The sequence below is a fragment of the Neorhizobium sp. NPDC001467 genome, assembly GCF_050275975.1.
Lineage (GTDB): Bacteria > Pseudomonadota > Alphaproteobacteria > Rhizobiales > Rhizobiaceae > Neorhizobium.
This window is the reverse complement of the sequence record NZ_JBNNPS010000005.1, coordinates 1-224,882: the sequence shown is the minus strand read 5'-3', so window position 1 is coordinate 224,882 and position 224,882 is coordinate 1. Positions and strand designations below refer to the sequence as shown.

Annotated in this window: 211 protein-coding genes, 7 tRNA genes, 2 pseudogenes and 1 other annotated feature (1 of these 221 running past the window's edge); of the genes and pseudogenes, 125 read left to right on the top strand and 95 right to left on the bottom strand. The window is 60.8% G+C overall.

Features of this window, described 5'->3' with window-relative positions; genetic code table 11:
* The 11 genes from radA to ACQKKX_RS12940 form a co-directional block, all read right to left on the bottom strand.
* Positions 1–894, bottom strand: the 5' portion of a protein-coding gene (gene radA / locus ACQKKX_RS12990) for a DNA repair protein RadA (RefSeq protein ID WP_427571104.1). The gene continues 510 nt to the left of window position 1, outside the view; only the first 894 of its 1,404 coding nucleotides appear in the window; it begins with the start codon at positions 892–894; its stop codon lies beyond the left edge, outside the window.
* A gap of 9 nt (positions 895–903) precedes the next feature.
* Positions 904–1,227, bottom strand: coding sequence for a type II toxin-antitoxin system RelE/ParE family toxin (locus ACQKKX_RS12985; protein WP_427571103.1), 324 nt, complete (start codon positions 1,225–1,227; stop codon positions 904–906).
* Entirely contained in the window at positions 1,166–1,480 is a 315-nt protein-coding gene (locus tag ACQKKX_RS12980; RefSeq protein ID WP_427571102.1) for a type II toxin-antitoxin system ParD family antitoxin, read from the bottom strand. Before ACQKKX_RS12980 ends, ACQKKX_RS12985 begins: the two co-directional genes overlap by 62 nt.
* 78 nt (positions 1,481–1,558) lie before the next feature.
* On the bottom strand, positions 1,559–2,737 hold the full coding sequence (gene alr, locus ACQKKX_RS12975; protein WP_427571194.1) for an alanine racemase: 1,179 nt from the start codon (positions 2,735–2,737) through the stop codon (positions 1,559–1,561).
* A 144-nt stretch (positions 2,738–2,881) separates the two neighbouring features.
* Entirely contained in the window at positions 2,882–4,378 is a 1,497-nt protein-coding gene (locus ACQKKX_RS12970; protein ID WP_427571101.1) for a replicative DNA helicase, read from the bottom strand.
* Between the two features lie 332 nt (positions 4,379–4,710).
* The gene (gene rplI, locus ACQKKX_RS12965; RefSeq protein ID WP_427571100.1) at positions 4,711–5,286 is read right to left on the bottom strand and encodes a 50S ribosomal protein L9; all 576 of its coding nucleotides are present in this window, start codon (positions 5,284–5,286) and stop codon (positions 4,711–4,713) included.
* Positions 5,287–5,306: 20 nt separating this feature from the next.
* Positions 5,307–6,257 (bottom strand): DUF2232 domain-containing protein, encoded by a 951-nt coding sequence (locus ACQKKX_RS12960; protein ID WP_427571193.1) that lies wholly within the window; start codon positions 6,255–6,257, stop codon positions 5,307–5,309.
* Between the two features lie 208 nt (positions 6,258–6,465).
* Positions 6,466–6,708 (bottom strand): 30S ribosomal protein S18, encoded by a 243-nt coding sequence (gene rpsR / locus ACQKKX_RS12955; protein ID WP_427571099.1) that lies wholly within the window; start codon positions 6,706–6,708, stop codon positions 6,466–6,468.
* A gap of 23 nt (positions 6,709–6,731) precedes the next feature.
* Positions 6,732–7,175: a 30S ribosomal protein S6 gene (rpsF, locus tag ACQKKX_RS12950; RefSeq protein WP_427571098.1), complete on the bottom strand. Its 444-nt coding sequence runs from the start codon at positions 7,173–7,175 to the stop codon at positions 6,732–6,734.
* 306 nt (positions 7,176–7,481) lie between these two features.
* Positions 7,482–7,853 (bottom strand): hypothetical protein, encoded by a 372-nt coding sequence (locus ACQKKX_RS12945; RefSeq protein ID WP_427571097.1) that lies wholly within the window; start codon positions 7,851–7,853, stop codon positions 7,482–7,484.
* A 375-nt stretch (positions 7,854–8,228) separates the two neighbouring features.
* Positions 8,229–9,272 carry an aldo/keto reductase gene (locus ACQKKX_RS12940; protein ID WP_427571096.1) on the bottom strand — a complete coding sequence of 348 codons (1,044 nt, stop codon included), beginning with the start codon at positions 9,270–9,272 and terminating at the stop codon, positions 8,229–8,231.
* 206 nt (positions 9,273–9,478) lie between these two features.
* On the opposite strand from ACQKKX_RS12940, the gene ACQKKX_RS12935 reads away from it, so the two are divergent.
* The 10 genes from ACQKKX_RS12935 (at position 9,479) to ACQKKX_RS12890 (ending at position 19,397) form a co-directional block, all read left to right on the top strand.
* Entirely contained in the window at positions 9,479–10,756 is a 1,278-nt protein-coding gene (locus tag ACQKKX_RS12935) for an Nramp family divalent metal transporter (RefSeq protein ID WP_427571095.1), read from the top strand.
* Positions 10,757–10,862: 106 nt separating this feature from the next.
* Positions 10,863–11,831: an ACP S-malonyltransferase gene (fabD, locus tag ACQKKX_RS12930; protein WP_427571094.1), complete on the top strand. Its 969-nt coding sequence runs from the start codon at positions 10,863–10,865 to the stop codon at positions 11,829–11,831.
* A 110-nt stretch (positions 11,832–11,941) separates the two neighbouring features.
* Positions 11,942–12,679 carry a 3-oxoacyl-[acyl-carrier-protein] reductase gene (fabG, locus tag ACQKKX_RS12925; RefSeq protein WP_112728507.1) on the top strand — a complete coding sequence of 246 codons (738 nt, stop codon included), beginning with the start codon at positions 11,942–11,944 and terminating at the stop codon, positions 12,677–12,679.
* Between the two features lie 290 nt (positions 12,680–12,969).
* A complete protein-coding gene (locus ACQKKX_RS12920) occupies positions 12,970–13,206 on the top strand; it encodes an acyl carrier protein (protein ID WP_003502080.1) in 237 nt (78 codons plus the stop codon).
* 115 nt (positions 13,207–13,321) lie between these two features.
* Entirely contained in the window at positions 13,322–14,584 is a 1,263-nt protein-coding gene (fabF, locus tag ACQKKX_RS12915; RefSeq protein WP_427571093.1) for a beta-ketoacyl-ACP synthase II, read from the top strand.
* Between the two features lie 113 nt (positions 14,585–14,697).
* Positions 14,698–15,915: an endolytic transglycosylase MltG gene (gene mltG, locus ACQKKX_RS12910; protein ID WP_427571092.1), complete on the top strand. Its 1,218-nt coding sequence runs from the start codon at positions 14,698–14,700 to the stop codon at positions 15,913–15,915.
* Positions 15,916–15,952: 37 nt separating this feature from the next.
* Positions 15,953–16,840 carry a YicC/YloC family endoribonuclease gene (locus tag ACQKKX_RS12905; protein ID WP_427571091.1) on the top strand — a complete coding sequence of 296 codons (888 nt, stop codon included), beginning with the start codon at positions 15,953–15,955 and terminating at the stop codon, positions 16,838–16,840.
* A gap of 3 nt (positions 16,841–16,843) precedes the next feature.
* Positions 16,844–17,521 (top strand): guanylate kinase, encoded by a 678-nt coding sequence (gmk, locus tag ACQKKX_RS12900; protein ID WP_427571090.1) that lies wholly within the window; start codon positions 16,844–16,846, stop codon positions 17,519–17,521.
* Between the two features lie 291 nt (positions 17,522–17,812).
* Entirely contained in the window at positions 17,813–19,177 is a 1,365-nt protein-coding gene (locus tag ACQKKX_RS12895; protein ID WP_427571089.1) for a S8 family peptidase, read from the top strand.
* A 1-nt stretch (position 19,178) separates the two neighbouring features.
* Positions 19,179–19,397 (top strand): hypothetical protein, encoded by a 219-nt coding sequence (locus ACQKKX_RS12890; RefSeq protein ID WP_427571088.1) that lies wholly within the window; start codon positions 19,179–19,181, stop codon positions 19,395–19,397.
* Between the two features lie 82 nt (positions 19,398–19,479).
* Here the strand turns inward: ACQKKX_RS12890 and rsmA are convergent, their stop codons facing one another.
* From rsmA to ACQKKX_RS12855, 7 genes are all read right to left on the bottom strand, one after another.
* On the bottom strand, positions 19,480–20,319 hold the full coding sequence (gene rsmA, locus ACQKKX_RS12885; protein ID WP_427571087.1) for a 16S rRNA (adenine(1518)-N(6)/adenine(1519)-N(6))-dimethyltransferase RsmA: 840 nt from the start codon (positions 20,317–20,319) through the stop codon (positions 19,480–19,482).
* Positions 20,319–21,389 (bottom strand): 4-hydroxythreonine-4-phosphate dehydrogenase PdxA, encoded by a 1,071-nt coding sequence (gene pdxA / locus ACQKKX_RS12880; protein WP_427571086.1) that lies wholly within the window; start codon positions 21,387–21,389, stop codon positions 20,319–20,321. Before pdxA ends, rsmA begins: the two co-directional genes overlap by 1 nt.
* A gap of 25 nt (positions 21,390–21,414) precedes the next feature.
* On the bottom strand, positions 21,415–22,365 hold the full coding sequence (locus ACQKKX_RS12875; protein WP_427571085.1) for a SurA N-terminal domain-containing protein: 951 nt from the start codon (positions 22,363–22,365) through the stop codon (positions 21,415–21,417).
* 125 nt (positions 22,366–22,490) lie between these two features.
* The gene (locus tag ACQKKX_RS12870; RefSeq protein ID WP_427571084.1) at positions 22,491–24,848 is read right to left on the bottom strand and encodes an LPS-assembly protein LptD; all 2,358 of its coding nucleotides are present in this window, start codon (positions 24,846–24,848) and stop codon (positions 22,491–22,493) included.
* A complete protein-coding gene (gene lptG, locus ACQKKX_RS12865) occupies positions 24,848–25,936 on the bottom strand; it encodes an LPS export ABC transporter permease LptG (protein ID WP_427571083.1) in 1,089 nt (362 codons plus the stop codon). The genes ACQKKX_RS12870 and lptG overlap by 1 nt, the downstream gene beginning before the upstream one ends.
* Positions 25,936–27,108 carry an LPS export ABC transporter permease LptF gene (gene lptF / locus ACQKKX_RS12860; RefSeq protein WP_427571082.1) on the bottom strand — a complete coding sequence of 391 codons (1,173 nt, stop codon included), beginning with the start codon at positions 27,106–27,108 and terminating at the stop codon, positions 25,936–25,938. Before lptF ends, lptG begins: the two co-directional genes overlap by 1 nt.
* 82 nt (positions 27,109–27,190) lie before the next feature.
* On the bottom strand, positions 27,191–27,970 hold the full coding sequence (locus tag ACQKKX_RS12855) for a phosphatase PAP2 family protein (RefSeq protein WP_427571081.1): 780 nt from the start codon (positions 27,968–27,970) through the stop codon (positions 27,191–27,193).
* Between the two features lie 241 nt (positions 27,971–28,211).
* On the opposite strand from ACQKKX_RS12855, the gene ACQKKX_RS12850 reads away from it, so the two are divergent.
* Entirely contained in the window at positions 28,212–29,702 is a 1,491-nt protein-coding gene (locus tag ACQKKX_RS12850; protein WP_427571080.1) for a leucyl aminopeptidase, read from the top strand.
* A gap of 4 nt (positions 29,703–29,706) precedes the next feature.
* A complete protein-coding gene (locus ACQKKX_RS12845; RefSeq protein ID WP_427571079.1) occupies positions 29,707–30,153 on the top strand; it encodes a DNA polymerase III subunit chi in 447 nt (148 codons plus the stop codon).
* A 64-nt stretch (positions 30,154–30,217) separates the two neighbouring features.
* Here the strand turns inward: ACQKKX_RS12845 and ACQKKX_RS12840 are convergent, their stop codons facing one another.
* Together ACQKKX_RS12840 and ACQKKX_RS12835 are read right to left on the bottom strand one after the other, a co-directional pair.
* Positions 30,218–32,104, bottom strand: coding sequence for an ABC-F family ATP-binding cassette domain-containing protein (locus ACQKKX_RS12840; RefSeq protein WP_427571078.1), 1,887 nt, complete (start codon positions 32,102–32,104; stop codon positions 30,218–30,220).
* A 166-nt stretch (positions 32,105–32,270) separates the two neighbouring features.
* The gene (locus ACQKKX_RS12835) at positions 32,271–33,326 is read right to left on the bottom strand and encodes a GGDEF domain-containing protein (protein WP_427571077.1); all 1,056 of its coding nucleotides are present in this window, start codon (positions 33,324–33,326) and stop codon (positions 32,271–32,273) included.
* 228 nt (positions 33,327–33,554) lie between these two features.
* Between ACQKKX_RS12835 and ACQKKX_RS12830 the strand changes: the two genes are divergently transcribed.
* Together ACQKKX_RS12830 and ndk are read left to right on the top strand one after the other, a co-directional pair.
* Positions 33,555–34,244 (top strand): glutathione S-transferase family protein, encoded by a 690-nt coding sequence (locus ACQKKX_RS12830; RefSeq protein ID WP_427571076.1) that lies wholly within the window; start codon positions 33,555–33,557, stop codon positions 34,242–34,244.
* 101 nt (positions 34,245–34,345) lie between these two features.
* Complete coding sequence (gene ndk, locus ACQKKX_RS12825) at positions 34,346–34,768, top strand: nucleoside-diphosphate kinase (protein WP_018898730.1); 423 nt, start codon at positions 34,346–34,348, stop codon at positions 34,766–34,768.
* Between the two features lie 143 nt (positions 34,769–34,911).
* Here the strand turns inward: ndk and ACQKKX_RS12820 are convergent, their stop codons facing one another.
* On the bottom strand, positions 34,912–35,079 hold the full coding sequence (locus ACQKKX_RS12820; protein ID WP_427571202.1) for a hypothetical protein: 168 nt from the start codon (positions 35,077–35,079) through the stop codon (positions 34,912–34,914).
* On the opposite strand from ACQKKX_RS12820, the pseudogene ACQKKX_RS12815 reads away from it, so the two are divergent.
* A pseudogene (locus ACQKKX_RS12815) lies at positions 35,023–35,236 on the top strand (branched-chain amino acid ABC transporter permease); the annotation flags it as partial. The gene ACQKKX_RS12820 and the pseudogene ACQKKX_RS12815 overlap by 57 nt on opposite strands.
* Positions 35,237–35,239: 3 nt before the next feature.
* On the opposite strand, the gene ACQKKX_RS12810 reads toward ACQKKX_RS12815, so the two are convergent.
* From ACQKKX_RS12810 to ACQKKX_RS12790, 5 genes are all read right to left on the bottom strand, one after another.
* Positions 35,240–35,704: a molybdenum cofactor biosynthesis protein MoaE gene (locus ACQKKX_RS12810; protein WP_427571075.1), complete on the bottom strand. Its 465-nt coding sequence runs from the start codon at positions 35,702–35,704 to the stop codon at positions 35,240–35,242.
* Positions 35,705–35,798: 94 nt separating this feature from the next.
* Entirely contained in the window at positions 35,799–36,053 is a 255-nt protein-coding gene (moaD, locus tag ACQKKX_RS12805) for a molybdopterin converting factor subunit 1 (RefSeq protein ID WP_427571074.1), read from the bottom strand.
* A gap of 1 nt (position 36,054) precedes the next feature.
* On the bottom strand, positions 36,055–36,639 hold the full coding sequence (pgsA, locus tag ACQKKX_RS12800) for a CDP-diacylglycerol--glycerol-3-phosphate 3-phosphatidyltransferase (protein ID WP_427571073.1): 585 nt from the start codon (positions 36,637–36,639) through the stop codon (positions 36,055–36,057).
* 89 nt (positions 36,640–36,728) lie between these two features.
* Positions 36,729–38,819 carry an excinuclease ABC subunit UvrC gene (gene uvrC / locus ACQKKX_RS12795; RefSeq protein ID WP_427571072.1) on the bottom strand — a complete coding sequence of 697 codons (2,091 nt, stop codon included), beginning with the start codon at positions 38,817–38,819 and terminating at the stop codon, positions 36,729–36,731.
* Positions 38,816–39,577 (bottom strand): SDR family oxidoreductase, encoded by a 762-nt coding sequence (locus tag ACQKKX_RS12790; RefSeq protein ID WP_427571071.1) that lies wholly within the window; start codon positions 39,575–39,577, stop codon positions 38,816–38,818. The genes uvrC and ACQKKX_RS12790 overlap by 4 nt, the downstream gene beginning before the upstream one ends.
* A 367-nt stretch (positions 39,578–39,944) precedes the next feature.
* On the opposite strand from ACQKKX_RS12790, the gene ACQKKX_RS12785 reads away from it, so the two are divergent.
* On the top strand, positions 39,945–40,592 hold the full coding sequence (locus tag ACQKKX_RS12785) for an outer membrane protein (protein WP_427571070.1): 648 nt from the start codon (positions 39,945–39,947) through the stop codon (positions 40,590–40,592).
* A gap of 202 nt (positions 40,593–40,794) precedes the next feature.
* On the opposite strand, the gene ACQKKX_RS12780 is transcribed toward ACQKKX_RS12785, so the two are convergent.
* The 3 genes from ACQKKX_RS12780 to ACQKKX_RS12770 form a co-directional block, all read right to left on the bottom strand.
* The gene (locus ACQKKX_RS12780) at positions 40,795–41,781 is read right to left on the bottom strand and encodes a Bug family tripartite tricarboxylate transporter substrate binding protein (protein ID WP_427571069.1); all 987 of its coding nucleotides are present in this window, start codon (positions 41,779–41,781) and stop codon (positions 40,795–40,797) included.
* A gap of 119 nt (positions 41,782–41,900) precedes the next feature.
* Positions 41,901–42,497: a glutathione S-transferase gene (locus tag ACQKKX_RS12775; protein WP_427571068.1), complete on the bottom strand. Its 597-nt coding sequence runs from the start codon at positions 42,495–42,497 to the stop codon at positions 41,901–41,903.
* Between the two features lie 25 nt (positions 42,498–42,522).
* Positions 42,523–43,227: a ribonuclease T2 family protein gene (locus ACQKKX_RS12770; RefSeq protein ID WP_427571067.1), complete on the bottom strand. Its 705-nt coding sequence runs from the start codon at positions 43,225–43,227 to the stop codon at positions 42,523–42,525.
* 135 nt (positions 43,228–43,362) lie between these two features.
* Between ACQKKX_RS12770 and ACQKKX_RS12765 the strand changes: the two genes are divergently transcribed.
* A complete protein-coding gene (locus tag ACQKKX_RS12765; RefSeq protein WP_427571066.1) occupies positions 43,363–44,328 on the top strand; it encodes a lysylphosphatidylglycerol synthase domain-containing protein in 966 nt (321 codons plus the stop codon).
* A gap of 31 nt (positions 44,329–44,359) precedes the next feature.
* Here ACQKKX_RS12765 and ACQKKX_RS12760 read toward each other — a convergent pair whose 3' ends face one another.
* Complete coding sequence (locus tag ACQKKX_RS12760) at positions 44,360–45,244, bottom strand: 23S rRNA (adenine(2030)-N(6))-methyltransferase RlmJ (RefSeq protein ID WP_427571065.1); 885 nt, start codon at positions 45,242–45,244, stop codon at positions 44,360–44,362.
* A 59-nt stretch (positions 45,245–45,303) separates the two neighbouring features.
* Between ACQKKX_RS12760 and ACQKKX_RS12755 the strand changes: the two genes are divergently transcribed.
* Both ACQKKX_RS12755 and ACQKKX_RS12750 read left to right on the top strand, forming a co-directional pair.
* A complete protein-coding gene (locus ACQKKX_RS12755; protein WP_427571064.1) occupies positions 45,304–47,454 on the top strand; it encodes a molybdopterin-containing oxidoreductase family protein in 2,151 nt (716 codons plus the stop codon).
* Positions 47,455–47,489: 35 nt separating this feature from the next.
* Entirely contained in the window at positions 47,490–48,092 is a 603-nt protein-coding gene (locus ACQKKX_RS12750; protein ID WP_427571063.1) for an NUDIX domain-containing protein, read from the top strand.
* 289 nt (positions 48,093–48,381) lie between these two features.
* Here the strand turns inward: ACQKKX_RS12750 and purN are convergent, their stop codons facing one another.
* Entirely contained in the window at positions 48,382–49,062 is a 681-nt protein-coding gene (gene purN, locus ACQKKX_RS12745; protein WP_427571062.1) for a phosphoribosylglycinamide formyltransferase, read from the bottom strand.
* The gene (purM, locus tag ACQKKX_RS12740) at positions 49,059–50,135 is read right to left on the bottom strand and encodes a phosphoribosylformylglycinamidine cyclo-ligase (RefSeq protein ID WP_427571061.1); all 1,077 of its coding nucleotides are present in this window, start codon (positions 50,133–50,135) and stop codon (positions 49,059–49,061) included. Before purM ends, purN begins: the two co-directional genes overlap by 4 nt.
* Positions 50,136–50,422: 287 nt before the next feature.
* On the opposite strand from purM, the gene ACQKKX_RS12735 reads away from it, so the two are divergent.
* The 5 genes from ACQKKX_RS12735 to ACQKKX_RS12715 all read left to right on the top strand — a co-directional run bounded on the left by ACQKKX_RS12735 (position 50,423) and on the right by ACQKKX_RS12715 (position 56,940).
* Positions 50,423–51,586, top strand: coding sequence for an AI-2E family transporter (locus ACQKKX_RS12735; protein WP_427571060.1), 1,164 nt, complete (start codon positions 50,423–50,425; stop codon positions 51,584–51,586).
* A complete protein-coding gene (hdaA, locus tag ACQKKX_RS12730) occupies positions 51,583–52,302 on the top strand; it encodes a DnaA regulatory inactivator HdaA (protein ID WP_427571059.1) in 720 nt (239 codons plus the stop codon). The genes ACQKKX_RS12735 and hdaA overlap by 4 nt, the downstream gene beginning before the upstream one ends.
* Positions 52,303–52,365: 63 nt before the next feature.
* Positions 52,366–54,558: an RNA degradosome polyphosphate kinase gene (locus ACQKKX_RS12725; protein ID WP_427571058.1), complete on the top strand. Its 2,193-nt coding sequence runs from the start codon at positions 52,366–52,368 to the stop codon at positions 54,556–54,558.
* A 20-nt stretch (positions 54,559–54,578) separates the two neighbouring features.
* Positions 54,579–56,099, top strand: coding sequence for an exopolyphosphatase (gene ppx, locus ACQKKX_RS12720; RefSeq protein ID WP_427571057.1), 1,521 nt, complete (start codon positions 54,579–54,581; stop codon positions 56,097–56,099).
* 106 nt (positions 56,100–56,205) lie between these two features.
* On the top strand, positions 56,206–56,940 hold the full coding sequence (locus tag ACQKKX_RS12715; RefSeq protein ID WP_427571056.1) for a glycoside hydrolase family 19 protein: 735 nt from the start codon (positions 56,206–56,208) through the stop codon (positions 56,938–56,940).
* 336 nt (positions 56,941–57,276) lie between these two features.
* Here the strand turns inward: ACQKKX_RS12715 and ACQKKX_RS12710 are convergent, their stop codons facing one another.
* The 3 genes from ACQKKX_RS12710 to ACQKKX_RS12700 all read right to left on the bottom strand — a co-directional run bounded on the left by ACQKKX_RS12710 (position 57,277) and on the right by ACQKKX_RS12700 (position 60,973).
* Complete coding sequence (locus ACQKKX_RS12710) at positions 57,277–58,284, bottom strand: aldo/keto reductase (protein ID WP_427571055.1); 1,008 nt, start codon at positions 58,282–58,284, stop codon at positions 57,277–57,279.
* Positions 58,285–58,567: 283 nt separating this feature from the next.
* Positions 58,568–59,923 carry an esterase-like activity of phytase family protein gene (locus ACQKKX_RS12705; protein WP_427571054.1) on the bottom strand — a complete coding sequence of 452 codons (1,356 nt, stop codon included), beginning with the start codon at positions 59,921–59,923 and terminating at the stop codon, positions 58,568–58,570.
* 156 nt (positions 59,924–60,079) lie between these two features.
* Positions 60,080–60,973 carry an AraC family transcriptional regulator gene (locus tag ACQKKX_RS12700; RefSeq protein WP_427571053.1) on the bottom strand — a complete coding sequence of 298 codons (894 nt, stop codon included), beginning with the start codon at positions 60,971–60,973 and terminating at the stop codon, positions 60,080–60,082.
* On the opposite strand from ACQKKX_RS12700, the gene ACQKKX_RS12695 reads away from it, so the two are divergent.
* The gene (locus ACQKKX_RS12695; RefSeq protein WP_427571052.1) at positions 60,972–61,379 is read left to right on the top strand and encodes a DUF2000 family protein; all 408 of its coding nucleotides are present in this window, start codon (positions 60,972–60,974) and stop codon (positions 61,377–61,379) included. The two genes, ACQKKX_RS12700 and ACQKKX_RS12695, sit on opposite strands and share 2 nt — an antisense overlap.
* 124 nt (positions 61,380–61,503) lie before the next feature.
* Here ACQKKX_RS12695 and rnd read toward each other — a convergent pair whose 3' ends face one another.
* Entirely contained in the window at positions 61,504–62,649 is a 1,146-nt protein-coding gene (gene rnd / locus ACQKKX_RS12690) for a ribonuclease D (protein WP_427571051.1), read from the bottom strand.
* 501 nt (positions 62,650–63,150) lie between these two features.
* On the opposite strand from rnd, the gene aspS reads away from it, so the two are divergent.
* The 4 genes from aspS (at position 63,151) to ACQKKX_RS12670 (ending at position 69,857) form a co-directional block, all read left to right on the top strand.
* Positions 63,151–64,941: an aspartate--tRNA ligase gene (gene aspS, locus ACQKKX_RS12685; RefSeq protein ID WP_427571050.1), complete on the top strand. Its 1,791-nt coding sequence runs from the start codon at positions 63,151–63,153 to the stop codon at positions 64,939–64,941.
* A 178-nt stretch (positions 64,942–65,119) separates the two neighbouring features.
* Positions 65,120–67,237, top strand: coding sequence for a methyl-accepting chemotaxis protein (locus ACQKKX_RS12680; protein ID WP_427571049.1), 2,118 nt, complete (start codon positions 65,120–65,122; stop codon positions 67,235–67,237).
* A gap of 149 nt (positions 67,238–67,386) precedes the next feature.
* Positions 67,387–67,722, top strand: a complete 336-nt coding sequence (locus ACQKKX_RS12675) for a DUF1236 domain-containing protein (protein WP_427571048.1) — start codon at positions 67,387–67,389, stop codon at positions 67,720–67,722.
* Positions 67,723–68,226: 504 nt separating this feature from the next.
* Positions 68,227–68,284, top strand: a sequence feature (sul1 is cis-regulatory element that is thought to sense ions involved in sulfur or methionine metabolism; They are found in Alphaproteobacteria).
* Between the two features lie 85 nt (positions 68,285–68,369).
* A complete protein-coding gene (locus ACQKKX_RS12670; RefSeq protein ID WP_427571047.1) occupies positions 68,370–69,857 on the top strand; it encodes a SulP family inorganic anion transporter in 1,488 nt (495 codons plus the stop codon).
* A 59-nt stretch (positions 69,858–69,916) separates the two neighbouring features.
* On the opposite strand, the gene ACQKKX_RS12665 is transcribed toward ACQKKX_RS12670, so the two are convergent.
* A complete protein-coding gene (locus tag ACQKKX_RS12665) occupies positions 69,917–71,107 on the bottom strand; it encodes a hypothetical protein (RefSeq protein ID WP_427571046.1) in 1,191 nt (396 codons plus the stop codon).
* Positions 71,108–71,314: 207 nt separating this feature from the next.
* Between ACQKKX_RS12665 and parC the strand changes: the two genes are divergently transcribed.
* Positions 71,315–73,573, top strand: a complete 2,259-nt coding sequence (gene parC / locus ACQKKX_RS12660) for a DNA topoisomerase IV subunit A (RefSeq protein WP_427571045.1) — start codon at positions 71,315–71,317, stop codon at positions 73,571–73,573.
* Here parC and ACQKKX_RS12655 read toward each other — a convergent pair whose 3' ends face one another.
* From ACQKKX_RS12655 to hemB, 5 genes are all read right to left on the bottom strand, one after another.
* Positions 73,574–73,963, bottom strand: coding sequence for a type II toxin-antitoxin system death-on-curing family toxin (locus ACQKKX_RS12655; RefSeq protein ID WP_427571044.1), 390 nt, complete (start codon positions 73,961–73,963; stop codon positions 73,574–73,576).
* Complete coding sequence (locus ACQKKX_RS12650; RefSeq protein ID WP_153356820.1) at positions 73,960–74,181, bottom strand: AbrB/MazE/SpoVT family DNA-binding domain-containing protein; 222 nt, start codon at positions 74,179–74,181, stop codon at positions 73,960–73,962. The genes ACQKKX_RS12655 and ACQKKX_RS12650 overlap by 4 nt, the downstream gene beginning before the upstream one ends.
* Positions 74,182–74,268: 87 nt before the next feature.
* On the bottom strand, positions 74,269–75,027 hold the full coding sequence (locus ACQKKX_RS12645; protein ID WP_427571043.1) for an arginyltransferase: 759 nt from the start codon (positions 75,025–75,027) through the stop codon (positions 74,269–74,271).
* A gap of 140 nt (positions 75,028–75,167) precedes the next feature.
* Complete coding sequence (locus tag ACQKKX_RS12640) at positions 75,168–75,626, bottom strand: RDD family protein (RefSeq protein WP_427571042.1); 459 nt, start codon at positions 75,624–75,626, stop codon at positions 75,168–75,170.
* Positions 75,627–75,740: 114 nt separating this feature from the next.
* Entirely contained in the window at positions 75,741–76,754 is a 1,014-nt protein-coding gene (hemB, locus tag ACQKKX_RS12635) for a porphobilinogen synthase (RefSeq protein WP_427571041.1), read from the bottom strand.
* Positions 76,755–76,920: 166 nt separating this feature from the next.
* Between hemB and ACQKKX_RS12630 the strand changes: the two genes are divergently transcribed.
* From ACQKKX_RS12630 to ACQKKX_RS12620, 3 genes are all read left to right on the top strand, one after another.
* Positions 76,921–77,352 carry a DUF6163 family protein gene (locus ACQKKX_RS12630; protein WP_427571040.1) on the top strand — a complete coding sequence of 144 codons (432 nt, stop codon included), beginning with the start codon at positions 76,921–76,923 and terminating at the stop codon, positions 77,350–77,352.
* A 240-nt stretch (positions 77,353–77,592) separates the two neighbouring features.
* Positions 77,593–78,105 carry a transcriptional regulator LdtR gene (gene ldtR, locus ACQKKX_RS12625; protein WP_427571192.1) on the top strand — a complete coding sequence of 171 codons (513 nt, stop codon included), beginning with the start codon at positions 77,593–77,595 and terminating at the stop codon, positions 78,103–78,105.
* Between the two features lie 321 nt (positions 78,106–78,426).
* Complete coding sequence (locus ACQKKX_RS12620; protein WP_427571039.1) at positions 78,427–79,212, top strand: hypothetical protein; 786 nt, start codon at positions 78,427–78,429, stop codon at positions 79,210–79,212.
* Positions 79,213–79,233: 21 nt separating this feature from the next.
* Here ACQKKX_RS12620 and ACQKKX_RS12615 read toward each other — a convergent pair whose 3' ends face one another.
* Positions 79,234–79,695 carry an N-acetyltransferase family protein gene (locus ACQKKX_RS12615; protein WP_427571038.1) on the bottom strand — a complete coding sequence of 154 codons (462 nt, stop codon included), beginning with the start codon at positions 79,693–79,695 and terminating at the stop codon, positions 79,234–79,236.
* Between the two features lie 77 nt (positions 79,696–79,772).
* Positions 79,773–80,741, bottom strand: coding sequence for a Bug family tripartite tricarboxylate transporter substrate binding protein (locus ACQKKX_RS12610; protein WP_427571037.1), 969 nt, complete (start codon positions 80,739–80,741; stop codon positions 79,773–79,775).
* Between the two features lie 256 nt (positions 80,742–80,997).
* Between ACQKKX_RS12610 and ACQKKX_RS12605 the strand changes: the two genes are divergently transcribed.
* From ACQKKX_RS12605 to ACQKKX_RS12560, 10 genes are all read left to right on the top strand, one after another.
* Positions 80,998–81,465: a hypothetical protein gene (locus ACQKKX_RS12605; protein WP_427571036.1), complete on the top strand. Its 468-nt coding sequence runs from the start codon at positions 80,998–81,000 to the stop codon at positions 81,463–81,465.
* Positions 81,466–81,740: 275 nt separating this feature from the next.
* Positions 81,741–83,066, top strand: coding sequence for a L,D-transpeptidase family protein (locus ACQKKX_RS12600; protein ID WP_427571035.1), 1,326 nt, complete (start codon positions 81,741–81,743; stop codon positions 83,064–83,066).
* Between the two features lie 194 nt (positions 83,067–83,260).
* Positions 83,261–84,550, top strand: a complete 1,290-nt coding sequence (gene glyA, locus ACQKKX_RS12595; protein WP_427571034.1) for a serine hydroxymethyltransferase — start codon at positions 83,261–83,263, stop codon at positions 84,548–84,550.
* Between the two features lie 20 nt (positions 84,551–84,570).
* Positions 84,571–85,050: a transcriptional regulator NrdR gene (gene nrdR, locus ACQKKX_RS12590; RefSeq protein ID WP_427571033.1), complete on the top strand. Its 480-nt coding sequence runs from the start codon at positions 84,571–84,573 to the stop codon at positions 85,048–85,050.
* 2 nt (positions 85,051–85,052) lie between these two features.
* Complete coding sequence (ribD, locus tag ACQKKX_RS12585; protein ID WP_427571032.1) at positions 85,053–86,192, top strand: bifunctional diaminohydroxyphosphoribosylaminopyrimidine deaminase/5-amino-6-(5-phosphoribosylamino)uracil reductase RibD; 1,140 nt, start codon at positions 85,053–85,055, stop codon at positions 86,190–86,192.
* Complete coding sequence (locus ACQKKX_RS12580; protein WP_427571031.1) at positions 86,192–86,815, top strand: riboflavin synthase; 624 nt, start codon at positions 86,192–86,194, stop codon at positions 86,813–86,815. Before ribD ends, ACQKKX_RS12580 begins: the two co-directional genes overlap by 1 nt.
* Positions 86,816–86,888: 73 nt before the next feature.
* Entirely contained in the window at positions 86,889–87,029 is a 141-nt protein-coding gene (locus tag ACQKKX_RS12575) for a hypothetical protein (RefSeq protein ID WP_427571030.1), read from the top strand.
* Between the two features lie 342 nt (positions 87,030–87,371).
* Positions 87,372–89,324 carry a methyl-accepting chemotaxis protein gene (locus tag ACQKKX_RS12570; RefSeq protein WP_427571029.1) on the top strand — a complete coding sequence of 651 codons (1,953 nt, stop codon included), beginning with the start codon at positions 87,372–87,374 and terminating at the stop codon, positions 89,322–89,324.
* A 401-nt stretch (positions 89,325–89,725) separates the two neighbouring features.
* Complete coding sequence (locus ACQKKX_RS12565) at positions 89,726–90,643, top strand: DMT family transporter (protein WP_427571028.1); 918 nt, start codon at positions 89,726–89,728, stop codon at positions 90,641–90,643.
* 86 nt (positions 90,644–90,729) lie between these two features.
* Positions 90,730–91,311 (top strand): thymidine kinase, encoded by a 582-nt coding sequence (locus ACQKKX_RS12560; RefSeq protein ID WP_427571027.1) that lies wholly within the window; start codon positions 90,730–90,732, stop codon positions 91,309–91,311.
* Positions 91,312–91,343: 32 nt separating this feature from the next.
* On the opposite strand, the gene ACQKKX_RS12555 is transcribed toward ACQKKX_RS12560, so the two are convergent.
* Positions 91,344–92,645, bottom strand: a complete 1,302-nt coding sequence (locus ACQKKX_RS12555; protein WP_427571026.1) for a PQQ-dependent sugar dehydrogenase — start codon at positions 92,643–92,645, stop codon at positions 91,344–91,346.
* Positions 92,646–93,145: 500 nt separating this feature from the next.
* On the opposite strand from ACQKKX_RS12555, the gene ribH reads away from it, so the two are divergent.
* The 4 genes from ribH (at position 93,146) to ACQKKX_RS12535 (ending at position 97,705) form a co-directional block, all read left to right on the top strand.
* A complete protein-coding gene (ribH, locus tag ACQKKX_RS12550) occupies positions 93,146–93,598 on the top strand; it encodes a 6,7-dimethyl-8-ribityllumazine synthase (protein ID WP_427571025.1) in 453 nt (150 codons plus the stop codon).
* A gap of 3 nt (positions 93,599–93,601) precedes the next feature.
* Positions 93,602–94,081, top strand: coding sequence for a transcription antitermination factor NusB (gene nusB / locus ACQKKX_RS12545; protein ID WP_427571024.1), 480 nt, complete (start codon positions 93,602–93,604; stop codon positions 94,079–94,081).
* A 15-nt stretch (positions 94,082–94,096) separates the two neighbouring features.
* A complete protein-coding gene (locus ACQKKX_RS12540; protein WP_427571023.1) occupies positions 94,097–95,335 on the top strand; it encodes an MFS transporter in 1,239 nt (412 codons plus the stop codon).
* A gap of 231 nt (positions 95,336–95,566) precedes the next feature.
* Positions 95,567–97,705, top strand: a complete 2,139-nt coding sequence (locus tag ACQKKX_RS12535; RefSeq protein ID WP_427571022.1) for a sodium-translocating pyrophosphatase — start codon at positions 95,567–95,569, stop codon at positions 97,703–97,705.
* A 75-nt stretch (positions 97,706–97,780) separates the two neighbouring features.
* Here the strand turns inward: ACQKKX_RS12535 and ACQKKX_RS12530 are convergent, their stop codons facing one another.
* Positions 97,781–98,266, bottom strand: a complete 486-nt coding sequence (locus tag ACQKKX_RS12530) for an outer membrane protein assembly factor BamE (RefSeq protein WP_427571191.1) — start codon at positions 98,264–98,266, stop codon at positions 97,781–97,783.
* A 267-nt stretch (positions 98,267–98,533) separates the two neighbouring features.
* Between ACQKKX_RS12530 and ACQKKX_RS12525 the strand changes: the two genes are divergently transcribed.
* The 8 genes from ACQKKX_RS12525 to ACQKKX_RS12490 all read left to right on the top strand — a co-directional run bounded on the left by ACQKKX_RS12525 (position 98,534) and on the right by ACQKKX_RS12490 (position 104,095).
* Positions 98,534–99,079, top strand: coding sequence for a ubiquinol-cytochrome C chaperone family protein (locus ACQKKX_RS12525; RefSeq protein ID WP_427571021.1), 546 nt, complete (start codon positions 98,534–98,536; stop codon positions 99,077–99,079).
* A complete protein-coding gene (locus tag ACQKKX_RS12520; RefSeq protein WP_427571190.1) occupies positions 99,079–99,645 on the top strand; it encodes a YceD family protein in 567 nt (188 codons plus the stop codon). The genes ACQKKX_RS12525 and ACQKKX_RS12520 overlap by 1 nt, the downstream gene beginning before the upstream one ends.
* Before the next feature lie 96 nt (positions 99,646–99,741).
* Positions 99,742–100,791: a phosphate acyltransferase PlsX gene (gene plsX / locus ACQKKX_RS12515; RefSeq protein WP_427571020.1), complete on the top strand. Its 1,050-nt coding sequence runs from the start codon at positions 99,742–99,744 to the stop codon at positions 100,789–100,791.
* Positions 100,792–100,807: 16 nt separating this feature from the next.
* Positions 100,808–101,779 carry a beta-ketoacyl-ACP synthase III gene (locus ACQKKX_RS12510; protein ID WP_427571019.1) on the top strand — a complete coding sequence of 324 codons (972 nt, stop codon included), beginning with the start codon at positions 100,808–100,810 and terminating at the stop codon, positions 101,777–101,779.
* 153 nt (positions 101,780–101,932) lie between these two features.
* Positions 101,933–102,271 (top strand): integration host factor subunit alpha, encoded by a 339-nt coding sequence (locus ACQKKX_RS12505; protein WP_427571018.1) that lies wholly within the window; start codon positions 101,933–101,935, stop codon positions 102,269–102,271.
* A gap of 130 nt (positions 102,272–102,401) precedes the next feature.
* Positions 102,402–102,938 carry a MerR family transcriptional regulator gene (locus ACQKKX_RS12500; RefSeq protein WP_427571017.1) on the top strand — a complete coding sequence of 179 codons (537 nt, stop codon included), beginning with the start codon at positions 102,402–102,404 and terminating at the stop codon, positions 102,936–102,938.
* Positions 102,939–103,080: 142 nt separating this feature from the next.
* On the top strand, positions 103,081–103,569 hold the full coding sequence (locus ACQKKX_RS12495; RefSeq protein WP_427571016.1) for a BA14K family protein: 489 nt from the start codon (positions 103,081–103,083) through the stop codon (positions 103,567–103,569).
* A gap of 220 nt (positions 103,570–103,789) precedes the next feature.
* On the top strand, positions 103,790–104,095 hold the full coding sequence (locus ACQKKX_RS12490) for a hypothetical protein (protein WP_427571015.1): 306 nt from the start codon (positions 103,790–103,792) through the stop codon (positions 104,093–104,095).
* Positions 104,096–104,324: 229 nt separating this feature from the next.
* Here the strand turns inward: ACQKKX_RS12490 and ACQKKX_RS12485 are convergent.
* From ACQKKX_RS12485 to ACQKKX_RS12450, 8 genes are all read right to left on the bottom strand, one after another.
* Positions 104,325–104,401 (bottom strand) — tRNA-Pro (locus ACQKKX_RS12485).
* 80 nt (positions 104,402–104,481) lie between these two features.
* Entirely contained in the window at positions 104,482–104,670 is a 189-nt protein-coding gene (locus ACQKKX_RS12480) for a hypothetical protein (RefSeq protein WP_427571014.1), read from the bottom strand.
* Positions 104,671–104,774: 104 nt separating this feature from the next.
* Entirely contained in the window at positions 104,775–104,924 is a 150-nt protein-coding gene (locus ACQKKX_RS12475) for a hypothetical protein (protein WP_427571013.1), read from the bottom strand.
* Positions 104,925–105,032: 108 nt separating this feature from the next.
* Complete coding sequence (locus ACQKKX_RS12470; protein ID WP_427571012.1) at positions 105,033–105,326, bottom strand: helix-turn-helix domain-containing protein; 294 nt, start codon at positions 105,324–105,326, stop codon at positions 105,033–105,035.
* A 53-nt stretch (positions 105,327–105,379) separates the two neighbouring features.
* Entirely contained in the window at positions 105,380–106,693 is a 1,314-nt protein-coding gene (locus tag ACQKKX_RS12465; protein ID WP_427571011.1) for an O-antigen ligase family protein, read from the bottom strand.
* Complete coding sequence (locus tag ACQKKX_RS12460; protein ID WP_427571010.1) at positions 106,690–108,231, bottom strand: undecaprenyl-phosphate glucose phosphotransferase; 1,542 nt, start codon at positions 108,229–108,231, stop codon at positions 106,690–106,692. The genes ACQKKX_RS12465 and ACQKKX_RS12460 overlap by 4 nt, the downstream gene beginning before the upstream one ends.
* 59 nt (positions 108,232–108,290) lie before the next feature.
* Positions 108,291–109,445, bottom strand: coding sequence for a glycosyltransferase family 4 protein (locus ACQKKX_RS12455; protein ID WP_427571009.1), 1,155 nt, complete (start codon positions 109,443–109,445; stop codon positions 108,291–108,293).
* 10 nt (positions 109,446–109,455) lie between these two features.
* The gene (locus ACQKKX_RS12450; RefSeq protein WP_427571008.1) at positions 109,456–110,034 is read right to left on the bottom strand and encodes a polysaccharide biosynthesis/export family protein; all 579 of its coding nucleotides are present in this window, start codon (positions 110,032–110,034) and stop codon (positions 109,456–109,458) included.
* A 211-nt stretch (positions 110,035–110,245) separates the two neighbouring features.
* Here ACQKKX_RS12450 and ACQKKX_RS12445 point away from each other — a divergent pair, with 211 nt between their 5' ends.
* A complete protein-coding gene (locus ACQKKX_RS12445) occupies positions 110,246–112,447 on the top strand; it encodes a GumC family protein (RefSeq protein ID WP_427571007.1) in 2,202 nt (733 codons plus the stop codon).
* 34 nt (positions 112,448–112,481) lie between these two features.
* On the opposite strand, the gene ACQKKX_RS12440 is transcribed toward ACQKKX_RS12445, so the two are convergent.
* Both ACQKKX_RS12440 and ACQKKX_RS12435 read right to left on the bottom strand, forming a co-directional pair.
* The gene (locus ACQKKX_RS12440; protein ID WP_427571006.1) at positions 112,482–113,708 is read right to left on the bottom strand and encodes a GNAT family N-acetyltransferase; all 1,227 of its coding nucleotides are present in this window, start codon (positions 113,706–113,708) and stop codon (positions 112,482–112,484) included.
* A 118-nt stretch (positions 113,709–113,826) separates the two neighbouring features.
* Positions 113,827–114,045 carry a DUF2842 domain-containing protein gene (locus ACQKKX_RS12435; protein WP_427571005.1) on the bottom strand — a complete coding sequence of 73 codons (219 nt, stop codon included), beginning with the start codon at positions 114,043–114,045 and terminating at the stop codon, positions 113,827–113,829.
* Positions 114,046–114,205: 160 nt separating this feature from the next.
* Here ACQKKX_RS12435 and ACQKKX_RS12430 point away from each other — a divergent pair, with 160 nt between their 5' ends.
* Positions 114,206–115,288 (top strand): COX15/CtaA family protein, encoded by a 1,083-nt coding sequence (locus ACQKKX_RS12430; protein WP_427571004.1) that lies wholly within the window; start codon positions 114,206–114,208, stop codon positions 115,286–115,288.
* 89 nt (positions 115,289–115,377) lie between these two features.
* Here the strand turns inward: ACQKKX_RS12430 and argC are convergent, their stop codons facing one another.
* The 4 genes from argC to rplM all read right to left on the bottom strand — a co-directional run bounded on the left by argC (position 115,378) and on the right by rplM (position 117,980).
* A complete protein-coding gene (gene argC / locus ACQKKX_RS12425) occupies positions 115,378–116,310 on the bottom strand; it encodes an N-acetyl-gamma-glutamyl-phosphate reductase (RefSeq protein ID WP_427571003.1) in 933 nt (310 codons plus the stop codon).
* Positions 116,311–116,547: 237 nt separating this feature from the next.
* Positions 116,548–116,898 (bottom strand): antibiotic biosynthesis monooxygenase family protein, encoded by a 351-nt coding sequence (locus ACQKKX_RS12420; RefSeq protein ID WP_427571002.1) that lies wholly within the window; start codon positions 116,896–116,898, stop codon positions 116,548–116,550.
* Positions 116,899–117,042: 144 nt separating this feature from the next.
* Complete coding sequence (rpsI, locus tag ACQKKX_RS12415; protein ID WP_427571001.1) at positions 117,043–117,513, bottom strand: 30S ribosomal protein S9; 471 nt, start codon at positions 117,511–117,513, stop codon at positions 117,043–117,045.
* Positions 117,514–117,515: 2 nt separating this feature from the next.
* The gene (gene rplM / locus ACQKKX_RS12410) at positions 117,516–117,980 is read right to left on the bottom strand and encodes a 50S ribosomal protein L13 (RefSeq protein ID WP_112728417.1); all 465 of its coding nucleotides are present in this window, start codon (positions 117,978–117,980) and stop codon (positions 117,516–117,518) included.
* A gap of 313 nt (positions 117,981–118,293) precedes the next feature.
* On the opposite strand from rplM, the gene ACQKKX_RS12405 reads away from it, so the two are divergent.
* The 3 genes from ACQKKX_RS12405 (at position 118,294) to ACQKKX_RS12395 (ending at position 120,994) form a co-directional block, all read left to right on the top strand.
* Positions 118,294–118,722 carry a CoA-binding protein gene (locus ACQKKX_RS12405; protein WP_427571000.1) on the top strand — a complete coding sequence of 143 codons (429 nt, stop codon included), beginning with the start codon at positions 118,294–118,296 and terminating at the stop codon, positions 118,720–118,722.
* Positions 118,723–118,911: 189 nt separating this feature from the next.
* Positions 118,912–119,448 (top strand): glyoxalase superfamily protein, encoded by a 537-nt coding sequence (locus tag ACQKKX_RS12400; RefSeq protein WP_427570999.1) that lies wholly within the window; start codon positions 118,912–118,914, stop codon positions 119,446–119,448.
* 259 nt (positions 119,449–119,707) lie between these two features.
* Positions 119,708–120,994, top strand: a complete 1,287-nt coding sequence (locus ACQKKX_RS12395; RefSeq protein WP_427570998.1) for an O-acetylhomoserine aminocarboxypropyltransferase — start codon at positions 119,708–119,710, stop codon at positions 120,992–120,994.
* 133 nt (positions 120,995–121,127) lie between these two features.
* Here the strand turns inward: ACQKKX_RS12395 and ACQKKX_RS12390 are convergent, their stop codons facing one another.
* Complete coding sequence (locus ACQKKX_RS12390; protein ID WP_427570997.1) at positions 121,128–122,252, bottom strand: acyltransferase family protein; 1,125 nt, start codon at positions 122,250–122,252, stop codon at positions 121,128–121,130.
* 236 nt (positions 122,253–122,488) lie between these two features.
* On the bottom strand, positions 122,489–123,784 hold the full coding sequence (locus tag ACQKKX_RS12385) for a hypothetical protein (RefSeq protein ID WP_427570996.1): 1,296 nt from the start codon (positions 123,782–123,784) through the stop codon (positions 122,489–122,491).
* A 626-nt stretch (positions 123,785–124,410) separates the two neighbouring features.
* Here ACQKKX_RS12385 and ACQKKX_RS12380 point away from each other — a divergent pair.
* The 5 genes from ACQKKX_RS12380 to ACQKKX_RS12360 all read left to right on the top strand — a co-directional run bounded on the left by ACQKKX_RS12380 (position 124,411) and on the right by ACQKKX_RS12360 (position 128,956).
* Positions 124,411–125,589 (top strand): MBOAT family O-acyltransferase, encoded by a 1,179-nt coding sequence (locus ACQKKX_RS12380; RefSeq protein ID WP_427570995.1) that lies wholly within the window; start codon positions 124,411–124,413, stop codon positions 125,587–125,589.
* Positions 125,564–127,006, top strand: coding sequence for a hypothetical protein (locus ACQKKX_RS12375; protein ID WP_427570994.1), 1,443 nt, complete (start codon positions 125,564–125,566; stop codon positions 127,004–127,006). The genes ACQKKX_RS12380 and ACQKKX_RS12375 overlap by 26 nt, the downstream gene beginning before the upstream one ends.
* 103 nt (positions 127,007–127,109) lie before the next feature.
* Positions 127,110–128,030, top strand: coding sequence for a cation diffusion facilitator family transporter (locus ACQKKX_RS12370; RefSeq protein ID WP_427570993.1), 921 nt, complete (start codon positions 127,110–127,112; stop codon positions 128,028–128,030).
* A 136-nt stretch (positions 128,031–128,166) separates the two neighbouring features.
* The gene (locus ACQKKX_RS12365; RefSeq protein WP_427570992.1) at positions 128,167–128,574 is read left to right on the top strand and encodes a response regulator; all 408 of its coding nucleotides are present in this window, start codon (positions 128,167–128,169) and stop codon (positions 128,572–128,574) included.
* Between the two features lie 136 nt (positions 128,575–128,710).
* Positions 128,711–128,956, top strand: coding sequence for a hypothetical protein (locus tag ACQKKX_RS12360; RefSeq protein WP_427570991.1), 246 nt, complete (start codon positions 128,711–128,713; stop codon positions 128,954–128,956).
* Positions 128,957–128,971: 15 nt separating this feature from the next.
* Here ACQKKX_RS12360 and ggt read toward each other — a convergent pair whose 3' ends face one another.
* Complete coding sequence (gene ggt / locus ACQKKX_RS12355) at positions 128,972–130,744, bottom strand: gamma-glutamyltransferase (protein WP_427570990.1); 1,773 nt, start codon at positions 130,742–130,744, stop codon at positions 128,972–128,974.
* 336 nt (positions 130,745–131,080) lie between these two features.
* Between ggt and clpP the strand changes: the two genes are divergently transcribed.
* The 6 genes from clpP (at position 131,081) to ACQKKX_RS12325 (ending at position 137,499) form a co-directional block, all read left to right on the top strand.
* A complete protein-coding gene (clpP, locus tag ACQKKX_RS12350; protein WP_427570989.1) occupies positions 131,081–131,713 on the top strand; it encodes an ATP-dependent Clp endopeptidase proteolytic subunit ClpP in 633 nt (210 codons plus the stop codon).
* A 292-nt stretch (positions 131,714–132,005) separates the two neighbouring features.
* Positions 132,006–133,283: an ATP-dependent Clp protease ATP-binding subunit ClpX gene (gene clpX / locus ACQKKX_RS12345; RefSeq protein WP_427570988.1), complete on the top strand. Its 1,278-nt coding sequence runs from the start codon at positions 132,006–132,008 to the stop codon at positions 133,281–133,283.
* A 405-nt stretch (positions 133,284–133,688) separates the two neighbouring features.
* Entirely contained in the window at positions 133,689–136,109 is a 2,421-nt protein-coding gene (gene lon, locus ACQKKX_RS12340; protein ID WP_427570987.1) for an endopeptidase La, read from the top strand.
* A 145-nt stretch (positions 136,110–136,254) separates the two neighbouring features.
* Positions 136,255–136,416: a hypothetical protein gene (locus ACQKKX_RS12335; protein WP_427570986.1), complete on the top strand. Its 162-nt coding sequence runs from the start codon at positions 136,255–136,257 to the stop codon at positions 136,414–136,416.
* The gene (gene hupB, locus ACQKKX_RS12330; RefSeq protein WP_427570985.1) at positions 136,413–136,691 is read left to right on the top strand and encodes a DNA-binding protein HupB; all 279 of its coding nucleotides are present in this window, start codon (positions 136,413–136,415) and stop codon (positions 136,689–136,691) included. The genes ACQKKX_RS12335 and hupB overlap by 4 nt, the downstream gene beginning before the upstream one ends.
* A 208-nt stretch (positions 136,692–136,899) precedes the next feature.
* Positions 136,900–137,499: an inorganic diphosphatase gene (locus ACQKKX_RS12325; RefSeq protein WP_427570984.1), complete on the top strand. Its 600-nt coding sequence runs from the start codon at positions 136,900–136,902 to the stop codon at positions 137,497–137,499.
* Between the two features lie 461 nt (positions 137,500–137,960).
* On the opposite strand, the gene ACQKKX_RS12320 is transcribed toward ACQKKX_RS12325, so the two are convergent.
* A tRNA-Val gene (locus ACQKKX_RS12320) sits at positions 137,961–138,036 on the bottom strand.
* 284 nt (positions 138,037–138,320) lie between these two features.
* Here ACQKKX_RS12320 and ACQKKX_RS12315 point away from each other — a divergent pair.
* The 27 genes from ACQKKX_RS12315 to ACQKKX_RS12185 all read left to right on the top strand — a co-directional run bounded on the left by ACQKKX_RS12315 (position 138,321) and on the right by ACQKKX_RS12185 (position 163,039).
* Positions 138,321–138,397, top strand: a tRNA-Asp gene (locus ACQKKX_RS12315).
* A gap of 59 nt (positions 138,398–138,456) precedes the next feature.
* Positions 138,457–138,533 (top strand) — tRNA-Asp (locus ACQKKX_RS12310).
* A 688-nt stretch (positions 138,534–139,221) separates the two neighbouring features.
* Complete coding sequence (locus ACQKKX_RS12305) at positions 139,222–139,587, top strand: NADH-quinone oxidoreductase subunit A (protein ID WP_427570983.1); 366 nt, start codon at positions 139,222–139,224, stop codon at positions 139,585–139,587.
* Positions 139,578–140,156 carry an NADH-quinone oxidoreductase subunit B gene (locus ACQKKX_RS12300; RefSeq protein ID WP_209018769.1) on the top strand — a complete coding sequence of 193 codons (579 nt, stop codon included), beginning with the start codon at positions 139,578–139,580 and terminating at the stop codon, positions 140,154–140,156. Before ACQKKX_RS12305 ends, ACQKKX_RS12300 begins: the two co-directional genes overlap by 10 nt.
* A 9-nt stretch (positions 140,157–140,165) precedes the next feature.
* Positions 140,166–140,768, top strand: coding sequence for an NADH-quinone oxidoreductase subunit C (locus ACQKKX_RS12295; protein ID WP_427570982.1), 603 nt, complete (start codon positions 140,166–140,168; stop codon positions 140,766–140,768).
* On the top strand, positions 140,765–141,196 hold the full coding sequence (locus ACQKKX_RS12290; protein ID WP_427570981.1) for a GFA family protein: 432 nt from the start codon (positions 140,765–140,767) through the stop codon (positions 141,194–141,196). The genes ACQKKX_RS12295 and ACQKKX_RS12290 overlap by 4 nt, the downstream gene beginning before the upstream one ends.
* A complete protein-coding gene (locus ACQKKX_RS12285; RefSeq protein WP_427570980.1) occupies positions 141,193–142,383 on the top strand; it encodes an NADH-quinone oxidoreductase subunit D in 1,191 nt (396 codons plus the stop codon). The genes ACQKKX_RS12290 and ACQKKX_RS12285 overlap by 4 nt, the downstream gene beginning before the upstream one ends.
* Before the next feature lie 52 nt (positions 142,384–142,435).
* Complete coding sequence (gene nuoE, locus ACQKKX_RS12280; RefSeq protein ID WP_427570979.1) at positions 142,436–143,368, top strand: NADH-quinone oxidoreductase subunit NuoE; 933 nt, start codon at positions 142,436–142,438, stop codon at positions 143,366–143,368.
* 72 nt (positions 143,369–143,440) lie between these two features.
* Complete coding sequence (locus tag ACQKKX_RS12275; RefSeq protein WP_427570978.1) at positions 143,441–143,695, top strand: hypothetical protein; 255 nt, start codon at positions 143,441–143,443, stop codon at positions 143,693–143,695.
* A 3-nt stretch (positions 143,696–143,698) separates the two neighbouring features.
* A complete protein-coding gene (gene nuoF / locus ACQKKX_RS12270; RefSeq protein ID WP_427570977.1) occupies positions 143,699–145,003 on the top strand; it encodes an NADH-quinone oxidoreductase subunit NuoF in 1,305 nt (434 codons plus the stop codon).
* A gap of 3 nt (positions 145,004–145,006) precedes the next feature.
* The gene (locus tag ACQKKX_RS12265) at positions 145,007–145,633 is read left to right on the top strand and encodes a 5' DNA nuclease (protein ID WP_427570976.1); all 627 of its coding nucleotides are present in this window, start codon (positions 145,007–145,009) and stop codon (positions 145,631–145,633) included.
* Positions 145,634–145,635: 2 nt separating this feature from the next.
* Positions 145,636–147,717, top strand: coding sequence for an NADH-quinone oxidoreductase subunit NuoG (nuoG, locus tag ACQKKX_RS12260; protein WP_427570975.1), 2,082 nt, complete (start codon positions 145,636–145,638; stop codon positions 147,715–147,717).
* 10 nt (positions 147,718–147,727) lie between these two features.
* The gene (gene nuoH, locus ACQKKX_RS12255) at positions 147,728–148,774 is read left to right on the top strand and encodes an NADH-quinone oxidoreductase subunit NuoH (protein ID WP_427570974.1); all 1,047 of its coding nucleotides are present in this window, start codon (positions 147,728–147,730) and stop codon (positions 148,772–148,774) included.
* A 40-nt stretch (positions 148,775–148,814) separates the two neighbouring features.
* On the top strand, positions 148,815–149,309 hold the full coding sequence (gene nuoI / locus ACQKKX_RS12250; protein WP_427570973.1) for an NADH-quinone oxidoreductase subunit NuoI: 495 nt from the start codon (positions 148,815–148,817) through the stop codon (positions 149,307–149,309).
* Positions 149,310–149,459: 150 nt separating this feature from the next.
* Positions 149,460–150,074 (top strand): NADH-quinone oxidoreductase subunit J, encoded by a 615-nt coding sequence (locus ACQKKX_RS12245; RefSeq protein ID WP_427570972.1) that lies wholly within the window; start codon positions 149,460–149,462, stop codon positions 150,072–150,074.
* 24 nt (positions 150,075–150,098) lie between these two features.
* Positions 150,099–150,407, top strand: a complete 309-nt coding sequence (nuoK, locus tag ACQKKX_RS12240) for an NADH-quinone oxidoreductase subunit NuoK (RefSeq protein ID WP_427570971.1) — start codon at positions 150,099–150,101, stop codon at positions 150,405–150,407.
* 7 nt (positions 150,408–150,414) lie between these two features.
* The gene (gene nuoL, locus ACQKKX_RS12235) at positions 150,415–152,412 is read left to right on the top strand and encodes an NADH-quinone oxidoreductase subunit L (RefSeq protein WP_427570970.1); all 1,998 of its coding nucleotides are present in this window, start codon (positions 150,415–150,417) and stop codon (positions 152,410–152,412) included.
* Positions 152,412–153,926 carry an NADH-quinone oxidoreductase subunit M gene (locus ACQKKX_RS12230; protein ID WP_427570969.1) on the top strand — a complete coding sequence of 505 codons (1,515 nt, stop codon included), beginning with the start codon at positions 152,412–152,414 and terminating at the stop codon, positions 153,924–153,926. Before nuoL ends, ACQKKX_RS12230 begins: the two co-directional genes overlap by 1 nt.
* Positions 153,927–153,942: 16 nt before the next feature.
* Complete coding sequence (gene nuoN, locus ACQKKX_RS12225) at positions 153,943–155,385, top strand: NADH-quinone oxidoreductase subunit NuoN (RefSeq protein ID WP_427570968.1); 1,443 nt, start codon at positions 153,943–153,945, stop codon at positions 155,383–155,385.
* Between the two features lies 1 nt (position 155,386).
* The gene (locus tag ACQKKX_RS12220) at positions 155,387–156,145 is read left to right on the top strand and encodes a biotin--[acetyl-CoA-carboxylase] ligase (protein ID WP_427570967.1); all 759 of its coding nucleotides are present in this window, start codon (positions 155,387–155,389) and stop codon (positions 156,143–156,145) included.
* Positions 156,146–156,162: 17 nt separating this feature from the next.
* Positions 156,163–157,830 carry a ribonuclease J gene (locus ACQKKX_RS12215; RefSeq protein WP_427571189.1) on the top strand — a complete coding sequence of 556 codons (1,668 nt, stop codon included), beginning with the start codon at positions 156,163–156,165 and terminating at the stop codon, positions 157,828–157,830.
* A gap of 124 nt (positions 157,831–157,954) precedes the next feature.
* Entirely contained in the window at positions 157,955–158,083 is a 129-nt protein-coding gene (locus ACQKKX_RS12210) for a hypothetical protein (RefSeq protein WP_427570966.1), read from the top strand.
* 196 nt (positions 158,084–158,279) lie between these two features.
* Positions 158,280–158,681, top strand: coding sequence for a methylmalonyl-CoA epimerase (gene mce, locus ACQKKX_RS12205; protein ID WP_427570965.1), 402 nt, complete (start codon positions 158,280–158,282; stop codon positions 158,679–158,681).
* A 122-nt stretch (positions 158,682–158,803) separates the two neighbouring features.
* Entirely contained in the window at positions 158,804–159,073 is a 270-nt protein-coding gene (locus ACQKKX_RS12200) for a DUF1467 family protein (protein ID WP_427570964.1), read from the top strand.
* A gap of 548 nt (positions 159,074–159,621) precedes the next feature.
* Positions 159,622–160,950: a proline--tRNA ligase gene (gene proS / locus ACQKKX_RS12195; RefSeq protein ID WP_427570963.1), complete on the top strand. Its 1,329-nt coding sequence runs from the start codon at positions 159,622–159,624 to the stop codon at positions 160,948–160,950.
* An 83-nt stretch (positions 160,951–161,033) separates the two neighbouring features.
* Positions 161,034–162,341: a lipoprotein-releasing ABC transporter permease subunit gene (locus ACQKKX_RS12190; protein ID WP_427570962.1), complete on the top strand. Its 1,308-nt coding sequence runs from the start codon at positions 161,034–161,036 to the stop codon at positions 162,339–162,341.
* Between the two features lie 14 nt (positions 162,342–162,355).
* A complete protein-coding gene (locus ACQKKX_RS12185; RefSeq protein WP_427570961.1) occupies positions 162,356–163,039 on the top strand; it encodes an ABC transporter ATP-binding protein in 684 nt (227 codons plus the stop codon).
* A gap of 47 nt (positions 163,040–163,086) precedes the next feature.
* Here ACQKKX_RS12185 and ACQKKX_RS12180 read toward each other — a convergent pair whose 3' ends face one another.
* From ACQKKX_RS12180 to ACQKKX_RS12170, 3 genes are all read right to left on the bottom strand, one after another.
* A complete protein-coding gene (locus ACQKKX_RS12180) occupies positions 163,087–164,361 on the bottom strand; it encodes a sensor domain-containing diguanylate cyclase (RefSeq protein WP_427570960.1) in 1,275 nt (424 codons plus the stop codon).
* A 219-nt stretch (positions 164,362–164,580) separates the two neighbouring features.
* A complete protein-coding gene (locus tag ACQKKX_RS12175) occupies positions 164,581–165,051 on the bottom strand; it encodes a PAS domain-containing protein (protein WP_427570959.1) in 471 nt (156 codons plus the stop codon).
* 465 nt (positions 165,052–165,516) lie between these two features.
* Positions 165,517–166,287: a phosphodiester glycosidase family protein gene (locus tag ACQKKX_RS12170; protein ID WP_427570958.1), complete on the bottom strand. Its 771-nt coding sequence runs from the start codon at positions 166,285–166,287 to the stop codon at positions 165,517–165,519.
* Between the two features lie 505 nt (positions 166,288–166,792).
* On the opposite strand from ACQKKX_RS12170, the gene dnaE reads away from it, so the two are divergent.
* Positions 166,793–170,296 (top strand): DNA polymerase III subunit alpha, encoded by a 3,504-nt coding sequence (gene dnaE, locus ACQKKX_RS12165; RefSeq protein ID WP_427570957.1) that lies wholly within the window; start codon positions 166,793–166,795, stop codon positions 170,294–170,296.
* A gap of 639 nt (positions 170,297–170,935) precedes the next feature.
* Here the strand turns inward: dnaE and ACQKKX_RS12160 are convergent.
* The 4 genes from ACQKKX_RS12160 to ACQKKX_RS12145 form a co-directional block, all read right to left on the bottom strand.
* Entirely contained in the window at positions 170,936–172,285 is a 1,350-nt protein-coding gene (locus ACQKKX_RS12160; RefSeq protein WP_427570956.1) for a L,D-transpeptidase family protein, read from the bottom strand.
* 239 nt (positions 172,286–172,524) lie between these two features.
* Positions 172,525–173,856 carry a DNA polymerase IV gene (locus tag ACQKKX_RS12155; RefSeq protein ID WP_427570955.1) on the bottom strand — a complete coding sequence of 444 codons (1,332 nt, stop codon included), beginning with the start codon at positions 173,854–173,856 and terminating at the stop codon, positions 172,525–172,527.
* 78 nt (positions 173,857–173,934) lie between these two features.
* Complete coding sequence (locus ACQKKX_RS12150) at positions 173,935–174,591, bottom strand: hypothetical protein (RefSeq protein WP_427570954.1); 657 nt, start codon at positions 174,589–174,591, stop codon at positions 173,935–173,937.
* Between the two features lie 12 nt (positions 174,592–174,603).
* A complete protein-coding gene (locus ACQKKX_RS12145; RefSeq protein WP_427570953.1) occupies positions 174,604–174,909 on the bottom strand; it encodes a DUF3572 domain-containing protein in 306 nt (101 codons plus the stop codon).
* 163 nt (positions 174,910–175,072) lie between these two features.
* On the opposite strand from ACQKKX_RS12145, the gene ACQKKX_RS12140 reads away from it, so the two are divergent.
* Complete coding sequence (locus ACQKKX_RS12140) at positions 175,073–175,444, top strand: response regulator (protein WP_427570952.1); 372 nt, start codon at positions 175,073–175,075, stop codon at positions 175,442–175,444.
* Positions 175,445–175,462: 18 nt separating this feature from the next.
* Complete coding sequence (locus ACQKKX_RS12135) at positions 175,463–176,830, top strand: PleD family two-component system response regulator (RefSeq protein ID WP_427570951.1); 1,368 nt, start codon at positions 175,463–175,465, stop codon at positions 176,828–176,830.
* Between the two features lie 721 nt (positions 176,831–177,551).
* Here the strand turns inward: ACQKKX_RS12135 and rpmG are convergent.
* The 6 genes from rpmG to topA all read right to left on the bottom strand — a co-directional run bounded on the left by rpmG (position 177,552) and on the right by topA (position 185,249).
* Entirely contained in the window at positions 177,552–177,719 is a 168-nt protein-coding gene (rpmG, locus tag ACQKKX_RS12130; protein ID WP_052637931.1) for a 50S ribosomal protein L33, read from the bottom strand.
* A gap of 92 nt (positions 177,720–177,811) precedes the next feature.
* Positions 177,812–178,996, bottom strand: a complete 1,185-nt coding sequence (locus tag ACQKKX_RS12125) for an MFS transporter (RefSeq protein ID WP_427570950.1) — start codon at positions 178,994–178,996, stop codon at positions 177,812–177,814.
* Between the two features lie 10 nt (positions 178,997–179,006).
* Positions 179,007–179,696 (bottom strand): NUDIX hydrolase, encoded by a 690-nt coding sequence (locus tag ACQKKX_RS12120; protein ID WP_427570949.1) that lies wholly within the window; start codon positions 179,694–179,696, stop codon positions 179,007–179,009.
* Positions 179,693–180,169, bottom strand: a complete 477-nt coding sequence (locus tag ACQKKX_RS12115; RefSeq protein ID WP_427570948.1) for a DUF983 domain-containing protein — start codon at positions 180,167–180,169, stop codon at positions 179,693–179,695. The genes ACQKKX_RS12120 and ACQKKX_RS12115 overlap by 4 nt, the downstream gene beginning before the upstream one ends.
* A 5-nt stretch (positions 180,170–180,174) precedes the next feature.
* Positions 180,175–182,544 carry a ribonuclease R gene (gene rnr, locus ACQKKX_RS12110; RefSeq protein WP_427570947.1) on the bottom strand — a complete coding sequence of 790 codons (2,370 nt, stop codon included), beginning with the start codon at positions 182,542–182,544 and terminating at the stop codon, positions 180,175–180,177.
* Positions 182,541–185,249: a type I DNA topoisomerase gene (gene topA / locus ACQKKX_RS12105; RefSeq protein WP_427570946.1), complete on the bottom strand. Its 2,709-nt coding sequence runs from the start codon at positions 185,247–185,249 to the stop codon at positions 182,541–182,543. The genes rnr and topA overlap by 4 nt, the downstream gene beginning before the upstream one ends.
* 259 nt (positions 185,250–185,508) lie before the next feature.
* On the opposite strand from topA, the gene ACQKKX_RS12100 reads away from it, so the two are divergent.
* Complete coding sequence (locus ACQKKX_RS12100; RefSeq protein ID WP_427571188.1) at positions 185,509–185,730, top strand: hypothetical protein; 222 nt, start codon at positions 185,509–185,511, stop codon at positions 185,728–185,730.
* 51 nt (positions 185,731–185,781) lie between these two features.
* On the opposite strand, the gene dprA is transcribed toward ACQKKX_RS12100, so the two are convergent.
* From dprA to ACQKKX_RS12075, 5 genes are all read right to left on the bottom strand, one after another.
* Positions 185,782–186,924, bottom strand: coding sequence for a DNA-processing protein DprA (dprA, locus tag ACQKKX_RS12095; RefSeq protein WP_427570945.1), 1,143 nt, complete (start codon positions 186,922–186,924; stop codon positions 185,782–185,784).
* A 27-nt stretch (positions 186,925–186,951) separates the two neighbouring features.
* Positions 186,952–187,569: a glycerol-3-phosphate 1-O-acyltransferase PlsY gene (gene plsY / locus ACQKKX_RS12090; protein WP_427570944.1), complete on the bottom strand. Its 618-nt coding sequence runs from the start codon at positions 187,567–187,569 to the stop codon at positions 186,952–186,954.
* Between the two features lie 12 nt (positions 187,570–187,581).
* Positions 187,582–188,886, bottom strand: coding sequence for a dihydroorotase (locus ACQKKX_RS12085; protein WP_427570943.1), 1,305 nt, complete (start codon positions 188,884–188,886; stop codon positions 187,582–187,584).
* Positions 188,883–189,824, bottom strand: coding sequence for an aspartate carbamoyltransferase catalytic subunit (locus ACQKKX_RS12080; protein WP_427571187.1), 942 nt, complete (start codon positions 189,822–189,824; stop codon positions 188,883–188,885). The genes ACQKKX_RS12085 and ACQKKX_RS12080 overlap by 4 nt, the downstream gene beginning before the upstream one ends.
* A gap of 96 nt (positions 189,825–189,920) precedes the next feature.
* Positions 189,921–190,880 carry a hypothetical protein gene (locus tag ACQKKX_RS12075; protein WP_427570942.1) on the bottom strand — a complete coding sequence of 320 codons (960 nt, stop codon included), beginning with the start codon at positions 190,878–190,880 and terminating at the stop codon, positions 189,921–189,923.
* Positions 190,881–191,016: 136 nt separating this feature from the next.
* Between ACQKKX_RS12075 and ACQKKX_RS12070 the strand changes: the two genes are divergently transcribed.
* From ACQKKX_RS12070 to ACQKKX_RS12060, 3 genes are all read left to right on the top strand, one after another.
* Positions 191,017–192,669 carry an acyl-CoA dehydrogenase family protein gene (locus ACQKKX_RS12070; protein ID WP_427570941.1) on the top strand — a complete coding sequence of 551 codons (1,653 nt, stop codon included), beginning with the start codon at positions 191,017–191,019 and terminating at the stop codon, positions 192,667–192,669.
* Positions 192,670–192,814: 145 nt separating this feature from the next.
* Positions 192,815–192,985 (top strand): hypothetical protein, encoded by a 171-nt coding sequence (locus tag ACQKKX_RS12065; protein WP_427570940.1) that lies wholly within the window; start codon positions 192,815–192,817, stop codon positions 192,983–192,985.
* Complete coding sequence (locus tag ACQKKX_RS12060; protein WP_427570939.1) at positions 192,982–193,308, top strand: DUF6105 family protein; 327 nt, start codon at positions 192,982–192,984, stop codon at positions 193,306–193,308. The genes ACQKKX_RS12065 and ACQKKX_RS12060 overlap by 4 nt, the downstream gene beginning before the upstream one ends.
* Here ACQKKX_RS12060 and ruvX read toward each other — a convergent pair.
* Positions 193,251–193,739 carry a Holliday junction resolvase RuvX gene (ruvX, locus tag ACQKKX_RS12055; protein ID WP_427570938.1) on the bottom strand — a complete coding sequence of 163 codons (489 nt, stop codon included), beginning with the start codon at positions 193,737–193,739 and terminating at the stop codon, positions 193,251–193,253. The genes ACQKKX_RS12060 and ruvX overlap by 58 nt on opposite strands.
* Before the next feature lie 15 nt (positions 193,740–193,754).
* Positions 193,755–194,060 (bottom strand): annotated as a pseudogene (locus ACQKKX_RS12050) (alkylphosphonate utilization protein).
* Positions 194,061–194,286: 226 nt separating this feature from the next.
* On the opposite strand from ACQKKX_RS12050, the gene ACQKKX_RS12045 reads away from it, so the two are divergent.
* The 5 genes from ACQKKX_RS12045 (at position 194,287) to ACQKKX_RS12025 (ending at position 198,216) form a co-directional block, all read left to right on the top strand.
* Positions 194,287–194,994 carry a metal-dependent hydrolase gene (locus ACQKKX_RS12045; RefSeq protein ID WP_427570937.1) on the top strand — a complete coding sequence of 236 codons (708 nt, stop codon included), beginning with the start codon at positions 194,287–194,289 and terminating at the stop codon, positions 194,992–194,994.
* Positions 194,995–195,258: 264 nt separating this feature from the next.
* The gene (gene gatC / locus ACQKKX_RS12040) at positions 195,259–195,546 is read left to right on the top strand and encodes an Asp-tRNA(Asn)/Glu-tRNA(Gln) amidotransferase subunit GatC (protein WP_427570936.1); all 288 of its coding nucleotides are present in this window, start codon (positions 195,259–195,261) and stop codon (positions 195,544–195,546) included.
* A 63-nt stretch (positions 195,547–195,609) separates the two neighbouring features.
* A complete protein-coding gene (gatA, locus tag ACQKKX_RS12035; RefSeq protein WP_427570935.1) occupies positions 195,610–197,091 on the top strand; it encodes an Asp-tRNA(Asn)/Glu-tRNA(Gln) amidotransferase subunit GatA in 1,482 nt (493 codons plus the stop codon).
* A gap of 20 nt (positions 197,092–197,111) precedes the next feature.
* Complete coding sequence (locus ACQKKX_RS12030) at positions 197,112–197,576, top strand: GNAT family N-acetyltransferase (RefSeq protein WP_427570934.1); 465 nt, start codon at positions 197,112–197,114, stop codon at positions 197,574–197,576.
* A gap of 130 nt (positions 197,577–197,706) precedes the next feature.
* A complete protein-coding gene (locus tag ACQKKX_RS12025) occupies positions 197,707–198,216 on the top strand; it encodes an N-acetyltransferase family protein (protein ID WP_427570933.1) in 510 nt (169 codons plus the stop codon).
* On the opposite strand, the gene ACQKKX_RS12020 is transcribed toward ACQKKX_RS12025, so the two are convergent.
* Positions 198,217–198,534 carry a DUF1294 domain-containing protein gene (locus tag ACQKKX_RS12020; protein ID WP_427570932.1) on the bottom strand — a complete coding sequence of 106 codons (318 nt, stop codon included), beginning with the start codon at positions 198,532–198,534 and terminating at the stop codon, positions 198,217–198,219.
* A 144-nt stretch (positions 198,535–198,678) separates the two neighbouring features.
* On the opposite strand from ACQKKX_RS12020, the gene gatB reads away from it, so the two are divergent.
* The 5 genes from gatB (at position 198,679) to ACQKKX_RS11995 (ending at position 202,258) form a co-directional block, all read left to right on the top strand.
* A complete protein-coding gene (gatB, locus tag ACQKKX_RS12015; protein ID WP_427570931.1) occupies positions 198,679–200,181 on the top strand; it encodes an Asp-tRNA(Asn)/Glu-tRNA(Gln) amidotransferase subunit GatB in 1,503 nt (500 codons plus the stop codon).
* Positions 200,182–200,187: 6 nt separating this feature from the next.
* Entirely contained in the window at positions 200,188–200,691 is a 504-nt protein-coding gene (locus tag ACQKKX_RS12010; protein ID WP_427570930.1) for an N-acetyltransferase family protein, read from the top strand.
* A gap of 36 nt (positions 200,692–200,727) precedes the next feature.
* Positions 200,728–201,195, top strand: coding sequence for an N-acetyltransferase family protein (locus tag ACQKKX_RS12005; protein WP_427570929.1), 468 nt, complete (start codon positions 200,728–200,730; stop codon positions 201,193–201,195).
* Between the two features lie 106 nt (positions 201,196–201,301).
* The gene (locus ACQKKX_RS12000) at positions 201,302–201,700 is read left to right on the top strand and encodes an NADH:ubiquinone oxidoreductase subunit NDUFA12 (protein WP_427570928.1); all 399 of its coding nucleotides are present in this window, start codon (positions 201,302–201,304) and stop codon (positions 201,698–201,700) included.
* A gap of 141 nt (positions 201,701–201,841) precedes the next feature.
* The gene (locus ACQKKX_RS11995; RefSeq protein WP_427570927.1) at positions 201,842–202,258 is read left to right on the top strand and encodes a DUF2155 domain-containing protein; all 417 of its coding nucleotides are present in this window, start codon (positions 201,842–201,844) and stop codon (positions 202,256–202,258) included.
* Positions 202,259–202,411: 153 nt separating this feature from the next.
* On the opposite strand, the gene aat is transcribed toward ACQKKX_RS11995, so the two are convergent.
* The 6 genes from aat to ACQKKX_RS11965 form a co-directional block, all read right to left on the bottom strand.
* A complete protein-coding gene (aat, locus tag ACQKKX_RS11990) occupies positions 202,412–203,029 on the bottom strand; it encodes a leucyl/phenylalanyl-tRNA--protein transferase (RefSeq protein WP_427570926.1) in 618 nt (205 codons plus the stop codon).
* 9 nt (positions 203,030–203,038) lie between these two features.
* A complete protein-coding gene (accC, locus tag ACQKKX_RS11985; RefSeq protein WP_427570925.1) occupies positions 203,039–204,382 on the bottom strand; it encodes an acetyl-CoA carboxylase biotin carboxylase subunit in 1,344 nt (447 codons plus the stop codon).
* A gap of 16 nt (positions 204,383–204,398) precedes the next feature.
* Entirely contained in the window at positions 204,399–204,872 is a 474-nt protein-coding gene (gene accB, locus ACQKKX_RS11980) for an acetyl-CoA carboxylase biotin carboxyl carrier protein (protein WP_427570924.1), read from the bottom strand.
* 27 nt (positions 204,873–204,899) lie between these two features.
* Entirely contained in the window at positions 204,900–205,337 is a 438-nt protein-coding gene (gene aroQ / locus ACQKKX_RS11975; protein ID WP_427570923.1) for a type II 3-dehydroquinate dehydratase, read from the bottom strand.
* A gap of 168 nt (positions 205,338–205,505) precedes the next feature.
* Positions 205,506–206,285, bottom strand: coding sequence for a DsbA family protein (locus tag ACQKKX_RS11970; RefSeq protein WP_427570922.1), 780 nt, complete (start codon positions 206,283–206,285; stop codon positions 205,506–205,508).
* Positions 206,286–206,461: 176 nt separating this feature from the next.
* Positions 206,462–209,422 carry an Rne/Rng family ribonuclease gene (locus tag ACQKKX_RS11965; RefSeq protein ID WP_427570921.1) on the bottom strand — a complete coding sequence of 987 codons (2,961 nt, stop codon included), beginning with the start codon at positions 209,420–209,422 and terminating at the stop codon, positions 206,462–206,464.
* 821 nt (positions 209,423–210,243) lie between these two features.
* On the opposite strand from ACQKKX_RS11965, the gene ACQKKX_RS11960 reads away from it, so the two are divergent.
* The 3 genes from ACQKKX_RS11960 to prfB all read left to right on the top strand — a co-directional run bounded on the left by ACQKKX_RS11960 (position 210,244) and on the right by prfB (position 215,449).
* Positions 210,244–211,446: an N-acetylmuramoyl-L-alanine amidase gene (locus ACQKKX_RS11960; RefSeq protein ID WP_427570920.1), complete on the top strand. Its 1,203-nt coding sequence runs from the start codon at positions 210,244–210,246 to the stop codon at positions 211,444–211,446.
* A 307-nt stretch (positions 211,447–211,753) separates the two neighbouring features.
* Entirely contained in the window at positions 211,754–214,213 is a 2,460-nt protein-coding gene (locus tag ACQKKX_RS11955) for a penicillin-binding protein 1A (protein ID WP_427570919.1), read from the top strand.
* A gap of 104 nt (positions 214,214–214,317) precedes the next feature.
* Positions 214,318–215,449, top strand: a protein-coding gene (gene prfB / locus ACQKKX_RS11950) for a peptide chain release factor 2 (protein ID WP_427570918.1) whose coding sequence is annotated in 2 segments (ribosomal slippage) — positions 214,318–214,386 and positions 214,388–215,449 — 1,131 coding nt in all. Because the reading frame shifts where the segments join, the coding sequence is not laid out codon by codon here.
* A 62-nt stretch (positions 215,450–215,511) separates the two neighbouring features.
* Here the strand turns inward: prfB and ACQKKX_RS11945 are convergent.
* Entirely contained in the window at positions 215,512–216,282 is a 771-nt protein-coding gene (locus ACQKKX_RS11945) for an NAD kinase (protein ID WP_427570917.1), read from the bottom strand.
* Between the two features lie 272 nt (positions 216,283–216,554).
* On the opposite strand from ACQKKX_RS11945, the gene ACQKKX_RS11940 reads away from it, so the two are divergent.
* Together ACQKKX_RS11940 and ACQKKX_RS11935 are read left to right on the top strand one after the other, a co-directional pair.
* Positions 216,555–216,992 (top strand): Panacea domain-containing protein, encoded by a 438-nt coding sequence (locus ACQKKX_RS11940; RefSeq protein ID WP_427570916.1) that lies wholly within the window; start codon positions 216,555–216,557, stop codon positions 216,990–216,992.
* Positions 216,961–217,368 (top strand): hypothetical protein, encoded by a 408-nt coding sequence (locus tag ACQKKX_RS11935; protein WP_427570915.1) that lies wholly within the window; start codon positions 216,961–216,963, stop codon positions 217,366–217,368. The genes ACQKKX_RS11940 and ACQKKX_RS11935 overlap by 32 nt, the downstream gene beginning before the upstream one ends.
* Positions 217,369–217,740: 372 nt before the next feature.
* Here ACQKKX_RS11935 and ACQKKX_RS11930 read toward each other — a convergent pair.
* Positions 217,741–217,816, bottom strand: a tRNA-Thr gene (locus ACQKKX_RS11930).
* 211 nt (positions 217,817–218,027) lie between these two features.
* Here ACQKKX_RS11930 and ACQKKX_RS11925 point away from each other — a divergent pair.
* The gene (locus ACQKKX_RS11925; RefSeq protein WP_427570914.1) at positions 218,028–220,073 is read left to right on the top strand and encodes an NAD(+) synthase; all 2,046 of its coding nucleotides are present in this window, start codon (positions 218,028–218,030) and stop codon (positions 220,071–220,073) included.
* A gap of 176 nt (positions 220,074–220,249) precedes the next feature.
* On the opposite strand, the gene ACQKKX_RS11920 is transcribed toward ACQKKX_RS11925, so the two are convergent.
* Positions 220,250–222,319, bottom strand: coding sequence for an ATP-dependent helicase (locus tag ACQKKX_RS11920; RefSeq protein ID WP_427570913.1), 2,070 nt, complete (start codon positions 222,317–222,319; stop codon positions 220,250–220,252).
* A 164-nt stretch (positions 222,320–222,483) separates the two neighbouring features.
* On the opposite strand from ACQKKX_RS11920, the gene ACQKKX_RS11915 reads away from it, so the two are divergent.
* A complete protein-coding gene (locus ACQKKX_RS11915; RefSeq protein ID WP_427570912.1) occupies positions 222,484–222,900 on the top strand; it encodes a response regulator in 417 nt (138 codons plus the stop codon).
* Between the two features lie 7 nt (positions 222,901–222,907).
* On the opposite strand, the gene ACQKKX_RS11910 is transcribed toward ACQKKX_RS11915, so the two are convergent.
* The gene (locus tag ACQKKX_RS11910) at positions 222,908–223,789 is read right to left on the bottom strand and encodes a TrmH family RNA methyltransferase (RefSeq protein ID WP_427570911.1); all 882 of its coding nucleotides are present in this window, start codon (positions 223,787–223,789) and stop codon (positions 222,908–222,910) included.
* A 256-nt stretch (positions 223,790–224,045) separates the two neighbouring features.
* Here ACQKKX_RS11910 and ACQKKX_RS11905 point away from each other — a divergent pair.
* The 3 genes from ACQKKX_RS11905 to ACQKKX_RS11895 all read left to right on the top strand — a co-directional run.
* Positions 224,046–224,130, top strand: a tRNA-Tyr gene (locus ACQKKX_RS11905).
* Positions 224,131–224,158: 28 nt separating this feature from the next.
* Positions 224,159–224,232, top strand: a tRNA-Gly gene (locus ACQKKX_RS11900).
* A gap of 557 nt (positions 224,233–224,789) precedes the next feature.
* Positions 224,790–224,882 (top strand): GTP-binding protein (locus ACQKKX_RS11895; RefSeq protein WP_018010120.1); only part of this gene is annotated, 93 nt, incomplete at its 3' end.

Sequence of the window (224,882 nt, the reverse complement as noted above, 5' to 3'; positions counted from 1 at the left end):
GGCAAACACAGCGGCGCCCGGCGACTTGGCATTGCGTTCGCCCAAAAACAGTTCGGACGGGTTAGTGACTTCGCGCAAACCACGATCAGACATTTCGAACACGCCGATCTCATCGGTCGGGCCGAAGCGGTTTTTGACCGTGCGCAGCACGCGGTAATGGTGGCCACGGTCGCCTTCGAAATAGAGAACGGCATCCACCATATGCTCGACCACGCGGGGACCGGCGATCTGGCCTTCCTTGGTCACGTGACCAACGAGAACCATGGCGGCCCCCGTCTGCTTGGCAAACCGGATCATCGCCTGCACGCCGGTGCGCACCTGCGTGACCGTGCCGGGTGCCGAGTCGGCGGTGTCGCTCCACAGCGTCTGGATGGAATCGATGATGACCAGGTCCGGGCGCTTGCCTTCCGATATGGTGGCGAGAATGTCTTCCACATTGGTTTCGGCGGCGAGCAGCACATCGGTATCGGCAGCCCCGAGACGCTGGGCGCGCAGTCGCACCTGCGCTACGGCTTCTTCGCCCGAGACATAGATGATGCGCTGTTTACGGCGCGAAAGGGCGGCCGCCGCCTGCATCAGAAGTGTCGATTTGCCGATACCCGGATCACCGCCGACCAGCACGACGGAGCCGCGCACAAAGCCGCCGCCGGTGGCGCGGTCGAGTTCGGATATGCCGGTCTGGACGCGCGGCGCTTCCTCGGTTTCGCCCGACAGCGTGGTCAGCGTCACGGCGCGGCCCTTTTTCGGCACCTTGCCGGGGCCTGAGCCGATGCCGCCCATCGGATCTTCCTCGACAATGGTGTTCCATTCGCCGCAGCCTTCGCACTTGCCGGCCCAGCGATTATGCACCGTGCCGCAGTTCTGGCACACGAATTGGGTTTTGGGTTTTGCCATGGGGAAGGGTCAGTCTTTTTCTTTGTTTTGGTAGAAGGTCAGAAAGTCGACGGGCGTGATTTTCTGCCGGCCATGCAGAAAGCGAAGGACCGACAGCTTCTCGTTATCGATAAAGAAATAGATGCAGCGCTTCCGATAGGGAAAGGCACGAAGATCAGGGATGAAATCGCGTGGGCTTCCGGTAATCCCGAGATTGGCCATCCATTCGATCTTGCCGTTGATGTCGTCAAGGAAGCGCCTTGCGGCTATCGGGTCGAACTGGGCTATATACTCATAGATGCCGAGAAGATCGTTCAGGGCCTCGAACGACATTTTCAGCTGACGCGGCCGCATCCTTCCGTTCCTCCGCCATCTGCAAAATATGCGCAGTCAGTTCATCGGCATCTGCAAATGTCATCACCCGTCCGGCATCGATGTCGTCAATGCCTTGCTGGATCAAGTGGCGGAGCTCCTGAATTTGGCCTTCTTCGCTGCCGAGCAGGCGCAGCCCGGCGGCAATCACTTCCTCAGCATTCCGGTATTGCCCGTCCTTCAATTGCTCTGTGATGAAGTCTTGGTCCTGTTCACTAAGATGGATCTCGGTCATTTCGATCTCCTTTTGTTCTCTTCTATCACGGTCCCCATTGGCTTCCAAGAGGCCCGCGACGAGAAGGATTGAAAGAGATCAGTCGCTGGCGTCAATATACCGACGCTCGTGGCGCAGGCCGAGGCTGGTCAGCAGTTCGTAACCGATCGTGCCGCCCGCGCGCGCAGCTTCATCGAGCGGAATGTTGGGTCCGAAGAGTTCGATGTAATCGCCCACGCGAACATCACCTTCGGGTACGTCGGTAACGTCGAAGATCACCATGTCCATGGTCACGCGGCCGAGCACCGGCACGCGCGTATTGCCGACGAAACCGAAGGCGCCCGGCGTACCGCCGGCGCGCAGCGGCACGCCCGAGCCGGCGAGCGAGCGTAGGTAACCATCAGCATAACCGGCCGAAACGACGGCAAGCCGGCTGTTGCGCGACAGCTGATGGGTGGCGCCGTAGCTGACGGTCGAGCCGGCGGCGGCCTCGCGGATCTGGATGATGCGGGCTTCCGCCTTCGCGACGGGCTTAAGCGGCGGCATCCCGTTGACCGCTTCGCCGCCGTAGACTGCAATGCCCGGACGGGTGAGGTCAAAATGATATTCCGGTCCGAGAAAGATGCCGGCCGAGGCGGAGAGGCTTGCCTCTATCCCTTCGAAAGCCCCGGCAACCCTTTGAAAGGCTTCAAGTTGCACGCGGCTCAAGGGGGAAGACGGGTTGTCGCCACTATGCAGGTGCGACATGACCAGAACCGGGGAAAAGCTTGCCGGCCGGGACACGTCTTCGGCCAGCGCCAGCGCCTCGTCCAGGGAAAGCCCGAGGCGGTTGAAACCGGTATCGACCTGAAGCGCACAAGGATGGTCGTCTCGATCGGCGATCACCGACATCCAGAAGGCAAGCTGTTCTTCGGAAGCGAGAACCGGGACCAGATCGCGATCGAAGAAAAATTCTTCCTGGCCCGGCCAGATGCCGGACAGAACGTATATGCGCGCATCGGGCGCATAGGTGCGCAAGGTTGCGCCTTCCTGCGGCACGGCCACGAAGAAATCGCGTGCGCCAGCCTCGTAGAGCGCGGTGCCGCAGTCCTCCAGCCCCAGACCGTAGGCATCGGCCTTGACAACGGCCGCGGTGCGGGCATTGCCGGAACGTCGTGCCATGTCGCGCCAGTTATCGGTGAGCGCGCTGAGATCGACCGTCAGCCGCACCGGCGCCACGTCGAACGGATCGTAATCAGCCCCGTTGTCGAAATCGTCGGCTTCAGAAATGTCGGTCATCTCGTTCATGGCAAGGCACTCATGCAATGGGCTAGTGTGAGGCGACCCTATAGGCGTTGCCGCGACGAGAAAAGCCGCTTCGAGTAATTATGGTACAGGCGGCGCTCGATCAGGCAACCCCGCAAAGGTCGAAATCAGCATGGATCACGGCTCTTCGTAATGCGTAAAGCTCGGCTCGGCCAGATCGGCGAAGCGCGTGAATTCCGACTGGAAGGCGAGTTTGACCGTGCCGGTCGGTCCGTGGCGCTGCTTTGCGATGATGACGTCTGCCGTGCCCTTGACCTTGTCCATATGCGCTTCCCATTCCGGATATTTCGGGTCGGAGATATCGCGCGGCTCCATGTTCTTCACATAGTATTCCTCGCGGAACACGAAGAGCACGACGTCGGCGTCCTGCTCGATCGACCCTGATTCGCGAAGGTCGGAAAGCTGCGGGCGTTTGTCCTCGCGGCTTTCGACACCACGCGACAGCTGCGACAGCGCGATGATCGGCACGTTGAGCTCCTTGCCGAGCGATTTCAGCCCCGTGGTGATCTGGGTGATTTCCTGCACACGGTTTTCGCCGGATTTGCCCGATCCCGTCATCAGCTGGATATAGTCGACCACAAGGCAATCGAGACCTCGCTGGCGCTTCAGGCGGCGGGCGCGGGCGGACAGCTGGGCAATCGAGATACCACCGGTCTGGTCGATGAACAGCGGAACCTTCTGCATCATCTGGGAGCAGGCAACCAGCTTTTCGAAATCGGCCTCGGTGATGTCACCGCGGCGGATCTTGGATGACGAAACTTCGGTCTGCTCGGAGATGATACGCGTCGCCAGCTGTTCGGACGACATTTCGAGCGAGTAGAAACCGACGACGCCGCCGTTCTTGGCCTTGAACGAGCCGTCCGGCTGCACTTCCGGCTCGTAGGCTGCAGCAATATTATAGGCGATATTGGTGGCAAGCGACGTCTTACCCATGCCCGGACGTCCGGCCAGCACGATCAAGTCGGAACGTTGCAGGCCGCCCATCTTGCTGTCGAGCGACATGATGCCGGTCGAGATACCGGAGAGATGGCCGTCGCGTTCATAGGCCTGGCCGGCCATGTCGATGGCGAGCGCCACGGCATCGTTGAAGGACTGGAAACCACCATCGTAACGGCCGGTTTCTGCAAGCTCGAACAGGCGGCGCTCGGTGTCTTCGATCTGCGCCTGCGGCGGCATGTCGAGCGGCGCGTCATAGGCGATGTTGACCATGTCCTCGCCGATGGTGATCAGCGCGCGGCGTAGCGCCAGATCGTAGATGGCCCGGCCATAATCTTCCGCATTGATGATCGATACGGCTTCGGCGGCAAGGCGCGCGAGATATTGCGCCACCGTCATGTCGCCGACCTTCTGGTCGGCCGGCAGGAAGTTCTTGAGCGTCACCGGCGTCGCGGTCTTGCCCATGCGGATGATGTCGCCGGCGACCTCGAAGATCTTGCGATGCAGCGGCTCGTGCAGATGCGGCGGCTTGAGGAAGTCGGACACACGGTAATAGGCATCGTTGTTGACCAGGATCGCGCCGAGCAGGGCCTGTTCCGCCTCGATATTGTTCGGAGCCTCGCGGTAATGCGGCTCTGCGGGCTGGGCACTGGTGATTTTGCGCGCGACTTCGTTCATCGGTATCTTATCCGTCTCGTCGTTCGGTGTTCGGCACTGCTATAGGCTTTCTTTTAAGAGCTGGGCTCTTGTTTCGAAACACCCCGGCGGCTGGAATTGGGTTTCCCACAGCAGTTCACAGCCGCATGGAAAAAGCTCAATGAAGTGGCAAATCCGGTTGACTATCCGGCAGATGCGACTCGGCTTCATATCATATGAGTTTAACGCATCGGTGAGGCGCCCGAAACCGTCTCGGCCGGGTCCGTGGCCATATTGTCGGGATGCCGGGAAAAGAAAAACGCCCGGGCCGTGAAGCCCGGGCGCTACCCGCAGAAAGATCTGCGAAAAGACGATTATTCGTCGTCGCCGTCCTGGTCGGCGTCCGGATCGAAGAAGTCTTCCGGACGCAGGGCGTCTTCGTCAACGCCGTAGATGGCGTCAGCCGAGGTGAGGCTTTCGCCCTTGGCCTGGCGCTCGGCTTCTTCGGCCGAACGGGCAACGTTGAGTTCGATTTCGATCTCGACTTCGGCATGCAGGTGCAGAACAACCTTGTGCAGGCCGATGGCCTTGATCGGGGTGTTCAGGTCGACCTGGTTGCGGCCGATGTTGAAGCCTTCGGCGGCGAGAACTTCGACGATGTCGCGGGCAGCAACCGAACCGTAGAGCTGGCCGGTTTCGCCAGCCGAACGGACGACGATGAAGGACTTGCCGGAAAGCGAGTCGGCAACCGTCTGGGCTTCGCCCTTGCGCTCGAGGTTACGCGCTTCCAGGGTCGAACGCTCGGCTTCGAAGCGCTTCTTGTTGGCTTCGTTGGCGCGCAGCGCCTTGCCCTGCGGCAGAAGGAAGTTACGGGCAAAGCCATCGCGAACCTTTACGGTTTCGCCCATCTGGCCGAGCTTGGCGATGCGTTCAAGAAGAATGACGTCCATTGTCTTGATCCTTTCTGGTGTCAGTTCTGTTCGTTGATATCGGTAGGTGTCTGCTTGCCGTCGGCAGTCCGCGCCGGCGTCAGGGCAATGGTGCGACGGGTATCGAAAAGTCCGAGGATCATGATGCCGATGGCCGGCAGCGTGAAGATCGTCGAAATGTAGCACAGGGCGAGGGCGGGCACGCGCCAGTCCTTGCCCAGCGTGCGGAAATGCAAGGAGGCGAAACCCGCCATCAGGAAGCCGGCGCCGAATGTTCCGCAAATCGTGGCGCCGATCATCGCCGGAACGCCGCCGACGAACATCATCAGGATGCCGGCGAGGAAGGCGAAAATGGCATGACGGTTCATGCGTAGCGCCGACGGCATGTCCTCGCGCGGACGCAGTGCCCGGCCGGAGCGAGACACGATCCGCACCGCGAAATAGAAGGCCGCAAAAAGCATCGCCACCCAGGCCGCGCCCTGACCAAGCGGCAGCATGACCAGAAGCAGCGGCTTCATCAGGTCGAGACTTTCCTGCATGCGGGCAAGCGCTTCCGGATCGGTGGCGAATTCCGAGCCGGGCGCCTTGATGGCTTCGCCCACGGCCTCGACGAAGGAATTGGTGAGGTCCGGGCCGTAACCGATCGCGATGCCGAGGATGATGAGCGCAACGGTGATGAGGCCGCACAGGTGCATGAGGATATCCGAGATCGGATACCATGCCATCAGGTTGTCGGGGCCGCCGAGTTCGGAAGCCGGGCGCGCCAGATTGGCCAGGTGCGACAGCCAGCCGGCCGGGATCAGCGTGAAGGCCCCGATCGCCAGCGCAAACAGTGGCGAGACCATCACCGAAGCCAACAGCGCGGACGTCGCGACGGCGATGATCGCGGCGCGGTTGCCCCAGCCGAGGCCGGCAATGAAAATCGGAAGAGCGGAGGAGGCGAATAGAACGATCGACAGAACGGACTGCGTCGACGCGCCCATGACGAGCATGGTCGCGGCAATACCGGCGATAATGCCGGTCGGCAGAACTGTCCTGGTCTGTGCGTTCACGGTTTCGCTGTCCTGCGTATCGAGCAGTTAGGGGAGGGCTTGTGGCCTTGAAATCCCCAACATGGGTTTTTGTATTTTCGCTCCGATCCGCGCCCAACGCGGAAGGGATACGACCCTCTGGTTCTGGACCAGAGGGTCGGTAGTTCAATTAGGCTACGACGTACGGCAGCAGGCCGAGGAAACGGGCGCGCTTGATGGCCTGGGCCAGTTCGCGCTGCTTCTTCTGGGAAACTGCGGTGATACGCGAAGGAACGATCTTGCCGCGCTCAGAAATGTAGCGCTGCAGCAGACGAACGTCCTTGTAGTCGATCCGCGGCGCGTTTGCGCCAGAGAACGGGCAGGTCTTGCGACGACGGTGGAACGGGCGGCGAGCCGGAGAAGATTCAGCCATTGTGTTTGATCCCTTCTAGCCGATTAAGCTTCGCGAGCCGGACGCGGCGCGCGCTGGAAGTCGCCGTCACGACGCGGCGGGCGGTCACCGAACTCGCGGCGCGGGCCACGGTCGTCGCCGTCACGACGCGGACGGTCGTCGCGGTCGCGCTTCTGCATCATGGCAGACGCACCTTCTTCGTGCTTCTCGACGGCGATCGTCATGTAGCGAAGAACGTCTTCGTTGATGCGCATCTGACGTTCCATCTCGTGCACGGCAGCAGCCGGAGCATCGATGTCCATCAGGGCGTAGTGTGCCTTGCGGTTCTTCTTCATGCGGTAGGTCAGGGACTTCAAGCCCCAGTTTTCTACGCGCCCGACCTTGCCGCCGTTCGCTTCGATGACACCCTTGTACTGTTCTACGAGGGCGTCGACCTGCTGTGCGGACATATCCTGTCGGGCAAGGAATACGTGTTCGTAAAGAGCCATGTAACTTTGCCTTTTCTTGCGTTTGTTTCCATCCGGACCTCGGCGGCTAAGCCTCAACGACTGCTCCTGGGGGCTTTAAGGCCCGGCAAGAAAAGTTGTTGTTTCGAGACGGTCGAGAGCGGAGACACGGGAGGCTTGGACCCTGCGGTCCGTGCAGCGTGCCTTGTCGGCTCGCCTGCCCTCCGTTCAGCCACCAGCCAGAAGACCGGATGTGTCGAACAAGGGCGGCTTATACGGATTTCTCCGGAAAGTGCAAGGGCAGGTGACAAACCGGACAGAACAACCCGCTAACGGCAGCAGCAAATCTCAGAACTGCCGATAGAGATCGGCCATGGACGGCTGAGCGGAGGCGACGGGCTGCGAAAAAATCTCGTTTTCTTCAAGACTGTCGAGAAAGGCCGATACGGCTCGCTCGTTTTCCTGCCGTGCATCTGTCTCCTGCGCAAAGGAGTCGGATCCCTTTCGCAACGGGCGCATCAGGTCGAGGATCTCGACGATCTTCGCAAGCGCCGGCCTGCCGGTATCGTTTCGGAAGCCGGTTTCCAGCGTGCCCTGCGGGATCAGCGGCCGGCCCGGCATGGTTGTCGCCGACGATCCCATGGCCGGAGTGACGAGCAGGGCAGCGTCGTTGCCGCTGAAAAGGGAGCGTCGAAGGGAACTGATGGCGTCGGTCGTCATGGTTTTCTCTTCCGCATGTCAGGGAACTGTCGAGAGCCACAAGCGCAGTCGAAGGCGGGCTGCCTTGGTTGGCGATGCGGGCATGATTGGTTGACCTGATAGCTAGCGCCGGGTTCGAAAGCGGGGAAGTGAAAGGCCAGGTTCGGCTACCGCCTTCGTTAACAAAACGTTGAGGCAAAGTCGGAAACGCGGAAAACTGGATCGTTTCGACACTAAAATGGGCCGAGAGCAGGAAACAATGGACGAATTTAGCATTACCTTAAGGACCCGCGAGGCCTGTCAGGCGCGAATCGCAGTCGCGCTCTAGGGATTGAACGCTGAAACGAAGACGGCCCGCCAGGACGACGGGCCGTTGATGAAGCAGGTGGGTGGAGGTCAGATCGGGGCCGGATACTGCCGGTAGATTTTTGCTATACCGGCAAGCATGTCCGGTGTGAGCGTGAGATCGGCGGCGCCGATATCGGTCTTCAACTGCTCGAGCGTCGTTGCGCCGACGATGACGGAGGTCATGAACGGCCGTGTCAGGCAAAAGGCGATGGCCATCTGTGCGGGGTCGATCCCGTGCTGCCTCGCAAGCGCGAGATAGGCCGCGACCGCCGGCTCCTGCAGCGGCTGCAGCCGACCGCCGAGATCGGGATTGGTCGTGGCGCGTGAGCCCGCCGGACGCGCGCCGCCCGCATATTTGCCGGTCAGCAGCCCAGCTGCGAGCGGCGAATATGCGAGCAGGCCGACATCGCCGTGATGAGATACTTCCGCCATGTCGAGATCGAATGCACGGTAGAGGAGATTGTACTCGTTCTGGATCGAGACGACGCGTGGAACACCACTGTCTTCGGCCATCCGCAGATATTGCATCGTGCCCCAGGCGGTTTCGTTGGAAAGGCCGATCGCGCGGATCTTTCCAGCCTTTACCAGCCCGTCCAACGTGTCCAGCTTTTCGGCAATGCCGGAAACCGACGTTTCGCGATCCTGCCTGGACGCGTCGAATTCCCATGCACCGCGAAAATGGTAGTGCGGACGGTTGGGCCAGTGGATCTGATAGAGATCGATATAATCGGTCTGCAGGCGCTTCAGGCTGGCATCGACGGCTTCACGGATGGTCGCTGCCTCGATCGGTCGACCGTCGCGGATGTGCGCACGACCGCCGCCGGCGATCTTGGTGGCAAGCACGATGTCGTTGCGTCTGCCGGTCTTCTTCAGCCATGTGCCGATATACTCTTCGGTGCGGCCATAGGTTTCGGCGCTGGCCGGCGTGGTCGGATAGAGTTCCGCAGTGTCGAAAAAATTGACGCCCTGTTCGAGGGCATAATCCATCTGCGCATGGGCTTCGGCTTCCGTATTCTGCGTGCCCCAGGTCATGGTGCCGAGGCAGATTTCCGAAACGGAAATGTCCGTCCGGCCAAGTTTGTTGAATTTCATGGAAAATTCGTCCCGTCTTTGAAGCGTTCGACCTTAGGCCGGATTTGCCGGCACGCAAGAGTGCAAATGCGGCCCCAAAGCGACGACATCGCGAAAACTTTATGTCCGTAGGGTCGAAAACGCCGAAAAAGTTCTAGTTCATCTCAAGGTGGCGCGTCTGACTTACGAAAACTCAGCGTGTGTAGAATAAATTTGCGGAGGAATGCATGGCGGATATGCAAGTGGATGAGCGTGGTTTTCCCGATGCGGGTGATCCGCCGAAAACCGGGCGCTGGAAACTCATTGGTCCGGGCATTGTCGCTGCCGCGACCGGTGTCGGCGCCGGTGATCTGGTCGCCACGCTGATTGCCGGCTCGCGTTTCGGCTATTCGCTTCTCTGGGCCGCCGTCATCGGCTGCATCGTCAAGATCGCGCTCGCGGAAGGCTCGGCGCGATACCATCTCGCCACCGGCTCGACCATGCTCGAAGGCTGGAAGTCGCTCGGTAAATGGACGAGCTGGTATTTCGGCATCTACATCATGATCTGGGGCTTCGTGTATGGCGCAACCGCCATGAGCGCCACGGCGCTACCGCTGGCTGCGCTCTTCCCCGTCCTGCCGCTTTGGGCCTGGGCGATGATATCGGGCCTCGTCTGCGCCGTTTTCGTGGCGATGAATAAGTACCAGATGTTCGAAAACGCCATGAAGCTGTTGATTGGCTTCATGTTCGTGGTCGTCGTCGGCGTGGCAATCATGGTCGTGCCGAATATCGGCAAGGCGCTGACCGGTCTCGTGCCGACGCTTCCCGAGGGCTCGATAATCTACACGCTTGGCCTGATCGGTGGCGTCGGCGGCACCATCACCATGGCCTCCTACGGCTACTGGGTGAATGCCAAGGGCTGGCGCACGCCGGCCTGGGTGGGCATCATGCGCCTCGACAACCGCGTCGCCTATATCGTCACCGGCATCTTCGTCATCGCCATGCTGATCATCGGCGCGGAACTGCTCTATACGGCGCAGATCACGCTTTCGAGCGGCGACCGCGGCCTGCTCGATCTCGACGAGGTCTTGCGGGAACGTTTTGGTTCCTTCGTGTCGGTCATGTTCCTGCTCGGCTTTTTCGCCACATCGGTCTCGTCCATTCTGGGTGTGTGGCACGGCGTGTCCCTGCTGTTTGCCGATTTCGTCCACAATGTCCGCGGCAAGACCGGCCCGCGCGAAGATCTCGAAAAGAGCACCGCCTTCCGTTTCTATCTGTTCTGGCTGACCATTCCACCGATGGCGCTCTTGTGGTTCGGCCGGCCCTTCCTGCTCGTCGTCATCTATGGCGCGCTCGGCGCTTTCTTCATGCCGTTCCTGGCGCTGACGCTGATCTGGCTGCTCAACTCTTCGCGGGTGCCCAAAGAATGGCGAAGCGGCTGGTTGTCGAACGGTTTGCTCGGCGTCGCGGCGCTGCTGTTCATCGTCCTTTGCGTCAACGAGGTGGTCGGTCTCGTCGCGGGCTGAGCGGGTCGTAAACTTGGGGTAAAGGGGCGCGGAAACCCTGAAACCCTTGACTTGCAAGGCCGGAATGTGAATGGAGAGGCAAATTCAGGGAAAGGAAACGACCCCCATGAGCACTTCTGAGCGCAACGCTGCGACCATCGCATTCACATTTCCCGGCCAGGGCAGCCAGGCCGTCGGCATGGGCCGAGACCTTGCCGACGCCTATCCTGAAGCCCGCGCGGTCTTCGAGGAAGTCGACGATGCGCTTGGCCAGAAGCTCTCCGAGATCATGTGGAATGGCCCGGAAGATACGCTGACGCTCACCGCCAATGCGCAGCCGGCGCTGATGGCCGTGTCGATCGCGGCACTTCGCGTGCTGGAAGCCCGCGGCCTCGACTTGAAGGGCCATGTCGGTTTCGTCGCCGGCCACTCGCTGGGAGAATATTCGGCACTCTGCGCTGCCGGCACCTTCTCGCTGGCCGATACGGCCCGCCTTCTGCGTATTCGCGGCGATGCCATGCAGTCGGCAGTGCCGGTTGGCGAAGGCGCCATGGCGGCGATCATCGGCCTTGAGCACGGCGACGTCGAAGCCATCTGCGTTGCCGCCCGCGAAGCCGGCATCTGCCAGATCGCCAATGACAATGGCGGCGGCCAGCTGGTGATTTCCGGTTCCAAGGCTGCGGTCGAAAAGGCAGCGGCGCTTGCCACCGAAAAGGGCGCCAAGCGCGCCATCATGCTGCCCGTCTCCGCGCCGTTCCACAGCGACCTTATGGCGCCGACGGCAGTGGCGATGCGTCACGCGCTCGACAAGGTCGAGAAGCACAACCCGGTCGTGCCGGTCATCGCCAATGTGCGCGCGGCCCCGGTCTATGATGCGCAGGAAATCGCCAGCCTGCTCGTCACCCAGGTCACCGGCCAGGTGCGCTGGCGCGAAACGGTCGAGTGGTTCGCCGCCAACGGCGTCACCACGCTTTATGAAGTCGGTTCGGGAAAAGTGCTCACCGGCCTTGCCCGCCGCATCGACAAGAACATGACCGGCGTTGCCGTCAACGGCCCGGCAGATATCGACGCGGCGATCGCCGCCATTCTCGGGTGATTTTTGGGGCGAATAGGGAGTGGCGAATAGCGAATAGTTTTTCGCCTTGCTGATGCCGCTTTCTATTCGCTACTCGCCATTCCCTATTCGCTCTTAAAGAGGAACGAACAATGTTTGATCTGACCGGCCGCAAGGCTCTTGTCACCGGCGCGACCGGTGGGCTTGGCGAGGAAATCGCCCGCATGCTGCATGCGCAGGGCGCCATCGTCGGCCTGCACGGCACCCGCGTCGAAAAGCTGGAAGCCCTGGCCGCCGAACTCGGTGACCGCGTCCACATCTTCCCGGCCAACCTGTCCGACCGTGCCGAAGTCAAGGCGCTCGGCGAGAAGGCCGAGGAAGTGCTCGGCGGCGTCGACATCCTCGTCAACAATGCCGGCATCACGAAGGACGGCCTGTTCGTGCGCATGTCGGACGAGGACTGGGACGCGGTTCTGGAAGTGAACCTCACATCTGTCTTCCGCCTGACGCGCGAACTGACGCATCCGATGATGCGCCGCCGCCATGGCCGCATCATCAACATCACCTCGATCGTCGGCGTGACCGGCAATCCGGGCCAGGCCAATTACTGCGCCTCCAAGGCCGGCATGATCGGTTTTTCCAAGTCGCTGGCGCAGGAAATCGCCACCCGCAACGTCACGGTCAACTGTGTCGCTCCGGGCTTCATCGAAAGCGCCATGACCGGCAAGCTCAATGACAAGCAGAAGGACGCCATCATGGGCGCGATCCCGATGAAGCGCATGGGCGCCGGTTCGGACATCGCCGCAGCCGTTCTTTACCTTGCTTCCAACGAGGCGGGTTATGTCACCGGCCAGACGCTGCACGTCAATGGCGGTATGGCAATGATCTAAAACGGTTCGTAGCGGTTCCTCCCAATGCCGAAATAGCCTGTATACGGGTAACATCCCGGTAAGATTCTGGCTTTGCGGCGGGCGGAAACCGTGTTAATCGGGCCATGACTGTGAACAGTCCTCCCGGATTGTAGGCGGCCAACACGTGCTCTTGCACGGGCTGGGGGCCTAGCTTGCGGCGGGAAACGAGTTTGCCCTCGGCGCTGTCCTTGAAACGGCGGCCTCGGGTTTCAACAGGGTGCGGATGCCTTGATGGCACTCCGGTTAAGATAAAGGTCGAGGAAACCGACATGAGCGATATCGCAGAACGCGTAAAGAAAATTGTTATTGATCATCTCGGCGTCGACGCCGACAAGGTTGTCGAAGGCGCAAGCTTCATCGACGATCTGGGCGCCGACTCGCTCGACACCGTCGAACTGGTCATGGCTTTCGAAGAAGAGTTCGGCGTTGAAATCCCGGACGACGCGGCTGACTCGATCCTCACCGTCGGCGACGCCGTGAAGTTCATCGAGAAGGCCCAGGCCTGATCCGATAACGCGATTTTCGGGAAAAGCCGGCGACGGTTGTTTCCCTTGACGGCCCGGCATGTTCGGGCCGTTTCATTATTGTCGATGAGAAAAACGAACAGGGTGGGACACTGGCATGAGGCGTGTCGTTATCACCGGTACCGGCATGGTATCTCCTCTTGGTTGCGGAACGGAGGCCAGCTGGTCTGCCATTCTCGCCGGTCAGAACGGGGCGCGCCTCGTCACCGAATTCGAAGTCGAAGACCTGCCGGCGAAGATCGCCTGCCGCATCCCGGTCGGCGACGGTTCCAACGGCACATATAATGCCGATGACTGGATGGAGCCGAAGGATCAGCGCAAGGTCGATCCCTTCATCGTTTACGGTATTGCTGCCGCCGATATGGCGCTGGCGGATGCAGGATGGCACCCGCAAACCGATGAGGACCAGATTGCCACCGGCGTTCTGATCGGCTCCGGTATCGGCGGGCTCGAAGGCATTGTCGAAGCCGGCCACACGCTGCGTGACAAGGGTCCGCGCCGCATCTCCCCCTTCTTCATTCCCGGCCGTCTGATCAACCTTGTTTCCGGACAGGTTTCGATCAAGCACAAGCTGCGCGGCCCCAATCATGCCGTCGTCACGGCCTGCTCCACCGGCGCGCATGCGATCGGCGATGCCGCCCGCCTGATCGCGCTCGGTGACGCTGACGTGATGGTGGCCGGCGGCGCCGAATCGCCGATCTGCCGCATCGCGCTCGCCGGCTTTGCCGCCTGCAAGGCGCTGTCCACCCAGCATAATGACGAGCCGCAAAAGGCCTCGCGCCCTTACGACCGCGATCGTGACGGTTTCGTCATGGGCGAGGGTGCGGGCATCGTCGTTCTGGAAGAGCTGGAACACGCCAAGGCGCGCGGCGCCAAGATCTATGCCGAAGTCGTCGGTTACGGTCTGTCGGGCGACGCTTTCCACATTACCGCCCCATCTGAAGACGGGGACGGCGCATTCCGCTGCATGACCATGGCGCTCAAGCGTGCCGGTCTTGGTGCTTCGGATATCGATTACATCAACGCCCATGGGACGTCGACCATGGCCGATACGATCGAGCTCGGTGCGGTCGAGCGTCTGGTCGGTGACAGCGCCTCGAAGATCTCGATGTCGTCGACAAAATCGGCGACCGGCCACCTGCTCGGTGCTGCCGGTGCGATCGAGGCCATCTTCTCCGCACTGGCAATCCGCGACAATATCGCGCCGCCGACGCTGAACCTCGACAATCCCGATGTCGAGACCAGGATCGACCTCGTGCCGCATACCGCCCGCAAGCGCGACATCAATGTGGCGCTGTCCAATTCCTTCGGTTTCGGCGGTACCAACGCGTCGCTCGTGCTGAAGCGTTACGAGGCCTGATAACAAGGCTGTTAACAGACGGGTCCGCTGCTCAGGGCTTGTCTTCTGAACCTGTTTTTGCCGCATTGCCGGGCGACACCCGGCAATGTTCCTGAATTCAGAAGGGAGTGCCGGTGAGCGACACCAACCATAGCAGCGAAATGCCCTCCGATCGCGGAGCGTATGGCACCGGAAAAGGCCCGATTATTCCGAAGTCGCCCAACGAGGCACTGAAGCCGGAACGCGTGCCGGATCCGCCGAAGCGATCGAAGAAGGCGCGCAGCCAGCTGGTGATTTTCCTCAACTTCGTCATGACCATGGCGGTGACCGCCTGCCTCGTCGGCGCTGGCGGTTTCTACTATGTCATGACCAGCTATTCCGATCCGGGGCCGCTGCAGACCAACACGCATTTCATCGTGCGCGACGGCGCCGGCCTCAACGCGATTGCCGACAGCCTCGAGCGCAATGGCGTCATTTCCGATGCCCGTATCTTTCGGTATGTGACGCCTACCTATCTGGAGGGCGGCAAGACGCTCAAGGCCGGGGAATACGAAATCAAGGCCGGTGCCTCGATGAAGGAAGTGATGGAACTGCTGGAATCGGGCAAGTCCATTCTCTATTCCGTATCGCTGCCGGAGGGGCTGACCGTTCAGCAGATGATGAAACGGCTGGCCGAGGATCCGATCCTGGAAGGCGAACTGCCGCAGGAACAGCCGCCGGAAGGTTCGCTGCGTCCGGATACCTACAAGTTCTCGCGCGGCACCAAGCGCAACGAGATCATGGCGCAGATGCGCGCCGCCCAGGACCGTCTGATCGATCAGATCTGGGAAAAGCGCGATGCCGACCTGCCGATCAAGACCCGTCAGGAATTCGTCACGCTCGCCTCCATCGTGGAAAAGGAAACCGGCAAGGACGACGAGCGCGCCCATGTCGCCTCGGTCTTCATCAACCGGCTCAATCGCGGCATGCGCCTGCAATCGGACCCGACCATCCTTTACGGCCTGTTCGGCGGTGCCGGTCGTCCGGCGGACCGTCCGATCTACCGATCCGATATCGACAAGGAAACGCCCTACAATACCTACCGCATCAAGGGCCTGCCGCCGACGCCGATCGCCAATCCGGGCCGGGCGGCACTGGAAGCCGTTGCCAATCCGTGGCGTACCAAGGACCTCTATTTCGTGGCCGACGGCACCGGCGGACATGTGTTCGCGCAGACGCTGGAAGACCACAACGCCAATGTTCGCCGTTGGCGCCAGACACAGGCGCAGCGCGCCAGCGGCGCTCCCGCCGACGAGATCGTCGATGGCCAGCCGGACGGTTCGGAGGCCGAAAAGGCGCCGAGAAGCAATTGAAGCCGGCAAGCGGCGTCTCAGGAAGGGCGAAAGCGGCATGAGCCTCCAGTCGATGACGGGTTTCGCACGCAGCGAAGGCACGAGCGGCAGAACTCGCTGGGCGTGGGAACTGCGCTCGGTAAACGGCAAGGGACTGGACCTGCGCCTGCGTCTTCCGGCAGGCTTCGAGCGGCTGGAAGTTCCGGTGCGGTCAGCGGTTCCCGCGCGTTTCAGCCGTGGCAACATCCAGGCAAACCTCTCCATCACGGCGGCGGAAGCGAAGGTGGAAGCGGTCCTGAATCGCGATGCGCTCGACGCCATCCTGCGTCTGCGCGCCGAACTCGGCGACCTCGTTGACCCATCGCCGCTGCGCCTCGATACGCTGATGTCGATCCGCGGTCTTGTCGATATCCGCGACGCGGAAGATGGGCTGGAGGTGACCGAGGCGCTCGACCGGGAGATCCTGGCCGGACTGGAGATCGCGCTCGATGCATTGGCTGCCATGCGCCTGAGCGAGGGAGCTTCGCTACGCTCCGTGCTGGAGGACCATGTGCGGACCATTGCCGCATTGACGCAGACGGTCGAGAACGATCCGTCGCGCAGCCCCGAAGAGATCGCCCGCAAGCTTGCCCAGCAGGTGGCGACGCTGATCGAGGGTGCGTCTTCGCTCGACCGCGACCGGCTCTATGCCGAAGCCGCCATTCTGGCCACAAGAGCTGATCTGCGCGAAGAGATCGACCGGCTGCATGCGCATGTGGCAGCGGCCAGCGAGCTATTGAACAAGGGCGGCCCCGTCGGCCGCCGCCTGGATTTCCTCGCACAGGAATTTAACCGGGAATCGAATACCATCTGTTCGAAATCGAATGCGGCAGCCGTGACGGCCGCCGGCATCGAGCTGAAGGTCGTCATCGACCAGTTCCGCGAACAGGTTCAGAATCTGGAGTGATATATGAGCCCGGCCCCTTCGAGCGCTAACCTGACCAATCCCGCAAAGATCGCCCGCCGTGGCCTGATGCTCGTTCTGTCCTCACCGTCGGGTGCCGGCAAGTCCACCATCGCCCGCAACCTCCTGGAATCCGATCCGAGCCTCGAAATCTCGGTCAGCGTGACGACCCGCCAGCGCCGTCCAAGCGAGATTGCCGGCAAGCACTACCATTTCATCAGCGTGCGCGAATTCGAGCGTTTGCGCGATTCCGACAGCCTGCTGGAATGGGCGGAGGTCCACGGTAATTTCTACGGCACGCCGCGCGAGCCGGTCGAAACCGCCATGTCCGAAGGTCGCGACATGTTGTTCGACATCGACTGGCAGGGAGCCCGCCAGCTGCAGGACAAGATGTCGGCCGATGTCGTATCCATTTTCGTTCTGCCGCCGACCATGACGGAATTGCAGTCACGCCTGCATCGCCGCGCCGAGGATTCGGAAGAGGTCATCCGCACCCGTCTCCTCAATTCGCGTTCCGAGATCGAGCATTGGCGCGAATACGATTACGTCATCGTCAATGACGATCTCGACGAGGCGTTCCGCAACGTCAACTGCATCGTCAATGCCGAACGCGTGCGGCGCGACCGCCGCCACGGCCTGTTCGATTTCGTCGGCGAGCTGCTGACGGAAGAACCGGTTCTTTAGACTTCCACATTTCTTCTTCTGCTTGCATGCGCGCAGCGTGTCTCTGGCCATATGTAATGGCGCCGGGGCCTGTCGCGTCGCGCGACGGCGCTCCCTCGATGATTGCAAGAGGCGGTCGTTTGTGCAATTATAACGACATTAACTCAGGTTGCATGCCGCAACCCTGACAGCCTTCGCACGCGGACACTTTCTGTTCGACATGGGTCCGTCGAGGTCAATCGAGGCTGTTGCCGAACTGCGTCTGCAGCCGTTTTCGTCCCAGCAATCCGATACTTCAGAGGGGAAAGTGTCATGGCAAAGTCGACGCGAACACGATCGGGAATATTGGAGGACGGCATGTCGGGGCTCGGCATGGTGCTGAGGTTTGCACCCAGGGCCCGTGGCGAGGGCGTGCAGCAATTGAGGAAAAGCGGCTTTCATGTCGCATCCAGCCAGGATTTCAGATCGGCGCCGGCGATACCGAATGATTTCGATGGCGCCGACGTGCAGTATTTCGAACGTTTTGGCATAGCGATCGTCAGGCGTGACGGCGAGCGTCTGAGGCCCATGCTGGAAGATGCCATGCCGCGCAAGATGGTATCGTCGGCAAGGCCCGAACGCCGCTACAGGGCGCTGGGCGGCATTGGCCAGCAGCACGGCAATCCGCCTCGTTTCGATCCGGCAGCCGGCATGGATATTCCGCTGGGGCAGGACTATCTCATCGGCTTCCGCGACGGTGTCGTCGGCACGATCGATCATCTCTTGCGGGGCAGGGATCGGGCGGTTCCGCAGCTCACCAGGTCCTCCACTTTCGAGGAGACGGCCAACACCTGGGGCTTGCAGGTCACCCGTGTCGTCCAGAGCGGTCTGAGCGGGGCCGGGATCAAGGTCGCGGTGCTCGATACCGGTTTTGACGACGAGCACCAGGACTTCGTCGGGCGGGCGGTGACCAAAAAGCTTTTTGCCACCAACAGTTCCGAGGAGGATATCCATGGCCACGGAACCCACTGCATCGGTACGGCCTGCGGGCCATTGCGGCCGAGCAGCGGCCCGCGTTACGGCATAGCCTACGAATCGGAAATCTATGCCGGCAAGGTTTTGGGCGATGACGGTTTTGGAACCGACAGGTCGATCATTGCCGGAATGGAATGGGCGCTGGAGCAGGGCTGCCACGTCATCTCCATGTCGCTCGGGGCTGCCACGAGAGTCGGCGATGCACCAAGCGAAGACTACGAGCATATCGGGCTGGTCTGTCTGGATGCCGGCACGATCGTCATTGCTGCGGCCGGCAACGAGAGCGCCCGCCCGGGTATCATCAGCCCCGTCGGGTCTCCGGCCAACGCATCGACGATTCTGGCGATCGGTGCCGTTGATCGCTCCCTCAGCCCTGCCAGCTTTTCCAGCGGCGGCCTCAATCCTGGACAGGAGGTGGATATCGCAGCCCCGGGCGTCGATATCCTGTCCTCGCTTCCGGGCAATAACTATGACCGCTGGAACGGGACGAGCATGGCGACACCCCATGTTTCGGGCGTTGCGGCGCTGCTTGCACAGTCGGATCCAGCCTTCCGGGGCTGGGCGTTGTGGGCGCGCTTGATCCAGCTTGCCGAACCTCTATCTTTCCCCACGAGAGATGTTGGAAAAGGCCTGCTTCAGTTCAGGGCGGGCCTGGAGGCATGACATGAGCCGGGTTGGCGTTACGATAAGGGTGAACAGGGCCGCCGCTGCGGCCCTGGACAAGGTTGCGGATGATTTGAAATCGCACGGACTGGATAATATCGAAATTCACCGCATGCTGCAGATGATAAACGGTGATATCGATGCGCAGAGCCTCGATGCGCTGCGCTCGGTGGACGGCGTGGCGTCCGTCCGCAAGGACGACGTCTACAAGGCGATGTAACGGCTTTAGAGCGCGCGAAGCGATACGTGGACGTCTCCTGTCGCACCGCCGCAGCTACCGCGGGACAGGCGGCCGATGCCCTTCAGAGACAGTTGGCGAGCGTTACGAACTCTTCCACCGAAAGCGTTTCCGCGCGCCGTTGCGGGTCGATGCCGGCGCGGGCCAAGAGCGCTTCGCCGCCGAGCGGCTTCACGCTCTGGCGCAGCATCTTGCGGCGTTGGCCGAAAGCGGCCATCGTCACACGTTCCAGCCTGGCGAGATCGCAGGGCAGCGGCTCGGCTTTCGGGGTCAGGTGCACCACGGTGGACGTCACCTTCGGTGGCGGCGAAAAGGCCGAGGCCGGGACGTCGAACACCATGTCCGCATCCGCCCGCCAGCCCGCCAGCACGCCAAGCCGACCGTAATGGTTGTCGTTTTCGCGCGCCACGATGCGCTGGCCGACTTCCTTCTGGAACATCAGAGTCAGCGATTGCCAGAACGGTGGCCAGTCGTTCGGCACCAGCCAGTTGACCAGCAATTGCGTGCCGACATTATAGGGCAGATTGGCGATGACCTTCACCGGGCCGCCTTCCGCCTTTTCCGCCGCAAGAGCAGCAAAGTCGGTTTGCAAGGCGTCACCTTCGATCACCTCCAGACGACCAGGGTAATAGGTCTCGATCTCGGCCAGCGCCGGCAGGCAACGGCTGTCGCGCTCGATCGCCACGACCTTTCGGGCCCCGAGCGCCAGAATGGCGCGGGTCAGACCGCCGGGGCCGGGGCCGACCTCGAACACCGTGACACCCTCCAGCGAACCGGCCGAACGGGCGATCTTCTGGGTCAGGTTGAGGTCGAACAGAAAATTCTGGCCGAGTGACTTCTTGGCGGCAAGATCGAACCGTTGGATGACGTCGCGAAGGGGCGGCAGGCCGTCGAGTGTCGCCATCAGGACAGGTTCCCCGACTGCTGGGCCGGCTGGCCGGCTGAATGGTGGGGCGCCGGATCGGCCGAATGATCTGCAAGGGTTCTGGCAAGGTTCAGTGCGGCAACCAGGCTGGTCTCGCGGGCAACACCCTGTCCAGCCAGACCAAAGGCGGTTCCATGATCGGGCGAGGTGCGGATGAAGGGCAGGCCAAGCGTGACGTTAACGGAGGTGTCGAAGCCGAGTGCCTTGGCCGGAATCAGCGCCTGATCGTGATACATGCAGATCGCGACGTCATAGCGGCCGCGTGCCTCGTCGTGGAACATGGTGTCGGCGGGCAGGGGGCCGAAGGCGTTGATCCCTTCTTCCCGCAGCCGAGCAATTGCCGGTGCGATGATGTCGCGCTCCTCCGTCCCCATCGTGTTGTCCTCGCCCGCATGCGGGTTGAGGCCGGAAACGGCAAGACGCGGATGGTTAATGCCAAAACGGCTTCTGAGGTCGTCATGGGTGACCCGGCAGGTCTCGATGATGAGCTCGTGCGTGAGCGCGGCGGGGATGTCCTTGAGCGGGATGTGGATGGTCACCGGAATGGCGCGCAGTTTGGGGCCGGCCAGCATCATCACCGGCAGAACCGCACGCCCGGTGGCGCGCTGCGCCAGTTCGGCGAGGAATTCGGTATGGCCGGGAAACTTGAAGCCGGACTCGTACAGAACCGATTTTGCGATCGGATTGGTGACGACTGCCGCCGTCTCGCCGGAAAGGGTCAGGCGCACGGCGATTTCGATGGCGGCGATCGTTGACGCGGCGCTTGCCACATGTGGCTGTCCGGCGGCGACATCGAAGCCGATGCGGATCGGCAGAACCGGGAGTGCGTCGTCAAAAACGGAAGTTGCGGTCGCCGGACCGGCCTCGCGAAGGGGCACGTCAAGATTGATCAGACGTGCGCGGGCGGCAAGCACGGCCGGGTCGCCGATGTAAAGGAAGGGCGAAATGCCGTTTTCGCGGCGCTTCACCCATGCGGCAAGCGCGATGTCGGGACCGATACCGGCGGGATCGCCCTGTGTCAGTGCGAGAGGGCGATCGATCTGTGTCATTCTGGGGGCCTGCGTTCGGGAAGGGTCAGGGGTAGGAGATCTGCGCCTTGGCCCGCAGTTCCTCGACATATTTCTTGTCGTTCGGGTCTTCGCCGGTCTTTTCGGCCTTGCCCAGATCCTCGGCGCGGAACACGACTTCGGCGGCCACGTCGTCAGACACCTGGCGCTGGTTGCAGATCGCCAGGAACTCGACACCCTTTTCCGTGATGCGCGGTTCGGTCGTGCCACCGGATGCCTTTTCGATCAGCGGCTTCCAGTCGGAGGGCAGTTCCGGATGCATGATGCGGCCGAGCGGCTTTACCGAAACGTCGAGCATGGTTGCAGCGAAGGTCTTGGACTGGTCGCAGCCGGGAAATTTCGAGCGCGACGCCTTGGCTTCGGCCATGCGCTTGTTGAGGATGGCCTTGCGCTTGGCTTCCGGCACCACGAAAATGATCTGCTGCAGGAAATATTCGGTCGTGACCGGCTTCTGGCCGCCTTCGGCCATGCGCTTGACCAGTTCCTCGTTGGACATGCGTCCGCTGCGGCTGCCGCTGAAGCGGGCGTTGACGACGCGCGGCCAGCTCATCTGCACGGCGATGAAGGCCTTGAAATGGTCGACGCCGACGCCGGCCTGGTTGAGCACCTTGGCCATCTGGTCCGGCGTCATCTTGTTGCTAGCGGCAAACCGGGCAAAGGAGCGGTCGACGTCATCGGTGCTGACCGACATTTTCACGCGAGCGACCTCTTCGCGCTTCAGCGTCTCATCGATCAGCTGCTCGCGCGCGAGCTTGCTGATGTCGCCCTTGGCCCGCTGGAGGCGCAGAAAAGCGGCGCGGTGCGCCACGTCGTTGGAGGTGATCGGCGTCTTGTTGACCACGGCTGCGATCGAACTTGCCGCCCGGGCAGAGGTCATTGCCGGCTCGATGACGACGGACGCCGCCAGTACCGCAAATGCCGTCATCGTTATCCGCAAGGCTCGACCAGCGATCATCATGCCATCCCTTTCACGCTCTCACGGGCTGCCGGCCCGCCTGCGACCCCATATCACAGCAGACATTCGATTGTACAACGCATGCGGCGAAACAATGACGTTTCGCCGCACGATCGTGTGTTGATCGATCAATTGGTATCGTCGAGGTCCGTATTGCCGATCTCGATATCGCCAAGCGTCCGGAATGTCAGGCGCGCGGTGATGGCCCAGTCGCTGGCCGTGGTGCTGTTCGGCTCGTCGTTATAGGCGAGCGTGAAGATCGTGCACTCGTCCGCATAGGTAAAGCCCAGCGCGCGACGGATGACTTCCTCGTCCTTGAGATCCCAGGTCGCGGTACCCGCTACCGACCAGTTCTCGTTGACACGAACGCTGGCTGAAGATTGCAGATATTCACCCGACTTCACGGCCGCATAGTCCGGCTGCGGTTCGATCTGGGTATAGATCATGCTGGCCGAAAAGCGCGGTCGCGCGAAGCTGACCGAAGCATCGGTGCGCTGCAGATCGAAATCGCTGTCGTCGAAGCGGCCCTGGGCTGCAAAGGTCAGACCCTGCGGCAGATCGACGGCGGCCATGGCGACATAGTCCGAGGTATCGCTTTCGAGGCCCGAATAGGCGCCTGCATTGACGAGGTCGGGGCTGGCATAGGAATTCTCGCCGGACAGATGATAGGACTGGCCGAAAAGACCCCGCAGGCCGATGCCGCTGTCAAAATTGCCCGTATAGCGAATGCCGACATTGGCGCGCGTGCCGCCTTCGATGCGGTCGTAGCCGGAGAACTTGTCGCGCTCGAACAGGTTGCTGGCATCGAACACCATGCTCTGCGCGTCTTCGTTAGGAAGGCCGCCGGCCTTCTGTTCGTCAGGACGCAGGAACAGCTGCGCGATCGGTTCGATCACATGGCTGCTGGTGGCCGTCGTCATCAGGATCGGGTAACGGGCTTCAAGGCCAAGGGTGGCCATGTAGCGCGATGCCGCGCCAGAATCTTCGAAGTCGCCGTTATAAGCAACGCCGCCCGGATTAAGGTAATCGTAATAGGTTGGCGATGACGCCGTGTGACGACCAAGGTCGCCCCGCAGCGCAGCGAGCGGTGTCAGCAGCAGTCCGCCATCCGTGGTGAATGTGCGCTTCCATTCCGCTTCGGTGGTGAAGCGGCTGTAGCTGCCTTCCAGGCCCCGGAAACGGGGCAGGGTGCCAAGCGCTTCCTGCCAGTAATCGCTTTTCCGGCGCGAAATATTGGTCAGGTTCATATTCACCGACAGTTCGCCACCGTAAATCGGTTCCGGCGCAATGAACTGGTAGTCGAGCGACGGGTAGACGATGGCCTGCTTTCGCTCCAGATCAGACAGATTGGTCAGATCCTGGATATCGAAATAATAGGCGCTGAGGTCAAAGTAATTGCGCTCGCCGAGACCGCGCAGATAGACCTCGTTGGTAAAGACGTCGTTGTTGACGCCTTCGAGGTCGTAGGTATTGGAAAAGTTCCGGTCTGTCTGGGCCATGGCCTTCCAGCCGAAGGTCCAGCGCGGATTGATCTCGAACCGGCCTTCGCTGGCGACCATGAAGCGTTCGTCATTGTTGCGGTCGACGGTACCGGCGTCGAACGCTGCGGAGTCCTTCTGGTCGATCCAGCCGAATCGCAGGATATGCGAGCCCGTCTCGAAGCGGTTGCGCACCTCGCCTTCCAGCAGCAGGCCCTGACGCGTGTAATAGGTCGGGCTCAGCGTCGCATCCATGCTCGGCGAGAACACGTGGTAATAGGGGACAGTCAAGCCGAAGCCGAGCTTGTCGTCCATGCTCATGCGCGGAAACAGGAAGCCGGACTTGCGCTCGACCGTATGGTCGGGAACCTCGATGAAGGGCAGGTAGCCGATCGGCATGCCGAACAGTTCGAAGCGGGCGTTTTCCAGCCTGATCGTCTTCTTCTGACCGTTCTGGATGACGCGCTGCGCCTTCACCTGCCACAGCGGCGCCTTGCCGGGTTTCGCCACGCAGGGCAGGCAGGCGGTATAGACGCCGTTATGCAGCACCATCAGATCGCCCGGCAGACGCTCGGCGCTCTCGCCGGCCAAACGGGTATTATCGGGCGTTTCGACGCGCAAAGCGTTGACGAAACCCTCGCCGAAATCGTCCGTCACATCCAGCTGTTCGGCATAGACTCGGTTGCCGTCGGGATCGATCAGCTCGATATCACCATTGGCCATGACGCGGCCGGTGGCCTGATCGTATTCGACCCGCTGCGCCACCATGCGGTAACGGTTGTAATAAATCTGTACGCCGCCGGTGGCGGTGACCTTCTGGGCGTCCTTGTTATAGGTAAGCTCGTTCGACCGCAGCAGCATCTTTGCGCCGTCGGCAGCCTCGGGGACGAGAGCAGGGGTCTGTGCGTATGAAAAAGTCTGGGGAGCAATGGCGAATGCACACAGAGCCACGCCTTTCAGCAGGGCCATGCGAAGCCGTCTGATATTCCCGCGGTCTGTTACCGCCACTAGCCATCCTCCTGATGAAGCAGAATTGTAGCCCCCAACGCCATGGCCACGATCACCGGGATCCAGACAGCGACGAAAGGAGGGACCACCCCGCTGCTACCGAATGCCTTCACGAGTACCGTGACGACATAAAGCACGAAGCCGCAAACTATGCCACCGAGAATCACCGAGCGCGATTGCGCTATACGGCTAAATTTCAGCGAAACGGTCGCAGCGATCAGCGTCATCGCTACCAGAAGCAGCGGCAGCGACAGCAGGGAATGGAATTGGGTTTCAAGCGCCTTGGTCGAAATGCCGAACGACCGGGCGACTTCGATCTTGTCGGAAAGGTCAAAGAAAGCAACGTTTTCCGGCTTCTCGAGGCTCTCTTGAAGAAATTCCTGTTTAATATTGGTACGCACCTGTGCCGTCGCGATACGCGACGGCGGCGCGTCGGACCGTGTCTCCAGGACATTGTTAAGAAGCCAGTAACCATCTTCCAACTTTGCAGTCGCCGCATCCTGTCTCAGGATGACACGGGCGTTCTTGTCGAAGTGGAACAGAACGACATCGGCCATGGTCAGCGTGTCCTGCTGAAAGCTCTTGGCGCCGATGATCGTGTCCTCGTTATCGCTGATCTGGCGGATCCATGGCAGGAAATTCGAGGGCCGGGCCCGGCCGCTGCTTTCCCGCCATGATGATTCGAGCGAGGTCGACTGTTTCTGCCCCCAGGCCGACAGCGGGCTGATGACGGTAATTGTGAAGGCCCCGAGCAGGAAGGCGCCAGCGACGAAGGGCGCGACGAACTGCCATACCGACAGCCCGGCGGCACGCGTTACCACCAGCTCGGAGCGGCGGTTGAGCGCGATCAGCGTCGTCATGCCGATGAAAAGCGACAGCGTCGGGATGGTCTGCTGCAGGATGGAGGGCACCCGCATCGCGGTCATGCCGAGGGCGCCATACAGAGTGTAGCTGGCAAGCGCCGACATTCGGCGGTTGGTCTCGCTGAAATCGGCAAGGAAGATGATCGCCGAGACGCCGAGGAAGAACCATATCGCGGTGATCATGTAGCGCTTGAAGAAATAGCGGCCGAGTGTCGAAAACAGCATCACGCGCCTCCCGTCTTGGAGCGCATGGCCGTGATCCGGCCTTGCAGCCTGCCATAAACGCTGCCGATCGCGTTCTGCCAGGCGGCAGGCAAAGTCATGCGTCGCTGGCTGGCCAGCAGGAAGATGGCAATCATGGCCGGAATGGCCGGCGGCGCGTAGATCGTCCACATGTTGCTATTGGTATTCTTGGCAAGGTTGGTCAGCGAGAAGCCGAGCCAGCGCATGCCGAAAGCGATCACCAGTGCCAGCACCATCGGATGCAGGCGGGCGCGGCGATGCGAGCGCGCGCCGCCAACGATGACGAGCGCGATCAGCGCATAGGAGATCGGATAGATCCAGTCCGAGAAACGCCGATGCAGTTCGGCATGGAAGCTTCCCGGGGAATCCATATAGTATTTGTCGGTCGGATCCGGCTTCAGCAGGAAGTCGAGATTACGATCGCCGGCATAGACCGGTGCGCGACCGGTCGATTCGGCCATCGACGACAGATCGAACGCATATGAGAGGAACTTGATGACCGAGACGCGCCCGTCCGGCGTCTTGCGATGTACCTCGCCATTGCGCATGGTCAGGGTCGTGCCGGCCTCGTCGATCGAGCCCTCGCGGGCGTAATAGATCATCTCGAAATTCGGATCGCGGTAATCGACGAGGAAGAGACCCATCAGGATGCGGCCGGAATGGCGCTCCGAGATCTGCACGTAGAGATTGGTTTCGATGCTGCGAAACGTCTTTTCCTCGATGACCGAGGACAGAAGGTCGGCATAGGCTTCCGCCACCATTTCGCGGGCTTTGACGCGGGCCGCCGGTTCGACGAAATTCGTGATCACGAACGAGAACAGCGCCGTCAGCGTCGCTAGAAGCAGGACCGGCTTGTAGAGCACGGTGCGGGGCGAGCCAGCGGCATCGATCACCGCAAGCTCCGAATCATTGTTCATCGCGTTGAGCGTCTGGGTGATGCCGATCACCAGCGCAAACGGCATGACGACGGGAATGATCGTCGGCAGGATGAAGGAGGCAAGCGTGGCAAACGATCCCATCGATTGCCCGGTATCCGTCACAAGATTGATTCGTCCCAGCACCTGGATCGTCCAGATGATCGCCAGGATCGGCAGCAGCGTCGCCAGGAACATCTGGAATGTCCGCCGCAATATGTATGACTCGATAAGCTTCATGCCGACCTGATGATGACTCGATACGCCTTCAAGCGCCGCCAAGCTCTACGAAATTCATGCGACCGTGGCGACAGCCAAACGTTCACAAATCTGTCGAATGACCACGTTTTTTTTCCGCCTGTGTCATTTCGAAATAGGCGGTGATGCCGGCATAGACCACCGCTGAGGAAAGGAAGCCCAGCATTGCATCGGAAAGATAGTGTCCGCCGAAGGAAATGCGCAGGATTGGTGACGCCAGCATGGCCAAGATAAGCGGCGGCGCGACGTAAGGCCGGTAGCGTGCCGGCACCAGCACGATCAGGCAGGCGACCCAGCCGGCGCCCGCGGCCTCGCCGGAAACGAAGGAACAATTGTTGTAGCAGCTACCGTCGAACGAACCCGCGGCCGTAAACAGCTTGTCGCCGCCGAAAAGGTCGGTCTCATAGGGGCGCGGCCGGCCGGAGACGGATTTGAGGATCAGGTTGACGAGAAGGTAGGGCCCGGTGAACAGCGCGATCAGCGCAATCACGCAGCGCCGGGTGCGCAGCGTGCAATAGGTGGCGCCGTGATGCTGCAGATTGCGCACCAGGACGACGATGAGCACGACGGCAAAAAATACCGGCATGTAGAACAGTGCGCGCCGGGCAGCCCGCAGGACGGTCTCGTTTGCCGCAAAAAACTGACCGCAGGTGCGGCCGGCCTGGCTGTCTGCAAGGCAGGCCGATTGCTCGAAAAACGCATCGGCAGTCAGAACGTCGATCTGCGGAAAGGCATGAAACACGGCCAGAAGGCAGAACCATAAGGTGGCGAGGACCAGGAACCATCCCCGGGCTCCGGTGATCCATGCACTGGTCGGTCGTCTCGATACGGATAGAGCAGTCACCCATCGCTTCGCTTGTGCCTGCTCCATGTGTCCCCGTCTTGGTTGTCTATGGTCGCTTGTTACGACCATAGCTGCTAGCGGCGACTGATGACAAGATTGAGACGATGACGATCATGCGCTGCAGTGTTTATTCCTGCGTGACGATCTTGCATCGAGAGCCTAAAAGGCCATGATCGTATCTCTTTCGGCACCGGCAAGGATCGGCCGATCCGCCGACCAATTCTATGATATCGGAGAAGACATGTCCGCCAAGTATCAGATAACGTTCGCCAAAAACGCCCGTGCGGACGAGGGGCTCGCCATTCTGCTCAAGCTCGCGGGCGATCTGCCGCCGGCGGGCGCATCCACCGCGGATCCGGCCGGCGTGTTTGCCAAGGCGGCCGGCGTTGCGGAATTCAGCGGCAAGGCGACAAGCGTTCTCGATATCGTGGCGCCCCACGGGTCGCCCTTCGACCGGATTGCGGTCATCGGCCTCGGCAAGCCGGCAGCACTCGTCGCACATGACTGGCTGCGGGCGGGCGGTCTCTGCGCCGCCGCGATCAAAACCGCTTCCGTCGCGGTCGTTCATGCCGATGCGCCAGGTGTCGAAATGGACGGCGAGAAGGTTGCGAATCTGGCGCTGGGCATGCTTTTGCGCGCCTACAGCTTCGATCAGTACAAGACCAAAAAGAAGGACGAGGACGACAAGGAGGTGAAGACGGTGAACGTCACCATCGTCACCGCCGACCCGGCAGCTGCCAAGGCCGCATTCGTGGCCGCGCAGGCGGTTGCCAATGGTGTCAACCTCGCACGTGAACTCGTCAACCTGCCGCCGAACGTTCTCGGCCCCGTCGAGTTTGCGGCACGGGCGAAGGAGCTGGAAAATCTGGGCGTCGAGGTCGAAATCCTCACCGAAAAGGACATGAAGAAGCTCGGCATGGGTGCGCTGCTCGGCGTCGCCCAAGGCTCGGCGAAGCCGCCGCGGATCGCCGTCATGCACTGGAAGGGCAGCAAGTCGAAGGAACAGCCGGTGGTCTTCGTCGGCAAGGGCGTCACCTTTGATACCGGCGGCATTTCCATCAAGCCGGGCGCCAGCATGGAGGACATGAAGGGCGACATGGGCGGTGCTGCCGCCGTCACCGGTCTTATGCACACGCTTGCCGCTCGCAAGGCCAAGGTCAATGCCATTGGCATTATCGGCCTTGTCGAGAACATGCCGGACGGCAATGCCCAGCGTCCGGGCGATATCGTCACCTCGATGTCGGGCCAGACGATCGAGATCATCAATACCGATGCGGAAGGCCGTCTCGTTCTGTGCGACGCACTGTGGTATGCGCGGGAAACCTACAAGCCGCGCATCATGATCAACCTGGCAACGCTGACCGGTGCCATTCTGGTCGCGCTCGGCAATCTGCATGCCGGCCTGTTTTGCAACAATGACGAACTGGCAGGTCAGCTTCTGGCAGCGGGCGAGGATAGCCAGGAGAAGCTGTGGCGCATGCCTTTGTCCAAGGAATACGACAAGATCATCGATTCGCGCTTTGCCGACATGAAGAACAGCGGAGGCCGCCATGCCGGGTCCATCACCGCTGCCCAGTTCCTGGCCCGTTTCGTCGGCGACACACCCTGGGCGCATCTCGACATTGCCGGCACGGCGATGGGCTCTCCATCGAGCGAGATCAACCAGTCCTGGGGCTCCGGCTACGGGGTTCGTCTGCTCGACCAGCTCGTGCGCACCCATTACGAAGCCTGATCCGATGACCGATGTCCTGTTCTACCACCTGACCGATTCTAAGCTTGAAGAAGCGCTGCCGTCCCTTCTGGAAAAAAGCGTCGAGCGCGGATGGAAGGTGGTAGTGCAGACACGGGCCGAAGCGCGCCGGGATTTTCTCGACGCGCATTTGTGGACGTTTCGCGACGACAGTTTTCTGCCGCATGGCACGGATGCGGCAGACATGGCGGAGGCGCAGCCGATCCTGATCACGGCACAGGACGGCAATGTGAATGGCGCCAGCGTGCGCTTCATCGTCGATGGCGCAGAACCGCCGCCGCTCGACGCTTACGAGCGCGTCGTCTTCATGTTCGACGGTTACGACACCGCGCAGCTGGAAGGCGCCCGTGCCCAGTGGAAACAGCTGAAGAGTTCAGGCCACGCGCTGACCTATTGGCAGCAGCAGGACGGCCGTTGGGTCAAGAAAGGCTGATCGGCCAACCCTGAGCGTGCGATACCACGTTCCGACATCGGAATGTCGGGCAAGCCGTAGCGGCCTATCCCGCCATCGCCTCTTCATATTCTGAGGAAAGCATCAGCCATTCCTCTTCCGCTGCGGAAAGCTTTGCCGCTGCCTCGCCACGTTCCTTGGCTTTCTGGGCCGCCTTGGCCGGCGTCTTTTCATAAAGCGCCGGGTCTGCAAGTTCTTGATCAAGACCTGAGATCAGCTTCTCAAGCTTTCCCGTCAAGGCTTCGATTTCGTTGATTTTTTTCTTGAGCGGCGCCAGCGATGCGCGCTTTTCGGCGTTCGCCTTGCGCTGGTCGGCCTTGTTGACCTGCTCCTCGGCGACGGCCTGAGCCTTGTCGTCCTTCTTGCGACCGGCGGCCACGATCAGGTCACGATATTCCTCAAGGTCGCCTTCGAACGGTTTGACCGTCCCCTCGTTGACCAGCCACAGCCGGTCCACGGTCGCCTCGATCAGATGGCGGTCGTGCGAAATCAGGATGACGGCACCGTCGTAATCGTTGAGCGCCTCGATCAGCGCGCGGCGGCTGTCGATGTCGAGATGGTTGGTCGGTTCGTCGAGGATCAAAAGGTTCGGCGCATGGAAGGCGGCAAGGCCCATCAGCAGGCGGGCCTTTTCGCCACCCGACAGGTCCTTCGCCGCAGTCGCCATCTTTTCCGTCGCAAGACCCATCTGCGCCACGCGGGCGCGCACCTTGGCTTCCGGGGCATCCGGCATCAGCCGGCGCACGTGATCGACGGGGGATTCGTTGGGGATCAGGTCGTCCAACTGGTGCTGCGCGAAAAAGCCTATCGACAGCGATGGCGCCAGCTTCATCTCGCCGCCATCGATGGTCAGGCGGCCGGATATCAGCTTGGCAAAGGTGGACTTGCCGTTGCCGTTGGAGCCGAGCAGGGCGATGCGATCGTCATTGTCGATCCGCAGGCTGATGTTTTTCAGGATCGGCTGGCCGGGCGTGTAACCGACGCCGCCCTTGGAGATCGCCACGATCGGCGAGGCCGGCTGCTTTTCCGGAGCGGGGAAGGTTATCGGTTGGACATGATCCTCGACGACTGCCGACACCGTGCCCATGCGCTCCAGCGCCTTGATGCGGCTCTGAGCCTGACGGGCCTTGGATGCCTTGTAGCGAAACCGGTCGATATAGCTCTGGATATGCTTGCGGGCAGCGTCGCTTTTCGCCTTCGCCTTCATCTGCAATTCGTCGTTCTCGGCCTTCTGGCGCTCGAACTGGTCGTAACCGCCGCGATAGAAGGTCAGCTTCTGCTGATCGAGATGCACGATCGAATTGACGGCATTATTCAGCATGTCCCGATCGTGGGAAATGACGATGACCGTGTGCGGGTAACGCCGCACGTAATCTTCCAGCCACATCGTGCCCTCGAGATCGAGATAGTTGGTCGGTTCGTCAAGCAGAAGCAGGTCCGGCTGGGCGAAAAGGACCGCTGCCAGCGCCACGCGCATGCGCCAGCCACCGGAAAAGGAGGAGGCCGGGCGCAGCTGCGCTTCGGCGTTGAACCCGAGGCCGGCAAGAATGCTGGCGGCGCGCGCTTCGGCCGAATGGGCGTCGATATCGACGAGCCGCATCTGGATCTCGGCAATGCGGTTCGGATCGGTCGCGGTTTCGGCTTCGACGAGAAGCGCGGTGCGCTCCTTGTCGGCGGCCATGACGATGGTGATCAGCGAATCTTCCGTGCCCGGCGCTTCCTGCGCCACCTGACCGATACGAGCGTTTTTCGGGATCGAAACCGATCCGCTTTCCGACGCCATGTCGCCGGTGATGATCTTGAACAGCGTCGACTTTCCGGCTCCGTTGCGGCCGACGAGGCCGGCTTTCGTGCCGGCCGGCAGCGTCACGCTGGCGTGGTCGAGGAGGAGACGTCCGGCGATGCGGGCGGAAAGGTCTGTAATCGTGATCATGGCCGCGGTTTTGGCTGAAACCGGCCGTTCTGACAAGGTGCCTGATGGATGGGCGTTGTGCGCTGGTCAACGCTCCACCACCGCGCCTTGCTGGCCATGACTAGCCATCCACGAGTTGGCAGCCATTTCCTGCCGGGCTCGATCTTTCCGACCGGTGCTTGGTCGATCAGGCCCGCGCCGTGCGTGCCACCGCCTTGCCGCCGCCGATCACCACTGGCTGGCGCGGATTGGCCAGTGCGCTGTCGAGGGCGATGGCCGCCCGATTGCGCAGTTCCTGGGGAGAGTGGGCGTCGTCAGTCAGCGCCACGCCGATCGCCAGTTCCATCGGCAGGCCGGCCGATTTGTTTTCCTCGGGGACCAGTTGCAAGCCGTTGATGATCGAGGTGTTCAGCCGCTCGGCGATCGCGCCGACGCTTTCCTGGCCGACATTGTCGAACAGGAAGGCGAACTCGCGCGGGCCGATGCGTGAAACGAAATCGTTCTTCTTGATGGTGTTGCGGAAGATCGAAGCCGATTTCTTGAGCACACGGTTGCCCACCGTATCGTTCGGCACCTGCGTAATGTCGAACAGTCGATTGAGCGACAGGAGAAACAGAGCGGTCCGGCGGCCTTCCGAAGCTGCCGAATAAAGCCCTTCGAGCCGCTCGGACAGGGCGATGTGGTTTGGCAACGCGGTCAGGCGGTCGCGAAGCGAGGCTTCGCGTGCCAAAGAAGTGGCCTTTTCGCTGGCGGCAAGCTTTTCTGCGCTGGTCCTCAGCGCCGTCGACAATTCGGTCTCGACGGTCATGGCCTCGCTGATCGAACTGGTGAGATAATCGATCTCCGCCAGCACGTCTGCCACATTGCCGCTGCGCTCGCTGCGCAGGCTGCGCGCCACGGATTCCAGCGCCCGGGCAAAGGTCTGTTTCTGCGAGACGCCGCGGGAGACCTTTTCCCCAAGGCCGACAATGAGTTCGATGTCCTGTTGACGTGTTGCATTGGCGGAAAGGCCCGTGAAGGCCGGCAGGCGGTGACGAAGGCCTATATCGTCGAGCAGCATCTGTGTGGGTGCCGGGCCGAGGGCCATCACTTCGCGCGTCAGCGCCGCATCGCCGCCCGTGATAGCATCGTGGAACAGCTCGTAGTTACGCGGCAGGCCGACGACGTCGAGACGTGCCATCTGCTGGCTCACCGCAAGCAATATCCTGTTCTTCGGTGCGGTCTTCGCTGTCTCTGCCGACATGCCTGTCTCTCGGTCTTCGTGTCCTTATGCGTGTGTTGTCCATTAACATGCGCGAGTTTTAACATCCGCTGAAGCAGCAGTAGGCACCTCATTCGAGGGTTAACGCGGGGTGGATGCGGCGGGGTAATCTCCCCCGGCACGATGTGAATGGGTAGGATGACAAATCCTGACTGGATTTTTTTCGCATCCTGCGCTCCCGTGAAACAGGATCACGAGAGGGAGCAAAGCATGACACGCATTCTCTACACCCTGAGCGGCAGCGACCACGAGCGGCCATTTTCGCCGCATGCGTGGAAAGTGGTGATGGCGCTTGCCCACAAGGGCCTGGATTTCATCGAAAAGCCGACAGCCTTCACGGCCATTCCGGCTCTGGAGAACGGCTTTTCCAAAACCGTACCGATCCTGCGTGATGGCGACAGGCTGGTGTCGGACAGTTTCGATATCGCACTTTATCTGGAAGAGTCCTATCCCGATCGCCCGACTTTGTTCGGCGGCGAGGGCGGCAAGGCGCTTTCGCGGTTTGTCGAACGGTTTTCGCAGTCAACCATTCATCCGGCGGTCACGGCAATCGCCGTATCGGATATTCATGACATGCTTGCCGATGAGGACCAGCGTTATTTCCGCAGCAGCCGCGAAGCCATGCTTGGCCGCACGCTGGAGGAAATGCGCACCGGTCGCGAAGCCGCCATTGGCGCCTTCGCGCCAAAAATCGAACCCCTGCGGCAAATGCTGAAATACCAGCCCTTCCTCGGTGGTAAAGGTCCGCTGTTTGCCGACTACATCCTGTTCGGCGCGTTGCAATGGATGCGCATCACCGCCGGTGCCGATGTTTTCGAGGCCGGTGATCCGGTTTCGGACTGGTTTGAGCGCTGCCTCGATCTTCATCACGGGCTCGGTCGGCGTGTGACAGCCGCATGAATTCGGCGTCCGGAAAATGAACAATGACGCCAAGCCTCTTGTTTCCGGCGCTTCAGGCGGGTAAACACCGCCCACTTTTCCGCAAATAAAGGACCAGAGACATGGCGATTGAACGCACCTTCTCGATGATCAAGCCCGACGCAACGAAGCGCAACCTGACCGGCGCCATCACCAAGGTATTCGAAGACAACGGCCTGCGCATCATCGCCTCCAAGCGCGTATGGATGTCCAAGCGCGAAGCCGAAGGCTTCTACGCCGTTCACAAGGAACGTCCGTTCTTCGGCGAACTGGTTGAAGGCATGACCTCGGGCCCGACCATCGTCCAGGTTCTGGAAGGTGAAAACGCCATCCTGAAGAACCGCGAAATCATGGGCGCGACCAACCCGGCCAACGCCGACGAAGGCACGATCCGCAAGCAGTTCGCTCTGTCGATCGGCGAAAACTCGGTTCACGGTTCGGACGCTCCGGAAACCGCCGTTCAGGAAATCGCCTACTGGTTCGCAGAAACCGAAATCGTCGGCTGATTGCCGGATTTCCAGGTTTTGAACTGATGAGAAGCCGGTGCGCAAGCGCCGGCTTTCTTATTTCGGGCAATCGTCCGGGCTTTTCAGATCGGCAGTTCCGTCAGGCTTGAAAACCTCGGGGTTGGGTGCGTAGCCGGGGCCGATTACCAAGGGTTTCGAGGGGTGGTAAATGCCTCCAGTTGGTAAGGGTCGGCAAAACGATCGACGCTGCGTTCCGGGCCAAAACGCAGGATGACGCTGTTGGCGACGTCGAGGGCGCGGGTGTGCTCTTCGGCTTGAAAGTCGTGCTGATCGCGGCGGCCGGCGGACATGCGCATCCTCTGCGGGCCCGCCGGTGGGGCGGCGTTGATCGGCTTGGTCGAAACGCTGTGGAGCGGTTACGGGCCCATTCTGTGGCGGGATGTCGCCATGATGTCGGCGCTGGTCGTGGGTCTGGTGATCAGCCGGCGCGAACGCGTGCAGCCGTAAGGTTCACGACCACTTGTTCCGGGCGCTGTCGTCTGCGTCCTTCGCCGCCACCCAGTCGCGCGCCTTGCCGTCCCTGCCGTGCTCCTTCTTCCAGAAGGGTGCCGAGGTTTTGAGAAAATCCATGACGAGATTGGCGCCATCGAACGCGGCCTGCCGATGCGGTGAGGCGGCAATCACCAGCACGATGTTTTCGCCCGGCGCGATTTTGCCATGGCGGTGGACGGCTGTCAGGCCAAGCAGATCGAAACGTTCGATGGCAAGATCTGCGATGCGTCGCATCTCGGCTTCCGCCATGCCCGGATAATGCTCCAGTTCCAGCGCCGACAGCGTGTTCCGTTCGCCGCGGCAGAGGCCGACGAAGGAGACGACGGCGCCGATATCGGTCCGGCCTGCGGTCAGCGCGTCGATTTCGGTTTGCAGGTCGAAGTCGTGGGGCTGAACGCGGATGGTAGGAGCAGGGGATGTCATCGGTCGTCTCCGTGGCTTTGGGCCGGGTATGCCGGACCGTATCCCGGCCCTTCGCTTTGGCTCAGGACGTTTTGCCGGCTGAAGCCGTCGCTTCTCACCCACCCGTCATAGGCGGGAAAATGCCGATTTCGCGCGCTCCGGCGATCGGTTCGTCATGCTCGACATGTTCCTGATTGACGGCCACGCGAATGACGTCGGGATATTCGAGCGCGGCCTCGTATCCGTCGCCCAATGTCTTCAGATGGACCAGCAGATCGCCCGCTGTCACCACATGTGCCGGAAGCTCGATCTCTTCCTCGGCTTTGTCGATACGCTCGCGCACCCAGGCGAAATAGACGAGCTTGACCATGTCATTCCTCGACAATGTGTTTCAGGCCGGCACGGAAATAGTCGTAACCGGTATAGAAGGTAAGGGCCGCAGCAACCCAAAGGAAGGCAAGGCCGATTTCGGTGGAGTAGGAAAGGAGCTTGTCGCCAGCCGGTCCCGCAAGCAGGAAGGCGATGGCGACCATCTGGATCGTCGTCTTCCATTTGGCGATCCGCGTCACCGGTACGGAAACCTTCAGCGCGGCCAGATATTCACGCAGACCGGACACGAGGATTTCGCGGCACAGAATAGTGATGGCGGCCCAGAGCGACCAGTCCGTGATCGTTCCATCCGCCGCAAGAAGAAGCAGCACGGCCGCTACCAGCAACTTGTCGGCAATGGGGTCCAGCATGCGCCCGATATTGGATGTCTGGTTCCAGATGCGGGCGAGATAGCCGTCGAGGTAATCAGTGAAGGATGCTGCGACGAACAGCCAGAATGCCGTCCAGCGCGCGGTATCGGAACTCTCGAGCCGGCCCTCGACATAGAAACACAGAACGATCAGAGGCACGGCGATGATGCGCGCATAAGTCAGGAGATTGGGTATGCTGTATGCGCGCGATGCCATTTTCGACCTGTTCCTGGGGTTTGTCCCTAGTTGAGGGTTCGACACGTCAGCGTCAACAGGCTTTCGCGGCTTTTTTACAGAGGTTTGCCTCAGTTCGTCCGGTTCTCGTGGAAATGGTTATAGACCTGCCTGGCCACCGCTTCGGAAATGCCCTCGACCGCCATCAGATCATTCAGGCCCGCACGCGAAACCGCCTTTGCCGTGCCAAAATGCTGCAGCAGCTTGCGCTTGCGGCCCGGCCCAATGCCGGCGATCTCGTCGAGCGGGTTGCGGATCATCTCCTTCTTGCGCCGGGCGCGGTGCGAGCCGATGGCGAACCTGTGCGCTTCGTCGCGCATGCGCTGGATGAAATAAAGCACGGGGTCGCGCGGTGGCAGCGAAAAATCGCTGCGGCCGTCGGCGAAGAAACGTTCGCGGCCGGCATCGCGGTCGACGCCCTTCGCAACGCCGATGGCGGTGACCACGTCGCGAATGCCAAGCTCGTCGAGAATGGCGCGCACCGCCGTCATCTGTCCTTGGCCGCCGTCGATCAGGATCACGTCGGGCCATGCCGGGAAGGCGGCGTCGTTGATGTCGTCCGGGTTCGTGGCGGTCGCGGGATCCGCACTCGGTGCCGCCGAAATGCTGCGGTTGGGAATGCCTTCTTCCTTGATGAGCCGCGAGAAACGCCGCGTCATCACTTCCTTCATCATGCCGAAGTCGTCGCCGGGCGTGATGTCGGTCGATTTGATGTTGAATTTCCGGTACTGGCCTTTCACGAACCCTTCCGGTCCGGCCACCACCATGCCGCCGACGGCGTTGGTGCCCATGATGTGCGAGTTGTCGTAGATTTCGATGCGGCGCGGTTGCCAGGGCAGCTTGAAGGTTTCGGCAAGCCCGGCCAGCAGTCTCGCCTGCGAAGAGGTCTCCGCCAGCTTGCGGCCATGCGCCTCGCGGGCATTGGCGGCGACATGATCGACCAGATCGCGTTTTTCGCCGCGCTGCGGCACCGAGATCGTCACCTTGTGTCCGGCCTTCTCGGAAAAGGCGAGCGCCAGCAGCTCCTGTTCCTCGACGGTTTCCGACAGCAGAATCTGTTTCGGCACCGGCTTGTCGTCATAAAACTGCGCCAGAAACGCGTTCAGCACTTCCGCACCCGGCATTTGCGGGTCGGCCTTGGGAAAATAGGCGCGGTTGCCCCAGTTCTGGCCGGTGCGGAAGAAGAACACCTGAATGCAGGTCAGCCCGCCCTCGTGATGGATGGCAAAGATATCCGCTTCCTCGACGCCGGCCGGATTGATGCCCTGGTGGCTCTGGACGTGGGAAAGCGCCGCCAGGCGGTCGCGGTAGATGGCGGCACGTTCGAAGTCGAGGTCTTCGGAGGCTTCCTGCATCTGCCGGGCGATGACGGTCTTGACGTTCTGGCTCTGGCCGGAGAGAAAATCCGCCGCCTCCTTGACGAGTTCGGCATAGCCTTCGTCGCTGACCTCATGCGTGCAGGGGCCGGAACAGCGCTTGATCTGATACAGCAGGCAGGGTCGCGTGCGCGTCTCGAACACGCTGTCGGTGCAGGTGCGCAACAGAAACGCGCGCTGCAGTGAATTGATGGTGCGCCCGACCGCGGACGCCGATGCGAAGGGGCCGAAATACTGGCCTTTGCGTGCCCGCGCGCCGCGATGCTTGAAGAGGGCGGGGGCACGGTGATCGCCGCTGATGAGAATATAGGGAAACGACTTATCGTCGCGCAGCAGCACGTTGAAGCGCGGGCGCAGGCGCTTGATCAGATTGGCTTCGAGCAGCAGCGCTTCGGTTTCCGTGCGCGTGGTGACGAATTCCATATGGGTGGTTTCGCGCACCATGCGCGTCAGCCGGTTGGAATGCAGCCGCCCTTGCGCATAATTGCTGACACGCTTTTTCAGGCTGCGCGCCTTGCCGACATACATGACGTCGCCGGCCTCGTTGAACATGCGATAGACGCCCGGCGCATTCGGCAGATGCTTGACGAATTCGGCAATCAGGTCGGCGCCCTTCAGGCCGGCCTCGTGCTTGACCGCCTCGTTCCAGTCGATTGCCGTCGTCAGGCGCGCGACATCGCCCTCGGTCGCAGCGGCGTCCAGCGCAGTATCCAGCGTCGAATCGTCGTCGTCCTCGTCGGTCTCGTCGTAGAGCACGCCGCCATCGGGCAGTTTTGCAGAATTCATTCATTGATCTCCGCCACATCCGGCGTTTGCCACGCCAGATGCTGGCCGCCGTCGAGCGCCACCATCTGACCGGTGATCGAGGGCGTATTGAACAGAAAGCGAATCGTCGCGCCGAATTCCTCCGGCGCCGGTCCCTGTTGCAATATAAGGGCGGAGAGTTGGCTCTGAAAGTCCTCGTCTGTCTGACGTGGGCTCCTGAAGCTCGGGCCGGGTCCGATCGCATTGACCCGAACCCGCGGCCCATAGGCCTGCGCAAGCGTCTGCGTCGCGGTCCACAAGGCCGATTTTGACAATGTATAGGAATAGAAACGCGGCGTCAGCGCCCAGACGCGCTGGTCGATCATGTTGACGATCAGCCCTGACGCATCGTCAGGCAGCTGAGCAAGAAAGGCCCCCGAGAGAATCGATGGGACTTTGACATGGATGGCGAAATGCTGCTCGAAGGCGCTCGCATCAAAAGCCTCGGCACTGTCTTCGCGAAAGATCGAGGCATTGTTGACGAGAAGGCCGACAGGACCGAGTTCGCCTGCAACGCGGGGGATCAGATCTTTCGCTTTGTCCGGGTCCAGCAGATCGGCCTGGACCGCGATCGCGCTCGCCCCACCCTGCCGCAAACGGGCGGCCAGCCGTTCGGCCTCGTCGATCGTCTCGTTGGCGTGGATGGCGACTGAAAAGCCGTTTGCGGCCAGATCGCTGCATATCGCCGCGCCGATCCTTCTGGCGGCGCCGGTCACAAGTACGGTCCTAGGAGATTTCACAGGTAAATCTACGCTTTCGGCTGCGGGTTGAGGTTTTGATCTCCATATAGACACCGAACCGGTCAGGTGGAAGCCGTCTCGAAATGAGGCTTGCATGCTGTGCCCTGTTGTTTTATTCGAATGCAGCAATGTAATAGAGAAGATTAAAAATAATATACTTGGATAAACTTTTAAGTAAGGTTAACAAATACCGTGTTGCGATGAAGCAACATCAAACTTCAGCCGCCTCGCTGCCACAAACAATTCACATTTTGGCTCTTTCATCTCCGCAATTGACCTCCAATCTCCATCTCAACGGGCCGGACGAACCAGCTCAGGACCTTGCAGTCTTTGCAGCGTTCCGACACCGAGTAAAAGGAGATTAAGTATGCGTACCATCATCGCTTCCATCATCGTTTCCGGCGTAAGCCTCATCGCGGTTTCGGCTGCCCAGGCTGCTGATGCCGTCGAGCAGATCCCGGAAGCCCCGGTTGCCGTCGAACAGCCGGCTCCGGCTGCTAACTGGTCGGGTTACTACCTCGGCGCCACCGGCAACTACGACTTTGCAGGCAAGGCATCCGGCGGCGACGGCGACAGCAAGGCTGACGGTTGGGGCGGTTCGCTCTATACCGGTTACAACTGGCAGAGCGGCCAGGTCGTCTACGGTATCGAAGCCGATGTCGGTTATGCCGATCAGAAGGGCTATGCCGGCAATGGCGTCGACATGAAGGAAGGTTGGAACGGTTCTGTTCGCGGCCGCCTCGGTTACGACCTCAGCCCGGTTCTGCTGTACGGCACGGCCGGTGTCGCAGCCGCCAACAACAAGGTTTCGAACGCCGTCGGTTCCGACGACAAGACAGCCGTCGGCTACACGGTCGGCGCTGGTGCCGAAACCATGGTGACCGACAACATCACCGCACGTGTGGAATACCGCTACACCGACTACCAGGACAAGGACTTCAACATCGGCGGCACCACCTATTCGCGTGGTTTCGACGACCAGAGCGTCAAGGTCGGTATCGGCATGAAGTTCTGATCCGGAATATCTTCGGACAGTCTTTTAAAAAGGGCCGGGAGCGAAAGCTTCCGGCCTTTTTGCGTTGGCGTGAGGGCATGACTTGCCGCCTACCGTCGTCATGCTCGAGCCTGTCCCGACCATTTGCCGCGTTGAATTTGTGGCACCGTGGTCAGATCCTCGGCACAAGGCCGCGGATGACGAAGGAGCGTGCTGCCGTAGCTCAATCCATCTGGATATTGGCGTTCTTGACCACCGGTCCCCATTTCGCCAGTTCGGCTGTCACATGCTTGCCAAGCTCTTCCGGCGTCGACCCAACGATCGTGGCGCTGAATTCCTTCATCCGCTCCACCACCTTCGGATCCTTCAGCGCCGCGTTTGCGGCCTCGTTCAATTTGGCCACCACCTCCGGTGGAGTGTCTTTCGGGGCAAAGAGTGCGTTCCACGTATAGGTCTCGTAACCCGGCACGGTTTCCGCAACCGTCGGCACTTCGGGGAAGGAAGGCGCGCGTTCCTTCGTTGTCACGCCCAGCGCCCTCAGCGTCTTGCCCTTGATATGGCCCGAAGAGGAGGGCAGGTTGTCGAACATGATGGAGATCTGGTTGCCGACCAGATCGTTGAGTGCGGGTCCTGCGCCCTTGTAGGGCACGTGCTGCATGCTGGTCCCGGTCATGCTCTTGAACAGTTCACCCGACAGATGCAGCGGCGTGCCGTTGCCGGACGAGGCGTAGGAATACTTATCCGGTTCCTTCTTCAACAGGTCGATCAGTTCCTGCACCGAATTGACCGGAAGCTGCGGATTGACAACCAGCACGTTCGGCACCACGACAAGCAGCGAAACGGGTGAAAAATCCTTTTCCGGATCGTAGGGTTTCGTCTTCAGGATCAATGGGTTCAGCGCGTGTGTCGCCACCGTTCCCATCAGGATCGTGTAGCCGTCGGGTTCGGCGCGCGCCACCCGGTCGGCACCCAGATTGCCGCCGGCGCCGGCGACGTTTTCGACCACGACCTGCTGGCCGAGGATCTCGCCCATCTTCTGGGCAACGACACGTCCGACCACATCGGTCGACCCGCCGGCGGCAAAGGGCACGACCAGCGTGACCGTGTTGCCGGGAAAATTCTGGGCCCTTGCCGAGCCGAGCGATATCAGGGTCAGGGCCGAGCCCGCCAGGGCAAGCGCCGCCCGTCGCGTGAACGCGAGGTGTTTCATGACATCTCCTCCATAGCGGCCTCCCGCCGCTCAACGGATACTAGCGAAGGAGATGGGGAGAGCAAGCTTTGCAGCCGGCTCTCCGCCTAAGGTCGCATGGAGCGTATCGGACGACCGACTTATGCGTTCGACTTCATCTCGTCATAGGCGCCAAAACGCTTGGCAAAGGTTTCGCGCCAGGCCGCCAGGAAAGGCCGTTCCTCTTCCCATTGACCGGCAAAACGCAGATCGAGATAGCCGAGAAGGGCTGCAAGCGAAAAATGTCCGCCATTCAGTTTCTTGCCGGTTTTCGGCAGGTTCTTTTCCAGATGGTCAAGGCCGCGTGTCACCTTCTCCCACTGCTTGTCGATCCAGGGCTGGTGAATCTTGTCTTCCGGGCGGAAACGACGCTCGTATACGATGGCAAGAAGGCAGTCGGTTATGCCGTCGCACAACGCCTCCAGGACTTCCGCATCCGTGCGTTTTTCATGTTTTTTCGGATAAAGCCGGCCGCCGGAGACGCGATCGAGATAGGACATGATGGCGACGCTGTCATAGATGCCGCGCCCGTCGTCCCGGATCAGCACCGGGATCTTTCCCAGCGGATTGCTGTCCAAAAGATCGGCCGGTGCCGCGTTGGTGTCGGTTTTCACGTTTTCGACATCGAGGCCGAGATAGCGCGCAGCCATGCGGCACTTTGCCGAATAGGGCGAGGCGGGCGAATAGAGAATTTTCATACGGGTTCCTGTGGACGGTTGGGTGTCATGGTGCGGCCGGCAGGGTGAGGCTGGTGAGCGAGCAACTGCGTCTGTCGACTTCCGCGCAGGGCCGGAAAGCGAAATCCTTGGTCATGCAGATGCGCACCTCTTCCAGCTTGTCGCGTTCGCAGGTGACGGCGATCCCCTTGGCATCCATGCCGGGATTGCTCTCGACGAACGCCTCCTCGACGGCGCGGGCGGAAAGCGTGCGGGCCTGCGCGGCGTCGGTCAGCGCGACCGGTAGCTTGACGCGCTGATAGGCGGTGCGGATGGCGGCGAGATAGTCGCGCTGCGACAGCCCGCTACAGGCGCCGTGCTTGCGCCATTGATGACCGATCAGCCCCATCGACGGCATGATGTCGAAAAGCGGCTCGCCCAGCGCATTCGGCACACGGCCCGGCTCATCGACCTTGCAGAATTCCGGGTAGCCGCGCTCGTATTGCGGCCATAGACCATGCACGATGAAGCCGAAATCGGTGGTGCTGCCGCATTGCTGCGCATTGCGGCCGCTCTTTTGCGCCGCGCAGAAGGTGGGCGACCATGACAGCGACAGGACGTAGAAATCGAATACGCCGGCTTGCCCGCGCGCCTGATTGCGCGACTGATTGTTCTCCTGCGCGAAGGTGGCGTTGGCCGGCAGGAGAACGCAGCAAAGCACTGCCATGGCAAGCGTGGCGTGCCCAAGGGCAGACAAGAGTTTTCCCGTCATCAGCAAAAAATCCCGGTCAGTGGAACACGAATGCGTCGGCAAGGTTGAATGGTTAGCAATTTGGCGGCTAAGCTGCTGCTTCGCGGTCGGCGGCGAATGGCTGTCGTGGTGAGGAGTGAAGAGCGAAACGGCTTGATGACATTGAGGAAATACCTTTGGCCGGCTGTGGGCGCGTTGACGATAGCGCTTTCGGCCTGGCTTCTCTACAAGGAATTGCGTGGCCTGTCGCTCGACGATCTGTGGGACAGTCTTGTCGCCATTCCCGCGACGCATTGGGTGCTGGCGGCGATATCCACGCTGGTCGCCTATGCGGCGCTTGCCGGCTACGACCGCATCGCGCTTATGCATCTTGGCAAAAAGATCGACTGGTGGTTCATCACCATCTGCTCTTTCACCACATATGCTCTGTCCCATAATGTCGGCGCCTCGGTCGTTTCCGGTGCCGTCGTGCGTTATCGGGCCTATTCGACGCGCGGCCTGACGCCGGCTGAAATCGGCGTTCTCATCGCCATCTGTTCCTTCACCTTCATCCTCGGGACGCTGCTTCTGGCGGGGCTGGTTCTGGTCTATGAGCCGGAACTGATCGATCGTTTCGGCGATCTGGTTCCAGTCGAGGCATCGGCGGCAACCGGCGTGCTCATCCTCGCCCTGATCGGTCTCTACGTTGTCGCGAGCTTCATGAAGCTGAAGCCGCTGAAACTCGGCTCGATCAACATTTTCTATCCGGCCCCGAAAGTCGTTCTCCCGCAATTGCTGCTGGCGCCAGTCGAGCTGATCGGGGCCGCAGGCATCATCTATTTTGCGCTGCCTGAGGCCGGCAATCCCGGTTTCATGATCGTGCTCGGCATATTCCTGATCTCGTTTTCGGCAGCGCTCCTTTCGCATGCGCCGGGCGGGCTTGGCGTGCTCGAACTCGTGTTTCTGATGGGGCTGCCCGACATGAACCAGGCCGACGTCATTGCGGCTCTGTTGGTGTTCCGGCTGTTTTACCTGATCATTCCGTTCGTCATGGCGCTGGTGGTCATCCTGATTTTCGAACGCTCGCAATTCAGGCTGAACAATGCGCCCGATCTCCGTCGCGGAGAACAACACGAAAGCTGATGGAAAAGGCGCCTGACGACGCCATCCTCAGCTATTCGTCGTCGCGCTCAATCATCTCTTCGCCGCGCAGCCAGAAAGCGCGCTGCGAGGCGTAGCGGTCTTTCGCCATAACGTCCTTCAAGGCCGGCAGCAGCAGATGCAGGTCGTCCTTCAGCGTGAAGGGCGGATTGACGATGATGAGGCCGGAACCGTTCAACCCCGTCGTTTCGCGATCGCTGATGACCGTCAGTTCGGCGCAGAGCATTTTGGGGATGTTCAGAGCCTGCAACTGCTCGTGAAACGCCTTGATCGGCGCGCCCTTCTTCAACGGATACCAAAGGCAGTAAGTGCCACCCGGAAAACGCCTGTAAGCCGTGGCCAGACCCTTTACCAGCCGATCATATTCGCCCTCGATCTCGAAAGGCGGATCGACCAGCACCACGCCGCGCTTTTCCTTCGGCGGCAGATGCGCGCCGAGTGCCAGCCAGCCATCGAGCTCGGTCACGCGCGTCTGGAAATCGCCCTCGAACAGGCGCGACAGGCGGTTATGATCGTCGGGATGCAGTTCCATCGCCGCCAGCCGGTCCTGTGGGCGAAACAGCATGCGCGACAGTTTTGGCGAGCCTGGATAGAGTTTCAGCGCGCCATCGGTATCGAAACCCGGGTTGAGTTCGCGCACGGCATCCATATAGGGTTTCAGCACGGCGGCGACCTGTGGCGAAAACTCCGCCGCCATCACCTTGCCGATGCCGTCGCGCCATTCGCCGGTCTTCTGAGCCTCTTCGGAGGAAAGATCGTAGAGGCCGATACCCGCATGCGTATCGAGCACGCGAAAGGCCTTGTCCTTCTTCTGCATGTAGACGACCAGCTGCGCCAGCACCGCATGCTTGAGAACATCGGCAAAATTGCCGGCATGATAGATGTGGCGGTAGTTCATGAATGCTCCGGATGAATAATCGTGATGAGCCGCAGATCGTGCTTTTGACGGCTCCGCCCATGCCATATAGAAAACCGATGAACATTGCGACGCCCATCTCCGCCCTAGGCCTGCCCGGACACAATTCGGTGGCCCATACCGTCTGTCCGCACGACTGTCCCTCCGCCTGCGCGCTCGATATCGATATCACCGCCGAGGGGAAGATCGGGCGGGTGCGTGGCTCGGCCGACAATACCTATACGGCTGGCGTCATCTGCGCCAAGGTCGCGCGTTATGCCGAGCGGCTCTATCACCCCGGTCGCCTGATGGTGCCGCAGCGGCGGGCAGGGGCCAAGGGCGACGGCAGCTGGCAGGAGATTTCCTGGGAGGCAGCGCTCGACGAAATCGCCAATGCATTCGTAAAGGCCGAAGCCCGCCATGGCTCGGAAGCGGTCTGGCCTTATTTCTATGCCGGCACGATGGGCCAGGTGCAGCGCGACAGTATCGAACGCCTGCGCCATGCCAAGAAATATTCCGGTTTCTTCGGCACGATCTGCACCAACATGGCCTGGACCGGTTATGTCATGGGCACGGGCGACCTGCGCGGTCCCGACCCGCGCGAGATCGGCAAGTCGGATTGCGTGGTGATCTGGGGATCGAATGTCGTTTCCACCCAGGTCAATGTCATGACCCACGCGATCAAGGCCCGCAAGGAACGTGGTGCAACGATCGTCGTGGTCGACATCTACGACAACCCCACCATGAAACAGGCAGACATGGCGCTGACGGTGCGTCCCGGCACCGATGCGGCGCTCGCCTGCGCCGTCATGCATATCGCCTTCCGCGATGGATATGCCGATCGTGCCTATATGGCGAAGTTTTCCGACGACCCTGCGGGGCTTGAGGCGCATCTGAAAACCCGCACGCCGGCATGGGCATCTGCCATCACGGGCCTGTCGGTGGAAGAGATCGAGGCCTTCGCGCGACTGGTCGGCACGACCAAGAAGACCTTCTTCCGCCTCGGCTATGGTTTTGCCCGCCAGCGCAACGGCACCGCTGCCATGCATGCTGCGCTTTCGATCGCCACGGTGCTCGGCTCCTGGCAATATGAGGGTGGCGGCGCGTTTCACAATAACGGGGCGATCTACCGCCTCGACAAGGCGCATCTGATGGGAACGGCCTTTGTCGATCCCGATATCCGCATGCTCGATCAATCGCAGATCGGCCGCGTGCTGACCGGCGACGCCGAGGCGCTGCGCCATCGCGGCCCGGTCGATGCGCTGCTGATCCAGAACACCAACCCGATGAATGTCGCGCCCGAACAGCGCCTCGTCCGCAACGGTTTCTTGCGCGACGATCTGTTTGTCGCCGTGCACGAGCAGTTCATGACCGATACCGCCAAGGTCGCCGATATCGTCCTGCCGGCCACCATGTTCGTCGAACATGACGATCTTTATCGCGGCGGCGGCCATATGCACATCCTGCTCGGGCCCAAGATCGTCGAGCCGCCGTCAACCGTGCGCACCAATCTCTTCGTCATTGAGGAGCTGGCGAAAAGGCTCGGTGTCAGTCACCTGCCAGGCTTCGGCGAGGACGAGCGCAGCCACATCGACCGCATCCTTTCCGATAGCGGCTGGCCGGGTTACGCCGATCTTGCCCGCGACAAATGGATCGATGCGCAGCCCGATTTCGACACCGCACATTATCTCAACGGCTTTGGCTACGATGACGGCAAGTTCCGCTTCAGCCCGGATTGGGCCAACGGCCCTTCGCCGGACAAGCCGCCGGAAAACGTCGGGCCGCTCGGGCCGGTTGCTCATCTGCCGGCCTTCCCGGATCATGTGGACCTGATCGAGACGGTAGATGAAGCGCATCCATTCCGGTTGGCGACTTCGCCGGCGCGCAGCTTTCTCAATTCCTCCTTCACCGAAACAAAAGGCTCGGTGCAGAAGGAAGGCAGGCCGGACGTGATGATCGAACCCTCCGATGCAGCGCGTGTTGGTATCGCTGAAGGTGACATCGTGCGCATCGGAAACGGGCGCGGGGACATTCGCCTGCATGCCCGCATCGTTGCCGGTGCACGGCCCGGCGTCCTGGTGGCCGAAGGCTTGTGGCCCAACGCAGCGCATCTGGACGGCGAAGGCATCAATCTCTTGACCGGTGCCGATGCAGTTGCTCCTTATGGCGGCGCCGCCTTCCACGACAACCGGGTCTGGATGCGGAAAGCGTGATGGCGCAGCCGGCCAATCGAAAGACAGGAATGGACATGATCGACATCGACACCGCCGAAACCGAACGCGTGCGCCTTGTCGGCCGCCGAAACCTGTGGAAGGGCTTCGTGCAACTGGACATGCTCACCTTCGAGCAGCGCATGCCGAACGGCGATGTCGTCACGATTGATCGCGAGGTTCATGACCACGGCAATGCGGCCGCCATCCTGTTGCTGGACGTGAAGGAAGACCGGGTCGTTCTGGTAAGGCAGTTCCGCCCCGGCGCCTTCGTCAATGGTGATCCCGCTTTCATGCTGGAACTGCCGGCCGGCATCATCGACGATGGCGAAATATCTTCCGAGGCGGTGGTGCGCGAAGCGATGGAGGAAACCGGGTTCAGGATAGAGCAGCCGCATTATATCTGCGAAGTCCATGCCAGTCCCGGCGCTCTGACCGAAAGGCTTTCGCTTTTTGCCGCGGCAATCAGGACCGATGACAGGGTTGGTCTCGGCGGCGGGCTTGCGGGCGAGGGCGAGGACATCGAGGTTGTGACGCTTGGCCTCGACGAGGCCTATGGCATGATCACCACCGGTGGCATCACCGATGCGAAGACGATTATCGCACTGCAATGGGCCAAGCTCAATCGCGGCGTCCTGTGATCGGAACCTCGGCCGCAGCACGACGTTGGGATGGCGCTGACACTGTCGAGAGGCAGACGTCAGGGAGCCAGCAGCGGCACACCTTCCCGTGCCGCTGCTGCGCGTAACGGTTTGTCGAGCGTGGCGAGCGGCAGGTGCGACGCGAGATGCCGACGCCTCAGGGGTGCGGCTATTGCCTTCGCAAATCGCGGTGGTTTGATCGCCGCCACGCCAATAGCAAAGCCGTCGCGATGTCGACTGCTCCAGCCAATACAAGGAATGCTGAACGTCCGTAGCAGTCGATGACGGCTCAGAGACCGGCCGAAACGATCCTTTGGTCCGTACCGCTGGCATCCGCACCGGGTACGGAAACTGCCTTGCCACCTTCCATCCGCACCTTTTCTTCGGCCAGCGCTTTCAGTGCCAGAGGATAGAGCTTGTGCTCGACGGTCAGCACACGCGCCGCCAGCGTCTCGGACGTGTCACCGGCAAGCACTGGCACGGCCGCCTGGGCCACGATCGGGCCTTCATCCATGCCCTCCGTGACGAAATGCACGGAACAGCCGGCGATCTTCATGCCCGCATCGATGGCGCGCTGATGGGTGTGCAGGCCGGCGAAAAGCGGCAGCAGGGACGGGTGGATGTTGATGATCCGGCCTTCGTAACGGGAAACGAACGCGCCCGAGATCAGCCGCATGTAACCGGCAAGGCAGATGATGTCGGGCTTGATCACATCGAGCGCGTCGAGGATCGCCATTTCGTGCTCGATCTTGCTGCCATAGGCGCGGCGTTCGAACACCCGGGTCATGATGCCACGCGCGGCCGCCTTGGCAAGCCCGCCGGCATCCGGCTTGTCGGAAATGACGGCAACGATCTCGGCCGGGAAGCCTTGAGAGGCGCAGGCGTCGGCGAGCGACACCATGTTGGAACCGCCGCCCGAGATGAAGACGACGACGCGCTTGCGGCCACAAACCGGTTCAACCGATATCATAGGCCAAGCGTGCCCTTGTATACGGTGCCTGCGCCGCCTTCTTCGCGCGCAACGATGCGGCCAAGCTGCACGACGGTTTCGCCCTCAGTGGCCAGCGCCTCGGTCACGGTCTGTGCGTTTTCAGCCGCAACGACGACGATCATGCCGACGCCGCAGTTGAAGGTGCGCAGCATTTCATTAGGCGCAACGCCGCCGGTCTTCGCGAGCCACGAGAACACGGCCGGAACCGGGATGTTGCCGAGTTCTATTTCGGCAGCCAGATGATCAGGCAGGACGCGCGGAATATTGTCCGGAAAACCACCACCGGTGATGTGGGCGAGTGCCTTGAGGGCACCGGTGTTGCGGATCGCGGTCAGAAGCGGCTTCACATAGATGCGGGTCGGCGTCAGCAGGGCTTCGCCGAGTGTCTTGCCGTCCGCGAACGGGGCAGGGGCGTCCCAGCTCAGGCCCGAAAGATCGACGATCTTGCGCACCAGCGAAAAGCCGTTTGAGTGAACGCCGGAAGAGGTGAGACCGAGAATGACGTCGCCTTCGGCCAGATCACCGGCCGGCAGAAGCTTGCCACGCTCGGCTGCGCCGACGGCAAAGCCGGCGAGATCGTAGTCACCTTCGGAGTACATGCCGGGCATCTCGGCGGTCTCGCCACCGATCAGCGCGCAACCGGCCTGACGGCAGCCTTCGGCAATCCCAAGAACGATGGCTGCACCCTGTTCCGGGTCGAGCTTGCCGGTGGCGTAATAGTCGAGGAAGAGCAGCGGCTCGGCTCCCTGCACGACGAGATCGTTGACGCACATGGCGACAAGGTCGATGCCGACGGTATCGTGACGGTTGGCGTCGATGGCGATCTTCAGCTTGGTGCCGACGCCGTCATTGGCGGCAACCAGGATCGGGTCGTTGAAACCTGCCGCCTTGAGATCGAACAGGCCGCCGAAGCCGCCGATTTCGCCATCGGCGCCGGGGCGGCGCGTCGAGCGCACGGCCGGCTTGATCTTTTCAACCATCAGATTGCCTGCATCGATATCGACGCCCGCATCGCTGTAGGTCAGACCGTTCTTGCCCGCCGCCTCGCTCATCGCATCTTCTCCAGTGAAGCTGTCGCATGTCTGCCGGAACGCCTGCGTAAACGCTGAAGCCAAGCGAAGCCCGGTCGGATGCATGCATGAAATCGTTTGGCCCGCCATGGCACGACGGGCCTTCGGATGCAAGCGCCGCCATGGGTTGCCCGTGCTTTTCGGCTTCGTTCACAGGCTTTTGCCCGAGGCGATCCACAGACGCCCGCTTATCCCGCCGCCCAAGCTTGACCTTCCCCGGTGCCGCCTTCATATCCCAACTGCACGGAACACGGCCGGAAGGACCACTCATGCCCTATCATGTCAGCGGAAGCAGTCTGCGGCGCTATATCTATTTCTGGCTCGTCGTCTTCCTGCTGTTCGTCGTTTTCCTGTGGTTCTTCCGCACCATCCTTCTGCCCTTCGTGGCGGGCATGGCGCTTGCCTATTTCCTCGATCCGGTAGCCGACTGGCTGGAGCGGCGCGGCCTCAGTCGCATGATGGCGTCGGTACTGATCCTTGTCGGCTTCGTACTGATTTTCGCCCTGTCGCTGATGCTGGTCATTCCGGTGGTCGTCAACCAGTTCAGCCAGTTCGCGGCAGCACTTCCGGGCTATATCAGCCAGTTGCAGCAGATCCTCTCCAGTCCCGAAACCTCGGTCCTGCCCGGATGGGTGACGAGCCAGGTCGAGACGGTCAAGGACAATTTCTCCGAGGTGCTGAGCCAGGGGGCCGGGTTCGTCGGTACGCTGTTCGCGCAGGTCTGGAATTCCGGCAAGGCGATCGTCGACGTCGTGTCGCTTCTCATCGTCACCCCGGTCGTTGCCTTCTATCTGCTGCTGGATTGGGACCGCATGGTCAGCAAGGTCGATAGCTGGGTGCCCCGCGATCAGGTGCAGGTGGTGCGACAACTCGCCCGCGAAATGGATCGCTCGGTCGCCGGCTTCATCCGCGGTCAGGGCTCGCTCTGCCTCATCCTCGGCATTTTCTATGCGGTCGGCCTGTCGCTGGTCGGCCTCAATTTCGGCCTGCTGATCGGTTTCGTCGCCGGCATGATCTCGTTCATTCCCTATATCGGTTCGCTGATTGGTCTCGTCCTGTCGGTCGGCGTCGCGCTGGTGCAGTTCTGGCCGGAATATACCTGGATCATTGCGACGGCCGCCGTGTTCTTTCTCGGCCAGTTCATCGAGGGTAACATCCTGCAGCCCAAGCTTGTCGGCTCCAGCGTCGGCCTGCATCCGGTCTGGTTGATGTTTGCGCTGTTTGCCTTCGGCGCCATGTTCGGCTTCGTCGGCCTCCTGGTCGCCGTCCCAGCCGCCGCCATGGTTGGTGTTCTTGTCCGCTTCGTCCTGTCGCGATATCTTGACAGCGACATGTATTACGGGCGTTCGGAAGCGCTGCCATGGGAGGAGGATAGAGCCTCCGCGGTAGACCATGCCGGGACTAACCAGATTACCGTCCAGAAATCAGAATGAGCGAAAACGGCAGGCAGACGCAAAAGCGCAGCGAGCAACTGGCGCTGTCCTTTTCCCACGACCCGGCAACGGGCCGTGACGATCTGCTCGTGTCCGGCCCGGTCAGCGCCGCCGTTGCCATTGTCGACAACTGGCCCGCCTGGCCGTCGCCGGTCATCGTGCTTGCCGGTCCCGCCGGTTCCGGCAAAACCCATCTGGCCAGCATCTGGCGCGACAAAAGCGGCGCGCGCGATATTCACCCGCTGCCGGGCCAGCACGCCAGCCGGTTTGCGGCCGACGGCCCGGTCCTGTTCGAGGATGCCGACCGTCGCGGCTTTGACGATACCGAGTTGTTCCATGTCATCAACAGCGTGCGCGAGAACGGGTCGAGCCTGCTGATGACGGCGCGCACATGGCCTTCGGCCTGGGGCGTGACCCTGCCCGACCTGCGCTCGCGGCTGAAGGCTGCAACCATCGTCGAGATCGGCGAGCCGGACGAGGACCTTCTGGCGCAGGTGATCGTCAAGCTGTTTGCCGATCGCCAGCTTAATATCGATGACAAGATTGTCGCCTATATCGTGGCGAGGATGGAACGGTCGCTTGCCGCCGCGCAGCATATCGTCGAACGGATCGATCGGCTGGCGCTTTCGCGCGGCACCCGTATCAACCGCAGTCTTGCGGCCGAGGTTCTTGAAAGCTTCGGCGAGGAACGCGGCGTCGACGAAGCGGAAGGTTGACTGTCACAGTTCCGTCGTCAAAACGTTATACCGCCGCAAGGTCACTATTTCAGGGGATGGACAATGGACCAGATCGCCGACACGCATGAAGCTCAGGACATCGAGGTGACCCCGAGCTTCGACGAGTTGATCGCCAGCCCCGAACGCTTCATCAACCGCGAATTTTCCTGGCTGCAGTTCAATCGGCGTGTTCTTGAAGAGACGCTCAACACCGATCATCCGCTCTTGGAGCGCATCCGCTTCCTGTCGATTTCGGCCGCCAATCTCGACGAGTTCTTCATGGTCCGCGTTGCCGGCCTCGAAGGCCAGGTACGCCAGAACATTCTCGTGCGCAGTCCCGACGGCAAGACGCCGGCCGAGCAGCTTGAAGAAATCCTCAAGGAAATCGATAACCTGCAGATGGAGCAGCAGGCGTCGCTTGCCGTTCTGCAGCAATATCTCGCCCAGGAAGATATCCTGATCGTTCGCCCGGCAGCGCTAACCGAGGAAGATCGCAACTGGCTGGCGACCGATTTCGAGGAGGACCTCTTCCCGGTCCTGACGCCGCTTGCCATCGATCCGGCGCATCCGTTCCCGTTCATCCCCAATCTCGGCTTTTCGATGGGTCTGCAACTGCACAGCAAGCTTGGCCGCGAGCCAATGACGGGTCTGCTGCGCCTGCCCACGACGCTGGATCGCTTCATCCGCCTGCCGGATGCCGGAACGACCGTCCGCTACATCACGCTCGAAGACGTGGTCAGCATGTTTACCGACCGCCTTTTCCCCGGTTACGAGGTCAGGGGCGCCGGTACGTTCCGCATCATCCGCGACAGCGATCTGGAAGTCGAGGAAGAGGCCGAAGACCTCGTGCGGTTCTTCGAGACGGCGCTCAAGCGTCGCCGCCGCGGCAAGGTTATCCGCATCGAAACCGATTCCGAAATGCCCGCCTCGCTGCGCCAGTTCGTGGTGCAGGAACTCGGCGTGCCAGAAAACCGCGTCGCCGTTCTGCCGGGCCTCCTGGCGCTGAACACGATATCCGAGATCGCCAAGGCGCCCCGCGATGACCTGCGATTTCCACCCTACAATGCGCGATTTCCCGAACGCGTCCGCGAACACGCCGGAGACTGCCTCGCCGCCATCCGCGAAAAGGACATGGTGGTTCACCATCCGTACGAAAGTTTCGACGTGGTGGTGCAGTTCCTTCTGCAGGCGGCGCGCGACCCCGACGTGCTTGCCATCAAGCAGACCCTCTACAGAACCTCCAACGACAGCCCCATCGTCAGAGCCCTGATCGATGCCGCCGAAGCCGGCAAGTCGGTGACGGCGCTGGTCGAGCTGAAGGCGCGCTTCGACGAAGAGGCGAACATCCGCTGGGCGCGCGACCTCGAACGCGCCGGCGTGCAGGTCGTGTTCGGTTTCATCGAGCTGAAAACGCACGCCAAAATGTCGATGGTCGTGCGCCGCGAAGACGGCAAGCTGCGCACCTATTGCCATCTCGGCACCGGCAACTATCACCCGGTGACCGCCAAGATCTACACCGACCTGTCATTCTTCACCTGCAACCCGAAGATCGGCCACGACATGGCCAATATCTTCAACTTCATCACCGGTTACGGCGAGCCGACCGAAAGCATGAAGCTGGCGGTTTCGCCCTACACGCTGCGTCCGCGCATCCTGCGTCATATCGAGGAGGAGATCGCGCATGCAACCGCCGGCAAGCCGGCCGCCATCTGGATGAAGATGAACTCGCTTGTCGATCCGGAAATCATCGATGCGCTTTACCGCGCCAGCCATGCCGGCGTCGAGGTCGATCTCGTCATCCGCGGCATCTGCTGCCTGCGACCGCAGGTTCAGGGTCTGTCCGACAATATCCGCGTCAAGTCTATCGTCGGCCGCTTCCTCGAACACAGCCGCATTTTCTGCTTCGGAAACGGCTTTGGCCTGCCATCGGAAAAGGCGCTTGTCTATATCGGCTCGGCCGACATGATGCCGCGCAATCTCGACCGCCGCGTCGAGACGCTGGTGCCGCTCCTCAATCCCACCGTGCATGAACAGGTTCTTTCACAGATCATGCTGGGCAATCTCATTGACAATCAGCAGAGCTACGAGATATTGCCCGACGGCACGTCACGGCGGATGGAGGTTCGTCATGGAGAGGAACCTTTCAACGCCCAGCAGTATTTCATGACCAACCCGTCTCTTTCGGGACGCGGGGAAGCATTGAAATCGAGTGCGCCGAAACTGATCGCGGGCGTCATGTCCGGACGAAAGAAATAAGGCCCAAATTATAGGCTCGCATGGTACGAACAGAAGCTCAGGGGCGCGTCCAGGGTAGCGCTCCTGTTTCCGTTATCGACATCGGCTCGAACTCCGTTCGGGTCGTCATCTACGAAGGCCTTTCCCGCGCGCCGACGACGCTTTTCAACGAAAAGGTGTTGTGTGGTCTCGGCAAGGGATTGGGTTCGAGCGGCCGTATGGATCCGGAGGCGGTCGAGCGGGCATTGGCGGCCTTGCGGCGTTTCAAGGCGCTGTCGCTACAGGCTGGTGCGACGGAGATCTATGTTCTCGCCACCGCTGCCGCCCGCGAAGCTTCCAACGGTCCCGAATTCATCCGCGACGTCGAGGCAATCCTCGGTCAGAAACCGCAGGTCTTGTCCGGCGAGGAAGAAGCCTATTATTCCGCGCTCGGCGTCACCAGCGGTTTCCATCACGCCGATGGCATTGCCGGCGATCTTGGCGGTGGCTCGCTGGAACTTATTGATATTCACGACCATGAGCTTGGCAAGGGCATCACCCTGCCGCTCGGGGGCTTGCGCCTTTCGGAATATTCGGGGGGTTCGATCGCCAAGGCGCGTGCCTTTGCGCGTCAACAGGTCAGGTCCGCCAAACTGCTGGAAAAAGGGCAGGGGCGGACCTTCTACGCGGTCGGCGGCACGTGGCGCAATCTGGCCAAACTGCATATGGAAATGCGCGACTACCCGCTCCACATGATGCAGGGTTACGAACTGCCGCTTGCCGATATGCAGGCTTTCCTGAAGGACATCGTCGACGGCACCGCTGCCAAAAGCCCGGCCTGGCAGGCCGTTTCGAAGAACCGTCGTGCGCTCCTGCCTTTCGGCGCCGTCGCCATGCAGGAAGTGCTGGCGGTGATGAAGCCGTCGCGCATCATCGTGTCGGCGCAAGGGGTGCGGGAAGGTTACCTCTATTCGAAACTGTCGGCCGAGGAAAAGGCCTCCGACCCGCTGCTGGTTGCCGCTGATCAACTGGCCATCCTGCGTGCCCGTTCGCCCGAACATGCCCGCGAGCTTGCCGACTGGACCGGTCGCATGGTGCCGGCCTTCGGTATCGAGGAAAGCGAGGAAGAAAGCCGCTATCGCCGCGCCGCCTGCCTTCTCGCAGATATCAGCTGGCGCGCCCATCCAGATTATCGCGGGTTGCAGGCGCTCAACATCATTGCCCATTCATCCTTCACCGGCATCACGCATGCGGGCCGCGCCTATATCGCGCTTGCCAATTATTACCGGTTCGAAGGCTTGAGCGATAACGGCGCTACCGGCCCCTTGGCGGCCATCGGCACACCGCGCCTGCTGGTGCTGGCAAAACTGCTTGGCGGCCTGTTGCGCGTCGTCTATCTGTTTTCGGCCTCCATGCCGGGCATCATCAACCACCTGCGTTTCCAACCGTCGGCCCAATCGGATATCGATCTGGAATTCGTCGTTCCCGCGGCCTATCGCGATTTCGCCGGTGAGCGGCTGGATGGTCGCCTGCAGCAGCTTTCCAAGCTGACTGGCAAGCAACTGGCCTTCCGCTATGAGTAAGCGCCAGCTGGCGGAATCCGAGCCATAACCTGAGGTTGTGATTATCGGCTCGCACTCGGAGATAAACTGTGCTATTGTCACATTATTTCACGAGGATACAGGCGATATGGTGCTGGTGCTGGGGGAGGCGGACTGGCGTGCAATCTTTCCGCGCGCGCCCACATCCGTTGTCGAGGCCTTTGTCGGCGGCGCGGCCCTGTTGGCCGTTGCCGGGATCACCATGAGCCGCACCCGGCTTGCCTATGCCCTGGCGAATGTCGCGCATGAATGCGACGGTTATGCGCTGCCGGCACTGACCGAGAATATCCATTATTGCGCCGAGAGCGTGGCCCGCACATGGCCGACGCGTTTTCCCGATGCCGCGGCTGTGCGCAAGGCCTATGGAACGGGCTACGGTTGGCAGCAGAAAGCGATCGACGAGGTTTACGGCGAGCGCATGGGCAATGGCCGCGGCACGAACGACGGATCGCGCTACATCGGCCGCGGCGGCCCGCAATTGACCGGCCGTGAGGAATATTGGGAAGTCGGCCAACGATGCGGCCTTGATCTCGTCAACCGGCCGGAGCTGGCCGCGCAACCCCGGTTCCAGCCGGCCATTCTTGCAGCATTCTGGAGCTGGAAAGGGCTGAACGCCCAAGCCGATGCCGGCAATTTTCACGGTTGTGTGGAGAAATGGAAAGGCCGTCGCATCGGTATCGCCGATCGCGAAGCCCGTATCGCGGGTCGGGATACCATGTTGAGCCGTCTGATGAATCTCGCGGCGCTGATGCCTGTGCTCGAACCGATCAGACCGGCTCCAACGATTCCCGCAGCCCTGGCGCCTCGACGTTGTTCGATCTGAACGGATCGGCGCCGAGGTCTTCAGAGCCGCGTTATGGCGGGCACAGCCCGGACAAGGCGCGGGTCCGCGTTCTTGATAGGGCGATCCTGGTGTCCGCTGGGCTCCATATGGGGGGATTTCGCGCCTAGGGTCAGCCACTAATTTTTAGAGCGAAAGCTGAGGTGGACGGTCCATTCCGATCAGAGCACAGGTCGGGACGCGCGGCATACGGGCGGGATCCCGGGTGTTTCCGCCCGCACGCGTGACAACTTTCGGGCGACCGCGATCCGGGCGCAATCCAGCTCTGATCCGTCACATGCATCGGGGCCCCTGCGACAGGCGCCCCGATGCGAGGTATTACGCGGGCAGCGGGGCCTGCGGATTGACGAGGCCCTCGGAGCGCAGTTCCCGCCAGAATTCGGCCGGGACGGTTTCTCGAAGCGCTGCCCCATCTTCGGCGATGCGCGACGGCTGGCTGGCGCCCGGAATGACCGCGGCGACCGCCGGGTTGGCCAGGGAAAACTGCAGCCCCGCCGCTTTCATGCTGACGCCGTGACGGTCGGCGATGGCCTTGATCCTGTCGATCCTCGTCTTCATGTCCGGCTTGATCGGCGCATATTCGAAATTCGGTCCGCCCACGAGTGCGCCCGAACTGTAGGGGCCACCGGCCACGACACCGAGGCCGCGCTCCGCCACCATCGGCATCAGCCGTTGCAGCGCCCTGTCATGGTCGAGAAGCGTATAACGACCCGCCAAAAGAAATGCGTCCGGCTTAGGCTCGTCGAGTTCCAGCACCAGTTCGATCGGCTCGACCCGGTTGACGCCGAGTCCCCAGGCCTTGATCACACCCTCGTCACGCAGGCGGTCGAGTGCACGGAAGGCGCCCTTGCGGGCCTCCTCGAATTTTTCGAGCCAGATATCGCCCCAGAAATCCTGTGCCAGGTCGTGCACGAAGGCGATCTCGATATGGTCCGTCCTCAAGCGTTTGAGACTGCCTTCGATGGAGCGCAGGGTGGCATCGTGACCATAGTCCTGGACCACCTTGTTCGGCCGTCCGTGACCGAACAGGCCCACCTTTTCTCCGGGCTCGCGGTCGCTGCGCTCCTCGACCTCGTCAAGGATCACGCGGCCGACCTTGGTGGAGATCACATACTCGTCGCGCGGCTTGCCGGACAACGCCTCGCCCATGCGGATTTCGGCAAGACCGGCGCCGTAAAACGGGGCGTTGTCGTAATAACGGATGCCGTCGTTCCATGCCGCCTCGACCGTGGCCAGCGCCTCTTCCTGCGGAATGTCGCGGTACATGTTGCCGAGCGGTGCCGCGCCGAAACCGATCCGACCGGGTAGAATATCCTTGAGCGCCATAGTGACTTGATCCTTTCTTGAGCCGAGGTTTTGATCAGAACGTAACTTCGGCCCTCGCTGCCAACCTCTCAACCGGTCAGGTGGGGACGCCCCCGGCATGCGTCAACCGCCAGGAGCGGCGACGGCGTCTCAACAAGAATTGTACCGGACGGGCCAATGAGCAGAGCCCGCGCTCGCACGCCGGCACGCACGAAATCCCGCGGCAGTCGTCTTAATCGAAGAAGGGAAACGCCCGGCTTTCACCGCGCGTTTCCCCCTTGTCGAAGCATTGAGGTGCTGAGACTTATTTCGCCGACAGAAACTCGCCGACTTCCAGCAGGCTGAACTCGTTGTCGTCGGCCTTGTCGACGGCGCGGCCGGCAGAGAAGGGCAGGTTGTTGTCATTGCCGATGACGATATGGGTGGCATCGACCACATCGACATTCTCGATCGTGACGAACGGCATGTCGTAGATGCCGTCCTTCGATCCGGCCTTCTTCTTGCCGTCGGGATCCTTGATGTTCATGAGGTCGATATAGCCGATCTTGCGCACGGCCTTGCCGACATTGGCTTCGCTCATCTCGATCTTGTAGACGCGTTTCAGTTCGGCCGGTGCGTCGAAGCAATCCGGCTTCGGCTGTTTCGGATCGGCGCAGGCCTTGTCCTTCGTGCCGGCGCCATTGTCTCGCTCGATGACGAGGGCCGTCGTGTCGTCGATCATGTTGAAATCGCCGATCGCAACGCCCTTTTCGGCAAGCGGATAAAGCCAGGAGCGGCCGGTCCAGTTTTTCGAAGCGATGTCGAATTCGATGACGCGCAGCGTCGTGCGACCGTCGGCCTGTTCGACCTTGCCGTCTTCGAGAAAGAGCGGACCTTCGAGCAGGCCGTAAAGCTTGGAGCCGTCCTTCGACATGGCCAGGCCTTCATAGCCGCCGGAGCGTTTCAGGTTGAAGACCGGCAGCTTGGCAGCCGGATTGGCCGGCATGACCAGGGTTGGGTTGTCGGGAGACTTGACAGGCTTGCCATCGACCATGGTCGCGACAACGTCCGTCAACTGGCCGAGCGCATCGACCTTGATGAGATAGGGGCCGAACTCCTCGCCGAGCCAGAAGCCGTCGCCGACCGGCTGGATGGACTCGATGTCGAAATCGGCGCCTGTCAGGTAACGCTTCTCCGTTCCTTCCATGACGATCGGGAAGGGCGCAATGCGGTTGGGATCGGACAGGAAGATGTTCTTGAGCACCTCGACCTTGTTGGTCGCCCAGTCGAATTTGACCTGATGCAGGAAAAGCATGGCATCGGAGGAGTTTGCCTTGGAGCCGAAGCCGTTGTCGGACAAGCTCCAGAACGTGCCGACGGCCATGGTCTTGATCCCGGAAAAGCCCTGGATCGGCTGGCCATCGAAGGGCAGTTTGACATCGGTGACGCGGGCGCCGTCCTTGCCATCGACGGTGCCGAGCTTTTCGACGCGTTTGCCGGGCGTCGTGAACTTGCCCGAGGTCTTGAGGAAGTCCGGTGCGTCGGCGGGAGCCGGAGTGACTGTGTTGGCGGGAAGAAGGGCCTGTCCAGCAAGCTTTGCCGGATATTCCTTGTCGTCCGCAATGGCGGCGCCGGCAAACAGAGCGGCAGCAGCAACGGTGCTGAGAAGAAGTCGGATCATGGATCACCTGTGTTAGGGGTCTCGGACACAGGATCGCATTAAGCGGCGCGCATGACGCTCAGGTGATCGTCATTTGACAGATCGATGAATGTTGCCCGGCTGATTTTCGTAATGCCTATCAAGCATTCGGCGTATCGTGGCAGTCGCACGAGACGTCTATTGCAGGTTCTTTCGCCATGCCAGCCAACGTCCCGGTGTGATGCCGAAAGCCCTGCGGAAATGGCGTGTCATATGCGCCTGATCGGCAAATCCGGCATCGGCGGCCGCGTCCGCCAACTTGCCGCCCGCGGCTAGAAACTGCTTCGCGTGGTCCAGCCGCCGCATGACAAGGTAACGATGCGGACTGGTGCCCAGTACGCGACGGAACTGCCGGGCGAGTTCATAGCGGTCGAGCCCGCTTGCCGCTTCCAACGTGTCGGAGCGAATGTCCTTACTGCTGCAGTCCTTGAGAACGTCGCGTGCGCGCAAAACCGCGGCGCGTGCGGCTGCATGCACCATGCGGTGGCGGTCGCCGGCCTGCCGTCTCAGCCCGGCTTCCACTCGCATCACCACATCATCCACAACAAGGTCGCCCGGTTCGTGGTCGAGATCGCAGAGAATGTCGGCGAGCGCGGACCACAGACCCATGTCGCTCACAACCGGATCGGGGACAAAGGGCAGGGCGGTACAATGTCCGTTGACCGCGCCAATCAGCTCCGGTGGCAGATAGATCATCCGGTAGATCAGACCATCTTCTGTGCCGGCCGCACCATCATGCACTTCGTCGGGATGCAGGACGATGACATTGCCGGGATTGCTGAAACGCTCGGCCCCCCGATAGCGAAAGGTCTGCACGCCATGCAATGTCAGCCCCAGCGCATAGGTATCGTGCCGGTGCGGCGAAAAACCGCTACCGTGAAACCGTGCCTCGATGCGCTCGATCCCGCGTGATGATGCGGCAATGCGCATGCCATCGATGAAGCTCGGCTTGCACGAATGTTCAAGACCGTTCGCCGCGCTCGGCGCTAATGGCTCTGTTTCTCGAAAACCGTGAACGGAGTTCTGCTGCATGTTCGACACCAAGATTGCCATCGTGATCCGCGATGACCTTGCCACCTGGCAAAAGCTCAACGTCACCGCCTTCCTCACGAGCGGCATCGTCGCCCAGTCGCCGGCGATCATTGGCCAAGCTTACCGGGATGCGCAGGGCCATGTCTACAATCCGATGACCATTCAGCCGATCGTGGTGCTCGCGGCCGATCAGGAGGGGCTGCGGACAATTCACCGCCGCGCGCTGGATCGCGGCGTGATGACCTCTGCCTATATCGAGGAAATGTTTGCAACGGGCGACGATGCCGCCAATCGCGCGGTGTTCTTGCAGTTCGGTCCCGAGGATGCAAAGCTTGTGGGCATCGCGCTGAGATCGGACAAGAAGCTGGTCGACAAGATCACCAAAGGGGCGAGAATGCATCCGTGAACATCGCCCGGCGGGTTAAACGGGACCCGTGGCAGGCACACCAAGTCACCGTTGTCTTCGCGCGATAGCGCCCATCGGACGCCCCAGTCCGGCGGTTATCGATCCGGATCTGTCACAGGGCGTGCTAAAGCTCGACCGCCTCGACCTTTTTGTCGACGAAGCGCAGCGCCACCCCGCCATTGATCAGGCGCAGCGCCATGTCGCCGAACAGATCGCGGCGCCAGCCCGACAGCGCGCCGACCTGCGCGTTTTCGCCGTCGGCGGCAATCTTCTCCAGATCGTCGGTGTTGGCGATGATCTTGGCCGCCACGCCTTGGCGGTCCGAGACGAGTTTCAGCAGGACCTTGAGCAGTTCCACTGCCGCGGCGGTGCCCTCCGGCACGTGAACATGTTTTGGCGCATGCGGCATTTCGGTTTTCGGCAGCGCCAGCGCGGCATTGACCGCCTCGATGATCGCCTGGCCGGAAGCGGAACGCTCCCAGCCTTTCGGGATCGTACGAAGCCGGCCGAGCGCTTCGGTATCCTTCGGCTGCTGCTGGGCGACCTCGTAAAGCCCGTCGTCCTTCAACACGCGCGAGCGCGGTACGTTTCGGCTGCGCGCCTCGCGTTCGCGCCAGGCTGCCACGAATTTCAGGATAGCCAGCTCGGTCGGCTTGCGCAGACGCGATTTCAACCGCAGCCAAGCGTCATCCGGATGCATGTCATAGGTGGAGGCGCTTTCCAGCACCGCCATTTCCTCGCTCACCCACAGGGCGCGACCTTCGCGCTCCAGCTGTTGCTTCAGCGACAGATAGACATCACGCAGATGGGTAACGTCGGCGGCGGCGTAATCCAGCTGCTTGTCGGTGAGCGGCCTACGGCTCCAGTCCGTGAAGCGAGACGACTTGTCGATCTGCACGCCCTTGATCCGGCTGACGAGCTGGTCATAGGAGATCGAATCCCCGTAGCCGCAGACCATGGCAGCGACCTGCGTATCGAAAATCGGGTGCGGAACGAGATTGCCGAGATGATGGATGATCTCGATATCCTGGCGCGCCGCATGAAAGACCTTGATCACAGACGCGTTTGCCATCAGCGCGAAGAACGGCGCCAGATCGATCCCCTTGGCGAGCGGATCGACGATCACTTCGAGATCGGGGCTTGCCATCTGGATAAGGCACAGTTCCGGCCAGAACGTCGTCTCCCTCAGGAACTCCGTGTCGATGGTGATGAATTCCGACTTTGCCAGCTGGAGGCAGGCTTTTTCGAGGGCAGCAGTGGTTTCGATCATTGTCTTCGTCAGGCGGGAAATAAAGGATCAACCTTCCTTTCTCTTTCAACCGCCCGTGTCAACCACAAGCGGTACGGATGTGGCGTGAAACTGCGGCAAGACGCCATGAAGTCACGCGAAATCGTGGCAAAGGTTCAGTCGGCCCCCGTTCAATACTGCACCACGCTCAGCTTAGTCTTAGACCGAAGCTGGCAAGCGAGTGTGCCAGGTAATCGCAGCAGCTCTGGAAACGCCCTGGATCCGCGGGCTGGTCCGGTTCGGCAGGAGCAGGCACCGTCCCGGGTCGACAGACGTCCTTGCCGAGCCTGGGTGTTTTCGCGCTCAGGCCTGAATGCCGACCCGCAAGGTGGCCAACCATCAGGTTCAGACATGCCCACATACCCGCAACCCTTGACAAATCGGGCCGCCCATGCGCTTTTCGCGCCGATTTTCCATGATTTCGGCCGGGCCGCTTCGCGCGCCCATGAAGGCCGTTCAAAGCATTAGTCCAGGATAAAAGACATGCACCGTTACCGCAGCCACACCTGTGCCGCCCTCCGCAAGTCGGATGTCGGCTCCAATGTCCGCATTTCCGGCTGGGTTCACCGCGTGCGAGATCATGGCGGCGTTCTGTTCGTCGACCTGCGCGACCATTACGGCATGACCCAGGTCGTCTGCGACCCGGATAGCCCCGCCTTCAAGTCGGCCGAAATCGTGCGTGGCGAATGGGTCATCCGCATCGACGGCGTGGTCAAGGCGCGTTCGGAAGACACCGTCAACAAGAACATGGCGACCGGCGAAATCGAACTTTACGCCAAGGAAATCGAAGTGCTTTCCGCCGCCAAGGAACTGCCGCTGCCGGTGTTCGGCGAGCCGGAATATCCGGAAGACGTGCGCCTGAAGTACCGCTTCCTCGACCTGCGCCGTGAAACGCTGCACAAGAACATCGTCAAGCGCACCCAGATCATCGCCGCCATGCGCCGCGAAATGACGGCCGGCGGCTTCACCGAATATTCGACGCCGATCCTGACCGCTTCCTCGCCGGAAGGCGCTCGTGACTTCCTCGTGCCGTCGCGTATCCATCCCGGCAAGTTCTTCGCCCTGCCGCAGGCACCGCAGCAGTACAAGCAGCTGATGATGGTTGCGGGTTTTGACCGTTATTTCCAGATCGCACCCTGCTTCCGCGATGAAGACCCGCGCGCCGACCGTCTGCCGGGCGAATTCTACCAGCTCGACCTCGAAATGAGCTTTGTCACCCAGGAAGAAGTCTGGGAGACGATGGAGCCGGTCATGCGCGGCATCTTCGAAGAGTTTGCAGAAGACAAGCCTGTCACCCAGGAATTCCCGCGCATCCCGTATGACGTCGCGATCCGCAAATACGGTTCCGACAAGCCGGACCTCAGAAACCCGATCGAGATGGAAGCTGTCACCGAGCATTTTGCCGGTTCCGGCTTCAAGGTGTTCGCCGGCATGATCGCGTCCAACCCGAAGGTCGAAGTCTGGGCGATCCCGGCCAAGACCGGCGGCTCCAGAGCATTCTGCGACCGCATGAACGCCTGGGCACAACAGCAGGGCCAGCCGGGCCTTGGCTACATCTTCTGGAAGGAAGAAGAGGGCAAGGTTGCCGGCTCCGGTCCGCTCGCCAAGAACATCGGCGAAGAACGCACCGCAGCGATTGCGGCTCAACTCGGTCTGGAAGCGGGCGATGCCTGCTTCTTCGTCGCCGGCGAACCGGAAAAGTTCTACAAGTTCGCAGGCGAAGCCCGTAACCGCGCGGCCGACGAGCTGGGGCTCGCCAACAAGGACCAGTTCGCGCTCTGCTGGATCGTCGACTTCCCGTTCTTCGAATATAACGAGGAAGACAAGAAGATCGATTTTGCCCACAACCCGTTCTCGATGCCGCAGGGCGGCCTCGACGCGCTGGAAAACCAGGATCCGCTGACGATCAAGGCCTACCAGTACGACATGGTCTGCAACGGTTTTGAAATCGCCTCGGGCTCGATCCGTAACCAGCTGCCGGAAGTCATGGTCAAGGCTTTCGAAATGGTCGGCCTTTCGCAGCAGGACGTAGAAGACCGTTTCGGCGGCCTCTACCGCGCCTTCCAGTACGGTGCGCCTCCGCATGGCGGCATGGCAGCCGGCGTCGACCGCGTCGTCATGCTCCTGACCGGTGCGAAGAACCTGCGCGAAATCACGCTGTTCCCGATGAACCAGCAGGCACAGGATCTGCTGATGGGGGCCCCCTCCGAAGCGACCCCGACCCAGCTGCGCGAACTGGCGATCCGCCCGATCCCGCCGGTGAAGAAAGACTGAGTTTTCGAAAGCTCTTGAAGAATGCAGCGGCGGCCTTAAGGTCGCCGTTCGTATTTTACGTTGTTGTAGCTGCCTGCCGTCATGAAAATGTCATTGTAATTTCATCTCGGATTTGAAGGTTCGTTAAAGTCCGTCGGGGCACAAGGCTGGCAAATTCAGTTCTTTCGAGGATTTTGCCTTGTCGTTCTTTTCAAATCTTCGGATTTCTCAACGCGTCCTGTTGCTGGCCATTCTGGCCTTTGCGGGCATTATTGCCATCGCCGCTATTTTTCTAGGGCAGCGCCAGATCGAGGACGGCTATCGTAGCGCGGCCGAGACGCTGTCGCAGCGCCGTGCGCAAGTCGCAGCCATGTCGGCCAGCGTCCGCGACAGCCTTCTCTGGGAACAGTATTTCCTGCTGCACAAGGACATGGCCGCTGTTGACAGGTTCTCCGCGGCAACCACGGAAGTGCGCACCATTCTCGACGGCCTGCGCGCAACCGCTGGCCCGGAACTCGTGGGTCAGCTCGACCAGCTGGGAAATGGCCTGACGGCTTATGAAACGAGCTTCGCCACGCTGGTGAAGAACGATCAGGAACTTGGTCTGGACCAGGACAGCGGCCTGCAGGGTGCCATGCGCTCGGCCGTGCATTCGATCGAAAACCGCCTTCAGACCGTCGAGGAAGCCGACATTCGCGTGAGCATGCTGATGCTGCGTCGTCACGAAAAGGATTTCATGCTGCGCGGCGATGCGTCCTATTTGGAAAAGCACGCAGCCGAAGCCGAGACCTTTGCCGCCCTGGTCAAGGAGGCCTTTCGTCCGGGTGCGCAGCGCAGCCGGGTTATGGACGGGCTCGAGGTCTATCGTTCCGCCTTCCGCCTTTACGCCGAGGCAAGCCTCAGGGAAGCGCAGAGCCAGAGGGACGTCTCCGCCGCCTACCAGGCGCTCGAGCCGCAGGTCCAGGCCGTCAGTGCCGCCTACGAAGCCAGGCGTGATGCGACGCTCGCCGAAAATACCCGCGTTGCCGAACGCAATCTTTTGATTGCCGCTGCTTTGATCGCCATCGCCATTGCCGCACTCGGCCTCGGCGTGTGGCTGATCGGCCGATCCATTACCCGACCGGTGGTGGCGATGACGACCGCCATGCGCAAGCTTGCCAGCGGCGAAACGGAGCTTGCCATTCCTTCGCTCGGCCGCCGCAACGAATTCGGCGCCATGGCCGGCGCGCTCGATACTTTCCGACAAGCGGCCATCGCCAACCGTCGACTGGAAGAGGAAGCGGCGCAGGCCCGCGCCAATGCGGAAGGCGAGCGTCTCCGCCTGCAGCGCCAGGCGGAAGCCGAGGCCCGTGCACGTCTGATGCAGGCGACCGAGGGCCTTGCCGATGGTCTGCGCCGTCTTGCCGGCGGAGATCTGGCCTTCGAACTGACTGAGCCTTTCGCGCCGGATTTCGAGAGCCTGCGCGGCGATCTCAACCAGACTGTCGCCCGTCTCGGCGACGTCATGGCCTCGATCGCCCACGCCGCTCAGGCCATCGATGGCGGCAGCCGGGAAATCGCCGGCAGCGCCGGCGACCTGTCCGGCCGAACCGAACGACAGGCGGCCTCGCTGGAAGAGACCGCATCTGCGCTGGAACAGATCACCGCCAATGTCCGCAATTCCGCCAAACGCGCGCAGGACGCCAACCGCATGGCTGGCGAAGCCGATGCCTCGGCCACCCAGACGCGGGTTCTCGTCACCGGCGCCCTGGAGGCGATGGGGCGTATCGAGGCATCGTCCCAGCGTATTGCCGGCATTATCGGCGTGATCGACGAGATCGCCTTCCAGACCAATCTTCTGGCGCTCAATGCCGGGGTTGAGGCGGCAAGGGCGGGGGAGGCCGGTCGCGGTTTCGCCGTCGTTGCGCAGGAAGTCCGCGCACTGGCTGGCCGATCCGCTGATGCTGCGCGCGAAATCAAGGAACTGATCCGCGTGTCAGGGATGGAAGTGACGGACGGCGTGCGTTCGGTACGAGAGACCGGCGAGGCGCTGACCGGCATCGGAAGCCGGGTCGAGGCCATCAATATCGAGGTTCAGGCGATCGCCCTCTCGTCGCGCGAGCAGTCCGTGGGCCTGAGCGAGATCAATACGGCCGTCAACCTGCTCGATCATAACACGCAACAGAACGCTGCCATGGTGGAGGAGAACAATGCCGCAAGCGCGCTTCTTCTCAATGAGGCGCAGCGCCTGCGCGACCTGGTTGGCCTGTTCAGGCTGACCGACGGCGCAACTCCCGCTTTTAGCGACAGCCGCGCGGCCTGGAAGCGGACAGCCTGATACGATGGCGAGCGCCCGCGTGAAAGCGGGCGATCCTGCATATTGCGGCAGGTTGCCTTGATATTTGTCCGAATGGGGCGGGCGGCGAAACGGAACCAAGTTCACGGAAGCGTGTTTCTATTCCAGCAATTCGCTCAAGGAGAAGCAATATGCGCAAGTTTACCATGGCTGCCACGGCAGCGTTTCTCACTCTGTCGGCTTCGGCCTATGCGCAGAGCACCGTCATCATCGAGCAGCCGTCCGAGCCGGTCGTCACGCACTCAACCACTCACGTCCTGCCGGGCGAAGTCCGCACCTATGTGATGCAACAGCAGCCGGTGGAATCGATCCCTTATGACGGCGACGTCCTTGTCGGCCGCGTCCTGCCGGAAAGCGTCGAAGTCCGTCCGGTCGAAGGCTATAGCAATTACGGCTATACGATCGTCAACGAACGCCGGGTCATCGTCGATCCGCAGACCCATACGGTCATCCAGGTTCTCGACTGATCCGCTGACGACAGTTTGGATTGAAAAGAAGGCCGGGATCGCGTCAGCGGTTACGGCCTTCCTTGTTTATCTGGCGTGCGAAATAAAGACCTGCAACGCCCATCAGAAGGCCAGCGGCAGGAACAATCAGGATTGAAATGACCACTGCCAATGTCATGGCCGCAATCCTCTAAGAACGATGCTCGCCACATAATGTCGTCCGGAAGACCCAGGAACATAAAGGGTGAGTGTTAAACCTGCTCCGATGCCAAGCCCACTCGGTCGGTCCATGCTCGAGATCAGCGGAGCGGGCGCGCCGACTACAAACATCGCAATCGCCAAGCCGTAGAGAAACGTGGCCAGCAGCTTCAGCCGCTCGTTATTCGCCAGCTTCCGTTGTTCTCGCCTGATCATCGCCCGATCTTCCGAAATCCCCCGTCACATCTTATCCGCAACCACTCTCGCCTCAAGAGCCATATCCCGCACTTGGCATTTGTCCGGTTCGCCGCTATAGCTTGCCCATCACAAGGACTCGGGTGAAACTCCCGGGTGGCTCTTCCGGCCGCCGATCCGCCGGACAACGCAAAGCATCAGCCTAATCCAAGACGTCAGTCACACCAGGATACCCTCCCGGCGGATGCGCTCCCTTTTGCGAAAAATCCAAACCCATGATCTCTTTGACCACCTACCGTCGTGAATGGTTTTCCAACATTCGTGGCGATATCCTTTCCGGCATCGTCGTCGCCCTCGCGCTCATTCCGGAAGCCGTCGGCTTTTCCGTTATTGCAGGTGTCGATCCCGCCGTCGGCCTGTTTGCCTCGGTGCTGATCGCCTGCGTCACCGCCATTTGCGGCGGCCGTCCGGCAATGATTTCCGCCGCCACTGCCGCCACCGCCGTGCTGATGGCGCCGCTGGTGCGCGATCACGGCATCCAGTACCTGTTCGCCGCCACCATCCTGATGGGCATTCTCCAGATCATCGCCGGCCTTCTGAAACTCGGCCGCCTGATGCGGTTCGTGTCGAAATCGGTGATGACCGGCTTCGTCAACGCGCTCGCCATCCTGATCTTCATGGCGCAGCTGCCGGAACTGACCAACGTTCCGCACATCACCTACGCGCTGATCGCGGTCGGCCTCGCCATCATCTATCTCTTGCCATACGTCACCAAGGCGGTGCCGTCGCCGCTAGTCGCCATTGCCGTCGTCACAATCGGTGTCCTTGTCTTTGGTGTCGAAGTAAAGACGGTTGCCGACCTTGGTGCCATGCCGACATCGCTGCCGGGATTTGCGTTCCCGATCGTGCCCTTCACCTTCGAGACATTGCAGATCATATTCCCGTATTCCCTTGCGCTCGCCGCTGTCGGCCTGCTGGAATCGCTGCTGACCGCCCAGATTGTCGACGACATGACGGATACGACCAGCAGCAAAAGCCAGGAATGTTTGGGGCAGGGCGCCGGCAATATCGTCTCGGCCCTGTTCGGCGGCATGGGTGGTTGCGCCATGATCGGTCAGTCGGTCATCAACGTTTCATCCGGCGGCCGAGGTCGTCTGTCCACCTTCGTCGCTGGCGCCTTCCTGCTGATCCTGCTTCTGGTTCTCGACGACATTCTCCGCGTCGTGCCGGTCGCGGCGCTGGTGGCGGTGATGATCATGGTGTCGATCAACACGTTTTCCTGGAAATCCATCGTCGATCTGAAACGTCATCCCGGCACGTCCTCCATCGTCATGCTGGCGACCGTCGCCGTAGTGCTCGCCACGCATGACCTGTCGAAGGGCGTCATCGTCGGCGTGCTTCTCTCAGGCGTGTTTTTTGCCGGCAAGGTCGCACGCATGTTCCGCGTTTCTTCGGAGCTTTCGGATGAGGGCGAAAAGCGTATCTACCGTGTCGAAGGCCAGATCTTCTTCGCGTCGGCGCAGGCCTTCATCGGCGGGTTCGATTTTACCGAAACGCCGCAACGTATCGTCATCGATGTCACCCGCGCGCATTTGTGGGACATTTCCGCCGTGGGCGCGCTCGATCAGGTTGTTCTGAAGTTTCGCCAGCGCGGAGCTGAGGTCGAGGTCGTCGGTGCTAACGAGGCAAGCGCCGGCATGATCGACCGTTTTGGGCTGCATGATAAGGAGCACGCCTCCTTCAGCGCATCGGCCGCGCATTAAAACGCAAAAAGCCCGGCAGTCACCTGCCGGGCTTTCTTCATAAGGCGTGAGCGAGAAGCTCAGTCGTTCGCGGTCACGGTGACGCCGAGAACCTGCGGGATCGTGTTCGGCGCGGCCATGGCGGCACCCATGATCGTCGGAACAGGAACCGAATTTTCCGGCTTTGCGCTGATCGTGAAGCTGCCAGGCTTGTCGAGATAGGTATTGAGCGCCTCGCTCAAAGCCTTCTGCAGTTCCGGCATGTTGTACTGGGCCAGCATCATCGGCGCCATGGCCTTGATCATCTGCGCCAGCTGGTCGCCGGTCGTGCCCTGCTTCTTGGCGACGACGTCGAGGGCCTTTGTGGTAATGCCGGCGTCGTCGAAACGGATTTCCGCGCTGTCGAAGCTGAGCTGCTGGATCAGGCCAAGCATGGCGAGGCCTGCCGCCTGCTGTGCCTGTTCGTCATTGGCGCTGGCTTCGGCCTTCTTTGCAGCCTCCTGAACGGAGCGCAGGAAATCCAGCGTGTAACCGGACAGGCTGAACGCCATGTTCAGGCGGCCGATATTCGCGAAGTCGAAGGCGTATTCCTCTGTTGCCAGCGTGCCCGAGGTCAGGTCCCAGCTGCCGGTCATGCTGATATTGCCGTCGATCTGGTTGATGCCGAGGTCATCGATGGTCTTGCGTGCCTCGACATCCTCGACAGTGCTCAGATCACCCTTGATATCGGCAACCTTGACGTCGAACGTCATCGACTTCTTGTCGTCGGAAGCTTCGCTGGTCATTTTGGCCGAGCCGATCGACGCCACGCTTTTGCCGTCGAGCTTGACCTCGATGGCGCCAACGGTTGCCTCCCCGTAGAACAGCACGGCATCCGTGGTGTCGCCAGCCGAGCTGGCAGGGATGCGCATGTCGGAGATGGAAAGGTCCGCTGCCGTAAAAGCGGTCTTTTCCTGGGTGATATCGATGTTTTCGAAAGACACGGTTTCGATCGTGTAAGCGCCGGCATCCTCCTTGACGCCTTCCAGCTCGATTGTGCCGAGCGGCACGCTACCCTGACCGTTGCCTGCCTCGAAACGGCTGTCGGTGAGCGTCACGTCCGATCCGTCGACGGTGATCGAGCCGGCAACGATGCCCGTGCCATCCTGGAAGTTCAAGGCGGCGTTCAGCTTGTTGACCAGATCGTTGCCATCGAGCGCCAGTGCGGGCGTGCCAAAAGCAAACAGGGCGATGCTGGCCGAAAACAACTTGGCCGAGGCAGTGTAACGCATGAATAGTCTCCTCACGAGGCAGAAGATCTGCCCGAAAAATTACTGGAATGAATAGGTCGCGCCAATAAAGCGTCCAGTTCTCCCTGTGAAGTCTATCCGGACCTTTTTATGGCGAGGTTTAGCGGGAGAGGACCGAGGCGCCGGTTCTCCACAGCCTGAGTCTCTGGCTTTATTGCCGGGAATCGGGCTTTCCGGTAGTCAAGCGACATGGGAAAAAGTCTGACTCCGCCGCCAGAAGATGGCGACGACCACATTCTGCCGGTCGACCTGAAGGCGGCGCTGGAAGAGCGCTACCTCGCCTATGCGCTGTCGACCATCATGCACCGCGCGCTGCCGGACGTTCGCGACGGGCTCAAGCCCGTGCATCGCCGCATCATCCACGCGATGAGCGAAATGGGTATTCGGCCGAATTCGGCCTTCAAGAAATGCGCCCGTATCGTCGGTGACGTCATCGGTAAATTCCACCCGCATGGCGACCAGTCGGTCTATGATGCGCTGGTGCGTCTGGCCCAGGATTTCTCGCAGCGCTACCCGATCGTCGATGGCCAGGGCAATTTCGGCAATATCGATGGCGATGGCGCTGCCGCCTATCGTTACACCGAAGCGCGCATGACCGAGGTCGCGGCGCTGCTTCTGGAAGGCATCGATCAGGACAGTGTCGATTTCCGCCCGACCTATAACGAGGAAGACTCAGAACCGGTCGTCATGCCCGGCGCCTTCCCGAACCTGCTTGCCAACGGTTCCTCCGGCATCGCCGTTGGCATGGCCACATCGATCCCGCCGCACAACGCGCACGAACTCTGCGACGCGGCGCTGCATCTGATCAAACATCCCGATGCGACGGTCGAAAAGCTGGTCGAATTCATTCCCGGCCCGGATCTTCCCACCGGCGGCATCATCATCGACAGCCGTGAATCGATCATCGAATCCTACCGCACCGGTCGCGGCGGTTTTCGCGTGCGTGCCAAGTGGGAGACGGAAGATCTCGGTCGCGGCGGTTATCAGATCGTCGTCACCGAAATACCCTATCAGGTGCAGAAATCGCGCCTGATCGAAAAGATCGCCGAACTGCTGATCGCCCGCAAGCTGCCGCTTCTCGAAGACGTGCGCGACGAATCCGCCGAAGACGTCCGCGTCGTGCTGGTGCCCAAGAACCGCACCGTCGATGCGACGCTGCTGATGGAATCTCTGTTCAAGCTGACGGACCTGGAAAACCGGTTCCCGCTCAACATGAACGTGCTGTCCATGGGCAAGGTGCCAAGGGTCATGGCGCTCAATGAAGTGCTGAAGGAGTGGCTGGCGCATCGCAAGGAAGTGCTGATCCGCCGCTCCAATTTCCGGCTTGCGGCGATCGATCGCCGGCTGGAACTGTTGGGCGGCTTCCTGATCGCCTACCTCAATATCGACGAGGTGATCCGCATCATCCGCGAGGAGGATGAGCCGAAACAGGTGATGATTGCCCGTTTCGGCCTCACCGACATTCAGGCCGAAGCCATCCTCAACATGCGCCTGCGCTCCCTGCGCAAGCTGGAGGAGTTCGAGATCCGCAAGGAATTCGACGACCTCACCAAGGAAAAGGCCGATATCGAGGCGCTTCTGGCATCCGACGAGAAGCAGTGGAAGGTCGTCGAGATCGAGATCCAGGACGTTCGCAAGGCTTTTGCCAAGGGCAAGGGCAAGCCGTTCGCGCGTATGACGCAGTTTGCCGATGCGCCGCAAGCCGATCTCGAAGCTATCCAGCAGGCAATGATCGAAAAGGAACCGGTCACCGTCGTCATTTCCAAGAAGGGCTGGATCCGAGCGCTCAAGGGCCATATCGCCGATACGTCGACGCTGACCTTCAAGGAAGGCGACGGCCTGCATCTGGCATTCCCGGCGCAGACGACGGACAAGCTGCTTCTGATCACCACCGGCGGCAAGGTTTACACGCTTGGCGCGGACAAACTGCCGGGCGGCCGCGGCCATGGCGAACCGATCCGCATCATGGTCGACATGGAGAACGATCAGGATATCCTGACCGCCTTCGTGCATGACTCGACGAGAAAGCACATTCTCGCCTCGACGGCGGGTAATGGTTTTATTGTGGCCGAAAGCGAAATGATCGCCAATACCCGCAAGGGCAAGCAGGTGATGAATGTCGGCATGCCGGACGAGACCAAACTGGTGGTGCCGGTCAGTGGCGACCATGTCGCCGCTGTCGGTGAAAACCGCAAGATGCTGGTGTTTCCGCTCGCGCAACTGCCGGAAATGACGCGTGGCAAGGGCGTGCGCCTGCAGCGCTACAAGGATGGCGGCATTTCCGACATCAAGTGCTTTGCCATCGAAGCGGGCCTGACCTGGGAAGACAGCGCCGGGCGCCAGTTCACCAAGACTAAGGACGAGCTTCTGGAATGGAGCGGCGACCGCGCCTCGGCCGGTCGTACGGTGCCGAAGGGCTTTCCGCGGAGTGGAAAGTTTGCGGGGTAATCAGGGATAGGGGACGGTATGATCGCGCAGGAAGCGTGTCAGGCCGTCCTCATCGATTTCTCCAGCGGCGACACCCAATATGAGGGTGACGATCTGCGCCTGCGTTGCCTCAATCAGGTAACCGTTCACCAGAAGAAAGGTGAAGGCTGCCAGATACGCGGTGCGCTTGTTTCCATCTAAGAACGGATGGTTTCTCGCAAGTCCATACACGTAGGCTGCAGCAAGAACGAAGATATCCTCCTCGCCATACGTGTTTTTGTGGAGCGGACGGGCAAGGGCAGCTTCGAGAGCATTTTCATCTTTTATGCCGACCGGTCCACCATGTTCGGCTAGCTGTCCGCTATGGATGATCTCAATAGCCTGGCGTGACAGCCATTTCATGGCTGTCACTTGGCAAGTTCTCGCAAAGCGATCCGGTATTTTTCCATGCCAAGACGCGCGGCCTTAAGCTGCTCAGCGAGATCGGCTTGCTCGGGCACGAGGGCAATATTGCCATTTTCCTCGCGAATTTCGAGCGTGTCGCCAGCCTTCAAACCCATTCGATCAAGAACATCTTTGGGAATGATGATGCCTTCGGAATTACCGATTTTACGGATGGTTGCGTTCATGGCCAAAACCTCTGTTCTAACCATGTTATAACAGCATCACTCGATGCGGGCAATATCTTTAATGAAGCGCTTTGGATACAAACGGCCTTACCCCTCATCCTCGCCCGAATACAATTCCCAGCCCCGTGCCGTCAGATGCTCCTGCGGCTGGTACCGCGTCTTGTATCCCATCTTGGCCGATCCCTTCACCCAGTAGCCGAGATAGACATGTGGCAGGCCGAGCGTGCGGGTGCGGTTGATGTGGTCCAATATCATGAAGGTCCCGAAGGATCGTTTTTCCATCGCCGGATCGAAGAACGAATAGACCATCGAGAGCCCGTCGCTCATCATGTCGGTCAGGGCCACGCCAACAAGCTCGCCCTTGGCTGCACCGATGCCGGAGCCTTCTACACGACGGCGGTATTCGATGACGCGGGTGTTTACATGCGTGTCCTCCACCATGATCGCGTAATCGAGCGCCGACATGTCCGACATCCCGCCGCGCTGGTGGCGGCTGTCGAGATAGGTACGGAACAGCGAAAACTGCTCGGTCGAGGGCTGGGCCGGGTAGATCTCCGCTGTAATGTCACCGTTTGCGGCAAGCACGCGGCGCATCGTCCGTCCGGGCTCGAACTTATCGACGAGGATGCGCACCGAAACACAGGCGCGGCAGGCCTCGCAGGCCGGGCGGTAGGCGATATTCTGGGATCGGCGGAAACCGCCCTGCGTCAGAAGGTCGTTCATCTCGGCGGCGCGCGGGCCGACAAGATGCGTGAAGACCTTTCGCTCAAATTCGCCCGGAAGATAGGGACACGCTGCCGGAGCCGTCAGGTAGAACTGCGGTGATGGCGAAATCTGCGAGTTCATCCCAGATAGAGGTCCCGGTTGTGGCGAATGCGCGTTGAAGCGAGTATTATTAGCATGACCTAAGTTCGCAAAACGTCAACATGCGGGCAAGGTCGACCGCCGGTATGTCGTTGTGTGGTTTCGGTCGCGCGGATGCCGGCTTAGCTGACGCGGGCAATCACCGTGCCGAGCAGGAAGTCATGCACAAGCCGCGAGCGGTCGGTAAACAGGCCGGCAAGCAGGATCAGCGGCGTCAGAAACGAATTGATCACCCAGAACAGCACCGTGTGCACCATGGCAGTCAGAAAATCCATGCTTCGGCCATCCACACGCAGCATGGTGATGCCCGCAGCGCGCATGCCCGGAGAGGCCTGTGCCGGGCCGCCCAGCGTCATGCCGAAATAGAGAAGTGCCACCACGACGAACAGCGCGGGATAGAGCATGAAGCCAAGCCCCAGCGTCAGCACGCCGAGAAAGAACACGATGATCGCCGCCGGGATGCAGAGCAGCAGCACGATCAGGTAATCGAGGATGAAGGCAAATGAGCGCCGCAAAAGCACGCCGCTATAGGCGCGCCAGTCTTCCGGTGCGACGACGGCAGTGTTGGGGTCAAGGCTCATGATCTTTATTTCTCCTGCGCCCGAGGCGGGTTTTACACCTCTCAATATGGTGGAGAAATCCGGCGGCACAAGACCGCCGGAAAATGCCCCGTCTTCCAGATCGGCAAAGCGCGCTCAGCCCTTGGCCAGCTTGCGGGCCACGTCGACGGCGAAATAAGTCAGGATGCCGTCGCAGCCGGCGCGCTTGAAACAGAGCAGCGTTTCCATCATCACCCGCTCCTCGTCCAGCCAGCCCTGCATGGCGGCGGCCTTGATCTGCGAATACTCGCCGGAGACCTGATAGGCGTAGGTCGGAAGCCCGAACGCTTCCTTCACGCGCCAACAGATATCGAGATAGGGAAGGCCCGGCTTGACCATCAGCATGTCGGCACCTTCCTCGACATCAAGCGCGGTATCGCGCAGCGCCTCCGTGCCGTTGGCGGGAGAGACGTAATAGGAGTTCTTGTCGCCCTTCAGAAGCCCGCCTGTATTGATCGCCTCGCGATAGGGGCCGTAGAAACCGGACGAGAACTTTGCCGCATAGGACATGATGCCGACATCCTGATGCCCGGCGGCATCGAGACCGCGGCGGATCGCGCCGATGCGGCCATCCATCATTTCGGACGGCGAGATGATGTCGGCGCCGGCATCGGCTTGAAGAATGGCGGCCTTCACGACCTGATCCACCGTCTCATCGTTGAGGATCACGCCATCGCGCATGATCCCGTCATGGCCGTGGCTGGTGAAAGGGTCGAGCGCCACGTCGCTGATGACGCCAATATTGGAGACCGATTTTTTGACCGCGCTGGTAAAGCGGTTGATCAGGTTGTTGGGATCGAGAATGCCGGAACCGGTCTCGTCGCGCAGTGCCATCTCGATATCGGGGAAGGGGGCAACGGCCGGAATGCCGAGATCGGCCGCTTCCTTGACCGCTTCGACGGCCTTGTCGACACTCATGCGATAAACGCCGGGCATCGCCCTGATCGGATCGACGATGTTTGTCCCCGGCACGATGAAGATCGGCCAGATCAGATCGTCTACCGTCACTCGGTTTTCCTGAACCATGCGCCGCGTCCAATCGGCCTTGCGATTGCGCCGCATGCGGCGGTGTCCGGTGATCTCGTCCACCAGATGTGTCTTGTCGGACATGATATGCCTCTTCTTACTCTTCTTTATATTGCTGCCGCTCCCTTACCATGCGGCCCGGCCTTTGCGAATTGATCTGACACCGCATCTTGTATGCGCTCAGGTCATAAGGATGCCGCGGTGTCCACGCCTCTGGCGAAGCGCGACAACCGTCGCTATCGTTCGCCTTATGGCCGCTGATTCTCTCAATCACCCGAAACGCTCGCTGACGCAGCTCCTCTATGTCGTCTTCCTGCGGCTGGTCGCGGTGTCCTGTTTCTGGTTCGGGCTGCAATATTGGGGCATGATCACCGGCTACAGTTTCGATGGGCGCGGGCGGTTCGATCTGCTGAGCTTTCCCTGGCGGGCGGCGGCCTCGATCCTGTCGGTGCTGTTTCCCGTCGCCTCGCTCGGCCTGTGGCTTGCCGTCTCCTGGGGACCGGTCCTCTGGGTTCTGGCCGCCGGCACACAGCTTCTGATGTATCAGGTCTGGCCGGAAATCTTCGGGCGCAGCATCCTGATTACCCTGATGCACGGCTTCGTCGCCGCCCTTTATGTGCTCTTTCGTGTCGTGCTCCATCTCGAGAACCGCAAGAATGCCGAGCGGGTAACTACCGATTAACCAGCTTTGCCAAGCAATCTTCGTTAAAATTGAAACGAAAATCCTCGCTAAGTCCTTGAAACGTAATGGGGTGGTTTGCTTAACGCAGGGCCTGCCCCAGCCATGACACAATGGCGAGGCTTGCGTTTACCGGCTGTTAGCCGTGTGTTTTAAGTCGAATTTTATGCGCATTCGATAGTGTCTCTCACAAGGCGGGAAGAAACAAACACACCGCCAAACAAAACAGTGAGGCAAGACATGTTGAACGCAAAAATGAAGCCGCAGGCTGCGGCAGTCGCCAATCCCCAGGAAGACTCGATCCGCGGTCTTTACATGGAATCCCTGCATCTGGTCGAGCGTCTTCACCGCCGCCTTCTCGATGTCATCAAGGACGAGTTCGACCGCCAGGGTCGCGACGACGTCAACGCCGTTCAGGCACTGCTCCTGTTCAACATCGGCAATTCCGAACTGACCGCCGGCGAGCTGCGCTCGCGCGGTTACTACCTCGGCTCCAACGTTTCCTACAACGTCAAGAAGCTTGTCGACCTCGGTTTCATCAACCACCAGCGTTCGCGCATCGACCGTCGCTCGGTTCGCATCAGCCTGACCAAGGAAGGCCAGGAAATCGCTGAAACGGTTGCCAAGCTTTACGATCGCCACATCGGCTCGATCGAAAAGGTCGGCGGCATCGGCGAAGGCGAATTCAGCCAGATGAACAAGCTGCTGCAGCGTCTCGACCGTTTCTGGAACGACTCGATCGCCTACCGCATGTAATCGGTTCCCTTAAGGGGACATCATGCCATGCCTCCGCGCGGCCAGGCCTATCCACGGGCCGGCCAGTGGCAAGAACAACAAAAGACCTCCAGAAGCGATCAATACCGGATGCGTTCCTGCGCCTCCGGTTTTTCGCGTTGATAAAGCGCTGCGGTCATGCTGCGGACGTTCGCATCTGGGGCTAATCCCTGCAACGCCGCCTTGTCCGGCGACGGGATTGGTTAAGTTTGCGCGTATTCTGTGGCGGCTTTGTTCAGCCCTGCCATGCGACAGTCCTGCCTTCTTACGGCTCGGGTCGAACCCGGGAGGGCAGGGGTGCCAATGACATTCGGGAAACGGGGCGTATCGACGCCTGACGGCGGCGGCAAGGACCGACCGGCGACCAGACGCGGCTCGACGGACTGGAGCGTGTCGAAGACGGACATCGCTCTGGCGCTCGGCGTCGCAACGGCGGTTTTTACGGGCGTATATCTGTTTGCAGGCGAGGCAATCAGCGCTTTCGGCCCGGCGCGGTCCCAAGCGCCGGCAACCCCGGTTTTTGCCTACCAGGCTGAGCGGTTCGAACGTACCTATGGCGCGCAACGATCCGCAGAACTTCCGGATGGCCACGATGGCGCGATGGTGCTCGCCATGACCGGAGCGCCAGGCAGGCTCGACGCAATCGACGACGAATTGCAGGAACGCTGCCTGAGGCTGATCGATGGAAACGCCGCACGCTATGCTGAGCAGAACGGCCGGGTTGCGCTGCATGCCCAGACCGGCGCGCGTCTTCTCGTCTGTTCCATGCAGGTTTTCAAGGCCCGCATGTGCGAACCGTCCTACAAGAACCGTCTTGTCGCCCAGCTCCAGGAATTTGTGCGCGCACGCCGCGCGGGGCTCGGCCTCCAACGGGAGGCGCCCGGTCCCGCAGCCGCCGTTCCAGGCCTGGATGTCGCCGGCACCAAGACGGCGCGCGCGCCAATACAGGTTGTTCCGGCCATTCTCGCCGACCAGTTGCGTGCCTTCTCCGACCAGTCGCTGCTGTCGCAAAACGACTTCGGACACGCCATGCCGGAAGAGTTGAGACCCTATGTCGGGCCTGCTGCAGCGGCTTCCCCCTGCGCCTAGCCTGCTCGCACTGTGGCGCCTCTATGTGAGGTCGAAACGCTTGCAGACTGCGCCGTCGGCCAGCCGGTAGGTCACGAAGCCCATCCGATCATAATAGGCCTGACCGTCCTGATTGTTTTCGCCGATGAAGGCTTCGATTGAGGCCAGGCCTGCCGCGATGGCTGCTGGTCTGGTTACCGCAAACAGTTGTCGTCCGATGCCGCGCCGGGCGGCCAGCGGTGAGACATGCGTCCCGATGATGCCCCAGCCGGCGGGCGTGCCATAGGGGTTGTCCTCCCGGGCATGGATCAACGACTGGAAGCCGACAGCCGTGCCATCATCCTCCACTGCCAGAGCGCACAGTATTCCGTCCGGGTTGAGGACGTAATGGGACAGCACAAAGGCCTCGTCCGCGCGGGAGGTGCGCTTGCCGGCCTGTACGAGCATTTGCAGCATGACGCTCATGGCCGGCGCGTCGTTCGGGATTGCGGGTCTGATCTTCATGCTGTCGCTATCAAGCTATTATGGCTGCCAATCACGCAACGAGCCGGCCGGATGTATTGCTCCGGCCGGTCGCATTCTCACTGCAAGGGTATGTCGGCAGCCTTGATGACCTCCGCCCATTTCGACGTTTCGCTGGCGATAAAGGTCTTGAACGCGGCTGAAGTATTGCCGACGGGGGTTGCGCCCATGCCCTTGATCTTGGCCACCATGTCCGGGTCGGCCATGATCGCCTGCACTTCGCTGCTCAGTTTCGCGACAATCTCCGGCGGCGTGTCGGCAGGCGCAAACAGGCCGTGCCAGGAAGTCGCTTCGAAGCCGGGAATGGTCTCCGCCATGGTCGGGACGTCGGGCAGGAGCTCGGCTTTTTCGAGGCTGGTCACGGCCAGCGCCCGGACCTTGCCGGCCTTGACCTGCTGGGCGGCCGTCGGAATGTTGTCGAACATCATGTCCACATGGCCGGCGACCACGTCCATGATGGCCTGGCTCGATCCCTTGTAGGGAACATGGTTCATCGTCACGCCCGCCTTGGTGGCCAGAAGCTCGCCGGCCAGATGGATCGATGTGCCGGTGCCGGAAGACGCATAGCTGATCTCGCCAGGCTTGGTTTTAAGGAATGCGATCAGTTCGGGGACGGTTTTGGCCGAAATCCGCTCGGGGTTGACCACCAGTACATTGGGCAGGGTGGCGATCAGCGAAATCGGCGCAAATCCCTTGGCCTTGTCATAGGGAAGTTCCTTGTAAAGTGTCTGGTTGATGGCATTGGAACTGACGGTGCCCATGCCGATCGTGTAGCCGTCGGCTTCAGCGCGTGCAAGTTCGCCCAGGCCGATATTGCCGCCCGCGCCCGGCTTGTTTTCGATGATGAAGCGCTGGCCGAGCCGCTGGTCCAGCCTCTCACCGACCAGCCGCGCGAATGCATCGGTATTGCCGCCGGCCGCAAACGGCACGATGATCGTCACCGTCTTTGACGGATAATCCTGTGCGGCGGCAAGCGTGGAAAACACGGTCGCGACCGTCGCCAGCATGAAAACACGCGAAAATTTCATGAAACATTCTCCCGTTGAGTGCCATGCGCCAAACGCCGTCCCTCGAAACCCTCCTCAAGGACGGGGGGCAAGGACACTGTCCGCGAGAATGTCAGACAACGCAAGTAGGTCTCATATTATCTCTTGGTAGAAGCCGCGGTTGAGGCGGGTCAGTTGCACGTCTGACGATCCGATTGAGGTTTGGCGCAAAGGCCGTTATTTCTGCCACGGGAATGGAGACGGGCGCTGGCGCCGGTCAATTGTAATGGGGTAGTCTATGCGCAGGTTGAGACCTGATCCGGTTTTGAGTTCGGTTTGGCCGGCAAGCATCAGGACGGCTTCATCCGCCTTTCTGCCGTCGATCGCTTTGGCCTGTGCGCTTCTGACATCGACCGCAAGGGCGCAGACAGCGCCTGCCGGTTCGAGCCCCGATACCGCCGGGCCGGAAACCTGTGTCGCTGTTTTTACCGTCATGGCTTACGCCTATGCCGACGACGATCTCAAGGAGCGGCTGCTGGAGGAAAAGAAGCTGCTGGCGCTGACCGATATGGCGGCGCAATCGCACGGGGCGGAAACGGACGTTCAAGCGCAGGAGCCCGGCTCGATGCCGACCGGCACGGCCGAAGAGCGCCTCGCGCAGCAGGTCGATAGTCTGACCGGAATGATGCTTGATCAGCCGGCACAGGCCCAGGCCGTTGCGGCAGCGTGCTTCGCAAAATATCCGCCGGCGATCGAACTGAACTGACCGACCTCAAACGGTTCGTCGGTCCGATTTCGCAAAGGCAAATCGCCTGCGCTGAGCCAATTGCCGACATGCTAATCCGGTCACGTCCCAACACAGCGGCGTGAGCGGGACTTTTCATGACACGAATCGGCCATATTGCTATGGGACCGGCAACTATACAAAGCCCGTCATGCGTCACTCCCTTGCGCGCCTTGCCCGCGGCGCGACGCAACGATTTTTAACCATATCCGTTTAGGCAACTGGCCGTGAGGCTTACGGATGAAATGGACAGGAAGATGTCGAAGAAGATTGGATCTGAACTGATTTCCCGCCGCACCATGCTGCGCACGGCGGTTTCGGCCGGTGCCGCGGCTCTGGCTGCACCGGCACTGGCGCAATCGGCAATCGACGATCTGATCAATGCGCCTCGCCGCGGCGGCTGGGACGACCAGTTCGACGCGCGCTCCTCTTCCAGCGCCAGCGTCAGCACTAACAACCCGGTTCTTGGGCCGTCCGGCCCCGGCAATATCCAGACCGCGATCATGGAATATCAGGGCATCGTCCAAAACGGTGGCTGGCCGGAAGTCAATTCTGGCCAGACCCTGCGTCTCGGGGTCACCGATCCGGCCGTGCAGCAGTTGCGCCAGCGCCTGATGATTTCCGGTGACCTGTCGCGACAGGCCGGCATTTCGCCGGCCTTCGACAGCTATGTCGACGGTGCGGTGAAGCGTTTCCAGTCTCGCCACGGCCTGCCGGCTGATGGCGTTCTCGGCGAATTCTCCGTCAAGGCGCTTAACGTGCCGGCCCGCACCCGCCTGATGCAGCTCGAAACCAACCTCGTGCGCCTGCAGGCGATGTCGGGCGATCTCGGTCCGCGCTACATGATGGTCAACATTCCCGCCGCCTATGTCGAGGCCGTCGAGAACGATCGCGTGGCGCTGCGAAACACGGCCGTCGTGGGCCGTATCGACCGCCCGACCCATGTCATCAATTCCAAGGTCTATGAGGTCATCCTCAATCCGTACTGGACCGCGCCGCGCTCGATCATCGTCAAGGATATCGTGCCGCTGATGCGCAAGGACCCGACCTATCTTGCGCGCAACCAGATCCGTCTGTTCGACGGCCGAGGCCAGGAAGTTTCGCCCGAAACCGTGGACTGGCATGCCGAAAAGGCTCCCAACCTGATGTTCCGTCAGGACCCGGGCAAGATCAACGCCATGGCCTCCACCAAGATCAACTTCCACAACCCGAACAACGAATACATGCACGACACGCCCCAGCAGGGCCTGTTCAACAAGCTCATTCGGTTCGAATCCTCCGGCTGCATGCGTATTCAGAACGTGCGCGATCTGAATACCTGGCTGTTGCGTGACACGCCCGGCTGGTCGCGCCAGGAAATGGAGCGCGTCATCGCCAGCCGCGTGAACACGCCGATCAAGCTGTCGCAGGAAGTGCCGGTCTATATCGTCTACATCACCGCGTGGTCCGCCAAGGACCGTGTCGTGCAGTTCCGCGACGATATCTATCAGCAGGACGGTAACCAGGAATTGGCGCTGCAGACCACGACGGGCATCGAACAACGCCAGGGTTCGTTGACCGAAAGCGACATGCTGCCGCAATAAACATGCGGCCTATACCGGCTTTCATGAACCCTCCCGTGCTGCGGGAGGGTTTTTTGTTGCCCTTCGCAGGCGCTTGGATTTCGGGCCGGTGAGCGTCTTCGGACCTGCAAATGTCGTTCTTCGTATTGCCCTGATCTCGCCGGACCGCTAAGACGCGAGACATCGCTTGCCCACCCCTTCGAGGAGCCATGCCTATGTCGACGACCGAGGTTTTCTTTTCCCGCCCGCTGGCCGAGACCGATCCCGAAATCTTCGGCGCGATCGGCAAGGAGCTTGGTCGTCAGCGTCACGAAATCGAACTGATCGCCTCGGAAAACATCGTCTCGCGCGCCGTGCTCGAAGCCCAAGGCTCGATCATGACCAACAAATATGCGGAAGGGTATCCGGGCAAGCGCTATTACGGCGGCTGCCAGTTTGTCGATATCGCCGAAGAGCTCGCCATCGAGCGCGCCAAGAAACTGTTCGGCGTCAACTTTGCCAACGTCCAGCCGAACTCCGGTTCGCAGATGAACCAGGCCGTGTTCCTCGCCCTGCTGCAGCCGGGCGACACGTTCATGGGCCTCGACCTTAATTCGGGTGGCCACCTGACCCACGGTTCGCCGGTCAACATGTCCGGCAAATGGTTCAACGTCGTGTCCTACGGCGTGCGTGAAGACGACAACCTTCTCGACATGGACAATGTCGCCGCCAAGGCACGCGAACACAAGCCGAAGCTGATCATCGCCGGCGGCACCGCCTATTCCCGCATCTGGGACTGGCAGCGTTTTCGCGAAATCGCCGACGAGGTCGGTGCCTATCTCATGGTCGATATGGCCCATATTGCCGGTCTCGTTGCCGGTGGCCAGCATCCGTCGCCGTTCCCGCACTGCCATGTTGCGACGACCACGACCCACAAGTCTCTGCGCGGTCCGCGCGGCGGCGTGATCCTGACGAACGACGAGGATCTGGCGAAAAAGTTCAATTCGGCCGTCTTCCCCGGCCTGCAGGGCGGTCCGCTCATGCACATCATCGCCGCCAAGGCCGTTGCCTTCGGTGAAGCGCTGCAGCCCGAATTCCAGGATTACGCTGCCCAGATCGTGAAGAACGCCAAGGCGCTTTCGGAAACGCTGGTGGCCGGCGGCCTCGATATCGTGTCCGGCGGCACCGACAACCACCTGATGCTGGTCGACCTTCGCAAGAAGAACGCCACCGGCAAGCGCGCCGAGGCAGCACTTGGTCGCGGTTACATCACCTGCAACAAGAACGGCATCCCGTTCGATCCTGAAAAGCCGTTCGTTACCTCAGGTGTCCGTCTCGGCACGCCGGCCGGCACGACACGCGGCTTCAAGGAAGCGGAATTCCGCGAAATCGGCAATCTCATCGTCGAACTTCTGGATGGCCTCAAGGCCGCCAACTCCGACGAAGGCAATGCCGCCGTCGAAGCGTCGGTGCGCGAGAAGGTCGTGGCGCTCACCGATCGCTTCCCCATGTATCCGTACATGTAATCGCCAAGGACCGATCGCGCATGCGCTGCCCCTATTGCCAATCCGAAGACACGCAGGTGAAGGATAGCCGTCCGGCGGAGGACGCGACGTCCATCCGCCGACGCCGCATCTGCCCGGATTGCGGTGGACGGTTCACTACGTTCGAGCGCGTGCAGTTGCGTGAGCTTCTGGTCGTCAAGAAGACCGGTCGCAAGGCGCCTTTCGACCGCAACAAGCTGGTGCGGTCGTTCCAGATCGCCCTGCGCAAGCGGCCGGTCGATGCCGACCGCATCGAGCGGGCCGTGTCGGGCATCGTGCGGCGTCTGGAAAGTTCGGGCGAGGCGGAAATCTCCTCGGAAGAGATCGGTCTGCAGGTTCTTGAGGCCCTGAAGAGCCTCGATGATGTCGCCTTCGTGCGCTATGCCTCCGTCTATCGCGACTTCTCCCATGCGGAAGACTTTGAGAAGGTGATCGCCGAAATCAATGCCAAGATCGGCCGCGACAGCGTCGTGGAGCCCTGATCGTGGTGCCGAAAAGCACGCCGGAAGATGACCGCCGCTTCATGCGGCAGGCCATCGAACTGTCGCGCACGCATACCGGCCTGACCGGCAGCAATCCTTCCGTCGGCTGCGTGATCGTCAAGGATGGCGCGGTTGTCGGGGCGGCGGTGACCGCTGTCGGCGGAAGGCCACATGCGGAAACGCAGGCGATCGCCATGGCCGGCGACAGCGCGCGCGGCGCCACCGCCTATGTCACGCTCGAACCCTGCGCTCATTTCGGTCGGACGCCACCCTGCGCCAACGCTCTCGTCGATGCGGCTGTGGCCCGCGTCGTGGTTGCGGTCATCGATCCCGATCCGCGCGTGGCGGGGCAGGGCGTAAAAATCCTGGTTGATGCCGGCGTTGCCGTTGAAACCGGCCTGCTGCAGGACGAGGCAAGGCGCCCGCTGGCGGGCTATCTGATGCGCAAGCTCCGTGGACGTCCTTTCGTGACCCTCAAACTTGCGGTTTCCGCGGATGGAATGCTGGGCCGCCGCGGCGAAGAGATCGCGATCACAGGCGAGGCCGTGCGTACCGAAGTCCACCGCCTGCGTGCAGAACACGACGCCGTCCTTGTCGGGATCGGCACGGTCCTGGCCGACGATCCGGACCTGACGGTGCGCATCCCTGGGTTGGAGCACCGCTCTCCGCTGCGCATCGTGCTCGACCGGAACGGGCGTTTTGCCGAAACGTCGCGACTGGCGCAGACGGCAGCCCGGGCGCCGGTCATCGTGGCATCGACGGGCGGGACGCCGGACGGAGCCAAGGACGCGGCGATACCGCCCGCATCCTGCTCATGCCGACAGCAGGATCATGCCGGAGAAACGAACAGGCTAACGGCGCCGATCACACGTCTCAGTGCCGATGGACTGGGAACCCTGCTTCAAACCCTTGCCGGCATGGGCATTTCCAGCCTGCTCGTCGAAGGTGGCGCAACGGTCGCGGCCGCGTTTCTCGCCGAGGGTCTCATCGACCGCATCGTCCTTTATGTCGGCGACAGGGTGATCGGTAACGGCGGCCTTGAATCGCCGCTTACGCCTTCCGATATGCCGGCCAGCTTCACATTTCTTGGCACCGCCGCGGTCGGCGCAGATCGCCGTCATGATTACGAAAGGTCCGCCTGATGTTCACTGGTATCGTCACCGATGTCGGCACGGTTTCCGCCATCACTCCCATGGACGAAGGGGTGAAACTGCGCATCGACACGGCCTATGATCCGAAAACGATCGATATGGGCGCTTCTATTTCCCATGCCGGGGTTTGTCTGACCGTTACCGGCCTGCCGGATGAAGGCAGCAATGAACGCTGGTTCGAAGTCGAAGCCTGGGAGGAGGCGCTGCGCCTGACCACGATCGCCACCTGGCAGCAGGGTGCGAAGGTCAATCTGGAGCGTGCGCTGAAGATCGGCGACGAGCTTGGCGGACACATCGTGTCCGGCCATGTCGATGGCACGGCGGAAATCCTCTCCGTCGAACCGGAAGGCGAAGCTGTCCGCATCCGCCTGCGTGCCCCTGAGCATCTCGCCCGCTTTGTTGCCCCCAAGGGCTCCGTCGCGCTCGATGGCACGTCGCTCACCGTCAATGCCGTTGATGGCGCTGATTTTGATGTCCTGTTGATCCGTCACACGCTCGGCGTGACCAGTTGGGCGGAGCGCAAGGCCGGCGACCACGTCAATTTCGAGGTCGATACGATGGCCCGTTATGCCGCGAGACTGGCTGAGTTTCCGCAGCCGCAGGCCCAACCCTAAACGCATCCCGCCTCGGCGCGGAACGAAATCGCGTTGAGGGCGTTACGGAGAACTGCGTTTCGGAGGTGCAAGCATGAAGCTGGTGCTGATTTCCACATCCCTCGGCGTGGTTCTGCTCGCCGTCGCCGCGACCTACATATTGCCGTCCATGCCCAACGCCTCCAAGCCGCGGGACTACGCGCAATCGAGCTTTACCGGGCCTCACAGAAACTGATCGTGTATCCTGTCTTTACTGTATTATTGGCAGTTGCGTCGGTATCGCAACCGGCAAGCGATGGCCATATGCCGGATTTTCCACAGAGGATTGCAGTGTTGCGACAATAAATCGCAAATTGGCATTAAGTCTCTTTAGATATTGATATAATTACTTCTGTTGAATCGTGATTTAATCAAATTTAAACCACGCGGTGGCTAGGACTATAGTCGGCAATTAACGCCGTATGGACCGCGATGCTGCGGCTCCGGCAGCCATGTTCAGTATTTTCATCAAACAGATCTTACCAGGTTCGGCGCATTGTGCCGGGCGCGGTCGTCTGTGCGCCACTCGGAACCCGCCATGTTGCAATATCTCGATAATGCAAAAATCCGCACGAAGATCGTCGTCCTCGTCGCCCTGACGGGCATCATTTCCTTTTCCGGTCTGGTTTATGTCAGCACCGAATTTAGCGATGCCGATCAGCGCTATTCGAATTTTATCGGCCATGAGAGCTTGGCGTCCACTCTCAACGCGCGCGCCACCGGCGGCCTGCTCCAGATGGGGCTGCAGCTCGGTCTGATGCAGGTCAACGATCCCGCGTCGCCGGAATTTGCAGCCGCGGTGGCAAAGTATCAGGGCGATCTCATCCTGATGAAGGAACGCGTGGCCAAGACCGCCGAGCTGGTCCCGTCCCGTGCAACTGCCGTAGCGGCCATGCTGAAAGCCGTCGGTGAGGTCGATCAGGTCGGCCGGCGCGTCATCGAGCTTTCGCAGGCAGGTCAGGCGATCCAGGCGCGCGCGGCGATGCGTGAGGCCGGCGCCAAGGTCATGGCCACGCTGCCGCTGTTTGCCGCCGCCAACGACGAGCTGATGAAGGCCGCTGAACAGGGGGCCGCGCATCTGAGCGCGGAAAACGGCTTTACCATCATGGTCGCTCCGACCGTGCTCGGTATTATCATCCTGGCCCTGGTTCTGCTGGCGCTCTATATCGCGACGGTCAGCATTGTCGGCCCGATCAACCGCCTGAACAGCCGTATGGTCTCGCTGTCCGAGGGGGATACCGCCGGCGAAATTCCGGGCCTCCTTCGCAAGGATGCCGTTGGTCAGATGGCCAAGGCCGTCGCCATTTTCCGCGACCATGCGCTCGAAAGCGCCCGTCTGTCCCGTGAAGCGGAAACCGGTCGTAACCAGTCGGAAAAGGAAGCCCGTGCCCGTGAAGCCGCCAAGGCGAAGGACGCGGCAGACACCAAGGCCGCCGTCGAGGCCCTGGCACTTGGCCTGCAACGCCTGTCGGACGGCGATGTCGCCTATCGCATCACCGAACCTTTTGTCGATCAGCTCGATATGTTGCGGGGCAATTTCAACGCTTCCCTGGAAAAGCTTCAGGCAACGCTCAAGACCGTTGGTGGCAATGCCGCCGCGATCTCCTCGGGCGCCGATGAGATCCGGTCGGCTGCCGACGATCTGGCCAAGCGCACCGAAAAGCAGGCTGCTTCGCTTGAAGAAACCGCTGCCGCCCTCGATGAGATGACCGCCACCGTGCGCGACAGCGCAAAGCGCGCCGAAGAGGCCGGTTCGCTGGTCGAAAAGGCCCGCACCGAGGCCGAGCGGTCCGGTGAGGTCGTTCGCCGTGCGGTTTCCGCCATGGAAGAGATCGAAAAGTCCTCCGGCGAGATTTCCAACATCATCGGCGTCATCGACGATATCGCCTTCCAGACCAATCTCCTGGCACTCAACGCTGGTGTGGAAGCGGCGCGCGCAGGGGAAGCCGGCAAGGGTTTCGCCGTCGTTGCCCAGGAAGTGCGCGAACTGGCCCAGCGTTCCGCAAACGCGGCCCGCGAGATCAAGGCACTGATCGGCAATTCCGGCAATCACGTCCGCTCCGGCGTCGATCTGGTCGGCAAGACGGGCGAAGCGCTGGAGGCGATCCAGGACGAGGTCAAGGAAATTTCCCTTCTGGTGCGTGCCATTATCGAGGCGGCCCGCGAACAGGCGACCGGCATCCAGGAGATCAACACGTCGATCAACACCATGGACCAGAGTACCCAGCAGAACGCTGCCATGGTCGAGGAATCCAATGCCGCAAGCCATGGTCTTGCCAGCGAGGCGGCGGCGCTGACGCATCTGCTCGGCCAGTTCAATCTGGGCAATGGCGGTGCTTCCGGCCGCCGGCCGGGTCAGCCGCAGGCGGCAGCACCTCATACCCGTCCGGTGGCCTCCCCGGCGCGCCAGATGGTCAGCAACCTGGTGCGAAGGGTCTCCGGCGGCAACGCAGCACTCGCGACCTCGGGCGAGGCCTGGGAAGAATTTTGACCAGAAATTTTGATCAAGCGCTTTCGACGAGAATTTTTTAGGCAGCAATTTTCAATACGCATCAAAGGCCGGACGAGCGATCGTCCGGCCATTTTCTTTGACCTGGAGCGGGGCACAGAGGCCGGTGCCAGCGTTTGTGGCTGATAATTTAACTGCCGGCTCGGGTCATACGCACGGTTCGTCAGGGCCCGATACGCCTTCGGGCGCTCGGCGGCTAGGGAATAACGCGGTCGCTGTGAAGTGTCGCTGTCATGTCGGCGCGCCGCCGCATCAAGCCCCTTGCCGACAGGCTGCAACGGGAGTATCAGCCGCGCACATATCAGCGTCGAACCGGCCGGCCAGGCCTTCAAATCCTGGCTCGAAACCGTGTCGCAACCGGCGTGCTGGAGCGCCTCCACATCATGAACAAATCATTGGCGCCTGCCATAGGCGGCAACGCGGTTGCGATGGGCATCATTCTGATGCTCGTCGGCATTCTCATGTTCGCGCTCAACGATGCCATGGGGAAATGGCTGGTGGCCAGCTTCTCGGTCGGGCAGGTTCTGCTGATGCGATCGTTCGGCGCCTTTGTCGTGCTGGGCCCGATGCTCGCCCGCCGGCCGCTGTCCTCGCTGGTCAATGTCGAAAAGCCGCATCTGCAACTGGCCCGCGTCGTCATGGCGACGGCCGATACCGGCCTGTTCTATGCCGCCGTCGTTTATCTGCCGCTTGCCGATGTCATGACCTTCTACATGGCCGGCCCGATCTATGTCGCCGCGATTTCGCATTTCCTGCTCGGTGAACGCATCGGCTGGCGGCGGTGGCTGGCCGTCACCATCGGCTTCATCGGCGTCGTGGTGGCGCTGCGACCGTCCGAAGCCATGCTGTCCTGGCCGTCGATCTTCGGCCTTGTCGGCAGCCTGTCCTTCGCATTGTCCATGGTGCTCGGCCGGGTATTGCGCTCGACATCGGATACCACGCTGGTGACCTGGCAGACGCTCGCCTGCCTCGTCACCGGGGCCGTCTTGTGCATTGGCGGCTGGAGCCCGTTCGATCTGAAGCAATTGCTGGCTCTGCTCCTACTGGGCATCGTTTCCTGCTCGGCGCATCTGATGATCACCCGATCGCTGAAGCTTGCGCCGGCCTCGGTACTGGCGCCGCTGCAATATACGCTCCTGCTTTGGGCGATCCTGTTCGGCTGGATCTTCTTTGCCGAGTTTCCCGATCTCCAGACGCTGATTGGCGCTGCCATCATCGTGCTGTCGGGCCTCTTCATCTTCCACCGCGCCAAGGTGAAGGACGAGCAGCCGCTGGTGCCGAACAATTCCGGCCACGGGTGAGCGGAGGCCTGTCGGCGGCTGCAATTTCCTGTGGTTTTCGATCGGGCGGTCTTCCACCCGTCGTCGCGGCGGATCACAACACCGGCATGGCAAAGCTGTATTTCCACTACGCAACGATGAATGCCGGCAAGTCGACCATGCTCTTGCAGGCGTCCTACAACTACCGTGAACGCGGCATGCGCACGGTCATCTTCATCGCGGCGCTGGATGAGCGGGCCGGAAAGGGCAGGGTGGCATCGCGCATCGGCCTGTCCTCCGACGCCATTCCGTTTCATGCCGGCGACGATCTGTTCGCCGAGATCGAGGCGATGCACGGACACGAGCCGATCGCCTGCGTCTTCGTCGACGAGGCGCAGTTCCTGTCGCCCGCGCAAGTGTGGCAGCTTGCCCGCGTGTCGGATCGCATTGGCATCCCGGTCATGGCCTATGGCCTGCGCACCGATTTCCAGGGAAAGCTGTTTCCCGGCTCGCATGAATTGCTGGCGATCGCCGACGAGCTGCGCGAAGTCCGCACCATCTGCCATTGCGGCCGCAAGGCGACCATGGTCGTGAGGGTTGGGGCGGATGGCGCCGTGGTGCGAGAAGGCGCGCAGGTGGAGGTCGGCGGCAATGATCGCTACGTCTCGCTTTGCCGCCGCCACTGGGAAGATAAGATGGATGGCGGCTGAGGCCGGAGAAACCAGCCCGTCCTATTGCGCCCTCACGCACCCGTCACCCGCCAGATGACATCGCCCACATCGTCCGCCATCAGTACGGCACCATCGGCGGCCAGGGCCACGCCGACCGGGCGGCCATAGGAGTATTTTTCGTCCGGTGACAGGAAACCGGTGAGTATGTCGCGGGGCAGGCCGATGGGCTTGCCGTTTTCGAACGCGACGAAGGCAAGTTTGTAACCCGACAGTTTCGAACGGTTCCACGAGCCGTGCTGGCCGATTGCCATGCCCGCCGGAAAGCCCGGCAGCGTTCCCGCCGGCACCCAGCAGAGACCGAGAGAAGCGGTGTGGCCACCCAGCGCGTAATCGGGTTGCAGGGCGGAGGCCACCTTGCCGGCGTCCTGCGGCACGCGATCGTCTACCACCCGGTCCCAGTAGCAATAGGGCCAGCCGTAAAAGCCGCCATCGACCACCGAAGTCAGATAGTCGGGCGGTGTTTCGTCGCCCAGTCCGTCGCGCTCGTTGACGACGGTCCACAATACTCCGCTTTCCGGTTCGAAGGCCATGCCGACAGGATTGCGCAGGCCGCCGGCAAAGATGCGCGCCTGCCCAGTCGCAATATCGTATTCGTGAATGCAGGCGCGGTTTTCTTCGACCGCCATGCCGCCGTCGGCAATGTTGGTCAGCGATCCCACCGCCACATAAATCTTGGTGCCGTCACGACTGGCGATCAGATTGCGCGTCCAGTGCCCGCCGGGCACAAGGTCCATCAGTTTGCGGCCCGGGACAGTGATCCTGGTCGTGCCCGTTTCGTAAGGATAGGCGAGAAGCGCGTCGCTTGCCCCGACATAAAGCGTGTCGCCGATCAGCACTATGCCGAACGGCTGGCGCACGTTTTCGATCAGCGCATGGCTCTCCTCAGCCGCACCGTCGCCATCGGTATCCCGCAAAAGGGTCACACGGTTGGCACTGATGCCGGCAGCCCTTGCGCGCTGCATCGTTGCCGACATCGCATGATCGAACAGACTGCCGGGTTTGCCTTGCTCGCCCATGGATTCCGCGACCAGCACATCGCCATTCGGCAGGACATGCATATTGCGCGGATGCACCAGTCCCCGTGCGAAGGCGTTGACCTTCAGTCCGGCGGCCGCAGTCGGCTTGTGGTCGCCCTCCCAGCCTCTGGCTGTCGGCATCTTCAGGGTTGGCATCCGGCCTTGCGGCTTGGCAAGCGGAATGGCGGGCGCGCTGCCGTAGACGGGCGGGCGGGCCTCGTCGCGCGAATGCCGGATGGCGACGATGCATTCGCCGATAACGGCGACCAGGCGGGCGAAGACGGAAGGCTCAGTCATGAAAGAAACCTCGGTGGCTGAGGAGGACGCTGACCAGAGACGAAGCTAAGCCTTTTTCGCTCCAGAACCAGAGGAACGCTGAAAATATTGCCAGAACCGGCACCGCCACATGAAGCCGTGACTTTGGCCAGGGGGATTCTTAATGGGTGCACGAGAGATGTAAGCCGGTGCCGTCCCGGCTGGCCGTGTTTGTCGTGTCTACAGCGAGCATCGCTCTGTGAAAAGAAAGGCATGGGCATTCGCGCTCACACGGCTCAACTGCAGCCTTGTAATCGCGACACTCAAAGTCGAGCAGCAAAGAATGCCGATGACGCATGTGATCCGCTCTGCCGCTCTCGAAACGTACTGATAACGCCCTTGCCAATGCGCAGGGCACGGCGCAAGCATGCGCGTCACACGGGGCAGCCATGGCTAAAAAGGCTTGCCATTCCCCGCCCGACATGGTTTGACCCGCCCAATTCGCGGCGCTTTGCGTCGCTGTCACTATCAGGACATCGCAAATGCCTACGGAAAACCCTCATCTTCTGATCGTCGAGGCGCGTTTTTACGACGATATGGCCGATGCGCTGCTTGATGGCGCAACGACCGCCATCACCGCTGCCGGCGCAACCTTTGATGTGATCACCGTTCCCGGTGCGCTCGAAATTCCCCCGGCAATTGCCATGGCGCTCGATGCTGCCGAAAACGGTGGCACCTTCTATGATGGTTTCGTAGCGCTCGGCATGGTCATCCGCGGTGAAACCTATCACTTCGATATCGTTGCCAATGAATCCTCGCGCGCGCTGATGGATCTGGCCGTGTCGGAATCGCTTGCCATCGGCAACGGCATCATGACCGTCGAAAACGATGAGCAGGCCTGGGCTCGCGTGCGCCGGTCGGACAAGGACAAGGGTGGTTTCGCCGCCCGCGCCGCTCTCACCATGATCGCGCTTCGTGAAAAGTTGGCGGGCTGAACCATGGCACGGGATCTCGATCAGCCGGTCAAGCCGGCAAACCAGCGCGGTGCCGCACGTCTCGCCGCCGTTCAGGCGCTCTATCAGATGGATATCGGCGGCACCGGCGTGCTCGAAGTCGTTGCCGAATACGAGGCGCATCGCCTCGGCCAGGAACTTGACGGCGACACCTACCTCAAGGCCGATGCCTCATGGTTCCGCTCGATCGTTTCCGGCGTCGTGCGCGATCAGGACAAGATCGACCCGCTGATCCGCTCGGCGCTGCAGGAAGACTGGCCGCTGTCGCGCCTCGATTCGACACTGCGGGCTACATTGCGTGCCGGCACGTTCGAATTGATCGAACGCAAGGACGTGCCCGTCGCCGTCATCGTGACGGAATATGTCGAGATCGCCCGCGCCTTCTTCGAGGGCGAGGAGCCCAAGATCGTCAACGCGGTCCTTGATCGCCTGGCAAAGCAGCTCCGGGGCGACACCAAGAAGTAAGCAGGGAAGAAGATAATGGATGCGTCTGGAGCAACCGGTCATTCACAAGACCTCGAAGGTCCGTTGAAAACCGCCAGACGCAATGTTCTCATCTTTTCGGGCGCGCAGGCCATTCTGGGCTCGGTCGCGCCGCTCACCATCTCGATCGGCTCGCTTGCCGGTTATCAGCTCCTCAGCCTCGACAAATCGCTGGCGACGCTGCCGGTCACCGGCTTCAATGTCGGCACGCTGCTTGGCGCGGTGCTGATTGCGTTTCTTGCGCGGATGCTGGGCCGTCCGCAAGCCTTCATGCTCGGCGCTGTCATTGGCGCTCTCGGTGGTGCGCTCGCCACCATCGCCCTGTTTCGCGGCGATTTCTGGCTTTTTGCCGCAGCCCTGACCCTGATCGGCACCTGCAGCGGCTTTACCCAGAAAATCCGGTTTGCGGCCGCCGATGCCTCGCCATCGTTCTTCAAGGCGAAAGCGATTTCGTGGATTCTCGGGGCCGGGGTGATCTCCGCTGTGATCGGCCCGCAGCTTGCCATCTGGGCAAAGGATCTTTTCCAGCCCTTCACATTCGCCGGAACGTTTCTCGCCATCGTGCCGCTGGCGATTCTCTCGATCTGCATCCTGCTTTTCCTGAAACTTCCAAAGCCCTCCGCCGCTGCTGGCCAAGCCGAACCGGCACGTCCTCTGCGGCAGATCGTCGCCACGCCGCGCTTCCTCACCGGCATGATCTGCGGTATCGGCACCTATTCGCTGATGAGTTTCGTGATGATCGGCGCACCGCTCGCCATGGTCATCGGCTGTGGTTTCCCCACCGAAATGGCGACGCTCGGCATCCAGTGGCATGTGCTTGCCATGTTCGCGCCGAGCTTTTTCACCGGCATGTTGATCACCCGTTTCGGGGCTGAAAAGCTGGTCATATCTGGCCTCCTTATCCTCATGGCCTGCGCCGTTGTCGCGCATGCGGGTATCGAACTGTGGAACTTCTGGGGTGCTTTGGTGCTCCTCGGTGTCGGCTGGAATTTCGGTTTCATCGGTGCAACCGCCATTGTCGCCTCCAGTTACCGCCCGGCGGAAGCCGACAAGGTACAGGGTTTTCACGATATCGTCCTGTTCGCCTGCGTCGCGGCCTCTTCCTTCTCCTCCGGCAAGGTTTTCAGCGCCTATGGCTGGTCAGTGATGAACCTCGTCATCTGGCCGGTGGCGCTTGTCTGCCTGTTTCTGGTGCTCAATCTCCTGCGCCTGCAGCGTAGCCGGTCTGTCGCATAAGCCCGCTGCCTCCATAATCCCGACAATCATCAACGTCAGCGCATGCTGGCCTACCGCCAGCGTACAGTCGCCGACGGTTGCCAGGCGGGACTTGACGCACCATCGCGCGCGCCGCAATCTCGCTTTCGCGCCGCATCACCGTCCTTGGGAGGGGAGGGTTTCGGCGCCCGGCCTTGTGAGGCCCGTACCTAATGCATTTTTGGCGTTGCGTTTTTTGGAGAGGAAAAACGAATGACAGTGCTTACAGGGGTAATCGTCTGCGGACTTCTGTCGATCGTCTACGCCGTCTGGGCGACGCGATCGGTTCTTTCCGCGGATCAGGGCAATGCCCGCATGCAGGAAATCGCATCCTTTATCCGCGAAGGCGCGCAAGCCTATCTCACCCGCCAGTATGTCACGATCGGCATTGTCGGCGCCATCGTTACGGTCGCCGTCTGGCTGCTTCTGTCGGGCCTTGCTGCGTTCGGCTTCGTCATTGGCGCGGTTCTGTCCGGACTGGCGGGCTTTATCGGCATGCATGTGTCGGTTCGCGCCAATGTCCGCACCGCGCAGGCATCATCGGTAAGCCTTGCCGCCGGCCTGGATATCGCCTTCAAGTCGGGCGCCATCACCGGCCTGCTGGTTGCGGGCCTGGCGCTTCTTGGCGTCTCCATCTATTTCGCGATCCTGACGGGCGCTCTGGGCTATGAGCCCGGTTCGCGCGCGGTCATCGATGCCCTTGTATCGCTTGGTTTCGGCGCTTCACTGATCTCCATCTTCGCCCGTCTCGGCGGCGGTATCTTCACCAAGGGCGCCGATGTCGGCGGTGATCTGGTGGGCAAGGTCGAGGCCGGTATTCCCGAGGACGACCCGCGTAACCCGGCGACCATTGCCGATAATGTCGGCGACAATGTCGGCGATTGCGCAGGCATGGCCGCCGACCTGTTCGAGACCTATGCGGTTACCGTCGTCGCCACCATGGTTCTGGCGGCGATCTTCTTTGCCGGCACGCCGATGCTTGCCGTCGCCATGCTGTATCCGCTGGCCATCTGCGCCGTCTGCATCCTGACCTCCATTGTCGGCACCTTCTTCGTGCGTCTTGGCGCCAACGGTTCGATCATGGGCGCGCTCTACAAGGGTCTGATCGCAACCGGTCTTCTTTCGGTCGTGGGCCTTGCTGCGGCAACCACGTTTACCATCGGCTGGGGATCGATCGGTACCGTCGCCGGTATCGAGATCACCGGCGGCAACCTGTTCGTCTGCGGCCTTATCGGCCTCATCGTCACGGCGCTCATCGTCGTCATTACCGAATATTATACCGGTACCAACAAGCGGCCGGTCAACTCCATTTCGCAGGCGTCCGTCACCGGCCATGGCACCAACGTCATCCAGGGTCTGGCCGTATCGCTGGAATCGACCGCATTGCCGGCCGTCGTCATCTGCGCGGGCATTATCGCCACCTATCAGTTCGCAGGCCTGTTCGGCACCGGCATAGCCGTCACCACCATGCTCGGCCTGGCCGGCATGATCGTCGCGCTCGACGCTTTCGGTCCGGTCACGGATAATGCCGGCGGTATCGCCGAAATGTCCGGCCTGCCGCCGGAAGTGCGTAAAGCCACCGATGCGCTCGATGCGGTCGGCAATACCACCAAGGCCGTCACCAAGGGTTATGCCATTGGCTCTGCTGGCCTTGGCGCGCTCGTGCTGTTTGCGGCTTACGCCAACGACCTGCAGTATTTCGCGGCCAATGCCGCCCAGTATCCGTATTTCGAAGGCATCGGCGACATTTCCTTCAGCCTGTCCAATCCTTACGTCGTCGCTGGTCTCATCTTTGGCGGTCTCATTCCCTACCTGTTCGGTGGCATTGCCATGACGGCCGTGGGCAAGGCGGCAGGATCGATTGTCGAGGAGGTCCGTCGCCAGTTCAGGGAAAAGCCCGGGATCATGCAGGGCACCGAAAAGCCGGATTACAGCCGCGCGGTCGATCTGCTGACGCGGGCCGCCATCCGCGAAATGATCCTGCCGTCGCTCCTGCCGGTTCTGGCGCCGGTCATCGTCTATTTCGGCGTGTTGCTGATCTCGGGATCCAAGGCCTCGGCTTTCGCGGCCCTTGGCGCGTCCCTGCTGGGCGTCATCGTCAACGGCCTGTTCGTGGCGATCTCGATGACGTCGGGCGGCGGTGCCTGGGACAATGCCAAGAAGAGTTTCGAAGACGGTTTCGTCGATAAGGATGGTCAGCGGCACCTGAAAGGGTCTGATGCCCACAAGGCTTCCGTGACCGGCGATACGGTCGGTGACCCATACAAGGATACGGCAGGTCCTGCGGTCAACCCGGCCATCAAGATCACCAATATCGTAGCGCTGCTACTGCTGGCGATCCTCGCTCATTAGCCCGCACATCGATACCAACAAAAAGCCCGCGAGACCGACCGGTTTCGCGGGCTTCTGGTTGAATGACCGGCTGCCTTACGGCTGTGCCTGCTGGAACATGCTGCGGGCCGCGGCGGCAGCGGCGCCCGGGCCGGAACCACCCGAAAGAAGCTGCTGCAGGAAGGTCAGATCCTTGCCGCCGGTGGGCGTGGTGCGCGAGATCGTGTCGAAAACCTTGCCATCCTGCAACGTGTAGCTGGCGCGGCGTTCAACGACGCCGTCCTTGCTGAAATAGACGGCAACCACAGTCTGGTCGACCAGCCTCGGCTTCATGAAGGCGGCGCTGCGCCGACGCACCTGCGAGATGTAGTAGAAGACTTCGTTGTCGAAGGTCGCGGTGGTCGAAGGCGTACCCATGCTCAGAATGACCTGCTCGCGGCTGGAGCCAACCGGAATGAGGTCCAGCGCCTGCTTGTCGACAACGTAGCCGCTGTAGATCGTATCGCCGATACCGGTGGTGCAGCCGGAAAGGCCGAGCGTTGCGATAACCAGCGCGATTGCGGTCTTGTTCATCAGTTTCATGTCAGGCCCATAAACGCGCTTCGTCACACCAGTCCTCATGTCTTCCACCTCGCCGCAAACCGGCAAACCTCTGCACACAGCATTGTGGCTATTCCGCGAACGGGACCATAAAGATGACCGATCGCGGCCTGTGGAGGCGTCGCTTTGCCGCGTTCCGCTGAACGGCGTTGCAATTCGTGCCTGCTTCGGTAAACCAGCTTTCGTTTGCATGCAACAAGCCGCCGTTCGCAGGGGCGCTTTTGCTGGCAGTGTTTGACGGGATTTCTCATGTTTTTCGGTCTGTTCGGCGCAAAGAACCAGAACCGCGTGATCGTCGACCGGCAATATGCGACGCTGACGGCGATAGCGCGCGAGCCGCGGTTCTATACCGATCTCGGCATGCCCGACACGGTCATGGGCCGGTTCGAAATGCTGTCGATCGTGATGATCCTGTATTTTCGCCGCACCCGCTCCTCGTCGCGCAGCGGTCAGGAGATCGCGCAGGAAATCGTCGATGCCTTCTTCCAGGATATCGATCATTCAATCCGCGAACTCGGCGTCGGCGACCACGGCGTGCCCAAGCGCATGAAGAAAATGGCCGGCATGTTCTACGGGCGGCTGGAAGCCTACGCCGCCGCGCTCGACGCAAAAGACGAAGCGGCATTGGCGCAGGCGCTCGGACGGAATATATACCCTGAAAAGCACGAGGGCAGACCGGCCCTTCATGATCTGGCGCGCTGGATGACGAAGGCGGACGCCGATCTTGGTGCAATCGACGAAGACAGTATTTCCCGCGGCCAGGCGCAGCTGCGCAGGCCGGGAAGCGAGGCATGATGCAGAACCATATCCAGGATGAGAAACCGCCGTTTTCCTATGGTGTCAAGGTCGGCCACGTGTCGACCAATGCCGTTTCTGTGCATGTCGAGGCCGATGCGCGCGAACGGACGGACCTGGCCGCGGCATGGAAGATCGAATCGGTCGAGGCTCTTTCCGCCGATTTGCAGATCAACCGATGGAAGCGGGACGGTATTCGCGTCAAGGGCACGGTTTCGGCCCGGCTGACGCAGACCTGTGTCGTGACGCTCGAGCCGATCGAGACCAGGATCGACGAGGAATTCGAGCAGATTTTCGTGCCGGAAGGTTCAAAGCTGGCTCGCATCGCAACCGGCACGACCGCCGAGATGGTGCTTGATCCGGATGGGCCGGATCTGCCCGAGACCTTCAGCGGTGACACGCTCGACGTCGGGCCGATCATCAGCGAGTTCGTGGCGCTCGCCATCGACCCCTATCCGCGCAAGCCCGGGGCGGAATTTGCCGATCATATCGAGATGGGGGACGAGGAGGCAGCCAAGCGTCCGTCGCCTTTTGCCGCCCTGAAAGACTGGAAAAGCGGGCAATAGCGTTTCGCTTTCGTCATAATTGAGTTGTATGCGGTCCGAAAAGCATTATTTTGGCCGCGATTTCGCCTGCGGCGAAACAGAAGGAAAAGAACAAGCGTGATCAGAATCTCTATCGATGCCATGGGTGGCGATGCTGGCCCCGCGGTCGTCATCCCAGGCGCCGCCAAGGCGCTTGAGCGTCATCCCGATGCGACGTTTCTGATCTTCGGCCAGAAGGATGCCTGCGAGCCGCTGCTCGCCCACTATCCGAAACTGCGCGAAAAATCGGTCTTTCATCACTGTGAGGTCGCCGTCGGCATGGACGAGAAGCCGTCCGCAGCGCTTCGCCGCGGTCGCAACGTCTCCAGCATGTGGCGGGCCATCGATGCGGTAAAGATCGGCGAGGCCGATGTCGCGGTTTCGGCAGGCAATACCGGCGCGCTGATGGCGATGGCGAAACTGTGCCTGCGCATGCTCGATGGTGTCGATCGTCCGGCCATTGCCGGCATCTGGCCGACGCTGCGCGGCGAAAGCATCGTCCTCGATATCGGTGCCACCATCGGCGCCGATGCCCAGCAGCTTCTCGATTTCTCCGTCATGGGTGGCGCCATGGCGCGGGCGCTGTTCGAGATCGAGCGTCCGACCGTCGGCCTTCTCAATGTCGGCGTCGAGGAAGTGAAGGGTCAGGAAGAGGTCAAGGAAGCGGGTCGCCTGATTCGAGAGGCCAATTTCGCAACCATCGATTATCACGGTTTCGTCGAGGGCAACGATATCGGCAAGGGCACGGTCGATGTCGTCGTCACCGAGGGCTTTACCGGCAATATCGCGCTCAAGACCGCCGAGGGCACGGCACGGCAGATCGCCGAGCTTCTACGCGCCGCCATGTCGCGTACGCTGCTTGCCAAGATCGGCTACCTGTTCGCCAAGGGCGCGTTTGACCGCCTGCGTGAGAAGATGGATCCGCGCAAGGTCAATGGCGGCGTCTTTCTCGGTCTCAACGGCATCGTCATCAAAAGTCACGGCGGCACCGACGCGGAAGGGTATGCCGCGGCAATCGACGTTGGTTACGACATGGTTCGCAATGCGCTGAACGAAAAGATCGCGCATGACTTGAAAACATACCACGCCAATCACGAGCCCAATCAGGGCCCCGAAGAAGCGGCGTGAGGACAGGACAAATAGTATGATCCGTTCAGTGGTACGGGGTTTCGGGGCAGCGCTTCCGAAACGGGTTGTCAGCAATGCCGAATTGGAAGGCATGGTCGAGACGTCGGACGAATGGATCGTCCAGCGCACCGGCATCAGGCAGCGCTACATCGCCGGCGAGGGCGAGACGACGGCTTCGCTAGGCGAGGCTGCGGCCCGGGCGGCGCTTGAGCGCGCCGGTCTGACGGCGGACGATATCGATCTGGTTATCGTCGCCACGTCCACTCCCGACAACACGTTTCCGGCGACCGCCGTCAACATCCAGCATCGGCTGGGCATGACTAAAGGCTATGCGTTTGACGTTCAGGCCGTCTGTACGGGCTTCGTCTACGCCATGGCGACAGCGGACGCCCATCTGCGCGCTGGCCTTGCCAAGCGAGCGCTGGTCATCGGTGCGGAAACATTCTCGCGTATTCTCGACTGGAACGACCGCACCACCTGCGTGCTGTTCGGAGACGGCGCCGGCGCTCTGGTGCTCGAAGCGCAGGAAGGCGAGGGAGCGATTGCCGACCGCGGCGTGCTGACCGCGCATCTGCGTTCCGACGGTTCGCACAAGGACAAGCTTTACGTGGACGGCGGCCCGTCTTCGACCGGCACGGTCGGCCATCTGCGCATGGAAGGTCGCGAAGTCTTCAAATATGCGGTCGGCATGATCACCGACGTCATCGAAGCCGCCTTCGAGGCGACCGGCACGACGGCGGAAACGCTCGACTGGCTGGTGCCGCATCAGGCCAACCGCCGCATCATCGATGGCTCCGCCAAGAAACTCGGCATTCCGGGCGAAAAGGTCGTCGTCACGGTCGACATGCATGGCAACACGTCCGCGGCATCCATTCCGCTTGCCTTGTCCGTTGCCGCCGGCGATGGCCGCATCAAGCAGGGTGATCTCGTCATGCTGGAAGCCATGGGCGGTGGATTCACCTGGGGTGCGCTTCTGGTGCGCTGGTAATCGGCGAAACCTGCCCTATCTGCCCAAAAGTGTCGGGGAGCGGTTCGCGGCTCTGCGCCGGATAAGCGAATGGAAGCAGACGCTTGACCGCCGCCGCCAAGAAACATAAGCTCCCTTCTGCTTTGATAACGATAATTCTGATGGGCGGGGGTCATGGCCGGTAAGACAGTGACGCGAGCAGACTTGGCGGAATCGGTTTTCCGCAAGGTCGGGCTTTCTCGGACGGAATCCGCTGAACTTGTCGAAACCGTCATCGACGAAATCTGCAACGCCATCGTACGCGGCGAAATGGTCAAGCTGTCGTCGTTTGCGACTTTTCAGGTGCGTGCCAAGAACGAGCGTATCGGCCGCAACCCGAAGACAGGCGAGGAAGTGCCGATCTCGCCGCGCCGGGTGATGACCTTCAAGGCATCGAACGTGCTCAAGCAGCGGATCCTCAAGGCGCACACCCAGCGCAAGAGCAAGCAGAAGCCTGCCAATCCGGCGGCATGATCTTTCGCATCTCCTGTGGCAAACGCGAGCGGGTGCTTGAAACCGGGCAGCCGAACCGTTGATATGCGACGAATTGTGAATCGTCGGCGATGTCGCCACGGCATGGCCGGCACGCGCAGGAGACCCGCCCTTGGACAAGAGCCCTGATGCTTTTCGCACCATCAGCGAAGTTGCGGACGATCTGGACCTGCCGCAGCACGTCCTGCGTTTCTGGGAGACCCGTTTTCCGCAGATCAAGCCGATGAAACGCGGCGGTGGGCGCCGGTATTACCGCCCGGACGACATCGATCTGCTCAAGGGCATCAGACACCTGCTTTATGACCATGGTTATACGATCAAGGGCGTTCAGAAACTTCTGAAGACCAACGGCAACAAGTTCGTTGCCGCGATCGCTTCGGGCGACCTTGCCACGATGGAAGCGATCATGGCGGCCAACAGCGAGAAGCAGGCTGCCGAGCCGCGGGTGGCGAACCCGGACGAGGACCAGATCGTCGGCCGCCCGAAGGCGAAGCCGTCGGGCCGGTTCTTCGGCTTTGGCGGTGGTGGCGACGACGCGCCGGAAATTTCCGTGGGCAAGAGTTCCGTCGGCAAGGAAGACCGGGCGCTCTTGCAGGAAGCGCTTTTCGACCTGCTGGAATGCAAGCGGTTGCTCGATCAGGTACGTTGATCGACACGAGAGACCCCGTAGCGAAGCTCGGTGTCGTGAATGGTTCCCTCAGCCACATACACGATTATTTGTCCGTTCACCGCTGGTTCATCGCCGAAACGCAACCATATCCTCATCAGAAAGCTAGGTGAGGAAGATGAAAATGAAAAAACTCGCGATCATCGCCCTGTCCGTTGCAACAGCATTCATGGGTGTTGCTCCGGCACAGGCATTCCCGTCTGTTGCATCAGCGCCGAAGATCGAGCGGTCGGCCGATGTACAAACTGTCCAGACGCTGCGTTCGGAACGTTACTGGCGTCATGGTGGCCGTCACTGGGATCGCGGCCGCGGCTGGGACCGGGGTCGTAACTGGGATCGGGGTCGTAACTGGGATCGTCGCCGCTACTATTCCGACCGCTACTACCGCCGTCATCATCGCAACAATGCGGGCGCGGTGATCGGCGGCCTGGCACTCGGTGCGATCGTTGGCGGGGCGATTGCCTCGCAGCCACGCTACGCGCCGGCACCGCGCTATTCGAACGCCAGCGCCCATACCCGTTGGTGCGCCAACCGCTACCGTTCGTACCGCGCCTACGACAACACGTTCCAGCCGTATAACGGCCCCCGCCAGCAGTGCTACTCGCCCTACTGATGCGTTGCGCCAGGATATGAGCAACGGCCCGCTCTCAGGCGGGCCGTTTGCGTTTTCGGTGCCTGATGGCTGAAGGTGCGCCTGATGCTGCGAGCGCCCCAGTCTCCGGAAGTATTAAATGCTTTTTTCAACCGTACGTTATCGTACGACATGGAACTCTCAGGCGTTTCATGTGTTGAGTGATCAGGCGGGCAAGAGAACCACGAAAAAGGAACACCCAATGATCAAGCTTCTTACTGTCGCAGCTCTTTCGCTTGGCCTCGCAACCTCGGCAATGGCACAGGGTGCCAGCGGCGGCAGCGGTGGCGACGGCAGCAATAGCAGCAGCGCGAATTCCGGCAGCGGCAGCAACAATGGTGGTGGCAACGCCGCCGGCGGTGCATCGGGTTCGAACCAGGGCAATACCCCCGGCAGTTCCCAGTCGAATTGTGGCGCTCCGGGCGGCACGCAGGGCGCAGCCCAGTCCACGCAGAACAATGCGGGCAGCACCAATCCGGGTGCAGGCACGGCCGGAACCTCCTGCTGATCGCATCGGCAAGCAAATTATTAAAGGGCGGGTCATTCCCGCCCTTTTTGCGTGGAAGAAAGGTGTGGGTCGTGCATCAACTGGATTACGGTTCAAAGGCAATCGGCAAAGCGGCCGGCTGCGATAACGGATGTCAGGGAGGAGAAATCGTCGCGCCGCACGTCCAGGGACCGGCGGCGCAAGGCGTGAAGCGACAATCGCGCGAAGAGAAGAAGATGAGGGGGAGAAATGGTCGGAATGGCGGGATTCGAACCCACGACCCCTTGACCCCCAGTCAAGTGCGCTACCGGGCTGCGCTACATTCCGACCTGCCCCTTGCGAAGCAGAACCTCCATAAATGCTCGCCGCGGTGGGCGCAAGAGCAAATGTCGGAGATTGCAGAGAGTTCAGGCGTAAACTGCTGCCCGGCTCGCGTTCTTCAGCAGTTCATGTTCCGAGGCGACGGCGCCGAGCAACGCGACAAGCCGTTCCTCTTCCTTCGCCTCCAGCCGGTAGCGTCTGGCAAAATCGCTGACGTTCCAGACCTTACCAACGGGGCTGGTCTGGTTGGATAGTCCAGATGGATCTGCGCTCATGATGTTCCCCTGACTGCGCGGCTACGGACATGCCGCGCATCGCCTCTTGAGAAGATTGGCCCAGCCCATCGAGGGCTGTAACACCGCCATGCCCGTCGCGAAACTCAGTTCTCCTCGACCTTCACGCCGTCCTGTCCGATGCTCAGTTCGACGCCTTTCGGCTTGCTCTCCTCGTTGATGACATAGGCGCCCAGTCCGATGACGGCGACAACGAGCGCGCCGATGATGAGGTAGAGACCGTTGTTGCGGGCCATGATATATAACTCCCTGAGTATCGATGCGTCGCAGCGGCGCGACATCCGCCACGCCAAAAGCCGCTGCCAACGCGGATCGCGAAGAAATGTTCCAGAAACGCTCAGCGTTCAGTCGTCATTGGTAGCATTCAGTCGTTCTGGGCGCAGACCCTCATCGATAGAACCGGTCCGCAGGCGCAGACCCGGACCGACAGACGCATCGTCCTGCCCGGTCGCGAGAAACACGATCCCGCGGCTTTCCAGCGCGGATTGCAGCCGGCTGGCCATGAGCGCGTCGGCCAGCGTTTCCGAGTTTTCGGCGGCGTCGATATCTTCCGGGGAAAGGCCGGTCGAAGCAGCAAGATCGTCGATCGTCAGACCGGCCATGGCGCGCCCGGCGCGCAGTTGTGATGGTGTTATCATGACACGACATCTGGAGGCCGCAGAGGCGAAGTCAAGACCGGACCAGTGCGCCTTCAGCAGTCCAGCAGCGGGCGGGCGGCAGCCGTCCCCTCGGGCGCTGCGCGCTCCAGACCCTTCTCCCGGTCTGCTATCCTGAGACGCCTCAGGTCGCTCTGGTAACGGCGTTCCAGCGCGGCGCAGCCCCAGATGATGCCGAACAGCAGGTAGACGTGCCGCCAATGGTCGATATCGATGACATTGCCGATCAGGGCATGGCCGGCCAGCATGACCCAGGCGATCATCAGATAGGGTTGCCATGGGCGGTTGCGCAGCAGGCTGCGGAAGCCAATGATGAGCGTCCACCAGATGAGCACGATGTAGCAGACGAAGCCCAGCCAGCCGTAGGTCGTCAGCGATTTCAGCCAGATATTGTGTTCGTCTTCGCCGAACATCTTGCCGAGCACCATCGGGCCGAGGCCCAGGGGATGCTCCATCGACATCAGGAAGCCCATCTTGTGGCGCTCGAAGCGTCCGAGCCGCGCACCGTCATAGTCCTGCACCAGTTTCGCACGGCTTTCGAACAGGTCGTGCACCTTTTTCGACTGCATGGCGGCGGCCAGGCCGAGCGTCATCACCAGGATCGCGGCAATCGAGAGCGACAGGATCTTCAGGCGGAAAGCCCCCGTTCGCTCCTTCAGGAGCATGATGGCGACGATGGCGATGGCGGAAAAGGCAAACAGCGCCCATGCGGCACGGGAGAACGACAGGAGCACGCCGAGAGACAGGACCAGCAGTCCTGCAATCGCCAGCGGCGCGCCGGCGGCGCGGCCGGTCAGCAGGCGCCAGATCAGGTAAAGGGCAGGGGGTACGAGATAGGGTCCGAAGACATTCGGGTCCTGGAAAGCGCCCTTCGCGCGATCGTAGAGCGTGAAGACCTCGAAACCGGGCAGGGCGTGGAAATAGCCGATAATGCCCAGGATCGATGTAATCACGGCGGCCGCAACCCAGGCCTGGAAGATCAGCGACAGCCGCTTATGATCGTCCTCGACGATTGCCGCATAAAACACCGCGCTCAGCGCCAGAAACAGCGACACGGCGACATACATCGGGCCGCCCGACATGTCCTGCATGACGGTGAGCGAAAACATGCCGCCGATATTGAACAGAAGCAGCAGGATCAGCAGCGGCGCGACGGTCCGCGAGATTTTAAGCCCCAGCAGGAACCATAGAGGGATCTGTGCCGCCATGACCAGCTCGTAAGGGGCCGGTTCGGAAATGACGAAACCGGACAGGAACACCCCGAGCGCAACCATGGCCGAGCCGCAGATCCGCAGGGCGGCCAGCTGGGGGCGCAGGGGGCGTGGCGGGCCGTCGACGATCGCGCTCAATAGGCATTATCCGTGTTGAGAAGGCGGATCGGTGTCAAAAACAGGATTTTCAGGTCGAGCAGGATCGACCAGTTCTCGATATAGTCGAGATCATAGGTGATGCGGGCGCGGATCTTGTCGTCGGTGTCGATTTCGCCGCGCAGGCCGTTGATCTGTGCCCAGCCCGTCACCCCGGGCTTGACGCGGTGGCGGGCGAAATAGCTCTCGACCACGTCGACATATTTGCGGTTGCCGGTCTGCGCCTGAACGGCATGCGGACGGGGGCCGACCAGCGAAAGATCGCCACGCAGGACATTGAAGAATTGCGGCAACTCATCGAGCGAGGATTTGCGAATGAACCGCCCGACCGGGGTTACGCGCGGATCGCCCTTGGTGACGGCCAGCCTGGCGGTCGGATCGCTCAAATGCGTGTACATCGAGCGAAACTTAAGGACGCTGATGATCTCGTTGTTGAAGCCGTGGCGTTTCTGCACGAACAGAACCGGGCCCGGCGAGGTCATCTTCACCGCGAGCGCTACGCCGAGCATGACCGGCCAGAGAAAGACGATCGCCAGAACCGAGAAGAAGATGTCGAAGACGCGCTTGGCAACCGAATCCCAGTCCCGGATCGGCTTGTCGAAAATGTCGAACATCGGAACGGTGCCGACATGGCTATAGGCGCGCGGGCGAAAGCGCAGGCGGTTGGCATGGGCCGCCAGCCGGATATCCACCGGCAGAACCCAGAGCTTGCGGATCAGCTGCAGAATGCGATCCTCCGCCGTCGGCGGCAGGGCGATGATCAGCATATCGATGCGGGCCAGCCGTGAAAACTCCACCAGTTCGGCAAAGGTGCCAAGCTTGGGATAGCCGGCAACCACTTCGGGCGAACGATCGCTGCCGCGGTCATCGAAAATGCCGCAGATGCGGATATCGTTGTCGGGTTGGCGTTCCAGCGCGCGCGCAAGATCCCGGGCAGGCTGCCCCCCGCCGACGATGACGGCGCGCCGTTCCATGATGCCGTTGCGCGACCAGTTGCGGATGCCGAAGGCGATCAGGAAGCGCTCCAGCAGGAGGAGGACGGCACCACCGACCATCCAGGCGATCAGCCCGGCAACGGTCGGCCCGCCATCGGCGATCCAGAGAAGCGCGGCACTGATGCAAACGCCGATCACCCAGCTGCCGAGGAGCCGCAGACGCGTTCGACCAGGGGCGCGAATGCTCGGAATCTGGTAGGTGTCCGACAATTGGAGCATAAGGACCGTCAGGACGGCCCCGGCTCCGATCCCGCAAAAGCGCAGGGCGAGCGAACGCTCCGTCGGTCCGAAGAAGAGTTCAACGGACAGACCGACCGCCAGCATCAGCAGAAATTCCGCCAGCCGGTACTGACCGATCAGCATGGCCGGCGAATAATTGTCGTCGCGGAACTGTTCGGCAATCTGGCGGGCAAGCGGATTGAGTTCCACGGGCCGCTCCGGGTCCGGGGCGGAGCCAACGCTATCCGAAACCCGACGGCGCAGCGCCTCGATATCGAATTGCTCCTGTCCTTCGAGCTTGCTCATCAGGTGCGATCTCGTCCTCGTTGGCAAAGGATGTATCACAACATTCGGTAAGAAATCGTTTAGAGATTGCCGGTGCGACCCCCAAGCTCACGATAGAGCGCCAGCATCTGCCCGGCCATCGTGGAGGCGGAAAACACCGCTTTGAAGGCATCTGGCGCCGGCATCACGTCATCGCGCCAAGTCGGATTGGTCATCACGTCGACCATCACATGCGCAAGATCGGCGGCGTCCCCCGGCGTAGCAAGCGCCGCGCTTTCGCTTCCGAGAATTTCGGGAATGCCGCCGACGCGGGTCGCGATCACCGGCTTTTGGGCCGCCAGTGCTTCAATGACGATATAAGGCATGGCTTCGGCGCGCGAGGGGACGACAACATTGCGCGCGAGTGCGAAAGCCTGCCGCGCCGGCATGGCTTCCAGCATGCGGATGCGGCGACCGAGGCCGCGTTCGGCCATCATCCGGAAATAGCGATCGCGGTCGGGCCCGTCACCGACCATGACGGCGGACAGGGGCCGGCCGATGGCGCGCTCGGTTCGACCAAACGCGTCGATGAACTTGTCCGGCCCTTTAAGGTCGCGCAGCATGCCGATATAGAGGAAATCGGCATAGTCCTCCGCCGGTGTGACCGGGCCAAATTCGCTGTCGCGCACGCCGTTGTAGATGACCTGTGCACGCGTGCTGATCGGTCCGACCTTGGCTTCATAGGCCCGGCGCTCGAATTCGCAGACAAAGACGAGACTGTCGGTGAAACGCTCCTGAAAGCGTTCCAGCCCCAGTACCAGCCGGCCGGACAGCTTCGACCGGTCGTAATGCAGGCTGCCCCCATGGGGCGAATAGAGGCGGGCTACGCGATACCTGTTTACCCGCAGGGCTGAGCCGATGAGCCGTGCCAGAACGCCACCCTTGGCGCCGTGGCCGTGCAGAACATCCGGCTGCAAACTTTTGATGTGCATGTAGCTTTTATAAAGCGCACTGATATCCGAAGGCGCAACGGACCGCCGGATCGGAATACGGATGAGACCGAGGGAAAGCAGTGGCCTGATCGCTTCGAACAGGCGCTCCTCGTGCGCGCCGCCGGTCGAACTGTCGCAGAGAATTCCGACCTCGTGACCGGCCGCCCGGTGTTCTTCCACCAGATCGCGGACGTGGCGGAAAATGCCGCCCACCGGTGACCTGAAGCAATGAATGATCCTCAAGGGGCGTTCAGCGGGCGTCATGGCAGCGCGGTCAGAAAAGACGCTCGCGGACGTAGATCGTGTCGCCGGCAAGCACGGCGGCGGAGATCGAGGTCCGGCCGGTGATGCTGCGACCGTTGATCTTGCGGGTGACATCGATATCGCGCTGGTTGCCACGCGGCGTGAAGCCGCCGGCAATGGCAATCGCGTTCTGTGCCGTCATTCCCGGTACATAAGAATATTGTCCGGGCCGGCCGACCTCACCCATCACGAAAACGGGGCGGTAGCGATCGACCTCGATCGTCACGTCGGGATCGCGCAGATAGCCCTGTTTGAGCTTGGCGGCGATCGCACCTTCGAGCGCAACCATGGTCTGGCCGCGCGCGGCGACCTGACCAATTAGCGGGAAGGAAATGTAGCCGGCCTGATCAACGGTATAAGTGTTGGAAAGACCCGTTTGCTCGAAGACGCTGATGCGCAGGCGGTCGCCGCTGTCCAGCCGGTAGGGCTGGATCGTCGCCTCCTGGAAGCTCTTGGGCGCCGGCTGATAGGTGGTGCAGGCGCCGAGCATGGTCGTCGCGGCCATCGCGATGGCCAATGCAATCTTGGATCTTGAACGGGCGAACGACATCTCGCGACAGGGCTCCGGCAGTCAAACCATAGCGAATGTTATCGATGCATTAGGGTTAATACCCGGTAAAGACAGTGTCGATTTCGTGTATTGCGGAAGAAATCGCGACGCCACAACTTCAGGCGGTCAGTCATTAACGCTCGGGTTACCACGACGCTTTACTGTGCAGGTCTCGGTGCAGGATCGACAGGCCCCGAGTATGGAGCGCGACATGTCAGCAGGCAGCAATCAGGACGTGGATATCGATCTCGGGCAGCTGTTTTCGGCCGTCTGGGAACGAAAGAAAACGATTCTGGCGACAACGGCAGTCGCCGGTGTGGTTGCGTTTGTGGGCGCGAGCCTCATGACGCCGGCCTACAAGGCGGAGACCCGTCTGCTGATCGAAAACCGCGCCCCCTCGCTCAGCGGCCTGCCGGATCCAGCCGGGGCGAACGACCCCGTGCTTGACGCGCTCAACATCCAGAGCCAGGCTCAGCTCTTGCAATCGACCGACCTCATCAAGCAGGTCGCGCGCGAGATGAAGCTGAGCGAGCGCAAGGAGTTCGATCCGGCCGCGCATTCGTCGCTGCCCAACCCGTTTGTCATGCTCGGCCTGCAGCAGAACCCGCTTGATCTTCCGCCGGAAGACCGTGTCATGAAGGCGTTCCGCGAAAAGCTGCAAGTGTTTCCGATCGAAGGCTCGCGCGTCATCGCCATCGAATTCAGTTCGGAAGATGCCGCTCTGGCCGCTGCCGTGCCCAATCGCATGGCCGAAGTCTATCTTTCCCTCCAGAGCGGCGCCAAGCTCGATAGCCATGCCGAGGCCGCTAAATGGCTGGAGCCGGAAATCGCCGCCCTGACCAAGCGGGTCAGCGAGGCCGAAAAGAAGGTCGCGGACTATCGCTCCAATTCCGGGCTGTTTCGCACCAGCGACACCAACAATCTGTCCAACCAGCAGCTCAACGACATCGCGGCGGAACTGGCGCGGGTGAGGGGCGAACGCGCCAATGCCGAAGCACGCGCGCAGAATGTCCGCAACGCGCTCGAGGCCGGACGCCCGTCCGATACGCTGAGCGACGTCGTCGGATCGGCAATGATCCAGCGTTTGAAGGAAACCGAAGCCAGTCTGCAGGGCCAGATCTCCGATCTATCCACCTCGCTGATGGACGGCCATCCGCGTTTGAAGGGGTTGCGTGCCCAGCTTGCCGGCATCCGCACGCAGATCGACACCGAGACGCGCAAGATTCTCGCCAGCATCGAAGGCGAGGCGAATGTGGCGCAGCTGCGCGAAACCCAGCTGGTACAGCAGTTGAACGGCCTGAAGGCGGATTCGGCGCGCGCCGGCGAGGAGGAGGTCGGCCTGCGGGCGCTCGAGCGCGAGGCAACCGCGCAACGCCAGCTGCTCGAAACCTATCTTGCCCGCTACCGCGAGGCAACGTCGCGGATCGACCGCAATTCAACGCCGGCCGATGCCCGTGTCATTTCGACGGCGGGCGAACCGGCTGAACCCTATTTCCCCAAAATAATCCCGATCACCATCGTGGTCGCGCTGGCGGCTCTCGTCATCAGTGTCATCGTTGTGCTGGTCATCGCCTTGTTCAGCGGACGGGCACTGCGGCAAAGCGATGGCGAGGTGGCGGCAATCGAGCCGCGGCGCCGCGTCATCGAGCCGCCGCTTCGCCCGGAAGCGCCCGCTCCGACCCGTGCGAAGGATGTGGCTGAAACGGCCGCGAAAACCGTAGTCGCGAAACCCGCCGACGTGGCTGCAAGAGAACCGGCCGCCACGACGATCGAAACGGTTGTCGCCAGCGAGGTGGTGAAGGCGCCGGACGATGCGTTCAGCATCGAAGCCGTCCGCGATTACATCATCGGCCGGAAGGTCGGCGTCGCCGCCGCGGTATCACCCGGGGGCGACGAGGGATCGACCGCCACCGTCATGCTGGCGCGTGAATTGGCGGAAGCCGGCCGCACCGTCGTTCTGGTCGACATGACCGGTTCGGCCTGCCCAACCCGCCTGATGGCCAAGAGCAAGACTTTGCCGGGCATTACCGATCTCCTGACCGGCGCTGCCGCCTTTGCCGACACGATCCATCCTGACCGCCTTTCCGATGCCCATGTGGTTCCGCGCGGCACGGCGGATGGCGCGACCGCCATGCGCGGCGCCGACCGGCTCGGCATGATCATCGACGGTCTGGCAGGCGCCTATGATGTGGTTCTGGTCGAGTGCGGTCCGGCAAGCATCGCCAACCTTTCCCGCCTGACGCGCGGCAAGGATACCGATATCGTCATCTCGGCCCCCGGTTTCGACGAGGCCCGGCTGGCACAGACCGCCGAAGGCTTCGAGGCCGCAGGCTACCGGAACCTGATGATCATGGCCGGTACCTCGCTCACCCCCCCGACTAATCGGGACAGCCACGGACGCCGAGCCGCCTGAGATCACGCAGTCCGGCCAGTCCATGCGGTCCCGTTCACGCCGGCTGCCGTCGCGCACGCAGATGCTGCAGCCAGGTATAGAGCGCGTCGTTACGCTTGATCGCGCGTTTGGCCCGAATGCTTGCGGCGCGCATCCAGATCATCGCGCGACCTTTTGCCGTGATGGGCAGCAGAAGGTCATGCGTCACGGTTTCGACCGTGCACCAACTCCGTTTGTAGGGTTGATCGCCAACCCCGAAATCGAAAAGCGCGGCGCCGTTCCGGCACGCTCTTTCGATCATCAGCCAGAACAGCAATTCCCCCGGGCTGGCCTCGGGCGCCAGCGTGTCGTCGATCGAGCCGAACTGGCAGATCACGTGATCGCCCATGCGTGACAGGCCGGATATCGCGGCGATCTGACCTTCGAAATCGCCTTTGAGGCGGATGGCGTGCAGCTCGAGCGGCGTGTCATGCCTCCGCGTCGCGACCTGCGTGAGCAGACGAAAGAATGTTTTTGTCCGGGGCGCCTGGAACACGTCCGGCAGGCCTTGCAGGCGAAAACGCGCCGCCTTCTGTTCGAAGAAGAGTTCGAGGAGGGCCCGGCGTTCGGACTCGTTGCCAGCGACGACGTACTCGTAGCCGCCCTTTTCCGCCAGGCGGCGTTCCTGCACCCGGAATTTCTTGCGCCGCCGCTTGGCATGAATCTGCGCAAGCGTCTGCTCGAAACTCTGCAGAAGCGGCAGCTGGAACGTGCGGTTGGCATTCTCGATGGCCGCAAGGCCGGTCAGCGGATGGGCGATGTCACGCCAGATCAGGGGGACGGTTTCGAGCGCCAGAAGGTCGACCCGACCTTTCAGCAGACGACGCAGCCGGGCCGCGATCGCCTGTACGGCTTCACCGTCCAGATAGCGGAAATCGTCGTCGAGAAGGCCGCTGTTGATATTGTTGAACCGACCGCCGGGGAAGCGTGCGACAAGGCCGAGGGTTTCGCGGACCACTTCGAGCGGAAGGATAAGCACCGTTCGGCCATCGAGCCGTCCGCGCACGAGGAGAGCGGGATTGTCGTGGGCTTTGTACCAGGCATCGCACCAGTCATAGCTCTGATGCAGCGCGTTTTGAGGAAGGACCTCGAGCCTGCGCCAGTCTTGCTCCATGAGGTCCATGCGCTCGGCGAGATCGAGCCGTAGTCTGTCGACGGGAAACGACTTCGGTGCAGCAAACGCGTCTGTCGGCGCAGTGACGCTCGCCAACACGGTTTCGAAATCGGTTTGCGGCTTGTCCACGCCTGTCTCCGCATCACATTCGCGTGCGATCGTAAGCGACGATCTGCAATATTCGGTTTATGCGCCGAGGGCATTTGTGGCCATCGGGCATGGTGGAAAAGGCGGCGTCAGCCGATGGTCATCGGTTACGTGGCGGTATAGACCCCGCCATCCATTTGATGATCGCCATGGCCGGCAGGATCCACAACAGCCCGGAGAGCAGGAAATACAGGAAATGTACCCACCACGGCGAGGTCGCGAGAAGCAGCGAGGCGACCGTGGTGGCGACCAGCGCGTATATAATCACGAGGAGGATGATGAGGATCGTGCCGATGAAGCTCCTCAAACGCGAATGCATGTCGCCGATCCTCCTCCAGGCTCTCCGATCCGAACCCTGTCCGGCCGCGACCCCATGCCGCAAAGCCCGAGGACTTGTTTTGCACCGGGGCATGGGGCAAAGCAACGTGCAATCGGCGCGGAATGACGCGCATGGCTATCATCAGCAGGGACGGACCGAAATGTCGGTGATCGATACCGCAACAACAGATTTTTCCGCAGACCGGGCAAGACTGGCGACAAACCGCCGGGTCATCCGGCTTTGGCTCGGTCTCGTCATCGTCACGCTTTTCTGTCTGGTGCTTGTGGGCGGCGCCACGCGGTTAACCGATTCCGGCCTGTCGATCACCGAGTGGAAGCCCATTCACGGCGTCATTCCACCACTCAATGCGGCCGAATGGCAGGAAGAATTTGAGCTTTACCAGCGCATTCCGCAATATGAGCAGCTCAACAGCCATATGACGGTCGAGGATTTCAAGTCGATCTTCTGGTGGGAATGGGCGCATCGCTTTCTGGCTCGCACCATCGGTCTGATCTTTGCTCTGCCGCTGGCATTCTTCTGGCTGAGCGGGCGCATCGAACGGCAGATCCGCTGGCCGCTGGTCGGTACGCTGGCACTGGGCGGCTTTCAGGGGTTCATCGGCTGGTGGATGGTATCGTCCGGTCTGACCAAGCTCACCAGTGTATCGCAATATCGGCTTGCGACCCATCTTGTCATTGCCTGTCTGATCTTTTCCGCCTGCATCTGGATCATGCGCGGCCTGGCGCCGCAACGCAACGATGCGCCGCCGACCCGCTATTCCGGCTGGGCAGCCGGCGGCATCGCCTTTCTGGCGGTGTTTCAGATCTATCTCGGGGCACTGGTCGCCGGTCTCGATGCCGGTCTGAGCTTCAATACATGGCCGCTGATGGACGGCGCCTATATTCCGGCGGATCTCTTCCTTCGCGATCCGTGGTGGATCAACCTGTTCGAAAACCACAAGACCGTGCAGTTCATCCACCGTTGCGGCGCCTACCTGCTCCTTGCCGCAACGCTGGCACACATGCTGGTGACGCTGACGAAAGTACCGTCCAGCGTCCATGCCCGCCGCGCGATCATCCTCTTCGCGCTGGTCTGCTTGCAGGCGGCGATCGGCATTGCGACGCTCCTGGCGCAGGTGCCGCTCGATCTGGCACTGGCCCATCAGGGTGGTGCTCTGGTCGTGCTGGGTTATGCGGTTGCGCACTGGCGGGGATATGTCGGGGAATATCCTATAAGCGAATAGTTTGTCGCGACTAGAGAATAGCGAGTGGGAAATCGTTTTTCGGCCTCGACAAAGGGCGGAGCCGCAACCACGCTATCGCTATTCCGCCATCACGCCGAGAGCATCAGATCCATGTTCTGGACGGCAGCACCCGATGCGCCCTTGCCGAGATTGTCGAGCAGCGCCACCAGGTTGACATGAGTGCCGCCCGGCGTGCCGAATACGAAGAGCTTCATGCGGTCGGTATTGACCAGTTCCTCCGCATCGATGCGGGGCAGCTTGGCGCTTTCTTCCAACGACACGACCGATACGATGTCCTGACCGGCATAATGCTCGACCAGCACATTGTGGATGCCTTCGATCGTCGCGCCGTCCTTGAGGTCGTCAAGAAACAGCGGAACCTGCACGATCATGCCCTGCGCAAAACGTCCGACCGAAGGCGAGAAGAGGGGGGCGCGGTCGAGAAGGCCATGGGTCTGCATTTCCGGCACGTGCTTGTGCCTGAGCGCCAGGCCATAGAGGAAATTATTGGCGGAGATCGCGTCTTCGCGTGACTGATCTTCCATCTGGCCGATCAGCTGCTTGCCGCCGCCGGTATAGCCGGAAATCGCGTTGACCGAGACCGGGTAGCCGTCAGGCAGCAGGCCGGCGGCGCGCAGCGGCCGCAGCAGCGAAACCGCGCCTGTCGGATAGCAGCCCGGATTGGAGACGTGGCTTGCAGAGCGAATCCTGTCCGCCTGACCCTTGTCCAGCTCTGCGAAACCATAGGCCCAGTCGGGCGCGACGCGGTAGGCGGTCGAGGTGTCGATGATACGCACGTTGTTGTTGCCGGCCAGCATCGACACGGCTTCTTTCGAGGCGTCGTCGGGCAGGCACAGGATGGCGATGTCGGCGCTGTTGAGCAGATCCTCGCGCATCGCCGCGTTGCGGCGCTCGGCTTCGGGAATGGACAGAAGCTCGACGTCGCGGCGGCCGGCCATGCGGGTGCGGATCTGCAGTCCCGTGGTGCCGTGTTCGCCATCGATGAAGATCTTTGCTGCCATTGTCGTTATCCTGTGATTTCAGTGGTTTGCGGATCGGGCCGACAGCGGTGCCGCAGCCTGTTCATGTGCAAATTCAACGTGAGCCGAGACACTCCGTCCTCGGCCGAGCATATACATGGCAACAGGTGCAACGGCAATGGCGGGCGTCTGGGAACATAGAAGGTGGCGAAGGCAGCAGCATCGACGCTCCTGACGACTTGCTGCGGCAGCGCGCATGATTCCATGCCAAAACGGCCTTCAACCAGGGCAGTCGAAACCATAGGCGCGGTCAACCCGGGCAATACGGACCCGGTAATGCGCATACCAGCGTTCCCGCCCAAGCTCTTGCGCGGCGGCGTGCGAGACGACGGCCTTCCAGGCACGAATACTGTCTTCGTTGCGCCAGTACGAGTTGGTGATGCCGAAACCATCATCGCCGCGCGCGCTTTCTATGCCGAGGAAGCCGGGCTGCCGGCTCGCAAGTTCCACCATTGCGTCCGCCATGTTGCCATAGCCGTCGTCCCTGTCGGTGCGACAGGAGGAAAAGGCGACGACGTAGTAGGGCGGCTCTGGTAGGTGAGCGAAAGGAGAGGGGGAGGACGATGACATCGGTTAATCCCGTTCGGATCGGTTCGTACAAATGTTTACGCATGTCCGCTGATACGCAAATGCCAAACTTTGGTCGATGCCGCCAAACGAAAAAAGGCGGGGCCGAAGCTCCGCCTTTCCAAAAGTCCGTAATTCCTGAAACGATTAACGCTTCGAGAACTGGAACGAACGGCGGGCCTTGGCCTTACCGTATTTCTTACGCTCGACGACGCGGCTGTCGCGGGTCAGGAAACCACCCTTCTTCAGGACCGAGCGCAGGCCCGGTTCGAAGTAGGTGAGAGCCTTGGAGACGCCGTGACGAACAGCACCGGCCTGACCGGACAGACCACCACCGGCAACGGTGGCGATAATGTCGAACTGACCCGTACGCGCTGCTGCGACCAGCGGCTGCTGCAGGATCATCTGCAGAACCGGACGGGCGAAGTAGGTCGTGAAGTCACGGCCGTTGATGATGATCTTGCCGGAGCCAGCCTTGACCCATACGCGGGCGATGGCGTTCTTGCGCTTGCCGGTGGCGTAGGAGCGGCCCTGTGCATCGACCTTGCGGACGTGAACCGGTGCAGCTGCCTGACCTTCCGCCGAAGCGAGGTCCTTCAGGGAGGAGAGATCGGCCATTATCAGGCGCTCCTTACGTTCTTGCTGTTCAGCGAAGCCACGTCGAGAGCGACCGGCTGCTGTGCTTCATGAGGATGGTTCGAGCCGGCGTAGACGCGCAGGTTCTTGAGCTGGCGACGGCCGAGCGGGCCACGCGGGATCATGCGCTCGATAGCCTTCTCGAGAACGCGCTCCGGGAAGCGGCCTTCGATGATGGCGCGTGCGGTGCGCTCCTTGATGCCGCCCGGGTGACCGGTGTGCCAGTAGTACTTCTTGTCCGAATACTTCTTGCCGGTGAAGACGCACTTTTCCGCGTTGATGATGATGACATTGTCACCGTCGTCGACGTGCGGGGTGTAGGTGGCCTTATGCTTGCCGCGAAGGCGCATGGCAACGAGGGTGGCGAGGCGACCGACAACGAGCCCTTCGGCGTCGATGATGATCCACTTCTTCTCCACCTCTGCAGGCTTCTGAACGAAGGTCGACATGATGTCACTCTTTCTTTTGAACCCGTGACCGCGGATAAAACCGTCGGATGGGCGTTTCTTGTTGCTTGGTTTGGTGGCTTTCGGCACCAAAAAGAAAGCGGGCCACGAGGGTCCGTATTTCTGCTGCGGCTTATAAGGGTACGGTTGCAGAGCGTCAAGGTGACGACATTTGCACGGCGGAAAATTACACACGCAAAAACAATGACTTATTGATGTGGTATTTTGAGACCACACAAAAGACTAAGCAGAAGAGGTGGTTTCGATGCTGATGTCGCCGCATATAACTTTGAGGATAATCAAAGGAGAGCCTGTGATGAACCACGACAGCTATGACCCCGCCTATATCTCCAGCATCCTGAAGGACACGAAAACCATCGCTCTGCTCGGGGCCTCGCCCAATCCGGACAGGCCCAGCAACCGGGTCATGGCCTTCCTCCTGTCCAAGGGCTACCGGGTGTTTCCGGTCAATCCGGGGCAGGCGGGCAAGCAGATCCTCGGCCAGACCGTTTACGCCAAGCTCGAGGATGTGCCGCAGCCGGTCGATCTCATCGATGTTTTTCGCGCGGCCGAGTATCTGGATGGCGTGGTGGACGAGGCGATCGCGCTCGACACGAAACCCAAGGCTATCTGGGGCCAGCTTTTGGTGCGCGACGACAAGGCGGCGGCGAAGGCCGAAGCTGCCGGCATCAAGGTCGTCATGGATCGCTGCCCGGCCATCGAATATCCGCGCCTAGACTTTTGATCTTATCTCTGGCGCATCTCCCGCCTTCGCGCTAGTCTCGGTGCCAAGGCCGGAGGCGGCCTGCAGTCCGCGGTTTGATAAACCATGGCGAACGCCTCCAGACACCGATCCTGAACGTTTCCCGTCAGGCGAAGGCGTTGGCAATGCGGGCACCGACGACATCTTCGCCGTCTGACGAAGGAACGGATCATGCGCGATTATCGCGATGCAAAGGCTATGGCTAAAACCCTGCGGGAAGAACTGGCCACCCGCGACCTCTCCATTACCCATTCGGAAGCGCTGGAACTCGTTGCCCGACAGTTCGGACTGGCGAACTGGAATATCCTGAGCGCAAGGATAGAACCGCAGACAGGCGATGGTTCGATCGTCTTCGAGCGGACCATGCCGATCGTGCGCATTTTCGATGTTGCTAAGGCGCATGAATTCTACCTCGGTTTTCTCGGGTTTTCAGTCGACTGGGAACATCGCTACGGCGACAATTTTCCGCTCTATACGCAGGTTTCGCGAGGCGGCCTGCAACTGCACCTGTCCGAACATGCCGGCGACGCCACGCCGGGCGGCACAACGGTGGTTTACATGAAGGGCGCGCGTGCGTTCCAGAAAGAGTTGATCGAAAAGAAATACCGCTACATGAAGCCGGGTCTGGAGGAGGTGGACGGTCGGTTGGAAGTGACGGTGATCGATCCGTTCAACAACCACATCCGCTTCATGGAAATCGTCGCTTAACGACACGCAACGCGCGTGCCGCAGGCGGAGCATCCGCTACAGCACGCGCGTTGCGGCGCGACCTGGCGATCCCACCAACTGATAACGTCGCAATGCCGCCGCTTCACGTTTTTTCCCACAAGGCACCGCGGGGAAATGATATGCCTTGAATACCGGCAGCTAGGGCGTTTTTCTGTGTATCCAGGCGCCTGCGGCTTGGTAAACCGGCGCGAAAATGGGACGAGGCGAGTACAGGCCCCAACCGAGCAAGGACGATGACATGCCGACACGCGATCCCGGATTTTCGACGCTTGCCGTTCATGCCGGCGCCGCACCTGATCCGACCACCGGCGCACGCGCCACACCGATCTACCAGACGACCTCCTTCGTCTTTCAGGACAGCGACCACGCAGCAGCGCTTTTCGGTCTGCAGCAATTCGGCAATATTTATACCCGCATCATGAACCCCACCCAGGGGGTACTGGAAGAACGTGTCGCAGCACTGGAAGGCGGCACGGCGGCGCTGGCGGTGGCCTCAGGCCATGCGGCGCAGATGCTGGTCTTTCACACGATCATGCAGCCGGGCGACAATTTCATTGCGGCCAAGCGGCTTTACGGCGGCTCGATCAACCAGTTCGGCCACGCCTTCAAGAACTTTAACTGGCACGTGCGGTGGGGCGACGTCTTTGATCCGCAAACGTTCGAAAGCCAGATCGACGACCGTACCAAAGGCATCTTCATCGAAAGCCTTGCCAACCCCAACGGCACATTCGTCGATATCGCTGCGATTGCCGACATTGCGCGCCGCCACGATCTGCCGCTGATCGTCGACAACACGATGGCCAGCCCCTATCTCGTGCGCCCGCTCGAGCACGGCGCCGATATCGTCATCCATTCGCTGACCAAATTCCTGGGCGGTCACGGCAATTCCATGGGGGGCATCATCGTCGACGGCGGCACGTTCGACTGGTCGCAATCGGGCAAATATCCGATGCTGTCGGAACCGCGCCCGGAATATGCCGGCATCGTGCTGCATCAGACCTTCGGCAATATCGCCTTCGCAATCGCAGCGCGTGTTCTCGGCCTGCGCGATCTTGGTCCTGCGCTCTCGCCATTCAATGCCTTCCTCATCCTCACCGGCATCGAAACCCTGCCGCTTCGCATGCAGAAACACAGCGACAACGCGGCTGCGGTCGCTGTGTGGCTGAAGGGTGAGGAAAAGGTCAGCTGGGTCAGCTACGCCGGTCTTGCCGACGATCCGAACAACGAATTGCAGAAACGCTATTCGCCCAAGGGCGCCGGCTCGGTCTTCACCTTCGGCCTCAAGGGCGGTTACGAGGCGGGCAAGACGCTGGTGGAGAACCTGAGATTGTTTTCGCATCTCGCCAATATCGGCGACACCCGCTCGTTGGTCATCCACCCGGCCTCGACCACGCATCGCCAGCTTTCGCAAGACCAGCAGGCGGCAGCCGGTGCCGGGCCGGACGTGGTGCGTCTCTCCATCGGCATCGAGGATGCGGCCGACATCATTGCCGACCTGCGGCAGGCTTTGGCGAAAGTGGGGTGAGATAAGCCAACCATCTGGCGTGCGGGGCCGGTCAATGGGGCAGGCTTTGTTCGCGTGACCGAACCCGGCTTCGCTGTCCGCACCGGGCCTTAGCCATGCCTCGCAGGGACATCGCCATTGCCGATAAGGTCGATTACGATCTTGCCCGCGACGGCGCCGATCGCGCTTTCGATGGCGAAGTCGCTGCACGTCCGAGGCGTATGAAGGGTTTTTCGACGGCGTAATGCAAGACGACGGCAACGCAGTAAGACGTCATCATCGCGATCAAGATTGCCGCATGGGGACCATATCCCGTTCCAATCAGGACATACATGATGGCATATCCCATCAGGGCATGGACCACGTAAAGCGGGTAGCTGATATCGGCCAGATGGGAGAGAACGGGTCCCGCCCTGATGTGTGACCTGCATACATATCCCGTGGCGAATACCAGCATTGCCAACAGATAGCCGGCAGGCCATTGCCAGTGATAGACGCTGCGATCGGAAAACAGCCAGACTGTCCCCATCAGCGCGGCGATGGCCACATGAATGCGACAGAACTGCGGGACGGTGACCTGGGCCCTGAAAAGCGCGTGATAGGCAAGGCCTAGGATGAGCAGCATGCTGGCCCAAAGTTGGAAGCCTGTGCCGCCGACGAGATTGTAGTGACCGGTCCGCAGAAGGTGCGTGGACACAATCGACAGCAGCGCGATGAAGACCGTCGCCACGTAGAATGCCTTGGGACCGCTTCGAAACAGCCAGAACCCCCCGATGGCCATGGCAACGTAAAACCACAGTTCGACCTCAAGCGTCCAGCTTATGCCGTCGATGCGGCTATAGCCCAGCAGTCCTCGGCTGATGATCCCGAAATGCGAAGCGAGATGGCCGAGCGAATAGTCAAACGGTGTTCCGTAGGATCGCGTCAGCAGCCAGATCGATAATGCGACCGCCGAAAATCCAGCAATATAGACGGGAAAGATGCGGAAAACGCGCCGGAGAACAAAGTTATGGCCGTTTCCCGAGGTCATCGAAAAGGGAATGACGAAACCACTGATGATAAAGAACACGCCCACGCCGAACTGGCTGAGGACAATGCCAAAACGCCCCGCGATGGCCGCGATGCCGCTGACCTCCGGAACGAGCGGCAAGGACGGCACCAGGAGGAGAGCCGCAATCGCCGGATGATGCTGGAAAAACGTGCCGCAGTAGTGCGCGATCATCACCGACAAGGCGGCAACGCCTCGTAGCGCGTGAGCGAACTCGACCTTGTTGGCCATGGTGTATCCCTCGTGGTTCGGCGACGTGCCGAGCCCAGCTTCTGCGGTGATGACAGCGTTGAGCCTTCTGATACGCCGGATCGTGCTTTGCAGGCAACCCGGCGTTATTCCGAACGTTTGTCGCCATGCAAACACGGTTGGTTTGCGGGCAGGCTATTCTAGAGTCCCGGCAATCCGGCCGGGACGAAGGAGCCCCGGAGCGCCTTCGTCTCGGACACCGGTCTGCCAACCTGATCTCAGGATTCGGTAGGAGCCGGCTGCGGCGCGGAGGAACCCGGACGGTCCAGAGCCCGTGGACGGAGAGAATAGCGGGGCCTGAACGAGACAAACCCCAGTAGAAGCCAGGCAAGCGCACCGGCACTCGGCACGTATAATATGTCCCAGGTCAGTGCCATCGGACCGAATGCCAGCGCGACGGCGCTGACGAGATAGAACCCTTGCGCGGTTCGCCATGGTCTGTTGCGAATGCCGTCGAGGGCAACCATGGCCAGCAATGCTGCCAGGGGCAGGCCGAACACTATGCCGCCCTTCCAGAAAATCGTCAGGTAATAGACGTGGGTCGAAGAATTCGCAGACTGAAAGTCACTCCGCTCCTTGGTGCTGAAGCGCCCATAACCGCTGAAGCCGTTGCCGATAACCGGCGATGCGATAAGTTCCTCCAGGCCTGCCTTGATGAGATCGACGCGTCCGGTGGTGATATCCACCTTTTCGGGCGGCGCCTCATCGCCCTGCAGGATTACCGAAGCGCTCTTGTAGATGCGCAGTTCGGTGGTCGGAACACGCATCAGTGTCCCGCCGACGCCGATGGCGATTGCAAGTAACACCAGTAGCGAACGTAACGCCTGACCGCGGAAAAAGGCGGCTGCCGCGGCGGTCGCCGCGAGCCAGAGAATGCACAGTTGCGCAAATCGGGAATCGCTACCCATGACCATGAAGACGGATCCGGTCAATCCGGCAAAGACCAAAAGGGTGATCCACGTCGCGTTTCTGCGGTAGAGAGCCGCGGCGAGGATGAACATCTGCAGACAGAAGAGATAGGCCAGGCTGAGGACGCCAAAGCTGGCGAACACGGGCAGGCCAAACCAGTAGGCGTTGAGGACCGCAAAGCCCTGCCATCCGATATAGGCGCGGACAGGCTCACCGTTCAGCAGCAGCCGCACGACTACCGGCACAACGAAGACGGCTGAGAAGAGTGCAAACCAGAAACACAGGTCCCTTACACGCAGGCCCCTATGCCGCATCCACCTGCCAAGAAACAGGAAACTCGGGGCAATAAGTGCTAGCGTCAGCCCGAAGAAAGATCGAACGACATTGGATGGATCGATATAGTGTGCCACGAGCACGGACGTCACGCCGCCCAAGCCTGCGGCGCAGAACGCCATACTGTATCTGTTTGGCAATTCGCTGAAGAGCGCGAAAGCGACGAGGGGAGCAAGCACAAAGGCCGGATTGATCTCGTATTCGAGAACGGAAAATACGACTAGCGGCAGCGATAAAGCCATCGCGACGAGCGGGGGAACAACGGCCTTCATTTCATTTCGCCCGTCAACGGCATCTTGCCTTGTCTCAAATCCATCATGCTCTCAAGATCCTGATTTTGAAAAGACGGTGTTTTAAGCCGGCAGCGGACTGCGCACAACGACTTTTACCAATCGGGCGCGCCTTCCACATGCTTGAGCAATTCAAGCGCATCGCCACCTATGCGCCTGGGATCACTAAACCGAAAATAGAAATGAGATGCAGGGGCCTGCGTCCGGTTCTGGTGGAGACATGTGTCGACATCGTCCGTCCCGGATAGTCGGCGCCATTATGCTCGTCCGGGAACCGGCTTTCCATCTGGCAACCTGAGAGGGCATGTGGTACTTCCTCAGATTGAACCGGCTGGGGAGTCGCAATGCTTTTCTTTGAGATAAATTTTTTCGTCAAATTTCTATTGCCTGTAATCTGTGGCGCATTCGTTTTAAAGAAGTTCGGATTCTCTCGGCATCTGCCGTGGTTGTCAGCAGGGGCGTCGCTTTATTTTCTCTATGATTTCAGTGCCATCAGCGCTGTTATTGCTGTTTTGTCGCTCAGTATAAATTATCTGGTTGCCAGGCAGTTGCTCGTCCGCCGGAATGTATACATATTCGCGACGGCAATTGCTGCCAATTTGGCGGTTTTGGCATACTTCAAATACTCCATCCTGTTCGAGCGGACCTTTTTCAGCGAGAAGGATCTCTCCTTTACGTGGCGCATTGCGCTGCCGCTCGGCATCAGCTTTTACACATTCCAGCAGATCGCTTTCCTGTCCGATATCTATCGATCGAAGATCAAGGAAATCGACGTCAAGACCTATGCGATCTTCAAGCTGTTTTTTCCGCAATTCGTCGCCGGTCCGATCGTTCACTACAACCGCGTTGCTGCCAGCTATAAGAGGTGGCCGACATTCAATGCTCGATCAGTCAAATTCGGCTTGATCATCCTCAGCATTGGTCTTTGCAAGAAGCTTTTCGGCGATCATTTCGCCGTCATGGCCAATGCCGCATTCGACAATCCATCCGATCTGACAATGGTCGAAGCCTGGATCGGCATGTTGTCCTTCTCCTTCCAGATCTATTTCGACTTTGCCGGCTATAGTGACATGGCGGTAGGATTGGCGAGGATGTTCGGCGTCAGCCTGCCTTTCAATTTCAACTCGCCCTATAAATCGGCTTCTGTTAGCGAATTCTGGCGGCGCTGGCATATCACGCTATCCAGCTGGCTGCGGGATTACCTCTACATCGCGCTGGGCGGTAACAGAAAGGGACGTGTGCGCACGTCCGTGAACCTGTTTCTGACGATGGCGATCGGCGGCCTCTGGCACGGCGCATCCTGGACATTCCTCGGATGGGGCGCGCTTCATGGGGGTGCGCTCGTCCTGATGAGAAAGGTCCGGGCACCAACTATCCCGCGCTGGATCAAGGTCGGCGGTGTTTTCACTTTCGTGACGTTCGTGTGGGTCCTGTTCCGGGCGCAAAGTTTCGATGGAGCTGTCGCGTTCTATGCCGCGCTCTTCAACGTGAACGCTGTTGGCATGGGTGAGGAACTCGCGCGGGCCCTGTTGTCCGTCGTGCCCTTCACGAATTACGAAAATGTCGGCCAGACGCGGCCGCTGGGCGAAATCGCGTCGTTGCTGCTAGCGATGGTCATCTGCTTTTCCATGCCGAATTCGCAGCAAATCTCGCTCTGGCTGGTGGCTCGACGGGTAGACGTGGCACGCCTTGCCGAACTCCCCGTGCTTGTCGCGATCACCGTCCTGCTCTCCCTGGCATTCATCTCTCCGGATACAAGAAATGCGTTCATCTATTTCGAGTTCTAAGCTGAGCCGTTGGGCCACGGTTGCGGTCGTCTCCGCAGCAATTATTTGCGCCGCTACTTGGGTTGTCCGGGTGCAGCAGGGTTATGCCGTAAGGGGCGAACTGACAGAGGGATGGCTGACGGATGTCGCGCGCGTACGGGAGGCGATATACGCCGCCCAGCCTGCGGATAAGAAGACCATCTGGATCGTTGGCGGTTCGAACGCGCTTTTCGGCATCAATAGCGCGCTGCTGTCGGAGCTTACCGGCTACAACGTTCGCAACTATGCCCTGCATGCCAGCTTTCACAGCAATATACTTTATTCACAGATCCGGTCCAAGGTAAAGCCAGGAGACATCGTCGTATCCAGCAGAGAATTCTCGGTCATCGACCTCGAATTCGGCAGCAAGTTCGACTATTCGAACTTCCTGGGTCATTTCTCCCAATTCGCGGATCTGTCCCTGGTCGATACGATGGACCTGTTCATGAAAATTCCGCTGACGCGCTGGTGGGATGGTCTGGCCGCCTACTCTTCGACAGCGCCCGGAACGCTTCCCTATGGCGCTCGCAAGCCTGTTGCAGCCCTGCTGCAAGAGCGTGAACAGGGTTACGGGCAGTCGTATTTCTATACGCACGCCGCTTTGACCGCTGCCGGCGATATCAATATCGATACACCGATGGCGCGGGCCGCGTGGGTCGATCAGCCGGTCACATTCGTTCCCGATGCCATCGCGGCTGAAGGAATAGCAGACCTGCAAGCGTGGCGTGCGCGTTTCGAAGCTAGGGGTGCCAAGTTTTTCAGCATCATGCCCGCCGTGATAGAAAACAGCAGCAGGCAAATGATCCAGCCGGGTTTGTGGCAGCAGATCGATACGCAGCGCAGGCAGATGGACGAAGCCAGGGTTCCACTCCATTGCGATCCGCTTGCCTCGACCTTCAGTGCGATTTATCGTCTCGATACGCCCTATCATCTCAACGCCGGCGGCGCCCGGCTGAGAACGTTGGGCCTTGCCGATTGTCTTCGCCAGGAAATTGGCGGCCAGAACACGGTCATGAAGCCTTTCCAACCTCAGGCAATGGCAAACGCCGTCGCACAGAGACTGGAAAAGCAACGCGAGAATTTCGGCGAAGGTGATTTGCCCTATCAACGCGATCTCCGGGCGCTGAAACTGCTGGCCGAAGCGCTCCAGCGCCGGTATTTGCCGGGGACTTATCCGCCCACACAGCCGGTAGAAGCCCTGGCGACGACACTGGCGGTCGGACCCGTTCCGGCGGGGTTGGCCTATTTTTCGGACGGAACGCATTTCGGGTTGTACGGTTACTCAAAAAATCAGGCGAACTGCACGGTTATCGCCGCCAACTGGCCGGCCTTGATCTTGCCGGAAGCGACGACCGAAGGGGACTTGACCCGCTGTTACGCCTTCGGCTACCGCAATTAGGAGCCGGGCTTTCCGGTAAAGCGCGGGGTTGACCTGGCTTATTTTGCCGAGCAAAGCAGAGCAGGGAGACGGAGCCGAAGCTCCGCTCCAACGGAGAATCGACGTGAGCGAACAGGCGCTGCTTCGGCTGTCAATTGCCGTCACGGTCGCGCTTGCGGCATTCGGCATCACGGTCGGCCTCATCTCCGGCTCGTTTGCCATCGTCTTCGACGGGTTCTATTCGCTCACCGATGCGTTCATGACGCTTCTGGCTCTGCTGGTGTCGAGACTGATCGTCACATCGGCGCAGCCGACGGCGAAAGGCAAGTTGATCGATCGGTTCAGCGTAGGCTTCTGGCATCTGGAACCGATGGTGCTGGGCCTCAACGGCACGCTGCTGATGGGGGCGGCGATCTATGCCTTCATCAGCGCGGTCGAGAGCCTGACCTCCGGTGGACGGCCGATCGATTTCGGGCCCGCGGTCATCTTCACCGTCGTTACGGTCACGGTATCACTCGGTATGTGGATATTCAGCCGTCGCGCCAACGGCAGCCTGAATTCCAGTTTCGTCGCGCTCGACACGCAGGCATGGTTGATGACGGCGGCGCTGGCCTCCGCGCTGTTGGTTGCTTTCGGCATCGGTCATGCGATCGAGGCAACGCCCTATGCCTGGGCGACGCCCTATATCGACCCGGGTGCTCTGGCGATCATTTGCCTCATTATCGCGCCGGTGCCGCTTGCCCATGTGCGCCAGGCGGTGGCGGATATCCTTCTGGTGACACCGGTCGAGTTGAAGAACCATGTCGATGCCGTGGCTGCGGAAATCGTCGACCGCTACGGCTTTCTGTCATACCGCGCCTATGTCGCGCGGGTCGGCCGCGGCAAGCAGATCGAACTCTTCTTCATCGCCCCGTCCGAATGGCCGGCCCGCCATCTATCGGAATGGGATGCGATCCGAGACGAAATCGGCGAGGCGATCGGCGACGAGGGGCCGGACCGGTGGCTCACCATCGTCTTTACCAGTGATCCCGAATGGGCCGATTGAAGCGCATGGTTGCCAAAGCGCTAACCGACTCATTAGGAATGTATTAACCACGTTTCATAATGGCACAGTCCGTGCCGCAAACATTTCCCATGCATGTGCGTTCATGGTTCGACCTTCAACAAAGGGGAGACCGGACATGAACACGAACCGTCACACGGTATTGGTGGTCGAGGACGAAGCGCTCATCCGATTTGCGGTGGCCGACGCTCTCGAAGATGCAGGTTATCAGGTGCTCGAAGCGGCAAGCGTGCTGGAGGCGGTCGGCCAGCTCGGGCTCAACGAGGATATCGATCTTGTCGTGACCGATGTCGACATGCCGGGCGCTCTCAACGGTCTCGATCTGGCCCGCATGATCAGCGAATGCGCCCCACATATCGGCGTTATCGTATCGTCAGGCCGTGGCCGCGATGATATGACCGATTTGCCGCAGACCGTCCGGTGCCTACCTAAACCCTGCACGGCGGCGATGATGCTTTCCATGGTTGCCGATATGCTTAAGCGTAGGGCGCTCGTCGGCGACGAAAGCTTTCGGCGCATCGCCTGAACGCGTTCCCGGCGATCGTCTTCGAAGGTTGGCGCGCCGTCCGGGAATGCCGGTCGCGCAGGCCGGACGGGCGTCTCTGGTCAGCGGCACGCGGTTGCCCTAAATGCTGCCGCGTTGCAACGGATTGGGGCCGTCCATGAAAAAGATAGTAAGCCTGCTTGTCGCCATCATCGTCGCGGTCACCGTCACCTTTGGCACGCGCTGGTATGCCTATATCCACAATACCGAAAGCCCCTATGACGAAATCGGCATCGAGCTCCATAGCCGCATGCCCATGCCGATCCGCAAATGGGGCTGCGACAAGCTGCATGCGACCTTTGCCAATGCCATTCCGCCCTACGGATGCCAGAAGCCGGAGGACATGGGCCGCAGTTGGCTGTGAGATCCGCGCCCGGCCTCACTCGCCGACCGCTACGCCCTCCCGTCGCGGATCGGCGCTGCCGGTCAGGCCGTCCCCGGTGATCTCGATCGCGTGCAGGCCGGAAGTCATCTCGCCGGCCTTCACCTCGTAACCCATGGCCTTCAGCGGTTCTGCGAACCGTTCTGCTGCGGTGCCGGCCTCGATATCATAGGTGCCGAAACGGTTAATGAGGTGCGGCTGTGAAACGATCTGCTCAACCGGCATGCCCCAGTCGATATAGGCGATCAGCGCCTGTGCCACGTAACCGATGATCTGGCTGCCGCCAGGCGAGCCGATGGCGAGCAGCGGCTTGCCGTCCTTCATGACGATGGTCGGCGCCATCGACGAGCGCGGCCGTTTACCCGGTTCGACGCGGTTGGCGATCGGCAGGCCATGGTCATGCGTCTTGAAGGAAAAGTCGGTCAGTTCGTTGTTAAGCAGGAAGCCGTTGGTCATCAGCCGCGAGCCGAACCCGTTTTCGATCGTTGTTGTCATCGACAGCACGTTACCCTGGCGGTCGACAATGACGAAATGGCTGGTGGAGGGCATTTCAAGGGCTGCGTCCCTACCGAACAGCAGCGCGTGATCCCATTCCGGCTCGCCTGCCTTCACGGCCTCCTTGGTCAGTGCCTTGTCGGTGTCGAGCAGTTTGGCACGCTCGCCCAGATAGGTCTTTTCGGTAAGGCCGCGGATCGGCAGCGGCACGAAATCGGTGTCGGCAAGATAGCGTTCTCGATCGGCGAAGGCGAGGCGCTGCGCATCACCGAGGAGCCGCCAGCTTTGGACATTGCCCGGACCGAAACCCTTTATGTCGAAATTTTCCAGCATGCCCAGCATTTGGGCGATGGCCACGCCGCCGGAGGAGGGCGGCGCCATGCCGCAAATATCAAGAGCTCGATACGCGAGGCACACCGGCTCGCGTTCCCTGACGCCGTAGTTTTCAAGATCGGCAAGCGACAGCACGCCGGGGTTGCCGGCTGCGTTACGCACTGTCCTGACGATCGCTTCGGCAATAGGACCGCGGTAAAAGGCGTCCGCGCCGCCCGTGGCGATGGCGGACAGCGTTTCGGCGTAGGCCGGGTTTTTCAGCACATGCCCCGCTTTAAGCGGTGCGCCGGCCGGATCGAAGAAATAGCTCCGCGTTCCCTCGTATGTCTTCAAAGCATCGCCCTCTGCGGCGATCAACCCCGCCAGACGCGGCGAGACGACAAAGCCGTCCCGCGCGAGCTTTTCCGCAGACACAAACAGACTTGCCCATTGGGCCGTGCCGAAACGCTTATGGACATCTTCCATGAGCCGCACCACACCCGGCGTACCGACCGAACGGCCGCCGACCACGGCATTCATGAATTTCAGCGGCTGGCCCTGTTCGTCGAGAAATAGTTTCGGCGTCGCCTGCATGGGCGCCTTTTCGCGGCCATCGAATGTGGTAAGCTTTTTCGACGTGGCATCGTAGTAGACGAGAAATGCGCCCCCGCCGAGACCTGAGCTTTGCGGTTCGACGAGCCCCAGCACGGTCTGCACCGCGACCATCGCATCGATGGCATTGCCGCCGTCCGCGATCACTTTGCGCCCAGCCTCCGCGGCCAGCGGGTTGGCGGCGGCAACCATGAAGCTTTTCGCTTCGACGCGTTTGCTGGCGCTCGTTGCCGTGGCGCGCTCGGGGGCAATCTGGTCCGAAGCCTGCTGTGCCGCCGCGCCGGAAAACAATCCGCTGCCGAATACGGCGGCGGCAATGACGATCCTGCCGAATTTTGTACTGTTGCGCATGTCCGTTCTCCCTCCATTCCTCTGAACGGATGTGGATCACCGCAAGGCGACGGCAATGGTTTCGTCTCATATCGATAACGGCGCCGATCGCGGCTAACGATCTTCATGACGGCTTTACCATGTCGGCCTGAATGTCTGTGGGCGGCAGGGGTGGTGCAGCCGGTGCCCTTCACACGGCCTGCAAAACGGCGCACCGGGGTCCGGATATCCCACGGGGTTAAGGATATCCGCCCTTCACGACTTGAAGTGCGGCCTGTCCACACTCTATGTAGGGGGCTGACATATTCCACCGATTCCCGGCCTGCCGCAGGCGGGGACCACATGTGAAGGACTGACATGAGAAATCCCGTCGATACCGCCATGGCTCTGGTGCCGATGGTCGTGGAACAGACCAACCGCGGTGAACGCTCCTACGATATCTACTCGCGCCTGCTAAAAGAGCGCATTATCTTCCTGACCGGCCCGGTGGAAGATCACATGGCGTCGCTGGTCTGCGCGCAGCTGCTTTTCCTCGAGGCGGAAAACCCCAAGAAGGAAATCGCGCTCTATATCAATTCGCCGGGTGGCGTCGTTACCGCCGGCATGTCGATCTACGACACGATGCAGTTCATCAAGCCGGCCGTCTCGACGCTGTGCATCGGCCAGGCCGCATCCATGGGCTCGCTTCTCCTGTGCGCCGGCGAAAAGGGCATGCGTTTCGCCATGCCGAATTCGCGCATCATGGTGCACCAGCCGTCGGGCGGTTTCCAGGGTCAGGCCTCGGATATCGAGCGTCATGCTCGCGACATATTGAAGATGAAGAAGCGCCTCAACGATGTCTACGTGAAGCACACGGGCCGCACTTACGAAGAAGTTGAAAAGACCCTCGACCGTGACCATTTCATGGATGCCGACGAGGCGCAGGCCTGGGGCGTTGTCGACAAGATCCTGACATCGCGTCAGGAAATCGAAGGCGCGCCGGCAGCCTGAGAGGCTTCCTTCCTGGCCGGGCCTCACCCCGTTGTGACCGAAAAAGGGGCTGTGAACTGGTCAGGAATAAACTAATAGTCCATATTAAGGCTGTGTTGTAATCTTATGACATAGCATTCGGTCTGGAAGGGGTTTCGTTGCCACCGGTCCAGGACGGTCGTCCGGTCCGGTAGAGTACCCTTAAGGCAAAGCGGGCAGTGGCCTTCGTGACGAAGGCCTGCCGGCTGGCGGTAAAAGTTGTCCGCCCCCGCGTCTGTTCAAAGGCGGGGCGGCGTGCTGGAAGGAAAGTGATATGAGCAAGGTCAGCGGCGGCAACGGCGGCGACTCCAAGAATACCCTATATTGCTCCTTCTGCGGGAAGAGCCAGCACGAGGTCCGCAAGCTGATTGCCGGACCGACCGTATTCATCTGCGATGAATGCGTCGAACTGTGCATGGACATCATCCGCGAGGAGAACAAGAGTTCGCTGAACAAGTCCCGCGAAGGCGTTCCCACGCCCCAGGACATCATCGAGGTTCTCGACGAATACGTCATCGGCCAGAAACAGGCGAAAAAGATCCTGTCGGTAGCGGTGCACAACCACTACAAGCGTCTCGCGCACGCCTCGAAGAACAACGAGATCGAGCTGGCGAAGTCGAACATCATGCTCGTTGGTCCGACCGGCTGCGGCAAGACCTATCTTGCCCAGACGCTCGCCCGCATCATCGACGTGCCGTTCACCATGGCGGATGCCACGACCCTCACCGAAGCCGGTTATGTCGGTGAGGATGTTGAAAACATCATTCTGAAGCTGCTTCAGGCTGCGGATTACAATGTCGAGCGCGCCCAGCGCGGCATCGTCTATATCGACGAAGTCGACAAGATTTCCCGCAAGTCCGACAATCCTTCGATCACCCGCGACGTGTCGGGCGAGGGCGTGCAGCAGGCGCTTTTGAAGATCATGGAAGGCACGGTTGCATCGGTTCCGCCGCAGGGTGGCCGCAAGCATCCGCAGCAGGAATTCCTGCAGGTCGACACGACGAACATCCTGTTCATCTGCGGCGGTGCCTTTGCCGGTCTCGACAAGATCATTTCGGCGCGTGGCGAGAAGACCTCGATCGGTTTTGGCGCAAGCGTTGCCGCACCGGACGAACGCCGCGTCGGCGAAGTGCTGCGCGAGCTGGAGCCGGAAGATCTGGTCAAGTTCGGCCTCATCCCGGAATTCATCGGTCGTCTGCCGGTACTGGCAACGCTCGAGGATCTCGATGAAGACGCGCTGATCCAGATCCTGTCGGAGCCGAAGAACGCTCTGGTCAAGCAGTACCAGCGGCTGTTCGAGATGGAAGACGTCGAACTGACCTTCCACGAGGATGCGCTGCGCGAGATCGCCCGCAAGGCGATCGTGCGCAAGACGGGTGCCCGCGGCCTTCGCTCGATCATGGAGAAAATCCTGCTCGACACCATGTTCGAGCTGCCGACCCTCGAAGGCGTGCGCGAAGTCGTCATTTCGGACGACGTCGTCAAGGGCAATGCCCGCCCGCTTTATATCTACGCCGATCGTCAGGACGAGAAGGCCAACGTTTCCGCCTGATGGCGTGACGCCGACACTGCGGCGGAGAGGTCATGCCTCTCCGCCGAACCGTTTTGAAAGCCGCGCGTTTTGTCTGGAGTTTGCGTCGCGGCAGATTGCTTCCCACGGTATTCGCCGGCAGGGCAGCAGCCGAAACGAGGCCGCTGGCTGGTTTTCCCGCCGTCACGGTCGACCGAATGGACGCGCCGCCAAACGGCGCCGCCAGCGATCCGTTCGAAGACATGCCCAGATGTTTTCCAGTCTGACGTAAGCATCATATGTCACAGTTCTAATACTGTCGCAGTTTTGTCACGCGTAGGCTGGATGGCTTGAAAAAAGCCTCGTAGGTTACCACTTTGGGCAGGACCAAATGCCTGGAGTTGCTTGCAGGCATGCTCCCGGAAACGGGACGAGAAAGGAAATGACATGACGAATACGACGTCTGATGCACAGGGCCCCGCGACCTACCCGGTCCTGCCGCTGCGCGATATCGTGGTCTTCCCGCATATGATCGTTCCCCTGTTCGTCGGACGTGAGAAATCCATCCGCGCGCTCGAGGAAGTCATGGGCTCCGACAAGCAGATCATGCTTGCAACCCAGATCAATGCCGGCGACGACGATCCGGAATCCTCGGCAATCTACAAGATAGGCACCGTAGCCAATGTCCTGCAGCTCCTGAAGCTGCCCGATGGCACGGTCAAGGTTCTGGTCGAAGGCCGCGCCCGCGCCAAGATCAGCGAATATACCGATCGTGCGGAATTCTACGAAGCCCATGCCGAGACGCTCGACGAACCGCAGGATGATGCGGTCGAAGTCGAAGCGCTGTCGCGCTCCGTGGTTTCGGAGTTCGAAAACTACGTCAAGCTGAACAAGAAGATCTCCCCGGAAGTGGTTGGCGCCGCCAGCCAGATCGAGGACTATTCCAAGCTTGCCGATACGGTTGCCTCGCACCTCTCCATCAAGATCACCGAAAAGCAGGAAATGCTCGAAACGGTGAGCGTCAAGTCGCGCCTTGAAAAGGCGCTTGGCTTCATGGAAGGCGAGATTTCCGTCCTGCAGGTCGAAAAGCGCATCCGCTCGCGCGTCAAGCGCCAGATGGAGAAGACCCAGCGCGAATACTACCTCAACGAACAGATGAAGGCGATCCAGAAGGAGCTCGGCGACGGCGAGGACGGCCGCGACGAGATGGCCGAACTGGAAGAGCGCATCGCCAAGACGAAGCTGTCCAAGGAGGCCCGGGAAAAGGCCGATGGCGAGCTGAAGAAATTGCGCCAGATGAGCCCGATGTCGGCCGAAGCCACCGTCGTGCGCAATTATCTCGACTGGCTCTTGACCATTCCGTGGGGCAAGAAGTCCAAGATCAAGGCCGATCTCAACAATGCCGAACAGATCCTCGAACAGGATCACTTCGGGCTTGAGAAGGTCAAGGAACGCATTGTCGAGTACCTGGCGGTCCAGGCGCGCGCGACGAAGATCAAGGGGCCGATCCTCTGCCTCGTCGGTCCTCCGGGCGTCGGTAAGACGTCGCTCGCCCAGTCGATCGCCAAGGCGACCGGCCGCGAATATGTGCGCATGGCGCTCGGTGGCGTTCGTGACGAGGCCGAAATCCGTGGTCACCGCCGCACCTATATCGGCTCGATGCCCGGCAAGGTCATCCAGTCGATGAAGAAGGCCAAGAAGTCCAACCCGCTTTTCCTGCTCGATGAAATCGACAAGATGGGTTCGGATTTCCGTGGCGATCCGTCGTCTGCTCTGCTCGAAGTACTTGATCCGGCCCAGAACGGCACTTTCATGGATCACTACCTGGAAGTCGAATACGATTTGTCCGACGTGATGTTCATCACCACGGCGAATACGCTGAACATTCCGGGTCCGCTGATGGACCGCATGGAGATCATCCGTATCGCCGGTTACACAGAAGATGAGAAGCGCGAGATCGCCAAGCGTCACCTTCTGCCGAAGGCGATCAAGGAACATGCCCTGCAGCCGAACGAGTTCTCGGTTTCGGACGATGCCCTGATGGCCATCAGCCAGCAATATACCCGCGAAGCCGGTGTTCGCTCCTTCGAGCGCGAGCTGATGAAGCTCGCCCGCAAGGCCGTGACCGAGATCATCAAGGGCAAGACCAAGTCTGTCGCCGTAACGGCGGAGAACATTTCCGACTATCTGGGCGTGCCGCGGTTCCGCCATGGCGAAGCCGAGGGCGAGGATCAGGTCGGTGTCGTGACCGGTCTCGCGTGGACGGAAGTCGGCGGTGAGCTGTTGACGATCGAAGGCGTGATGATGCCGGGCAAGGGTCGCATGACCGTGACCGGCAACCTCAAGGACGTCATGAAGGAATCGATTTCGGCGGCGGCCTCCTATGTCCGCTCGCGCGCCGTCGATTTCGGCATCGAGCCGCCGCGTTTCGACAAGTCGGACATCCACGTCCACGTGCCGGAAGGCGCAACCCCGAAGGACGGCCCGTCGGCCGGCGTCGGCATGGCCACGGCGATCGTCTCGATCATGACCGGCATCCCGGTTTCCAAGGATGTCGCCATGACCGGTGAAGTGACCCTGCGCGGTCGCGTCCTGCCGATCGGCGGCTTGAAGGAGAAGCTGCTTGCAGCGCTTCGCGGCGGCATCAAGAAGGTGCTGATCCCGGAAGAAAACGCCAAGGACTTGGCCGACATTCCGGACAATGTGAAGAACGGCATGGAAATCATTCCGGTCTCGCGCATGGGCGAAGTCATCAAGCATGCACTCATTCGCCAGCCCGAACCGATCGAATGGGACGGCTCGATTGAGACCCCGGTGATCGCGACCGTTGAGGGTTCCGACGAATCGAGCACCACGGTTGCCCATTAAGGCGGCTTTCCGCAGGTCGTTCGCGACCTGCGGGATTATTGCGGGCCAAGTATTTGCGTCGCCAAAAAGCCTTATTTTCCGGGCGTTCCAGCAATACTAGGTATTTATTCCCTGTTTTAATTGGACGCTTCGATCTTTTCCGAAAATGGCCGGCTTTTTGCCGGCCTTTTTTGTGAAAAATGATCCCGCCCCCCTTGTTTTTCAGGCGTTTCCAGAGCTTTTGGGTGCGCAGGGGACGCTCAAAATCATTGTCGCCCCGGAGCTGAACTTGATACGTTTCAAACCATTGAAAGGGGTGGAAACATGAACAAGACCGAATTGGTTACCGCCGTTGCCGAAAAGGCTGGTCTGTCGAAGTCCGACGCCGCATCCGCAGTCGACGCTGTTTTCGACACGGTCCAGGCCGAACTGCAGAAGGGCGGCGACATCCGTCTCGCCGGTTTCGGCAGCTTCTCCGTTTCGCACCGCGAAGCCTCCAAGGGCCGCAACCCGTCGACGGGCGCGGAAGTTGACATCCCGGCGCGCAACGTGCCGAAGTTCTCGGCCGGCAAGGGCCTGAAGGACGCTGTCAACAACAAGTAATTGTCGGACGGGGCAGTCTGCTGCCACAGTCTTGAAACCCCGGAGCATCTCCGGGGTTTTTTGTTGATCGGGCCGCGGGTGTTGCCGTGCCACGCGGCCGTTGCTTTGACCTGACGGGGAACAGGCCGAAGTCATGCCCGGGCCATGTCATGCGCATGTCATGTCAGGCCCCTAGGTGAAGCGCCTCACTGATAAAAATGGGGTCTCCATGAAAACGCTTCTCATCGCCGCCGCCGTTCTGTCCGCCACCGCGAGCATCGCTGCTGCTGATTACGTCTCCTATCTCGACTTTCCGCAGAAGACGGATGACGGCAAGGAATTCAACGTCGCTATCGAGATCCCGCAGGGTAGCTTCACCAAGTATGAAATCGATGCCAAGACCGGTCATGTCGTCGTGGACCGTTACCAGTCCATGCCGGTCGTCTATCCCGGCAATTACGGCTCGATCACCAGTTCCCTTGGCGGTGACAACGATCCGCTCGACGCGATCGTCTACACCCGCGAACCGATCGTTCCGGGCGCCATCATCAAGGTTCGTCCGATCGGCGTTCTGAAGATGATCGATGGCGGTGAAGTTGACGACAAGATTGTCGCCGTGCCGACCAGCAAGATCGATCCCACTTACGACAACATCAAGGAAATCACCGACCTCCCGCAGATCGAGCAGGAGCGCCTCCAGGCCTTCTTCCGTGTCTATAAGCAACTGCCGGCCGGCCGCAAAGCTGTCGAGCTGAACGGCTTTGAAAACGCCGCGCATGCGGAAGGCGAGGTGGCCGAAGCCATTAAGGCCTACAAAGCCAAGAAGTAATCGCGGTTACCTGTGCCGACGATGGGAAAGGCCGGGTTCACCCGGCCTTTTTCGTGCTTCCTCCTTCTCGCCAGAGAGAGGAGACGTTCGAGCGCGAGCCGCCGGGGTGGCAACGACCTGCGCTCCAGCGGAGGATCGTCACCCATGGGCGCCTGCTCCCATCGGTGAGTGGTAGGGAGGGAAAGGGGAGGTACATGACGCGAACCCTGTACGCCGCGATGGCGCCTGTCAGTGATGGTCACAAGGGCTGGGGAACGGCGTCAGCCGGAGACGAAGGACGGCAGCCGCTATTGCTGACCTGAAGCGGCACGCGACACAATCTCGACCATGCTGTTGTGAATGGACGAAGGGACGCCGTGCGTTGCTTCCAGTTTGAACATACGCTGCGGTTTAGCGCTCAGCTGACCGGTTAAGGTCATGCCGCGTGAACAAAAAACCAAACTACATAAAGGAGATGAAAATGGTGGGCGATGAGAGACTCGAACTCCCGACATCCTCGGTGTAAACGAGGCGCTCTACCAACTGAGCTAATCGCCCTACGCTTCAAGCGGATCGTGTCCGCCGCGTCGGTGGCCGTGAGATATGCGGAAGCGCGGAAATCCGCAAGAGGCTTTTTCCGTTTTTTTGAAAAATTTGCGACAGATATGGGGAAATCTCCGTCTGGCGGAGAGCTGGTTGGGGAAAGTTGATTTCGTCATTCTTTTGTCGTCAAAACTTGTTGACACCCGTCCGCGAACCTCTTAGTGAGCGCTCATCCCAAGCGGTTGAGGCCGCCGGGGGAAGGGAAGCTTCTTATTCGAATGCTTCGTTTCGAGATAAGTGCGGGTGTAGCTCAGTTGGTTAGAGTGCCGGCCTGTCACGCCGGAGGTCGCGGGTTCGAGCCCCGTCACTCGCGCCACTATCTCTTCCTCAAACTCTTCTTTCACTTCGGTGGAAGATCGCCGCAAGGCAAAATGCGCGGGTGTAGCTCAGTCGGTTAGAGTGCCGGCCTGTCACGCCGGAGGTCGCGGGTTCGAGCCCCGTCACTCGCGCCATTTCTCTTCATTCTTCCAAGTTCCTAGAGTCCCATTTGTTGGTGCGCATCGGTTCTGCGAACCATCTCGTGCCCATGAGTTCTGTCAGGCAATCTGCGCTTCCCTCTTCCAGAGGCTCTTCTGATGCGTGGCTACATGCCTGCGGTCGCAAACGCATTGCTGGGACTGCCATAGGCTGACCAGCATGGTGCTAGGTATGTGCTGCTGCAGGAGCGACGTCGTCCCGTTGGCAGCCGCGCGGCGCAGCCGTCCTCCTCGCGTGGGAAGCTAAGCTACTGATTGCATTGGGCATGTAGGTGTGCGACGTGACGGTTGATTCCGATTGCGCGATGCCTGCGCGCTATCGTCGCAGCTGAGCGACGATTGTGCCGGGGTCGCCCGCAAAATATGCCGACAAGATCGCGCAAAAATCCCCGAAAAGCTTGATGTTTTCAGTCCAGTTCCTAAATTAGGTGCAATGCCACCGATCGTCATGGCGGGGCTTTCCCGGCACTTCATGGCTTTTCTCCACATGCTGCGACCTTTCGTCGTCTTTCGCGTCATTTTGGAGTGGGGGTTGGGGGCTAAACCTCTTGCGCGTGGGGCTGTCCTGCGATAGTCAGCGCTTGTTGCAATGCACGTTCGCTTGGCCAGTGCATAAGTGTTGGGCGCTTGCCCCTCGCTTGCGGTCAGGCAGGGATGAAATACAATGACTGAACTTCTCAGTTCCTATCTCCCGATCGCGATCTTCATCGGCATTTCCATGGTGATCGGTCTGGCGCTGCTGATCGCGCCCTTCGCGGTGGCCTACAAGGCACCGGATCCGGAAAAGCTCTCCGCTTTCGAATGCGGTTTCAACGCCTTCGATGACGCGCGCATAAAGTTCGATATCCGGTTCTATCTGGTTTCGATCCTGTTCATCATCTTTGATCTGGAAGTCGCCTTCCTGTTCCCCTGGGCCGTGTCCTTCGGTGAAATGGGCTGGTTCGGCTTCTGGTCCATGATGGTGTTCCTTGGCGTGCTCACCATCGGCTTCATCTACGAATGGAAGAAGGGAGCTCTCGAATGGGAATGACCGGAAACACGCTCGTCGCGCAAAAGCCGAAGGGCATCCTTGATCCGGCGACCGGCAAACCTGTCGGCGCCACCGATCCGTTTTTCACCGATGTCGATAACGAGCTGGCCGACAAGGGCTTTCTCGTCACCTCGACCGACGAGCTGATCACCTGGGCGCGCACCGGCTCGCTGATGTGGATGCAGTTCGGTCTGGCCTGTTGCGCCGTTGAAGGCCTGATGCAGGCCTCCGGTCCGCGTTACGACATGGAGCGCTTTGGGGTCGCGCCGCGCGCTTCGCCGCGCCAGTCGGACGTGATGATCGTTGCCGGCACGTTGACCAACAAGATGGCGCCCGCACTCCGCAAGGTCTACGACCAGATGCCGGAGCCGCGTTACGTCATCTCCATGGGTTCCTGCGCCAATGGCGGCGGTTATTATCACTATTCCTATTCGGTGGTGCGCGGCTGTGACCGCGTCGTGCCGGTAGACATCTACGTGCCGGGCTGTCCCCCCACGGCAGAAGCGCTGCTTTACGGCGTGCTTCTGCTGCAGAAGAAGATCCGCCGCACCGGCACGATCGAGCGCTGAGGGGAAGTCATGAGCGAAGTTCTCGACCAACTTTCGACTTATATCCGTGAGGCGCGGGGCCATCTGGTTTCCGCAGCCGAGATCGCCTATGGCGAACTCACCTTGACGACGAACCGCGACAATATCGTTGAGCTCCTGGCATTCCTGCGCGATGATCCGCAGGGCGGTTTCGTGAGCTTCATCGATGTTTCGGGTGTCGATTGGCCGCAGCGCCCCGACCGTTTCGATGTGGTTTATCACCTGCTCTCGCCGAAGCGGAACCTTCGTCTGCGTGTGAAGCTCTCGGTCGCCGAGGATGTCTCGGTTCCGTCCGTCACGGGCGTTTACAAAGGTGCCGACTGGTTCGAGCGGGAAATCTGGGATCTCTACGGCGTGCCGTTCTCGGGCCATCCGGACATGCGCCGTATCGTCACCGATTACGGTTTCCAGGGGCATCCGCTGCGAAAGGACTTTCCGCTCACAGGTTTCGTCGAGGTCCGTTACGACGACCAGCTCAAGCGCGTCGTCTATGAGCCTGTCGAGCTGCGCCAGGAGTTCCGCAATTTCGACTTTACGTCGCCATGGGAAGGCACGGACTATGTGCTGCCCGGAGATGAAAAGGCGCAGTCATGAGTGGCGAAGCGCACGGGCAACAGGGGCAGTGCCTCTGCGGCGCTGTCCGTTTTGATGCTTTGATCGCGAAGCAGGAATTTTCCGCCTGTCACTGTTCCATGTGCCGGCGGTGGACCGGCGGTGTCTTTCTCGCCGTGGAGTGCGAAAGCGTCGAGCTGAACGAGCGGGCGCCTTTGGGTGTCTACACGTCTTCGGAATGGGGTGAGCGCTGCTTCTGCATGGCCTGCGGCACAACAGTCATGTGGCGGTCCAAGGACGGCGCGCATAGTGCGGTGTCTCTCCAGGCTTTCGACAACCCGTCCGAATTCACGTTCGCATCGCAGATTTTCGTGGATGAGAAGCCGTCGAGCTACTCGTTCTCGAACACGACACGGAACATGACCGGTCCCGAATTCATCGCCATGGTTACGGCCGGAGCGCAACAATGACTGAACATAACGTCCGCAATTTCACGATCAACTTTGGCCCGGAGCATCCTTCCGCGCACGGCGTTCTGCGCCTTGTGCTGGAACTCGACGGCGAAATCGTTGAACGCGTTGATCCGCATATCGGTCTGCTGCATCGCGGCACCGAAAAGCTGATGGAAACCAAGACCTATCTTCAGGCGCTGCCATATCTGGACCGTCTCGACTACGTCGCGCCGATGAACCAGGAGCATGCCTACTGTCTGGCGATCGAGAAGCTGTTGGGTCTTGAGGTTCCGATCCGCGGCCAGCTGATCCGCGTTCTTTATTCGGAAATCAGCCGTATCCTGTCGCATATCATGAACGTCACGACCCAGGCCATGGACGTCGGTGCCATGACCCCGCCGGTCTGGGGTTTCGAAGAGCGCGAAAAGCTGATGATCTTCTACGAGCGCGCTTCCGGCGCCCGTATGCACGCAGCCTATTTCCGCCCGGGCGGCGTTCACCAGGATCTGCCGCAGCAGCTTGTGGAAGATATCGGCGCGTGGTGCGATGCTTTCCCGAAGGTTCTCGACGATATCGAAGGCCTGCTCACCGGCAACCGCATTTTCAAGCAGCGGAATGTCGATATCGGCGTGATCTCGCTGGAAGACGCGTGGAACTGGAGCATGTCGGGCGTGATGGTGCGTGGCTCGGGTGCCGCCTGGGACTTGCGCAAGTCGCAGCCTTATGAATGCTACGCCGATCTGGATTTCGACATCCCGATTGGCAAGAATGGTGACTGTTTCGATCGCTACCTCGTGCGCATGGCCGAAATGCGCGAATCGGTAAAGATCATGAAGCAGTGCGTTGCCCGCCTGCTTGGTGATGCCAAGACCGGTCCGATCTCGGCTGCGGACGGCAAGGTTGTCCCGCCCAAGCGCGGCGAGATGAAGCGCTCGATGGAAGCGCTCATCCATCACTTCAAGCTCTATACCGAGGGTTTCCACGTACCGGCCGGCGAAGTCTATGCGGCCGTCGAAGCGCCGAAGGGCGAATTCGGTGTCTACCTCGTCGCCGACGGTTCCAACAAGCCTTACCGCTGCAAGCTGCGTGCGCCTGGTTTCGCGCATCTGCAGGCCATGGATTACATGTCGACTGGCCATCAGCTGGCGGACGTTACCGCAATCCTCGGTTCGCTCGATATCGTGTTCGGGGAGGTGGATCGCTGATGCATTCGCTCCCGACCATGATTGCAATATTCTGAATAGGACGTGATCTAGAATGTCTGTTCGTCGACTAGCCGAAGACCAGTTCCAGCCTGCAACTTTTGCATTCAACGCGGAAAACACCGTGTTCGAAGCCGCGACCATTGCAAAATATCCCGAGGGGCGTCAGCAGTCTGCCGTCATCCCGCTATTGATGCGCGCGCAGGAACAGGATGGCTGGGTTACCAAGGCAACGATCGAATATGTCGCCCAGAAGCTTTCCATGCCGTATATCCGCGTGCTGGAAGTGGCGACCTTCTATACTCAGTTCCAGCTGAAACCCGTCGGCACCAAGGCGCATATTCAGGTCTGTGGCACGACCCCCTGCATGCTGCGCGGCTCCGACGAGCTGATCAAGGTCTGTCAGAACAAGATTCATCACGATCCCTTCCATCTCAACGAGGGCGGCACGCTGTCCTGGGAAGAGGTCGAATGTCAGGGCGCATGCGTCAACGCGCCAATGGTCATCATCTTCAAGGATGCCTATGAGGACCTGACGCCGGAGCGCCTCGAGCAGATCATCGACGAGTTTGAAGCCGGCAGGGGCGCCGACGTTCCCGTTGGTCCTCAAAACGGTCGTCACCTGTCGGCACCTGAAGGCGGACCGCTGACGCTGACCGGCGATATTAAGCCGGTGCGCACCAATCTGGAGCCGAAGCCGGAGCCCGTCGCCGAGGGCGCGTCCGTGCCGCCGTCGGATGCAGGCCGTCCGAAGGACACCGCAGCGGAAACGGATCCGACCCTCAAGACCCCGGCGACCGCACCGGGCGCCGCAGCGGCTAACGCCAAAGAAGCGGAAAAGGGCAAGTCCACCACGACGCCGGCGCAAAAACCCGATGTCAAGCGCCGCGGCAGCAAGGCCGAGGGCGCGCCAGCCCCGGAAGGCGCCATTGCCGGTGAAGACAAGCCAAAGCGCACGCGCAAGGCCAAGCCGGAAGGGGAGGCATGATGACCGCCGTGCTCGCATCTCGTCATGGAACCCGCTACACTGCTCGCAGCGTCGAGCGGTAGGGGGAGAGCCATGGCGGAAGTCACCAACGATCTGATCTACGAAAACTTGAAGTCGATGCAGGGACATCTGTCCAATGTTGATGACAAGCTCGCAGCTATCGATGGGCGGCTGGATTCACTTACGTCTCAGGTCCGTGGCCTGGCTATGGAAATGAACGGTGCTCACGGCGATATCGCCAACATCTATAAAATTCTCGGACGCATGGACGGGCGCATCACGCGCATCGAAAAGCGCCTCGACATTATCGAAGAACCGGCGGAATAGGCCATGTTGAACGATCAGGATCGCATCTTTACGAACATCTACGGTCTCAAGGACAAGTCCTTGAAGGGCGCGATGAGCCGTGGCCATTGGGATGGCACCAAGCAGATCATCGAAAACGGCCGTGACTGGATCATCAACGAAATGAAGGCCTCCGGTCTTCGTGGTCGTGGTGGCGCCGGCTTTCCGACCGGCCTGAAATGGTCCTTCATGCCGAAGGAATCGGATGGTCGTCCGCATTACCTCGTCGTCAATGCCGACGAATCCGAGCCGGGTACCTGCAAGGATCGGGAAATCATGCGCAACGATCCGCATACGCTGATCGAAGGCTGCGTGATCGCCGGTTTCGCCATGGGCGCGCACACTGCCTATATCTATGTTCGCGGCGAATACATGCGCGAGCGCGAAGCCCTGCAGGCGGCGATCGACGAATGCTACGATGCCGGCCTCTTGGGCAAGAACAACAAGAACGGCTGGGATTACGACATCTACGTCCACCATGGCGCGGGCGCCTACATCTGCGGCGAAGAAACGGCGCTGCTCGAAAGCCTTGAAGGCAAGAAGGGGCAGCCGCGTCTGAAACCGCCTTTCCCCGCAAACATGGGCCTCTATGGCTGCCCGACCACGGTCAACAACGTTGAATCCATCGCTGTTGCTCCGACCATCCTGCGTCGTGGCGCCGGCTGGTTCTCGTCGATCGGTCGCCCGAACAATGTCGGAACCAAGCTGTTCATGATTTCCGGTCACGTCAACAAGCCGTGCACCGTCGAGGAAGCCATGAGCATCCCGTTCCGCGAACTGATCGAGACCCATGCCGGTGGCATTCGCGGCGGTTGGGACAACCTGCTTGCCGTCATTCCCGGCGGCGCCTCCTGTCCGGTCATCAAGGGCGAGGACATGGGCGACGCGATCATGGATTTCGACGGCATGCGCGACAAGAAGTCGTCTTTTGGCACGGCCGCGATCATCGTCATGGACAAGTCCACCGACATCATTCGCGCCATTGCCCGTCTGTCGGCCTTCTTCAAGCATGAAAGCTGCGGCCAGTGCACGCCGTGCCGCGAAGGTACCGGCTGGATGTGGCGCGTGATGGAGCGCATGGTGAAGGGCAATGCCCAGAAGCGCGAAATCGACATGCTGCTGCAGGTCACCAAGCAGATCGAAGGCCACACCATCTGCGCGCTCGGTGACGCGGCTGCATGGCCGGTTCAGGGCCTGATCCGCAATTTCCGCCCGGAGATCGAAAAGCGCATCGACGAATACACCTACCGCTCGACGTCGGAAGGCGCCGTGCTGGAAGCTGCGGAGTAAGGCATGGCTTCGCCGGAGGAGAGAGAGACAGGGCAGGGGGCATCGACGGCAAAGCCGGCGTTCGGCTCGTCCTGGCCCGGTTTCGATCCGGCCTCGCTGACGCTCAATCCGATGATGACCAATCCTGCGGCCGCCATGGCAGCGATGACGCAGATCGGCATCGAGTTGCAGACGCAGTTTGCGAGCGCGATGTTCGGCATGATGCAGAACGCCATGGACGCCAGCCAGCGTCTGTACGAGACGCTGGAGGACATGGCCCGCGAACCTGCTGCCGCAGAAGCCGAGAAGGCCGAAGCCCCGGCGCCAACGGCCGCGAAGACAGGAGCCGGCAAGGCTGCTGCACCGGCCAAAGCGAAAGATGATTTGAAACGGATCTCGGGTCTCGGGCCCAAGATCGAGACGAAGCTGAACGGCCTAGGTGTCAACACCCTGGCCGAGATCGCCGAATGGAGCACTGAGCAGGCTGCCCGCGTCGATGCCGAACTTGGCCTGGATGGCCGCGTGACGCGCGATGACTGGGTTGGCCAAGCGAACGCGCTGACCTCCGGCGCACAGGAATTGCCACCGGTTAGGGCCCAGAACACAACGGCTGGGGCCCGCAAGACCGGCGGACGGAAAAACAGGACGTAACGATGACGAAGCTCAAGGTTGACGGCAAGGAAATCGAGGTTCCGGACCACTTCACGCTGCTGCAGGCATGCGAGGAGGCGGGTGCCGAAGTGCCGCGTTTCTGTTTCCACGAACGTCTGTCTGTTGCCGGCAACTGCCGCATGTGTCTGGTCGAGGTGAAGGGTGGGCCACCGAAGCCGGCAGCCTCCTGCGCCATGGGCGTGCGCGATATCCGCGGTGGTCCGAACGGCGAGCTTCCGGAAGTCTATACCAACACGCCGATGGTCAAGAAGGCCCGCGAAGGCGTGATGGAATTCCTGCTGATCAACCACCCGCTGGATTGTCCGATCTGCGATCAGGGCGGTGAATGCGACCTGCAGGACCAAGCCATGGCTTTTGGTATCGACAGTTCGCGCTACACTGAAAACAAGCGCGCCGTCGAAGACAAGTATATCGGCCCGCTGGTGAAAACCGTGATGAACCGCTGCATTCACTGCACGCGCTGCGTCCGCTTCACCACGGAAGTTGGCGGCATTTCGGAACTGGGCCTGATCGGCCGCGGCGAAGATGCCGAAATCACCACCTATCTCGAGCAGGCGATGACGTCTGAGTTGCAGGGCAACGTCGTTGACCTTTGCCCGGTTGGCGCGCTCACCTCCAAGCCGTTCGCCTTCACTGCGCGTCCGTGGGAACTCGGCAAGACCGAATCGATCGATGTCATGGACGCCGTCGGTTCGGCGATCCGCGTCGATACCCGCGGTCGCGAAGTCATGCGCATCATGCCGCGCGTCAACGAGCAGGTGAACGAGGAGTGGATCTCCGACAAGACCCGCTTCATCTGGGATGGCCTGAAGACCCAGCGTCTCGATCGTCCGTATGTGCGCCGCGATGGCCGCCTGCAGGCGGCGACCTGGGGCGAAGCCTTTGCCGCCATCAAAACGGCGGTGGCCGCGGCGGCCGCTGACAAGATCGGCGCGATCGCCGGAGACCTCGCCTCTGTCGAGGAAATGTACGCGCTGAAGGCGCTGATCGCCTCGCTCGGATCGGAAAACCTTGACTGCCGTCAGGACGGTGCAGCGCTCGATCCGTCGCTCGGCCGTTCAAGCTACATCTTCAATCCGACCATAGAAGGCATTGAAAAGGCTGACGCGCTCCTCATTATCGGGGCAAACCCGCGCTACGAAGCGGCTGTTCTAAACGCCCGTATTCGCAAGCGTTTCCGCCGCGGCAATTTCCCGATCGGTCTGATCGGCGAGCCGGGCGTCATGCGCTGGGATTTCGAATATCTGGGCGCTGGCCCGGACACGCTCTCCGACCTCGTCGACAACGGCAACAGCTTCATCGACAAGCTCAACGCCGCCAAGAACCCGATGATCATCGTCGGTTCGGGCGCGGTTGCCCGCGCTGATGGTGCGGCGATCCTTGCCACGGCCGCGCGTCTTGCCGCTTCCGTCGGCGCCATTACCGAAGAGTGGAACGGCTTCGGCCTGCTCCACACCGCCGCCTCGCGTGTCGGCGGCCTCGACCTCGGCTTCGTGCCGGGCGCCAACGGTGCCGATGCCGCCACCATGCTGAAGGCGATGGACGTGCTCTTCCTGCTCGGCGCCGACGAGATGGATTTTTCCGCCAAGGGCGCAAAATTCACCGTTTACATCGGCAGCCATGGCGATGCCGGCGCGCACACCGCCGATGTCATTCTGCCGGCTGCAGCCTATACCGAAAAGTCGGGCACCTGGGTCAATCTCGAAGGTCGCGTCCAGATGGGCAACCGTGCCGGCTTCGCGCCGGGCGAAGCGCGCGAAGACTGGGCCATCCTGCGTGCGCTGTCCGACGTTCTCGGCCACAAGCTGCCGTTCGACAGCCTTTCGGCCCTTCGCGCCCGACTCTATGCGGATCATCCGCATTTTGCCGCGCTCGACGAGATCGCCGTCGGCAGCGTCGATGACGTGGCAAAACTGTCCCTGAAAGCCGGCCGCGCCGACAAGGCGGCCTTCACGTCGCCGATCAAGGACTTCTATCTGACGAACCCGATCGCCCGCGCGTCTGCCGTCATGGCGGAATGCTCGGCATTGGCCCGCAACAACTTCCAGGTTGCAGCGGAGTAAGGGCAAGACAATGGATTCTATCTTTTCGACCTATATCTGGCCGGCCCTGATCATTGTCGGGCACTCGCTGCTGACGCTGGTCTGCCTTCTGGTCTTCATCGCCTTCATCCTGCTTGCCGACCGTAAGGTCTGGGCAAACGTGCAGCTGCGCCGCGGCCCCAACGTCGTCGGTCCGTTCGGCCTGTTCCAGTCCTTTGCCGACCTGATCAAGTTCGTCCTGAAAGAGCCGATCATCCCGGCAGGTGCCAACAAGGTGGTTTTCCTGCTCGCTCCGCTCGTTTCGGTGACACTGGCGCTTGCCACCTGGGCGGTCATCCCGCTCAATGATGGCTGGGCGGTTGCCAACATCAATGTCGGTATCCTCTACATTTTCGCGATCTCCTCGCTCGAAGTCTACGGCGTCATCATGGCCGGCTGGGCGTCGAACTCGAAATATCCGTTCCTCGGCGCGCTACGCTCGGCGGCGCAGATGGTGTCCTACGAAGTCTCGATCGGCATCGTCATCGTCACCGTTCTTCTCTGCGTCGGTTCGCTGAACCTGCAGGATATCGTCTACGCCCAGAGGACCGGCCTCGGCACGATGATCGGTCTGCCGAACACGTTCCTCGACTGGCACTGGCTGTCGCTCTTCCCGATGTTCGTGGTGTTCTTCATCTCGGGCCTGGCTGAGACCAACCGTCCGCCTTTCGACCTTCCGGAAGCGGAATCCGAACTCGTCGCCGGTTACATGGTCGAGTATTCCTCGGCGCCGTACATGATGTTGATGCTCAGCGAATATGCGGCCATCATGCTGATCTGCTCGCTGACCACGATCCTGTTCCTGGGAGGCTGGCTGCCGCCGTTCGATTTCTGGCTGATCAACTGGGTTCCGGGCGTCATCTGGTTCCTGCTAAAGGTCATCTTCGTGTTCTTCGGGTTCGCGATGGCCAAGGCGATCGTGCCCCGCTACCGCTACGACCAGCTGATGCGTCTCGGCTGGAAGGTCTTCCTTCCGCTCTCGCTCGGCATGCTGGTCATTGTTGCATTCGTACTGAAGCTGACGGGATGGGCTGGCTGATGACGGCCCGCCACCCGCTCGGTTCATTTGGAGAATAAAGATGGCCGCTCTGTCACAAGCCGTCGGTTCGCTGTTCCTGAAGGAATTCGTCGCCGCTTTTGCGCTGACGTTCAAATATCTGTTCTTCCGTCAGAAGGCGACGATCAACTACCCGTTCGAAAAGGGCCCGGTTAGCCCGCGCTTCCGCGGCGAACATGCGCTGCGCCGTTATCCCAACGGTGAGGAACGCTGCATCGCCTGCAAGCTGTGCGAAGCCATCTGTCCCGCTCAGGCGATCACCATCGAAGCCGGCCCTCGCCGCAATGACGGCACCCGCCGCACGGTGCGTTACGACATCGACATGGTGAAGTGCATCTATTGCGGTTTCTGCCAGGAAGCTTGCCCGGTCGACGCTATCGTCGAAGGCCCGAACTTCGAGTTCTCGACGGAAACCCGCGAAGAACTCTATTTCGACAAGGCCAAGCTGCTCGCCAACGGCGATCGCTGGGAACGGGAAATCGCCCGCAACCTGCAGCAGGACGCGCCCTATCGCTGATAGGGCCGGCTGAACAGCAGTTGAAATGTCCCGCGGCCATCAGGCAGCGGGAACGTAGATGACAAATGTCTGGACGGCAGCGGCCGCCAGGTCCGACGGGGAGGGGCCTTTGTTCAAGGGCCTTGCCGGGGAAGACGAGAAGGCACCAAGATGGGTCTGCACGCTATATTCTTTTATCTTTTCGCCTTCGTCGCGGTGGCGTCGGCGGTCATGGTCGTGTCGGCCCGGAACCCGGTCCACTCGGTCCTCTTCCTGATCCTCGTGTTCTTCAATTCGGCAGGACTGTTCCTGATGACCGGTGCCGAGTTTCTGGCGATGCTGCTTCTGGTCGTCTATATTGGCGCGGTCGCGGTTCTCTTCCTCTTCGTCGTCATGATGCTCGATATCGACTTCGCTGAATTCCGCTCGGGCGTGCTGCAGTATGCGCCGATCGGCGCGCTGGTCGGCCTCGTGGTCGCCGCCGAACTGATCCTCGTGGTCGGGAGCTCGGTTCTGTCGCCCCAGGCGGCCAAGTCGGTCGCCATGCCGATGCCGCCGGTTGGTGACCGCCAGAACACCGCCGCCCTCGGCGATGTGCTCTACACCCATTACGTCTACTTCTTCGAAGTGGCCGGCCTCGTGCTCCTCGTCGCCATGATCGGCGCGATCGTGCTGACGCTGCGCCATCGTCAGAACATCAAGCGGCAGAATATCGCCCGCCAGGTTGCTCGCACGCCGGAAACCGGTGTCGAGATCGTCAAGGTCAAGTCGGGCCAGGGCCTCTAAAGAGCGGGACAAGGACAAGAAATTATGGAAATCGGACTTTCCCATTACCTGACGGTCAGCGCCATCCTTTTCACGATCGGCGTGTTCGGCATCTTCCTGAACCGAAAGAACGTCATCATCATCCTGATGTCGGTCGAACTGATCCTGCTCGCGGTCAACCTCAACATGGTGGCCTTCTCGTCGTTCCTCAACGACATCGCCGGCCAGGTGTTCGCATTGTTCATCCTGACGGTTGCTGCGGCGGAAGCGGCGATCGGGCTTGCAATTCTCGTGGTCTTCTACCGCAACCGCGGCTCCATCGCGGTCGAAGACGTCAATATGATGAAGGGCTGATCGGGTCATGATCTACAAGGCAATCGTCTTTCTTCCCCTGATCGGCTTCCTGATCGCCGGCCTTTTTGGCCGCCAGATCGGCGCCAAGGCATCGGAATACGTCACCACCGGGCTGATGATCGTCGCGGCAATCCTGTCGTGGATCGTCTTCTTCGACGTTGCGCTCGGTCACTCAGAGGGCGAGGTCATCAAGGCCGTCGTCATGCGCTGGATCCAGTCCGGCGGCATCGATGTCGAATGGACTTTCCGCATCGATACGCTGAGCGCGATCATGTTCGTCGTGGTCAATACCGTGTCGACGCTCGTGCATCTTTATTCGATCGGCTATATGCATCACGACGAGCATCGTCCGCGTTTCTTCGCGTACCTGTCGCTTTTCACCTTCGCGATGCTGATGCTCATCACCGCCGACAACCTGCTGCAGATGTTCTTCGGCTGGGAAGGCGTGGGTCTGGCGTCCTATCTGCTGATCGGCTTCTGGTTCAAGAAGCCGTCCGCTTCGGCTGCCGCCATGAAGGCCTTCATCGTCAACCGCGTCGGTGACTTCGGTTTCATCCTCGGCATCGCCGGCGTCTTCGTGCTGTTTGGTTCGATCAATTTCGAAACCATCTTCGCCGCGGCCGCCACCTACCTGCCGCATGAAGGTGCTGCCGACGCCAATGCTGTTGTCGCCAACTTCTTCGGCATGGAGCTGACCAGGAGCACGGCCATCACCGTCACGTGCCTCCTTCTCTTCATGGGCGCGATGGGTAAGTCGGCGCAGTTCCTGCTGCACACCTGGCTGCCGGACGCGATGGAAGGCCCGACCCCGGTTTCGGCCCTCATTCACGCTGCAACCATGGTCACCGCCGGCGTCTTCCTCGTCGCCCGCATGTCGCCGATCTTTGAACTGTCGCCGGATGCGCTTCTGGTCGTCACCATCATCGGTGCCATCACCGCCTTCTTCGCGGCAACTGTCGGCCTCGTGCAGAACGACATCAAACGCGTCATCGCCTATTCGACCTGCTCGCAGCTCGGTTACATGTTCGTGGCGCTCGGCGTCGGTGCTTATGGCGCGGCCGTCTTCCACCTGTTCACGCACGCCTTCTTCAAGGCGCTCCTGTTCCTTTGCGCCGGTTCGGTCATCCACGCCGTTGACGGAGAGCAGGACATGCGCCACATGGGCGGCCTGCGTCCGCACATCAAGGTCACCTTCGCGATGATGCTGATCGGCACGCTCGCCATTACCGGCGTCGGCATACCGTTCACTCCGGTCGGTTTTGCCGGCTTCTTCTCCAAGGACTTCATCATCGAAGCGACCTACGCATCGCATTCGCCGGCTTCCGGCTTTGCCTTCACGCTTCTGGTGATCGCGGCGATGTTCACGAGCTTCTATTCGTGGCGCCTGATCTTCCTTACCTTCTTCGGCAAGCCGCGTGCGAGCCACGAGGTCATGCACCACGTGCATGAAAGCCCGCAGGTCATGCTGGTACCGCTTTACATCCTCGCCATCGGTGCGGTTGTCGCCGGCTTCGTGTTCAAGGAATTCTTCTACGGTCACGAATACGATGTGTTCTGGAAGGGCGCGCTGTTCACATCCGAGCACAACGAACTGCTGCACGAATTCCACCACGTGCCGGCTCTCGTTGCTCTGGCGCCGTTCATTGCCATGGTCATCGGTTTTGTGACCGCCTGGTATTTCTACATCAAGTCGCCGGAGACCCCGAAGCGTCTGGCCGCGTCGCAGCAGGGCCTTTACCAGTTCCTGCTCAACAAGTGGTACTTTGACGAACTCTACGACTTCCTGTTCGTTCGTCCTGCCAAGGCTTTCGGCCGCTTCCTTTGGAAGAAGGGTGACGTCGCCGTCATCGACCATTACGGCCCGAACGGCATCGCCGCCCGTGTTGTCGACGTCACGCGCAATGTCGTGCGTCTGCAGTCCGGTTACCTTTATCATTATGCGTTTGCGATGCTGATCGGCATCGCCGCCCTCGTCACCTGGATGATGCTCGGGAGTTCCTTCTGATGACCGATTGGCCCATTCTCTCAACGGTCACCTTCCTGCCGCTGGTCGGCGTGGTGCTCCTGCTCCTTACCGGGCAGGAGGGCGCGAACGGCCGCCGCAATGTCCTGAACATTTCGCTGGCGACCACCGTCGTCACCTTCATCGTGTCTCTGTTCATCTGGATCGGCTTCGACAATTCGAACGCCGGCTTCCAGATGGTAGAAAAGCATGAGTGGCTCGGCACCGGCATTTCCTACCACCTCGGCGTCGACGGCATTTCCATGCTGTTCGTCATCCTCACCACTTTCCTCATGCCCTTCTGCGTGCTGGCAAGCTGGGAAGCGATCGAACACCGCATCAAGGAATACATGATCTCCTTCCTGCTTCTGCAGGTGGCGATGACCGGCGTGTTCGTTTCGCTCGACATCGTTCTGTTCTACGTATTCTTCGAAGCGACCCTGATCCCGATGTTCATCATCATCGGCGTCTGGGGCGGCAAGGATCGCGTCTACGCATCCTACAAGCTCTTCCTCTACACGCTGCTCGGCTCGGTTCTGATGATGCTCGCCATCATGGCCATGTACTGGAACGCGGGCACGACAGATATCGTCGAACTTCTGAAGCACGGCTTCCCGGCCGGCATGCAGACCTGGCTTTTCCTCGCCTGCTTCGCCGCCTTTGCCGTCAAGATGCCGATGTGGCCGGTCCATACCTGGCTTCCGGATGCGCACGTTCAGGCCCCGACCGCAGGTTCGGTCATCCTGGCCGGCGTCATGCTGAAGCTCGGCGGTTACGGTATGATCCGTATCCTCTTGCAGATGTTCCCGCTGGCGTCCGACTACTTCGCGCCGATGGTCTTTGCGCTCTCCGTCATCGCCATCATCTACACCTCGCTGGTGGCGATGATGCAGGACGACATCAAGAAGCTGATCGCCTATTCCTCGGTCGCCCACATGGGCTACGTGACCATGGGTATCTTCGCCGCCAATATGCAAGGCGTGCAGGGTGCTGTGTTCCAGATGCTGTCGCACGGTATCGTCTCGGGCGCGCTCTTCCTCTGCGTCGGCGTGGTCTATGACCGCCTGCACACCCGCGAGATCTCCGCTTACGGCGGCCTCGTCAACAACATGCCAAAGTATGCCGTGGCGATGATGATCTTCACCATGGCAAACGTCGGCCTGCCGGGTACGTCGGGCTTCATCGGCGAATTCCTGACCCTGATCGGCGTCTTCCGCGTCAACACCTGGGTCGCGCTGTTTGCCGCAACCGGCGTCATCCTTTCGGCTGCCTATGCTCTTTGGCTCTATCGCCGCGTCATCTTCGGGGCACTCGAAAAGGAAAACCTCAAGCAGATGCTTGACCTGTCGACGCGCGAGAAGGTGCTTCTCTACCCGCTGATCGCGCTCACCATCTTCTTCGGCTTCTACCCTGCGCCGGTATTCGACGTGACTGCCGCGTCGGTCGACGCGCTGGTCAACAATTACTCGGCAGCCCTGCAGGCAGCGCAAAAGCTTGCGCTCGCAGTAACGCACTGAGACGGGACGGACTGATATGACCGCTGAACTACTCCTTGCCAGCCTGCAGATCTCGTCGCCGGAAGTGATTCTGGCGCTCGGTGCGCTGGCGCTCCTGATGATCGGCGTTTTCAGTGGCGACCGTTCGTCGCCGCTCGTAACCGGCCTTACCATCGCCGTCATGATCGTGGCGCTCGTCATGATCATCTTTGTCGCTCCGCAGGGCGAAGCCTATAACGGCGCCTTCCTGATGGATGGTTTTGCCCGCTTCATGAAGGCGACCGCGCTGTTCGGCTCGATCGTCGCGCTGCTGATGACCTATGCCAATGCCAAGTCCGATCAGATCGACAAGCCGGAATTCCCGGTTCTCGTCCTGCTGGCCACGCTCGGCATGATGCTGCTGATCTCTGCCAACGACCTGATCGCGCTCTATCTCGGCCTCGAACTGATGTCGCTGTCGCTCTATGTCGTCGCTGCCTTCAATCGCGACAATGTTCGCTCGACGGAAGCCGGCCTGAAATATTTCGTTCTCGGCGCGCTCTCCTCGGGCATGCTGCTTTACGGCATGTCGCTTGTCTACGGTTTCACCGGCAACACCGGCTTTGAACAGATCGCCCAGGTTCTCAGCCAGGAAACCCGTCAGCTCGGCCTTGTGTTCGGTCTGGTCTTCGTGCTCGCCGGTCTGGCGTTCAAGATCTCGGCCGTGCCGTTCCACATGTGGACGCCGGATGTTTATGAAGGTGCGCCGACCCCGGTCACCGCCTTCTTCGCTGCCGGTCCCAAGGTTGCCGCCATGGCCATCCTGGTGCGCATCGTCTCCGATGCCTTCATTCCGATCGTTGCCGACTGGCGTCAGGTCATCGTGTTCATCGCGATCGCTTCCATGCTGCTCGGTTCCTTCGCGGCCATCGGCCAGAAGAACATCAAGCGACTGATGGCCTATTCCTCGATCGGTCACATGGGTTACGCACTGGTTGGCCTGGCCGCCGGTTCGGAAACCGGTGTGTCGTCGGTCGCGCTCTATATGCTGATCTACATGGTCATGACGCTTGGCACCTTTGCCTGTATCATGTCCATGCGCCGCCTCGATGGCACCGCCGTCGAGGCGGTGGATGATCTGGCCGGTCTGTCCGCGACGCGTCCGTTCATGGCCGTGGTGCTCACCGCGCTGATGTTCTCGCTTGCGGGTATTCCGCCGCTGGCCGGCTTCTTCGCCAAGTATTTTGTCTTCCTCGCCGCGATCGAGGCCCAGCTCTACGGTCTGGCCGTCATCGGCGTGCTGTCCTCGGTTGTCGGCGCCTACTACTACCTGCGCGTCGTCAAGCTGATGTGGTTCGACAAGCCGACCGGAGAATTTGCCCGCACCTCCGGCGTACTGAACCTGGTCTTCGGGTTCTCCGGTCTGTTCGTGACGGCTTATGTGCTGTTCGGCGGCCCGGTCGGCACGGCAGCGTCTGCGGCAGCAAAGTCATTCTTCTAAGATGACGGAAAACAGACGCCGCTTCCCGCTCGAGGCCTTCCGGCATCTGGCGCTGGACGAAGTCGGCTCCACAAACACAGATGCCCTCGCAGCCGCGAGGGCAGGAGACCAAGGTCTTCTCTGGATCACCGCCCGGCGCCAAAACGCCGGGCGTGGTCGTAGAGGGAGGGCCTGGACCTCCGAGACCGGCAACCTTTACGCCACGCTTCTGTTGATCGACCCCGCGCCGATCGAACGCACCGCGTCGCTTCCGCTTGCCGTTGCACTTGCCGTGCGCAACGCGATTGCCGCCGTCATGCCGCCCGGCACACCGCCGGTCGAGGTCAAATGGCCGAACGACATTCTGTTAGAACGCAAAAAAACCTGCGGCATTTTGCTCGAAGCAGAGATGCTGCCGGACGGAAAACGCGCTCTCGTCATCGGCATCGGCATTAATATCCGCCACAAGCCGGACAGCGCCCAATATGCCGTGGCCTCGCTTGAAGATTACGGCGTGATGGCTTCGGCCGACGAGCTTTTTGCGCATCTTTACAAGGAGATGGCGGAGGTTCTGGAATCATGGAACGAGGGCAGGGGCGTAGCGGACGTGACGGCCCAATGGCGCAGTGTCGCCTGCGGTATCGGTGAGAAGATCACCGTTAATCTGCCGGACCGTTCGATTTCCGGGCGCTTTGCCGGAATTGATGATAAAGGCTTGCTGATGCTGGACACGGGCACAGAACTTATGCCCATAGCTGCCGGCGACGTATTTTTTGCATGATCAAGAATCGAGACAAGATGGCATCCAAGGACGAACTGGTATTTTTGCCGCTGGGCGGCGTAGGCGAGATCGGCATGAACCTCGCGCTCTACGGCTATGGCCCCGAGGCAACCCGCCAGTGGATCATGGTCGATTGCGGCGTGACCTTCCCCGGTCCCGACCTGCCGGGTGTCGATCTTGTCCTGCCCGATATCCGCTTCCTGAGCGACAAGAAGAAGAATCTCAAGGGCATCTTCATCACCCATGCACATGAAGACCATTACGGCGCGCTGAACGATATCTGGCCCGGCCTCAACGTGCCGGTCTATGCCTCGCCCTTCACCGCCGGCATGCTGGAAGCCAAGCGCAATTACGAAGGCACCCGCGCCGAAATCCCGATCACCATCTTCAAGGCCGGTGACCGTATCAAGGTCGGCCCGTTCGAGGTTGAAGCCGTTGGTGTGAACCACTCGATCCCCGAGCCGATGTCGCTGGTGATCCGCACGGATCTCGGCAATGTCATCCATACCGGCGACTGGAAGATCGACCAGAACCCGTCGCTCGGACCATTGACTGACGAAGCCCGTTTCCGCGCCATTGGTGACGAGGGTGTTCTCGCCGTCATGTGCGACTCGACCAATTCCATGCGCGATGGCATTTCGCCGTCGGAAGAAGAAGTCTCGCATGGCCTGCAGCAGGTCATCGAGGCCGCCGAAGGCCGCGTCGCCGTCACCACCTTCTCGTCCAATGTTGGCCGCATCCGCTCCATCGCATTGGCCGCCGAAGCCGCCGGCCGCGAAGTGCTGCTGCTCGGTTCGTCGCTGAAGCGCGTTGTCTCCGTTGCCCGCGATATCGGCATCATGGATGACATCAAGCCTTTCATCGCCGAGGAAGAATTCGGTTATATCCCGCGCGACAAGGTCGTGGTCATCCTCACCGGCAGCCAGGGCGAACCGCGCGCAGCACTTGCCAAGATTGCCCGAGACGAGATGCGCAATGTCGCGTTCACCGCCGGCGATACGGTCGTGTTTTCCTCTCGCACGATCCCCGGCAACGAAAAGCCGATCCTCGAAATCATGAACGGCTTGATCGAGCAGGGCATCAAGATCGTCACCGATGCCCAAGCGCTCGTGCACGTCTCCGGCCACCCGCGCCGCAACGAACTCCTGAAGATGTACGAGTGGACCCGTCCGCAGGTTCTGGTTCCCGTTCACGGTGAAGCTGCCCACCTGACGGCGCAGCGCGAACTGGCGCGGTCCGCCGGCATCCCCACCGTGCCGCGCGTGCGCAATGGTCATGTGCTGAAGCTCGCTCCCGGCGAGATCGAAATCGTCGCGGATGCGCCGGTCGGCCGTTTCTACAAGGACGGCAAGCTGGTCGGTGATTTCGATGAAATGGGTATCGGCGAACGTCGCAAGCTCGCTTTTGTGGGCCATGTCGCCGTCAACGTCCTGCTCGACAGCCGTCACGATTTTCTGGCCGATCCCGATATCGTCACCTACGGCCTGCCGGAATTCGACGACGAAGGCGAAAGCATGGAGGACACGCTCTATGACGCTGTGCTCGGCGCCGTCGAAGGCATTCCGCGCGCCCGCCGCAAGGATCTCGACACGGTGCGCGAAGCCGTGCGCCGGGCCGTCCGCTCCGCCGCCAACAATGGCTGGGGCAAGAAGCCGATCGTGACGGTGTTCGTGACCCGCCTCTGAGTCTGATCGGCCACACGCGGCCTGCAGTGACACGTGTGTGATGCAATGGCGTCGGGTTGTGAAAGCCCGGCGCCATTTTCGCATGCTATCTGTTCAGCCGGCTGGGACGATTCGGAGACATTTCATGAGATCTGCAAATTTTCTGGGCGCTGCCGTCATCTGCTTTGCGCTGTTGGCGATCGTGTCCGTTGCGTCGGTCGCTCAGGACAGCGCTGCCGAGATGGCCGCGGCGCCGATCACTGCGGTTCGCTGACATATGGTGCGGGGCAGTTTGCCCCGCATCGACGCATGGTCCGGCGGATGCCATGATGATCTCTTATCCTCTCCGGCCAAGAAAGAGGCCGCCTTCTGCAACCATAACCGTATCGGGCGATTGTGATTTCGGTCTTCCGGCCTTAACTGGTTGATGAAAATCGCAAGCCAGATGATCCTGTTGGGAAGGGTAGCTGATGTTGGGGCGTATAAATCACATCGCCATCGCCGTTCCCAATCTGACTGCGGCCGCAATGCCTTATAGGAATTTGGGCGCGAAGGTTTCCAGCGCGCAGCCGCTGCCGGAACACGGTGTCACAGCCGTGTTCGTAGAATTCGACAATACCCGAGTGGAGCTGCTCGAACCGCTCGGCGAAAATTCGCCAATTGCCGGCTTTCTCCGAAACAACCCTTTCGGGGGCATGCACCATATCTGTTACGAGGTGGCTGACATTCTTGCGGCCCGCGACCGCGCCGTGGCGCTCGGTCTGCGTGTGATCGGCGATGGCGCGCCCAAAATCGGCGCGCACGGCAAGCCGGTCCTCTTTCTCCACCCGAAGGATTTTTCCGGCACGCTGACCGAACTGGAACAGATATGAATCAAAATTCAAAAGCTTAGCTCCATCGCCGGACTCTCTTTGTGAAAGCCTTGAAGCGGTCTCGCAATTGAGATCTGGCGCATTTCCTTTATGATCGGGGCTGCGCATCACGGGGACCAAGCATGCCTTTCCTGACGACACTGGCGGTCTATTTCGTCATCTGGTGGCTGACCTTGTTCATTGTGCTGCCCATCGGCATGCGCAGCCAGCAGGACGAAGGCGATGTGCTGCCGGGCACGGTAGCAAGCGCACCGGCCAAATTCCGTGGCGTGCGCGTCGTGCTTCTCACCAGTCTGCTCGCGGCACTGATCCACGGCGGCTGGATGCTTGTCTCGCATATCTTCGGCATCAGCGTCAGCTCGCTGCCGGTTATCGTTCCGGATTTCGGGTAGATCTCCACCGTCATCATTCCGTAACGTTTGCTGGGCATAAGCTCCCGGTGATCGCTCTTCGGAGAGAAGGCCAAAAAAAAACAAGGCGATGAAGCCTTGTTTTTCAAGTTTCGCGTGATCTTTCCGTTACCGGGGCAGCGAGCAAGCGCGCCTAAGATCTAAATCCTCCCAAGACTTTGACCGCGAAATAGGCAAGAATTTGATCGCCTTGCCCGTTTTGTGAGCTGAAACTAGCTCACATGGGACATCTTGTCACCCCAATATTTTGCATTTTTGTTACACGGGGGCAAAAAAATCCCGTGAACAAATATGTCGCAGCCCCTCTCCCTCAAAAAACCATGTTTTGCCTACCTGTGGCGGTGCGGCTTCGCTCTGGTGCACGCCGAAGCTGCTGCGAAGATCGGTCTTTCTGGCATTTGTCCGGTTGTTTGCGGCCCTGTTCCCAACCGGGTTTCCATGTGCAGCCGAACCGGTTATGAACGCTCCCACTATCAGCCCTCGAAACGTCGATTCCACTATGGAAGCCGGCTCGCAAATCGGAAACCGCGATGCGCCTGTCCCGTTATTTTCTGCCCATTCTGAAGGAAAACCCCAAGGAAGCGGAGATCGTTTCCCACCGTCTGATGCTGCGCGCGGGCATGGTGCGCCAGCAGAGCCAGGGCATTTATTCCTGGCTGCCGCTGGGAAAACGCGTCATGGACAAGGTCAACAAGATCATTCGTGAGGAGCAGAACCGCGCCGGTGCCATCGAGCTTTTGATGCCGACCTTGCAATCGGCCGAGCTGTGGCAGGAAAGCGGTCGTTACGAGGATTACGGCAAGGAAATGCTGCGCATCACGGATCGCCAGGAGCGTCCGATGCTCTACGGCCCGACCAACGAGGAAATGATCACCGACATCTTCCGTTCGGCGGTCAAATCCTACAAGAACCTGCCGCTCAACCTCTATCATATCCAGCTAAAGTTTCGTGACGAGATCCGTCCGCGTTTCGGCACCATGCGCTCGCGCGAATTCCTGATGAAGGATGCATATTCCTTCGACCTGACCAAGGAAGGCGCGATCCATTCCTATAACAAGATGTTCGCGGCCTATCTGCGTACCTTCGATCGTCTCGGCCTGCGCGCTATTCCGATGCGCGCCGATACCGGCCCGATCGGCGGCAACCACAGCCACGAATTCATCATCCTAGCCGAAACCGGCGAGAGTGAAGTTTTCTCGCACCGCGATTTCACCAATTTCGAAATCCCGGCCGCCGATATCGATTTCGACGACGTCGCCGGCATGCAGGCGATCTTCGACAAGTGGACCTCGGTTTACGCCGCCACTTCCGAGATGCACGACGAAGCCGCATTCGACGCCATTCCGGAAGGCGACCGCCTGTCGGCCCGCGGCATCGAAGTCGGTCACATCTTCTATTTCGGCACCAAATATTCGGAGCCGATGGGCGCCAAGGTTCAGGGCCCGGATGGCAAGGAACACCTTGTCCACATGGGATCCTACGGCATCGGCCCGACCCGCCTTGTTCCCGCCATCATCGAAGCCTCGCATGACGAGAACGGAATCATCTGGCCGGCCTCGGTCGCGCCGTTCGATGCCATGGTCATCACCATGAAGCCGGGCGATGAAAACTGCGACCGCGTCTGCGACGGTCTTTACACCGGCCTCACAAATGCCGGTTTGGACGTGCTCTACGACGAAACGGACGATCGCGCCGGCACCAAGTTCGCCACCGCCGATCTGATCGGCGTGCCGGTGCAACTGATCGTCGGCCCGCGTTCGGCCGCGACCGGCGAAGTCGAGGTGAAGGACCGCAAGACCGGTGCGCGCGAAACCATGACGATGGAAGCCGCGCTGAACCGTCTGACGGCCAAGGCTTAAGCAATGCCGTTCGGGCGATCTTTCCCAAGGTCGCCCGAACGCCAAGACAATGACCGCTCATGCGCGGTGACCGAGGAGAACACATGGCGAAGGTCGTGAGCGAAGGTGATGGCACGCGGCAGGGCGCGCCCTCGGCTGGTCCGTTTTCCGGGTTCGAACGCATGGTCGCCTGGCGTTATCTGCGCTCGCGCCGCAAGGAAGCCTTCATCTCCGTCATCGCCGGCTTTTCCTTTGTCGGCATCATGCTCGGCGTTGCCACGCTGATCATCGTCATGGCGGTCATGAACGGCTTTCGTACCGAGCTGATTTCGCGCATTCTTGGCATCAACGGTCATGTCGTCGTCCAGCCGGTCGATCGCCCGCTCAATGACTATGCCGATCTGACCGCCAAGTTCGCCGCCGTTCCCGGCGTGACCATGGCCCTGCCGCTGGTCGAAGGCCAGACGCTGGCACAGGGCAATACCGGCGGCGGTTCCGGTGCTCTGGTGCGCGGCGTGCGCGCCGAAGATCTCGAAAAGCTCAAGGAAGTGTCCGGCAATATCAAGCAGGGCGATATCGTCGGTTTCGCTTCCGGCGATGGCGTGCTGGTCGGTTCGCGGCTGGCCGCATCGCTCGGCCTTTCGGCGGGCGACCGCATCACCCTGGTTGCGCCGGAAGGCGACGTCACGCCGATGGGGGTTAGCCCGCGTGTAAAATCCTATCCGATTTCCGGCACGTTCGAGATCGGCATGTCGGAATATGATGCGTCTATCGTCTATATGCCGCTTGAGGAAGCGCAGGCCTATTTCAATGCCGACGGGATCGTGCAGTCGATCGAACTCTTCGTCGAGCACCCGGATGCGGTCGATGGCATCCGGCCGCTGATCGAGATGGCGGCCGGCGACCGCCAGATTTTCCTGACCGACTGGCGCCAGCGCAACCAGACCTTTTTCTCGGCCCTACAGGTCGAGCGCAACGTGATGTTCATGATCCTGACGCTGATCGTGCTGGTGGCCGCGCTCAACATCATTTCCGGCCTCATCATGCTGGTAAAGGACAAGGGATCCGATATCGCGATCCTGCGCACCATGGGGGCAAGCTCGGCGGCCATCATGCGCATCTTCTTCATGACCGGCGCAGCGATCGGCGTGGTCGGCACGCTTGCCGGTGTTCTTCTGGGCGTTGTTGTCTGTCTCAACATCGAATCCATCCGCCAGTTCTTTTCCTGGCTTTCCGGCACGGTCCTGTTCAACCCGGAACTCTATTTCCTCAGTGAACTGCCCGCCGAAATGACTTTCAGCGAAACCGCGACCGTGGTGGTCATGGCGCTGACACTTTCGTTCATTGCAACCATTTTCCCGGCATGGCGGGCCTCCAGGCTCGATCCCGTGCAGGCGCTGCGCTACGAATAGGAACGCACACCTCCATGGCAGTCAAAACCATTCTGAAGCTCACGGGCGTCGGCCGTCACTACGGCCAGGGCGATACCGTGCTCTCCATTCTGAAAGGCGCGGACTTTTCACTGAAAAGCGGGGAAATCGTAGCGCTTGTCGCGCCATCCGGCACGGGCAAATCGACGCTCTTGCATCTTGCCGGCCTGCTGGAACATCCTGATGAGGGCGAAATTCATATCGACGGAGAAGCCTGCGGCAATCTTTCGGACGACCGCCGGACCGCGATCCGTCGTGGGGATATCGGCTTCGTCTACCAGTTCCACCATCTCCTGCCGGAATTCACCGCGCTCGAAAACATCATGATGCCGCAGCTGATCGCCGGTCTGCCGCACAGGGAAGCCAAGGAACGCGCCGCAGCGCTGCTCGATTACATGCGCATCGGTCACCGCGCCGAACATCGCCCAGCCGAGCTTTCGGGCGGCGAACAGCAGCGCGTGGCGATCGCCCGCGCCGTTGCCAATGCGCCGCTTCTGCTTCTCGCTGACGAGCCGACCGGAAACCTCGACCCGGAAACCGCATCCTACGTGTTCGACGCGCTGGAAGCACTGGTGCGCCAGTCCGGTCTTGCGGCGCTGATCGCTACCCATAACCACGAACTCGCCGCCCGGATGGATCGGCGTGTGACGCTGGAAGGTGGCAAGATCGTCGAGTTCTGAGTTGCCGGCCCGCTGCCGGAAAGGCCGGTGATACGCGGTCCGCGGCGCTAAGGCGTATCAGCTGATAACTGAAACACGACCTCCAAATGATGGCCGTCATGCGCGATGACCCGGCAGGCGGTCTCGATCCCATCGGCCGGGATCTGCAACAGGAACTCATCCGGCAGGCCACGCGTATCGGACACCACAATGCCGGCGCTGTCGGCGCCGAGGGACTTCACCGTGCAGGTGACGCGGGTCTCGCCTCCGTTGAACAGGATGACGCCGCTGCGCAGGACAGGCCGGCGCTCCCCCGTCAGCGCGTCACCGGTCTGCGGCGTCCAATAGGAAAGGCAGCGGTTGCGGCCTTCCTGTTTGGCGCGGTACATGGCGGCATCCGCCTGCGCCAGCAGCGTCTCGATATCCCTGCCGGCAGACGAACGCGTCGCAACGCCGAAACTGGCGGTCACCGAAATCGTCACGTCGCCAATATTGACAGTCAGTGCGGCAATCGACCGGCGCAGGCGCTCGGCGGTTGCCAAGGCGCCGTCCTTATCCACGAAGGGTAGAACCACAACGAATTCCTCGCCGCCGAAACGGCCGAAAAGATCGGTTGCCCGCAACGTCGCCCTGCATGTGGCAGACACGGCCTTCAGTACGGCGTCGCCCGCAGCATGGCCATGGGTATCGTTGATCGACTTGAAGTGGTCGATGTCGAGCACGATGCAGGAAAGGTCATGGGCGTGGCGGGCGGCCAGCAACACCATGTGATCTGCTTCCTGCTTGAAGGCGCGCCGCGTCAAAGCGCCGGTCAGGCTGTCGGTCGCGGCCGTCTGTGCCAATTCGATCCGGTCCATGGCGACGCCGGCCAGTTCCTGCATGATCGCGATATCTGCCGCGCCGAATGCGCGGGGACGCTTGCCGACTGCACAGACCGTGCCGACCACATGCCCCGTCTTTGTGGTCAGCGGGATGCCGGCATAAAACCGTACCTGCAGCGCGCCGGTCACGGCGGGGTGGTCGGCAAAGCGCTGATCGCGCGCCGCATCCGGCACGATGATCGCTTCCTCGGATGCCACCACATACTGGCAGAAACTCGCCTCGCGCTCGATTTCGCCGAAATCCAGTCCGCTGCAGGCCTTGTACCATTGCCGATGCGCGTCGATCAGTGACACGAAGCCGATCTCGACGTCGAAAATCTGCTGTATGAGCCGGGCGATCCGATCAAAGCCCGCGTCACGCGGGCTGTCGAGCATGTCGAGTTCCTGCAATGCCGCCAGCCGATCGGTTTCCCGTTGGATCGGCACGTCCGATGCCTTCCCCGGCGCTGTTATGGCCGTCATCATCCGTCTCCCGGCCAAAAAGCGGCCGCTGTTTACTCTATGGAAAAGGCATAGATCCATGCCGCGTCCGGCGCAACGGCGGCAGTGCAACGGACGCGATCCACCAGCTCCGATCGCGCATGGCCTGCGTCACCATGGGTCACTATCGTAACAACGCCCGTCGAACGCCTCCAGCGCACATGGGTACGGCGCACGATTCCGACGGTGTTCAACATCCGTTTACCGGTCCATGAATTCCATGCGCACCTGTGACCGTTGCTTCACGGCGTCTTTCGCAGCCCTGCTGCGGGGCAGGGTAGTGGACTGCTGGTTGGCGGCAGAAAGGTGCGGATGTTCGACTGCGATGATTTCCAGCATGCCGGTCGCCATGCTGGGCAGCCCGTCCCGATATCGGAAACACGTGCCGCGGTTGCGGATGGTGAGAATGTCCTTGCCCCGGCAGAGGCGGCAGATCACCATGTAAGGCTGACCGGTCAGTACTGCAATCTGGGTCGCCCTGACGACCTGCTCCCGATCGTCGGGATGAACGATCTCCATGTAACGCAGCATCGAAAACCCGTTATCCGCCGTTGCCGGGTCCAGCCCCAATATGCCGGCAAATGTCGCATCGCCCCATATCGAATCCTCTGCGATGTCCCAGGTGAAATAGCCGTGCTGTGGCCGTCTGCTGCCCGGATAGGTGTCTCCCATCACCTTTGCCCCTCCCCAGATGCTGTCGGAGTTTGACTACCGCCAATCCATACTCGCTACATCTTTCGCGCTAAGGGCTCCCGACAAGGGCCGAACCGGCGGTTTCTTCACAATCCCCCGGATTTGCACGGGTTTGCATATCATAATACCGCATTACGCAGCAAAATGGGTATTTTTACCTCTGGTTGCAGTCGCCGATTTCCGGCCGGCGGATGTGGCTCCAACTTTGGCGCCACGCATTGACGCCTTGAGAAACGCCGTGCCGGTTGTTCTGCCGGCCGATGGTGCACAGGAGGCGCGGGGGCGGGGTCCGGCAACTTCACGCGCTTGATCGGCCGTCCGGTCTGCATGAGACGGGTCCCGAACATCGACGGGCGCAAACGTCATTGGTCACGCACATGATCGGCCCCCACAAGATAGGCCCTACCTGTTGTCAGGCGCCGCCTGCGCGATCGACCGGGCTTCTCATTCCACAAGCCCGATCATCGGGCCATATCCGCCATGCCAGGACCAGTCGGCCCGTTTCAATGCCGGACTGAAGAGACCCGCCCCCTGACCGCCATCGAGAAACAGCGCATCGGGGCAGGAAAGGTGGTTCTTGAACACCGCGGCGAAATCGAAGAAATTGACATCGTCTTCGCTGATGACGAAGCGCAGGTCGCCGCCGGCGCACACACCGACACCGCTGCGGCGGGTGCGATCGCTTGATCCGGCGATGAAGATCGGGTTCACCTCGTTCGCGGTTACCAGCATCGGTCCGGATTGTGTGGCGAAATCCGACTTCGGCCTTTCCTTCAGGAACGCCGCCGTCGTCAGAATGCCGGCTTCCCCCGATCCGAAATAAAACACGCCGTTCGGCTGCTTGTAGAAATTGGGAATTTTCGCCTGGGGGCCATCCATCGTCTTGAGATCGGCCGGCCGCAATTGCCGGCCTTCTTCGACATAGACACCCATCGGTGTGAAGTCATCGCCATACATTCCGGCGTTCATGGCAAAGACCAGCGTCCTGCCTTGCGCCTCGATCCTTTCTGCGAGCGTGCCGAACCAGCGATAGGGCGCACCATCCGGCTTCTGCCAGAACAGCCTGAGCCGCGCATCGTCCTTCTTCACCGTGCAGACCACATAGTGCGCGTCGCCCAATGTCCGCCGTTCGCAGGGCTGTTCCGCCGCAGCGCCATGGCCGGCTGCGGCGAGCAGGAGGGCGGCCGTTAGGGACCAATGGCGGAAAAAATTCATGCGAAGCTCCTGTTTCGAACGCCGGGACTAAAAGCGCATTTGGCTGAGGGTGCAAGACCGTTTCAGTCTCTGGTGTCGGGGGTACGCGAAAGTGCATCGGCCGACAGACGGAAGAATCTCGCCGGCCTGTCTGTTTCCTCTTGACTAATCGTACAAAAGCGGAACAAAATGGAAACATAACGGACACGGGAGACCGCAGATGACCGACCTTTTGCGTGATATTGCTGCATTTGCCTCGATCGCGACCTTCCTCGCCAGCCTTCTGCTGCTGATGATAGCGATGTAACGGAAAGCGGCCGGATTGCATGAAGGCCGTCAGCGCGCCGCTACTCGATCCGTTCAGCTCTTCGCACCGGACGAAGATTCGGGCCGGCTTCGCGCCCGTGAAGGCTTGGGGCCCGGGGTCTGAGGCCTGTGAAACACGGTGAGAGCCACATTCGAAACTGGACTCTTTCCCGCTCAAGCCGGACAATAGGCCGATTCATAAAAAGGCATCGGCGATAGCATGGCAGAGCATAAGGACGCGACAGGGGCAACGGCTGGGATGGGCGCCGACACGCCGCAATTTGTGCATCTGCGTGTGCATTCGGCCTATTCCCTGCTTGAAGGCGCGTTGCCTTTGAAAAAGGTGCTCAGCAAGGCTGTGGCGGATGGCCAGCCGGCCATTGCCATTACCGATACCAACAATCTCTTTGTTGCACTGGAATTTGCGCAAAAGGCATCCGGCGATGGCTTGCAGCCGATCATCGGTTGCCAGTTGTCGATCGACATGGAGGATGCCGGAGAGGAAAAACGCGGCAATGGTCTGGCAAAGCTGCCGGCCATCGTGCTGCTGGCTGCGACCCAGAAGGGCTATGAAAATCTCGTCGATCTGGTCAGCCGCGCCTATCTCGGCGGGGAGGGCAGCAATGGGGGTATCCATATCCGGCAGTCATGGCTGCAGGAGATGGGGGTCGAGGGCCTGATCGCGCTGACGGGGGCGAGCAGCGGTCCGGTCGATATGGCTCTGAGGGCCGGCCATCGTCCACAGGCCGTCGCCCGGCTCCTGCAGCTGAAGGAAATTTTTGGCGATCGGCTCTATATCGAACTGCAGCGCCATGGCCGTTACGATCGCCGCCACGAAAAATCGATGATCGCGCTCGCCTATGAGCACGAAATTCCGCTGGTCGCCACAAACGAGGCGTTTTTCCCGAGTCGCGACGATTACGATGCCCACGATGCCCTCATGGCCGTCGCCCACGGTGCAATCGTGTCGGACGATACCCGCTTCCGCCTCACCCCTGACCATTACCTCAAAAGCCGGGCGGAAATGGCAAAGCTTTTCGCCGATATCCCGGAGGCGCTGGAAAACACGGTCGAGATAGCCCGGCGTTGTTCTTATATCCTCAAGACACGCAATCCGATCCTGCCGCGCTTCACGGGTGTGAGCGATCAGCCGGAAGAGGACGAACGCAAGGAGGCGGCCGAACTGCGACGCCAGGCGGTCGAGGGCCTCGACATGCGTCTTAACGCGCTCGGCATGGCTGCGGGTTATGAGGAAAAGGATTATCGCGAGCGACTGGATTTCGAGCTCAGCGTCATCGAGAAGATGAAGTTTCCCGGCTACTTCCTCATCGTTGCCGATTTTATCAAATGGGCCAAGGAGCAGAACATTCCGGTCGGCCCGGGACGTGGTTCGGGTGCCGGCTCGCTGGTTGCTTATGCGCTGACGATCACCGACGTCGATCCGCTGCGTTTCTCGCTCCTGTTCGAACGTTTTCTCAATCCCGACCGCGTATCGATGCCGGATTTCGATATCGATTTCTGCCAGGACCGCCGCGAAGAGGTGATCCGCTACGTGCAGCGCAAATACGGGCGCGAGCAGGTGGCGCAGATCATTACCTTCGGTTCGCTGCAGGCGCGCGCCGCACTGCGGGACGTCGGACGCGTGCTGGAAATGCCCTATGGCCAGGTCGACAAGATCTGCAAGCTGGTGCCCAATAACCCGGCCAATCCCACGCCGCTCTCAAAAGCGATCGAGGAAGAACCGAAACTGCGCGAGGAAGCCGAGGCGGAACCGGTCGTCGCCCGCCTTCTCGATATCGCCCAGAAGATCGAGGGTCTTTACCGCCACGCTTCGACCCATGCTGCCGGCATCGTCATCGGCGACCGCCCGCTGTCGAAACTGGTGCCGATGTATCGCGATCCGCGGTCAGACATGCCGGTCACGCAGTTCAATATGAAGTGGGTGGAGCAGGCCGGTCTGGTCAAGTTCGACTTCCTTGGTCTCAAAACGCTGACCGTGCTGAAAACGGCGGTGGATTTCTGCCGCAAGCGCGACATCCATGTCGATCTTGCCACCATCCCGCTCGATGACCAGCTGACCTACGAAATGCTGTCGCGCGGCGAAACCGTCGGCGTGTTCCAGGTGGAAAGTGCGGGCATGCGCAAGGCGCTGATCGGCATGAAGCCCGACTGTATCGAGGACATTATTGCGCTCGTCGCGCTTTATCGTCCCGGCCCAATGGAGAATATTCCCACCTACAATGCCCGCAAGCACGGGGAGGAGGAGATCGAGTCCGTCCATCCCTCCATCGACTACCTGCTGAAGGAAACGCAAGGCGTTATCGTCTACCAGGAACAGGTCATGCAGATCGCGCAGGTCCTGTCCGGCTATTCACTGGGCGAGGCCGACCTTCTGCGCCGCGCCATGGGCAAGAAGATCAAGGAGGAGATGGACAAGCAGAGCGAGCGATTTGTCGATGGTGCCGTCAAGAACGGCGTGTCCAAACCGCAGGCCAAGAACATATTCGAGCTTCTCGCCAAGTTCGCCAATTACGGTTTCAACAAATCGCACGCTGCCGCCTACGCCATCGTCTCCTACCAGACGGCCTATATGAAGGCTCATTACCCGGTCGAGTTCCTGGCTGCGTCGATGACTTACGATATGGCGAATACGGAAAAGCTCAACGATTTCCGTCAGGACGCCGGACGTCTTGGCATCAAGGTTCTGGCGCCTTCGGTGCAGACCTCGTTCCGCAAGTTCGAGACCGGCGACATGCGCATCTATTATTCGCTTGCCGCCATCAAGGGCGTGGGCGAAGGCGCGGTCGATCACATCACAGAGGTGCGCGGTGACAAGCCTTTCGAAAGCCTTGAGGATTTCTGCCTGCGCATCGATCCCAAACAGGTCAACCGGCGCGTGCTGGAAAGCCTGATCTTCGCCGGCGCCTTCGATTGTTTCGGCATCGATCGTGCCGCCCTTGTGACAGGCATGGACCGCATCATCGGTTACGCCCAGCGGGCCGCAGAAAACAAGACCAGCGGCCAGTTCGACATTTTCGGTTCGGGCGGGGGGGCGGGCGGCAGTCTTGAAAAGATCACCATGCCCGGCTTCGATCCGTGGACGCCTTCCGAAAAGCTGATGAAGGAATATCAGGTTCTGGGCTTCTATCTCTCAGCTCATCCGCTCGACAGCTACAAGGAAACGCTCGCGAAACTTCGTGTGCAGACCTTTGCGGATTTCTCCGCTGCGGTGAAGAAAGGTGCCAGTGCCGGGCGCCTTGCGGGAACCGTTACCGGCCGCCAGGAACGGAAGACGCGCACCGGCAACAAGATGGGTATCGTGACCTTCTCCGATTCCTCCGGCGGTTACGAAGCCATCCTGTTTTCGGAAGCGCTGGCGCAATATCGGGACATGCTTGAACCCGGCAAATCGCTGGTCATCATCGTGCAGGCCGACGAGCGGCCGGAAGGGATCGGCCTGCGCATTCAGAACGTCCAGTCGCTGGAAGAGCAATCGGTGCGCATGCAGAAGGCGCTGCGGATTTTTGTGCGCGATGCGAGCCCGATGAAGATTGTCGCAAAACACCTCAACGGCCGCGGCGACGGCCAGGTCTCCTTCGTGGTCATCAAGGATGATGGTCGCCGCGAGATCGAGGTCTCGCTCAACGACCGCTATCGACTGTCACCGGAAGTCGCGGCAGCCTTGAGGGCCGCTCCCGGCGTGCTGGATGTGGAACTGGTTTGACGAAGGTGACGTGCTTGAACCCGCGCACCATAATGCTGGATGTGAACGGCGTACTGATCTGCGGTCGCCCGCAGGACGGTGCGCCCGTTTTTTACCGATCTTCAGGCCGACCTCGGACTGTCTCTCGCCGAACTCCAACGCGCGTTCTTCGTGCCGCGGTGGGCCAATATCATCACGCGACGGACGGCGCTGCTGCCGGAGCTTTCGCAGGCGCTCGCTTAGATTGCGCCGACGCTGAAACCTGAGATTTTGTTGGACTTCTGGTTCAGGAACGATTCACGCATCGTTGAAGATGTGCTGACGGATGTCCACGATCTCAGGGCCCGCGGCCACCGCGTCTATCTCGCCACAAACCGAGAGCATGTGCATGCTACCTATTTGATGAAAGGACTGGGGTTCGAAGGCCAGGTCGACGGCATATGTTATTCTGCGGCAATCGGGCACCGAAAGCCCGCCCGCGCGTTTTCGATCAGGCTGCCCGGCAGGTCTTGTAGGATGTGCAGAACATTGTGTTCCTCGACGATAGCAAGGACAATGTCGCGGCGGCGCGCGCCTATGGCTGGCAAGCCATCCATTGGCAGAAAGGCATGTCTTTATCCGGACAGGTAAACGCTTTCCGGTAAAGGACGGCGTCAGGCTTCAATACAGCCCCACGCCCAGCGGCACAGCCCGTACCTTTCGGGCCGGCTTGTCGGCCCGCTGCGGCTTGCTCGATACCGTGGTTGCCTCGATCCGTTCCGGCGAGGAGCGGGTGAGGGTGATGAAATCGGTGCCTTCGCCCGTGTCCTGGCCGACGCCCTGATCGTTGATGGTGATCGAGCTGCCGCTGGTCAGCATGGTCTCGATCCGGTCTCGCAGTTCGGCGGAAATCTCGATCCGGTCGAACGCCTGCTGCGCCGCCGGCTCGGCGGTCGTGAAACCCGCGTCACTGTTGGTGATCCCGAGCCGTTTCATCATCGCTTCCGGCAGCCGGTTTGGCAGTGTCAAAGCCTGCCAGCGGGCCGTTCCCTCTGTGCGATCAAAATCGGTTGCGGTGAAAAGATGGGTGCCGAGGGCCGTTTCCGGATCCTTGATGCCGACGGGAACCGACAGGATGGGCTTGAAACCCTGGCGGATCATCAACTGTCCCGCCGGCGCCTTCTGTCTGCCGCTCGCCGCGTAGAGCGACGTCATGAATTCCTCGGTGAGGAACCCTTTTACCTTCAGGCCCTTCCAGCGCTTGAAGCCCTCGATGGCGGAGCGCGTCATTGGGCCGGCGAAACCGTCATGAGAGCCGGCATCGAAGCCGAGCTCGTTGAGCATTTCCTGTACGTCCGCCACCTGCTCGCGTTCCTGGCGACGGGTGATGAGGATGCGCAAGGGCGCCGCCTCGGGCACTGTCGCTTCGGTCTTTTTCGGCGCTGTCGGTAACGGCGACGACGGGGCCATGTTCATCGCCACTTCGAGCTGCCTGGTCGTGCGGGCAAAATTGTCGGCCCGAAGCGGAACATCGGACATCAGGTTGGGCGGAACCGGCCTTTTCGGCGAAAATAGTCTTCCGTCGTGGAGCAGAACCGGCGTCACCGGGGCATCGGTAATGATCACGTGAACGCCCCGTTCGGTCTGGCCGTAAAGCGATTGCGCGAAGGCGGCAGGCAGGCGCACGCAGCCGTGCGAGGCTGGATAGTTCGGCACGCTGCCGGACTCGTGCAGTGCGATGCCCGACCATGTCAGCCGCTGCATCCACGGCATGGGCGCGTTCGAATAGATGTTCGACTCGTGATACTTTCTTTTGTCGAGGATGGAAAAGATCCCAGTCGGCGTATCGTGGCCCTGTTTGCCGGTAGAGACCTTCGAGGTTGCCACGACCTTGTCGCCGTCATAGACCGCCAGCGACTGCTTGTCCTTAGAAACGATGATCTGCAGCGTGCGCGCGTTTTCCGCCACCGCCGTTCCGGCAAGCATGCAGCTTGATATCAAGGCAAGGCCGAAGGCCGCAATCCGGGACATGGAAACCTCATACGCAATACAGACTCACAGTCTATCCGGACATGCTTAAGAAAGGCTTGAGCCGCGCGGCTGACCGTCCCCGATCGGCACGACAATGTCTCACATTTCGGTGATGACCCGCTCTTGCGGCGGTTACAGATACGGCCGTTTCGGTGCGACAATGGACAAGGGCATTGGAGGGCGTCCGACGGCGTGGGAACCGTAGCCGTCAGCTGCCAGGCCATTGCATCTGCTAAGAGTCAGCGTTTGCGCTCCCTGCCGCCGAACGTGTAGCCGGTTTCCACGGCGCGCTTGCCGAACTTGTCGCGCAGCTTGTCGATCGCAGCTTCCGCCTGCGCGCGGCGGGTGGCCTGCTGATCGACGAGATCCGGCGGATCGGCCCGCGAGGACCCCTCCAGATCCGTGACGCCGATGCCGAGCAGGCGGAATTTGGTGCCGTCCGTCTCGCGTTCCATCAACTGCAGGCCGGTGCGAAAAATGCGGTCGGCGAGCTGTGTCGGGTCCTCCAGCCGGCGGTTTCGCGTGCGGCTTTTGAAGTCCGACGTCTTCATTTTCAGCACGACGGTATGGCCGGCGATGTCGTGTTTCTTGAGGCGGGTCGAAACCTTTTCCGACAGGCTGCGGAGGATCGGCACCAGTTGCTCATGGCTGGAAATATCATCGAAAAAAGTTGTTTCGGCAGAAACGCTCTTGGCCGCCTCGTTCATATGGACGGTGCGATCATCGATGCCGCGCGACAAGCGAAACAGTCGCTGCCCCATCACGCCATAACGGCGCATCAGGTCGCTTTCCGCCATGCCCTGCAATTGTCCGATGGTGCGGATGCCGTCAGCCTCCAGCGTGGCGTTGAAGGCGCGACCGACCCCCCAGATCGTCGTGACGGGGCGGGTGCTCAGGAAGGTTACTGCTTCGGCCTTGCCGATCACCGAAAAGCCGCGCGGCTTTTGCAGGTCTGAGGCGACCTTGGCCAGGAACTTGCAATAGGAGAGGCCGACCGAGATGGAAATACCCAGCTCGTTTTCGACCCGCCTGGCAAACCGGGCAAGCGTGCGGGCCGGCGGATCACGGTGCAGACGTTCGGTCCCGGCCAGTTCGAGAAATGCCTCATCGATGGAAAGCGGCTGAACCAGCGGTGTCAGGTCCTGCATCATGGCGCGCATCTGCCGCCCCACACCCACATATTTCTCCATATCCGGCTTGATGACCACGGCATCCGGGCAGGCCTCGAGCGCCTTGAACATAGGCATGGCCGAGCGCACGCCGCTGATGCGGGCGATATAGCAGGCTGTCGACACGACGCCGCGTTTGCCCCCGCCGATGATGACCGGCTTGTCGGCAAGGTCGGGATTGTCGCGCTTTTCGATGCTGGCATAGAATGCATCGCAATCGATATGCGCCAGCGTAAGGCTATGGAGTTCCGGGTGGCGCAGGAGCCGCGGACTACCACAGGCACTGCAACGACCGCGACCTTGCGGCTGCTCGCTCAGGCAGTCGCGGCAGAAGGCACCCGGTTTGTCTTGCGCGTCTTTGTCTGTCGCCATCTTCGGAACAAATGTTGAACGCTTCCACATTAGGCCGTAAGATCGCAGGGCTCAAGCGATTAGGAAGCAGACATGCGCGCCTTCCAAAGCTATTCATCGAGCTGGCGTTCAGCGCGGCAGCCAATGCGCCCGGATCAGATCCTCGGCATGCCGCCAGTCGCGGGCGCGCGCGATATCCTGCGCAGGCTTCGGCGCCATTCGATGCAGCGGACTGTCCGGCATTATGTGAATGAGCAAGCTGTCCGGCATGTGCGTGCGCACGGAATCGAGATTGTGCGCCATGTCATCGATGAATGTTGTCGGGAACAGCCGTTCTGCATTCAGCCGCCGCATGATCGGACCCTTCGGCTCCTCGCTGGCAATCAGCGGGAACGCAAGGCCGAGCCTGTCGAGGAGCCGGCGGCGTTGTACGCTATAGCGGGGCGGCATTGCAGTCAGGAAAACCACGTCGGCATCGGTGGAAAGCGCCTTGAGCGTTTGGGCAACGTCCTCGACGGGCAGCTGCCATTGTTCCTGAACGTCGAAAAAGGTCTCGATCAGCTGGCGCACGGCATCGGCATCCAGTTCCAGACCGGTATCGGAGGCGACAATATTGCCCGTCAGACGAAAGGAACGCGGCAGGAGTTCATGGCCGCAACCGCGCAGAAAATCCTGAAAGGGGGCGGCGAAGTGCAAGACCACGTCATCGACATCGCAGACGACAAGCGGGCGCTCTGTCACCTGCACATGCGAGAGGTCGAGAAGGTCGCCGATGCCGTTCTTCATCGCGCTCGCCTCTCAATCCATGGCCGGGCCGGAATAATGGTGCCACGCGGCGACCACGGTTTCCGGCCTCGTATTGGTGGACTCGCAAAAACTCATCAGCGACGGTTCGTGGGCCATCACGAAATCCAGCACTCCGGCCAGAAATCCGGGATCGTTGATTGCCTGCCGCAATTGCGGCGCCTGAATGCCTGTCAGCGAAAGAAACCGACCCATCATGTCCGGTTCGCTCGCAAGCCAGCCGAGCAGGGTGACAGCGGTCTCTTCCGGGTCAATGGCAGCCGCCTTGTCTTTCTGTCGCGGCTCGAACGGTCCTCGCATGATCAAAGGTTACCTTTTATTCAAACAAATGACTCTAGACTGACATGAACAAGAGTCTTTGGATTCGGTCGTGGGGTGAACTTATAACTTCGCGATGTCGTTACAAGACCGGAACCGCCCGTACCCGGCCAACTTTCCGTGCGCAACAAGGATCGCTCCTCCAATGCCCAAGCAGGTTATGATCGTCGAAGACAACGAGCTCAACATGAAGCTCTTTCGCGACCTGATCGAGGCTTCAGGCTATTCGACGATCCAGACGCGCAATGGCATGGAAGCGCTCGATCTGGCGCGCAAGCATCGACCCGACCTCATCCTCATGGACATCCAGCTGCCGGAAGTCTCCGGGCTGGAAGTGACCAAGTGGCTGAAGGAGGACGACGAGCTGCATGTCATTCCGGTCATCGCCGTGACCGCCTTTGCCATGAAAGGGGACGAGGAACGGATTCGACAAGGCGGCTGCGAGGCCTATGTGTCGAAGCCCATCTCGGTTCCGAAATTCATCGAAACCATCAAGACCTATCTGGGTGACACCTAAAGCCTCGGGAAAATAGCCATGACGGCGCGCATCCTTGTTGTCGACGATATACCGGCGAACGTTAAACTGCTCGAAGCCAGGCTTCTTGCGGAATATTTCGATGTACTGACGGCCGAGGACGGTCCGAAGGCGCTTTCCATCGTGGAAAGCACCAGCATTGATCTCATTCTGCTCGACATCATGATGCCGGGCATGAGCGGGTTCGAAGTCTGCGAGCGGCTGAAGGCAAATCCACGCACCGCCCATATTCCCGTCGTCATGGTGACGGCGCTCGACCAGCCGTCCGACCGCGTGCGTGGCCTCAAGGCGGGTGCCGACGATTTCCTGACCAAGCCCGTTAACGATCTGCAGCTGATCTCGCGGGTGAAGAGCCTCGTGCGGTTGAAGACGCTCAGCGACGAGTTGCGCATCCGCTCCGAGACCGCCCGCACCATCGGCATGGAAGACATGCTGAAGAACGATGGTCGCGACGATTCCGGGCACATCCTGCTGGTCGACGGCCGCGCCAGCTCCCAGGAACGCATCATCAAAGCGCTGAAGCCGATCGGTGACGTGATCGCCATGTCGGATCCGCAAGCGGCTCTGTTCGAGGCAGCGGAAAACCCGATCGATCTCGTCATCGTCAATGGTAATGCCGGCGAATATGATCCCTTGCGCCTGTGTTCGCAATTGCGTTCGCTGGAGCGAACCCGCTTCATTCCTCTGTTGCTGGTCACCGATCTTGGCGATGAGGAGCTCATCGTTCGCGCACTCGATCTGGGCGTCAACGACTATATCGTGCGCCCAATCGACCCGAACGAATTGGTGGCGCGCACGCTGACGCAGATCAAGCGCAAGCGCTATAACGACCGCCTGCGCTCAAGCGTGCGCGAAACCATAGAGCTTGCCGTCACCGACGGTCTCACAGGGCTGCAGAACCGGCGTTATCTCGACAATCATCTCAAGACCCTGTTCAACCGCGCCGCTGCACGCGGCCGTGCGCTGTCGATCTGCCTGATCGATATCGACCGCTTCAAACAGGTCAACGATACCTATGGTCACGATGTCGGCGACGAAGTTCTGAAGGAATTTGCGGCCCGCATCCGCTCGACCGTGCGCGGGGCGGATCTGGCCTGCCGTTACGGTGGCGAGGAATTCGTGGTCGTCATGCCCGATACCGATCCGGGGCAGGCGGCGCTGATCGCGGAACGCCTGCGCTCCATTGTCGAGGCGCAGGCCTTCCCCATCCGCAGTCTCGGCATTGCCCTGACGGTGACCGCATCGCTCGGCATCGCCGGCAACGAGCCTGGCGTGGAGACGCCCGATCAGCTGCTGAAGCAGGCGGATCGTGCGCTTTACGAGGCAAAGAATGCTGGCCGCAACCGCGTTGTCGCTTTCGCCGCGTAACGGCCGATTCGCGATTCAGGTTTGTGGAGTGCGATCGAAGCGACGAAAGCGGTGAGGGCGCATCCGCTGAAAGCCGCGCGAGCGAAGAGGCGGCCAAGATCGCTCGCGAAGCTCATCCAAGTAAATATTCGCGGCAGGCAGCAGTGGAAATCCGCAACATAGTCGCATCTCTCTAAGCTATTGTGACAAGGTGAGCGATTATTCTCCATTACGTATCAATTTGTACTTTATGATAATTGCATATTAACGCGCGATTTTATTCCTAGTTAGCCTAAATTATTGTTTTCAATGAGAAGATGCTGGGGGAAGCGTGGCTCTTGCTAATGTAGAACTTACGCCCTGCGGCAGCGTTGCGCGTCATTTTTAACCATAGCGGTGCAAAAATGCACCGCTTGTTAAGATTATGTTGCATTTCGAAAGAAATTGCGCGAGTTTGCTATCAACAAGCAGATGTTCCTAACGGAACACGATACCCCATGATGCTCAGGTCCGCCGCATCTCCTGGGTCGTGGGGTCGGTCGATCGGCAGGCATGCCAAAAACGGTTCCTCGTGCCGTGATTGCAGGCTGATCGACCCCCAATCAAAGCGCCGTCTCTTTCGGGGATGGCGCTTTTTTTATGCGCGCCTTTCGCCGAATATTCACCTTGCCAAACGAGAAGCAACAAAAAAGGCGCGGAGCCGAATGGCTGACGCGCCTTAATAGCCGGAACCTCAGACCAATTACTTGATCTTGGTTTCCTTGAACTCGACGTGCTTCTTGGCAATCGGGTCGTACTTGGTCTTGCTCATCTTGTCGGTGAACGTGCGGCTGTTCTTCTTGGTGACGTAGAAGAAACCCGTGTCCGCCGTCGACAGCAGCTTAATCTTGATGGTCGTAGCTTTCGCCATGGTTTTCTGCCTTCTGGAAAATGAAAGCCGTGGACGACCGGTCGGAGCCCACGGCGAAATCTGGCGCGAAATTACAAATCACGCGCCAAAAGTCAACTCTGTTTCGACCGGAAAAGCGGCCTGCTCAGGGAAACCAGCACGTAAAAGGCGAAGAACGCTGCCAATGCCCAGGCAAAACCGTCATTGCCGGCCACATCCATGGCTGCACCTATACCCTGCGGCCCAGCCACTGTGCCGACCGCGTAGCAAAAGATGAAGGCGGCATTGGCGGCCGCAAGGTCGGGTCCGCTCAGGCGGGCACCGAGATGCGCAAGACCCACCGTATAGAGGCCGGAAACGCAGCCGCCCCAGAAGAACAGCACAACCGCCATCATCAGCCAGTTGTGGATGAGGAAGGGGAGGGAGAGCGCCCCGATCACGCCGAGAACGGCCATGGCAAGCAGCAGCGGACGGCGGTCGCGCATCTTGTCGGAGATCAGGCCAAGCGGGATCTGAAATGCCATATTGCCGATGCCCATGACGGTCAGCAACACGGCAGCATCCGGTTCCGGCATGCTTTCGCGAAGCGCGTAGATCGTAAACAGCGACAGGCCGCCGGCCGATACGGCCCCGAAGGCGAATACGGCGGCCGTGGCAGACGGCACCAGCAGGATATAGTGCAGGAAATGCCGTTCCGGCTTTTCTTCGAGCTCCGGGCTCTCCCCACGCGCGACGAAGATCGGGATGATGGCGAGAAGGATGATGATGGCACCGACGGCAAAAGGCAGGACGCCATCGCTGCCCAGTCTGGAAAACAGCAGGGGGCCGACGGCAAAGCCGATCGCCAGGACCGTCGCATAGATGCCGAGCACGAGACCGCGGCGTCTTGGCGGCGCCGCCTGGTTGATCCAGAACTCCGACAGGATGAAGAGCATGGTGGTTGCGCCATGAAAGGTGAAGCGCAGAGGGAACCACATCCAGAAATCCTGGGCGTAATAGAAGCCGAGGCCGCTTAGAGCGGCAATCACGATGGCAAGCATCATCGTGCGGGCGACACCGAAATCATGCGCCAGCCTGGTCGTCAACGGGGCTGCCGCCATCGAGGCCACGCCAGCCATGGCGGCATTGAGCCCGATCAGGGTCGACGAAATCCCCCGCTTTTCAAGAATGATACTGAGAAGCGGCAGGCCAAGACCAATGGCAATGCCGACCGCGCTGATGGCAGCAGTGGCTGCGATGAGAGAGGGCCAGTGAATTTCCTCGACATGGCCGTTCTCGTCAGTCGTCGGCTGCGACATTCAAAAATCCTTACAGTCGGCTGCGGACGAAACGCCCGTGACGCATGAAGTAGAAGGGGATCGGACCGTCGAATGGCGTATCGCTTTCAGCGTCCATCAATCTCTTCACGTCTTCCAGGATCAGCTGCGTGATGCGGGCGAGTTTCACACCGGAAAGCGCTGAAATGTCAAGCCATTGCAGGTCTTCCAATTCGTCCGTATCGCGCAAATGCGTCAGGTCGAAGACGGTTTCGTCGCAAAAGGTGAGAAAGAAGTGGGTATCATAGCGGCGGACATGGCCGGGTGGCGTGATGGCACGGGCGACATAGCGCAGCCGCGACAGATCGGGGACGCCGCCGGCCACCGTGACGCCGGTCTCTTCCGCGACCTCGCGAAAGGCTGCAAGCGCAAGGGCGCGCGCCCGGCTCTGGGTGAAGCGGCCGGCCGCCGTCGCCTGAAGCTTGGTCAGAACCTGCGGGTTGAGATCACCGCTGAATGGCAGGGCGTGATCGCGCGGATCGCGACGGCCACCGGGAAAGACGTAGACATCCGGCATGAAAACATGACCGCTGGCGCGCCGACCCATGAGAACCCGTGGCGTCTCCTTCGAACGGTCGACCAGCACAAGCGCTGCGGCATCCCGTGGCCGAACGCCGACTGCTGCCTTCGGCGTGGCATGATCGTCATCTTCCGGGTATCGGTCGAATGGCGGCGCATTCATTCCGTCGGTCCGCCGCGTCCAGGATCCCGGTCGTCCCGTTCGTCTCCGAAGCCGTGCATCTTCAGGGCCCATTGCAGGCCGATGACGGCACCCTTGATGGGCTGTATCAAGGCGAGCGCGGCCAGCACCGTCAGCGGCGCCCAGACGGCGAGATGCGCCCATGGCGAGATTTCGAACATCATGTCCGTCATCATGAAGCCGCCGACCATGACATGGCCGACCACGAAAATAGCAATATAGGGTGGCAGGTCGTCGGAGCGGTGATGGTGAAGTTCGGTGCCGCAGACTGCGCAGGCATCAACGGGTTTCAGAAAGGCGCCGAACAGGCGACCGTTTCCGCAGGCGGGGCACCGGCATATCAAACCGCGAAGCAGGGAGCGGAAGAGAGGACGATCGGCACGGTGGGCGTCGCGGCTGTCGCCGGCCCCGTGCTCGTATGCCGTTTCATTTCTGGCCTCCTCCCTGACCGTCATGACCCTTATCTCCGTGGTCGCATGCCGGCCTTGCCACGTGCCGTGCGGCGCTGCCGCCCGGCCTTGTGGAAAGAGCGTGTACCGCCTGCCATCTTCCGGCCTTCGCTCAGCATTTCGAAGCGCAGCGCGCCCGCAAGCGGGATCGCCTCGACCAGTTTCACATCGACGCTGTCGCCGAGCTGATAGCCGAGACGGGACTTGTCGCCCACCAGCGCCTGATGTGCTTCGTCGTAGACAAAATAGTCGCGGCCAAGCGTGGAGATCGGCACAAAGCCGTCGGCGCCATAGGTCGGCAGCGACACGAACAGGCCAGCCTTGGTGACACCCGAAACACGGCCTTCGAATTCCTGACCGACCCGTTCCGACAAATGGTGCGCGATCAGGCGGTTGATCGTATCGCGTTCGGCGGCCATGGCGCGGCGTTCGAAGGTGGAGATCTCGGCGGCGATATCTTCGAGCTGCGCTTCTTCCGCCGCCGTGATGGCACCTTCGCCAAGACCCAGCGCGCCGACCAGACCGCGATGCACGATGAGGTCGGCATAACGGCGGATCGGCGAGGTGAAGTGCGCGTATTTCATCAGGTTGAGGCCAAAATGGCCGAGATTGTCCGGGCTGTAGATCGCCTGGCTCTGCGAGCGCAGCACCATCTCGTTGACCATGATCTGATGTGGCGTGTTTGCAGCGCTGGCGAGAATGCCGTTGAACGAATTGGCGCGAACCTGGCCGCCCTTGGCCATCGGGATGGAGAGTGTGGCCAGAAACTCGCGCAGGACTTCCTGCTTGGCGAGCGTCGGCGCATCGTGGATGCGGTAGACGAGCGGCTGCTTTTTCTTCTCCAGCGTCTCGGCGGCGGCGACGTTGGCCTGGATCATCATTTCCTCGATGAGCTTGTGCGCATCGAGACGTTCGGGAATGATCACCTTGTCGACCGTGCCATCTGATTTCAGGAGGATCTTGCGTTCCGGCATGTCGAGTTCAAGCGGCTGGCGACGGTCGCGGCCGCGCTTCATCACCTTGTAGGCGTGCCAGAGCGGCTTGAGGATCGGTTCAAGCAGCGGGCCGGTCTTGTCATCCGGTTTACCGTCGATAGCGGCCTGCGCCTGCTGGTAGGAGAGTTTTGCAGCGCTCTTCATCATGATGCGATGAAAGGTGTGTCCGGCCTTGCGGCCTTCCTTCGAAAACGTCATGCGCACGGCGAGCGCCGGGCGGTCTTCGCCTTCGCGCAGCGAGCAGAGATCGTTGGAAATGCGCTCCGGCAGCATCGGCACGACGCGGTCGGGGAAATAGACGGAATTGCCGCGCTTCAAGGCCTCGCGGTCAAGTTCCGAACCGGTGCGCACATACCAGGAGACATCTGCAGTCGCGACGGTGACGATGACGCCATCCGGATTGTCCGGCGATGGATCGGGCTCGGCGTAAACCGCGTCGTCATGGTCCTTGGCATCGGCCGGATCGATGGTGACGAGCGGCAGGTCGCGCCAGTCCTCGCGTTTCGACATGTTGGCCGGCTGTGCAGCCTTGGCCTCGTTCATGACGGACTGCGGGAATATATGCGGGATGCCGTGGGCATAGATGGCGATCATCGAGATCGCCTTTTCGCTGGCGACGGAGCCCACGACCGACAGGACTTTTGCCCGCGTCAGGCCAAAACGGTTGCCGCGCAGGATATCGGCCTCGATCAGGTCGCCGTCCTTGGCATCGCCGAGGTCATCGGCGGAAATCTGCATTTCCTCGCCACGACGGTCGATCGGCATCAGGCGCGCGCCGCCTTCCGCCATCATGCGGATCACGCCGAGGGCAGCGTTCTGGCGCTTGTCGATGACCTTGATGATGCGGGCGGTATAGGCCGGGCCGGAACGGTCCTTGTTGGGAAAGATCTTTGCAAGGACGCGATCATTGAGACCGGCGGTGACCGCCTTGCCCTTGCCGCGCTTTTCCGACGTCATACGGATCAGCACGGCTGGCGCCGCACCGGCATCCTCCGGCCATTCGGCCGGGCGGCCGATCAACTCGCCATCCTTGTCACGCGTGGTGATGTCGAGAACCGTGACTGGGGGCAGGGCGCCCGGTCTTGATAGCGATTTTCGATCTTTTTTGAGCAGGCCCTCGCTCTCAAGGTCTCGCAACAGATCCTTGAGTTCGACGCGAGTCTCGCCCTTCAGGCCAAAAGCCTTGGCGATCTCGCGCTTGGAGGCGCGATCCGGGTTGTCGGCAATGAATTCAAGCAGCACTTCGCGCGGCGGAACGGCACCGTGGACGATGCCCGAACCCTGGCTTGCGACCTTCGGTTCGCCATTGGCACGCCTGTCGGTGCGCCGGCTTTTCGTTTGGTCGTCGCTGCGGCCGGGCCTGTTCCTGTCGCGAGGTGTTTTCACTGAGCGGTCTTCTTTGCCTTGGTTGCGGCCGTTTTTGCCGAAGCTTTCTTTGCCGGAGCCTTCTTCGCTGCAGCCTTTTTCGGTGCGGCCTTCTTGGTCTCGCCGTCAGCCGTCTTGGCAGCAGCCTTGGCCTTTGCCGGCGCCTTTGTTTTGGCCGGCGCCTTCTTCGCCTTGCCCTTGGCCGGCGTCTTGCCGCCCTTTTCAACGATCAAGGCAAGCGCTTCTTCCACCGTCACCGACTGTGGATCCTTGCCCTTCGGCAAGGTCGCATTGACCTTCGCCCAATTGACGTAAGGGCCGTATTTGCCGTCACGCACGGTGATCGGGCCGCCATCAGGATGCTCTCCGAGTTCCTTCAAGGCTGCCGGCGTGCCGCGGCCACGACCGCCAGGGCCCTTGGCTGCCTTTTCGGCAATCACGGTGACGGCACGATTAAGGCCGATGGAGAACACGTCCTCGATGCTTTCGAGATTGGCATAACCGCCATCATGCAGCAGGAACGGTCCATAACGGCCAAGGCCGGCGGAAATCATCTTGCCGGTTTCCGGATGCTTGCCGACATCGCGCGGCAGATTGATCAGTGCCAGCGCCTTTTCATGGTCGATATCTTCCGGACGCCAACCCTTGGGTAGCGATGAGCGTTTGGCTTCCTTGCCTTCGCCGCGCTGGATGTAGGGTCCGAACCGGCCCGAACGCAGCGTCAGTTCCTCGCCGGTCATCGGATCGGCACCCAGCGCCTTCGGTTCGTTGAGGCCGGATGCATCCGCCTCATTGCCATCGGACGACAGCTGGCGGGTGAAATTGCATTCTGGATAGTTCGAGCAGCCGACGAAAGCGCCGTATTTGCCAAGCTTCAGCGACAGGTTGCCGGTGCCGCAGACCTGGCAGATACGCGGATCAGAACCATCTTCGCGTGTCGGGAAGACCAGCGGCGCGAGCGTTTCGTTCAGGGCATCGAGAACGTTGGTGACGCGCAGTTCCTTCGTGTCCTCGATCTGGGCGAAGAAGTCGGTCCAGAAATCGCGCAGAACCTGTTTCCAGTCGAGTTCGCCAGCGGAAATCCGGTCGAGCTTTTCCTCAAGATCGGCGGTGAAATCGTATTCCACATACTTCGTGAAGAAGCTTTCGAGGAAGGCCGTCACCAGCCGGCCCTTGGAATGCGGGATCAGCTTGCGCTTGTCGACGACAATATATTCGCGGTCCGACAGGGTTTTCAGCGTCGCGGCATAGGTGGAAGGACGGCCGATGCCGAGTTCTTCCATCTTCTTGATCAGCGAGGCTTCCGAATAGCGCGGCGGCGGCTCGGTGAAGTGCTGGGTCGAATTGACCCGGTTTTTGTCGAGCTTTTCGCGGGCGTTGATCTGCGGCAGGCGACCATCGTCGTCGTCCTCGCTCTTCTCGCCTTCTTCCTTCTGGTCCATGTAGGCGCCGAGGAAGCCGTCGAAACGCACGACCGAACCTACGGCACGCAGGCCGGCCTTCTGGCCATTATTGTCGGCGATGATTTCGACCGTTGTGCGTTCGATTTCCGCGGACGCCATCTGGCTGGCAATGCCGCGCTTCCAGATCAGGTCATAGAGACGCTGCTGGTCGCTGTCGAGGTACTGGCGCACCTTGTCCGGCGAACGGTTAAAATCGGTTGGGCGGATGGCTTCGTGCGCTTCCTGGGCATTTTTCGCCTTGGTGGAATAATGACGTGCCTTTTCCGGCAGGTAACGCTGGCCGAACTGGTCGACGATGGCGCTGCGGGCAGCGTCGATTGCTTCCGGTGCCATCTGCACGCCGTCGGTACGCATATAGGTGATCAGACCAACCGTCTCACCGCCGATATCGACGCCTTCATAAAGCTTCTGCGCCACCTGCATGGTGCGCGAAGCGTTAAAGCCGAGATTGGAGGAGGCCGCCTGCTGCAGGGTCGAGGTGGTGAAGGGCGGGCCGGGATTGCGCCTGACCGGCTTGGCCTCGACCGTATCGACCGTATAGGCGGCGCCATCCAGCAAGGATTTCAGGCGACCGGCTTCCTCGCCGTTCTTAATGCCGCGCTGCGGCAGGCGCTTGCCGTCGACCGCCGTGAGCTTCGCCTCGAATTCATCACCACGTGGTGTCTTCAGGAGTGCCGAGAGGTTCCAGTACTCTTCCGAAACGAAACGTTCGATCTCGTTTTCGCGGTCGCAGACGAGACGCAGCGCCACCGACTGCACGCGGCCAGCCGAACGGGCGCCCGGCAGCTTGCGCCACAGGACCGGCGACAGGTTGAAGCCGACGAGATAATCCAGCGCGCGGCGAGCGAGATAGGCGTCCACCAGCGGCACGTCGATATCGCGCGGGTTGGCCATGGCATCGAGCACGGCCTTTTTGGTGATGGCGTTGAAGACGACGCGCTTGACCGGCTTGTCGCCCAGCACTTTCTTCTTTTTCAGAAGATCGAGAACGTGCCAGGAAATTGCTTCTCCCTCGCGATCCGGGTCGGTTGCGAGAAACAATGCGTCGGAGCTTTTCAGCGCGTCGGAAATATCCTTCATGCGCTTCTGGGATGCGGCATCGACCTCCCAGGACATTTCGAAATCCTGGTCGGGAAGCACGGAGCCATCCTTGGCGGGGAGATCCCGCACGTGGCCGAAGGAGGCGAGAACCTTGTAACCCGAGCCGAGATACTTGTTGATCGTCTTGGCTTTGGCTGGAGATTCTACAACGACTACATTCATTTTGATTTTTCTCTGGAACGAGGCAGGCCATGCAAAAACCGCGGAACAAACGCGATTGGGCCGAATTCTGACCTCCCGACATGGAGGGCGTTTGCGCCGGGGTCAAGAGGGCACGGCCAAATTAGCTTACTCAACGGAATGCAACCTATGCGATATTTGCCGTTGGTTGCAATTTTAAATAAATATCTTATCTTTCGATAATCGTAACGCCGAACTAGGGCGCAGGACGGCGGTTTTGCCGCTGGCAGCAGGGATTGTGATGATTTCAGGGTTGGGACATGCCGACGGCCCGGAGCTGTCTCGGCAGAACATCGCGTACATCCATGAGATGCTGGGGCAGTTGCGCCTGGTTGCGCAATCGGAAGGCGCAGACATGCTCTGTTATCTGATCGAAATGGCCTATGTGGAAGCCGGTGACCTGCAGTCGGGCCGGCGTGCACTTTCGCTTCCCAAGCGCAACGGTCCGGATCTGAGGCCCTGACCGTCCCCAGCCATTTCTGGCATCGCGTTTGCGGGAATGGTGGACCAGGGCTCAGTAGGCGAGTGACACAAGTCCGCCGGAATGGCGGTGCAGCCGCCCCGCAAGATCCAGTTCCAGCAGCGTCAGATAGACGGTGGACGCTGGCAGGGCCGTATGACGGATGATTTCGTCGACCTCGACGGGTGTCGGGCTCAGCGCACTGACGATGATGCTACGGGCATCCTCGTCGGGCGGCTGGAAATCCGCGGCAGCTTGCCGGTCCGGTTCCTCCACGATCGGTGGCGTGAACAGGTCGAGTTGCGATAGCGGTGCCAGCGCCGACAGGACATCCTCCGGTCCGGTGGTCATGATCGCGCCCTCCTTAAGAAGGCCGTTGGTGCCATGGCAGCGTGGGTCGAGCGGTGAGCCCGGCACTGCAAAGACCAGGCGCCCGAAGTCCGCGGCCATGCGCGCGGTAATCAGCGACCCCGAGCGCTCGGCGGCTTCAACAACGACAATGCCCAGCGAGATGCCCGCAATCAGTCGGTTGCGCCGGGGAAAGTCGCGCGATCGTGGTTCCCATCCGAACGGCATTTCGCTGACTGCAAGGCCGGACCCGCCGGTGATCTCGCCGAGCAATCCGAGATTTTCGGGCGGGTAGGGCCGATCGATGCCGCCGGCGAGAACGGCGATGGTGCCGGCATCGAGACTGGCGCGATGTGCGGCGGTATCGATGCCGCGCGCCAAGCCGGAAGTGACGACGTAACCCGCCCGGCCGGCATCGCGGGCGATCATGGCGGCAAATTTCGCGCCGCTGATCGATGCGTTGCGCGAACCAACAATGCCGACGGAGGGTGTTGTGGCGGCCGAAACATTGCCTTTGGCGGCGATGAGGGGCGGGGCACCGTCAATCTGGCGCAAGGCCGGCGGATAATCCGGTTCGCCGATGCCGATGAAGACGGCGCCGTGGCGCTCAGCTGCTTCCAGCTCCCTTTCGGCCTCGGCATGCGAGGCTATCCGCACCGAGCGAGTAGCGCCACCGCGGCGCGACAGTTCGGGCAAGGCATCCAGTGCGGCCTCGGCCGACCCGAAATGATTGATGAGATCGCGAAAGGTGGCGGGGCCAACATTGTCGCTGCGGATAAGCCGCAGCCAGGACAGTCTTTGCCTGTCCGTCAGCGCAATTCCGGTCCGTCCTGCGCTGCCTGCCGGCATTTCCTTCCTTTCGGTGCTTTTGCCGGCCTAGCCCTTCTGGCCAATCCTGCTCTCGGTGCCGGCTATCAGCCGTTTGATGTTGGTCTCGTGTTTCCACCAGGAGATTACCGTCATGATGGCCATGAGCAACGCGATCCTCGGCTCATTTATGAACCACAACACAACCGGAATGACAAGTGTTGCAACCAGAGCGGATAGCGAGGAGTATTTGGTGATCTTGGCCACCGACAGCCAGACCGCGGCAAACACCAGCACCATCAGGGGCGCAATGCCGAGAAGCGTGCCGATATAGGTGGCCACGCCCTTGCCGCCCTTGAACCCGAGCCAGACAGGGAAAAGATGCCCGAGAAAGGCCGCAAAGCCGGCCAGCGCACCGGCATCCTTGCCGAAGAAGAAAGAGGCGATCAACGCCGCGACCGTCGCCTTCAGCGCATCCAGCAGCAGGGTCGCGGCCGCCAGCTTCTTGTTGCCGGTGCGAAGCACGTTGGTGGCACCGATATTGCCCGAACCGATCGAACGGATGTCACCAAGGCCGGCAGCGCGCGTCAGGAGCAGGCCGAACGGGATCGATCCGAGAAGGTAGCCGAAGGCCAGCGCGCCAAAGGCGACGGGCAAGGTGATCTGCCAGTTAAAAACTTCGCTCACGCTTTTTCTCCGTTAAAGCGCATGCACGCAGCGAGCGCCGACATAGGTGGCGACCACGCGGCCGGTGAGACGGGCATCATCGAACGGTGTATTCTTTGAGCGCGACAGCAGCATGTCCTTCGACAGCAGCCAAGGCTCTTCCAGATCGATCAAAGTTATGTCGGCTTTGGCGCCCGGCTTCAGCGTCCCAGCGTCGAGGCCGAAAATCTGCGCGGGCCGGGTCGACATGGCGTCGATCAGGCGCATCAGCGGAACCTGGCCGGCGTGATGCAGACGAAGCGCTGCCGACAGCATTGTTTCGAGACCGACCGCGCCATCGGCGGCATCGGCAAAGGGCAGACGCTTGGTATCGACATCCTGCGGATCGTGCGAGGACGTGATTATGTCGATCGTGCCATCGGCCAAAGCATCCACCATCGCCACCCGATCATCCTCGGTGCGAAGCGGCGGCGACAGCTTGAAAAAGGTGCGGTATTCGCCGATGTCGTTTTCGTTCAGCGTCAGGTGATTGATCGAAACGGCGCAGGTGGCATTGGCGCCGCGATTGCGGGCCGTGCGCATCGCCTCCGCCGCTTCCGGCACAGACAGCTGTGACGCGTGATATTTGGCGCGCGTCAACGCGGCCATCCGCAGGTCGCGCTCGAGCGGGATCAGTTCGGCTTCCTTCGGCACACCGGAAAGGCCAAGCCAGCTCGCCAGCAGGCCCTCGTTCATGACGCCGTTGCCCAGATATTTTTCCCGCGGCTGCAGCGCGATGACGGCGTCGAATTCGCGTGCATATGTCATGGCGCGGCGCAGCAGAAGGGAATCCGAAAGGGCCCGATGCCCTTCGGTGAATGCGACGGCGCCGGCCTCCTTCAGGAGCCCCAGCTCCGTCATTTCCTGGCCGAGCAGCCCCTTGGTCAGCGCGGCAGCCGGATACACGTTGACGATCGCCTTGTCGCGCGCCGTCTTCAGCACGAACTCGACGAGCGCGATGTCATCGATGACCGGATCGGTATCCGGCATCATGATGAAGGAAGTGACGCCGCCTGCAGCGGCGGCGCGGGATGCGGATTCGATGGTTTCGCGGTGTTCCTCGCCAGGTTCGCCGACATGCACGCGGGCATCGACGAGGCCGGGCGTGGCGATCAGACCGCGCCCGTCGCGCAAGATCGCTCCTTCGGGCCGGCCCTGGTTGAGCGCCTCGGCCCCGGCTGCCAGAATACGGCCGTCAGCGCCCACGACAATCGCGCCGGTCTCGTCGAGATTGCGCGACGGATCGATGATGCGGACGTTTTCGATGACGAGGGGTTTGTCGAGAACGGGAGCGATCATGCGCGTTCTCCGTTATTCTGGGAAAGGAGCAGGGTTTCCATCACGGCCATGCGCACGGCGACCCCCATTTCCACCTGGCTTTCGATGACGCTCTGCGGACCGTCAGCCACTTCCGAGGCGATCTCGACGCCCCGGTTCATCGGGCCGGGATGCATGACGAGCGCATCCTCCTTGGCTGCCTTCAGCTTTTCCGCATCGAGCCCGTAGAAACGGAAATATTCGCGGACCGAGGGCACGAAGGCGCCGGCCATGCGCTCGCGCTGAAGGCGCAGCATCATCACGACGTCCGCATCCTTCAGGCCTTCTTCCATCGAATGGAACACTTCGGCGCCCATGTCGGCAATCCCCGAGGGTAGCAGCGTCGACGGCGCGACGACGCGCACACGCGCGCCCATGGCATTGAGCAGGAGAATGTTGGAACGCGCGACACGCGAATGCAGCACATCGCCGCAGATCGCGACGATGATGCGCGAAAGCTTGCCCTTGGCGCGACGGATGGTCAGCGCATCGAGCAGGGCCTGCGTCGGGTGTTCGTGCTGACCATCGCCAGCATTGACTACAGAGCAGGCGACCTTCTGGGCGAGAAGGGCCGCAGCTCCTGCAGACGAGTGGCGCAGGACAAGCACGTCGGGGCGCATGGCGTTGAGCGTCATCGCCGTATCGATCAGCGTTTCGCCCTTTTTGACCGAGGAATTGCCGACCGACATGTTCATGACGTCGGCGCCCAAACGCTTGCCGGCTAGTTCGAACGAGGACTGCGTACGCGTCGAGGCTTCGAAGAAGAGGTTGATCTGGGTCAGGCCACGCAGTGTCGACGTTTTCTTTTCCCGCTGCCTGGAAATCTTCACGGCCTCGTCGGCCTTGTCCAGAAGAAGAGTGATGTCCTGTTCGGTAAGGCCCTTGATGCCAAGCAGATGGCGATGGGGAAAGAAGACCACGTAAACGTCCTCCGTGTCAGTCACGCGGTCTATAATCAGTGGGTGAGGCGCCCGCAAGCGCGAACTCGGGCTATCAACTGGTGTCGACGGCGATGTTCAGTGGCCGGGCACGGAGACGATGTAGCGCTCGGCACTTTCCCAGATGACGATATCGGCCTTCTGCTCAGTGACGAAATTCCACACGATATGCTTCGACCACAGGAAAACGACCGTCTTGAAAACGGCCGACAGCACGAAGGTCATGCCCTGGCTGTAGGAATAGCTGTCGCCGAAGACGATGACCTTTCTCTCATCGCGTGCGGCGGGATTTTCGATCGCATAAAGATTGCCGATATGCTTGCCCGTTTTTTCGAGATGCTGGTTGTCCATGACGATCTCGCCCTGGGGTGCAAGTGCAAGATATTCCTCTGACGGCGGATCGACGAAGAAATGTCGGGTCAGATCGTGGGCTCCATTCTCGAGCCTTGCCTTGAGCAGAACCGTACCGATGTCGAATTGCGGAATGATGCTTCTGAGAAGGGGTTGGATCGCCAGGCAGCAGCCCGACACGTTCCAGTGCGAATCGTGTCGGTGATGGGTCGGGACGGTAGCAAGCCCGTCTCGCAATGCCTGTTCGGGATAGATCAGGATCGTATCCGCGGGCAGCTTTGCCTGGAGGTAGCGGATCGGACGGTTGCTGCCGTCTTCAGGCGATTCGGGCCAGCGGATAGGCGCAAGCACGACCTGCTTTTCCGGGATGATGAAATGAAAAAGCTGCACGCTCCGCTCAGCGGCGGTCTGGGACCGTCTGGCGAGGAGCTCGACCCATTTTGCCGTCCAGTCTTCAAGTCCCGTCAGGCCGCCCAGATATTGGGTCTCCCACATGTTGTTGCCATTGGAGATAAAAAGATGGCCGTCTATTGCGGCAATGGCGGCCTTTTTCGGCGATAGCGTGCCCGGCTTGACGTTGCTGGCGGGATGGCCGGGACCCGCGGCGTTATCGAGCTGCCGCTCGATCTCCTGGATCGTTGCCAACTCCAGTTCCACCACGCGTGCCGGATCTACTTTAGCGATCAATGCCGAATCCCCATTTGCCAGTCAGCTACCGGTGTTTCAAAGTTTGTTCGGGCGCACAATGCCCGGGCGAAATAACCCCGCAGAATAGTCCAGATGCACCGTTCCCACGACCTTTAACTTCCGCTAGAACCGCCTGATGATCGATATGTCGCGCGACGAAGAAAAAAATGCCGAACTCAACCAGCCGGGTCTCTGGAGCGGGATCAATGCCTATCGCTCCGATCCGCTGATCGTCGACCTTACGGCCGGGCTCAACCGCAGCCTGCGCGAAGAGTATGATGCGCTCGGCCGTTACGTGACGTCGCCCGAGGCGCAGGATCTGGCGCGCATGGCCAATGAGAGCCCGCCGACACTGCGCACCCATGGCCCGCGTGGCGAACGGCTCGATCAGGTGGAATTTCACCCCGCCTGGCATGCGCTGATGCGCCGCTCGATGGCGAGTGGCCTGCATTCCTCGTTGTGGGAAAGCGTGCCGGAAGCGCGCGGATCCGCGCACCGGGCCCGGGCGGCGCGGTTTTATCTGACCTCTCAACTCGAATGTGGCCACCTGTGCCCGCTCACCATGACCAGCGCCTCGATTGCTGCCATCATGGCCTCGCCGCGGGTGCAGAAGGAGTGGGCGCCGAAAATCCTGTCGCGCAAATACGATTCGAGCAGCAAGCCCGCCCTGCAGAAGACGGCCGTGACGATCGGCATGGGGATGACCGAAAAGCAGGCGGGCACGGACGTGCGTGCCATCCGCTCGGCTGCGGAACGGGTCGGGGAGGGCGTATTCCGGCTTTCCGGCCACAAATGGTTCATGTCTGCGCCGATGAGCGACGCCTTCGTCATGCTGGCGCAGACGCGCGACGGCATGGGCTGCTTTCTCGTGCCGCGCCTGCTCGAGGACGGTTCTGCCAACGGCCTGCGCTTCCAGCGCCTGAAGGATAAGGTCGGCAACCGTTCCAATGCGTCGTCGGAAGTGGAATTTGCCGATGCTTTCGGCTACCTGCTGGGTGAACCTGGAGACGGCATCCGCACCATTCTCGACATGGTGACCCTGACCCGTCTTGATTGCGCCCTGGCGTCGGCCGGCATCATGCGCGCCTCGCTGTCGGAAGCGGTCCATAGTTGCCGGGGACGCAGCGCCTTTGGCAAGAACCTCATAGACCAGCCGCTGATGACGCGTGTTCTTGCCGACATGGCACTCGATGTCGCAGCCGCCACCGCGCTTGCCTATCGCCTGGCGGAGGCCTTCGACAAGGCGGCGACCTCGCCAAACGATGCCGCCTATGCCCGCGTGATGACGCCGGTCATCAAATACTGGAACTGCAAGATCGCGCCATCGCTGATCTATGAGGCGATGGAGTGCCTCGGTGGCAACGGCTATATCGAGGAACGCCCGATTGCCCGCCATTACCGCGAGGCGCCGGTCAACGCGATCTGGGAAGGCTCCGGCAATGTCATGGCGCTCGACGTTCTGCGCGTGCTGTCGCGCGGCCGCGACCTGTTCGATATGGTGATTGCCGGTTTCGAACGCGATCTCGGTCCGGCCGGCAAAAAGACTGTGGAGGTGCTGCGGGCAGCCATGGCCTTGGCGGAACGCGACGAGGGGGCCGCGCGTCTGCTGATTGAGCAACTGGCGCTGGCGGCCGGCGCGGCAGAACTGGCAAGGCTCGGCGCGGGCAAGATCGTCGATGCTTTTGTCGAAACGCGTCTGGCCGGTGGCTGGCGCTCGACCTACGGCATGCTCGATGCGCGCTTCGACGCCTCCTATATCGTCGATCTTCTCTATCCGGCTGCAAACTGAATTCCGCCGTCAGGCGCAACATCGATGTCCACAGGCTTCGCCCCGCCGTTAACCATACGGTGGGGTTTTTGTTGCGGCCCGCGGCCTCGGCTCTAGATTACGGTTAATAGAAGATTAACCAACGCGACGCGGAGAAGGCGCTGGCATGACGACGACCGGTTACCATACGGGTGTACTGATCTCAGCGGCTGCGTTTTTCGCAATGCTTGCACTCGATATCGCGGTTCCTGCCGTCGTGTTGAGCGCTATGGCCATTTTGCGGTGGTTGATGTCGCTGGAAATCGGTTCGACGACAATGACGAAGAGGGCCGCATGAAGTGGTTTCTGATATTGTGGGCGGGTCCCGTCCTGCTCATCGGCGCGTGGTATGGCCTGTCCTACTACGACATCAGCCTCGGCTTCTTCATGCTGACGCGCCAGACACACGACCTTGTCTTCGAGGTCTATAGCCAGATCCTGGGCATTCCGGCGCAGGATATTCCGCCCCTGGTCGCCCGGGCGATCGCCGTCGACAGCCTGATCGTGTTTGCCATCATCGGCTTCCGCAAACGCAAGGCGATTGCTGCGTGGTGGAACGGCCGTCAGCCGGCCGCATCTGTGTCCCTGCCCAGCGACAAGAGCCTGTCCAGGGCGCCCTGAAGAATGAAGCTCGCGGCAGCCGAATCGATGCGTTCGGCCCGCTTGGCGCGCGACACGTCCATTTCCAGCAGGGCCCGTTCGGCCGCAACCGTCGAGAGGCGTTCGTCCCAGAATACGAAGGGCAGGGTGGTCTTGTCCGCCATCGATCGCACGAAGGCGCGGGTCGCCTGCACACGCGGTCCCGCGGAACCATCCATGTTCATCGGCAGGCCGATGATGAAGGCCGCCACCTTTTCCCTTTCCGCGAACGCCAGAAGCACCTCGGCATCCCGGGTGAACTTGACCCGCTTGAGCACCGGGCGGGGTGAGGCGAAACGCCGCCCGAGATCCGACATGGCAAGGCCGATCGTCTTGGTGCCGAGGTCAAGTCCGGCAATCGCCTGGTTGGGCGACAGCATCGCGGCCAGTTCCTCGATGGTCAACGTTGCCATGTCTTTGGTTCCCGTTCAGCTTTTCTTGCGGACGAATTCGGTGCGCAGCACCAGCCCCTTGATGGTATCATGGCGGCAGTCGATTTCCTGCGGATCGTCGGTCAGCCGGATCGAACGGATCACCGTGCCCTGTTTGAGGGTCTGGCCGGCGCCCTTGACTTAGAGATCCTTGATCAGTGTCACGGCATCGCCGTCCACCAGAATGTTGCCAGCCGCATCGCGCACCGCGTTCTGTTCCGCCGTCCTGGCAGCAGCCTCTGAGGCGGGCAGCCATTCGCCCGTGGCTTCGTCATAGACATACTCGTCATCGTTGCCGGCCAAATCCGTATCCTCACGTCATGAAATGATGTTCTGCCTGCATCTGTTCGAGAATGCAGCAATTGCGGTCGCTTAGACTACCGGCCGGAGCCTTGCAACTGGGCCGGCTATGCCATTCCACCGCAGGTCTGTCGCATTGACGTGCTAATGGCCTAGAACCGCTGCGGCGATGTTGCCACCACATCGAACCGCTTTATATTCGTGCCATCATATTTCAAGGAGTTACCCCATGAAGCTCACCTGGCTCGGCCATGCCGCTTTTCGTCTCGAAACCGCAAAAGCCAAAATCCTTATCGATCCCTTTCTGAGACATAATCCGAGCTTTCAGGGTCTGGATCTCAAGGACGTGACGGAAGGCGTAACCCAGATCCTGCTGACCCATGGCCACGCGGACCACGTCGGCGACACGATTGCTCTGGCCCAGGAAACCGGCGCGACGGTGTTCTGCAATGCCGATCTCGGGGACTGGCTATCGAAACGGGGCGTCGAAAAGCTGGAACTGGCCGGTACCGGCGGAACGGTGTCCTTTGACGGGTTTACCGTGACGCTCACGAATGCGCTGCACTCATCGGCAGAAGTGACGGAAGACGGCATTTCGCATTCGCTGGGCAGCGCCAATGGCCTGATGCTGCATATCGACGATGAACCTTCGATCCTGCATATGGGGGATACGGACATCTTTACCGACATGGGCTTGATCAATGAACTGCATGCGCCCGATATCGGCATCGTCCCGGTCGGCGATCGTTTCACCATGGGAGGGGCGGTAGCGGCACTGGCCTGCCAGCGCTTCTTCGATTTCAAGCACGTCATTCCCTGCCATTACGGTACGTTCGGTCTTCTCGAGCAGACCCCGGAAAAGTTCGTGAAGGGGATGGAAGGCATGAAGACCAATGTGGAAGTGCCCAAGCCGGGTTCGGTCCTGAGCTTCGAATAGGCTCCCGAAACATTCGCCCCGCAGCCGAACCGTCGGGGCGAATGTTCTCTCATTCGTTCCCCCGGTGGTTCGACGCGGACGGCAGGCGCGATATCGCTCAATCCATCTTCGACGCTTTGCCGCCGAGCCTTTCGGTAGACCCCGGCCGCGAAGCAGCGGGAAGATCTGTGCGAGGGATTTGCAGGCTCACCCCGAGGTTAGGCAGTTGCGAAGGGCGAGCGCGGCTATTATAGCGGGGGACCATCTATTCCCTCGGAGAATGCCATGTCCGTCGATCTTGCCACCGTCAAGCGGGTTGCCCGCCTTGCTCGTATCGCTGTCAGCGAAGAGGAGGCCAATCGCATGGTCGGCGAGTTGAACGGGATCATCGATTTCGTCGAGCAGCTTTCCGAAGTCGACGTCACCGGTATCGAGCCGATGACATCGGTGACGCCGATGGAGATGCGCAAGCGCACCGACGACGTGACCGATGGCGACAAGGCCGACGATATCGTTGCCAATGCGCCCGAAACCGATCGTAATTTCTTCCTGGTGCCGAAGGTCGTCGAATAAGCGCAGTTTCTTGCGCATTCCGTCCCTTGCCCTGCTCGCCAAAAGCATCCGAAAGCCGCACCCATGACCGAACTGACCAGCCTCACCATTGCCGAAGCCCGCGAGAAGCTGACCTCGAAGGCCATTTCTGCCATCGAACTCACCGACGCTTATCTTGGCGCCATCGACGCTGCGAACGCGACGATCAATGCCTATATTACCGTAACGCCGGACAAGGCGCGCGCCATGGCAAAGGCCTCCGACGAGCGCATCGCAAGCGGCCAGGCCGGCGCCCTGGAAGGCATTCCGCTTGGCATCAAGGACCTGTTCGCCACCGAGGGCGTACATACCCAGGCCTGCTCCCACATTCTCGATGGCTTCAAGCCGAGATACGAATCGACCGTCACCCAGAACCTCTGGGACGATGGCGCCGTCATGCTCGGCAAGCTCAACATGGACGAGTTCGCCATGGGCTCGTCCAACGAGACCTCGCATTACGGCCCCGTCGTTAACCCGTGGAGAGCCGAAGGTTCCAACCAGCAGCTTGTTCCAGGCGGTTCTTCCGGTGGTTCGGCGGCAGCCGTCGCCGCGCATCTGTGCGCCGGTGCGACCGCCACTGACACCGGCGGCTCGATCCGCCAGCCGGCGGCCTTCACCGGCACGGTCGGCATCAAGCCGACCTATGGCCGCTGCTCGCGCTGGGGCACGGTGGCGTTTGCGTCCTCGCTCGATCAGGCCGGCCCGATCGCCCGCGACGTGCGCGATGCCGCCATCCTCCTGAAGTCGATGGCGTCGGTCGATGCCAAGGACACGACCTCGGTCGATCTTCCGATCCCGGATTACGAAGCCGCCCTCGGCCAGTCGGTCAAGGGTATGAAGATCGGCATTCCAAAGGAATACCGCATCGAGGGCATGCCGGAAGACATCGAAAATCTGTGGCAGCAGGGCATTGCCTATCTGAAGGATGCAGGCGCCGAGATCGTCGACATCAGCTTGCCGCATACGAAATACGCCCTGCCGGCCTATTACATCGTGGCGCCGGCCGAAGCCTCGTCCAATCTTGCCCGTTATGACGGCGTCCGTTACGGCCTGCGCGTCGACGGCAAGGACATTGCCGACATGTACGAAAAGACCCGCGCCGCCGGTTTCGGCACCGAGGTCAAGCGCCGCATCATGATCGGCACCTATGTTCTGTCTGCCGGTTATTACGATGCCTACTACCTGCAGGCGCAGAAGGTTCGCACGCTGATCAAGCGCGACTTCGAGACGGTCTTCCATGCCGGTGTCGATGCCATCCTGACGCCGGCGACGCCTTCGTCGGCTTTCGGTATCGCCGACGAAAACCTCGCGAACGACCCGGTCGCCATGTACCTCAACGACATCTTCACCGTGACGGTGAACATGGCGGGCCTGCCGGGCATTGCCGTTCCGGCCGGTCTCGACGCCAAGGGCCTGCCGCTTGGCCTGCAACTGATCGGCAAGCCGTTCGAGGAAAAAACGCTGTTCCGTACCGCTCATGTCATCGAACAGGCCGCCGGCAAGTTCACGCCGGCCAAGTGGTGGTGAGCGGGCTGAAAATTCGAGACATGACAATCGCCGATCACCATGTGGTCGGCGACGTCGGTTTTGCGGCTTGTAAATCCAGTGACGCGTTCGATCCCACCCAATCGAATGCGGAAGTCATCGAGCGTGTGCGACATGAGTTCTCGATCTTTCCTCAAAACACATTGGGCGATGTGCATCTTGCCGAACTAGATGGCGGCGTCGTCGGTTGGACGGCGCGGGACAGTGATCGAGATTACGTTTCCGATGTCTGGGTTCACCCGGATCATCAGGGTAGGGGTATTGGCCGGGCGCTTGTTCTCCACATTCTTGCGGCGATTGACGATGAAGGGCACACGCTGGCGCGGATTTCCACGCATGCCAGCAATGCCACCGCGATCCGGCTCTACGAACGCTGCGGTTTTGAAATCGTCTGGCGCGGCATCGAGTTTTCCAAGAGCATGAATGTGGATCTCGAAAAGGTTCATATGGAGAAGCGACTGGCTTGAGACCGGCAAACAGGCGGAGGGTCGATGGCAAAGGGGTGATCTTTATCCGCCTCAAAGGGTCGCGCTTGTCGCAATTCACTAGCCAAGCCGGTATCACGATGCTCTACTCTTCCCCACAGCAGGGGCCGCCATGATCAGCATTCGCAATGCCCGTGACGACGAGACCGCAACGTTGAGGGAAATCGGCGTACGCGCATGGCAGCAGGCCGTCGCCCCGATCGGCGCTACTGCCGACATGCACGACAATGCGGAAATTGCTTTCGACAATTTCACGCGGTCGTCGTGGCTGACCATCACGGTTGCGGAAGTTAATGGCACCGTCGCAGGCTGGGCGGCGCGCGAGGCGCTGGACGAGACGATCACGGATTTCTGGATCGATCCGCCATTCCAGCGACAGGATGTCGGGACCGCGCTGCTCGGCGAGGTCGAAGGCGAAATCTTGCGGCAGGGTTTTGTCACCGCCAAGCTCGAAACCCACGCCCGCAACACCGATGCGGTCGGCTTCTTCGAGAAGAACGGTTACACCATAAACTGGCTTTCGGTCGCCTACGCGCCAAAACTCGATCAGGATGTGCAGTCCGTCGGTCTGTCGAAGCAGTTGGCCGTGGAAGAGCCGGCAACCTACGGTCCCGATCTCTGATCATTTAAAGAGCGACAGCACGGCCATGAGCGTGCCGGCCGGTGCCAACAGCCAGAACAGTCCGGCCGCGATATGGAACGCCAAGATCATTCTGAGGCTTGACCGGAACGGCTCCTTGCGGGTCTTGTGGCGCAGCAATTGCTGGGCCGTGACCGCGCCAAGACTGCCGCCGAAGAAGGCAAGCGCCAGCAGTGTATCTTCGCGCACGCGCCACTCGCCCTCGATCGCCGCCTGCTTGTCCCACCAGTAGACGCAGAAGACCACGACGTTGAGGAGAAGATAGATCAGGAAGAGCGTGAAAGACTGTCCGAGTTGCATTTTGTGAGGCTACCCGTCGCCGGTTAAGTTTCCATCCTGTTCCTGTGCCGCTGTTTTGGCCGCATCGCCGCCCATGTGCTTGCACCGCCGCGCCATTTGCTCTACCTCCAGACATCAACGCATAGACCATTTTACGAGCATCAGATGACCCTAGTCGACGTCCGTACCCCTGACCCGAAACGCTTCATTCCCGGCGCCACCGGCGATTGGGAAGTGATCATCGGCATGGAGGTGCATGCGCAGGTCCTGTCGAATTCAAAGCTGTTCTCCGGCGCCTCGACCGAATTCGGCAAGCCGGCCAATGCCAATGTCTCGCTCGTCGATGCCGCCATGCCGGGCATGCTGCCGGTCATCAACGAGGAATGCGTGCGCCAGGCCGTGCGCACCGGCCTCGGCCTCAAGGCGCAGATCAACAAGCGCTCGATTTTTGACCGCAAGAACTATTTCTATCCCGACCTGCCGCAGGGCTACCAGATCTCGCAGTTCAAGGATCCGATCGTCGGCGAAGGCCAGATCGTGATCTCGCTGGGTCCGGACCGGCAGGGCCAGTTCGAGGATATCGAGATCGGCATCGAGCGCCTGCATCTGGAACAGGACGCCGGCAAGTCGATGCATGACCAGCATCCGACCATGTCCTTCGTCGACCTTAACCGGTCCGGCGTGGCGCTGATGGAGATCGTGTCGAAGCCCGACATGCGCTCCTCCGATGAAGCCAAGGCCTATATGACCAAGCTGCGCTCGATCGTGCGTTACCTCGGCACCTGCGACGGCAACATGGACGAGGGTTCCATGCGCGCCGACGTCAACGTCTCCGTCCGTCGTCCGGGCGAAGGTTTTGGCACGCGTTGTGAAATCAAGAACGTCAACTCCATCCGTTTCATCGGTCAGGCGATCGAATATGAAGCGCGCCGCCAGATCGGCATTCTCGAAGACGGTGGCGTGATCGATCAGGAAACCCGGCTGTTCGATCCGGGCAAGGGCGAGACCCGCTCGATGCGCTCCAAGGAAGACGCGCACGACTATCGTTATTTCCCCGATCCTGACCTGCTGCCGCTGGAATTCGACGATGCCTTTATCGACGCGCTCAAGGCCGACCTGACGGAACTGCCGGACGACAAGAAGGCTCGGTTCGTCAATGAGCTCGGCCTCTCGGTCTATGACGCCTCGGTTCTGGTTTCGGAAAAGGCGATTGCCGATTATTTCGAGGCCGTTGCCGAAGGCCGCGATGGCAAGATTGCCGCCAACTGGGTTATCAACGACCTGTTGGGCGCCTTGAACAAACTCGGCAAAGACATTGAAGAGACTCCGGTTTCTCCAGCGCAGCTTGGCGGCATCATTGATCTGATCAAGGCCGAAACGATTTCGGGCAAGATCGCCAAGGACCTGTTCGAAATCGTGCTGACCGAAGGCGGCGATCCGGCCGAAATCGTCGAAACCCGCGGCATGAAGCAGGTCACCGACACCGGCGCCATCGAAAAGGCCGTGGACGAGATCATTGCCGCCAACCCGGATCAGGTCGAGAAGGTCAAGGCCAAGCCGACGCTCGCCGGCTGGTTCGTCGGTCAGGTGATGAAGTCCACCGGCGGCAAGGCCAACCCGCAGGCCGTTCAGGCGCTGGTGAAGGCGAAGCTCGGCATCGAGGAGTAAGACCTGATGGTCTACTTCGTCCGAACCGCCGGCCCGAAAGATGTCGATCAGGTGCACAAGCTCCTGATCGAAACTTTCCATTCGGCCTATGACGGCATCTATGGTGCTGAAACGGTAGAAAAACTGCTGCAGTCGTGGAATTCGCCCTCTGCCATCAAGGAACGGGTCGGCCGCAAGGGTGGCGAGTTTCTGGTGGCCGACAGCGGTCGTGACATTGGGGGCATGGGTTTTGCTGCCGTCTATCCCGAGATGGACAAGACGGTGATGCTGCACCAGCTCTATGTCAAGCCGTCGGCGCAGGGCGAGGGCGTTGGCCGCGATCTCTTTGCTGAACTCGAAACCTGCTTTCCCAATGCGGAAATCATGCGGGTCGAGGTAGCGCTCCAGAACGAACGCGCCATATCTTTCTACAGCCGGCTCGGTTTTGTCGAAGTCGACCGTATGGAGGAGTTCGGTGGGCCGAATTCCGGCCTGCCGGCCGTGGTGATGGAAAAGCGGCTGCCGCAATAGGGTTTTCGCGGGCGGCTCATGAGGGAGGAGACTGCCATGAGTGTATCGGGCCTGATCATTCGCAGGGCGCGCGAAACCGATTTGCCGGACATCATCGCGATGTTCGCCGCTGACGACAAGGGCGGGCATGGCGATACGACCGATCCGGACGCCTTCGAGGATTACCTCAAGGCCTTTTACATCATCGACGCCTCCCACAACGAAAACCTCTATGTTGCCGAACTCGGCAGCGACGTGGTCGGCACGTTCGAACTGCTGTTCACCCGTACGCTGACCGGTCGTGGGTCGCTGACCATGATCCTCGAAGCGGTGCAGACGCGGCCGGACATGCGCGGCCGTGGCATTGGCAAGGCCATGGTGGACTATGCCGTGGAAGAGGCGCGGCGCCGCGATTGCCGACTGGTGCAGCTGACCAGCAATGTGACCCGCACAGACGCCCATCGCTTCTACGAGCGTCACGGTTTCGAAAAAAGCCATGCCGGCTTCAAGATGAAGCTGAAATAGCGGCGATGGCGGACCGGATTTTAAGGGGTCTCTCTGGACATCAACCGTTTGAGATTGCATAAGCGCAAGATCAAACTTCCCTCTCTCGTTTGAGGCCGACGGAAACATGAAACAGCTTCTTTTGCAGATCTTTACCTGGTGGAACGGTCAGACGATCGGGACGCGTTTCTTCACCTGGCGCAAGGGCACGCGCGTCGGTGAAGATGAGCACGGCAATGTCTATTACGAGGGCACGATGACCTCCTGGGGCATGCCGCGTCGCTGGGTGATCTATAACGGTTATGCCGAAGCCTCGGCCATTCCCCCTGGCTGGCATGGCTGGATGCATTACCGCACCGACACGCCGCCATCGAAGGAAGACTACAAGCCGCGCGAATGGCAGAAGCCGCATGAGGCCAACCTTACCGGCTCTGCCGGCGCCTACCGTCCGCAGGGTTCGCTGTCTGGCGCCGGCGAGCGTCCGCGCGTGACCGGCGACTACGATGCCTGGACGCCGGGCAACTAAGCCGCATTTCCGAAATGGCGATCCGGCTGCCGGCCGGGTCCGCTACGGCCTGGTTTTCCGCTTTTGGCCATAATCCCTGACTACGCGTAGCCGATGTTCCCGAATGAGGGGCGTTGCGCGGGTAGATTGATGAGATTGTCGATGACGTTTTCCAAAAAGCTGTTGGCCGGTGTTCTGCTCGGCGCTTTGCTGGTAGTGACGCCGCAAACGGTTTCGGCTGCGCGCCTCGAAAACCCGGTTGCCGTGTTTGCCGGCATCGACAAGATCACCGGCCGCATCACCACGTTCGACGTCTATGTCAACGAAACGGTGCAATATGGTGCGCTGCAGGTGACACCGAAAGTCTGCTATTCGCGTGACGATAGCGAAGCGCAGAAGATCGACGGTTTCGTCGAAGTTGACGAGATCACCCTCGATCGCAAGATCCGCCGCATCTTTACGGGCTGGATGTTTGCCGATAGCCCGGGCTTGAACGCCGTCGAGCATCCGATCTACGATATCTGGCTGACCGGCTGCAAGGACAAGTCGGACGTGCCGGCGCCTTCGCCAGGCAACTGAAGCCCTTCGCCTTTTGTCTATGGACAGGATCGCCGACGCGAAATCGCAGCTGCGGGTTCTTTTCTTTGGCGCTGTAAAACAATGCGAGGCCGCCTCTACGCGCGCATGCTGCGCGAAATCGACGTCCACATGCCCGGCCGGCTCGAATCAATCTCAAAACGCCAGATGCGGTGGCTCAACGGCCGCCTGCAGCATCACCAGATAATCCGCCTTCGGCACGTCGATCGCGCCAAACGTCTTCAAATGATCGGTGGTGAATTGCGTGTCCAGCAGGCGAAAGCCCTGGGCGCGCAGGCGCTCGACCAGATGAACGAGGCAAATCTTCGATGCATTGGTGCGGCGGGAGAACATGCTTTCGCCAAAAAAGGCCGCACCCAGCGAAACGCCATAAAGCCCCCCCACCAGCTCGCCATCTTCCCATGCTTCGACGCTATGAGCGTGTCCGAGCGCGTGGAGCTCCGTATAGAGCGAACGGATGGTGGAATTGATCCAGGTGCTCGGCCGGTTGTCGACCGCTTCCGCGCAGCCGTCCATGACGGCGGCGAAGGCGGTGTCGAAACGGATGTCGAACGGCGCCTTGCGCATGGCCTTTTGCAGGCTTTTGGAGACGTGAAAAGTGTCGAGGGGGATGATCCCCCTCAGGTCCGGCTCGACCCAGAAGATTTCCGGGTCGTCGGCCGAATCGGCCATCGGAAACAGGCCGATGGAATAGGCACGCAGGAGAATGTCCGCGGTAATGGTCGGATATCGTCCCCTGCGTGCCCCTGCCATCGCGTGCCTTTAAGCGTTGGTGCTGGCCAGATAGTTTTCCAGCCAGTGGATGTCGTAGTCGCCGTTGGCGATGTCCTGGTTGTCGACCAGATCCTGGAACAGCGGCAGCGTCGTCTTGATGCCGTCAACGACGAACTCGTCGAGCACGCGGCGCAGGCGCATCATGCATTCGACGCGGGTGCGTCCATGCACGATCAGCTTGCCGATCAGGCTGTCATAGTAGGGCGGGATCTTGTAGCCGGCATAGGCACCTGAATCGACGCGAACGCCGAGACCGCCCGGAGCGTGGAAATGCGTGATCGTGCCCGGCGAGGGAACGAAGGTACGCGGATCCTCCGCATTGATGCGGCATTCGATGGCATGACCGGAGAAGACGATCTCTTCCTGGGTGACGGACAGGCCGGCACCGGAGGCGACGCGGATCTGTTCGTGCACGAGGTCGATACCGGTAATGGCTTCGGTGATCGGGTGCTCGACCTGAAGACGGGTGTTCATTTCGATGAAATAGAACTCGCCGTTTTCGTAGAGGAACTCGATCGTGCCGGCGCCGCGATACTTCATCTTCTTCATGGCATCGGCGCAGATCTGGCCGATATTCATGCGCTGCTCGACATTGAGGGCAGGGGAGTTTGCTTCTTCCCAGACCTTCTGGTGACGGCGCTGAAGCGAGCAATCACGTTCGCCGAGATGGATGGCATTGCCTTCACCATCACCGACGACCTGGATCTCGATATGGCGCGGCTTGCCGAGATACTTTTCCATGTAGACGGCGCCGTTGCCGAAAGCGTTGAGCGCTTCGGTGCGAGCGGTGTCGAAGGCTTCCTGCAGGTCGGCCTCGGTCTTGGCGACCTTCATGCCGCGTCCGCCGCCACCGGCCGTCGCCTTGATCAGCACCGGGAAACCGATGCCGCGGGCGATCTCGAGCGCGTTTTCCGGCGTCACTTCGCCGTCGGAGCCGGGAACGACCGGAATGCCGAGTTCGACCGCCGTCTGCTTGGCGGTGATCTTGTCACCCATCAAGCGGATATGGTCGGCGGTCGGGCCGATGAAGGTGATGCCGTGCGCTTCGAGGATATCGGCGAACTTGGCGTTTTCCGACAGGAACCCGTAGCCCGGATGAACCGCATCCGCACCGGTGATCTCGCAGGCCGCGACGATCTGGTGGATGTTGAGGTAGCTGTCACGCGACGGTGGTGGGCCGATGCAGACACTCTCGTCGGCAAGACGGACATGCATGGCGTCGGCGTCGGCCGTCGAATGCACGGCAACGGTCGCGATGCCGAGTTCCTTGCAGGCGCGAAGAACGCGAAGCGCGATTTCGCCGCGATTGGCTATGAGGACCTTGGAAACCATCAGGCTGACCTATGCTTTATTCAACGATGACGAGCGGCTCGCCGTATTCGACGGGCTGTGCGTCGTTGACGATGATTTCCTTGACCACGCCCGAACGCGGCGACGGGATCTGGTTCATCGTCTTCATCGCTTCGATGATGAGCAGCGTCTGGCCTTCCTTGACCGTGGCGCCGACCTGGATGAAGGGGGCAGCGCCCGGGGCCGGCGACAGGTAGACGGTGCCGACCATCGGGGCCGGAACGGCATTGACATTGTCACGGGGCGACGCGGCCGGAGCGGCGACAGCCGGTGCAGAGGCAGCAACAGGTGCAGCGGCGACCGGAGCGGCAGCTGCCATGACCGGTGCCTGGATATATTGCGGGGCCGAGCGCGACACGCGGATGCGCATGTCGTCCTGCTCGATCTCGATCTCGTTGATATCCGCGTCGTTGAGGATGTTGGCGAGGTCGCGGATCAGTACCTTGTCGATACCGCTTTTCTTTTCAGACATGGCAAACCCTATATGTCGTTGTCTTTTTCAGCTGATAATGTCTTTGAAGGCATGCAGCGCCAGTATGTAGCTCGTCGGGCCGAAGCCGCAGATGACGCCCTTGGCAGCCGGCGCAATCATCGAGTGATGCCTGATTTCCTCACGCGCATGCACGTTCGAGATATGCACCTCGATCACCGGAACGGTGACCGCCTTGATGGCGTCATGAAGTGCCAGCGACGTATGCGTGTAGGCGCCCGCATTGAATGCGACGCCCGCGGCCTTGTCACCGGCTTCGTGGATCCAGTCGATCAGAACGCCTTCATGATTGCTCTGGCGGAAATCGATCTCGAAGCCGAGGTCGTTGCCGACCGAGATGCAACGGTTTTCGATGTCCTTCAATGTGGCGGCGCCATAGATCCCCGGCTCGCGCTTGCCGAGCATGTTGAGGTTAGGGCCGTTAAGGACGAAAATCGTCTTTTTCATCAGGTGTTCCGTCGAAAAATCTGGGCAACCTATAGACCGGTGCAGGGCCAAGGGAAAGCCCCCGACCATCAAACCCGTGCATAACCGGGGATTCGGCCGCTTCGGGAAGCGTCACGGGCGGGTGGCGCGTCGGGGATGTGGGTCGGTCCGTTCCCCGGCAATCGTCGGTCAGCAGCTAGCCTTGCCGCATTTTCGGATATTGGCGATCTTCTCCTCGATGGCATCCGCCCCCTGCGCACCGACCAGCGGCTCGTTGCCGACGACATAATAGGGCGTGCCGGTAATCCCGAGCGCGTTGGCCAGACGGTAGGTGGCCTTCACGCTAGTATCATTCGGTTGGTCCTCCATTGACTGTCGCAGCTTGGCCTCGTCGAGACCCAGCCCGGTAGCAACCGCCATCGCCGTCTCCTCGGTGGCGCGCGTCTCGCCGCCCAAAAGCTTGCGATGGAAATCCGGATATTTGTCCGGGGCCGTCAGGCGCACGGCATTGGCGACCTGATGAGCGGCCACCGATTCCGGGCCGAGGATCGGAAACTCCTTCAGCACGAAGCGGACATTCTTGTCGTCCTTGAGAATGGTGTCCATGTCCTCGAGCGCGTGCTTGCAGTAACCGCAATTGTAATCGAAGAACTCGACGACGGTGACGTCGCCGTTCGGGTTGCCGAGCACGATATCGTTCTTGTCGAAAAAGATCGCATCCCGGTTGTCGATGATGGCAGGGCCGGCTTGGCTGATACGGCTTTCGTACTGCTTCTTTTCGTAGGCCTGCTGCACCTCGACCAGAACGTCAGGGTTGGCGATCAGGTATTCGCGCACGAAAGCACCCATTTCCGCCTTCTGCGCCTCGGTCATTTCGGCGGCAGCCGGGACCACGCTGAAAAGCGCGGTGGTCGCCAACACCGTGGCGCCCAGGAGCGCGGAAAAGGCGGTGCGGAGAGTGGGGGCCATCGGGATCATCGTCGTCCTGTCTTCAAATTGGTGGTCATGGGGCTGAGAGACTAAGCCAAGGGATGACGGCGTGGAAACCGTAGAATCAGGCGCATGGCGGTCTTGCCCGGTAAAGGCAATGAGGATGCGAAAACGGCCGCACGATGGCGGCCGTTTCCAATGTTTCCGTTTGCGCCTCAGAAGAAGCCGCGGCGCTGCCACCAGCCCGCCTTCTTCGGCTTTTCCTCGCCATCGACGGGCTTCTGTTCCGAAGCACCCGATTTGACCACCGGATCGGAGGAGGAGACGTTCTCGCCACGGTTGGCGCGAGCCGGCTTAGCGACCTCGGCTTCCTCGACAATCGCTTCCGGGGCGACTGCAGCGGGTACAGCCTCTTCCGTCTTGGGTTCTTCCGCCGGGACGTCCTCGGTCTTTACCGCTTCGGTTCCGGCTTCTTCGCTGGGCGCAGTTGGGGCTTCTGTTGCCACTTCCGCCTTGGGGCCGGCCTTCTTGCGAGAGGCGCGTGCCTTGGGAGCGGCCGGAGCCGGCTCTTCGGCTGCAACCGCGTCATCTGCCGGGGCCGTCGCGGCCTTGCCGCGGCGGGTGCGGCGCGGCTTCTTGGCCTCAGCAGCTGCTTCTTCCTCAACTTCCGCAGCCGGCAGTTCAATCGCGGCCGGTGCCTCATCCGCCAAGGCGTCAGCAGTCTCCTCGCTCACGCTGTTGTCACCGTCTTCGCCAGAGGCTTCAACGACATCGCCGTCCTCATCCGTGCGGTTGCGACGGCCACCACGCTTGCCACGGCGGCGACGCTTGCGGCGTGCGCCTTCGTCACCCTCGGATGCCTCTGCCGAAGCCTGATTTTCGGTGGCGTCGTCGTCACCGTCTTCGCCATCTTCGTCGGCATTGCCGGAAATTCTGTCGCCCTCGGCAGACTGTGCCTGGGCATCACCATTGCGGTCGCCATTCTTGCCGCGGCGACGACGGCGGCGCTTGCGCTTGCGGCCGTTCTCACCGTCTTCGCTGCGCGTCTGCTGGGTCGGAGCGGAAGCCGAGCCGGAGGCCTCGACAACTTCCTCCTCCTCGTCGATCTCGTCCTCGATGACGATGTCGTCATCCTCGTCCTCAACGGGCACCGAGGCGAACTGCATAAGGGTTTCGATCTTGACCGGGTTTTCGACTGGTTCGCCACGATCGACTGCAAAGTGCGCGGCGCCGACATTGTGGTCGGATTCGATGAAGATCGAGACCCCGAAACGCTTCTCATAGTCCATCACCGTCTGACGCTTGTGGTTCAGAAGGTAAAGGGCGATGTCCGGCGTGGTGCGCACGGTAATGTCATGCGTGGTGTTCTTGAGCAGATATTCCTCGATGCCGCGCAGGACATGCAGGGCGATGGAGGACTGCGAACGGACGTGGCCGGTGCCGCCGCAATGCGAGCAGACCTGCGTCGTTGATTCCAGAACCGAGGCGCGGATGCGCTGGCGCGACATTTCCAGAAGGCCGAAATGCGAGATGCGGCCGACCTGGATGCGGGCGCGGTCGTTCTTCAGGCAATCCTTCAGCTTCTTCTCGACGGCGCGGTTGTTGCGCTTTTCTTCCATGTCGATGAAGTCGATGACAATCAGGCCGGCAAGGTCGCGCAGGCGCAGCTGACGGGCGACTTCTTCAGCCGCTTCGAGGTTGGTCTGAAGCGCCGTGTCTTCGATCGAGTGCTCGCGAGTGGAGCGACCCGAGTTGACGTCGACGGCAACCAGAGCTTCGGTCTGGTTGATGATGAGATAACCGCCGGACTTCAGCGTGACCTGCGGCTGCAGCATGCGGTCGAGCTGCGCTTCGATTCCGGAGCGCGAGAAGATCGGGTGCATGTCGCGGTAGGGCTGAACGACGCGGGCATGGCTCGGCATCAGCATCTTCATGAAGTCTTTCGCTTCACGATAGCCGTCTTCGCCGGACACGATGACCTCGTTGATGTCCTTGTTGTAAAGGTCGCGGATGGAACGCTTGATCAGCGAACCTTCCTCATAAACGAGGCACGGCGCGGTCGACTGCAGCGTCAGCGTGCGGACGTTTTCCCACAGGCGCATCAGGTATTCGAAGTCGCGCTTGATCTCGACGCGGGTGCGGTTAGCGCCGGCGGTGCGCAGGATCACGCCCATGCCCTGCGGCACTTCGAGATCGCGGGCGATTTCCTTCAAGCGCTTGCGGTCGGTCGGCTGGGTGATTTTTCGCGAAATGCCGCCGCCACGCGCGGTGTTCGGCATCAGCACGGAATAGCGGCCAGCGAGCGACAGATAGGTGGTGAGCGCCGCGCCCTTGTTGCCGCGTTCTTCCTTGGCGACCTGCACGAGCAGGATCTGGCGGCGCTTGATGACTTCCTGGATTCGGTACTGCTTGCGCGGCTTGCGCTGGATGCGGTCCGGGACCTCTTCCATGGCGTCTTCCGCGCCAACGGATTCGATCTCTTCCTTCTCGTGATGGTCGTCGTCGTCATCGTCGTCATCACGGCGGCGACCGCGCGGCTCGACCTCTTCCGAAATCGAATCGGTCTCGACCATGGCCGCCATTTCACCGGGCGTGCTGTCGTCGTCATTGCTTTCAGCGCTTGCCTCGGCGTCGGCGGGTGCCTCTTCGGCAACCTTCTTGCGGGCACGGCTGCGGCGCGGCTTCTTCGGCTTTTCCTCCGGCGCGGCGTCGGCTTCGGCGACCGGTTCGGACGGCGCGTCGGCTTCAGCCGCTTCTTCGCCGAGCGCGGCGTCCACCTGTTCGGTCACGGCTGCGGGAATGCCGACATCCGGCTGGTCCTGCTGGCCGAGATCAACGACGTGATCGGAAACGGGGTCGGCGGCATCAGCATCGGCGATGCGCTGCTGTTCTTCCGCTTCCGCCTGTTTCAGAGCCTGACGGTCGGCAAGCGGGATCTGGTAGTAATCGGGATGGATTTCCGCGAAGGCGAGGAAGCCGTGGCGGTTGCCGCCGTAATCCACGAAAGCGGCCTGCAGCGAAGGTTCAACACGCGTTACCTTGGCAAGGTAGATATTGCCGCGGATCTGTTTCTTGTGCTGCGATTCGAAGTCGAATTCCTCGATCCGGTTGCCCCGAACGACTACGACTCGCGTCTCCTCTTCGTGAGACGCGTCGATGAGCATTTTGTCTGCCATTGAATATGTGCTCCTCGGCGCACACGCGCAGGGGCACGGATACCTGCCGCAAGGGCAGGCCGATCATGCGTCGCGGTTGTTGCGCCGGATAAGATTGTTCCCGCCGGGGACCTCCGTGGCGACCGCAACCCGATAGCTGTCGGGGCTTTGGGCGCCCTCAGCATCTCCAGGTTTTGCAAAACGTGCCGCGACATCTAGGACCAGACGAGAATGACGATACGTGAAGACCCTTATGGGTCCGATGAATATGCTCCGTGCGAGCGATACGTTGCCCGCGACTGGGTACTGTTCCGGCCACCGCCGGTGCGGATGGTGTTCAGAGGCAAAGTGCAGCGACGACGGATGTATGCCCGTTCATGGCGCCAGGTCCTTATCGGCTGGCTGCCGTGGCAGTCCTATCCCGTCAACACTTTGACCCTTCTTCGTCTTTTATGTTTTAATTGTTGCTATGGCAAGGGAAAAGCCGGGCCATGCCTTAATGTCGATCAAATCCTGCGCCCTAGTCCGCGGCTGGCATGCGCGGTGATTCGCAGTCTCTGCACGGCGCGCCAAGATATGGCGCAGCCTGCGCGAACGGCGAGTGCGATTGACGAAGAAATACCGAAGTCGAACGAGAAACTCCAGATTTTCTGCGGAAATTCAGTTTTGCCACTCGCGATAGAAGCGTCGTGCAGGTATCGAGCAGATGACATGGTTGCGTCGCCTCCCGAAAAATCGAGGAGGGCAGGTGCGATCGGGCGATCCTACCAACTCCGGAGCAGCATTTGGCGGCGGCACTGAAGACTGAATTCCTACGCTGGAATGGACGCGCGCGGCGGTCTGTGATTCGCTTTCTCGGCTGTGCGGTCTTTCTGACCGTGACTTTGCTCTCGCCCCTGTTTGCCGCAGCCGAGGTCGCCAGCTCTGAGCCTGCAGGCGAGCCGTTGCTGGCCTTCGGTGCCCGGATTGCCGGAGACGAAGCGCGGACCCGCGTGGTGCTGGATTTCGACGGAAAACCGACCTTTTCCGTCCATTATGTCGCCAATCCCGATCGCGTGGTCATCGATCTTCCGGCGACCGCTTTCGGGTTTTCGCCGCAGGACCTGACCGCGCGCGGACTGTTCAGCGATATCCGCTATGGCGCAATGGGAGAGGCGAGTGCGCGTCTCGTGCTGACCGCCATCCGGCCCGTCAAGCTCGTGATGGCCGATGTTCAGAAGAATGACGACCACGGTTATCGGCTCGTTCTCGATGCCGAGATGACGACGGATCAGGCCTTCGTCGACATGGTGCGCAAACAGGTCTGGGAGACGCCCGGCGACGTCAACGCGATGTCCGACGTCAGCGACGACATCTTCACCATCGCGATCGATGCCGGTCATGGCGGCATTGATGCGGGCGCAACGGGGGCAGACGGCAAGGTCCAGGAAAAGGTCATCACGCTGGCCTTCGCCCGCGCGCTGCAGGCCAAGCTCGACGGCAAGGCCGGCATGAAGGCGTTTCTCACCCGGGAAGACGATCATTTTCTGTCCCTGTCGGAACGCGTGACCCGCGCACGGCAGGGCAAGGCCGATCTGTTCATCTCGCTGCACGCCGACACGCTGCGCGAAAAGGATATTCGCGGGGCAACCGTCTATACGCTGTCCGACAAGGCGTCCGACCGCATGGCGGAAAATCTCGCCGCGCGTGAAAACCTGTCCGACCAGCTGGCCGGCTACAGCCTGCAGGACGGGCCGCCGGAAGTCGCCGATATATTGATGGATCTGACGCGGCGAGAGACGCAGGCTTTTTCGATCTCGCTCGCCAACCGCGTCGTGTCGTCTTTCGAAGGGCAGGTGGGGCTGATCAATAATCCGCGCCGCTCCGCCGGCTTCCAGGTGCTGCGTGCGCCAGATATTCCTTCCGTACTGCTCGAATTGGGTTTTCTGTCCAATGTCGATGATGAAAAGCTGTTGCTCGATGAAAAATGGCGGGAGAAAGTGACTGGGTTGATTGCCGATGCGGTCATGCAGTATCGCGGCCGAGCCCTGGCCGACGGGGGCTGACGGTGCTGCGCCAACGAACTTAGCTTCCGGTGTCGCGATCGTGATGAGATTACAACAGCGGCGATGCCGCCGGACTTTCCGCGCAAGCCGGTCTTCGAATAACGGTGCCAAGCCCTATTTTACTCACATTCACACGGTTACTCGGCATTTGGAGATGCGGTGATTTTATGCCCGCCCACAGCCCCGTGCCGCGGCCGCTTGCCGCGAATGCGCACAAAGGCTTGTACTGCCGGCCCTGCCGTGCAAAACGCCTGAAAATATGCGATTGTGCCGGTTGGCACCTCATGACGATAGACGGTAGCGCCTAATGATCAGATTGATTGGATACATGTTCGGCCTGGGCTGCGTGCTCTTTCTCGCAGTGGCGGCGGCTGCCGCCATCTACCTGGTCGGCGTGACCCGCGATCTGCCCGATTATGCAGTCCTCAATTCCTACGAGCCGCCGGTCGCGACCCGTGTGCATGCCGGCAACGGCGCCCTGATGGCGGAATACGCCAAGGAGCGGCGTCTGTTCCTGCCGATCCAGGCCGTTCCGGATCGCGTCAAGGCGGCCTTCCTGTCGGCCGAAGACAAGAACTTCTACAATCACCCGGGCGTCGACATTACCGGCCTCGGCCGCGCCATCGTCAACAACTTGCAGAATTTCGGCTCCGGCCGTCGCCCCGAGGGTGCATCGACCATCACCCAGCAGGTGGCGAAGAATTTCCTCCTCTCGGCCGACCAGACGATGGACCGCAAGGTCAAGGAAGCGATTCTTTCCTTCCGCATCGAGCAGACCTATTCCAAGGACAAGATCCTCGAACTCTATCTGAACGAGATCTTTTTCGGCATGAATTCCTACGGCATCGCCGGGGCGGCTCTGACCTATTTCGACAAGCCGGTGACCGAACTGACGATTGCCGAATCGGCCTATCTGGCTTCGCTGCCGAAGGGGCCGGCAAACTACCACCCGTTCCGCCACGAAAAGGCTGCGGTCGAGCGTCGCAACTGGGTGATCGACCGCATGGCGGAGAACGGTTACATTACCGTCGAGGACGCGACCGAAGCCAAGGCGCAGCCGCTGGGCGTCGCCCTGCGCCGGGGCGGCTCGTCGCTGCTCGGCACCGATTTCTTTGCCGAGGAAGTCCGCCGCCAGATCATCGGCAAGTATGGCGACAAGGTTCTCTACGAGGGCGGCCTATCGGTGCGCACCTCCATTGATCCCGACATGCAGTTGCAGGCCCGTGCCGCCTTGCAACGCGGTCTCGTCGATTATGATGAGCGCCGTGGTTTCCACGGGCCGGTCAAGGAGATTGCCGCCTCGGGCGACTGGGGTCCGGAACTCGCAAAAATCCCGGCGCTGCGTGACGTGCCCGAATGGAAGCTCGCCGTCGTCACCGCTGTTTCTGCAACGGGCGTCGATATTGGTCTGCAGCCGGAAACCGCAGCGGGCGGCAAGGTGGTCGATGATCGCGAGCGCGGTCACATCGATGCCGAAAACATGAAATGGGCTTATCGCGACGCTGCCGGCCAACGCAACACGGCGCGGTCTCCTGAAGGCGTGCTGAAGGCGGGCGATGTCGTGTATGTCGAGCCACTTGCCGGCAAGCAGAACAGCTATCGCCTGCGTCAGCCGCCGAAGGTTCAGGGTGCGCTGGTTGCCATGGACCCGCATACCGGCCGCGTTCTTGCCATGGTCGGCGGGTTCTCCTACGCGCAGTCGGAATTCAACCGTGCAACGCAGGCCATGCGCCAGCCGGGTTCGTCCTTCAAGCCCTTCGTTTACGCAGCGGCCATGGACAATGGTTATACGCCGGCATCCGTCATCATGGACGCGCCGATCGAAGTCGTTTCCGGCAACGAGGTCTGGCGCCCGACCAACTATGGCGGCGAGGATGGCGGTGGTCCTTCGACCCTGCGCACCGGTATCGAAAAATCGCGTAACCAGATGACCGTGCGCCTTGCGCAGGACATGGGCATGGATCTTGTGGCGGAATATGCCGAGCGTTTCGGCATCTACGACAAGATGGCGCCTTATCTGCCGATGGCGCTGGGTTCCGGCGAAACCACCGTTCTGCGCATGGTGTCGGCCTATTCGGTCATCGCCAATGGCGGCAAGCAGATCAAGCCGACGCTGGTCGACCGCATTCAGGACCGTTACGGCAAGACCATCTTCCGCCATGAGGAGCGCACCTGCGAAGGCTGCAACGCCAATAGCTGGGCAAACCAGGAAGAGCCGGTTCTGGCCGATAACCGCGAACAGGTTCTCGACCCGATGACCGCTTATCAGGTGACGTCGATGCTGGAAGGCGTCGTGACGCGCGGTTCCGCTGCGGGCAAGGTGCACATCAGCGACCGCCCGATCGCCGGCAAGACCGGCACCACCAATGACAGCAAGGATACCTGGTTCGTCGGCTTCTCGCCGGATCTCGTCGCCGGCCTTTATATTGGTTTCGACAATCCGGCGACGCTTGGACGTGGCGCGACCGGTGGCAGCCTTGCGGCCCCGATCTTCGCCAGCTTCATGGAAGCCGCCGAACAGACCCGCGAAGCCGGCAAGTTCCAGGTTCCGCAGGGCATGCAGTTCATCGCCGTCAACCGCAAGACCGGCATGTTCGCCAATGAGGGCGAGCCGGACACGATCGTCGAGGCCTTCAAGCCGGGCACCGGCCCGTCCGACACATTCAGCGTGATCGGCATGGAAGACACGATGCCCGCCGAAGAAATCCTGCGCACCTCGCCGCAGGCGCAGCAGGCCGTCACCTCGGGTGCCGGCGGTCTGTTCTGATCCGTTCCTGACTTACTCTCGCACGGCGGGCGGGTTTACATCCTTGCCCGCCGTCTCTATGTCAGGCCTCATTTCCAAGCAGAATACGGGAAGCAGCTACGCATATGCGCAACGAAATGCTCAACGTCACCGACGAAATCAAGCAGGCCATAAGCCTGCTGAGGAGGCATCTTTGACTGGGATCAGGCGGTAAGACGACTGGACTGGTTGAACAACAAGGCAGAGGACCCCAACCTCTGGAACGATGCCACCGAAGCTCAAAAGCTGATGCGCGAGCGCCAGCAGCTGGATGACAGCATCAACGGCGTGAAAGCGCTGGAGCAGCAGCTCAACGACAATATCGAACTCATCGAAATGGGTGAGGAAGAGGGCGACGAGGCGATCATCAAGGACGCCGAGGATGCATTGCGCGCCTTGCGTTCGGAAGCCAACCGCCGGCAGGTCGAGGCCATGCTTTCGGGCGAAGCCGACAGCAACGACACCTATGTCGAAGTGCATTCCGGCGCCGGCGGCACGGAAAGCCAGGACTGGGCCAACATTTTGCTGCGCATGTATACGCGCTGGGCCGAACGTTCGGGTTACAAGGTCGAGGTGTTAGAAGTTCACGACGGCGAAGAGGCGGGCATCAAGTCGGCCACCATTCTCGTCAAGGGCCACAATGCCTATGGCTGGATGAAGACCGAATCGGGCGTGCACCGTCTCGTACGGATTTCGCCTTACGATTCGAATGCGCGCCGCCACACCTCGTTCTCGTCGATCTGGGTCTACCCGGTCGTCGACGACTCGATCAATATCGAGGTGGCCGAAAGCGATTGCCGCATCGACACCTATCGCGCTTCGGGTGCCGGCGGCCAGCACGTCAACACCACCGACTCGGCCGTGCGTATCACGCATATCCCGACCGGCATCGTCGTGGCCTGCCAGCAGGAACGCTCGCAGCACAAGAACCGCGCCAAGGCCTGGGACATGCTGCGTGCCCGTCTCTACGAAGCCGAGTTGAAGAAGCGCGAAGACGCGGCCAATGCGGAAGCGGCTTCCAAGACCGATATCGGCTGGGGCCACCAGATTCGTTCCTACGTTCTGCAGCCCTACCAGCTGGTCAAGGACCTGCGCACCGGCGTCGAATCGACGGCACCTGGCGATGTTCTGGACGGTGAGCTGAACGAGTTCATGGAAGCTGCGCTCGCCCACCGCATCAGCGGCAAGGCGGATGTTGCCAGCGGCGATCTCGACTAATCAGTCGGACATGACGACATGGAAAAGGCGGCTTCTACGGAAGCCGCCTTTTTCGTTGGCAATCAATCCGAAAACTGCTCGGCCAGAATGCGGTCGGACCAGGAATGGTCGGGGTCGGACAGGATGTGCGCCTTGATATCCCTCGACTGGGCAACGCGGATATGCAGCACCGACTTGACCTCGGTATTATCGGCGACCGCGTTGACCGGGCGTTTCTCCGGTTCGAGGATGTGGATATCCACGCAGACGCGGTTTGGCAGAAGCGCGCCGCGCCAGCGCCGCGGGCGAAAAGCGCTGACCGGCGTCATGGCCAGAAGCGGTGCTTCGAGCGGCAGGATCGGCCCGTGGGCGGAGAGATTGTAAGCGGTCGAGCCGGCCGGTGTCGCGACCATCAACCCGTCGCAGATCAGCTCCTCAAGCCGCACCTTTCCATCGATCTCGACACGCAGCTTTGCCGCCTGGTAGCTCTGGCGGAACAGGTAGACCTCGTTGATGGCAAGCGCCACCGACGTGGTGCCGTCGGTATTGGTGGTGGTCATGCGCAGGGGGTGAATTGCATTTTCCACCGAGGCTGCGACGCGCTCGTGCAGGGCATCGGTGCGGTAGTCGTTGAGCAGGAAACCCACCGAGCCGCAATTCATGCCGTAGACGCTTTTGCCCGAATTGATGCTGTCATGCAGAGTCTGCAGCATGAAGCCGTCACCGCCAAGCGCCACGATCACATCGGCGTCCGCCACGGGGGTCTGGCCGTACATGCGGGTCAGTTCTTCGAGGGCGGCCTGTGCTTCGGGCGCAATGGACGCGACGAATGCGAGGCTTTTCGGCTTGGACATGAACGGCACCTTCTGCAATGGCCGCCCTTGGTACATGAAAAGCGAGGAGGGCGACAAGGCCATGACGGGCCGGGCGCATTCGGTCGTAAGAGCATAAGCGGCAGATGCCCCGTCAGACAGCGGAGCGCAAGACTCATATGGAGATCTTCACGTTACTCGCAATACGTCTATCTGCGCCTTGGCTGAAATCTAGGGCCGGTGCGAAGGATTGAATTGCAAATGATTGCAACCATCTTTACGACAGTCAAAATCAGAATCACGGAGGTGTATGGATGATAACTACTTCATCTGCCGCTAAGCATCTCTGCGACATCAGCGGTTGGCGTCTGTCAAATTTGCAGCTCCAGAAAATGCTTTATCTCGCTGATATGAATTTCGTCGGGACTTTCGGCGAGAGGCTCATCAACGAGAACTTTGAAGCATGGGATTATGGGCCGGTCCTTCCTAGCCTGTATCACCGAGTTAAAGCGTTCGGGGCGAAAGCTGTGCCGAATGTATTTTGGGGTAGTGCTCCTGTGGTCGGAAGAGAAGCTCAGATGATCCAGACGGCATGGGATAAACTGCAAACGCAGAGCCCCGGTGAACTCGTGGAGAATACGCACTGGTCAAATGGGGCGTGGGCAAAGCGCTACGTTCCAGGAGTTCGCGGTATTAAAATCAGTATCGAAGATATGGCTGATGAATACCGAAATAGAACAGCCGGGCGCTGAAGAGGCCATTCCGAAACGCCCAACAGCTTTCGGTCTGCCGCAGAAGAGCGGCACTACCGATCACGAGAAGCTGACCGCCGCGATTGCTCAACTGGAAACTGAATTGGTCGCTGAGCGCGAAGATCGTCGCGAGAAAGAATTCATATACATCGCGGCGATTGCATTTCTCGCTTCGGTAATCTGCTTCAAGCTGCTTGAAGACACTGCATTATCCATCTTCCTGTTCCTTTTTGAGTTGATTATCCTAACAGGGCTAGCAAGACGGATGGGGATCGATTGGGCCGTTAGAGGGCTTGGTTGGTTGGCCCATATAATTTCCAAAAAATTCGATAAGGACGACAACGACGACAACGACAACGAGAAGTCGTCTAAGTAACTGTTCCAAGAGACATAATGGCACCTTGACCAAGGATTTTGATGTCCACTGTAGATTCATCATCCGCGTAAGCTCCGCGGTTCCTCACCGAAATATAGCCCTTGGCGACGAGCAAATCCCTGATGCGCTGGGCGGAGAGTGCTTACGCGGCAGCGTGGCAGTATTCGCTTAGCTTTGCGCAAGCCATCGTCATGTATATGTACTTGATGTCGGGTCAGAAGGAATAGCGCCACGCGGGCGTGAGGCTTAGGTCTGCGGATTCGCGAAAAGCTGATAGCAAGCGTAGAAAAGCAGAAGTTGTCCCGAGACCGCACGAATAAAAAACGCTGCACTACCCATTTATGAATAATGCAGCGTTTTCTAATAAATAAGTGGTGCCCCCGGCAGGGTTCGAACCCGCGACCCCCTGATTACAAATCAGGTGCTCTACCAACTGAGCTACAAGGGCAGTGGAGAGGGGAGTTACCATATTCTTGGGGGCTGTAAAGGATAAAATTGCGCGGGGGTCAAGAAGGGGGCTGATTATCCCGGTTGGCGCCTGGCGCTGTGAGAAGGTCTGCCCGCATTTGGCGATATCAGCGCGGCGATTGCGCAAACGCTCTCGACCCGGGGGCGCTGCACCACTAGTTATGATCCGTGCCATGACGACGGAGTGCCCGATGAATTTTCATTCTTCCTATGCCCACGGTTTCGTGCGTGTCGCGACAGCCACGCCGGCCTGCGAGATCGGCGATCCGGCGTTCAACGCGAATGCGGTGCTGGCACTGGCGCAGCAGGGCCATGACCAGGGCGTGGCGCTGATGGTCTTTCCGGAACTCGGCATTTCCGGTTATTCGATCGACGACCTGTTGGGACAGGCAGCACTTCTCGATGCGGTCGAGACGGCGCTGATAACGCTGGTGGACGCAAGCCGCGATCTCATTCCCGTTCTGCTGGTCGGTGCGCCGCTTCGCCATCGCGGCCGGCTTTACAATTGCGCCATCGTTGTCCACGCGGGGAAAATTCTTGGCGTGGTGCCGAAGACACATCTGCCGAACTACCGCGAGTTTTATGAGAAGCGCTGGTTCGCGTCCGGTCGCACCGTTCGTGGTCAGGAGATCGCGGTGGCGGGGCAGGTCGTGCCTTTCGGCATCGATCTCCTGTTTGAAGACAGTCGCATTGCCGATTTCGTTTTCCATGTGGAGATCTGCGAGGATGTCTGGGTGCCGGCGCCGCCGAGCGATTTCGGCGCGCTGGCGGGTGCGACGATCCTCACCAATCTGTCGGCCAGCAACATTACCGTCGGCAAGGCCGATCTGCGAAAGCAGCTTTGCGCCAACCAGTCGTCACGCAATTTTGCCGCCTATCTTTATTCTGCCGCCGGGCCAGGCGAATCGACCACCGATCTCGCCTGGGACGGTCAGGCCTGCGTCTATGAGCTTGGCAATCTTCTGGCCGAGACCGAGCGTTTCCCCGATGGGTCGCAGATGTGCGTCGCCGATATCGATATCGAGCGGATCGCATTGGAGCGGTTGCGCACCGTCACCTTCGAGGATGCCGCCGAGCGGGTGTTGCGCGCCGACCAGCCGTTCCGTCGCATCGGTTTCGAATTTGCGGTGCCGGAGGGCGATATCGGCTTGAAACGCGCCGTTGCGCGCTATCCCTTCGTGCCGTCGGACCCGGCGCGTCTCGACCAGGATTGCTACGAGACCTTTAATATTCAGGTACAGGGGTTGATGAAGCGGCTGCGCTCGACTGGCATCAAGCGCCTGTGCATTGGCATTTCGGGGGGACTGGACAGCACCCATGCGCTGCTGGTGGCAGCACGTGCCTTCGACAGGCTCGGCTGGCCGCGCAGTGATATTCTCGGCTTCACCATGCCGGGCTTCGCCACAGGCGACGAGACGCTTGCCAATGCCTGGTCGCTGATGCGCAGCATCGGCATCACGGCGGAAGAGGTGGATATCAAGCCGCTGGCGCTGCAACTCTTGAAAGATCTCGGCCATCCGTTTTCCGGCGGCGAGCCGGTCTATGACGTGACATTCGAAAACGTGCAGGCGGGGCTGCGCACCGATTTCCTGTTCCGCGCCGCCAACCAGCGCAGCGCACTCGTGCTTGGAACCGGGGACCTGTCGGAAATCGCGCTGGGCTGGTCGACCTATGGCGTCGGCGACCAGATGAGCCATTACAATGTCAACGGCTCGGTCTCGAAGACGCTGATCCAGCATCTGATCCGCTGGGTAATCAACAGCGGCAGTTTCGATGCCGAGGCGAATGCGACACTGGAGCGCGTGCTTGGCACGATCATCTCGCCGGAACTGGTGCCGGCCGGAGAGGATGGCGTCATCCAGAGCACGGAGGACAAGATCGGCCCCTACGACCTGCATGATTTCACGCTCTATTATTTGACGCGGTATGGGCTTAAACCGTCGAAGATTGCTTATCTGGCGCATCAGGCCTGGAGCGATGTCGCCGCCGGTGATTGGCCGCCGAATTTTCCGGATGAAAAGCGCCGGGAATACGATCTCGCCACCATCCGCAAATGGCTGCAGACCTTCCTGTTCCGGTTTTTCACCATCAGCCAGTTCAAGCGCTCGGCCTCGCCGAATGGGCCGAAGGTCACGTCTGGTGGTTCGCTGTCGCCGCGTGGTGACTGGCGTGCGCCGTCCGACGGCAATGCGCGGGTGTGGCTGAAGGAGTTGGAGGAGAATGTCCCGGAGGCGTAAGAGCCTGGTACTGAAACCTTGAAAACCCCTCGATCGTCATCCTCGGGCTTGTCCCGAGGATCTGCAACGGCTTGCTATCATTGTCGTGATTAGATCCTAGGGACAAGCCCGAGGATGACGTGATCATTGATTTGCCGGAAACGGTCTTCTTCGCTTTCCGTCCTTTGTCGCTGCGCCTACCGCCACATGCCGCGCATGCGCGCCGTCACATCGATGCGCACCTGTTTACGGGCGGCCTTTTCCGACTCCGACATCGGCGCCACCACCGGCCAGGCAGTCGTTTCGAAAAACTGCAACAACGTTGCCGGGATGAAGCGGGTGCGGGCGGCGTAGACGTGGCGGTCGCCCTGGCTATGCTGGCCGTGGGTGAAGAAGCGCTGCGGCGTGACGAGATCCAGACTGTCCTTGGCGCGCGTCATCGCCACGTAGAGAAGGCGGCGTTCCTCCTCAACCTCGGCACTGGTGCCGACGCCGAGATCGGAGGGAATGCAGCCGTCGACGCAGTTCAGCACGAAGACCGAGCGCCATTCCTGGCCCTTGGCCGAATGGATGGTGGAGAGGATGAGGTAATCGTCGTCGAGCAGCGGCACGCCGGCCTGATCGCTGGTGGCGCTCGGCGGATCGAGCGTCAGTTCGGTGAGGAAACGTTCGCGCGAGACGTAGCCGGAGGCGATCTGTTCCAGCTGCAACAGGTCGGCCTTGCGGGTCTCGGCATCCTCGTGGATGCGGTCGAGATGCGGTTCGTACCAGTTGCGCGCCGTGCCTATTTCCGACGGCCAGCCTTCGCCGCGCCGTACGGACGCAAGCATCTCGACAAATGTCGTCCAGTCCTCGCCGCTGCGTGGTGGAGCGGGGATTTCCTGCAGGGCCGCGAGCGGTTCGGGATCGGTGGCGATGGCATCCAGAATTTTGCCGGCCGTCGGTGGGCCGACACCAGGGATGAGCTGCATCAGCCGGAAACCGGCAACGCGGTCACGAGGGTTTTGGGCGAAGCGGAGGGCTGCCAGCAGATCTTTTACATGGGCGCTGTCGAGAAATTTCAGGCCGCCGAATTTGACGAAGGGAATGTTGCGGCGGGTGAGTTCCACTTCCAGCGAGCCGGAATGGTTGGAAGAGCGGAACAGCACGGCCTGGTTCTTCAGGGTCATGCCGGTTTCGCGGTTTTCGAGGATCTTTTCGCAGATGTAGTTGGCCTGCTCGTTCTCGTCGCGCACGGAAACGAGGCGGGGGCGCTCGGCCGATTGGCGTTCGGTCCACAGGTTCTTGGTGAAGCGCTCACGCGCCAGTTCGATCACGCCGTTGGCGGCGGCAAGGATCGTGTTGGTGGAACGGTAATTGCGGTCGAGCGTGATGATATCCGCTGGCGGTTCGAAGGATTTCGGAAAGTCCAGAATGTTGCGGATGGTGGCGGCGCGAAAGGAATAGATCGATTGCGCATCGTCGCCAACGACGGTCAGGCCGCGTCCGCCGGGTTTCAGGCCCATCAAGATGGTCGATTGCAGACGATTGGTGTCCTGATATTCGTCGACCAGAACATGGTCGAAACGCGCGCCGATATCGGCGGCGAGCAGCGGCTCGGACATGGTCTGCGCCCAGTAGAGCAGGAGATCGTCGTAATCGAGGACGTTTTGCGCCTGCTTGGATTCCACGTAAGTGGCAAAAAGTTCGCGCAGCTGCGCTTCCCATGTCGCGCACCACGGGAAATGCGTTTTCAGCACCTCGCCGAGGGCGGCTTCCGAATTGACCACGCGCGAATAGATGGCAAGGCAGGTGCCCTTGGTGGGAAACCGGCTTTCGGTTTTGGAAAAACCGAGTTCGTGCCGAATGAGATTCATCAGGTCGGCGCTGTCTTCGCGGTCGTGGATGGTGAAATCCGGGTCGAGGCCGATCTGCTCGGCATAGATGCGCATCAGGCGGGCGCCGATGCCGTGGAACGTGCCAGCCCATGCCAGCGCATCAGTCATCACGCCTGCATTGGCACCAAGAACCTGACCGCAGATGCGCTCGACGCGCTTGCCCATTTCGGATGCAGCGCGGCGGGAAAAGGTCATCAGCAGGATGCGGCGCGGATCGGCGCCGTTGACGATCAGGTGGGCGACGCGGTGCGCCAGCGTATTGGTCTTGCCGGAACCCGCGCCGGCAATGACCAGAAGCGGGCCGCTGTCGCCGGTCTTTGCTTCGTTTGCGCCGTGCTCGACGGCGCGGCGCTGGGCGTCGTTGAGTTTGTCGAGATAGGCAAGGCTCATGGGTGGTTCCGAATCATCGTTCTGTCCTAGCCGATTCGCGGCGGCCGGCGCAGTTTTTTCGAACAGAGCCGATTACCCGTCCATGACCGGTCGGATAGAATTAGAGGTTGTGGAACAAAATTCGCTGCCCGCTATTATGGTTGGTCAGGACCTATGAGGGGATCATGCCGCATCGAATACTTGTCGTGGAAGACCAGTTGCTGATCGCATTGCATATCGAGGATGCGGTATTGGCGCTGGGACATGAAGTTGCCGGCATTGCGGCCAATACGGCCGATGCCCTGGATGTCGGCGACGATGCCGACATCGCGCTGGTCGATGTTCACCTGCAGGACGGAGCCACCGGCCCGGATATCGGTCGCGAACTCGCGGCGCGGGGCCTGACGGTCATTTTCATGACCGCCAATCCCGAAGCGATCGCCAGCGGCATACCCGGTACGCTCGGGGTAATCTCCAAGCCCCTCTTCGATCTGGAACTAATCAGCTCGATCCAGTTTGCGGCAGAGGTTCGCGATGGTCGCACCGCGACGCCACCGGAGCGCATGCGTTGTTTCGACAAGCGGACGACGGCCCTCCACTAAGGGCCGATCACCCCTTGGCGAGATGCTGGCGCGCCGCGTAAAGCGCGATGGCTGCAGCATTCGAGACGTTGAGCGACTTGATCGCGCCCGGCATGTCGAGACGTGCGAGCGCATCCACGGTTTCGCGCGTCTTCTGGCGCAGGCCCTTACCCTCGGAACCCAGCACGAGCGCGACTTTTCCGCCGGCAAACGTCCCCTCAAGCGGCGCCGGACCTTCCGAATCGAGCCCGATCGTGTGGAAACCGAGCCTCTGCAATTCGCCAAGCGTATCGGCAAGATTGCCGATCTGGATATAGGGGATCATTTCCAGCGCGCCGGAAGCGGACTTCGCCATGACGCCGGATTCGGTCGGGCTGTGACGCTGGGTGGTAATCAGCGCGCCAGCCTCGAAGGCGACGGCCGAGCGCATGATGGCGCCGACATTGTGCGGATCGGTGACCTGATCGAGCACGAGGATGAGATTGCTTTCCCTCAGGGCTTCCAGACGGCGCACCGGCAGCGGTTTCGTCTCGATCATTGCGCCCTGGTGGATGGCGTCGGGTCCGAGATGCTTGTCGATATCCTGTGGCGAGACGAATTCCACGGGGAAGGGCAGGGCATGCGACTCGCCGATATCCAGGCGCACGAAGGCATTCTGCGTCACAGTCAGCTTGACGATCTTGCGCTGCGGATTGTCGATCACGGCGCGCACGGTGTGCAGGCCATAGAGGAAAACCTGGTCGGGCTGCAGTTGCGGCGCCTTCCAGTTTTCATGCGCGGGTTTCTGGCGCTTGCGCGGATCCGGCGTCGGGATCTCCCCGCGTTCGCGCTTGGCATCACGCACATTGCGGCGCAGGGTAGCGTAATGGCTGTCACGCGAGGACTTGTCGTTCTGATCATTTTTGCTCATGCGCTCTTATAGCGTTTGGCACCGTTTCGGCAAAGCCCTGCGCTCCCGCGTATGGCGCACTTTCACCATTGCCTGCTCTATCCACAGGGCAGCGCCGCGTTCATCAGGCTGACACATCAATCTGTGTTTTTTCGCAGTTTTTCGTTTTCACCCGTGTTGACAGCGGCGAAAGTGCCCGTCATATACGCCGCACAGAACGAGACGCGGTTTCGCCGAACGTTCTGAAGAGCTTGGTACTCGATCCAGACGAAATACTGGAGGGATGCCCGAGTGGTTAAAGGGGACGGACTGTAAATCCGTTGGCTCAGCCTACGTTGGTTCAAATCCAACTCCCTCCACCATTTCGTTGCATGGATCGAACCAGACCCCGCGGGTATAGCTCAATGGTAGAGCAGCAGCCTTCCAAGCTGAATACGCGGGTTCGATTCCCGCTACCCGCTCCAGATCTTCCCATCTGCTACCGTTTCGTCGAATGGATCGGACCATCCCGCCCTCAGCGATCCCGTGCCGGCGCCGCGAGTATCGTCCGAGGTTCGACAGGCTGCCAATATATTCCAATTGAAGACGAACGCCCCTGCACACGCGTGGCGTGGTGCGACGTTTGACCGATGGTATAGGCGGCAAGATTTTCCTGCCCATTCGGGCATGGCCTCCCGTCCTGAACACGCGTTACAAGGCGCGCGTCTCAAAGCTCTTCTGGGCCGGGTCGCGCTCCGCTTCATGCAGACCTCGCTGAAAAGGCCGCTCATGGTGCTTGGATCATGGTCATCGGCGCGGCGGTCGGCATCGATATGTCGGATGGCCAACTCGTTGACGGCGAAGTCTCGCTCAATCGTCGGCCTATGCAGCTGCCGCCATCGGGGGCCTTGGAACCGCGGCAAGGAGACCCTAGATAGGCCTCAGCAATTAGGTCTTGCGCATTCTCAGTGAAAGCCTTAAACGGCGACACCAAATCCGTTCACTGCGGATCTATCATCCCTACAGATTATAGGAAGCATCAATGGCAAAGAGCAAGTTTGAGCGTAACAAGCCGCACGTGAACATCGGCACGATCGGCCACGTCGACCACGGCAAGACGTCTCTGACGGCAGCG

What these genes read in the sequence shown, in the direction of transcription:
- ACQKKX_RS12985 (WP_427571103.1), bottom strand. Translation starts at nt 1,227, where the DNA reads ATGCGGCCGCGTCAGCTGAAAATGTCGTTCGAGGCCCTGAACGATCTT.
- ACQKKX_RS12980 (WP_427571102.1), bottom strand. Translation starts at nt 1,480, where the DNA reads ATGACCGAGATCCATCTTAGTGAACAGGACCAAGACTTCATCACAGAG.
- alr (WP_427571194.1), bottom strand. Translation starts at nt 2,737, where the DNA reads ATGACCGACATTTCTGAAGCCGACGATTTCGACAACGGGGCTGATTAC.
- ACQKKX_RS12970 (WP_427571101.1), bottom strand. Translation starts at nt 4,378, where the DNA reads ATGAACGAAGTCGCGCGCAAAATCACCAGTGCCCAGCCCGCAGAGCCG.
- rplI (WP_427571100.1), bottom strand. Translation starts at nt 5,286, where the DNA reads ATGGACGTCATTCTTCTTGAACGCATCGCCAAGCTCGGCCAGATGGGC.
- ACQKKX_RS12960 (WP_427571193.1), bottom strand. Translation starts at nt 6,257, where the DNA reads ATGCTCGTCATGGGCGCGTCGACGCAGTCCGTTCTGTCGATCGTTCTA.
- rpsR (WP_427571099.1), bottom strand. Translation starts at nt 6,708, where the DNA reads ATGGCTGAATCTTCTCCGGCTCGCCGCCCGTTCCACCGTCGTCGCAAG.
- rpsF (WP_427571098.1), bottom strand. Translation starts at nt 7,175, where the DNA reads ATGGCTCTTTACGAACACGTATTCCTTGCCCGACAGGATATGTCCGCA.
- ACQKKX_RS12945 (WP_427571097.1), bottom strand. Translation starts at nt 7,853, where the DNA reads ATGACGACCGACGCCATCAGTTCCCTTCGACGCTCCCTTTTCAGCGGC.
- ACQKKX_RS12940 (WP_427571096.1), bottom strand. Translation starts at nt 9,272, where the DNA reads ATGAAATTCAACAAACTTGGCCGGACGGACATTTCCGTTTCGGAAATC.
- ACQKKX_RS12935 (WP_427571095.1), top strand. Translation starts at nt 9,479, where the DNA reads ATGGCGGATATGCAAGTGGATGAGCGTGGTTTTCCCGATGCGGGTGAT.
- fabD (WP_427571094.1), top strand. Translation starts at nt 10,863, where the DNA reads ATGAGCACTTCTGAGCGCAACGCTGCGACCATCGCATTCACATTTCCC.
- fabG (WP_112728507.1), top strand. Translation starts at nt 11,942, where the DNA reads ATGTTTGATCTGACCGGCCGCAAGGCTCTTGTCACCGGCGCGACCGGT.
- ACQKKX_RS12920 (WP_003502080.1), top strand. Translation starts at nt 12,970, where the DNA reads ATGAGCGATATCGCAGAACGCGTAAAGAAAATTGTTATTGATCATCTC.
- fabF (WP_427571093.1), top strand. Translation starts at nt 13,322, where the DNA reads ATGAGGCGTGTCGTTATCACCGGTACCGGCATGGTATCTCCTCTTGGT.
- ACQKKX_RS12905 (WP_427571091.1), top strand. Translation starts at nt 15,953, where the DNA reads ATGAGCCTCCAGTCGATGACGGGTTTCGCACGCAGCGAAGGCACGAGC.
- gmk (WP_427571090.1), top strand. Translation starts at nt 16,844, where the DNA reads ATGAGCCCGGCCCCTTCGAGCGCTAACCTGACCAATCCCGCAAAGATC.
- ACQKKX_RS12895 (WP_427571089.1), top strand. Translation starts at nt 17,813, where the DNA reads ATGGCAAAGTCGACGCGAACACGATCGGGAATATTGGAGGACGGCATG.
- ACQKKX_RS12890 (WP_427571088.1), top strand. Translation starts at nt 19,179, where the DNA reads ATGAGCCGGGTTGGCGTTACGATAAGGGTGAACAGGGCCGCCGCTGCG.
- rsmA (WP_427571087.1), bottom strand. Translation starts at nt 20,319, where the DNA reads ATGGCGACACTCGACGGCCTGCCGCCCCTTCGCGACGTCATCCAACGG.
- pdxA (WP_427571086.1), bottom strand. Translation starts at nt 21,389, where the DNA reads ATGACACAGATCGATCGCCCTCTCGCACTGACACAGGGCGATCCCGCC.
- ACQKKX_RS12875 (WP_427571085.1), bottom strand. Translation starts at nt 22,365, where the DNA reads ATGATGATCGCTGGTCGAGCCTTGCGGATAACGATGACGGCATTTGCG.
- lptG (WP_427571083.1), bottom strand. Translation starts at nt 25,936, where the DNA reads ATGCTGTTTTCGACACTCGGCCGCTATTTCTTCAAGCGCTACATGATC.
- lptF (WP_427571082.1), bottom strand. Translation starts at nt 27,108, where the DNA reads ATGAAGCTTATCGAGTCATACATATTGCGGCGGACATTCCAGATGTTC.
- ACQKKX_RS12850 (WP_427571080.1), top strand. Translation starts at nt 28,212, where the DNA reads ATGTCCGCCAAGTATCAGATAACGTTCGCCAAAAACGCCCGTGCGGAC.
- ACQKKX_RS12845 (WP_427571079.1), top strand. Translation starts at nt 29,707, where the DNA reads ATGACCGATGTCCTGTTCTACCACCTGACCGATTCTAAGCTTGAAGAA.
- ACQKKX_RS12840 (WP_427571078.1), bottom strand. Translation starts at nt 32,104, where the DNA reads ATGATCACGATTACAGACCTTTCCGCCCGCATCGCCGGACGTCTCCTC.
- ACQKKX_RS12835 (WP_427571077.1), bottom strand. Translation starts at nt 33,326, where the DNA reads ATGTCGGCAGAGACAGCGAAGACCGCACCGAAGAACAGGATATTGCTT.
- ACQKKX_RS12830 (WP_427571076.1), top strand. Translation starts at nt 33,555, where the DNA reads ATGACACGCATTCTCTACACCCTGAGCGGCAGCGACCACGAGCGGCCA.
- ndk (WP_018898730.1), top strand. Translation starts at nt 34,346, where the DNA reads ATGGCGATTGAACGCACCTTCTCGATGATCAAGCCCGACGCAACGAAG.
- ACQKKX_RS12820 (WP_427571202.1), bottom strand. Translation starts at nt 35,079, where the DNA reads ATGTCCGCCGGCCGCCGCGATCAGCACGACTTTCAAGCCGAAGAGCAC.
- ACQKKX_RS12810 (WP_427571075.1), bottom strand. Translation starts at nt 35,704, where the DNA reads ATGACATCCCCTGCTCCTACCATCCGCGTTCAGCCCCACGACTTCGAC.
- moaD (WP_427571074.1), bottom strand. Translation starts at nt 36,053, where the DNA reads ATGGTCAAGCTCGTCTATTTCGCCTGGGTGCGCGAGCGTATCGACAAA.
- pgsA (WP_427571073.1), bottom strand. Translation starts at nt 36,639, where the DNA reads ATGGCATCGCGCGCATACAGCATACCCAATCTCCTGACTTATGCGCGC.
- uvrC (WP_427571072.1), bottom strand. Translation starts at nt 38,819, where the DNA reads ATGAATTCTGCAAAACTGCCCGATGGCGGCGTGCTCTACGACGAGACC.
- ACQKKX_RS12785 (WP_427571070.1), top strand. Translation starts at nt 39,945, where the DNA reads ATGCGTACCATCATCGCTTCCATCATCGTTTCCGGCGTAAGCCTCATC.
- ACQKKX_RS12780 (WP_427571069.1), bottom strand. Translation starts at nt 41,781, where the DNA reads ATGAAACACCTCGCGTTCACGCGACGGGCGGCGCTTGCCCTGGCGGGC.
- ACQKKX_RS12775 (WP_427571068.1), bottom strand. Translation starts at nt 42,497, where the DNA reads ATGAAAATTCTCTATTCGCCCGCCTCGCCCTATTCGGCAAAGTGCCGC.
- ACQKKX_RS12770 (WP_427571067.1), bottom strand. Translation starts at nt 43,227, where the DNA reads ATGACGGGAAAACTCTTGTCTGCCCTTGGGCACGCCACGCTTGCCATG.
- ACQKKX_RS12765 (WP_427571066.1), top strand. Translation starts at nt 43,363, where the DNA reads ATGACATTGAGGAAATACCTTTGGCCGGCTGTGGGCGCGTTGACGATA.
- ACQKKX_RS12760 (WP_427571065.1), bottom strand. Translation starts at nt 45,244, where the DNA reads ATGAACTACCGCCACATCTATCATGCCGGCAATTTTGCCGATGTTCTC.
- ACQKKX_RS12755 (WP_427571064.1), top strand. Translation starts at nt 45,304, where the DNA reads ATGCCATATAGAAAACCGATGAACATTGCGACGCCCATCTCCGCCCTA.
- ACQKKX_RS12750 (WP_427571063.1), top strand. Translation starts at nt 47,490, where the DNA reads ATGATCGACATCGACACCGCCGAAACCGAACGCGTGCGCCTTGTCGGC.
- purN (WP_427571062.1), bottom strand. Translation starts at nt 49,062, where the DNA reads ATGATATCGGTTGAACCGGTTTGTGGCCGCAAGCGCGTCGTCGTCTTC.
- purM (WP_427571061.1), bottom strand. Translation starts at nt 50,135, where the DNA reads ATGAGCGAGGCGGCGGGCAAGAACGGTCTGACCTACAGCGATGCGGGC.
- ACQKKX_RS12735 (WP_427571060.1), top strand. Translation starts at nt 50,423, where the DNA reads ATGCCCTATCATGTCAGCGGAAGCAGTCTGCGGCGCTATATCTATTTC.
- hdaA (WP_427571059.1), top strand. Translation starts at nt 51,583, where the DNA reads ATGAGCGAAAACGGCAGGCAGACGCAAAAGCGCAGCGAGCAACTGGCG.
- ACQKKX_RS12725 (WP_427571058.1), top strand. Translation starts at nt 52,366, where the DNA reads ATGGACCAGATCGCCGACACGCATGAAGCTCAGGACATCGAGGTGACC.
- ppx (WP_427571057.1), top strand. Translation starts at nt 54,579, where the DNA reads ATGGTACGAACAGAAGCTCAGGGGCGCGTCCAGGGTAGCGCTCCTGTT.
- ACQKKX_RS12715 (WP_427571056.1), top strand. Translation starts at nt 56,206, where the DNA reads ATGGTGCTGGTGCTGGGGGAGGCGGACTGGCGTGCAATCTTTCCGCGC.
- ACQKKX_RS12710 (WP_427571055.1), bottom strand. Translation starts at nt 58,284, where the DNA reads ATGGCGCTCAAGGATATTCTACCCGGTCGGATCGGTTTCGGCGCGGCA.
- ACQKKX_RS12705 (WP_427571054.1), bottom strand. Translation starts at nt 59,923, where the DNA reads ATGATCCGACTTCTTCTCAGCACCGTTGCTGCTGCCGCTCTGTTTGCC.
- ACQKKX_RS12695 (WP_427571052.1), top strand. Translation starts at nt 60,972, where the DNA reads ATGTTCGACACCAAGATTGCCATCGTGATCCGCGATGACCTTGCCACC.
- ACQKKX_RS12700 (WP_427571053.1), bottom strand. Translation starts at nt 60,973, where the DNA reads ATGCAGCAGAACTCCGTTCACGGTTTTCGAGAAACAGAGCCATTAGCG.
- rnd (WP_427571051.1), bottom strand. Translation starts at nt 62,649, where the DNA reads ATGATCGAAACCACTGCTGCCCTCGAAAAAGCCTGCCTCCAGCTGGCA.
- aspS (WP_427571050.1), top strand. Translation starts at nt 63,151, where the DNA reads ATGCACCGTTACCGCAGCCACACCTGTGCCGCCCTCCGCAAGTCGGAT.
- ACQKKX_RS12675 (WP_427571048.1), top strand. Translation starts at nt 67,387, where the DNA reads ATGCGCAAGTTTACCATGGCTGCCACGGCAGCGTTTCTCACTCTGTCG.
- ACQKKX_RS12670 (WP_427571047.1), top strand. Translation starts at nt 68,370, where the DNA reads ATGATCTCTTTGACCACCTACCGTCGTGAATGGTTTTCCAACATTCGT.
- ACQKKX_RS12665 (WP_427571046.1), bottom strand. Translation starts at nt 71,107, where the DNA reads ATGCGTTACACTGCCTCGGCCAAGTTGTTTTCGGCCAGCATCGCCCTG.
- parC (WP_427571045.1), top strand. Translation starts at nt 71,315, where the DNA reads ATGGGAAAAAGTCTGACTCCGCCGCCAGAAGATGGCGACGACCACATT.
- ACQKKX_RS12650 (WP_153356820.1), bottom strand. Translation starts at nt 74,181, where the DNA reads ATGAACGCAACCATCCGTAAAATCGGTAATTCCGAAGGCATCATCATT.
- ACQKKX_RS12645 (WP_427571043.1), bottom strand. Translation starts at nt 75,027, where the DNA reads ATGAACTCGCAGATTTCGCCATCACCGCAGTTCTACCTGACGGCTCCG.
- ACQKKX_RS12640 (WP_427571042.1), bottom strand. Translation starts at nt 75,626, where the DNA reads ATGAGCCTTGACCCCAACACTGCCGTCGTCGCACCGGAAGACTGGCGC.
- hemB (WP_427571041.1), bottom strand. Translation starts at nt 76,754, where the DNA reads ATGTCCGACAAGACACATCTGGTGGACGAGATCACCGGACACCGCCGC.
- ACQKKX_RS12630 (WP_427571040.1), top strand. Translation starts at nt 76,921, where the DNA reads ATGGCCGCTGATTCTCTCAATCACCCGAAACGCTCGCTGACGCAGCTC.
- ACQKKX_RS12620 (WP_427571039.1), top strand. Translation starts at nt 78,427, where the DNA reads ATGACATTCGGGAAACGGGGCGTATCGACGCCTGACGGCGGCGGCAAG.
- ACQKKX_RS12615 (WP_427571038.1), bottom strand. Translation starts at nt 79,695, where the DNA reads ATGAAGATCAGACCCGCAATCCCGAACGACGCGCCGGCCATGAGCGTC.
- ACQKKX_RS12610 (WP_427571037.1), bottom strand. Translation starts at nt 80,741, where the DNA reads ATGAAATTTTCGCGTGTTTTCATGCTGGCGACGGTCGCGACCGTGTTT.
- ACQKKX_RS12605 (WP_427571036.1), top strand. Translation starts at nt 80,998, where the DNA reads ATGCGCAGGTTGAGACCTGATCCGGTTTTGAGTTCGGTTTGGCCGGCA.
- ACQKKX_RS12600 (WP_427571035.1), top strand. Translation starts at nt 81,741, where the DNA reads ATGTCGAAGAAGATTGGATCTGAACTGATTTCCCGCCGCACCATGCTG.
- glyA (WP_427571034.1), top strand. Translation starts at nt 83,261, where the DNA reads ATGTCGACGACCGAGGTTTTCTTTTCCCGCCCGCTGGCCGAGACCGAT.
- nrdR (WP_427571033.1), top strand. Translation starts at nt 84,571, where the DNA reads ATGCGCTGCCCCTATTGCCAATCCGAAGACACGCAGGTGAAGGATAGC.
- ACQKKX_RS12580 (WP_427571031.1), top strand. Translation starts at nt 86,192, where the DNA reads ATGTTCACTGGTATCGTCACCGATGTCGGCACGGTTTCCGCCATCACT.
- ACQKKX_RS12575 (WP_427571030.1), top strand. Translation starts at nt 86,889, where the DNA reads ATGAAGCTGGTGCTGATTTCCACATCCCTCGGCGTGGTTCTGCTCGCC.
- ACQKKX_RS12570 (WP_427571029.1), top strand. Translation starts at nt 87,372, where the DNA reads ATGTTGCAATATCTCGATAATGCAAAAATCCGCACGAAGATCGTCGTC.
- ACQKKX_RS12565 (WP_427571028.1), top strand. Translation starts at nt 89,726, where the DNA reads ATGAACAAATCATTGGCGCCTGCCATAGGCGGCAACGCGGTTGCGATG.
- ACQKKX_RS12560 (WP_427571027.1), top strand. Translation starts at nt 90,730, where the DNA reads ATGGCAAAGCTGTATTTCCACTACGCAACGATGAATGCCGGCAAGTCG.
- ACQKKX_RS12555 (WP_427571026.1), bottom strand. Translation starts at nt 92,645, where the DNA reads ATGACTGAGCCTTCCGTCTTCGCCCGCCTGGTCGCCGTTATCGGCGAA.
- ribH (WP_427571025.1), top strand. Translation starts at nt 93,146, where the DNA reads ATGCCTACGGAAAACCCTCATCTTCTGATCGTCGAGGCGCGTTTTTAC.
- nusB (WP_427571024.1), top strand. Translation starts at nt 93,602, where the DNA reads ATGGCACGGGATCTCGATCAGCCGGTCAAGCCGGCAAACCAGCGCGGT.
- ACQKKX_RS12540 (WP_427571023.1), top strand. Translation starts at nt 94,097, where the DNA reads ATGGATGCGTCTGGAGCAACCGGTCATTCACAAGACCTCGAAGGTCCG.
- ACQKKX_RS12535 (WP_427571022.1), top strand. Translation starts at nt 95,567, where the DNA reads ATGACAGTGCTTACAGGGGTAATCGTCTGCGGACTTCTGTCGATCGTC.
- ACQKKX_RS12530 (WP_427571191.1), bottom strand. Translation starts at nt 98,266, where the DNA reads ATGAAACTGATGAACAAGACCGCAATCGCGCTGGTTATCGCAACGCTC.
- ACQKKX_RS12525 (WP_427571021.1), top strand. Translation starts at nt 98,534, where the DNA reads ATGTTTTTCGGTCTGTTCGGCGCAAAGAACCAGAACCGCGTGATCGTC.
- ACQKKX_RS12520 (WP_427571190.1), top strand. Translation starts at nt 99,079, where the DNA reads ATGCAGAACCATATCCAGGATGAGAAACCGCCGTTTTCCTATGGTGTC.
- ACQKKX_RS12510 (WP_427571019.1), top strand. Translation starts at nt 100,808, where the DNA reads ATGATCCGTTCAGTGGTACGGGGTTTCGGGGCAGCGCTTCCGAAACGG.
- ACQKKX_RS12505 (WP_427571018.1), top strand. Translation starts at nt 101,933, where the DNA reads ATGGCCGGTAAGACAGTGACGCGAGCAGACTTGGCGGAATCGGTTTTC.
- ACQKKX_RS12495 (WP_427571016.1), top strand. Translation starts at nt 103,081, where the DNA reads ATGAAAAAACTCGCGATCATCGCCCTGTCCGTTGCAACAGCATTCATG.
- ACQKKX_RS12490 (WP_427571015.1), top strand. Translation starts at nt 103,790, where the DNA reads ATGATCAAGCTTCTTACTGTCGCAGCTCTTTCGCTTGGCCTCGCAACC.
- ACQKKX_RS12480 (WP_427571014.1), bottom strand. Translation starts at nt 104,670, where the DNA reads ATGAGCGCAGATCCATCTGGACTATCCAACCAGACCAGCCCCGTTGGT.
- ACQKKX_RS12475 (WP_427571013.1), bottom strand. Translation starts at nt 104,924, where the DNA reads ATGGCCCGCAACAACGGTCTCTACCTCATCATCGGCGCGCTCGTTGTC.
- ACQKKX_RS12470 (WP_427571012.1), bottom strand. Translation starts at nt 105,326, where the DNA reads ATGATAACACCATCACAACTGCGCGCCGGGCGCGCCATGGCCGGTCTG.
- ACQKKX_RS12460 (WP_427571010.1), bottom strand. Translation starts at nt 108,231, where the DNA reads ATGAGCAAGCTCGAAGGACAGGAGCAATTCGATATCGAGGCGCTGCGC.
- ACQKKX_RS12455 (WP_427571009.1), bottom strand. Translation starts at nt 109,445, where the DNA reads ATGACGCCCGCTGAACGCCCCTTGAGGATCATTCATTGCTTCAGGTCA.
- ACQKKX_RS12450 (WP_427571008.1), bottom strand. Translation starts at nt 110,034, where the DNA reads ATGTCGTTCGCCCGTTCAAGATCCAAGATTGCATTGGCCATCGCGATG.
- ACQKKX_RS12445 (WP_427571007.1), top strand. Translation starts at nt 110,246, where the DNA reads ATGTCAGCAGGCAGCAATCAGGACGTGGATATCGATCTCGGGCAGCTG.
- ACQKKX_RS12435 (WP_427571005.1), bottom strand. Translation starts at nt 114,045, where the DNA reads ATGCATTCGCGTTTGAGGAGCTTCATCGGCACGATCCTCATCATCCTC.
- ACQKKX_RS12430 (WP_427571004.1), top strand. Translation starts at nt 114,206, where the DNA reads ATGTCGGTGATCGATACCGCAACAACAGATTTTTCCGCAGACCGGGCA.
- argC (WP_427571003.1), bottom strand. Translation starts at nt 116,310, where the DNA reads ATGGCAGCAAAGATCTTCATCGATGGCGAACACGGCACCACGGGACTG.
- ACQKKX_RS12420 (WP_427571002.1), bottom strand. Translation starts at nt 116,898, where the DNA reads ATGTCATCGTCCTCCCCCTCTCCTTTCGCTCACCTACCAGAGCCGCCC.
- rpsI (WP_427571001.1), bottom strand. Translation starts at nt 117,513, where the DNA reads ATGGCCGATCTCTCCTCCCTGAAGGACCTCGCTTCGGCGGAAGGTCAG.
- rplM (WP_112728417.1), bottom strand. Translation starts at nt 117,980, where the DNA reads ATGTCGACCTTCGTTCAGAAGCCTGCAGAGGTGGAGAAGAAGTGGATC.
- ACQKKX_RS12405 (WP_427571000.1), top strand. Translation starts at nt 118,294, where the DNA reads ATGAACCACGACAGCTATGACCCCGCCTATATCTCCAGCATCCTGAAG.
- ACQKKX_RS12400 (WP_427570999.1), top strand. Translation starts at nt 118,912, where the DNA reads ATGCGCGATTATCGCGATGCAAAGGCTATGGCTAAAACCCTGCGGGAA.
- ACQKKX_RS12395 (WP_427570998.1), top strand. Translation starts at nt 119,708, where the DNA reads ATGCCGACACGCGATCCCGGATTTTCGACGCTTGCCGTTCATGCCGGC.
- ACQKKX_RS12390 (WP_427570997.1), bottom strand. Translation starts at nt 122,252, where the DNA reads ATGGCCAACAAGGTCGAGTTCGCTCACGCGCTACGAGGCGTTGCCGCC.
- ACQKKX_RS12385 (WP_427570996.1), bottom strand. Translation starts at nt 123,784, where the DNA reads ATGAAGGCCGTTGTTCCCCCGCTCGTCGCGATGGCTTTATCGCTGCCG.
- ACQKKX_RS12375 (WP_427570994.1), top strand. Translation starts at nt 125,564, where the DNA reads ATGCGTTCATCTATTTCGAGTTCTAAGCTGAGCCGTTGGGCCACGGTT.
- ACQKKX_RS12365 (WP_427570992.1), top strand. Translation starts at nt 128,167, where the DNA reads ATGAACACGAACCGTCACACGGTATTGGTGGTCGAGGACGAAGCGCTC.
- ACQKKX_RS12360 (WP_427570991.1), top strand. Translation starts at nt 128,711, where the DNA reads ATGAAAAAGATAGTAAGCCTGCTTGTCGCCATCATCGTCGCGGTCACC.
- ggt (WP_427570990.1), bottom strand. Translation starts at nt 130,744, where the DNA reads ATGCGCAACAGTACAAAATTCGGCAGGATCGTCATTGCCGCCGCCGTA.
- clpP (WP_427570989.1), top strand. Translation starts at nt 131,081, where the DNA reads ATGAGAAATCCCGTCGATACCGCCATGGCTCTGGTGCCGATGGTCGTG.
- clpX (WP_427570988.1), top strand. Translation starts at nt 132,006, where the DNA reads ATGAGCAAGGTCAGCGGCGGCAACGGCGGCGACTCCAAGAATACCCTA.
- lon (WP_427570987.1), top strand. Translation starts at nt 133,689, where the DNA reads ATGACGAATACGACGTCTGATGCACAGGGCCCCGCGACCTACCCGGTC.
- ACQKKX_RS12335 (WP_427570986.1), top strand. Translation starts at nt 136,255, where the DNA reads ATGGCCGGCTTTTTGCCGGCCTTTTTTGTGAAAAATGATCCCGCCCCC.
- hupB (WP_427570985.1), top strand. Translation starts at nt 136,413, where the DNA reads ATGAACAAGACCGAATTGGTTACCGCCGTTGCCGAAAAGGCTGGTCTG.
- ACQKKX_RS12325 (WP_427570984.1), top strand. Translation starts at nt 136,900, where the DNA reads ATGAAAACGCTTCTCATCGCCGCCGCCGTTCTGTCCGCCACCGCGAGC.
- ACQKKX_RS12305 (WP_427570983.1), top strand. Translation starts at nt 139,222, where the DNA reads ATGACTGAACTTCTCAGTTCCTATCTCCCGATCGCGATCTTCATCGGC.
- ACQKKX_RS12300 (WP_209018769.1), top strand. Translation starts at nt 139,578, where the DNA reads ATGGGAATGACCGGAAACACGCTCGTCGCGCAAAAGCCGAAGGGCATC.
- ACQKKX_RS12295 (WP_427570982.1), top strand. Translation starts at nt 140,166, where the DNA reads ATGAGCGAAGTTCTCGACCAACTTTCGACTTATATCCGTGAGGCGCGG.
- ACQKKX_RS12290 (WP_427570981.1), top strand. Translation starts at nt 140,765, where the DNA reads ATGAGTGGCGAAGCGCACGGGCAACAGGGGCAGTGCCTCTGCGGCGCT.
- ACQKKX_RS12285 (WP_427570980.1), top strand. Translation starts at nt 141,193, where the DNA reads ATGACTGAACATAACGTCCGCAATTTCACGATCAACTTTGGCCCGGAG.
- nuoE (WP_427570979.1), top strand. Translation starts at nt 142,436, where the DNA reads ATGTCTGTTCGTCGACTAGCCGAAGACCAGTTCCAGCCTGCAACTTTT.
- ACQKKX_RS12275 (WP_427570978.1), top strand. Translation starts at nt 143,441, where the DNA reads ATGGCGGAAGTCACCAACGATCTGATCTACGAAAACTTGAAGTCGATG.
- nuoF (WP_427570977.1), top strand. Translation starts at nt 143,699, where the DNA reads ATGTTGAACGATCAGGATCGCATCTTTACGAACATCTACGGTCTCAAG.
- ACQKKX_RS12265 (WP_427570976.1), top strand. Translation starts at nt 145,007, where the DNA reads ATGGCTTCGCCGGAGGAGAGAGAGACAGGGCAGGGGGCATCGACGGCA.
- nuoG (WP_427570975.1), top strand. Translation starts at nt 145,636, where the DNA reads ATGACGAAGCTCAAGGTTGACGGCAAGGAAATCGAGGTTCCGGACCAC.
- nuoH (WP_427570974.1), top strand. Translation starts at nt 147,728, where the DNA reads ATGGATTCTATCTTTTCGACCTATATCTGGCCGGCCCTGATCATTGTC.
- nuoI (WP_427570973.1), top strand. Translation starts at nt 148,815, where the DNA reads ATGGCCGCTCTGTCACAAGCCGTCGGTTCGCTGTTCCTGAAGGAATTC.
- ACQKKX_RS12245 (WP_427570972.1), top strand. Translation starts at nt 149,460, where the DNA reads ATGGGTCTGCACGCTATATTCTTTTATCTTTTCGCCTTCGTCGCGGTG.
- nuoK (WP_427570971.1), top strand. Translation starts at nt 150,099, where the DNA reads ATGGAAATCGGACTTTCCCATTACCTGACGGTCAGCGCCATCCTTTTC.
- nuoL (WP_427570970.1), top strand. Translation starts at nt 150,415, where the DNA reads ATGATCTACAAGGCAATCGTCTTTCTTCCCCTGATCGGCTTCCTGATC.
- ACQKKX_RS12230 (WP_427570969.1), top strand. Translation starts at nt 152,412, where the DNA reads ATGACCGATTGGCCCATTCTCTCAACGGTCACCTTCCTGCCGCTGGTC.
- nuoN (WP_427570968.1), top strand. Translation starts at nt 153,943, where the DNA reads ATGACCGCTGAACTACTCCTTGCCAGCCTGCAGATCTCGTCGCCGGAA.
- ACQKKX_RS12220 (WP_427570967.1), top strand. Translation starts at nt 155,387, where the DNA reads ATGACGGAAAACAGACGCCGCTTCCCGCTCGAGGCCTTCCGGCATCTG.
- ACQKKX_RS12215 (WP_427571189.1), top strand. Translation starts at nt 156,163, where the DNA reads ATGGCATCCAAGGACGAACTGGTATTTTTGCCGCTGGGCGGCGTAGGC.
- ACQKKX_RS12210 (WP_427570966.1), top strand. Translation starts at nt 157,955, where the DNA reads ATGAGATCTGCAAATTTTCTGGGCGCTGCCGTCATCTGCTTTGCGCTG.
- mce (WP_427570965.1), top strand. Translation starts at nt 158,280, where the DNA reads ATGTTGGGGCGTATAAATCACATCGCCATCGCCGTTCCCAATCTGACT.
- ACQKKX_RS12200 (WP_427570964.1), top strand. Translation starts at nt 158,804, where the DNA reads ATGCCTTTCCTGACGACACTGGCGGTCTATTTCGTCATCTGGTGGCTG.
- proS (WP_427570963.1), top strand. Translation starts at nt 159,622, where the DNA reads ATGCGCCTGTCCCGTTATTTTCTGCCCATTCTGAAGGAAAACCCCAAG.
- ACQKKX_RS12190 (WP_427570962.1), top strand. Translation starts at nt 161,034, where the DNA reads ATGGCGAAGGTCGTGAGCGAAGGTGATGGCACGCGGCAGGGCGCGCCC.
- ACQKKX_RS12185 (WP_427570961.1), top strand. Translation starts at nt 162,356, where the DNA reads ATGGCAGTCAAAACCATTCTGAAGCTCACGGGCGTCGGCCGTCACTAC.
- ACQKKX_RS12180 (WP_427570960.1), bottom strand. Translation starts at nt 164,361, where the DNA reads ATGACGGCCATAACAGCGCCGGGGAAGGCATCGGACGTGCCGATCCAA.
- ACQKKX_RS12175 (WP_427570959.1), bottom strand. Translation starts at nt 165,051, where the DNA reads ATGGGAGACACCTATCCGGGCAGCAGACGGCCACAGCACGGCTATTTC.
- ACQKKX_RS12170 (WP_427570958.1), bottom strand. Translation starts at nt 166,287, where the DNA reads ATGAATTTTTTCCGCCATTGGTCCCTAACGGCCGCCCTCCTGCTCGCC.
- dnaE (WP_427570957.1), top strand. Translation starts at nt 166,793, where the DNA reads ATGGCAGAGCATAAGGACGCGACAGGGGCAACGGCTGGGATGGGCGCC.
- ACQKKX_RS12160 (WP_427570956.1), bottom strand. Translation starts at nt 172,285, where the DNA reads ATGTCCCGGATTGCGGCCTTCGGCCTTGCCTTGATATCAAGCTGCATG.
- ACQKKX_RS12155 (WP_427570955.1), bottom strand. Translation starts at nt 173,856, where the DNA reads ATGTGGAAGCGTTCAACATTTGTTCCGAAGATGGCGACAGACAAAGAC.
- ACQKKX_RS12150 (WP_427570954.1), bottom strand. Translation starts at nt 174,591, where the DNA reads ATGAAGAACGGCATCGGCGACCTTCTCGACCTCTCGCATGTGCAGGTG.
- ACQKKX_RS12145 (WP_427570953.1), bottom strand. Translation starts at nt 174,909, where the DNA reads ATGCGAGGACCGTTCGAGCCGCGACAGAAAGACAAGGCGGCTGCCATT.
- ACQKKX_RS12140 (WP_427570952.1), top strand. Translation starts at nt 175,073, where the DNA reads ATGCCCAAGCAGGTTATGATCGTCGAAGACAACGAGCTCAACATGAAG.
- ACQKKX_RS12135 (WP_427570951.1), top strand. Translation starts at nt 175,463, where the DNA reads ATGACGGCGCGCATCCTTGTTGTCGACGATATACCGGCGAACGTTAAA.
- rpmG (WP_052637931.1), bottom strand. Translation starts at nt 177,719, where the DNA reads ATGGCGAAAGCTACGACCATCAAGATTAAGCTGCTGTCGACGGCGGAC.
- ACQKKX_RS12125 (WP_427570950.1), bottom strand. Translation starts at nt 178,996, where the DNA reads ATGTCGCAGCCGACGACTGACGAGAACGGCCATGTCGAGGAAATTCAC.
- ACQKKX_RS12120 (WP_427570949.1), bottom strand. Translation starts at nt 179,696, where the DNA reads ATGAATGCGCCGCCATTCGACCGATACCCGGAAGATGACGATCATGCC.
- ACQKKX_RS12115 (WP_427570948.1), bottom strand. Translation starts at nt 180,169, where the DNA reads ATGACGGTCAGGGAGGAGGCCAGAAATGAAACGGCATACGAGCACGGG.
- topA (WP_427570946.1), bottom strand. Translation starts at nt 185,249, where the DNA reads ATGAATGTAGTCGTTGTAGAATCTCCAGCCAAAGCCAAGACGATCAAC.
- ACQKKX_RS12100 (WP_427571188.1), top strand. Translation starts at nt 185,509, where the DNA reads ATGATTTCAGGGTTGGGACATGCCGACGGCCCGGAGCTGTCTCGGCAG.
- dprA (WP_427570945.1), bottom strand. Translation starts at nt 186,924, where the DNA reads ATGCCGGCAGGCAGCGCAGGACGGACCGGAATTGCGCTGACGGACAGG.
- ACQKKX_RS12085 (WP_427570943.1), bottom strand. Translation starts at nt 188,886, where the DNA reads ATGATCGCTCCCGTTCTCGACAAACCCCTCGTCATCGAAAACGTCCGC.
- ACQKKX_RS12070 (WP_427570941.1), top strand. Translation starts at nt 191,017, where the DNA reads ATGATCGATATGTCGCGCGACGAAGAAAAAAATGCCGAACTCAACCAG.
- ACQKKX_RS12065 (WP_427570940.1), top strand. Translation starts at nt 192,815, where the DNA reads ATGACGACGACCGGTTACCATACGGGTGTACTGATCTCAGCGGCTGCG.
- ACQKKX_RS12060 (WP_427570939.1), top strand. Translation starts at nt 192,982, where the DNA reads ATGAAGTGGTTTCTGATATTGTGGGCGGGTCCCGTCCTGCTCATCGGC.
- ruvX (WP_427570938.1), bottom strand. Translation starts at nt 193,739, where the DNA reads ATGGCAACGTTGACCATCGAGGAACTGGCCGCGATGCTGTCGCCCAAC.
- ACQKKX_RS12045 (WP_427570937.1), top strand. Translation starts at nt 194,287, where the DNA reads ATGAAGCTCACCTGGCTCGGCCATGCCGCTTTTCGTCTCGAAACCGCA.
- gatC (WP_427570936.1), top strand. Translation starts at nt 195,259, where the DNA reads ATGTCCGTCGATCTTGCCACCGTCAAGCGGGTTGCCCGCCTTGCTCGT.
- gatA (WP_427570935.1), top strand. Translation starts at nt 195,610, where the DNA reads ATGACCGAACTGACCAGCCTCACCATTGCCGAAGCCCGCGAGAAGCTG.
- ACQKKX_RS12030 (WP_427570934.1), top strand. Translation starts at nt 197,112, where the DNA reads ATGACAATCGCCGATCACCATGTGGTCGGCGACGTCGGTTTTGCGGCT.
- ACQKKX_RS12025 (WP_427570933.1), top strand. Translation starts at nt 197,707, where the DNA reads ATGATCAGCATTCGCAATGCCCGTGACGACGAGACCGCAACGTTGAGG.
- ACQKKX_RS12020 (WP_427570932.1), bottom strand. Translation starts at nt 198,534, where the DNA reads ATGCAACTCGGACAGTCTTTCACGCTCTTCCTGATCTATCTTCTCCTC.
- gatB (WP_427570931.1), top strand. Translation starts at nt 198,679, where the DNA reads ATGACCCTAGTCGACGTCCGTACCCCTGACCCGAAACGCTTCATTCCC.
- ACQKKX_RS12010 (WP_427570930.1), top strand. Translation starts at nt 200,188, where the DNA reads ATGGTCTACTTCGTCCGAACCGCCGGCCCGAAAGATGTCGATCAGGTG.
- ACQKKX_RS12005 (WP_427570929.1), top strand. Translation starts at nt 200,728, where the DNA reads ATGAGTGTATCGGGCCTGATCATTCGCAGGGCGCGCGAAACCGATTTG.
- ACQKKX_RS12000 (WP_427570928.1), top strand. Translation starts at nt 201,302, where the DNA reads ATGAAACAGCTTCTTTTGCAGATCTTTACCTGGTGGAACGGTCAGACG.
- ACQKKX_RS11995 (WP_427570927.1), top strand. Translation starts at nt 201,842, where the DNA reads ATGACGTTTTCCAAAAAGCTGTTGGCCGGTGTTCTGCTCGGCGCTTTG.
- aat (WP_427570926.1), bottom strand. Translation starts at nt 203,029, where the DNA reads ATGGCAGGGGCACGCAGGGGACGATATCCGACCATTACCGCGGACATT.
- accC (WP_427570925.1), bottom strand. Translation starts at nt 204,382, where the DNA reads ATGGTTTCCAAGGTCCTCATAGCCAATCGCGGCGAAATCGCGCTTCGC.
- accB (WP_427570924.1), bottom strand. Translation starts at nt 204,872, where the DNA reads ATGTCTGAAAAGAAAAGCGGTATCGACAAGGTACTGATCCGCGACCTC.
- aroQ (WP_427570923.1), bottom strand. Translation starts at nt 205,337, where the DNA reads ATGAAAAAGACGATTTTCGTCCTTAACGGCCCTAACCTCAACATGCTC.
- ACQKKX_RS11970 (WP_427570922.1), bottom strand. Translation starts at nt 206,285, where the DNA reads ATGGCCCCCACTCTCCGCACCGCCTTTTCCGCGCTCCTGGGCGCCACG.
- ACQKKX_RS11965 (WP_427570921.1), bottom strand. Translation starts at nt 209,422, where the DNA reads ATGGCAGACAAAATGCTCATCGACGCGTCTCACGAAGAGGAGACGCGA.
- ACQKKX_RS11955 (WP_427570919.1), top strand. Translation starts at nt 211,754, where the DNA reads ATGATCAGATTGATTGGATACATGTTCGGCCTGGGCTGCGTGCTCTTT.
- ACQKKX_RS11945 (WP_427570917.1), bottom strand. Translation starts at nt 216,282, where the DNA reads ATGTCCAAGCCGAAAAGCCTCGCATTCGTCGCGTCCATTGCGCCCGAA.
- ACQKKX_RS11940 (WP_427570916.1), top strand. Translation starts at nt 216,555, where the DNA reads ATGATAACTACTTCATCTGCCGCTAAGCATCTCTGCGACATCAGCGGT.
- ACQKKX_RS11935 (WP_427570915.1), top strand. Translation starts at nt 216,961, where the DNA reads ATGAATACCGAAATAGAACAGCCGGGCGCTGAAGAGGCCATTCCGAAA.
- ACQKKX_RS11925 (WP_427570914.1), top strand. Translation starts at nt 218,028, where the DNA reads ATGAATTTTCATTCTTCCTATGCCCACGGTTTCGTGCGTGTCGCGACA.
- ACQKKX_RS11920 (WP_427570913.1), bottom strand. Translation starts at nt 222,319, where the DNA reads ATGAGCCTTGCCTATCTCGACAAACTCAACGACGCCCAGCGCCGCGCC.
- ACQKKX_RS11915 (WP_427570912.1), top strand. Translation starts at nt 222,484, where the DNA reads ATGCCGCATCGAATACTTGTCGTGGAAGACCAGTTGCTGATCGCATTG.
- ACQKKX_RS11910 (WP_427570911.1), bottom strand. Translation starts at nt 223,789, where the DNA reads ATGAGCAAAAATGATCAGAACGACAAGTCCTCGCGTGACAGCCATTAC.